A 187,483-nucleotide genomic window follows, 5' to 3' on the forward strand; every position below is an offset into this window, starting at 1 on the left:
CGGTCGGCCAGCCGCAGGCTGTAGGCGGCCAACGCGGCCGCGTTGAACACCCCGTCGCCCTCCTGCCACCCGGTCCTGTCGTAGCGGGGCGGTGTCACGCAGCCGCCGTCGGCCGCGCCCAGCCGCGCCACGATGCCCTGATCCCGTAGCGCGCCCGCGAGCTTGTAGCAGCCCGGGACGGTGCCGGGGGCGGGCGGGCGAAGCCCGAGGTTGGAAGGGGCGTCGATCACGGTGCGGTCGGTCATGGACTCACCCTACGCGGCGGCCAGTTCGAGGCTGTCGCGCCCGACGAGCGAGGCGTAGTGGCCGCCGAGGGCCAGGAGCTCGTCGTGGGTGCCGAGCTCGGCGACCCGGCCGTGGTCGAGCACGACGATCTGGTCGGCGTCGCGGACCGTCGACAGGCGGTGCGCGATGGTGATCGTGGTGCGGCCCCTGGCGAGGATCTCCAGGGCTTCCTGGACGGCGTGCTCCGTCTGGGTGTCGAGGGCGCTGGTGGCCTCGTCGAGGACGAGGATCGGCGGGTTGCGCAGCAGCGTGCGCGCGATGGCCAGCCGCTGCTTCTCGCCTCCGGAGAAGCGGTAGCCGCGCTCGCCGACCACGGTGTCGTAACCCTCGGGCAGCCCGGCGATGTGGTCGTGGATGCGCGCGGCGCGCGCCGCCTCGACGAGCTCCTCGTCGGTGGCCGACGGCTTGGCGAAGCGCAGGTTGTCGGCGATGGAGGCGTGGAAGAGGTAGGTCTCCTGGGAGACCATGCCGACGGTCTCGGCGAGTGTCTCGAAGGTCAGCTCGCGCACGTCGGTGCCGTCGATGGTGACGCTGCCCCCGGTCACGTCGTAGAGCCTGGGCAGCAGGTAGCTGAGCGTGGTCTTGCCCGAGCCGGTCTCGCCGACGACGGCCAGGCTGCCGCCCGCCGGGATCGTCAGGGAGACGTCGTCGAGCGTGAGCGCCTCGCCGTACGAGAAGGAGACGTTCGACAGGCGCACGTCGCCGCGCACGCGCTCCAGGGAGCGGCGGCCGGGCGTGATGTCGACGGGCAGGTCGAGGTACTCGAAGATGCGGCCGAACAGCGCCAGGGAGCTCTGCACCTCCACGCCCGTGCGCAGCAGCGACACGGTGGGACGGAACAGGCTCATCTGCAGCGTGGTGAAGGCGACGACGGTGCCGATGGACACCAGCAAGGTCATGCCGGAGACCCAGTAGATGACCGCGGGCATCGCGGCCATGATGATCTGGATCGTCGACTGGCGCCAGCGGCCGGCCATGCTGGAGCGCACCTCGAGGTCGGCGAGCTCGTGGGAGGCGCCGGCGAAACGCCGGGTGAGCTCGGGTGACTGGCCCATCGTCCGGCCGAGCAGGATGCCGCTGACCGACAGCGACTCCTGGACCATCGACGACATCGCGGCGAGCTTCCTCTGCCGCTGCGAGGTGATCTTCCTGCGTTCGGCGCCGACCTTGCGGCTGATCCAGACGAACAGCGGGAGCAGCAGCAGCGAGACGAGGGTCAGCCGCCAGTCGAGCACCAGCATCGCCACGATGGTGGCCAGCACGGTGGTCAGGTTGGAGACGATCGAGGTGGCCGTCGAGGTGACGACGGACTGCATGCCGCCGATGTCGTTGGCCAGGCGCGACTGCACCTCGCCGGTGCGGGTGCGGGTGAAGAAGGCCAGCGACATGCGCTGGAGGTGGGCGTAGACGGCGGTGCGCAGGTCGTGCATGACTCGCTGGCCGACGCTGGTGGAGATGAAGGTCTGCATCACGTCGAACACGCTGGTGGTGACCGCGACGGCGATCATGCCGAGCACCAGGAGCGTGAGCAGGCCGGTGTCGCCGGAGGGGATCGCCACGTCGAGCAGCTCGCGCAGGAGGAACGGCGAGGCGAGCGCGACCAGCGACGACAGGGCGATGAGGCCGAGCACGACGGCCAGGCGTCCGCGATAGGGGCGGAAGAGCTTCACGATGCGCCGTAGCGGCGCGCGGGGTTCGTCTGTCATAGGGCTCCTTAATCAGATGCACTCTCAAACAGAGGTTACCTCATAATAATTCCCAGCAACAATGAGTTAAGCTCCTACCGTGGAGACCGACCTGTCCGAGCTCATCCATCGCATCGCCCACCGGCTGCGCCACGGCTACCGCCACACCCTGGAACCCCTGGGTCTCAGCCCAGGTCAGGGCCGCGCCCTGCGGGTGCTCGCCGAGGCGCCCGAGCCGCTCAGGATGGTGCAGCTGGCCGAGGCGCTGCGCATCGTGCCGCGCTCGGTGACGCCCGTCATCGACGCGCTCGAAGAGGCGGGACTGGTCCGCAGGCAGGTCGATCCGGCCAACCGGCGCTCGACGCTGCTGACGCTCACCGACCGCGGGCAGGAGGTCTACGCCCGGGTGGTGGAGGCACGCAAGGAGGCGGCGCGCGAGCTGTTCTCCGTGCTGACGCCGGAGCAGCAGGCCCGGTTGAAGGAGTTGCTGGCCATCGTCGAGGAATCGCCCTTTACGATGTAGATCTCGTCATGTGGCCGAGCCGGGCGTCGCAGATCCATCTGATCGCCTTCTCACCGCGCGCCATGTCGTACGGGTCGCCCCGGTGAAGCGCGTCGAGCAGGTCCCTTCCCAGCGTGTGGAGGCCGCGGCTGTCGGAGGCCATGGCCGCCTGCGACAACTCGAGCAGGTAGGCGTGGTAAGCGGCGCCCTGTCCCTGGTCGCCGCTGCGCCACCGGATCCACGAGCAGACCTGCAGGGCCGGCTGGGGCCTGGCCGGGACCGCGGGCCGCACCTCGGTGTACCTGGGCGTTCCCGGAGCGTCGACGGGCGCCATCCATCCGTTGACCTGCAGCGAGACCACTCCCCCTGTCGCGATCAGCAAGCAGGTGAGCACCGCGACGATCGTCCCGGCGGTGCGTATCCCCTTCCGCGTGACCCCGGTCTGGCCGCGCCGTACCATGCCCAGCGCCGCCCCCACGGCCCCGCCCACCAGCGCCGACGGGACCAGGAGGAGAAGCAGCCCGCCCGCGTAGCCCGCCGCGAGACGCGGCTCGCACACCGGGGCGGCCTGCAGGCAGGCGGCTCCCATTGCGTGGATCGCGCCGACGAGGGACAGCACGAACCCCACCAGGTAGGCGGCGAGCAGCCCGTGCAGCGGCCGGGTGAGAAGCGACGTCACCAGGGCGACGACGAGCCCGATCGCGGCCGTGGCGACCTCGACCGCCAGGAGCGGGTTGGGTTCGGCCGCCAGCCCGGGCACCAGCACGACTCCCAGCTCGGCCAGCAACGGCCGCGACCGCCACGGCGTGGCCTCGGCGATCACCGCCGCCACCGCCACCACGCCCACCGGGACGAACACGGCGCCCATCGGCAGCCCGCCGGTCCCCCGCCGCAGGCGCGGGACGAGCGGCCACAACAACGCCAGCACGACCGGCACAAGCGTGGTGAAGTACGCCAGCCCGGTCACGGTCTGGAAGACCAGCTCGAACAGCGGCGGGTCCACGGTGCCGTCCGGCGCCCCGCCGACCGACGCCGACCAGTGGCCGAACAGGGACCCGAACGCCGCACCGCCCACGATCACCGTTACCGCCAGCGCCCTGACCGGCCGGGCCGAGACTTCCAACCACGCGTCGGCCGCCAGCGCGTGCCACCGGCACAGCCCGGCGCACAACACCAGCAGGATCACCGCCGAGGCCAGGGCCAGCGGCAGGTTGTGCGCCATCGCGGCGGCCAGGCTGCCGTCGGTGGTGGTCAGGGTGCCCGCGATCCCGATGAACAGGCCGGCGGTGAGAGCGGCCCCTGACACCAGCCCGCTGGGCGGCCGGCTCCCGAGCCCGCGCGTGCGCAGCGTGTCACGCCACATCGCGGTGCCGGTCACCGCGGCCACCAGCACGCCGATGGCGACGCCCGCCTGCACCCGGCCGTCGCGAGGCTCGCCGCCGACGAAGAAGCCGGCGAAGGCCGCCAGGTACGGCTGGGCCAGACCGGCGGTCGCTCCGGTGAGGACCGCCTCCAGCGGGCTGGGGCGGAGCAGGCGGGCCGGGTCGCGCACCACCTGCTCGCGCACGCCGACGGGCGGATGCCAGGCGAGCAGCCGCGACCACCTGCGCGACTCCGGCTCGACCGGCGGGAACGCCGGATCCCCCGCCGCCCGGTTGGCGTCGGCGGCGCGCAGGTCGGCGTAGTGTTCCCGCACCCTGGAGATGGCGGCCGTCGTCGCCAGTGCCACCACGAGCGCCACCGCCAGCGGCGGCAGGCGCCTGGGCAGGTCCCCCGGCCATTGCACGGCCTGCACCGCCATCATCACCACGGCGCCGCCCAGGAAGAGCCACCACGCCGCCCTGACCAGGGACACCAGGTCCAGATCCCGGTTGCGGACATGCGCCAGCTCGTGCCTGAGCACGGCGCGCAGGGCCGCCGCCTGGGCGGGGTGGTGGCGCACCGCCCCCAGGCTCAGCCGTACCTGCCAGGCGCCGAACGCGCCGAACGACCGCCCCCTGACGCTTTGGTCTCCGGGATCGACCAGCACCCGGCCGCGGCCGGGCACGCCCGCCTCCGCCACGAGCCGCCCGATCTCCGCGGCGGCCGCGGGGTAGCGCTCGGCGGGCAGCGGGATCAGGCCCTGGCGGCGGACGATCCGGCTCGGCGTCAGGCTGTGGAGGAACAGCGCCGTGGTCACGAACGTCGCCGCGACGAGAAGGCCGTAGAGCCCCTCCCACAGGGACGCGCGCGCGTCGCAGGCGAGGTACGCCTCGGCCGCCGACGTCCCGGGGACCGCCGCCCGGCGCTCGGCCTCCTCGACGCACGCCCAGTGCACCTGCTCCCAGTCGATCAGGGCGCTCGCCACGTACATCGTGGTCACCGTGGTCAGCACGACGAGCAGCACGAAGCGCGTCGTGGTGGCAGCGGGAAGCGTGAACGGGCCCGCCGCCGTCACTGCGGCCGGTGCCAGCCGTTCACCACGGCATCGGCGATCCTGGCCGCGTCCTGCGGCGTCGCGCCGTGCTTCACCGCCGAGCCGTGGGCCAGCTCGCGCAGGCGCTGCTCGTCGTCGCAGGCGGGCAGTTCCTCGTCGGCGGACGCGCCCCAGCCGGCCCGCTCCTTGACCCAGCCCCACAGCGAGCGCCCGCCCGCCTTGGACATGTCCTTGCACAGGTCGACGATCACCGCCATCGCCAGGCTGGTCAGGAACGGCATCGCCGCCGACCACCCCGACCCGTTGGGCTCGTCCGTCCGCAGGTTGATCTTGGGGTTGACCAGGTACGCGGTGGCGATCAGGTCGAAGTCGGGGAGCTCGTCGGGAGCGAGCTGGGACACCACGTCACGGGCTAGACCTACGACGGTCTGCGGCACAACGCCTCCTGGAGCGATCCAACGGGCCCCGATGTTCCGGAGCATAACGGAATCCGTCCGACATGCCAGGTGAAACCCGCGAGCTGCGGCCGGTGGCCCCGCCGTCACCCGCGTGTCACCATGTGCGGGTGGATGTCGGCCGGCCCCTGCTGCGCGCTCTGCGTGCGACGGTGTTCGCCGTGGCCTGCGTGCCGCTGTCGTCCACCCTGCACGTCCTGGCCGGCGGCGGGGCGATCCGGCCGGGCTTCCTCGCCGGGGCGACGGCGCTGACCTGGGCGGGCGCCTACCTGCTCGGCGCGCGCCGGCGTGGCCTGCCGGCGCTGGTGGGCGCCGCCTTCGCCGCGCAGTACGGCATGCATCACCTGTTCACGGCCGGCGCCGAGCCCCCGCCGCCGAGCCTCACCGGCCACGACCACAGCAGCGGGCTGGGCATGCTGCTCGTCCACGTCGCCCTCGCCCTCGTGTCGGCCTGGTGGCTGGAGCGGGGCGAGACCGCTCTGGCGGGCATCGTCCACCTGGCCGTCGCCTCGTTGTGGGCGGGGCTGATCGTTCTCGCCGCCGCGCCGGTCGAGCCCCGCCTTCCCGGCCGTCCGCCGGCGGCCGGCACCGTCGACCGGCTGAGGCGGCTCCTGTTCACCGCCGGTGTCTCCCGGCGTGGTCCACCCCTGATCGTCTCCGTTCGCTGAACGGGCCGCCACCGAGGGCGCCCGTTCCTTCGCCGCGCCGTACGCGCGGTTGAACCCCTGCCCGAGGTAGCGCGTACCTGTCGATGTGCGCGTCCCCGTGAACGGAGAATGCCTTGACTTCTACTGACGTGCGCCCACCCGCCGACGCCGAGCGGGCACCTTCCCGCCCGTCCACCTGGAGCACCCTCAAGCCGCTGGTCCTTCGCCTGCACTTCTACGCCGGTGTCCTCATCGCCCCCTTCCTGCTCGTCGCGGCGGCCACCGGGCTGCTGTACTCCGCCTCCTTCCAGCTCGAGCGCGTCGTGCACGCCCACGAGCTGACCGTCCCCGTCGGCCAGCAACGGGTACCGCTCGCCCAGCAGATCGCCGCCGCCCGGACGGCGCAGCCCAACGGGACGATCACCGCCGTCCGCACCCCGGCCGAGGCCGACGCCAGCACGCGCGTGCTGATGAACGTCCCCGGCCTGCCGGAGAGCACCCAGCTGGCCGTCTTCGTCGACCCGTACACCGCGCAGGTGCGCGGCACGCTGGAGAGCTACGGCGGCTCGGGCGCGCTGCCGGTGCGCGCGTGGATCTCCCAGCTCCACCGCCACCTTCACCTGGGCGAACCCGGCCGCCTCTACAGCGAGCTGGCGGCCAGCTGGTTGTGGGTCGTGGCGCTCGGCGGCCTGGTGTTGTGGGTGACCAGGCGCCGCGCCAAGCGCCGGGTGCGCGCCCTGCTCGCCCCCGACCGCTCGCTGCCCGCCGCGCCGAGGCGCCTGTCGTGGCACGGGTCCATCGGCCTGTGGGCCGTCCTGGGGCTGCTGTTCCTGTCGGCCACCGGGCTGACCTGGTCGAAGTACGCGGGCGAGAACGTCGGCGACGTGCGCGTGGCACTCGGCTGGACGACGCCGAAGATCTCCGCCGCCTCGGGCGACCACGCCGCCCACACCGGCGCGGGCGGCCATCAGCACGGCGGCGCAGTGACCCCCGACCGGCTCGTGGAGGCCGCCGCGGGCAAGGGCCTGTCCGGGCCGCTGGAGATCGTCTGGCCCGCCGGACAGGGTGCGCCGTTCGTGGTCAAGGAGATCGACAAGACTGTCCCGCAGCGGCTGAACCAGGTGGCGGTCGACGGCGCGAGCGGGCAGGTGACGGCGGAACTGCGCTTCGCCGACTTCAACCTCGCCGCCAAGCTCACGCAGTGGGGCATCGACGGGCACATGGGGCTGCTGTTCGGCCTGGCCAACCAGCTCGTGCTGATGCTGCTGGCGGCCGGGGTGATCACGCTCGTGGTGCTGGGCTACCGCATGTGGTGGAAACGCCGGCCGACGCGGGGCTTCGGCGCGCCGTACACCAGGGGTGGGTGGCGCGGGGTGCGGTGGGCGGTCCTGGCGCCGCTGGGTGCGGTGGTGGCGGCGGTCGGGTGGTTCCTGCCGGTCATGGGCGTCTCGCTGGCCGCGTTCCTGGTGATCGACGTGCTGCTCGGGGTGCGGGCCCGGCGCGCGGCCGCCCGCCGGTGAATGACCGAGGGCCTCGTTTCGATGGCGAAACGAGGCCCTCGGGATGTCACGCGGGCCTCGTTTTCGGTGGCGAACCGAGGCCCTCGGGATGTCAGGTGGATCAGGCGGAGGTCTTCTCCTCCTCGGCGGAGCGGCCCTGGAGCTCGGACTCGATGGCCTCGACCGACTCGGTGGCCTTGTCGCGGCGGTACTCGCGCACCGAGTAGACGACGGCGCCGACCCAGATGATCGCGATGGCGATGTAGGAGACGGTCTGGACGCCGCCGGAGGCCTCGATCCAGTCGCTGCGCAGCAGAGTGCGCACGTTGGTGAGGATGATCAGGCCGCCGACCAGCGAGCCGAGGATGCGCGGCGGGATGTGCCTGACCAGCCAGGCCGCGATCGGGGCGGCGATCACACCGCCGATGAGCAGCACGGCCACCCAGGCGAAGTCGATGTTCTCCGAGCCGATGCCGACGAAGAAGCCGACGCTGGCGGCGATGGCGACGAGGAACTCGCTGGCGTCGATGGAGCCGATCACCTTGCGCGGAGGGATGCGGCCGCTGGCCAGGATCGCCGGGGTGCCGACGGGGCCCCAGCCGCCGCCACCGGTGGCGTCGACGAAGCCGGCGAGCAGGCCGAGCGGGGCCAGGAACCGCTTGCGCAGCGGCTTGCCCAGGTTGCCGCGCGGCAGGCCGAAGGCGGTGAAGCGGATCAGGATGTAGGCGCCCAGGGTGAGCAGGATGATCGACATGACGGGCGCGGCCAGCTCGGTCGACAGGTTCGACAGGAACGTCGCGCCGGCGAACGCGCCGACGGCGCCCGGGATGCCGATCTTGGCGACGACCTTCCAGTCGATGTTGTTGAAGCGCCAGTGCGAGAGTCCCGAGGCGAGGGTGGTGCCGATCTCGGCCAGGTGCACGGTGGCCGAGGCGGCCGCGGCGTTGGTGCCGATGGCGAGCAGGAGCGTGGTGGAGGTGACGCCATAGGCCATGCCTAGGCTGCCGTCGACGAGTTGGGCGGCGAAGCCGACCAGTCCCAGCAGGATGAGCGCGCGCACGACATCCCCTTCCTGGTTTTCCTACTTTATAAGTAGACATAATCGTCATTGCTGGGAAGCGATCCGTCAAGTGGCAGCCGTCGCGAGAGTCACCACCCCCGCGACGACCAGCGCGATCGCCCACACCCGATCGACGTTGAACCACGCCCTGCGCAGCACGCTCAGCCCGGCCACCTCGTAGACCACCACCGCGATCACGCCCGCGACCGCGAACATCGCCAGCGTGTGGAGCACCGCCACCGCCAGCCCGCCCGTCAGCGTGTGCCCCTCGTGCGAACCCGCGTACACGGGGATGAGCATCAGCCCGGCCCCGTGCGCCGACGACATCAGGAACGACCATCCGGCCAGCTGGGGCAGGGTCAGCTTCATGCCCACCCAGCGGAAGTGCCGCTTGGACACCAGCCGCCACCCCCCGAAGCCGACGAGCAGGATCCCGCCGCCGACCGACAACGCGGTCGCGCTCACCAGCGACCCGGTGGCGGCCACCACGAACGCCACCAGCACCACCGAGCCCAGATGCCCGAACGCGATGGCGGGCAGCGAGGCCAGCAGCAGGTCCCTGCTGCGCTCCTGCAGGCCGCGCGCCACGGCGAACAGCCAGCCCATGGCCGGGTTGATCCCGTGGAAGGCACCCAGCAGCAGGACGGTCGTCGTCGTCACGGGTAGCAGAAGGAGTCGGAGGAGGCGTCGCCGCCCTGCAGCTTGACCTGGTGCGGGCGCAGCCCGCGGAAGTCGGTGACGAAGAACCGCTCGTCGAAGGTGAACGACTCGGTGTCGATCTTCGCCAGCCACGAGCCGACGCCTTCGGGGTAGAACTGGTCGTCCCAGGAGCCGTAGAGCGAGTTGGTCAGGTACACCCGCCTGCCGTCGCGGCTGATCTCCACCATCTGCGGCCCGCCGCGAAGCTCCTGCTCCGGCCTGGCCGGGTGCGCCTTCCTGCCCACGATCCCGCCGATGCGCAGCGAGCCGATCTCGACAGGGGCGAACGGGTCGCCCACGTCGTACTGCTTGAGCTCGCCTGTGCCCCAGCAGGAGACATACAGCCGCTGGTCGTCCACCGACAGGTCGATGTCGGTCACCAGCGGCGGCACCGCGCCGAACGGCTGCAGGACCGGCGGCAGGTCGGCCGGATCGGCGGGTTCGGCCGGGATGGTGATGACCTTGCGCGCCCGCCAGCGTTCGTCCTCGCGGAACCAGACCCAGACGGAGGCGGACAGATCCTCCACGCTCGTCACCACGCCGACGAAGCCGTACGTCTTGCGCGGGTCGTGCGCCGGGCGCAGCTCCAGCGGCATCTGGTGCTGGTCGCCCAGGTCCACCTCCTGCACGTGCCTGCGCGAGCGCAGGTCCCAGAAGTGCAGCCTGTGCCCGTACTTGCGGCCCAGCAGCAGCTCCCCCACCACGCCGTCCTCGATCATCGAGGGCGTGCCCCACTCCGAGGTCACCAGCACGTCGTGGTTGAGGTGCCACCAGAAGTCGTAGGCCAGGTGCTGCGGGCCCCGGTCGGCCTCCCAGGCGCCGCGCACCTCGAAGTTCACGTGGTCCAGTACGGCCAGGCCGCCTGGACCGTCGTCGCCGTCGGCCCCGCCCAGGGCCGAGACGTAGATCCCGTCAGGACCGCAGTGCACCGTGTGCGGCCGGGAGTAGCCCGCCCGTTCGGCCAGCTCCTCGGCCTCGATCACCTTCACCAGCTTCGGGCTGACGCCGGCGCCGGTGTCCTTGGTGTCGAACACGTGGATGCGCGAGCTGCGCAGCCCCGGCACGATCAGGTAGCGCCGCTCGACGTGCGGGTGCGGCGCGGACGGGCACAACGCGCTGCTGCAGGCGTTCCATCCGAAGTGGTGCAGCTCGTCGCCCAGGCCCGGCAGGTCGGTCCAGCCGACGACGGTGCCGTAGGTTTCCGATTCGGGGTCGGTGTCCAGGACGGCTATCGCGTCGGGTTTCTCGGCCTGCCGGTCGAAGGCGGCGACGTAGGCCAGCTTCTCCGCGGGTGCCTGGGCGGCGTCGCGCGGGGAGGGGTAGAAGGTGGGGTCGGGGGTCCAGAGAGCCATCTTCCCAGCATCCCTATATTTCCGACAGGGTCAATGGGTTGAGCGCTCAGAACTGGGCGTGCGTCATCGTGTACCAGGTCGGCGCGAACGTCAGCAGGACGATGACGGCGACGACGGCCAGCGCCTTGAGCAGGCGAGGGGTGGTGAGCGGCGCCGCGGCGACGGGCCGCAGGTTCCAGCGCCCGACCGCGACGAACCCGGAGACGACTCCCAGGACGACGTTGGCGGGCACCAGGGCGAACTCGCCGCGCAGGAGGTGGAAGCCCGCCGCGAGGACCATCGTCAGGGCCAGGCCGGCCGCGGCCAGCGGGGTGAGCGCCGGCCTGACGCGGGTGAGCGCGGGCAGGATCAGGCCGATGCCGCCGAGCACCTCGACGACCCCGATGAAGACGATCAGGGGCTGCGGCACCGCCGCGTACCAGGCCACCGCCCGCGGCGCGGCCTCGTAGAGGGCGGCGTCGGCCAGCAGGACCTTGCCGAAGCCGCTGCCGGCGAAGAAGAAGCCCCACAACACCTGCAGGACCCACAGGACGCCGTTGAGACTGAAGATCGTGGTCCGGGCCTTGGCGGGCAGGGTGTGGACGTTCTGGGTGGTCATGTCGTGCTCCTTGGGAGTGCCGCTGTGCTGACAGACCCGAGCATCTCCGGCGAGGTTGATACATCCGCGATGCGCCGGCGATTCATCGTCCGTCATCCCTCGGGTGATCGTCCGGCACAATGGCGGGATGCCTGCACCCGTACCCGCCGACCTGCTGGAAATCGCCGAAGCTCTCGTCCCGGGCGCCCCGCTGAACACCGCCCGCCTGGCCGAGCATGGGAACCTGCACCACGTGGTGCTGTTCCCCGGCGTCGCCGCGGTGCGCATCGGCAGGCGTCCCGGCGACGTCGACGAGATGCCGCGCCGGATCGAGATCCACCGGGCCGTCGCGGCGGCCGGGCTGCCCTTCGCCGTGCCGGAGCCGCTGACCGGGATGACCACGTTCGGGGAGCGCGTGGCCTTCGCGGTCTCGTGGGTCGACGGCGAGGGGCTGCCCGAGGGCGCCGGGGATCCGGCGGCGTTCGCCCCGCTCTTCGAGGCGCTGCGCGAGGCCGCGATCACGCCCGCGCTGCAGGACCTTCTCCACACGCCCCTGCCGTACGCCGGCGGGGTCGGATGGGCCGACATCCTGGGCGAGCAGGTCGTCCCGCGCCTGCCCGAACGGTGGCGCGACGACGTACGGCGCGGCCTGGACACGATGCTGGCGCTCGAGGAGGTCCCGGCCAGGCTCGTCCACGGCGACCTCGGCGGCAGCAACGTGCACTTCGGCAAGGACGGCAAGCTGATCGGCGTCCTCGACTGGGACATGGCGATCCTGTCCGACCCGGCGATCGACGGCGCGCTCGTCGCGACCTGGCACGGCTGGGACGTCCTGCGCGGCGCCACCGACGAGCACACCTTCCGGCGCGCCCTGGCGTGGAACGACGCGGTCGGGGTCGAGCACCTCCACGCGGTGTTCGGCGGCAGGCCCGTGTCGCGCATCGACGGTTTCGTCAGCGCCATCCTCGCCTGGCTGGAGGCCCGCGAGCGATGAGTTCCGGCCCGTCTGATGGTCTAGCTAAGTGAGAGACCGCACCATCGACGGGAGAGCGTCATGACCGCGCTGCACAAAGAGTTCACCGCGACACTGCAGAAGAGCCCGAGCAAGGGCGGCTGGACCTACGTGGTGATGCCCGGGTCGGCCGAGTACTTCGGCACCCGCGGGCTGGTGAAGATCCGGGGGACGATCGACGGGCACCCGTTCCGCAGCTCCTTCATGGCGCTGGGGGACGGCACGCACAAGCTGCCGGTCAAGGCCGACGTGCGCGAACTCCTCGGGAAGGGCCCCGGCGACACCGTCACCGTCCGCCTGGAGGAGCGTCTGCAGTAGGCGGCGCGGTGGAGCGCCTGACGACGAGGCTGGGGGCCACGGAGAAGCGCACCGCGGTGGTCCTGCCCTCGATGCGCTCGCGCAGCAGCCGCCCCGCCGTACCTCCCATGACCACGCCGGGCTGGTCGATGCTGGTCAGCGAGATGTTCGGCAGCGCCGCCAGCTTGGTGTTGTCGTAGCCGGCCACGGACAGGTCGCCGGGCACCGAAAGGCCCGCGTCGTGGGCGGCGGCGAGCACGCCGAAGGCGGCCTGGTCGGCCCCGGCGAAGATGGCGGTGGGCCGGGACGGACGGCACAGCAGTTCCCGGGCGCCGTCGTAGCCGCCCTCCTCGCTGTAGTAGGTCGTCGCCACGGCGATCTCGTCCTCGAGGCCGTGCTCGCGCATGACCCTCCGGTAGGTCTCGGCGCGGATCACGTGGAGCAGGTCGCCCGGCCGGGCGGTGCTGTTGTCCTGGTGGGTGATGTGCGCGATGCGGCGGTGCCCGAGCTCGATCAGATGGTTGACGACGAGCTCGGCCCCCGTCTCGTCGTCGTCGAAGACCGCGTCGAAGTGCGCCGAACGTTCGTGCCTGCCGAGGACGACGACGGGCACCTGCCTGGCCACCTCCTCCAGCCTGGGACGCGCCAGCAGCGGCGCGACCAGGAGCATGCCGTCGACCTGCCGGTCGACGAGCGCGTCCATGGCCGCCTTCTCGGCCTTCTGGGTGGAGCCCCCCTGCACCAGGATCGCCTGGTAGCCGGTGTCGGACAGCTGGCCGGTCAGCCCGTCGACGATGTCGGCGAAGAACGGGTTGCGCAGGTGCGGCAGCATCACGCCCATGGTGAAGGTACGGCCCCGCATGGCGCGGGCCGCGGCATGGGGCCGGTAGCCGAGCTCCTCGATGGCCGCCTTCACCCGTTCCTTCATGGCGGGGCTCACGCCGTAGGCGTCACGCAGCACCTTGGAGACGGCCGTCGTGGAGACCTGCGCACGGCCGGCCACATCGGCGATCGTCACCCTCCGCCGTCCGCCTCGCGCGACCATGGATCTCCTTTCGCCGGGCCAGATGGGTAACGTTATCCATCTCTGATCGATAGATCTACTCCCACTCCACCTCAATGGAGCGGATCGATACTCAATACGTCCTTGACGCTCAGCGGCACTCGCTCGCCCGGGTCAGGCCGCCGAGGTCGCGGATGACGATCTGGCGGCGCCGGGTCGTGATGATCCCGCCGACACGGAGCCCGGCCAGCGCCCTGACCACCGACTCGCGTGAAGCTCCGATCAGCAGCGCCAGGTCGAGCTGGGTCAACGACAGCGCGATCAGCACGCCCTGGGGCTGCTCCCTGCCGTGACGGACGGCCAGTTCGCGCAGCATCCTCGCCGTCCGGCACTTCACGGAGTGGGCTGCTTGCAGCGCTTCCTTGTCGGCCGATCTTCGCAGGCGGTCATGGGCGACGGCGACCAGCGCCTGGTAGATCCTCGGGCGTGCGTCGAGCACGCGCCTGAAGCAGCTGGCGGCCAGCACGCGGCAGGTGACGTCGCTCACGGCGGTGACCGTCGCCAGCCGCGGGCTGTCCTCGCCGGCGACCGCCGAGATCTCTCCCACGATGTCGCCGGGGCCGCACAGCCCCATCACGGTAGGCGTGCCGTCGGCGAGTGTCCTGCCGGCTTTCGCGGCTCCCGAGAGGATCAGCATGACGCTGGTGCCGGGTTCGCCCTGGAAGCAGAGGGTCGCGCGGGGAGGGAAGCTCGCCTCCGCTCCTTCGCCGAGCAGCGCCCGCCGGTCGGGTGGCGCGAGGTGCCCGAGAAACCCTGACGGAGGGAGGGACGTCACGCAAACAGACTAGCCCGAGTGCGTCGCGTGACGCAGAAGCCCGCCCGCCCTCGCGGGAGCCTGGCTCGATGTGGCTGGCTCTGGCAACCATGGGGCTCCTGCTCGGAGGGGCGTCGCCGGACGACCGGGTGAGCCCGGACCCGGCACGACCCGGCGAATCAGCGGTCTTCGTCACGGCGGAGGAGAGGTGCGACCCCTACGACACCTACCGGATCACCTGGGACGGCCGCGAGGTGATGCGCGGCGAGCTCGGCGAGGCCCGCCTGTCCGAGGTCCCCTTCACGGTCCCGGCGGGCGCCGAGCCGGGGGCGCACAAGGTGTTGCTGGAGTGCGGGCCGGGACTGTCGGACGACGCCACGGTCGGCTTCCATGCGACGGCGACGGTGGAGGCAGCGGCCATTCCCGAGCCGGTGCTTGAGCTCGTCCCTTCCCGCGCCACACCGTCGCAGACGGTACGGCTCGCCGCGTCGAACCTGCCGGGCGGCTGCGCGACGCCCGAGCTCCTTCTCGGCGCCACGGCGCTCACCCTGCGGAAGGTCGTCCCCGGCGAGCCGCTCAGGGCCTCCTTCGAGGTCCCGGCCGACGCCGGGCGGGCGCGGCACGACGTCACCATCCGGTGCGGCGACGCCGTCGCCTCCGGCGTGCTGACCGTCGTCGCCCCCAGCGGCCCGTCTCCGCGTCCGTCGATCACGCTCCGACCGGGCAGCGTCCCCCCCGGCGGGCGGGTCAGGATCGTGCCGTCCGGTTTCGCCGGCCGGTGCGCCTTCACCGCGACCTTCGACCGCAAGCGGGTCGAACTCCGTGGCGGGCTGCGCTTCACCGTCCCCAAGAACACCGAAGCCGGGCGGTACCCCGTGCGCGTGACCTGCGCGAACAGGATGTCACTCGGCCAGACCTCCGTCGTGCTGGCGTCCGCCGACGACAGCGCGACGGCCACGCTGACCGTCACCCCGCCTTCCGCGGCCGCCTCAAGCGCCTGGACCTGGCTGGCAGACCTGTCGATCCCGGTGGCCGCACTGCTGATGACGGTCCTGGTCACCGTGGGGTTCCTGTCCGCCCGCGCGCTGGCGCTCGGCGACCGGCTGCTGCCCCGACGCGACGGCAGTCGCCGCTTCCCGTCGCTGTCGGCTCCGGCGGACCCGTTCAACAGGGCTCTGGAAGCCCTGAGCCACCACCGCGGCAGGGTGCGCATCCCCGAGCGGCCGTGGCTCGCCTTCCTCGTCGTCTGCGTCGTCGCGGCGAGCCTCCAGACCGTGGCGTCCTCCGACGCGTGGGCCGATCACCGGCCCCGATGGGACACGATCGGCATCCTGCTCCTGGCCTTCGTGCCGGGCACCGCGATCGCCCTGGTGACCTACGCACTGACGGCCCACTGGCGAGAGGTACGGCGCGCCACGCTGGGCGGCTTCGCGTTCGTCCCTTCCGGACTGGTCTTCGCGGCGGTGGCGGCCATCGTGTCGGCCGTCCTCCAGCTCAACCCGGGCTATTTCTACGGCCTCGTCGGCGTCTTCACGCTCGGTGACCGTACGCCGTTGTCGGCCCGCTACCGGCGGGCCGAGGGCATCGCGTGGGGCGCGTCCGCCACGCTGGCGGCCGCCGCGGCGTCGGCGGCCATCTGGTGGACGGCCGGGACGGACAGCCTGTTCTGCAAGACGATCACCGTGGTCATCCTGGAGACCGCGCTGTTCGCGCTGCTGCCGATCCCGTCGCTGGACGGCGCGGAACTGCTCAACTCCCGCCCGCGCACCTGGACCGTCCTGTTCTCCGCCATGTTCGGGATGTGGGTGGTGATCGCCGTGGTCACCGCCGAGCTCGACCAGTGGGGCCAGTTCTTCAGGATGACGGCCGCCATGGCCGTGGCCGCCGCCGTCTCCTTCGCGATGTGGAGGCACGTCGAGCGCGACCGGCATCGTGAATAGCGCGCTGCAAGCGCTTCGCAACTCCCTGTCGCCGCCGTGAAAGCAGCCGGGCTTACACATAGAGCACCAACCGCATCCCCCGAAAGGACCACTCCGATGCCGCTCTCCGCCCGCGCTCTCCTCGGACTCGCCACCGCTCTGGGCACCGCCGCGACGGCCATCGCGATCAGCGCTCTCCCGGCCAGTGCGTCGGTCTGCGACCCCTCCCTCGAGGCGCCCGCCGGCAGTCTCGTCGGCGACCTGTGGCGCTCCAACGGCGGCGAGCGCAGCGTCTACGGCTGCCCGACCACCAAGGAGTACGGCTACGCCGGCCAGCAGGGCTCCTACCAGCAGTTCCGCAACGGCAAGATCGTGTGGTCGCCCAACCTCGGCGGCGGCACCCTGGTCCGCGCCTACTACGCGAACGGCAAGGCCGTCTTCCGCTGGAGCGGTCTCGGGCGCGACTGGGACTTCTTCAACGTGCGCTGGAGCGTCAACGGCGGCAAGGCGACCCAGGTGAAGGTCGGCCGGCTGACGCCGTGGAGCGGCGCGTACTCGGTGGACCCGACGTGCCAGGACGGCGTCTGCATGACGTCCAACGGGCACGGGGGACTCGTCAGGGCGGCGTTCATCGTGCAGGGCTGCGACCGCGGCACGTTCAGCTCCGACTGCGGCCCGTGGAGCATAGTCACCTCGGTCAAGGTTCCCTACTGATCTCCCCGTTCCGCGCCCGGCCCCCTTTTTCACGAGATTGCCCCGGCTTGCCGAATGCCGCCCGGAACTTGATCTGACCGGCGGCTTGGTCATGTGACGGTCGGGGCATGGGTTGATCGCCCGGCTGTTCCGCCTTCGACGGTGCGGATCGCGCGGATCACGTAATCACGGGGGCGTGTACATGACTTCGAGCGCGCTTGCCATGCAGGTTCCGGTCGACGTTCTACACTGGACGCTGGCGGTGCTGCCGATCGTCGCGCTGCTGGTGTTCCTGGTGCCTCTGCGCTGGCGAGCACCCGAGGCGGCGCCGATCGCGATGTTCGTGGCGGCGATCGTCGCGCTGCTCGCCTTCGAGACGCCGTGGGACACGCTGGCGGTCGCCAGCGGCAAGGGCGTCTGGGACGCCATTTTCATTCTGTACGTGATCTGGCCGGCGCTGCTGCTCTATCAGGTCACCAAGCAGGCGGGCGCCTATGACGCGCTGCGGCGCGGCATCTCGAAATTCGGCAGCAACGAGCTGTTCTTCATTCTCGCGCTGGTCTGGGTCTTCGCCTCCTTCCTTCAGGGCATCGCCGGCTTCGGCGCTCCCGTCGCGGTGGTCGTGCCGCTGCTCATCGCGATCGGCGTCAGGCCGGTCCACGCGGTGGCCATGGCCGTACTCGCGCATGCCTGGGCCCGGTTCTTCGGCACGCTGGGCGTCGGCTGGCTGGCCACCATCCAGGTCGCCGACCTGGAGGATCTGACGCGGGCGGCCTTCGAGGCCGGGCTGCTGATCCTCATCCCCACCTATCTGGGCGGGTTCATGGTGGTGTGGTTGTACGGCCGCTGGGCGGCGGTGCGCCACGCGTGGCCCCTGATCCTGATCCTGGGCACCATCCTGGGCGTCGGGCAGATGCTGGCCGCGCTGTTCAGCCCGGAGCTGTCGACCTTCCTGGCCGCCGCCGTCGCGCTGGTGTCGCTCTACCCGTTGTCGCGCTGGCGGCGGTACAGCGAGGCGGTCACGGGGGTGGACGAGCGCCCGGCCATGGAGGAGCGCCCGGCGGTGAAGAAGGAGGAGGAGCAGGCGCCGGTCATGAGCCTGCAGATGTCCTTCCTGCCGTACATCGTGCTCCCGATCGTGACTCTGAGCGCGCTGCTCATCTCGCCGATCAACGACCTGCTGACCGGGTGGCGGATCGGCCTGCCGTTCCCGGAGGTCAGCACCGGCTACGGCGTCGAGAACGCCGCCGTCGACCAGTACGCCCCGATCACGGTGCTCACGCATCCGGGAACGATGCTGATGGTCACCACCGTCATCGTGTGGATCGTCTACCGGGCGGGCGGCTACTACCGGGCCTGGGGGCAGCGTCAGCAGAGGGAGCGGATCTCCTCGGCCCTGCTCGTCGACGCGGTGCCCGCCTCGGCGCCGGTCATCGCGTTCCTGGTGACCAGCCGCATCCTCGACCACACGGGTCAGTCCCTGACGATCGCGCACGGCATCGCCGACGTGTCGCCGCCGATGGTCTACGCCGCGTGCGCCAGCGTGATCGGCGCGCTGGGAGCGTTCATGACGTCGAGCAGCACCGCGTCGAACGTCCTGTTCGCGGGGGTGCAGAGCGACGTGGCGCAACTGCACGGCCTGAGACCCGAGACGATCATCGCGGCGCAGGCCGCGGGCAGTGCGTACGGCAACGCGATCGCCCCGGCCAACATCGTGCTCGGTACCAGCATCGCCGGCATCAAGGGCCAGGAGGGCTCGGTGCTGCGGATGACCATCCCGTGGACCGCCGTCGTCGCGGTGCTCACCGGCCTGGCGACGATCGCCCTGATTCTTGTGGGCTGAGGAGGCAACCATGGACAAGAAGCTCAAGATCGAGACCATCGCGTTCGTCCTGCTGCTGCTCGCCTTTCCCATCATCAGCGTGGGCACGACCCAGGGCAGCGCGCCGGTGTGGTGGGCGGGCATGGTCGCCCTGCTCCTGGGCGGAGTGCTGCCGATCTGGACGCGCTACATGGACCACTCCGCCGACAAGCCCAGAGACATGGGCATGGAATTCGACGACCGAGTGTCGTAGGCATCTCAGGAGACGACGATGAGTCATCCCAACGGCCCACGCACGGGACGCCCACCCACCTACGCGCCCAACGGCGTGGTCTCGACGCCGCACCACCTGGCCAGCGCCGCCGGCCTCGAGGCCTTGCAGCGCGGGGGCAGCGCCGTCGACGCCGCCATCGCGGCCAACGCCGTGCTGTGCGTCGTCTACCCGCACATGGCGGGCCTGGGCGGGGACGGCTTCTGGCTCATCGCGGAACCGGCGACGGGAGGCGTGCACGCGATCGACGCGAGCGGTCCGGCCGCCCGCGGCGCGACGCTCGACTACTACCGTCCGCGCAGCGTCGACGGCGAGATCCCCTCGCGCGGCGCCCTCAGCGCGCTGACCGTCCCGGGCGCCGTGGACGGCTGGCGCCTGGCGCACGAACGTTTCGGCAGGCTGCCGTGGCACTCGTTGTTCCGGGCCGCCATCGGTTACGCCAGGGACGGCATGCCGGTCGGCCGGTCGCTGGCCGACTGGCTGGTGCAGGACGAGCCGATCCTCGCCCGCCATCCGAAGACGGCGGCCGTCTATCTGCCCGGCGGGCGCTGCCTTCGCGACGGTGAACGGCTGGTGCAGGCCGACCTCGCCCGCTCGTTCGAGCGCCTGGCCGACCTGGGGCCGCGCGCGGGTTTCTACGAGGGCGAAACCGCCGAGCACATCTGCGCGGGGCTGCGGCCGCAGGGCTCCCCGCTGACGGACGGGGACTTCGCCGGCTACCAGGCGGAGTGGGTGCGGCCGCTCTCGGCCACCTACCGCGGCTACGACGTGTACGAGCTGCCGCCGAGCACGCAGGGTTTCTCCGCGCTCCAGATCTTCAACCTGCTCGACGGCTACGACGTCCGCGCCTGGGGCGAGGGGACCGCCGACTACTACCACCACATGGCGGAGGTGGTGAAGGTCGCCTTCGCCGACCGGGACGAGTGGCTGACCGATCCGCGGTTCGTGGAGCTCCCGGTGGACCGGCTGATCAGCAAGGAGTACGCCGACGAGCGCCGCCGCCTGATCGATCCGGGGCGGGCGCTGGAGATGGGCGCGGTGCCGGCTGGCATCCCATACCCGCGGCCGCACGAGCGCCGGGTGCCGGACGGTGACACCTGCTACTTCAACGCCGCCGACGGCGACGGCATGGTCGTCTCGCTGATCCAGTCGATCTACCACGACTTCGGCAGCGCCGTGATCGGCGGCGACACCGGGATCATCCTGCAGAACCGCGGCGCCTTCTTCGCGCTCGACGAGAACCACCCCAACCATCTGCAGCCGGGCAAGCGCACCTTCCATACCCTGGTGCCCGCCCTGCTCATGAAGGACGGCAAGCCGTACCTGGCCTTCGGCTCGATGGGCGGCGAGGGCCAGCCGCAGTCGCAGGCGGCGATGGTGACGCGCATGGTCGACTTCGGCTACGACGTGCAGCAGGCGATCGAGGCACCCCGCTGGCTGATGGGCCGCACGTGGGGCACGCCGTCGCGGAACATGTCGCTCGAAGGGCGCATCTCCGACGAGGTGGCCAGGGAGCTGAAGCGCCGCGGACAACCCGTTCACATGGTGACCGGCTGGAACGACAACATGGGCCATTCCCAGGCCATCAGGGTCAACAGCGCCGAGGGCTGCTACGAGGCCGGCGCCGACCCGCGCGGCGACGGCGCCGCCCTGGGCTACTGACCCCGGTCGTTCCTGTCCCGCGAGACCTGCTCGCGGAAGGCCGTCGGGGCCATGCCCACCCGCTGCGTGAACACGCGGGTGAAGTAGGCGGGATCGGCGTAGCCGACCCGGCGGGCGATGCCGCCGACGGGCAGGTCAGTGTCGGCCAGCATCACCTTCGCGCGGTCCAGGCGATAACGGGTCAGATAGCCGATCGGGGTCTCACCCGTGACGCCGCGCACCGCCTCGATCAGGGTGTCGCGCGAGACGGCCAGTTCGCGCGCCACCTCGCCGATCCTGACCGGACGCTCCAGGTCGGCCGTGAGCGCCGCGATCGCCCGGCGGCCCAGGGAGGAGGCGGCGCTCCGGTCCGCCGCCGGACCGCATCCCGGACCGACCGCGTGGATCAGCGCGTGCAGTCCCGCCCCGAGCGCGATGTGGTCCTGCAGCGACGCCGCCCCTCCGGCGCCCTCGACCTGGGCCGCCATCGCCGTGACGACGGCGGCCGGATCGGACGGCACGAGCGCCACCGCTCCCCCGCCGAGATAGCCGAGTTCCTCGTAGCTCCCGGTGCTCGGGCCCTCGAACAGCACCCAGAACTCGTCCCAGGTGCCCTCGGAAGGACCGTAGGTGTGCTGGACTCCCGGCGGCACCCAGAAGAACATCCCCGCCTCGATCCGGTGGCGCCCGTGTCGATCGTGCAGCACCAGCAGTCCCGTCCCCGAGGTCACCAGGACACCCGCGTAGCCGGTCAGCGTCCGCCGTACCAGCGACCGGTTCTGCGCCCGGATCGTCCCGGCCCCGGTGAGGGCCAGCCCGAGCGCGCGCACTCCCTCGGGCGGGGTCCGGTAGTGAGCGACCGACTCGGCCATCCGATGCTCCCGACAAAACTCCAAACGACTCCGGAATCCGTGTATACCCCATCGCTGGCAGCGCCCCTGACCATGGGTTCATGACCCTCACGGAAACCGGTCCGGCGTCGACAGATGTCCTCACCTCCAACGGCCACCGGCTCGACCCCGGCCCGCGGCGCCTCGGAAGGCTCGAACCCGTCCCGCAGACCGAACGCCACGACCGTGCCGCCCTGCGGCACCGCCTGGCCCGCGACGGCTACCTCTTCCTGCCCGGCTTCCTCGATCGCGAGACGATCCTGGCGTTCCGCCGCCACTACTTCACCGCGCTGGCCGGGACCGGCATCCTGGAGCCGGGCACCGACCCCCAGGCGGGCAAGGCCGCGTACGGCAGGCGCGACCTCGAGGCGATGCGCCGGGTGTTGTTCCGCGAGATCGTGCCGGGCCCCGAATACGAGGCGCTGTGCCGCCACCCGCGCATCGTCGCGTTCTACCGGTGGCTCCTGGGCGGCGACGACCTCCACCTGCACCGCAGGAAGCTGATCAGGCACATCGGGCCGGGCGAATCGGGCATCGGCACCGCCACGCAGGCCCACTACGACCTCGTCTACCTGCGTCAGGGCACCGACAAGGTGCTGTCGTCCTGGATCCCGCTCGGCGACTGCCCGCTGGAGCGCGGCCCGCTGATCTACCTGGAGGGCAGCCACCACCGCGTCCGCGCCGAGGAGGCGGCGGGCACGCTCCGCCACCCGGCCGCCTCGATCACCGCCGACCTGCCGGCGCTGGCCGAGGAGTACGACACCCGCTGGCTCGTCGCCGACTTCGAGGCCGGCGACATGATGGTGCACGGCGCGCACATCATTCACGCGTCACTGGACAACGTCGATCCCCAGGGCCTGTACCGGCTGTCGACCGACATCCGCTACCAGTCGTCCGCCGAGGTGATCGATCCCCGCTGGCAGAACCACTGGCACGCGAACGACGGCCTCTGACGACGCCCCGCTCAGGAGGGCTGGTGCCGGGAGGGCCAGAACTGCAGCAGGAGGCGCTCCGTCCCGCGCAACGCGTGGATGTCGGGGTCGGGGGTGAGCGCGGCGATCTCGGCGCGGCCACAGGCGTGGGCGCGCAGGTGGTAGGCGCCCCGGGGGCCGACGCGGAGGATCTGGGTGCCGGGAGGCGTGACAAGGGGGTGGACCTCGAGGTCGCCGCTGCTCAGCCGTACCACCCGCTCCTCGACGACCTCCCAGGCGCGGTCTGCGGGCGGGGCGGGCGGGGCGGACGGCCAGACCTCCAGGGTGAGGGCAGCGTAGTGGTCGGTGTGCCCGGCGCTGGCGACGATCACCGCGTTGTCGCCGGTGAACAGCCACTGACGGCGGTCGTCCAGGTCGGGGACGACCTGGACGCCGCCGTCGTCGAGGAGCGAGATCAGGCCGTTGACGACGAGGACGTCCATCTCCAGGCGAACCATCCGTCGTGTCATCGGCCTGTCTCCCGTTCTCAGTGGTGGATGGTGATCGAGCCCCCGGCGGTGTCCTGCGGCTCGGTCAGGTCGAGGTCGTAGTCGACGCCGGGACGGTTGTCGTAGACGACCGCCTGGCCGGGGATCGGGTCGCCGGTCCAGGCGACGATTCTGAATCTATCCGGGTCGTCGTAGCCGTAGGCGACGAAGCGGGTGCCCGTCTCGGTGACGCCCTTGACCGCGACCTTCCCGTCGGGGGTCACGACCAGCCATTCCAGGGTGCGCGAGGTGAGGCTGAAGCCGGACCCGTCGAGGCGGAAGGCGACCTTGCCACCGCTGGGAGCCGGGCCGTCGTCCTGTTTGTGATACTTCGGGTTGAAGGTGAAGTGGGCCTTGCCCGTCGCGGCGGGGTCTGCGGTCAGGGCCCCGGCGGGCGAGTCGATGAAGCCTCCCGCCGTGGCGGATCCGGCGTCGGGGTCGTAGACGATGACCATGACCGTGTCCGTGTCGGCGCCGGTGTCGTCGTCGGCCACCCTGGGCTTGATCGTGTACATGCCCGGGTGGGCGAAGGTGTGGGTGCGCTTGCAGGCCCTGCCGGAGGAGGCGAAGGTCTCGACCGTGCCGTCGTCCCAGTCCACCGTGCACTCGTGGGTGTCGTTCTGGGCCGGTTCGGTGAACCTGCCCTCGAACGTGACCGGTTCGCCGGCCTTGAACACCTGCCAGGGCTGCGGCTTGACGATGCCGGGCACGTCGGCGGCCTCAGAGGTGGCCAGTTGCGGCATCAGCCGCCGGATGCGGGGCGGGACGTTGCGCAGGGTGACGGTGGCGCTGTCGCTCACCGAGGCGTTGACGCCGTCGCTCGCGGTCAGGGTGACCGTGAACGTGCCGTCGTCGTTGCACTGGATCTCGGTGTTCGCCGAGTGCGGGCGGGTGAAGAAGCACGAGGCGCCCGCGTCGGTGCCGGGGCCGGGCGCGTAGGTCCAGTGCACGCCGACCTCGCCCTCGGGGTCGCTGGCGCTGCCGTACAGGGGCACCAGGAAACCCTCGTCACCGGTCACGTCGGGACCCGCGTTGACCGTGGGCGGCTGGTTGGGGGTGCCGCCCTCGTCGTCCTGGTTGGTGCAGTACTCGTCGGAGGCGTTCTCGTCCCTGTCGTGGATGTGCACGTAGTAGGGGTCCTGCGCCTCCTCCGGCACCTCCTCGCGCCAGACGAGGATCCGGTCGTCCTTGTAGTAGCGGCCCAGCGCGTTGCCCGCGCAGCTGTTCTGGCGGCCGTTGACGCCCAGGACGGAGAAGTTCCAGTCCCCGACGCCCGCACCCTCCTTGCTGGAGGCGAAGGGGTACTCGTCGCACTGCTGTGTGGTCTTGTCGTACTTGTGCGGCGGCAGGCCGTCGGCGAAGTACGGCGTGCCCTGGTTGCAGGCCTGGGTCTTCTGGTAGCTGTTCTTGCCGTACTGCGTCTGGTTCTCCATGATGCGGTGCAGCGCCGGATCGTCCCGGTCGCCGGTGAACTTGCCCGGGATCTGCTTGCCCTGCTTGAGCGGCCAGGTCAGGCAGCCGGGATCCTGCGCGCACTGGATGTGCTGGGCGACCTCGAGGACCTTCGGGTTGCGCAGCGAATACTGCATGTGCGGGATGACGTCGTCCATGATGCACGCCTTGGAGCGCGACTTGGGGAAGCCCACCGTCGCGGAGTCGCAGCGGATCTTGTGCGGGGGCATGGACATCGGGCCGACGTCGGGCTTGCTGTGCGAGAAGGCCCGGATCTTGAACTGCCAGTCATGGCGACGGACCAGGTCGGGCCCGCTGCCGCCGTTCTCGCTGGAGCTGACGGTCCAGTAGTGCCAGCTGTCGTCGTTCTCCCAGTCGCGGAAGGTGCCGCCGACGGTCGCGCCGCCGGCCGAGCAGCCCCCGAGCCAGGTGACGCAGTCGACCCAGATGTGGAAGATCGCGGAGGGCATCGGGTTGGGGAACGGCCACTCGCCGTTCTCGTAGTGCATCGTGCCCTTCTCGGCGCGCATGAAGACGCGCACGCTCCGGTCGCCGTCGTCACGGCCGTAGGCGACGGCCCGCATCACGAAGCTGGCGTGTCCCTCGACGTCGCCGTCCTCGTCCCTGACCTCTGCGCCGATGCGGTTGCGCTGGCACCAGAGGAACCGGTTGTAGACGCGTCCCTGGACCGAGCCTCCGCCCTCGCTCATCCAGCACGGGTCCAGCTCGCCCTCGTTGGGTGAGGCCGGAGGCTTCCTCGGGCCGGACGCGGCGAGCGGGGCGACGTAGGTTTCGCTGTCGCGCTCGATCGCCGCCTGGCGGGATCGGGGGGCGGTGAGGGGTTCGATGATGGGGTGGAGCGTTAAGTGACCCTCCGGCGGTGAGTCGGGGTCGGCGCTGGCGGTGGCGGTGGCGGTCACCAGGGGTAAGAGCAGGGCCGCGACTGCGCAGATGGCGCCCATGCGTAAGGACACCCTCCGAGCTGATGACATGAAATCTCCCCGTTGGACGAAAATCTCCCCGTTGCCACATAAGTGGCGACAAGTGCGTTCGTACATGGAGTTGATGAGGGCGTCAAGATCCGGGCCGAGCGGGCTTGATCTAGACCCGGCTCTAGGTTCTACCGTCTGCCTGGTCCACCATCGGATGCCTGAAGAGGGAAGAACATGAACGTCTGGTTCGTCACCGGCGCGTCGCGCGGGCTGGGCGCGGAGATCACCCGCGAGGCCCTGGACCGTGGCCACAGCGTCGTCGCCACGGCCAGGGACGCGTCGGCGGTGCTTCGCGCGCACCCGGACGAGCCCGCCGGGTTGCTGGCCGTGAGCGCGGACGTGACCGATCCGGGGCGGCTGGCGGCCGCGGTGCGGGCGGGGCTGGACCGGTTCGGGCGGATCGACGTCGTGGTCAACAACGCCGGTTACGGTGTCGTGGGCGCCGTCGAGGAGGTGTCCGACGAGGCCGCCCGGGCTCTGTTCGACGTCAACGTGTTCGGCGCCCTGAACACCTTGCGCGCCACCCTGCCGGTGCTACGCGAGCGGCGATCCGGGCACGTGGTGAACATCGGCTCCGTGGGCGGCTTCGCCACCGCGCCGGGGGTGGGCCTGTACGGGGCGTCGAAGTTCGCGCTGGAGGGCATCTCCGAGGCGCTTCACGGCGAGCTGGCGCCGCTCGGCGTCCGCGTCACGATCGTCGAGCCCGGCGGGTTTCGCACCGATTTCCTCAACGAGTCGAGCATGAGGACCGAACCGGCGTCCATCGCGGACTACGTCGCCGGGGCCGGGCCGGTGCGCGAGGCCCTGGCCCGGCACGACGGCCGCCAGCCCGGGGATCCGGCGAAGGCGGCCAGGGCGATCGTGGACCTCACGGAGGTCGCCGAGCCCCCGCTGCGGCTGCAGCTGGGCGCCGACGCGGTCGAGCGCGTGCAGGCCAAGCTGGGGCTGGTGCAGCGGGAACTCGACGAGTGGCGGCACGTGGCGCTGTCGACCGGCATCGCCGACTCCAGGTCGACGTAGGGCGCTCCCCTGATCACTCGCCCAGGAACGCGGTCACCATCGGCAGCACCAGGTCCGGACGGATGACCTGCAGGTGCTTGGTGTCCGGCAGGATCGCCAGTCGCGCGTCCGGCAGCAGCTGCTTCACCTCGACGACGTGCTCCAGCCGGACGAAGTCGGTGTCGCCGACGATGATCAGGACCGGCATGGTCATCCGGGCCAGCTGCTCGTCGGTCCAGCCTTCGAAGTCGTGGACCACCGTCTCGATCTTCTGCACGAACGGGTAGAAGTCCTCGGGGTCGGGCGCGACCTCCTCGTAGGCACGCTGCATCGCCGCCGCGTCCGCCTCGGTCGGCATCCGGGGCGAACTCAGGTCCATGTCGGTGATCTCGCGGTGGTACGCCTCGGAGCGGGTCGCCCGGAAGTGGGAGGCCGCCAGCACGACCCGGCGGACCCGGTCCGGGGTGGAGACGGCCACCTCGGTGGCCGTCAGCCCGCCCAGGCTGTAGCCGAACCAGTCGGCCTCCTCGACGCCGAGGTGGTCGAGCAGCGCGATCACGTCGTCGGCGCACTGCCTGATGGAGAACGGCCGGTCGCCTCCGGCGGTGTGCCCGTGCCCCTGCAGCTCGATGCCGATCACCTTGCGCTCGGCGGTCAGGGCGGGCAGGAGCGCGTCGAAGCTCAGGTGGAAGGTGTACGCGCCGCCGTGCAGCATGATCAGCGGCGGCCCCGGCCGGTCGGCGCCCAGGATCTCGTAGTAGAGGTCGATGCCGTTCACCGCGGCGTACGCACCGTGCGTCATGTCGTTTCCCCCGTCGTCGTCTACCGGGTCAGCCGGTAGGTCAGCACCACCGTGCCGTTGCCGAGCTCGGTCACCTTCGTCAGGTCCATCGCGGTCGTCGCGATGCCGGCCAGCAGAGACTCGCCCGACCCTGCCACGAAGGGGGAGATGCTCAGGTGCAGCTCGTCGAGCAGCCCGGCTTCGACCAGGGCCCGGCTGAACGGGCCGTTGCCGTACTTCACCAGCGTGCCGTCGCCGGCCTCCTTGAGCCGGGCGACCGCCTCGACCGGGTCGCCCTGCAGCACCTGCGCGTTCCACGTGGTCTCGGTCAGCGTGCCGGAGGCGACGTGCTTCGGCAAGGAGTTGATCTTGTCGGCGACGTCGCCGGTCATGGTCGGCCAGGTCTGGGCGAAGCCCTCGTAGGTCACCCGGCCGAGCACGAGCCCGACCGCCGAGGACAGCAGGCCGAGCTGGTAGGCGAAGTGGTTGTCGTTCGGGACGACCTCCGACTGCCCGGCCCACCAGGCGTCGCCGGCCATCCGCCCGTCGATCGACAGGTGGTCGTATTCGATCAGTTTTCGCACGTCCGGGAGTCAACCATCCGGCTGATCGCTGCGTCTTGTATCGAACCGAACCCGGGTCACCACGCCAGGAACGTGCTGCTGGACCTCAGCTCGCCCGGCGTGTGACCGGTCGCCCACCGCATGGCACGCGCGAGTTGCGACTGGTCGTAGAAGCCGCCGGCGGTGACCACCTCGGCGATCGTCCTGCCCGCCACGAGGAGCTGGGCGGCGTGCCGTGCCCGCTCGATGCTGGCGAGCTTGCGGTGGGAGATCCCGACGGCCCGGCGGAAACGGAGCTGCGCGATCCGCTCCGACATGCCGCGCGGCCGTTCGCCGTGCCGGATCTCGTCGACGAGCGGGTCGAAGGCCAGCAGCCCGGCGCGCACCAGCCGGTCGACGAAGACGTCGACGTTCTGCTCGGTCGGCATCTCCCAGTCGCGGTTGTCGAGCAGGATGCGGCCGCCGGGCAGCGTGGGCAGCAGCGCGTCCCTGAGGTCGGTCAGCCGGGAGGGCGGGTAGAGCGGCAGGTAGGCGCCGACGCGTAATTCCACGCCGAAGAACTCCGAGCCTTCCGGGCACGTCATCGAGGTGCCGCTCGTCTCCGGGCCCTTCACGTGCACCGTCAGCCGCCCGCGGCCCCACGCGAACGCGATCATGGACGAGGGTTTGATCACCGAGCTGAAGCCGGTCGTGGCCTCGCATCGGGCCGACCACACCCGTTGCACGAGCGGGATCTCGCCGGCCACCGCGTTGAAGATGAACCCCACCCTGCGTGAGTCTAGACCGTGGAGCTCTGCCCGATTGATCACCCGCGGGAACCCGCCCAGGTCTAGGTTGGCCCGTAACGATCTGGAGGAGACCCGTGACCAAAGCCATGGCTCCGCTGCTCATCGCGGCGATTGTCCTGTTCTCGGCCCAGCAGCTGCTCACCCCCGTGCTGGCGCCGCTCTCCCGAGCGTTGCGGCTGACCGAGACGCAGCTCGGCCTGGTCGTCACGGTCGCCGCCGCCGCGCTGACCGTCGCCAGCCCCTTGTGGGGCCACGCGCTGCGGGTGATCGGGTTACGCGCGGTCCTCGTGATCGGACTCGGGCTCTCCACCGCGGGCCTGGCCGGGTTCGCCGCGGTGTCGGCCGCCGGGCTCGACGGCGCGCTGGAGCCGGGCACCACCTTCGTGCTGATGCTCGTGGCGCGAAGCCTGGTGTTCGGTGTCGGGCTCGCCGCGGTGCCGGTGGCCGCGCTCGCCGTGGCCGGCACCGTCCCCGAGGCCGACAGGACTCGCGCCACCGGCCTGGTCGGGGCGTCGCAGGGCCTGTCGCTGATCGTCGGCCCCGCCGGCGGCGGCGCCCTCGCGGTGATCTCGCTGATGGTCCCGCTCTACGTCGCGCCCGTGCTGTCCGCGCTGCTGCTCATCTGGGTGCTGGCCACGGTACGGCCGGCCCGGCCGCCCCGCGTCGACGGCCCGCGCCCGGCCGGGGTGCGCCCGTGGCAGGCGAACATGTGGCCGCTGCTGGCCACGGGCTTCTTCCTCTACCTGTCGCTGGGCCTGATCCAGGTCGTCGTCGGCTTCCTCGTCGCCGACCGGCTGGGCCTGGACGCGCAGCAGACCGCGGGCGCCGTCGGCATCGTCCTGGTCACCGCCGGCGTCGTGCTCGTCGGCGTCCAGGCGGCCGTGGTCCCGGCGCTCGGCTGGCCGGCGCTGCGCCTCATGCGGGCAGGCGCGCCCGTCGCCCTGCTCTCGTTCGTCGTCCTGTACATCGCGCACGATCTCTGGCTCATCGCCGTGGCGTTCGGCCTGCTCGGGCTGGGGCTCGGGCTGGCGGTCCCGGGCTTCACCGCCGCTCCCAGCCTCGTCGTCGGCCCCGACCAGCAGGGATCCGTCTCGGGCCTGGTCAACGCCACGGTCGGGGCCACCTTCATCGCGGGACCGGCGCTCGGCACCTTCCTGTACGAGCTGAGTCCCGAGGCCACGATCGTGGGCTCGCTGCTGTCGGCCGTGATCGCCCTGGGCCTGGTCTGGCTCTCCCCCGCCGCCCGGCACCTGCGCCGCCCAGTGATTTCATGACTACGTGGAGCGAAGCCTGACGGTGGTCGCCGCGGCCGCGTTCGTCGCGGCGGCGCTGCTCTACAGCGCGTGGATCCCCTTCCAGTTCGTCACCCCGGGCGCCGACGCCGTGAACGGCTACGTCAGCGAACTGGCCGCCCGCGACCAGCCGTGGTCGGGCACGCTCCGCCTCACCGACGCCCTGTCGGGCCTGGCCTGCCTGCTCGGCACGGCCCTGACGCCGAGGGTGGCCGCCGAATGGCCGGGCCGGCTCGCCCTGGCGCTGTTCGGCCTCTTCACCGTCGCCGACAGCGCCTTCCCGCTCGACTGCGCCTGCACCCGTGCCGTCTACTCCCTCTCCCACCACCTGCACTCCGTCACCAGCACGCTCGCCACCGGCGCGGTGCTGGCCTCGATGGTGCTGCTCAGCCGTCGCTGGCGCAGCGCTCCCGCGTGGACCATCACCGTCGCGTCCGCGGCGGCCACGATCATGACCCTCGCCGCCGTCGCGGCCGGCGCGTTCATCGGGACGACGCAGCGGATCCAGGTCGTCCTGATCGCCGCCTGGCTGCTCTGCCTCGCCGTCCGGCTCGCGACCGCCGGCGCGCGCCGTGACACGGCCCCGATGCGCGTGGTGAGCGAGGGATCCGGCCCGCCCGTCCTGCTCGTGACCGGGGTGGCGGGGTCCTGGTTCCACTGGGACGCCGTCGCGGGCGACCTGGCCGCCGACCACCGGGTGATCCGCTTCGACCGCCCGGCGCCGCAGGCCCCGCCCACGCTGTACGGCGAGGCCGAACGCCTGGCCGGTTTCGACGGCAGCCGTTTCACCGTGATCGCCCATTCGGCCGGAGCCTGGCACGCCGAGGCGCTGGCCAGGCTCCATCCCTCGCGCGTGGCCGGGCTCGTCCTCGTCGACCCCAGCTGCGAGCCCCGCCCTCGACGGCGCACCTCGGCTCCCGGCCGGGCGCTCGGCCGGTGGCTTCCGGCGTGGGGCTCGACCTGGTCGGCGGCGGCGCTCGCCCGCCTGCTCGGCCCTCCGGTCCACCGTCTGCTCACCGGCGTCCGGGACCGCGGCGGCGTCTACCGGTCGGGCCCGTTCCTGGCCGCCTCGATGGGCGAATGGCTCGCCTACCGCGACATGGCCGCCGACCTGGAGGAGATCCGCCGCGCGCGCCCGTGGCCCGGCATCCCGGTCGTGATCATCACGGCGGGCCGCGCCAACGCCTGCCATGAGGCTCTCGCGGCGGAGTGGCGGGCCAGGCTCGTGCGCGTCCCCGACGCGGGCCACCAGCTTCCCCGCCTGAACCCGCAGCTCATCGCCGAGGCCTGCCGCTCATTGTGAGCAGTTAACAACACTGAGTAGTCGGGTATATCCGGACAATGAAGGCGCGGTGGGGGTGGGTGCCCCGAGGGCTGTCGCTGGCGCTCGCGGCCATGGCGGCCTACTCGGCGATCACCGCGTTGTTCCGCCCGCTGCGTGAGCTCCTCCACCCCGTCACCGCGTGGTTCGACGCGTTCGTCTTCCCCCTGGAGCCCAACCTGGCCTACGCCGTCTTCCTGGCCCTGCTCGCCGGGGCGATCGCCCGCCGCAAACGGGCCGCCTACCGCCTGCTGCTTGGCTTCCTCTGGGTGACGCTCTTCTTCGACCTCCTGATCGGCCTGCTGCTCTGGATCGACCCCGGCCCGGGCGACCGTGGGGCGGCGCTCCAGGCAGGAGTCAACGGCGCCGTGACCGTCGCCCTGCTGGTGGTGCTGCACCTGGCGCGCAAGGAGTTCTACGCCAAGGTGCAGCGCGCCTCGTTCCGCAAGGCGCTGCTCACCCTGGCGGGCGGGCTGGCGATCTCCTTCTGCGTCGGATACGCCCTGGTCTCGGCCTTTCCCGGCACGCTGCGGCAGGGAGAGCGCGCGCTGTGGGTGCTGGAGAAGGTGCTCGGCGGAGCCGTACAACTGGATCCGAGCAGGCAGGGCCACGGCCAGCCGTGGGTCTCCTTCCTGATCGGGGCGATGAGCGCGATCGCGCTGCTGGTGGCGTTCGCGGTGCTGTTCCGCTCGCAGCGGGCCACGGCCGAGCTGCTGCCGGGCGACGAGCTGCGGCTGCGCGAGCTGCTGGCGGCGGAGGGGGAACGCGACTCGCTCGGCTACTTCGCCACCCGGCGCGACCGGGCGGCGATCTTCTCGCCGAGCGGCAAGAGCGCCGTCTCCTACCGGGTCGTGGCGGGGGTGAGCCTGGCGGGCGGCGACCCCATCGGCGATCCCGAGGCGTGGGAACCCGCGATCAGGAAGTGGCGCGACCAGGCCACGGAGTACGGCTGGGTCTGCGCGGCGATCGGCGCGGGCGAGGAGGGAGCGCGCCACTACGCCAGGGCGGGGCTGAAGGTCCTGCAACTGGGCGACGAGGCGATCGTGCACGTGGCCGGCTTCACGCTGCAGGGCCGCGAGATGCGCGGGGTACGGCAGGCGGTCAACCGGGTGGAGCGCGCCGGATACACGCTCCGGGTGCGCCGCCACGCCGATCTCGGCGCGGAGGAGATGCGCACCGTGATCGCCCGCGCCGACGCCTGGCGCGACACCGAGACCGAACGCGGCTTCTCCATGGCGCTCGGCCGCCTGGGCGACCCGGCAGACGGGCGCTGCGTCCTGGTCGAGGCGCTCACGGCCGACGGGGACGAGGCGGCGCTGCTGTCGTTCGTGCCGTGGGGCGAGCGCGGCCTGTCGCTCGACCTGATGCGGCGCGACCGCGAGGCCGACAACGGGCTCATGGAGTTCATGGTCTCCGGGCTGGTCAAGCAGGCGCCGGGGCTCGGCGTCGACCAGATCTCGCTGAACTTCGCCGTCTTCCGCGCCGCCTTCGAGGAGGGCGCCAGGATCGGGGCCGGGCCCGTGCTGCGCGCCTGGCGCGGCACGCTGCTGTTCTTCTCCCGGTGGTGGCAGCTGGAGTCGCTCTACCGCTCGAACGTCAAGTACCGGCCCGAGTGGGCGCCGCGTTTCCTCGCCTACGCCGACACGCGTGACCTGCCGAAGGTCGCGCTCGCCTCGGCGATCGCCGAGGGCTTCCTGACCGTGAGCAGCCTGCCGGCGATGCTGCACCGGGGCGAGATCCACCATCGGCAGGCCCCGCTGGACCCTCAACCGGAGCCGGTGGAGCCGCCGCCCGCCCGCCTGCCCGACCAGACGGAGGTGCGCACCGCCAAGCTGGCCCTGGTCGCCGAGCCGTACCCGGTGGGCTTCTCACGCACGCACACCACCGCGCAGGCGGCGACGGTCGGCGAGCGGGTGACCGTCGCCGGGCGGATCATGCTCGTCCGCGACCACGGCGGCGTGATCTTCGCCTCGCTGGCCGACTGGTCGGGGACACGGCAGCTCATGCTGACCGATCCGGAGCGGATGGCGCGCTGGCGGCGCGTCGTCGACCTGGGCGACCACGTGGGCTGCACCGGCGAGGTGACTCTGTCGGACAAGGGCGAGCTGTCCGTGCTGGTGCGCGAGTGGACGCTCACCGCCAAGTGCCTGCGCCCGCTACCCGGCAAGCGGGGCGGCCTGGCCGATCCCGAGGCGCGGGTGCGTCAGCGCTACCTGGACCTGATCACCGATCCCGAGGCGCGGCGCATGTTGCGGGTGCGCGCGGCGGCGGTGCACGCCCTGCGCGACGGCCTGGCACGACGCGGCTTCCTCGAGGTGGAGACGCCGATACTTCAGCCCGTGCACGGCGGCGCCGCCGCCAGGCCGTTCGTCACCCACAGCAACGCCCACGACCTGCGGCTGTATCTGCGGATCGCGCCGGAGCTGTACCTGAAGCGCCTGTGCGTCGGCGGCGTGGAGCGGGTCTTCGAGCTGGGCAGGACGTTCCGCAACGAGGGCGTGTCACACAAGCACAACCCCGAGTTCACCATGCTCGAGGCCTACCAGGCCTACGCCGACTACCGCGACATGCTCCACCTCACCCGCGAACTCGTCCAGGAGGCCGCACGGGCCGCGCTGGGCGGCGAGGTCGTGCGCGGCGTCGACATCTCGGGCGAGTGGCCCGTCGTCCCGGTCAACGAGGCCATCTCCCGGGCGGCGGACGCCGAGGTCACCGCGGACACCGGGCAGAAGGAGCTGAGGAGGCTCTGCGACCGTCTCGGCGTGCCGTACAGCCCGGCCTGGGGTCGCGGGGCGCTGGTCCTGGAGCTGTACGAGCGGCTCGTCGAGGAGCGCACCGCCGCGCCGGCCTTCTACATCGACTTCCCCGCCGACGTGTCGCCGCTGACCAGGCCGCACCGCGACGACCCGCGGCTGGCCGAGCGCTGGGACCTGGTCGCCTTCGGCAGCGAGATCGGCACGGCCTACTCCGAGCTCGTCGACCCGATCGAGCAGCGACGCCGGCTCACCGAGCAGTCGCTGCTGGCCGCGGCCGGCGACGCGGAGGCGATGGAGCTGGACGAGGAGTTCCTGCTCGCCCTGGAGTACGCGATGCCGCCGACCGGCGGGCTGGGCATCGGCGTGGACCGGCTCGTCATGCTGCTGACGGGGGCCTCCATCAGGCAGACGCTGCCCTTCCCTCTGGTGCGCCCGCAGCGGGGCTGACTACGTGCCGGGCGACGACGGGCCGCCCGCGATGAGATCGCCCAGCTTCGTGACCAGGTGACGGACGGGGCGGTACAGCCGCGCCTCGCGCCTGGTCGCCCTGTCGAGCTTGCGCGAACCCTCCGTGTATCTCCAGCGGGCCCACGGGGAGCCGGGCCTGGCCAGCCGGATGGCGCCCACGATCGAGAACAGCCCGACGAACAGGCCGATGAGCCCGGTCCAGATCTTCCCCTTGAGCAGGGTGATCGAGGCCATCGCGAGGTTGAAGACCAGCGTGAGGCCGATCACCCAGGCAGCCTCCGCGACGTCGTCGCCGTCGTCGGGGCCGAAGTCCTCGATGCCCAGCGGCCGCAGCCCGAGCAGCGCCAGCCCGCACAGGGCGATGGCGACGAACACCACCTGCACGGACAACCGGCCCTGCTCCGACCAGTAGACGTCCTTCAGGTGCAGCACCAGCGCGAACTCGTCCAGCACCAGCGCCGCCCCGACGCCGAACAGGGCGGCCGTGACGCCCGCCGCGGGCGAGGACGGCGCCTCGATCACCAGGCCGCCGATCCCTCCCACGCACATGAACACCAGCCCGAAGACCACGTGATGGATGTGGTGGCCGCCCGGCGTGACGTTCCCCGGCCACCAGCGCACCTGGCGGCGGATCATGCGCACGCTGAACCGGATGAACAGGAAGGTCACGATGAACGCGGCGAGGAAGCAGAACATGCGCAGCCGGCCGGTGTCCACGATCTCCCGCGCGAACCAGTCCCCCATGGCAACCCCCCTCCCGTCACGATACACACAGTGACATATAGTGACGCTCTGGAGTGGAGGGGGCATGACCATGGCCATCTGGACCGGCGACGAGCTCGCCAGCATCGACGGAGCCGAGGAGTTGCGGCTGCAGTCGCAGAGAAGCGACGGCTCGCTGCGGGCGCCGGTGACCATGTGGGTCGTGCGAGCCGGGGACGAGGTCTTCGTCCGCTGCATGAACGGGCGCGACGGCGCCTGGTTCGGCGGCGCCCTCACCCGTCACCAGGGGCACATCAGGGCGGGCGGCGTCAGCAAGGACGTCGACCTCGTCGAGATGCGCGACGAGGGCGTCAACGACCAGGTCGACGCGGCCTACCGCGGCAAGTACGGCCGCTATTCGAGCATCGTCGACAGCATGGTGACACCGGACGTGCGCGCCGCGACCCTGCGGCTGCTGCCCCACTGACGGCCGTGATGACCACCACGGGCGAGCAGTTCACGATCACCGCCGGGCCGTACCGGGCGGTGGTGACCGAGTCGGGGGCGAGCCTGCGCGAGCTGACCTGGCAGGGCCTGCCGCTCGTCCTCCCGCACGACGCCGACGAGGTCGCGCCCGCCGCGCTCGGCCAGTTGCTGATCCCCTGGCCGAACCGGATCGACCGCGGGCGCTACGTCTGGGACGGCGAGCCGTACCAGCTCGACGTCTCCGAGCCCGCCCGCGACTGCGCGATCCACGGCCTGGCCCGGTGGCAGCGGTGGACGGCGGACGAGCACGGGCCCGGCCTGCTGCGGATGGGCTGCGTGCTGCTGGGCACGCCCGGGTATCCGTTCGTCCTGGCCCTGCGCGCCGACTACACCCTGGACGCCGACGAGGGCCTGACGATCCGGGTCACCGCGACGAACCGGGGATCGCGGGCCGCGCCGTACGGGCACGGGGCCCACCCCTACCTGACGGTGGGCCGCCCGATCGACGAGTGCACCGTGCGGCTGCCCGCCGCGGAGCACCTTCCGGTCGACGACCGGATGATCCCGTCCGGAGGGACCCTGCCGGTGGACGGCACCGACTACGACCTGCGCGCCGGCCGGGTGCTGGGCGCGCAGTCCATCGACCTGGCCTTCACCCGGCTGGAGCGCGACTCCGGCGGGCGGGCGTGGGTGCGGCTGTCCGGCGGCGGGCGCACGACGTCGCTCTGGCTCGACGAGGCCCACCCGTGGCTGGAGGTCTACACCGCCGACGACGTCCCCGCCGACCGGCGGCGCATGGGACTCGGCGCCGAGCCCATGACCTGCCCGCCCAACGCCTTTGCCACCGGCGTCGACCTGGTCCGCCTGGCGCCGGGCGACAGCTTCACCGGGTCCTGGGGAATCGTCGCGGGCGAGGTCCCGTGACCCATGGGAGAGGAAACATGACCACCACACCGCGCGCCGGGGCGCTCGTCCTGTTCGGCATCACCGGCGACCTGGCCAGGAAGAGCCTGCTGCCCGCCCTGTACCGGCTCGTCGAGCAGGGCAGGCTGACCGAACCCGTGGTCGGGGTCGTGCGGGGCGACTGGACGCTCGACAAGGTACGGCAACGCGCGCGTGAGGCGATCTCCGCCCGCCTGCCGCTGGACGAGAAGAGCTTCGCGACCTTCTGCGAGCTGCTGCGCGTGGCCGTCGTCGACTACGACGACGCCGCGACCTTCGCCGGCATCGCCGAGCAGACCGACGGGCTCGGCTACCTGGCGCACTACCTGGCCATCCCGCCCAGCCTGTTCACCACGGTCGCGGCCGACCTGGCCGAGGCCGGGCTGAACGAGCGGGCGCGGCTGGTGGTGGAGAAGCCGTTCGGCCACGACCTGGCCTCCGCCCGCGAGCTCCAGGACGCGCTGACCCGCTCCTTCCCGGAGGAACGGCTGCGCCGCGTCGACCACTTCCTCGGCAAGGACGTGATCGAGGACCTGCTGACGTTCCGCACCGCCAACACGCTGATGAGCGCCGCCCTGACCAGCCCGCACGTGCGCGGCGTGCAGGTGACCATGGCCGAGGACTTCGACGTGGCCGACCGCGGCTCCTTCTACGACGCCGTCGGCGCGCTGCAGGACGTGGTCCAGAACCATCTGCTGCAGACGCTGGCCTTCCTCATCATGGACCGGCCCGCGGGCGACGACCCGGTGGCGATGCTGGACGCCAAGGCCGAGGTGCTCAGGACGGTGCGCGCGGTGCCGCCGGACGACTACGTGCGCGGCCAGTACGCGGGCTACCTGGACGTGCCGGGCGTCAAGCCGGACTCGACCACGGAGACCTACGCCGCGCTGCGGCTGTACGTGGACGACGAACGCTGGTCGGGCGTGCCGTTCACGATCCGCGCGGGCAAGAGCATGGCCGCCAAGACCCTGGAGATCGTCATCGAGCTCCGGCCGGCCGGCGACCGCCCCGCCAACCTCATCCGCTTCCGCCTCGACCCGAAACCGGGCGTCACCTTCGACCTGCTGGCCAAGAGCGCCGGCGGCGACGGGACCGACCCGGTCGCCGCCACGCTCGACTTCGCCTGCCTGTCGGGCGACGACGTCCGCGCCTACATGCACATCCTGGAGGACGCCGTCACCGGCGACCCGCACCGCTTCTCGCGCATGGACATCGTCGAGGAGTGCTGGCGCATCGTCGGCGACATCCTCGCCCCGGCCGCCCCGCCCATCGTCTACAGGCCGGGCACGTGGGGGCCGCAGGAGGCCGACCGGCTGACCCTCGACGGCCGGTGGTGGCCGCTGGAGAACGCGCCGGAGTAGAGCGCCCCGGGCCGCTGCCTGGACGTATACGGTCGCAGGCCATAATCTGGACGGCGCGAGGGGAGTACTTCCCAAGTGCCGATCCGGTCAGTACGGACACGACCTGGTGTCCCCGGACGGCCGCCCGTACACCGGGTGAAGGAGACCTCGAACGACGACGTGCGTTCGAGGAGGACCCTTCGTGTCCAACGCCACGAGTATCGGCACGCCCTTTCTCTGGGGCGTCACCCTGGCCGTCCTGGCCCTGCTCCTGATCATCGACTTCCTGCTCACGCGCCGCCCGCACGCGGTGGCCATGCGGGAGGCGGTCGGCTGGTCGGTGTTCTACCTGGCCCTGCCCGTCGGCTTCGGCTTCTACGTGTGGCAGGCGTACGGGGGCGGCGTCGCGGCCGAGTTCTTCACCGGCTACGTGGTGGAGAAATCGCTGTCGGTCGACAACCTGTTCGTGTTCATGCTGCTGCTGGCCGCCTTCGCCGTGCCCGCCGAGCTGGCCCAGCGGGTCCTGCTGTACGGCATCGTCGGAGCGCTGGTGCTCCGCGCGGTCTTCATCGCCCTGGGCGCGGCCGTCCTGCAGAGCGGCACCTGGGCGTTCCTGCTGTTCGGCGCCATCCTCGTGGTCACCGCGATCAAGATTCTCAAGGAGGCGCTCTCCCATCGGGACCAGGCGGTGGACATCTCCTCCATGCGCAGCATCCGGCTGGTGCGCAGGTTCATGCCGGTCACCGACGACTACCACGGCTCCCGCCTTGTCGTACGGCAGGGCGGCCGCCGCGCGCTGACGCCGCTCGCGCTGGCCATGGTGGCCGTCTTCGCCACCGACATCGTCTTCGCCGTCGACTCCGTCCCGGCCGTGTACGGCGTGACGGAGGATCCCTTCCTGGTGTTCGCCACCAACGCGTTCGCCCTGCTGGGCCTGCGGGCGCTCTACTTCGTGCTGCAGGGGGTCCTCGCCAAGCTGCGCCACCTCAACCACGGCCTGGCCGTCATCCTGGCGTTCATCGGGGTCAAGCTGGTGCTGCACTGGGCCCACGGCATCTGGGCCTGGGTGCCCGAGATTCCCACGCTGGCCTCGCTCGGGGTCATCATCGGGGTCCTGGCCACGGTCACGGTCACGAGCCTGCGCGCGTCCCGGGCCGAGGAGGCGCGGGCCGCTCCGGAGCCGGTCGAGCGGAGCTGAGCGGGACGACCGTGTCCGGGCGCAGGTCGAGCCGGCGGAGCAGCTGCGCGTTCAGCGCCACCACCACGGTCGACAACGACATCAGCACCGCCCCGACCGACATCGGCATGACGAACCCCACCGGTGCCAGGACGCCCGCGGCCAGCGGCACCGCGATGAGGTTGTACCCGGCCGCCCACCACAGGTTCTGCTTCATCTTGCGGTAGGCGGCACGGGACAGCTCCATCAGCGCGACCACCGAGCGGGGATCGTCACCGGCGAGGATCACCCCCGCCGAGCCGATCGCGACGTCGGTGCCCGCCCCGATGGCGATGCCGACGTCCGCCTGGGCGAGGGCGGGCGCGTCGTTGACGCCGTCGCCGACCATCGCGGTCATCGCGCCTTCGTCCTGGAGTCCCTGGACGCGGCCGGCCTTCTCCTCGGGGCGGACTCCCGCGAAGACCCGATCGATGCCCAGCTCCCGGCCGACCGTCTCGGCCACGGCCGCGGCGTCGCCGGTCATCATGACGACCTCGACGTCCCGCTCCCGCAGCGCGGCGACGGCCGCCCGCGACTCGGGGCGGATCTCGTCGGCGAGTGCGATGGCTCCGGCGACGTGCCCGTCGTTCAGGACGTGCAGGATGATGGAGCCGTCCTCCCGCCAGGCGCGCGCGGCGCCGACCTCGGCCGCTCCCGCCTCGGCGAGCATCGCGGGCCCGCCGACCCGCACGGTCGTGCCGTCCACGGTCGCGGTGACGCCCACGGCGGGTGCGGAGGAGAAGTCCGACGCCGCGGAGACCCGCAGGCCACGCTCGCGGGCGGCGGCGACGATGGCCCGCGCCAGCGGATGCTCGGAGTCGGCCTCGGCGGAGGCGGCCAGCGCCAGCACCTCCTCACCGGGCAGCACGCCGGGGGCCACGGCGGTGACCGCCGGCCTGCCCTTGGTGAGGGTGCCCGTCTTGTCGAAGACCACGGTCCGCACCCGTCGCATGCTCTCGAGCGCCAGGCGATCCTTGATCAGCATGCCGCCGCGGGCCGCGCGTTCCGAGGCGATCGCCACGACCAGCGGGATGGCCAGGCCGAGCGCGTGCGGGCAGGCGATGACCAGGACGGTGATGCTCCGCACGATCGCCTCGTCGGGGCGGCCCAGCAGCGCCCACACCACGGCGGTGACGATCGCCGCGCCGAGCGCGAACCAGAACAGCCAGGCCGCCGCCGTGTCGGCCAGGCGCTGCGCCCGCGACGAGGAGTTCTGCGCCTCGGCGACCAGCCTGCCGATGCCGGCCAGCGCGGTGTCCTCGCCGACCGCGCTCACCTGGATCCGCAGACCGGAGTCGGTCGCGACCGCCCCTGCGGTGACCGCGTCGCCTTCGCCCCGCCGTACGGGACGGGACTCGCCGGTGATCATGGACTCGTCCATGCCGGCCGAGCCCGCGACGACCACGCCGTCGGCGGGCACCCTGCCGCCGGGGCGCACCACCACCAGGTCGCCGACCCTCAGCGAGGCGGGCGCGACGGTGGTGGTCTCGCCGTTCGGCTCGACGCGTTCGGCCTCGTCGGGCAGCAGTTCGGCCAGGGAGTCGAGGGCCGAGGTGGTCATGGCCAGCGATCGCATCTCGATCCAGTGGCCGAGCAGCATGATCACGATCAGGAGCGCCAGCTCCCACCAGAAGTCCAGCTCGTGGTGGAGCAGGCCGAGGCTGGCGCCCCAGGAGGCCAGGAAGGCGACGGTGATCGCCAGCGCGATCAGGGTCATCATGCCGGGCTTGCGCGCCCGCAGTTCGCCCGCCGCTCCGGTCAGGAACGGGCGGCCGCCCCACGCGTACATCAACGAGCCGAGCACCGGCGACACCCACGCCAGCCAGGGGAGGTCGGGCAGGCTGTAGCCGAGCAGGCCGGCGAACATCGGCGAGCAGACGACCACCGGGACGGCGAGGATCAGCATGATCCAGAACAGCCGCCGGAAGCTCGCCACGTGATGATCGTGGTTCATGGACTCGCCGTGATCCATTCTTGCCCTTCCCCCTGTCGCCCCCCTCCCCCTGGCGTCCCCGCCGGAAGGCAATGGGACGCCCTGTAACCGGGCAGGTCCGGTCGCGGATCTTGCCCATGCGGACATGGGGCTTTCCGTACCTTCCCTTGCCCCTGATCGCCGGATCGTCCGGGTAGGGACCCGCCGTGATCATCAAGGTGATGGCGGCGGGGGCGGCGTGCGTCCTGGCCTGCGCCGCGGGGGCGGTGCCGTCCGCGCGGGCGGCGACGACGCTGGTCAGCGAACGCTTCACGGGCGCGACGGCGGACGCCAGGTTCCAGGGGTACGGCTCCGCCTGCCTCACCGGCGCGCCCGCGGTCACCGCGCTGGGAGCGCTGGATCACCCGCTCGTCGGGTGCCCCAGCACCTCCGTCGGGCCGGTGCCGCCCCAGGGCGGCGCGCCGTACGGCTATCTGCAGCTGACCGACGCCGGCAACGACCGCGCGGGCGCGGCGCTGTTCGACGCTCCGCTGCCCTCCGCCGACGGCCTGGACGTGACCTTCGAGCAGTGGCAGTACGGCAGCACCACCCCGTCGCCGATCCGGCCGGGCATGCAGCACGCCGACGGGATCTCCTTCTTCCTCACCGACGGCAGCGCCGGCCTGAGCGCGCCGGGCGCGTTCGGCGGCAGCCTGGGCTACGCGCAGAAGCTCCCCGACAACGACCCCTCCCGCCCGTTCGTGCCGGGGGTGGACAACGGCTACCTCGGCATCGGCCTCGACGCGCTGGGCAACTACTTCGGCGACTGGGAACGCCGCGGCGACGGCTGCGCGACGGGTTCACCGTCGGGGACCGGCTTCTACATCCCCGCCCCCGGCGAGAACATGGTCACCGTCCGGGGGCCGGGCAACGGCACCACCGGCTACTGCTGGCTGGCCGCGACCACCTCCAACACCACGACCACCGGCCCCTGGCCCTCGACCCTGCCCGGGTCGCTGGTCGGCCCGCTGCAGACGCTCCCGCCCAACGTCACCGCCCAGCAGGCCCAGACGCTCCTGGAGCCGAGCAAGCGCACCGTGCGGGTGCGCGTCTCCCCCGGCCCCGCCGCCCGGGTGACCGTGGACATCGACTTCCACGACGGCCAGGGCATGCAGCAGGTGCTCGCCTTCGACGCGCCGGGGCCGGTCCCCACGACCTACTCCTTCGGGTTCGCCGCCTCGACCGGCCTGTTCACCGACGTGCACCTCATCCGCAACGTCGTCGTGCGCTCGTTCCGGCCCATGGCCGAGCTGTCCCTGCGCAAGTCGATCGATCCCACCCGCCCGGCGCCCAACGCCGTGGGCGAGGTGCTGCACTACCGATTCGTCCTCACCAACACCGGCGACCAGCCGCTGCGCACGCTGTCCGTCAGCGACCCGCTCGTCTCGGCACTGACCTGCCCCGACGTCGTCCTCGCGCCCGGCGCCAGCGTCACGTGCACCGGCCGGCACCGCCTGACCCAGGCCGACGTGCGCCGGGGACGCGTGGTCAACACGGCCCTGTCGTCCGGCAGGCGCACCGACACCGGGACCGAGGTCTCCTCGAACCCGTCGACGGCCACGTTCCTGATCAAGGCCGATCCTCCCCCGAAGCCTCGCCCCGCGAAGAAGAAGCGCCACAGGCACCCGAGGATCGCCGAGAAGCCGCCGCTGGCGGCGAAGAACTGCCGCCGCGGCGACCGCTCCTGCTAGCCGGCGCCCGCGAACAGTTCGCGGCCCCAGAAGTCGCCCGCGTCGCGCACGCCGGGCGGGCAGGCGAACAGCCCGCTGGAGACGTGCTTGATGTACTCGTTGAGCGGGTCGGTCCTGGCCAGGCTCATCTGGACCGGCACGAACTGCTTGCGCGGGTCGCGCTGGTAGGCGATGAAGAACAACCCGGCGTCCAGGCGCCCCAGCCCGTCGGAGCCGTCGACGAAGTTGTAGCCGCGCCTGAGCAGGTGCGCGTCGCCGTGCTGGGAGGGGTGCGCCAGCCGGACGTGGGCGTCCGGCTTCATCGCGGCCAGGTCGACCGGGTCGAACTCCCGCGCCCTGCCCACCGGGGCGCCCTCGCCCTTGTCGCGGCCGAAGATGTCCTCCTGCTCGCGAAGCGAGGTGCGGTCCCAGGTCTCGATCGTCATGCGGATCTTCCTGGTCACCAGGTAGCTGCCGCCCGCCATCCAGGCCGGCCCGTCGGCCGCGGCGGCCCAGAGCTGCTCGCGCACCAGCGCCGCGTCCTCCAGCTTCATGTTGTTGGTGCCGTCCTTGAACCCCATCAGGTTGCGCGGGGTCACCTGGGCGCGCGAGGTCGACGACGTACGGCCGAAGCCGAGCTGGGACCAGCGCACCGACACCCGGCCGAACCCGATGCGCGCCAGGTTCCTGATGGCGTGCACGGCCACCTGCGGGTCGTGCGCGCACGCCTGCACGCAGATGTCGCCGCCGGAGATCTCGGGGATCAGCTGCTCGCCGGGGAACTTCGGCAGCGGGGCCAGCGCGGCCGGGAGGCGGCCGGCCAGCCCGAAACGGTCGTCGAACAGCGAGGCGCCGAAGCCGACGGTGAGGGTCAGCCCCGAGGCGGGCAGGCCGAGCGCCTCGCCGGTGTCGTCGGGCGCGCCCTCGGCGGGTCCGCCGACGGCGCCGAACGCCCCGGCCTCCTGGCCCTGGGTGAGGCGGGCTGCGGCGGCCGTCCACTCCTGCAGCAGGTCGACGAGCTCCTCGCGCCGGGAGGTGGTGACGTCGAAGGCGACGAAGTGCAGGCGGTCCTGGGCGGGCGTGACGATGCCCGACTGGTGCTCGCCGTAGAAGGGGAACGGGTCGGAGGTGGAGGAGGCGTGCGCCGCGGTTGGCTCCTCGAGGAGCGATCGGGCGGCGATCGCCCCCGCTCCCACCGCCGCGGCCCCGGCGGCGCCGAGGCCGAACATCGTGCGCCGGCTGATGCTCATGGCGCCTACTTCGCGACGATCGGCGCGATCGAGCTGATCGGCTCGGCGAGGGCGTTGATCACGTCGGACAGGCTCTTCAGCTCCTCCTTGGACAGCTCGTTGTGCAGGCGCCAGCCGTCGCCCTTCTGGTGCTTGCCGAGCTCCGCCTCGGCGGCGGCGAACCGCTCGTCGAGGGTCTTGACCAGGTCGGGAGCACGCTCCTCCAGCACCGGGCGCAGCGACTGCACCGCGGCCTTGGAGCCGGCCAGGTTGGCGGCGAAGTCCCACAGGTCGGTGTGCGACCAGATGTCCTCCTCGCCGGTGATCTTGCCGGTGGCGACCTCGTCGAGCAGTTCCTTGGCGCCGTTGGCCAGGTTGAGCGGGGTCAGCTCGGTGGTGTTGGCCTTCTCCACGATGGTCTTGACGTCGGCGATGAGCTTGTCGGCGATCGGGCCGTCCTCGCTGATGTCCTTGGTGATCCAGAGGTCCTTCTCGATCTTGTGGAAGCCGGTCCACTCCTCGCCCTCGGCCAGGTCGGCCTCGCGGGCGTCGATGGCCGGGTCGAGGTCGCCGAAGATCTCCGCGACCGGCTCGATGCGCTCCCAGTAGGTGCGCGAGACCGGGAAGAGCTCCTTGGCCTTGTCGATCTCGCCCGCCTTGACCGCGTCGACGAACTCCTGGGTCTTGACCAGCAGCGTGTCGCTCTGGCTCTTGACGTACCGCTTGTAGCTGGCCGTGGCCTCGGCGAGCTTGGCGTCGGCGTTGAGCGGCTTGTGCTCGCCGGTGACCTTCAGCGGGTTGCGGATGCCCTTGCCCACCATGCCCGGCTTGCAGGCCGTCTCGTAGCTGCCCGCGGGCAGCTCGGCGATCAGCTCACGGGTCAGGCCCGGCACGATGTTCTCTACCTCGGCCATCACCCGGTCGCCTGGCGCGTAGACGTAGAACTCGGTGACCTTGCTGCCGCCGTTGGTGATGGCGAACGTGCTGGTGCCGGCGGCCACCTCGGAGACGGCCACCTTGCACTCGGTGTCGCTGGCGGCGACCTCGACCTTGCCGGGCTTGGCCTGGCCGGGTTGGGCCGCGCCGGGGCCCGCGGCGGGGGTCTCGGCCGAGCAGGCGGCGAGGGCGGCCAGCATCAGGGCCGGGGCCAGGGCACCGGCGAAGAGACGGATGACGGCGGACATGATGCTCCTGTTCAGGCCGCGGGCGCGGGGGTGAGCTGCGTGCGCGAGGGACGCAGGAAGAAGAAGAGGGTGGGGACCAGGTAGGCGGCCCAGGCGACCATCTCCAGGACGCTGGGCTGCGGGGTGATGTTGGCTATTCCGCCCAGGAGCGCGCCGTACCACGAGTCGGCGGGCAGGACGGCGCTGATGTCGAAGGCGTGGGTGTTGAGCCCGGGCAGGACGCCCGCCTCCTGCAGGTCGTGCACGCCGTACTTGAAGATCCCGGCGGCCACGAGGATGAGCAGCAGGCCGGTCCAGGTGAAGAACCTGGTCAGGTTGACGCGCACGGCGGACCTGTAGAGGCCGTAGCCGAGCACGATCGAGGTGAGCAGGCCCAGCGTGATGCCGATCAGCGGCTGGGCCGAGGCGGTCGCGCCCTGGGCGGAGGCGAAGAAGAGCAGCGCCGTCTCCAGCCCTTCGCGCGCGACGGCCAGGAAGGCCATGACGACGACCGCCATGGAGCCCAGCTCCAGCGCCTCGGAGAGCTTGCCGCGCAGGTCGGCGGAGAGAGCGCGGGCCGCCCGCCGCATCCAGAAGATCATCCAGGTGACGAACACGACGGCGAGCAGCGAGGTGATCGCCTCGAACAGCTCCCGCTGCTGGAATCCGAGCCGCGCGGCGGTGAAGGTGAGGATCGCGCCGAAGGCGACCGACAGGGCCACGGCCGCGAGCACGCCGGTCCACACCAGCGGCAGTTTGTCCTTGCGGTCGCTCTTGACCAGGAAGGCGACCAGGACCGAGACGACCAGGGTCGCCTCCAGTCCTTCACGCAGGCCGATGAGGTAGCTGGCGAGCACAGCATGCTCCTGAGGGTCGGAGGAGAGCCCGGCAGGCTCCGCTACATGCTGTAGAAGTTAACATAGGCTCACCTAACTACCTAGGTGGCCCCTCACCTCCCCGAGGCGGCCAGCCAGAGCAGCTCCAGCAGGTCCCAGATCGCCTCGCCGGTCCACACGACGGTCGCCACCGCCACCACCACCGGGACCACGGCCGCCATCGGGTGCGTACGGCGGGCGGGCCGCAACAACGCCGACACCCGCCTCGGGACCGCGCCCGGCCTGGCCTGCCCGGCGACGTGCAGCACAGGGGAGGCCCCGCCCGACCGGGTGGAGGCCAGCGCCGCCTGGCCGACGGCCCGCGCCACCAGCCGGCGGTCGCCCACCCGCGCCGCCGCCTCCTCGTCCGCGGCGCGCTCCACCATGAAACCGACCTGGCGGCTTACCCACCGCAGCGCGGGATGGGCGGCGCCGGCCAGCTCGGCCAGCCGTACCAGCCGGTGGTGAGCCCCGGCGAGATGGGCTCGTTCGTGCGCCAGGAGCGCTTCGTACTGCCGCGGGGTCAGCGCCTCGCGCATGCCCGTGGTGACGACCACCCAGCCGGGGTCACGCGACGCGCCCGGCACCGCGAAGGCGGTCACGGCGTCGTCCTCGACGAGCAGCACCCCGTCGTCCGGGCGCGAGAACTCCTGCGCCGCCCGCAGGTCACGGCGGTGACGGCGGTGGGTCCGGCCCATCGAGGCGGCGGCGGCGACCACCAGCACCAGCGAGCCCCACGACACCCACGGAACCTGTGCCGTGTCCGCCTGAACCACCGCCGACGACCAGCCCAGCGCCCCGGCCACCGCCGGGACCTCGGCCACGGCCTTGAGGGCGAACACCGTCAGATTCGCCATGCTCGCCGCCGCCACGACCGCGGCGGACCAGGCCAGCACCCGGGCGGCACGCGCGGGCGCGAGCCTGCCGGCGACGAGATAGGCCGCTATCACGATCAGCGGCGGGCTCACCACCACCGACCACACGAAGTGATCGAACATCGGCCTCTCCTTGGCTGTGACGTGGCCTTCAGCCTGCCACGAGATTCGCGATGCCTCGATAGGGTGTCGGTGATGAACATCGACCCGGAGGGCCGTGCCGACCGCCGCCGGCCCGGCGAGCTGGAGGCGGCGATCCTCACCGCCCTGCGCGACGCGGGTCGTTCGCTCACGCCCCGCCAGGTCCGCGACCGGATCGATCCGTCGGGCGGGCTGTCCTACAGCGCTGTGGTCACGACGCTCATCCGCCTGTACAAGAAGGAGGCGGTCACGCGGCGGCGGGAGGGGCGCTCGTATCGTTACGGGGCCCTCGTGGACGCCGCCGGACTGGTCGCGCAGCGCATGAGCGCGCTGCTCAAGGCGGAGGACGACCACGCCACCGTGCTGCGGCGGTTCGTGAGCGAGCTCGACACCGGCGACGAGGCGCTGCTGCGCCGGCTGCTCAGCGACGAGCTCGGGTCGTAGGCGTGGAGCTCAGGCTCCGCTGACGATCACCACTTCGTTGCCTTCCGGGTCGGCGACCCGCCGGCGGCCCTCCGACTCGTCGAGGAGGCTGCCACCGGCCGCGACGATCGCGGCCAGGCGCTCTTGGGCGAGATCCGACGGCACCGCGAGCTCGACGTGGATGCGGTTGCGCTGACTGCGCCGCTCCGTCTCCGTGACGTCGAGCTCTTGGAACACCAGCACCGGGTTGAGCCAGCGCGGGTCGTGGATGTCGCTGTTCCAGTCCCGCCGGTCGGGGGTGTATCCGAGTGCCGCGACCCAGAACGCGCGGATCGCGGGGACGTCGGCGGCGTCGAGGAAGAGCTGGACGAAGCGCGACAGCCCCGGATCCGCGGCAGCCCCGAGGTCGCGCGCGGCGGCCTGGAGGCGCCCCGCGAGCTCGGTGAAGTCGAGGTCGAGGCCGTGGGCGTCCTTCTCCCACCGGTCCTTGCCGCTGTCGAGGATCACGAGCCCCGGGCGCAGGTCGATCAGCAGCGGGAAGCCCGCGTCGTGGGCCAGCGCCGCCGCCGCGGCGGCCAGGTCACGCCGCTGCTCGGGCGAGGTGGTGCGGTAGCACGCCATCGCGCCGAACACCGCCTGCCAGTCGGCGGTCTCGCTCCCCTCGCCGAGCGCGTCGCCAGGCACCAGGTCGACCTCGTTGCCGTCGGGGTCGGCGTGACGGACTCCGTACGGTCCCGACGCCTGGCCGAGGCCCGCCTGCTCGACCGCGTGCGCCGGCCGGACCACGTCGAGGTGGACGCGGTCGCGCAGCGGCCGGGGCTCGGCCGAGTGCCGGATCCGCAGCGCGGGGTATCTCCTGTGCGGGTCGGCCAGCTCGCCGTCCTGCCCGGGGGCGTAGTCGAGCGCCTGCTGCCAGAACCGCCTCACCCCGGAAGGGTCCGCGGACTCGACCACGATGCTCAGATGCTGCAGGACGGCCGGATCCGCGGTCAGCCCCAGGGCCTTGGCGGCTGCCGACACCGCCTCGGCGTGCTGGTGGTCGTCCGGGTCGAGGCGCACCCGGACGCCCGTGGCGCGCAGGTCGGCCACGATGCCGTCCGACAGCTCCACGAGGTGTCCGGCCAGCGCGGCGCCCTCGACCAGCGAGGGCGCGTCGAACCAGGCCGTCGCGACGCCGTCGAGCATTCGCCAGTCCGTTCCGAGGTCGATCATGCCGCCACTGTAGCGCCGATCACACGCCTCGTGTATACATTTGCGCATATATATAGATTCGTGTATGTTCGAGGAGTGGTCAACAACGTGCAACTGCGATTGACGGCGATCTCGGAGCCCAACAGGTTCCGGATCGTCGAGTTGCTCAAGGACGGCCCGCGTTCCGTGGGTGACATCGTCGAGGCGCTGGCTCTGGGCCAGCCACAGGTGTCCCGGCATCTGCGGCTGCTGTCCGAGGCGGGCGTCGTCGAGGTCACCAAGCGGGCCCAGCAGCGGATCTACCGGCTGCACCCGGGCGCGATGCGTGAGCTGAGCGACTGGGTCCAGGGATTCGCCGCACTGTGGTCGGGGCGGATGGACCGCCTCGGCGCCTTTCTCGACGACAACGCCGATCAGCAAGGAGCTTGAGCATGTCCCCGAACCCCGCAGACGGGATCGTGGTCGACACGTCGACCAACACCCTCCACATCAGCCGCACCTACGCGGCCGAGGTCGAGCGGGTGTGGTGGGCGTGGACGGACGCCGTGGCGGTCACCCGCTGGTGAGGCCCGCAGGGGTGGGCCGCAGGGGTGGGCCGCAGGGGTGGGCCGCAGGGGTGGGCCGCAGGGGTGGGCCGCGACCGTGCACGAGATGGACGTGCGGCCGGGAGGACGCCGACGCTTCGAGATCGCGCCCGTGGACGGCTCGGCCGCCCCGGTGCGCAGCATCGCCACCTACACCACCGTCGTCGAGCGCCGCGAGCTCGCCTACGACGACGTGTTCGCCGATGAGGCCTGGCAGCCCGACGACACGGGCGCCTTCCCGACCTCGGTGACCTTCACCTCCACCGGCACCTCCACCGGCACCTCCACCGGCACCTCCACCGGCACCTCCACCGGCACCTCCACCGGCGGCGGCTGCGCGGTCTCCGTCGCGGCGCGCTTCCCCGACGGCCAGGCGCTGCAGCGGGCCGTCGAACTGCAGATGGCCGAAGGCTACGCCGAAGCCCTCGACCGGCTCGGCGGCCTGCTGGACGCCTCATCGATCAACGAAGGAGAAACGATCATGTCCGAGCTTTCCACCGTCACCTCCGCCGACGGCACCACGATCGCGTACAGCAAGACCGGGTCCGGCCCGGCCGTCATCGTGATCAGCAACGTCGCCGAAGACCACACCGGCGTCGCGGGCGTGGCCGAGGCGTTGTCCAAGGACTTCACCGTGATCAGCTTCGACCGGCGCGGCCGCGGGGCCAGCGGCGACCCGCAGCCCTACGACCCGGCCCGCGAGATCGAGGACATCGCCGCACTCATCGAGGTCGCGGGCGGCACGGCGGCCCTGACCAGCGGTTCCGGCGGCTGCGGGCTGACCTTGGACGCGGCGAGCGCGCTGGGCGACAGGGTCACGGGTCTCTACCTGTACGAGCCGCCGTTCATCGTCGACGGCTCCAGGTCCCCGGCGCCCGCCGGGTACGTCGAACACCAGCGGGCCCTGGTCACGGAGGTGCGCGGGCTCCAGGACGGTCGGCCGCTGCCCGCCGACCGCTGGTCGATCAAGGCGCCGATCGCGGTGGCCGTCGGCGCCAACGGCGAGGACTTCATCCGCGCCGGCGCCCGTGCGCTGGCCGCGATCCTGCCGAACGTCACCGTGCTGACGCTCGCCGACCAGGATCACTCGGCCTTCTGGACGGCCCCAGAACCGGTCGCGGAGCAGGCCCGCGCCTTCCTGCTCGGCTGACGGACGCAGGGCCGGACCGGGGCATAGCGCAAGCTTTCCTCCCCGATGCCCCTCTCCTGGAGCACCGGAACCTAGCCTGAAAACAAGATCAAACAGGCGGGTTCAGGAGGCGCGGTGCTGAGGATGACGGACTATCCGGCCGGGATGCCGTCCTGGGTGGAGCTCGCGACCCCCGACCCGAAGGCGGCCCGCGCCTTCTACGGCGACCTGTTCGGATGGAGCGGCTACCGGCTGTCCCTGGCCTCCTTCTCCGACTACGAGATCTTCACGCTCGGAGACGTCCAGGGGCCCGAGGTCGGCGGCATGCTCGACTTCTCCGACTCCCCCACCGCGTCCTGGAGCGCGTACTTCCGCAGCGACGACCTCGGGCAGACCACCGAGAACGTCACCCGGCACGGCGGCGCCGAAGTCCTGGCCCCCTCGGACGTCGCCAACCTCGGGCGCATCGCCATCTGCGTCGACCCGCAGGGCGCCGACTTCGCCCTCTGGAGGCCCTACGACCTCAAGGGCGCCGGCGCCATGAACGAACCCTCGGCCCTGTGCCACCTGGAACTGCTCAGTCCCGACCCCGCCCTGGCCGACGCCTTCTACACCGCCGTCTTCGGGTGGACCACGGTCCGCCTCCCCGACGGCCGCACCACCTGGCACCACCTCGGCACCGACGTCGGCGACGTCACCGCCCACGACGGTCCAGCCACCTGGCGGCCCTACTTCCAGGTCGCCGACTGCGACGCCACCGCCGCCCACGCCCGCGAGCTCGGCGCGGTGGACGTCACCCCACCGGCCGACACCCCGCTCGGCCGCCGCAGCATCGTCACCGACCCCGCCGGCGCGACCTTCGCCATCCTGGCGCCGCGCTGAGCCACGAAGGACGAGGGCCACCCCGGCTGTCAGGGTGGCCCTCACCGGTCAGGAGTCCTCGCAGGAGCTCAGCGTCTCGGTGTCGCAGAAGTCGTTGTCCGCGCCACCGAAGCCCTGGTCGAACCCGGCGTTACCGACCAGGATGTCGTTGCCGCCCCGGCCGTGCAGCACGTCGTCGTTGTCATCCCCGGACACGAAGTCCTTCCCGGGACCGCCGAAGAAGGTGTCCACCCCCGGGCCCATGAAGATCCGCGAGGGCAGCGACGTGTTGTTGCTCATGGTGTCGTCGCCACCCTGCAGGTTGGCCTGGATGTTGGTGACGCCCCCGCTCGGACACCGCACCGTGTTGGGGTCGACCTGCTGGCAGACGCCCCCGGTGATCAGCGTGTCCTTGTTGTTCCTCACCACCAGGAAGCCGCTCTCGAGGCTGACGGAGATGCTGTCGCTGACGTTCGCGGAGTTGACGGAGAGCCGGCCGCCGCTCGACGTCACGTTGGTCAGAGCGTGCGCCGGAGCCGACACGGCCAGCAACGGCGCCGCCACCAGTGCCCCCAGAACGAGCGTGCGTAGTGCGTTTCTCATCGTGTTCCTTCTGTGTGTGTATCCCGAGCCCCGGCGATGAGTAGACACCGATCTTGCGGCGAGCCCCGCGCACCAATACGCGCTGTCAGTCCGTATTTCTGCCTGGTGCCCCGGGAGCGGCGGCGCGCAGGGTGGCCTCGATCTGCGGCCAGCCGATCCCCGGCGGGATGCCGACCATGGTGATGTCGGCGACGTCGTCCCAGCTCCTCAGCTGCTTGCGCACGTCCGCCGCGTCGCCGTAGGCCGTGAACTCGTCCAGCAGGATCTGCGCCGCGTCCGGCACGACACCCAGCGTGCGGCCGGCCGACGGATTGGCGGCACGGACGAGGTCGACCTGCTCGCCCAGGCCCTGCGCCGTGACGACGCGAGGGTAGATCTCGCCCATGGCCGCGAGGTAGAACGCGGTGCAGGCGGCGGCGATCGTGCGGGCGGCGACGGGGTCGGGGTCCACGACGGTGAGAGGCCCCACCGCCACGGTGAGCGGGGGCCGTCCGGCGTCGGCGCGCAGCCGCCTGATCTCGGCGGCCAGCTCGTGGCAGCGCTCACGCCGCAGGTAGAGCGGGTACCAGCCGTCGGCCAGCTCGGCGGCGACCCGGATGGTCCGCTCGCCGCTGGCGGCGAGCCAGATGGGCAGGTCCGTGACGGGCGGCTGTCCCAGCCGCAGCGGACGGGCCCCCGGTACGGCAGGCACGGCTCGTTGCCCGGCGAGCAGGGAACGCACGCCGGCGGTGACCTGCCGCAGCCGGTCCGCCGGGCGGGCGAACGGCAGGCCGTGCCAGCCCTCCACCAGGTGCGAGGTGCTGGCGCCGAGGCCGAGCACGAAGCGGCCGGCGGAGAGCTGGTGCAGGGTCGCGGCGGCCATCGCGAGCGTTCCCGGGGTGCGGCTCCACACCGACAGGATCCCGGCCGCGAGCTTGATCCTCCGGGTGACGGTCGCGATCTCGGCCAGCAGGACGGTCGAGTCCAGGCCCCAGCCCTCGGCGACCGAGAAGACCTCGTAGCCCAGATCGTCCGCGAGCACGGCCATGCGCACGATCACGTCGCGCCGCAGCTCCATCGGCGTCAGCGCGACGCCCCGCCGTACGGTTGTCATCTCGGTTCCTTCGTGAGGGTGATCCAGGTCTGGCGGGAGAAGGCCTGCAGGGTGCCGGAGGGCGAGTAGAGGGCCGAGCCGGCGTGGAGTTTGCGGCCGGACACGCCCTCGAGCCAGCCGACCAGGATGTGGGTGTCGTAGGCGGCCAGGGGCCCCGACACCCATGCCGCCATCCGGCCCAGGACGGCGACCTCGGTCCGCGCGCCGAACCACATCGCCGCCCAGCCCGCCGGGCAGTCGAGTGCGGCCCAGGCGTACTCCGGCTTGATCGTGTCCCCGGCCAGGGCGCCGCCGTTCGGGCGCCAGACGGCTGCCATGAGGTCTCTGCCAGGGAGCGGGCCGGGGAAGACGCGGAAGGCGTCGGCGTCGGTGCGGCCGGTCCCGCAGACCACGCAGCGCGAGAAGCCGCTGGACGTGCGGCCGGGGAAGGCCGCGGCGGCGCCCGACGCCTCGGCGACCGTCGGCGGCTCCGGCGCCCGGTTCACCAGGGTGGTCGTGCCGGCCTCCGCGACGACGGCGAACCCGTCGTGCAGCTGGAGGCCGCCGTCGCTCCGCTTCAGCCGGAGCGTGACGCCGAGCCGTAACGGCTTCCTGAGCGTGATCTCGGCGTCCGGCGGCAGGTACGGCGCGAGCAGCCCGCAGGCGTATCCGCCGTGGGCGGAGGCGGGGGGACCCTCGAAGGCGGGGTCGATGACGATGTTCTGGTTCAGCACCCCACGACGCTAGATTCCGCCCCCGCCTGCGCGAATCGGATGTTCTACCTAGGCGTCGGGGCGTTCCACGCGGGAATCGGGGCCTGCGCCCGCAAACCACCTACGCGCTGCTGGCTCGCCCACACGGCCATCTGGGCGCGCGAGCGCACGCCGAGCTTGTGACGCACGTGCTCGACGTGCGCGTCGACCGTCCGCACGGAAACGCCCAGGATCTGGGCGATCTCGGCATTGGTCAGCCCTTCGGCGATGAGGTCCACCACCTGACGCTGCCGTTCGGTGAGCGAGCCGTCGGCGACCACCCGACGCCGGCCGGACACGCGCTCCCGCAGGAACGACAGGATCGTCGCCGCCGCGATCTCCTCACCCTCGAAGTAGATCGGCTGCATGCGGCCCTCCAGCGCGACGAACTGCGCGTCCGGGATCAGCGAGGCCACCTCACGGCCCAGCTCGAAACGGACGGCCCGGCTCTCGCGCCGGTGCAGCACCAGCGTGGGGACGCGGATCGACGGCAGGATGTCGTCGACCTCGATGCGGTAGAACATCTCCAGCAGCGCCGCCGCGCTCTCCGCCGTCGCCGCCGCCCGCTGCAACCGGGCGAACATCTCGGTCACCTCGGCCTCGGCGCCGGGGAACCAGATGTCGGCCAGGACCCGCGACCCCATGCCCCAGTGGGCCTCGATCAGCGACAGGACCGAACGTTTGACGGGATCGGGCGCGAGGTCGCTTCCACGGGCGCAACTGCCGTACACCAGCAGCGACGCGACGGCCTCGGGATGGCGGGCGGCGTGCGCCGCCGCCACCTGGCCGCCCTCGCAGGAGCCGAAGAGGGTGTAGCGCCTCAGGCCCAGATGGCCGATCAGCGCGCCGAGCGTCTCGAGCTCCGACTCCAGGGTGAAGGTCTCGCGCTGGCGGTCGGACAGGCCGCAGCCCAGCTTGTCGTAGCGGATGACGGTGTGCTCGCGGGCCAGCGCCTCCACGAACCGGCGATGGGAGGGCACCTCCCAGGACATTCCCAGGTGCGACACCCAGCCGAGGAGGTAGACGATGGGCGGGCCGCTGCCGACGACCGAGTAGGCGACGCGGCCCCCCGGGGTGGAGGCGAACCTGATGGCCTGCTTCACCGGATCAGCATGCCATCGCGGCGGCCGGCGTCACAGGGCCAAAGGGCTTACTCGATGGTGGAGGTGAAGGTGGGCGTCGATTCCTGGTAGGTCTGGGTGGCCGGCTGGTAGTGGTATGAGCGGGTCAGCCGGTCACCGGCTCGCAAGGCCACCGGCAGCTCCCACCGGCCGCGTGCGGCGTTCCACGTCAGGAAGTAGTTGAGGTCGCCACCTCCGTTGAGGCTGTATCGCACGGTGACGAAGCTCGCCGTGAAGCCGTCGGGCCTGAACCAGAGGGCCGAGCGGTCGGCGCCGTGCGTGTACGGCCCGGGTGCGACGGTCGGCGAAGCGGTGGCGGTGGGTGTCGGGCTGGGGCTGGGAGAGGGCGCGGGACCGTCGCCGTTGACGTAGATCGGCTTGCGAAGCTCGGCGAGGAACCGGTCGCGGATCAGCGTGACGGCCTGCACACGGGAGTCCCCCCAGTAGCCGTTGGCGCAGCCAGGCCCGCCGGCCTGGGACCCGTCGGCGCACCTCCACAGCGGCTGGCTCTCCCAGTCGGTGTTGATGTAGGAGACGGCGCGGATGACGTCCCTGTTGCTCTCGATCAGGGAGAAGAACCCCGCGTACCACTGGTTCCAGATCGTCTCGGCGCTCGCGGCGGCGGGCTGCTTGGTGAAGATGCAGCTGCGGGTGCCGGTTCCGGTGCTGTAGCCCTGCGGCGCGGCTTCGGCGATCATCGCGGGCTTGCCGTGGGTGCGGGCGAAGTCCAGGATGCGGCTCTGGGCCTGCGCCGGGGGCAGGTCGGCGGCCCTGCAGCCCCACTGGGTGGGGATGGAGGCGGCGTTGTAGAAGGACGACAGGCCGACCCAGTCCACGACGTCGTCGCCCGGATACCACCTGTTCAGGTGCTGCGGGTCGGTGACGACGTAGTTCCACTCGGGGTGGTCGGGCGAGGTGTTGAGCGGCCAGGCCGCGCTCTGCCAGACGGTCGCGACCCGGCCGGCGCCCAGCGCGTCGATCCGGCCCTTGACGTAGCGGAAGGCCCGCTTGTAGAAGTCGGCGTTGTAGCAGTTCCACGGGCCGTCGAACTCGTAGCCGATGCGCAGGTAGACGTCGCGGCCGTAGCTCTTGAACCTGTTGATCATCTCGTCGACCTTCGCCCGGTACTGCCCGACCAGGGACGGGGTCAGGTCGGCGTCGCCGTTGTCGATGATGGCGCGCAGGGGCTGGTTGCCGCAGCCGGTGGAGGTGTCGGACAGGTAGAGGCCGACGGCCAGGGCGCCGTCGGGGTATTGCGCGAGGGTGGTGGGGAAGTCGACGCGCCCGGCGCCCCAGTCGGCGGGGGCGGCCATTCCGGCCAGCGGCGGCGGGTCGCCGCCGAGGACGAGATTGGTGTAGAGGGTGACGCCGCCGGGCCGGGGTGTCAGGCCCCGGTCCAGGACGTCGCGCTTGTAGTCGGACAGGGTGCTGCTGTCCTGGCCCATCAGGACCAGGACCTTCCCGTCTGGGGGCAGGTTGCGGGCGCTGGGCGCGGCGGGGGCGGGTCGCGCCACGACCAGCGACGCGGGGGCGGGTCGCGCCACCACCAGCGACGCGGCGACGGCGGCTGCCGCGACGATCACGCCGAGCCCTCGGGACATGCGCATGCGATGCTCCAATACACGCGATGGGGGAAGGCTCTCACCACCTGATCCGCCCGCAGGTGTGGAGCTCTGCCGCCATGGTGTGCTCGCGACGCCCGCAAGTCAATGTTTCGTGAAAGTTTCGCTCTTCACGAGGAGACAGTGCTCTCCCGGACGACCAGCCGAGTGGCCAGTTCCACGCGGAGCACGTCGGCGGGATCACCGTCGATGAGCCGCAGGAGCAGGCGGGCCGCCGTCGCGGCCATCTCCACGATGGGCTGGCGCACGGTGGTCAGCGGAGGGCTGACCCATCGGGCGACGGGGACGTCGTCGAAGCCGACCACGCTGACGTCGGCCGGCACGCGCAGCGACCGCTCGCGCAGCGCCTCGTAGACGCCGAACGCCTGCTGGTCGCTGGCGGCGAAGATCGCGGTGGGCGGTTGCCCAAGGTCGAGCAGCGCGGCGGCGTCCTCGTATCCCGACCGGTCCGTGAAGCGGCCATGGCGCAGATAGCCCTCGGGCACCGTCAGCCTGGCCCGGTCCATCGCCGCCCGGTAGCCGTCCGCACGCGCCTGGCTGCACAACAGGTCGCGGGGTCCGCCCAGGTGGGCGATGCGGGTGTGGCCGAGCCCGATGAGATGCTCGGTGGCGCTGAGGCCGCCCGCCCAGTTGGTGGCGCCGACGGCGGGGACGTCCGGGTCCACCTCCCCCACGGGATCGACGACCACGAACGGCACGCCCAGCGCGTCGAGCCGGGCACGCTGGGCGGGCGACAGCTCGGACACCACCAGGATGACCCCGTCGGAGCGGCGGGCCGCCAGGTTGTCCAGCCATTCCCGGGTGGCGGACGAGCGCCCGTGCACGGCGGAGACCACCATGCCGACGCCCGCCTGGTGGCAGACCTCCTCCGCGCCCCTGATGACCTCGGTCGACCATGCGCTGTCGAGCTCGTTGACCACCAGGTCGATCAGGCCGACCTCGCCGTGACGACGCGATCGGCGGCGTTCGTACCGGTGCCGCCGCAGCGCGGACTCCACCCGCGAGCGGGTCGCGGCCGACACGTCCGAGCGCCCGTTGAGCACCTTCGACACCGTCGCGACCGACACCCCGGCCTCTTCCGCGATGTCAGCGATCTTGACGCGTTCGTTCGCCACGCGCCCCCCTTCCCTGTCCGACGGGAGCCTATCTCGAAACTTTCGCAATCCCTACCTGACCAGCTTCGACCGTCGCCGTCACCAATCCGTGACGCCCGGACCTGCTCGACGGCCATTGACCGCCCTACGTCCCGGGGCTACCGTACTCGAAAATCTCGCGAAAATTTCGACACCATGTCGCGTGAGTTACCCGAGAGGAGCTGGGAGATGAGCGGAATCGCTACCCGCTTCGGCATGGCCGCCGGCCTGGCGGGCCTGCTGCTGGTCGCTGCCTGCGGTGGTGGCGGCGGAGCCACCGAGACCCCCGGCACCGGTCAGAGCGCGGCGGCCCCGGCGCCGGCGGAGAAGGTCGAACTGACCTACTGGCACTTCATCGACCAGACCAAGATGGTCGAGAAGTGGAACCAGACGCACCCTGACGTCCAGGTCACGTACGAGAGCCTGCCGTCGGACACCTACTTCACCAAGCTGCAGGCCGCGGTCAAGGCCGGCACCGCCCCCGACGTGGCACTGGTGGAGTACCAGATGATGAACACGATGATCGCCGCCGACGCGCTGGAGGACATCTCCGCCCACGTGCCCGCCGACCTCGGCGGCAGGTTCCCCGCCTGGGCCTGGCAGCAGTCCACCCAGGCGGAGAAGGTCTACGGCGTCCCGCAGGACATCGCGCCGATGGGCATGTACTACCGCGCCGACGTCTTCAGCAAGCACAAGATCGAGGTGCCGAAGACCTGGGAGGAGTACGCCGCGGCGGCCGAGAAGCTGCACCGCGCCGACCCCAAGGTCAGGATGGCGGTCTTCTCCCCCCAGCAGGCCGGCCAGTGGGCAGGTCTGACGTGGCAGAACGGCGCCAAGTGGTACACGCCGGAGAGCGAGGCCTGGAAGGTCACCCTCAACGACGACAGGTCCAAGCAGGTGGCCGACCTGTGGCAGCGCATGCTGACCTCCGGGGCCGTCGCCGACGGCGCCGACTTCTCCCCCGAGTGGGTCAAGGGCCTGACCGACGGCACCATCGCCACCTGGATCGCCCCGTCCTGGGCGCAGTCCTACATCAAGGGCTCCATGAAGAAGGCCGAGGGCACATTCAAGGTCGCCCCGATGCCCCAGTGGGCCGACGGCCAGAGCGCGGCGGGCAACTGGGGAGGCTCGGCCCTGTCGGTGCCCAAGGGCTCCAAGCACGCCAAGCAGGCCGCCGAGTTCATCACCTGGCTCAACACCGACCCCGACGCGGTGAACCTGGCGATCGACACCAACGGCATCTTCCCCGCCCTGGTCTCCGGGCAGAGCTCCCCAGCCTTCACCAAGGAGGACGCCTTCTTCGGCGGGCAGAAGACCCAGGAGGTCTTCCTCGCCGCCCAGCAGGGCGTCGACCCGGACTTCACCTGGGGCCCGAACATGACCACGGTCTTCGCGATGTTCAAGGACGAGTTCGGCAAGGCCGTCAACGGCCAGGGCACCCTGTCCGACGCCCTCGACCGGGTCCAGGCCCGTGCCGTGGAGGACATGCGCAAGCAGGGCTTCCCCGTCGCCGGGTAACGGCCGACCGCATCCCAGGCTTCCGTACGGCCGGACCCCGGCGCACCCGCCCGTGAACCGGCGGCCGGCCGTACGGGACACCCCATGAAGGAGTACCCATGAGCCAGGTGACGGCGACGCCGCGCCGTACGAGCTCTCCCCCGCTCGCATCCCGTCGCCGCAGGCCGCGGCGCATCGGGACGCGAGCCGTGCCCTACGTGATGGTCGCGCCGTTCGCCGCACTGTTCACGCTGTTCTTCCTCGTCCCCGTCGGAATCGCCGTCCACCAGAGCCTGCGCGGAACCGAGCGGTCCGGGCTGCTCGGCAAGCCGCGGGACGTCTTCGTGGGCCTGGCCAACTACGCCGAGGTCCTCACCGACCCGGGCTTTCACTCCGGCCTGTTGCGAGTGCTGGGCTACGTCCTGCTGACCATCCCGCTGATGCTCGTGCTGTCGGCCGGTTTCGCGCTCGCGCTGGACTCGGGCATCGTACGGCTGCGCCGCCTGCACCGGCTGGCGATCTTCCTGCCGTACGCGATCCCGGTCGTCGTGGCCACCCTGGTCTGGGGCTTCTTCTACCAGCCGGAGTTCAGCCCGATCGCCGGCGTGCTGCGCTCCCTCGGCCTGGCCACGCCCGACCTGCTCGAAGGCGGCGCGCTGCTCGGCTCGATCGCCAACGTCGCGGTCTGGCAGTGGACCGGATACAACATGATCATCCTGATCGCGGCGCTCCAGGCCGTGCCGGTCAGCGTCTACGAGGCGGCGCGGCTCGACGGCTGCGGAGAGCTCGCCCTCGCGCTGCGGGTCAAGCTGCCGATGCTGGTGCCCGCGATGTTCCTGGCCTTCGTCTTCTCCCTGATCGGAGCGTTCCAGCTGTTCAACGAGCCCGCCGTGCTGCGGCCGCTGTCCAGCAGCGTCACCGCCGACTACACGCCCAACCTGTACGCCTACTCCAAGGCATTCACCGATGCCCAGCCCGGCTACGCCGCGGCCATCGCCGTGGTGCTGGCCCTGGCGACCTTCGCCTTCTCGTTCGTGTTCCTGCGCGCCGGCCAGCGAAGGGGTGCCCTGTGAAGCGCCTCGGCCCGCCCCTGACGCAGCTCGTCCTGCTGGTCGCCACCGTGTACTTCCTGCTCCCGCTCGGCTGGGTGCTGATCAACGCCACCAAGGGCAGCGACGACCTGTTCAGCACGATCGGCTTCGCCTTCGGCGAGCGGTTCGCCCTCTTCGACAACCTCGCCCAGCTCGGCACCTACCAGCACGGCCTGTTCTGGCGCTGGATGGGCAACACCGTCCTCTACGCCGCGACCGGCGCCACGGTGGCGACCCTGCTGGCGGCCATGGCCGGCTACACCATGGCCAAGTACTCCTTCCGCGGCTCGCGCACCCTGTCGGTGCTGATCCTCGGCGCCGTCCTGGTGCCCAGCACCGCCCTGGCCCTGCCGCTGTACTTCCTCATGGTGGACCTCGGCCTGGACAACCACCCGCTCGCGGTGATCCTGCCCAGCTGCGTCAGCCCGATCGGCGTCTACCTGGCCCGCATCTACGCCGGATCGTCCGTCCCGAACGAGGTGATGGACGCGGCCAGGGTCGACGGGGTCGGGGAGTACTCCATCTTCTTCTCGATCTCCGCCCGGCTGATGGCGCCCGCCCTGGTCACCATCTTCCTGTTCCAGTTCGTCGCCATCTGGAACAACTTCTTCCTGCCGCTGGTGATGCTCAACGAGCGTGCCCTGTATCCCGTCACGCTCGGCCTGGTCGACTGGAACTCCACCCCGCCCTCCTCGGGCAACGTCATCTACCACCTGGTGGTCACCGGGGCGCTGGTCTCGGTCGTCCCTCTCGTGGCCGCCTTCCTCCTGCTGCAGCGCCACTGGCGGGCCGGCCTGGCGGCCGGAAGCATCACCGCCTGAACCCCGCGAATTCACCCAAGGAGATCGTCCCCGCATGCCCACCGCCGTCGCCACCAACCCGATCCTCCGCGGTTCCCACCCAGACCCGTCGATTGTGCGGGTGGGCGAGGACTACTACATCGCCACGTCGACCTTCGAGTGGCTCCCGGGCGTGCGCATCCATCACTCGCGCGACCTGGTCAACTGGCGCTGTCTCGGCGGCGCCCTGACCCGGGCCGAGCAGATCGACCTCACCGGCGTGCCCGACTCCGGCGGCGCGTGGGCACCCGCCCTGTCGTACGCCGACGGGCTGTTCTACCTCGTCTACACCGACGTGGAGAGCTTCGGCGGCTTCTGGGACACCCCCAACTTCGTCGTCACCGCCACCTCGCCGGAGGGTCCCTGGTCGGACCCGATCCCGCTGCACGCCCGCGGCTTCGACCCCTCGCTCTTCCACGACGACGACGGCCGCAGCTGGCTGCTGAGCAACCGCTGCGACTGGCGCCCCGGCATGCCCTGGGCCTCGGGCATCATCCTCCAGGAGTACTCCAGGACCGAAGGCAAGCTCATCGGCTCTGCCGAGGTCGTCTTCGAGGGCACCGAGGCCGGATACACCGAAGGCCCGCACCTCTACCGCCGGGACGGCTGGTACTACCTCGTCACCGCCGAGGGTGGCACGAGCTGGGACCACCAGGTCACCGTCGCCCGCTCCCGCTCCCTTCTCGGACCGTACGAGCCCGACCCGGCGGGCCCGGCGCTGACCTCCCGCCACGATCCGTCCCTGACGTTGCAGAAGGCCGGACACGCCAGCCTCGTCGACACCCCCGGCGGCGACTGGGCGCTCGTCCACCTGGCCGCCCGCCCCCTCACCCCTCGCGGCCGCTGCGTCCTGGGCCGCGAGACCGCAGTGCAGCGGGTGAGCTGGCCCGCCGGCGGCTGGCCGCGCGTCGAAGGGGGCGTGCCTTCCGAGGTCGTACGGCTGCCGCTCGAATCCCGCCCGTGGCCCGGCGAGGACGAGGGCTGGACGAGCACCGTGTGGAGCACTTTGCGCCGCCCCGCCTCCGCGGACTGGGCGATGGTCAGCGACGATCACCTGCGCCTGCTCGGCGGCCAGTCCCCCTGGTCGAGGGTACGGCCCAGCCTGATCGCGCGGCGGGCCTCCGCCCTGCGATGCAGCCTGGCCGTCCCGGTCGGCTTCGCCCCCGAGAGCTTCCAGCAACTGGCCGGGGTCACCGCCTACTACAACAGCCGGAACTGGTACCTGCTCGCCGTCACCCGGCGCGAGGGCGTCGGCCGCTGCCTGGAACTGCTGGCCAGCGACCGGGGCGACATCAGCACCCCGGCGGGCGCCCCCGTCCCCCTGCCCGGCGCCGGGCTCGTCCACCTGCGAGCCGAGCTGGACGGCGCCGAACTGCGCTTCTCCCACTCGGCCGACGGGCAGGCATGGACCACGCTTCCCGCCGTGCTGGACGCCGGGATCCTCTCCGACGACTACGCGACGGAAGGTCGCGAATGGGGATTCACCGGCGCCTTTCTAGGCGTGTGGGCCATCGACCTCACCGGCGGCGGCGCCCCCGCCGACTTCGGCCGTCCCGTTCACATTAATGAGTAGCCCATTCGCGGGCTTTGGAGTTACCGTGAGAAAGGTAAGGCGCGGGAATCAACCGCGTTCGGGATGAACCCGGCCGCCGGGGAGGAGAAGCCGTGAAGAACGAGGCCACGTCGACGCAGTCGCGATCCGAGCATCGGCGCTGCCGACTGCAGTCCGGCAATGTCCTCCTCTCCTGGCAGGCGCTCGGGTAGCCCCATCGTCAAGGGACCACCCAGAAGCCGCCGGAGAAATTCTCGGGCGGCTTCTTCCCTTTTCCGACGGAAAATAAAACCCCACAGGGAAAGGCACGAGAAAGCGCCACTCACCCGCATGGCTCAGTGGATCAGAGCGCCTGGCTACGAACCAGGAGGTCGCAGGTTCGAATCCTGCTGTGGGTACGCACGACGCGGTCCGGGAAGCCGTGCTGGCTCGGCAACGGGGCTTTGAACCCCGCCTGCGCAGGTTCGATCCCTGCTCCCGGAGCTCGCCTCGCCCTTGAGGTCCTAGGGGCGAGGACACCGCCTTGGTAGGGCGGAGCGGCGGGTTCGACTCCCGCCGCCCACTCTCGCAAGGAATCTCGCCGCTCTAGCCCAACGGCAGGAGGCACCGCGCTCAGGACGCGGGCAGTCTGGGTTCGAATCCCAGGGGCGGCACGCATCACCAGGTCTCGAAAAATCGTCGTCGAGTCCCGCCACCGGAGCCAGAGAAGATCCGGCCCCGGCCGCTCGTGGTGATCGTGGTGATCGTGGTGTAGAGGCAGCACGCCAGGCCGTGAACCTGGACGGGACCAGTTCGAATCTGGTCGATCACCCTCAAGCCCGAGCCGTGACGTGGCGGTCAGGGCTTCCTGGCCACCGCACCGTGCGCGTCGATGGGCCTGGCACTGTTCTCGTTGTGCCAGTGGGTGATGGGCCGCAGACCGGGCTCCACCAGCTCCAGCCCGTCGAAGATGCTCCCGAGCTCCTCCAGCGAGCGCAGGTAGTACGGCACCGCGCCGCTCTCCTCGAGCTGGTCGGCGCCCTCGCTGACGGCCTGGCCGGTGTTGGTGCCGTCCCACAGCACCAGGTAGCTGCCCGACGGCACGGCGGCCATCACCCGCGTGACGATCGACCGCATCTCCTCCAGGTCGGCGATGTAGCCGAGCACCCCCATGAACATCACCCCGATCGGCCGGGTGAAGTCGAGCACGTTAGCGGCGTCCTCGATGATCTGCTCGGGCTGGTGGTAGTCGCCGTCCACGTAGGTGGTCACCCCTTCGGGGGTGGTGTTGCGCAGCAGCGCGCGGGCGTGGACGAGCACCAGCGGGTCGTTGTCGACGTAGACGATGCGCGACTGCGGGGCGATGCCCTGGGCGATCTCGTGGGTGTTCTGCATCGTGGGCAGTCCGGTGCCGATGTCGAGGAACTGGTCGATGCCGGCCTCACCGGCCAGGTAGCGCACGACGCGGTGCAGGAACGTCCGCGATTCCGCGGCCATCCTCACGATCTCCGGATACACCCGGGCCACGGCGTCACCGGCGGCGCGGTCGGCCTCGAAGTTGTCCTTGCCGCCCATCCAGTAGTTCCACATCCTCGCGGCGTGGGGGACCTCGGGCTTGATCTTGGCGGCTAAGTCTGTGCGGGGGTTGGCGTCGTCGACGGACATGCGCTGACTCCTGGAGGAGGAGGATTCCGGGGCACGAAGATCGTATCGCCTGTATCACTTCTTCCTCATCGCCATCCTCAAGGTGACAGTCGGACGAATCGGTCATCTTCTCCCCCATCGAGGGCAGAGGGAGCGATGAACACCAGATGTCCCTTTCAGGAGGCGAACGTTCATGGCCCGCCCGGCCGCCCGCGACCGCGAAACGATCCAGGAGGAGCGCGACACCTTCGACCTCTTCGACAGCGACCACGACGGCCGCCTCTCCCCCGAGGAGCTGCTGCTCGGTCTGACCGTCACCGGCCAGCTCATCACCCTCGGCGACATCGACTTCCTCATCGGCCTCACGCCCGGCGAACACGAGCGGGGCATCTCCCGCCCGGCGTTCGAGAGCCTCCGCCGGCGGGCGCCCTCGCCGTTCTACGGCGAGCTCCTGTACTCGCGCTTCGACAAGCCCGTGGACGCCGAGGCGCTGCGCACCTATCTCCTCTCCCACGGCATCGACGTCTCCCGCGAGCGGGTCGCGGCCTTCCTGCGCAACCTCCATCCCGAGGAGCGTGAGGTGCTGCCGCGGGAGGTCTTCGAGGCTTTTGTCAGGCGTTATCGCCGGTAGAGCTCGCCATGTCTGGGTAGTGCCCCTCCTGTCACGATTCGGGAGGGATGTTGTCACACACAGTGACGAACAGGGCGGGCGTGACCCGCTGCGGCTCGACGACCGAGGACGAGCCCATCCACGCGCTCAGCCATTAGACGACACGGGGGGACCATTCACATGGCCGAAGAGACCAATCCGGTGACCAGGGCCATCGACAAGGTGATCGACGCCGTGGCCGACCGCGGAACGGCGGGCGAGATCCCGGGCCGTCCGGGCGCCGAGCCGCCGAACGTGGCCGAGCCCGTGGAGCCGCGCGAGCCGCTGCCGCCCAAGCCCGACCAGCACGGCCCCGACCCGCTCACGGCCACCGGCCAGCCGTCCGGCGAGAGCGCCGAGACCAGGGCGCAGGGCGGTCCGTTCCTGACCACGGCGACCGGCACGCGGCTGCCCGACACCGACCACTCGCTCAAGGCCGGGCCGCGCGGCCCGACGCTGCTGCGCGACCACCACCTGCGCGAGAAGATCACCCACTTCGACCACGAGCGCATCCCCGAGCGGGTCGTCCACGCCCGCGGCGCCGCGGCCCACGGCGTGTTCGAGGCGTACGGCACGGCCGCCACCATCACCAAGGCGGCCTTCCTGGCCAAGGACGCGCGCACGCCGGTGTTCGTGCGCTTCTCCACGGTGCTCGGATCGCGCGGCTCGGCCGACACGGTGCGCGACACCCGCGGCTTCGCGACGAAGTTCTACACCAGCGAGGGCATCTTCGACCTGGTGGGCAACAACATCCCAGTCTTCTTCATCCAGGACGGGATCAAGTTCCCCGATGTCATCCACGCGGGCAAGCCGCATCCCGACCGCGAGATCCCGCAGGCGCAGAGCGCGCACGACACCTTCTGGGACTTCGTGAGCCTGCACACCGAGGCGACCCATCACACGATCTGGAACATGTCCGACCGGGGCATCCCGCGCTCGTACCGGATGATGGAGGGCTTCGGCGTCCACACCTTCCGCCTGGTCGCCGCCGACGGCGGCACGGTGCTGGTGAAGTTCCACTGGAAGCCGAAGGCGGGTGTGCACTCGCTGGTGTGGGAGGAGGCGCAGCTGCTGGGCGGGGTCGACCCCGACTTCCACCGGCGCGACCTGGCGGACGCCATCGAGGCCGGGGCCCATCCGCAGTGGGAGCTGGGGGTGCAGGTCTTCCCTGACACGCCTGAGCAGACCTTCGAGGGCATCGACCTGCTCGACCCGACGAAGATCGTGCCGGAGGAGCTCGCACCGGTGCAGCCGATCGGGCTGATGACGCTCAACGCCAACCCGGTCAACTACTTCGCCGAGACCGAGCAGGTCGCCTTCCACGTCGGGCACCTGGTGCCGGGCATCGACGTGAGCGACGACCCGCTGCTGGCCGGGCGGCTGTTCTCGTATCTCGACACCCAGCTGAGCCGGCTGGGCGGGCCGAACTTCAACCAGCTGCCGATCAACCGCACGCACGCTCCGGTCAACGACATGCTGCGTGACGGCATGCACCAGAGCGCCGTGCACGCCGGGGCCGCGCCGTACCGGCCCAACTCGCTCGACGGCGGGTGCCCGTTCCACGCGCCGGACGGCTACGTCGAGGTGCCCGTCCCGGTGGAGGCGGCGCCGCGCGGACGGCTCTCGCCGGCCTCCTTCGACGATCATTTCAGCCAGGCGCGCCTGTTCTGGCTGAGCCTGTCGCCGGTGGAACGCGAGCACGTGATCGCGGCCTACACCTTCGAGCTGAGCAAGGTCTACGAGCAGGCGATCAAGGAGCGGCAGCTCCTGGTGCTGGCCCGGATCGACCCGGTGCTGTGCCGCGAGGTGGCCGCCGGGCTCGGCCTGCCCGCGCCCGACGGCGCACCCGAGGGCAACCCGGCGGCCAGCCCGGCCTTGTCGCAGGTGGGCCGGACGTGGCCGACCGCGGGCCGGATCGTCGGCATCGTGGCGGGCCCCGACCTCGACGCCGTCAGGACCGTACGGCAGGCGGTGCTCGACGGCGGCATGGTGCCGCTCATCATCGCGCCCACCGGCGGCGTGCTGCCGGGGCCGGGAGAGCCGGTCACCGTGCAGCGCACCTTCGCGGCGGCACGGTCGGTGGAGTTCGACGCGATCCTCGTCGCGGGCGCGCCGGAGCCGGGCGCCGACGCGCAGGGCGCCCGCGACGCCAAGGCGGGTGTGAGCGGCACGGTCGATCCGAGGGTCGTGCTGCTGCTCAACGAGGCCTACCGGCACGCCAAGCCCCTCGGCGGCTGGGGCGCCGCCCAGGAGGCGTTCACCGCGGCCGGCATTCCCGCGTCGGCGCCGGGGGTGGTCACCGCGGAGTCGGCCACCGCCGTACTGGAGAAGGTGACCGGGCTGCTGGCCGTTCACCGGGTGTGGGAGAGGTTCCCGAGCACCCTCGCCTGACAGCCGACCGCCCGGGTGAGCGTTTCACGCTCACCCGGGCTGGCGTTCCTGGTTCATGCTCATCCCCGTCACGAAAGGCGAAAGGCCCGCCCCCGGCCTCCCGAACCGGACGGCGGACCCTTCGCCACCCGCCTACAGCGGCTGGTCGTAGCGACCGTAGTAGTCGCCCACCTGCTGCCGGTAGGCCGAGTCCTTGTAGGTGTCGGCGTCGAACTCAGGAGCGTTCTTGATCTCTTCCTTGGTGCGAGAGAGGAAGACCTTGCGCTCCTGCGGGTCGATCCGGGTGATCGTGCCCGCGGGCATGACGACCTTCTTGCCGAAGATCCAGAACCCGGTGTCGACGACGATGTAGTTCTCCCCGACGGTGTCGCTCTGCTCGTCCACCGACCCGATCTTTCCGTCGGTGGCCTCGACGTCGAACCCGATCAGGTCGACCCCGGCGCCGGTCACTTCCGGGCGGTAGTTCCACGGCTCAGTCATATGGGTGATCCTCTCTGTTCGGTGTTGCGGTGGTTCGGCTACCCACGCTGACGTCGTCAAACGTCTCGGTGCCGCCAGCCCGCCTCCACCGATCGGTGGAGGGTCACCCACCACCTGGCCAGGCCGCGAATTCCGCCTCCCGATCCCCCGGTCCCGACGACCGGCCGATGGTGGCCCGGCGGGCGTCGTAGCAGCCTGGAGACATCCCGATCGCCGGGAAGACCGCCAGGAAGGACAGCACCATGCCGCCCGTCATCGAGGTTCGCCACCTGCACAAACGCTACGCCGACAAGATCGCGGTCGACGACGTCTCCCTCACCGTCCAGGAGGGCGAGATCCTCGGCGTCCTGGGCCCCAACGGCGCCGGCAAGACCACGACCGTCGAGTGCATCGAGGGGCTGCGCGTGCCCGACCGCGGCACGATCGAGGTGCTCGGCCTCGACCCCCGGCGCGACCGGGCCGAGCTGACCCGGCAGCTCGGCGTGCAACTGCAGGCCGGGCAGCTGCCGGAGCACCTGCAGGTCGCCGAGGCCCTGGAGCTGTACAGCAGCTTCTACCCCGACCCTGTCGACTGGCGCACCCTGATGGACGGCCTGGGCCTGGGCGAGAAGGCCAGGACCAGGTACGGCAAGCTGTCCGGCGGCCAGAAGCAGCGGCTGTCGATCGCGCTGGCGCTCATCGGCTCGCCCCGGGTGGCCATCCTCGACGAGCTCACCACCGGCCTGGACCCGCAGGCCCGGCGCGACACCTGGGAGCTGATCGAGGGGGTGCGCTCGCGCGGCGTGACGATCGTGATGGTCACCCACTTCATGGAGGAGGCCGAGCGTCTGTGCGACCGGGTGGCGCTCATCGACGCCGGCCGCGTCGTCGTGGTCGACACCCCGGCCGGGCTGACAGAACGGGCCGGCATCGAGCACCGCATCAGGTTCCGCCCCTCCGCGCCGCTGGACGAGCGGCTGCTGACCGCCCTGCCCGAGGTGTCGGGCCTGACCCGCCGGAGCGAGACGGTCGTCGTCACCGGCACCGGCGACGTCCTCAACGCCGTCACCGCCGTCCTGGCCCGCAACCGCATCGTGGCCCAGGGGCTTCGGGTGGAGCAGGCGAGCCTGGAGGACGCCTTCGTCCGCCTCACCGGCACGAACCCCGGCACCTCGCCCACCTCCTGAAGGGAACCTTTGTCATGTCGATCTCCCAATCCGCCACGCCGCGGCTGATCAAGGCCGAGCTCAAGCTCTCCGTGCGCGACAAGGTCGGCCCCATCTGGGGCGTCGTCTGCCCGCTGGTGGTCCTGATCATCCTGGGCAGCGTCCCCGCCCTGCGCGAACCGGTCGAGCCGGGCAGCCCGCTGGCCGTCTTCGACGTCTACGTCCCGGTCCTGGTCCTGTTCAACCTGGCCATCATGGCCCTGACCGCGCTGCCGAACACGCTGGCGGGATACCGAGAGAACGGCGTGCTGCGGCGCATGCGCACCACGCCGGTCGGCCCGGTCCGCCTGCTGGCCGCCCAGCTGGTGGCCAACCTGTGCATCGCCCTGGCGGCGATGGTGCTGTTCCTGGCCGTGGCCTGGGCGGGCTTCGGGGTACGGCTGCCGCAGCACGCGGCCGGCTTCGCGGTGAGCTGGGTGCTGGCGGCGCTCGCCCTCATGTCGATGGGGCTGCTGGTCACCGCGCTCATCCCGGGGCGCGGCGCGGCCTCGGCCGCCGGGACGGTGCTGTTCTTCCCGCTGATGTTCTTCGCCGGGCTCTGGGTGCCGATCGCCCAGATGCCGCCGCTGCTGCAGGACATCAGCCGCTTCACCCCGCTCGGGGCGGGCATGCGGGCCTTCCAGGACGCCTACCTGGGCCACTTCCCCTCCGCGGCGCCGCTGCTGACGCTGGCCGCCTACGCCGTGGGGTGCGCGCTCGTCGCGGTCCGCGGCTTCCGCTGGGAATAGACTCGGGCCGGAAGGAGCGGATCTTTGAGCAGCCAGCCCCCCGAGCAGCAGCCTCCGGCTCTTCTCGTCACCGCGGTGCCGTACACCCTGCTGGCCGGCATGACGATCTTCACTCTGCTCGACGAGCCGGAGCCCGGCGACTCCCCGATGGTGGTCCTGGCCCTGTGCGCCGCGGCCGCGCTGTGGATGTTGCTGATGTTCACGCTGCGGCCGTCCTGGCGGCGGCGGCCCGCGCTCATGGGCGTCTTCTTCGCCGGGCTGCTGGCGATCACCGCGCTGCTGGTGGCGTACGACCCCGCGTTCGGCCTGTTCACCCCCGCCCCCTACATCTACGCCTTCACCATGGTGCCCTGGCCGTGGCGGCTGCCGGCCGTTTCGGCCACCGCGGTGGTGGCGGGTTCCGCCCAGGCCTCCGGGGTGCCGACGGCGACGGGCGGCGGGGTGGTGCTGGTCGCGGTCATCATCGTCGTCAACATCGCGCTCATGGGCGGCACCGCCTGGGTGCTGTGGCTGGCCGAGCAGGAGCGGGCACAGCGCGAGCGGGCCATGGCCGAGCTGGGCCGGGCCAACCGGCTGCTGGAGGCCTCCCTGACCGAGAACGCCGGGCTGCAGGCCCAGCTGCTGGCGCAGGCCAGGGAGGCGGGGGTGCTGGACGAACGCCAGCGCATGGCACGCGAGATCCACGACACGCTGGCCCAGGGACTGACCGGGATCATCGCGCAGTTGCAGGCTGCCGAGCAGATGCACGAGGTGCCGGCACCGTGGCGGCGGCCGTTCGAGGCGGTCAAGGGGCTGGCGCGCGAGAGCCTGGCCGAGGCCCGCCGCTCGGTCGACGCCCTGCGTCCCGAGCCGCTGGAGAACGGGCGGCTGAGCGAGGCGCTGTCCGAGGTCGTGCGCCGCTGGTCGAAGGTGAACGGGCTGGCCGTCCAGGTGACCACGACCGGGACGGTCCTGCCGATGGCGGCCGAGGCGGAGTTCGCGCTGCTGCGCACCGCCCAGGAGGCGCTGGCGAACGTGGCCAAGCACGCCGTGGCGAGCCGGGCGGGGGTGACGCTGTCCTACCTGGAGCGCGAGGTGGCGCTGGACGTGCGCGACGACGGCAGGGGCTTCGACCCGGACGGGGCGAAGGGCGCGGGATTCGGGTTGACCATCATGCGGCAGCGGATCGAGGGCCTGGGCGGCACGCTGCGGATCGAGTCGCGGCCCGGTTCGGGCACCGGCGTGTCGGCCTGCGTCCCCGCGCAGCAGGCTCCGGGGAGCGACCGATGAACGAACGGCCGATCCGCCTGGTGATCGCCGACGACCACCCCGTCGTCAGGGACGGACTGGCCGCCATGTTCGCCTCCGCGCCGGGCTTCGAGGTGCTGGGCCAGGCCGCCGACGGCGCCGAGGCCGTCCGGCTGGTCCAGCGGCTGCGACCCGACGTGGTGCTGATGGACCTGCGCATGCCGGGCATGGACGGGCTGGGCGCGATCACCGAGCTCAACCGGCTGGGGGTGACGGCCCGCGTTCTGGTGCTCACCACCTACGACAACGACAGCCACGTCCTGCCGGCGATCGAGGCGGGCGCCACCGGCTACCTGCTCAAGGACTCCCCGCGCGAGGAGCTGCTGCGCGGCGCGCGCGCCGCGGCCAGGGGCGAGACGGTGCTCTCTCCCACGGTCGCAGCGCGGCTGCTCAGCCGCATGAGAAGCCCGGCGCCGCAGCTGCTGAGCCAGCGCGAGCTGGAGGTGCTGCAGCTGGTGGCTGCGGGCAACACCAACCGGGAGGCGGCCGACCGGCTGTTCATCACCGAGGCGACGGTCAAGAGTCACCTGCTCAACCTGTACGCCAAGCTCGGGGTGAAGGACCGCGCCGCCGCCGTCACGGAGGCGTTCAACCGGGGCCTGCTCGTGCCGCGCGACCCCGGCCGGCCCTGACCGGGCGCCGGATCGTCACTTGCCGCGTGACTGGGGCGGGCAGAACTCCGCCTCCAGCACGGCCTTCGACATGTCGAGCGAGTTGCGCTCCCCGTACTTGTCGACGGTCACATTGCTGGCGATCATGCGCTTGGCGTCCCGGCTGCCCATGGCGAAGGAGAAGCCTCCGGTGATGGCGCCGCCGATCCCCCAGACGTCGACCCCGCACGCCAGCTTCCACGAGAAGACGCCCGTGCCGTACGTGGTGTCGTGGATCCAGGTGTCCTTCCAGGTGCCGTCCGGCAGCCGGACCCCGGTCTTGACCATGGTGAACATCTCCCGCTGCTGGGCGGGCGGCAGCAGCTTGCCGCGCAGCAACGCGGCGGCGAAGCGGTGGAGGTCGCCGGTCGTGGAGACCACGCCGCCGGCCGCCCAGCCGGTGGTGGGGCTCTGGTCGGTCACGTCGTAGACCTTCGCGTCGGCGTCGGCGACGAACAGGGTCGAGTAGTGCCGGGGGTGAGGGCCGCGGATCTTCGTCTCCTTACCCGGCAGGTACGTCCCGGTCAGGCCCAGGGGGCGCACGATCCGCCGCTCGATCTCGCCGGCGAGGGTCCTGCCGGTGACCTTCTCGACGATCATCCCGGCGAGGATGTAGCCGGTGTTGGAGTACACGAAGCCGTCGCCCGGGGCCTCGAAGGAGCGGGGGTTGCGCAGGCCGATCTTCACGAGCTGCTCCGGCGTGTAGGCGTCGTAGCGGTGCTCCAGCCAGGCGGGGCCGGAGAACTTGGCGAACTCCTCCTTGTCGTTGCCGTAGTTGAAGATCCCGCTGGTGTGGTTGAGCAGATGCCGGACGGTGATCACGCCGGCGTCGTTGCCGTTGCCCTTGACCAGGCCGGGAAGCCACTTCTCCACGCTGTCGTCGAGGCTCAGCTTCCCTTCCGCCTCCAGCTGCAGGACAACCGTGGCGGTGAACGGCTTGGCGGCGCTGCCGATGCGGAACCGCTCCTGCGCATGCCGTTTGCGCCCGGTCCGCAGGTCGGCCACGCCCGCGGAGCCGTACCACCGCCCTTGGGAGTCACGAACCTCGGCCACCATGCTGGGCGCACCGCCCGTGGCCACGGCGTCGTCGAGCGCTTGCTGGACCTGGGGGTGACCGGGTGCGGCGGTCGTGGCTCCCGTCAGGGCCAGGGCGGCGATGAGGAGTCCGGCTGTGGTGGGCATGTCGAATCCCTTCACTGAATTCGCGATAGTACGTGTTCGGTGATGGCCAAACGCTACTTTGCCTTTGCATATTGCGCAACTGATTTCCTCACTTAAATAGGCTATTTGCAATGACAATGCCACTAAAGCAAGACGGTCCTTGCAATGAATGTCGTCGAACGCAAGAGGAGCCCGCACTGCTGCGTCGTTAAGCGCCATGAGTGAGGGCAGGCGCCCGCATCACCGAGCAGCACCCCGACGAGCGTGTGGCCTGGGAATGGTCACCTTCCACCGGCTCGACCAGAACCACACCCGGGTCACCCTGCAGATGGACACCGATCCCGAGGGCCTGGCCGAGAACGTCGCCGACGCCGTCGGCCTGCTGTCCCACCGCGTCAAGGGCAGCCTGCGGCGCTTCGGCGTGTTCGTCGAGAAGCGCGGCGGCGAGACCGGCGCCCGGCGGGGCGAGGTCGACGGCCCCCCCGTGGCGTGCCGGCTGGGCCTGCCGGTCTCCATGCTGCGCAGCCGCGCCACGCCGAAGGCTGTGGTCCTTGTGGTCACAGGCGCGGGCCACCGGCTCCGTCACGGCGCTGCGCGCCGCCCGTACGGCTTACGCGACGGTGCTCGCGGCCGGACCCGGCTGGACCGGCACCCGCCTGCCCGCGGACGTCGTCCACGTCACCGATCTCAGGCAGGCCCTCGCCCGGGTCACGGCGGCACGCTGAGGTCAACGCTCCGGGTTGCGGGCGACGATCGAGGCGTTCAGGGCGGTGGCGAAAGCCGTCCAGGCCGTGTACGGCACCAGCGCGAGGCCGGCACGGCGGTCGGTGCGCAGGAAACGGCGCACGAGGTCGGCGTTCGACAGGTTGAGCACCGCGACGTCGGCCAGCGCCAGCCGGGGCGCTCGCGCGCCGAAGAACAGCGGCGTCCAGGCGGCGTTGAGCGCCAGGTTGAGGAAGTAGGCACGCTTGAGCGCGGCGCGGTTGTCATCGTCCGTGGCCTCGGTGAAGGCGCGGGCGCCGGCATAGGCGATGAGCCCGTACAACGGCGTCCAGACCAGGCCGAAAGCCTGCGAGGGCGGCTGCCAGCGCGGTTTGCGCAGCTTGCGGTACCACGCCGAGTCGGCGCTGGTGGACAGGCCACCGAGCACGGCCGCCGCGGTGACCGCGGCGCCCGTCTTCAGCAGCTGGCGGGCGAACGATCGTTGCTGTCCCATTCCCGCCCCCTACCCACCGGACGAAGGAAGGACCCGGCGGGTGCCGCGCCCCTACGATGGGACCGCCCGATCTGATCAAGCAGTCCGGGAGGACGCCGTGCCGGCCATGACCGCTGACGACTTCGTGCGGCGCCTGGTCGCGCTGGCTTCGCCGGAGGAGCGCGAGAAGATCCAGCGCTACTTCTCCGACGGCGTGAGCGGCGCCGTCGGGGTGCGGATGGGCCAGGTGTTCGGCCTGGCCAAGGAGTTCGTGGACCTGCCCCCCGCCGAGCTGAACACCCTGCTGGACAGCCCCATCAGGGAGGCCAGGGTCGGGGCGCTCAGCATCATGGACAAGCAGGCCCGCCTGAAGCGCACCACCGAGGAGCGCCGCAGGGAGCTGTTCGAGCTCTACCTGTCCCGCATGGACGTCATCGACAACTGGGACCTGGTCGACCTGGCCGCGCCCTGGGTGATCGGCCGCTACCTGGAGGGCAAGCCCCACGACGTCCTCGACGACCTGGCCCGCTCGGCCAATCCCTGGGAACGCCGCACCGCCGTCTACGCCGCGCTCTACTTCACGCGGCTCGGCGACACCGACGACATCTACCGGCTGGCGCACGTGCTCGTCTCCGACCCCCACGAACTGGTGCAGAAGGCCGTCGGCGGAGTGCTGCGGGAGGCGGGCAAGAAGGATCGCCCGCGCCTGCTGGAGTTCCTCGGCCGCCACGCCGCCGTCATGCCGCGCACCATGCTGGCCTACGCGACGGAACACCTTTCGGCGGAGGAGAAGGCGGCCTACCGTGCTGCCCGCACCTGACCCCCGAAGGATCGCACCCATGCCAAGCAGCACGAAGATCTGGGCCATCGCGGCGGCCGCCGCGGGAACGCTCGTCCCGGTGGCCACCGCCATGCGACTGGGCTGGGCCCAGGCGACCCTCGTCCCCAGCCGCATCGAGTGGGGCCTGTCCTCGCTGGTGCCCACGATGATCCCGGTGATCGCCGTCATCGCCGGGCTCCTCCTGATCCGCTGGTGGTCGTGGTTACTGGCCGCGGGAACGCTGTTATGCCTCCCCATGACGGCGGCCCTGTTCCTGCCCTCGCTCGCCGGGCACACCAGCGTCTACTCCTTCGCCCAGGCCGGTGGGGCCCTGGTGCTGGTCGCGGTGCTGGGCGCGGCACAGGAGCTGATGACGCAGGGGGAACGTGCCTGGGCCGCCACGATCGCGGGCAGCGCGGTCGGGGCCGGGGTCGTGGCGGCCGCCCTACTCGGCGCGACCTGGCTGCGCTCCGATCCCGGGCTCGCGTACGTGGCGGCCGTGCCCGCCTTGCTCGCGGTCATGGCGGCGGTCCTCGCCGTGGTCCTGCACCCCGGCGCCGCCGCGTTCCGCCCTTCCGCCAGGCTGACCGTGCTCGGCTCGCTGGCCGCGCTCCTGGCCTTCGTCCCGGCGCTGGCCACGCCGGAGCGGATCAGCTCGGTGCTCGACATCTCGCTGGACTCCTTGGGCCGCCGGCCGTACATCCTGGTCGCCGTCATCGGCCTGGCCATCCTGGCGGCCGCCGCGCTGCTGGCGGCGATCACCGGCCCGTGGTCGGGGCCGAGCACGGCCGGTGCGGCGCTGGTGCAGGTGGGCGTCGTCGTGCCCCTGCTGCTGACGTCCGCGTCCGTCGCCTACCACCCCTGGTACGGCACGCTGACCGCACTGGCCGGCTTCGCCGCAGGATGCGCGGCGGGCGCCTCTCGGTGGCGGACACAGCTCGCGGTCACCGGGGGCGTCCTGTGCGCCCTGCTCCTGCTGCTCGCCCTGGCCGCGACGGGCGGCGACCCCGAGAAGGTCGTCTCGGCCGCCTGGATCCCCGGCGGGCTGCTGCTCGCCCTGCTCGTAGCCACCGTGACCTGCACGGTGGCCTCCTGCGCCGAACCGGCCGCGGCCCGTGGCGGCCTGCCCGCCGTCCTCGGCCCGATCGCGGGCGCGCTGGTGATCGGCGGCAGGTACGTCTCGCCCCTGACGCAGCTCGACGGCGGCGAACCCTCCTCCGGCCGGCTCGGCGGCAGCGGTCATCTGGAGATCTCCGCCGGGCTGTTGCTCGCGGCCGCCCTGGTGGTGGCGGGCCTCGGCCTCGCCGCGACCTGGCACCGCAGCAGATCGCAGGCACAGCCCGGCCAAGAGCGGCCCTAGCGCCGCCGGTCGGCGGGTGTCACGGGCGGAGCTTCAGGTCGCGCAATCGCTGCGCCGCCTGCTGGGGCGTCAGTTGTGCACCTTCCAGGAACGCCTGCCGGAAGTCGGGCCGCGGCAGCGTGGCGGTCACCGCGTCCGTGATCCGGTCGACGTCGCTGTGCTCGCCCGGCGGCAGCGGTGCACGGACCGCGCGGCGGGCGGCGTCGGCGGCGGCGGCGGCGGCGAGCGACGGATCTCCCCTCAGCTCGGCGAGGAAGCCGCACTCGGCCAGGCCCATCACCGCGTGCACCTCGCCGTACACGAAGCCCTGCTCGGCCGACAGCTGCCTGGCCTGCTCGTGCAGCACGGCGCCAACGGCTACCTGCTCCACCAGTTCCTGGCCGCCTCCACCAACCGCCGCACCGACGCCTACGGCGGCCCGGCCGGCAACCGCATGCGCTTCGTGCTGGAGGTCGTGAGCGCCGTGGCGGCGGCGATCGGCCCCGAGCGGGTCGGCCTGAGGCTCTCACCTGGCGTGACGGCCAACTCCATGCGGGAGGACGACATCGACGAGCTCTACCCCGCCCTCGTCGGCGAGCTGGCCGGCAGCGGCCTGGCCTACCTGCACGTCGTGTTCGCCGACCCGGAGCAGCCGTTGTTCCAGCGCATCCGTCGCGACTGGCCGGGGTCGCTGATCGCCAACCCGGCCCTGCCGTGGCCCGGCCCCCTCCCCGCCGACGGCGGCCGCGAGGCGGGCGAGAAGCTGCTGGCCGCGGGAGCCGACCTGATCTCCCTCGGCCGCGCCTTCCTGGCCAATCCGGACCTGGTGACGCGGTTGCGCGTGGACGCGCCCCTGAACGAGGTGCGCGGGCGGCACCTGATGTACACGGGCGGCGAGACCGGCTACACCGACTATCCGCCGCTGAGGCCGTAATCCTGCGAATATCGGCCCTCCGGCCACTTGTCGCCCGATGCGGGCGCTCCTCATCCTGCTCTCCATGAACATCGACGACGGCGCGGCCTACACGATCCTTCACGAGGGGTACGGCGACGACGCCGTGGCCAGCACGGTCGGCTACGTCGAGCACGGCGCGGTCCGCGCCGTGCTCGACCCCGGCATGGTCCGCCACCGCTCCCTCATCCTGGACCCGCTGCGCGAGCTGGGCCTCAGGCCGGAAGACATCACCGATGTGATCTTCAGCCACCACCACCCGGACCACACGCTCAACGCGGCCCTGTTCCCCGAAGCCCGCTTCCACGACCACTGGGCCATCTACCACGGCGACCGCTGGACCTGGCGCGACGCCGAGGGCTACCGCCTGACCGACGCCATCGTGCTGACCCGCACCCCTGGCCACACCAACGAGGACATCACCACCCTGGCCGGGACACGGGACGGCGTCGTCGCCTTCACCCACGCGTGGAACACCGCCACGTCGGAGGGCGACCGCCACGCGGTGGACCTCGACGCCCTTCACGCCAGCCGGAGGCGTCTGGTCTCGATCGCCACCACGATCGTCCCCGGCCACGGTCCCGCTTTCGCGGCGGAGCAGTGGACCAGCCGGGCGCGAACCGCGGGCTCGGAGCCGTCGTAACCGATCGGCCCCTGCTCCCACGCCCGCCTCCGCGATGGGACCCCGGTCCCTCGCGCACCTCCGCCCGCCGCCCGATGCATCCCGGCACCGAGACGGAGAACCTGGAGGCATGATCAGAACGATGGCCGTCGCCGCGGCCCTGGGACTCACCCTCGCCTGGGCCGTACCCGTGGCCGCGCGCGCCGCCGCCCCACCGCCACCCGTCGCCTGGACCCCCTGCCCGGAGAACCCCGCCGTCGAATGCGGCACCGTCGAGGTGCCCGTCGACTGGGCCCGGCCTCATGGCCCGACCCTTCAGGTGGCCCTGGCCCGCCGCAAGGCCACCCGCCCCGACGCACGGATCGCCTCCCTGGTGATCAATCCCGGAGGTCCGGGCGGATCCGGCGTGGACACCGTCCTGGCCGGAGGGCCGTTCAGCACCCATCTGACCGAACGCTTCGACCTCGTCGGCTTCGACCCTCGCGGCGTCGGGCGCAGCCACCCCGTCGTGTGCTCGCCCGACCTGCTGGCCGCCGTCCCCACCGCCCTCGACAACCAGGCCGACTTCGACCGATGGCTCGCCTACAACCAGCGGCTCCGCGACGACTGCCGGGCTCGCACCGGCGAGCTGTACGACCACGTCGACACCCTCAGCGTCGTGCACGACCTCGACGCCATCCGCCAGGCCCTCGGCGAGCACAAGCTGACCTTCTACGGCGTCTCGTACGGCACGCTGATCGGCCAGCAGTACGCCGAACGTTTCCCCCGCCACGTCCGCGCCCTGGCCCTGGACAGCAACGTCGACCACAGCCTCGGCATCCACGCCTTCCTCGACACCCAGGCCGCCTTCGTCCAGGACTCCTTCGACGAGTTCGTCGCCTGGTGCGAACGCGACAGCGCCTGCGCGCTCCACGGCCAGCCGGTGCGTGACATCTGGGCCGGCCTGCTGTCGCGCGCGGAGGAAGGCACCCTTGCGGATCCCTCCGCCCCTGGCCGGCCCCTGACACCGATCGCCCTCATCGGCACCGTACGCATCCTGTTCTACGGTCCCCAGTGGCGAGAACTGGGCGACTATCTGCGGGCGCTACGCGACGACGGCAGCAGCCCGCCCGCCGTGAAGAGCCTCCAGGAGACCCCGTTCCCCGCCCAGGCGATCCTCTGCCGGGACTGGTCGCTGCCCGTGCGCTCCTACCGGGAGTGGGCCGCGCACCTCCAGCGCATGAGAAGCATCGCCCCGGACATGCGCTACTCCGCCCTGGCCGTGAACTTCGTCGCGATCTGCCTCGGCCACCCCGGCCCGGTCACCAATCCCCAGCATCGGCTCCGCGTCCGCGGCAGCGCGCCGATGCTCCTCGTCAACGCCCTGCACGATCCCGCCACCGGCCACGAGTGGGCCGCGAACGTCAGCGAGCAACTCGGCGACCGGGCCGTCCTGCTGACCTACGAAGGGTGGGGACACGCCGCCTACCATCGCGGTCCCTGCGTCACCCGAGCCGTCGACGACTTCCTGACCTCGCTCGTCCTGCCCCCACGCGAAACTCGCTGCCCCGCCGTACCCCCCACGACCGGCCCGCTCTGAGCACACCGGCCTCTACTCGCCCGGGACGATCAGGCCCGCCTCGTACGCCACGATCACGGCCTGCGCCCGATCCCGCGCCCCCACCTTCGCGAAGACGCTGGTGATGTGGTTCTTCACCGTGGACGGCGACAGAGCCAGAGCCCTGGCGATCTCGACGTTCGACAAGCCCCGGCCGATGGCCACCAGAACCTCGCGCTCACGCTCGCTCAGCCGGGCCGCCACCCCCCGGCCGCCGGCCCGGCGCGGACCGCCGGCCCGGACGAACCTGCCGATCAGCCGCGTCAGCAGACGCGGCGCCACCACGGCCTCGCCGGAGTGCACCAGCCGCACCCCCTCGACCAGGTCCTCCGGCGAGATGTCCTTCGGCAGGAACCCGGAAGCACCCGCACGCAACATGCTCACGACGTGCTCGTCCAGGTCGTACATGCTCAGCGCCAGCACCCGGACCTCAGGCGCCGCCGCCGTGATCCGCTCCGTGGCCGCGACCCCGTCGACGCCGGGCATGTGCACATCCATCAGCACCACGTCAGGCCGCAGCTCCGCGCACAACCGCACCGCCTGCTCACCCTCACCCGCCTCCCCCACCACCCGCATGTCCGGCTGGGCGTCCACGATCATCCCGAACCCCTTGCGCACCAGCAGCTGATTGTCCACGACGAGCACCTCGATCAGCATCCGGCCTCCTCCAGCGCGACGACAGGCAGCCGGGCGTGCACCCGGAACCCGCCCTCGGGCCGCGGGCCGGCCGACAACAGCCCGCCGCACAACTCCACCCGCTCCGCCATGCCCCGCAGACCGAAACCGCCGCGACCACGCGCCCTCGGGCCGGGCCCGTCGTCGACGACCTCCACCTCGACGCCATGCGGCAGGTACGACAGCCGCACGCGCACCGGCGCGCCCGGCGCGTGCTTCCGTGCGTTGGTCAACGACTCCTGGACGAGCCGGTACACCGCGTGGTCGACGGCCGCCGGAAGCCGCACCGGCTCGCCGTCGACCTCCAGGGTGACGGGCGCCCGCGCCTGCTCCACCAGCGAAGCCACCCCCGCCGCGCCGCCGGCCGCGCCGGATTCCGCGTCCTCATCGGCCCTCAGCACGTGCAGGAGCTGACGCATCTCGGTCATCGCCTCGCGAGCGGTGCGCTCGGCCGTCACGAACGCCTCCTCCGCCGCCGCCCGATCCGTCGCCATCGTCGTACGGCCCGCGCCGACCAGCACGTTGATCACCCCGATGTGGTGGGCCACCACATCGTGCAGCTCCCTGGCGATGCGGCGCCGCTCGGCCGCCACCGCCCTCCCCGCAGCCCGACGCCTCGCGCGTTCCAGCAAGGCATGCCGCAGGCGCACCAGCCCCCCGGTCCCCAGCGCCGCGAGGATCTGCGCGAGCTGCCCCACCGGATTCACCGGATCGACCGCCACGGTCGCGACCAGGTATCCGGCCGCCACCGCCGGGCCCGTCAGCCATGCCCGCCCACCATGACGGCCCAGACTGTACGAGGCGATCGTCGCCGCCGCTCCCGCCAGGAGCGGAGCGCTCCCGCCCGCATCGACGATCGCCGCCGCAGCCGCCAGGTCCGCGCCCAGCGTGACCACCGTCACCAGGAGCGGCCTCACCCGCCGCACCAGCAGCATCGCAGCGGCCGCGACCAGCCCCGCGAGCGCGTACCACGGCCCGGACAACGTGACCATGACGATCGAACCGGCCAGCACCGCCAGACCCGCGTCGACCCCCCGGCTCGCCTCAAGACGCATGCCTCAGACGCTACCCAGGCGCCGCCACCGCCGGAAGATCGAACGCCGCCCACCTCACCTGGCAGCCTTGCCCGGATGCGATTCCATCCTGACGGGCGGCCCCGGGTTCACCCGTTCGGGTGAGGCAGGACCGATCGGGCCCGGCAAAGCTTCGACACTGTGCGCTTCCTACGACCCACAGACGTCCCCTGGTTCTTCGCGATCGCCGTCCTGCTGTGTTTCGCGCTGTCCGTCCCCATGGTCTTCCGGCTCGTCCCGACAGACCTCAACAACCTGATCACCCCGATCCTGCAACTCACCCCGCTGCTCGCAGCGATCATCATGTGGCTCGCCCGGCGCCCCGGCACCTTCCGCGAGACGTTCGCCACCGGCTGGCGCGGCACCCCCAAATGGGCCGGCATCGGCATCGGCCTCATCGCCGCGATCGCCGCGACCCAGACCGCCGTCGCCCTGGCGCTGGGCATCTGGCAGCTCAACCCGCTCGACCAGATCCTCGCGGCGACCATTTGGATCGTCCCCGTCTTCCTCATGCAGTCGGTCTTCGCCATCGGTGAGGAGTTCGGCTGGCGCGGCTGGCTGGCGACACGCGCCGCGTCATGGGGATTCTGGCCGCTGGCCCTCGTCAGCGGCCTGGTCTGGATCGTCTGGCACCTGCCGGTCCTCGCCGTCATCGGCGATCGGCCCACCTGGGACATCGTCATCTACTTCGCCGGCATGCTGCCATGGGCGCCGCTGCTGCTCGCGCTCCGCTGGCAGTCGGGCAGCGTCTGGCCCGCGGTCCTGACACACGGGGCGATCAACAGCGTCCGCGTGTACCTGCTGCAGTCCGTCCCCAGCGCGACGGACCACCTGCTCATCGAAGTGATCGGCTGGGTTCTCACGCTCGCCGCCGCCGTATGGCTGGTGCGCCCGCGCCGGACACAGCCGCGCCCGCGCTGACCGCAGCGCTCACCTGGCCAGCGGGCACGAGGGTCCGAACTCAGCGATGTCCGCGCCCTCGTGTCCCTGAATCCTCAGCTGAGGATTAGCTCGCCTTCACCAGGTCAGCAACTGTAGATCCGGTCGCCGGTGGGTGAGCCGGCGTAGGAATACATGAACGTCTTGATGCTGCCGCCGCTGACTGTGTACGGCCCTGAATCCGGCCAGAGCGGGATGTCCACGCAGAAGGATTTCGACGTGGAACAGTGATTGCGGACTTTCACGTAGTGTCGCGATCTTTCGGTGTACCAGCGCGACACGGTCACGCAGGCAGCTGAGGCGCTGACCTCCGATGATTCCGCGACCGACGCCTGAGCGGGCGCCAACCCGCCCACGAATACGGTCGTGGCGATGAGTCCGCCGGCCAGGATGCCGATTCTGCGCTTTCTCATTTTCCTCCTTCGAAATGCGGTCACATGCATATGGCCGCCGAGGAATGGATGGTGAATCGCAGCCCAAGGAGCAGAGGTATGGGTCGGGTATGCCGCTGGTATGCGCGCCTGATCGTCACTGGGCGGCCTCCCAGGCCCGCCACAACCCGGCGTACACCCCGCCGGCGTCAACCAGCTCTGCGTGGGTGCCGGTCTCGATGATCCGGCCGTGTTCCATCACCACGATCCGGTCGCAGGTCGCCGCCTGCGAGAGGCGGTGGGCGACCACGACCGCGGTGCGCCCGGCGAGGACGGTGTCGGCCGCGCGGTCGAGCTGTCCGGCGTAGGTGGAGCCGGCCTCGGCGGTCGCCTCGTCGAGGATCACCAGGTCGGCGTCGGTGAGCAGCAGGCGGGCGAGGGCGAGTTGCTGCGCCTGGGCGTCGGTGAGCGGGTGCCCGCCGGCGCCCAGCAGGGTGTCCAGCCGGTCAGGGAGGGCGTCGAGGATCGGTGCGGCGCCGGTGGCTTCGAGCGCCGCGTGGAGGTCGCGGTCGGTGGCGCCGGGGGCGGCGAGGGTGAGGTTGTCGCGCAGTGTGCCGGCGAAGACGTGGACCTCCTGGGTGATCATCGCGGTCCGGCTGGGGCGGGTCACCTTCCCGGCCTCGGGCAGGCGGGTTCCGGCGATCACGCCGGCGAGGGTGCTCTTGCCCGCCCCGGACACGCCGACGACGGCGACGCGCCGGCCGGGCGGGATGGCGAGGGTGAGGGTGTCGAGCACCCGCGGCCCCTCGCCGTAACGGAAGGAGACCTCTTCGAGCTGTACGGCGGGGCTCGCGGCCCGCGCCGGGGCATCCGGCGAGCTGGTCGGAATCGTGACCACCCCGATCATGCGGCTCAGCGACGCCAGGGCGGACTGGAGGGTGTCGATGACCAGCAGCAGCTGGTTGACGGGTCCGAGCAGGCGGAGCACGAGCAGCATGGCGGTGGTGGCGCCCCCGACGGTGGAGGCGTCGTGGTCCACGAGGACGAAGCCGACGACGAGTACGGCGGCCAGGCTCAGGCACTCCCCGAGGTTGAGCCGCCCGTTGAGCATGCTGAGCACGGCGCGGGCGCGCAGCGACTGCCCCGCGACGCGCCAGGAGTCCGCCATCACCGCCCGGTGCCGTCGTTCGGCGAGCCCGAAGCCGAGCACGGTGGCGTAGCCGCGCTGGGACTCGATGATCTGCTGGGCCCGCGCGCTCATGGCCGTACGCTCGGCGCGGTAGACCCCGGGTCCGACGCGCAGGTACCACCGCACGGCCAGCACATAGACCGGAAGGACGACGGCGAAGGCGGCCGCGTAGGGCCATTCCAGCGCCGCGAGCCCGCCCAGCGACACGACGATGGTGAAGGCGGCGACGGTGAGCGCCGGGATCACGGCGGGGGCGGCGTCGGCGACCGCGGTGACGTCGTCGCTGGAGCGCGAGATCAGGTCTCCGGTGCCGGCGCGCTCGACGAGGTGCTGGGGCAGCGCCATCGCGTGGCCCACGAGCTGCTCGCGCAGCGCGGCGAGGATGGCGTGGTAGACGCGGGTGGCGAGCACGATCGTCAGCGCGGTGCCGGCGGCGCCGAGGACCGCCGAGAGCGCCATGACGACCGTGACGGTCAGCACGGTGGCGAGGTCCGCGGTGCCGGCCTGGACGCGGTCGACGAGGATTCCGGTCGCCCAGGGAACGATCAGGCCGACGCCGGTGCTGACGATCCCCAGCACGCCGGTCGCGGCGAGCCGGAGCCGGTGCCCGTGGCTGAGCCGCCACACCTGCCTTGCCGTCTCGCGGCCGCTCGCGACGGGCAGCCCGGCGGGAGCGCCGCTCACGGCGCCGTCCTCGAGAGCGCGGGCACGACGGGCAGCCCGGCGGGAGTGCCGCTCATTGGGCCGTCCTTGTGAGCGCGGGCACGTCGTCAGGCAGTTCGACGACGCGGTCGCAGGCGGCGAGCAGGGCCGGTGACGAGGCGATCAGGAGCGTCGAGCGGCCTGCCCTGACACCGCGCAGCCGTCCGGCGATCGTGTGCTCGGTGACCGAGTCGACCGCGGTGGTCGGGTCGTGCAGCACGAGCACCGGCGCGTCGCTCGCCAGGGCGCGGGCGAGCGCGATCCGCTGGCGCTGGCCGCCGGAGAGCCGGTTGCCGCCCTCGCCGACCGGGGCGTCGAGGTCGGCCGCGAAGTCGTCGCAGGCGGCGGCGAGCACCGCGGCGTGCACCGCGGCGTGCACCCGCTCGGGCGCGCCCGCGATCGGGGCGACGTTGTCGCGGAGGGTGCCGCTGAACAGCGTGGCGCGGTGCGGCGCGACGGTGACCCGGGAGCGGTACTCGGCCGGGGGCAGCTCCCGCGCCGCGATCCCGTCCAGCCGCGTCTCGACCCCCTCCCCTGCCTGGGGGTCCAGCAGCGCCTCGACGACACGGGCGGCGGTCCGGTCGCCGGCGCGCACGCCCACGAGCTCGCCTGGCTCGACCCGGATCGTGACGTCGGTCCCGGAGACGCCCGGCACGACGACGTTCAGCTCCGGCAGCGCGCCGACCTTGGGCAGGCTCGCGTCGTCGGCACCGGCCGTCGGCGTGGCGTTGTCCCGCAGCACGTCGAGGACACGCGCGGACGAGGCGCGGGCGCCGGCGAGGTTGGGGATGGAGGTGCTCGCGATCGCCTGGATCTGCGGCAGCAGTGCCTGGGTGAGGCCGACGGCGGTGATCAGCCCGCCGATGCTGAGCCGGCCGTCCACGGCGAACCAGCCCGCCAGCCCCATCACGGCGGCGACGAACGTGCCGCTGACCACGCCCGAGCCCGTCAGGAACCTGCCCAGCAGGCCCGCGTTGCGCCTGGCGCCGGCCAGGGTCTCCTGGCTCGCCCGCCGGTACCTGCTGGTCGCCTCGGCCTCGGCACGCACCCCCTTGATCACCCGGTAGCCGGTGACCAGGTCGGTGGCCTGTCCGACCGTGGAGGCCAGCAGTTCCTGGTACTCCCGGGTGTCGCGGGAGAGCCGCTCGCTGAGCAGGCCCATCGACCAGACCGCCACGGGCGCGCCGAGCAGCACCGCGAGTCCGAGCAGCCAGTGCGTCGCCAGCAGCGAGGCCGCGATGAATCCGATGGCCGTGATCCTCGAGACCGGGATGATCGTCAGGATGACCGCGTTGGACAGGCGCGCGACGTCGTTCGTCATCACCGAGACGACGCGGCCGTCCGGCGTACGGGCGGCGCCGCCGGACGGGTGCAGCACGCCCGTGGAGAGGGTGGCGCGCAGCCGGTGCTGCAGGACCTGCACCGCGTAGGCGGTCAGCCGCAGCGAGAGCCTCGCCGCCGAGGTCAGCGCGGCGTAGAGGGCCACCAGCGCGCCGAGCCACAGGACCAGCTGTCCCCCGTCGCCGGTCGCCAGGGCCCGGTCGATCGCCAGGCCCATCACCACCGGGACCGCGGACTCGCTCACCTGCCACACGATCGCCAGCAGCATCGCGGGAACGCTGACCCGCCTCACCGAGAAGATCACGCGCAGCAGGAAGCGGCCAGGGGTGATCCCCGGCCCGGACTCGAACGGCAGGGCGCCGGGCGGCTCGGCGGGAGCGAGCAGGAGCACCGGCAGCCGGCGGGTCAGCGGTCCCCGGCCCAGTCCCGCGGTGTCGGCGCCGGACAGACGCGGGTTCCTCACGCCCGGCTCCGGTCCGTGGTCCGCTGCGGGAAGCACCAGAGCAGGGCGTCGGCGAAGACCCCTCGCCACCAGGCGTAGTCGTGCCCGCCGGCGAACTCCCTGTAGAGGGTGTCGTAGCCCTTCCCGGTGAGCACGTGGTCCAGCCAGCGGCTGTGGGTGACGGAGCTCTCCAGCTCGCCGACGTCGTGGAAGATGCGGACCGGCGCCGTCTCCGTGTTCAGGAAGTCGGCCATCAGCGTCGGCACGGGCGTACGGCGCAGCAGCTCGCCTGCCCCGGTGCCCCACCTGAGGTCGGGGTGGTACCCGCACGACGGGGACTGGAGGATGGCGTTGCCGAACGCCTCGGGGTGGTGGAGCGCCGTCCAGGCGGCGCACAGGCCGCCGAAGCTCTCGCCGGCCAGCGCGACGTCACGGGGGTCCCGCGAGAGCGGATACCGGCGGCGCAGCCACGGCAGCAGTTCCTGGACCAGCATCCGGGAGAACTCCGGATTGCAGAGCAGTTCCTTGTCGCGCCGCGGCGCGGGCTGCTCGACGAGGACCACCGCGCAGGGCCGTACCAGTCCCGCCCGGACCAGGGCGTCACGAACGCTCGGCGCGCTGTGGTCCGGCGTGCCATCCAGGTGGATCACGAAGGGCAGGGCGCTGTGGCCCGGGAGTTCGCCCGGGGGCATCGAGACCCGGATGCGGCGTTCGTCTCCCAGGATCTCGCTCGCCAGCACGAAAGGTTCCACGGCCGGGGCCGGCCGCGCTTCGGCCTGGTCGAGCCAGGGCAACGGCTCCGCGTCGGGGAGTACCGCCACCGAGGCCCCGGAGAACCGCTCGACCGAGCACTCAGAGAACCTCGGTGGCGGGTTGAACGGGTCAGGAACCCGTCCGGCCTCACCCGCCGGGCCGCGTCGTACGAACACGTACGAGAAGCGCAGGTCGGAGCGCATCCGCAGGGTGAGAACGCGGAACGGCGTGCCCGCCACCGGGGCGAACTCCGTCTCGATCGGGTTGAAGCCGATCCTGGGGCCGATCACCACCGACAGGGTGACCGTACTGTCGTCTCCGGGCTCGTCGACGAACGTCACCTCGACCTCGTCGGCCGAGACCCGCGCGACAAGCGGTGCTCCCGTCTCCCCGAGGTGTCGTCGGAACCTCTCCGCGCTCCACTCACCGGTCGACAGCTTCTCGACGAAAGGATCAGCCATTTCTCGCGCTCTCCAGGCCTGGTTTGCGGTCGCGGCCGAGCGGCACCACCTGGGGGCTGCCGGCCACCGGATCGGGAATCACCAGGCAGCGCAGGCCGAACACCTCCTCGACCAGTTCGGCCGTGACGACCTCGTCCGGAGTGCCCTCCGCGACCACGGCGCCGTCCTTCATGGCGATCAGGTGGGTGCCGTAGCGGGCGGCGTGGTTGAGGTCGTGCAGGACGGCGACCAGGGTGTGGCCGGCGTGGTGCAGGTCGGTGAACAGCTCCATCAGCTCGATCTGGTGGGTGATGTCGAGGAAGGTGGTCGGTTCGTCGAGCAGCAGGATGTCGGTGTGCTGCGCGAGCGCCATCGCGACCCACACGCGCTGGCGCTGCCCGCCCGACAGCTCGTCCACCGGGCGCCCGGACAGCTCGGTGACCGAGGTCTGGTGCATCGCCCTGAGCACGGCCTGCTCGTCGTCCTCGCTCCACTGCCTGATGAACCCCTGGTGGGGGTAGCGGCCACGGGCCACCAGGTCGGCGACGGTGATCCCGTCGGGGGCGATCGAGGTCTGCGGCAGCAGTCCGACCCGCCGCGCGACCTCCTTGGTCCTGTAGGAGTTGATGTCGGCGCCGTCGAGGACGACCTGCCCGGCCGACGGCTTCAGCAGGCGGGACAGGCCGCGCAGCAGGGTGGACTTGCCGCACGCGTTCGGGCCGACGATGACCGTGAACGACTCGTCGGGGATCGCCACCGAGAGGTGCTCGGAGATGATGCGCCTGTCGTAGCCGATCGTCGCCGACTCCACACGGAGGCGCGCGGTGTGGGGCGTGGTCGCGCTCATAGGCGTCTCCTGGCTTCGGTGAACAGCAGGTATCCGAGGTAGCCGCCGCCGAGCACGACGGTGATGACGCCGACCGGCAGCGGGGTGGGGGCGACGTGCTGGGCGAGGTAGTCCGACGCCAGGCACAGCAGCGCGCCGACGAAGGCGGCGGGGGTGAGCGTGATCCCGGCGGTGCGGGCGAGCCTGCGGGCGATCTGCGGGGCGACCAGGGAGATGAACGCGATCGGCCCCGACGCGGCCGTGACCGTCGCCGTCAGCGCCACTCCGACCAGGATCAGGCCGAGGCGCGCGGGCGAGACCCGCACCCCTTGCGAGGCGGCCGCGTCGTCACCCAGCTCCATCTGCCGCATCGGCCGGCTCAGCATCCCGGACAGCAGCAGGAGTACGGCGACGCAGACTCCGCCGGTGACGGCCTGGTCCCACGACACGCCGTTGAGTGACCCGGCGCCCCACGCGGCCGCGGACATGGCCTGGTCCAGGTCGGCCTTGAGGATCAGCCAGGCGTTGAGCGAGCTGAGCATCGCCGAGACGCCGATGCCGACGACGATCAGCCGGAACCCCTGCACCCCTCGCCGGTAGGCGAGCACGTACACGGCCACGGCGGTGATCATCCCGCCCAGCAGCGCCCCGCCGACCAGCTGCGCGTAGCTGCCGTTGACGACCAGGATCACGATCAGCGCGCCGGTGTAGGAGCCCTGGGAGAACCCGATGACGCCGGGGTCGGCGAGGGGGTTGCGCAGCAGGGACTGGAAGACCGCGCCGCTCACTCCCAGGGCCGCGCCGAACACCAGCGCCGCGCTCACCCGGGGCAGCCGCCACTCGACCACGATGTCGTGGACGATGCCGCTCTCCCCGCCGGTCAGCGCGGAGAGCACCTGCCCGGGGCTCAGAGCGTACGAGCCGGTCATCAGCGCGAGCACCGCCGTACCCGCGACCGCGACCGCGAGCACCGCGCAGACGACGACCGAGCGCCACTGGAGCCGTACGGCGATCCGCCGGTGCCGCAGCACCAGCACCCGCCGCCCGAAGTCCACCCGGGGAAGGTGGCTGCTCATAGTCCGCTCGCCTTCTTGCGCCGCACGAGCGCGACGAGGACGGGAGCGCCGACGAAGGCGGTGACGATGCCGACGGGGATCTCGCCGGGTCGCATCACGACGCGGCCGAGGATGTCGGAGACCAGCAGCAGGCTCGGGGCGAGCAGGATGCTGTAGGCGAAGATCCAGCGCTGGTGCGGGCCGACGATCCAGCGGGCCACGTGCGGCACCATGAGCCCGACGAATCCGATGGGTCCGGCGATCGCGGTGGCGCCGCCGGCCAGGAGGGTGAGGGCGATCACCGCGAGCACGCGGGTGCGCACCAGCCGGACCCCTTGGGCCGCCGCCAGCTCGTCACCGAGAGCCAGGGCGTTGAGCGGGCCCGACACCACGAAGGCCAGGATGAGCGCCACCGCGAAGAACGGCAGGATCGGCCACACGACCTCGAGCGGGCGCCCCACGATCGACCCGGCGTTCCAGTACCGCATCGCGTCGAAGGCGTCGGGGTTGGTCAGCTGGAGCGCCTCCCTGGCGCCGCCGAGCACGGCGCCGACGCAGAGCCCGGCGAGCACCATGACCACCGGCGAGGAGCCCTGCCGCGTCGAGCCGAGGGCGAGCACCAGGAGCGTGACGATCAGCGCCCCCGCGAACGCGAACCCCATGTAGCCCTGGGCGTCGCGGACACCGAGCACGCCCACGGCGACCGTCACCGCGAAGGACGCACCGGCGTGCACGCCGAGGATGCCAGGATCGGCCAGGGGGTTGCGGGTGAGCGCCTGGATCAGCGCGCCCGACAGTCCGAGGGCGACGCCGACGACCAGACCGACGATCGTGCGCGGCAGCCGGAAGTCGCGGATCGCGAACTGGTCGATGCCGGCCGGGGGGTGGAACAGCGCGTCCCACACCACGGACGGCGCGATCGCCGTCGACCCGATCATGACGCTCAGCACCAGCATGACCGCCAGCACCACCAGCGCGATGGCCAGGCCGAGCAGACGGCGACGCGGTCCGGGCACCGTGCCGGTGCCCGGACCGTCCTGCCGCAGGGCGAGGGTTGTCACTTCGCGGCTGGGAGGGTCGCCAGCGCGCTGTCGAGCGAGTCCAGGTACCTGATGACGGGCCCGTAGGAGTTGTTGCCGGGGCAGAAGACTCCCAGCGCACGGCCGGAGCTCACGGCGGGCAGCGACTTCCAGGTGTTGGTCTCCACCACCGGCACGAAGGGCTCCATCGGCCGGCCCTGGGCGTCGACGGGGTAGGTGATCACGTCGTACTTGGACAGCTCACCGATCTGCTCGAACGGCAGGGACTCGTAGGCCAGGGGGTCCTTGCCCTCGGCCGCCTCGGGGAGGTCCAGGCCGATGTCGTCCCTGGCGATCTCGGAGCAGCCGATGTCGGCGATGTAGAAGGTTCCTGGATCGTTCCATGATCCGCGGGAGACGTCGACGAACGAGGTGCCGTCGATGACCTTGCGGTAGGTCTCCTTGATCTTGGCGACCTTGGCCGTGAACTCCGCCTTCTGCTGGCTGAGCGCGTCGGCGACGTTGCCGGCCTCCGCGATGGCGTCGGCGAAGGCCTTCCACTCGGTGTCGAGCCCCCAGAACACGGTCGGGGCGATGGACTCGAGCCGCTTGCCGACCTTGTCCCAGTCACTCGAGTGGAACTGGACCAGGATGAGGTCGGGCTTGAGGCCGGCGAGCTTCTCGAGGTCCACCTCGCCACCGTCGCTGCCGACGACCTCGGCCGCCTCGTACACGGTCTTCTGTTCCGCGGGCAGCACGCCGAGCTCGGAGGGGGACACCTCGGTGACGCCCACGGGCTTGCCGCCCAGGTCGATGAAGGGGAGGTTCGTGTTGCCGATCGTGACGATCCGCTGGGGGGCGGCGGGAATCTCGATGGTGCCGTTCTCGGCCTTGACGCTGCGGGTCTCGGAGGCCTTGGCGCTGCCGGTCGCGGCGGGCTCGACGCTGCCGGTCGCGGCGGGCTCGGCGCCGGAGTCGTCGCCGCCACCACCGCAGGCGGTGAGGACGAGCGACGCGCTCATCAGCGCGGCGGCGAGGGCTGCGCCGCGCCTAGGGAGGGAGATGTTACTCATGGGCGTTCTCTTCTTCTCTGGTGGAGGGGGTCGGCCGGTGGAGTTCGTGGACCGTGACGCCCAGGCCGACGGTGCGCGCCGGCCCGCGCGTGAGGCCTGCCCGGGCGATGACGGCGTCGAGTTCCGCCGCGGTGCGCAGGCCTGCGCCGTGGCAGGCCAGGCCGATCAGGTCTTCCTCGCTGTCGTGCTCGTCGAGGTCGTCGGTGTCGAAGACCTCCTCGATCAGCAGCACGCGTCCGCCGGGGAGGAGGTTCTCGGCGGCCCGCCGCAGGGCGTGTGCGGCGTCGGCGTCGGGCAGGGTCTTGAAGGCGCGGCTGATGAGGACGGCGTCGGCCGCCGGGCCGGGCTCGAAGACGGACTGCTCCCGTACGGCGACCCGCGCGCGTTGCCGTTCGTCGGGAATCGTGGCGGGCAGGTCGCGGCGCAGCCAGTCGGCCTGGGCGGGCAGGGCGCAGATCGTCACGCGCAGGTCTTCGTGCGCCGCGACGTACTCACGGGCGTGGGCGCCGGCGCCACCGGAGTGGATCACCAGGTGCCGGACTCCGGCGAGCAGGCCGGACGTGGCGATCGGCCCGGCGAGGGCGGGCTGGAACTTCGCCAGGCGCTCCAGATGACGGTCCTCGTAGTCCTGCTCGGCCCGCACGTCGGCGAAGGTCTGGCCGGTGACGGAGGCGTAGGCGGGCCGCCCGGTGCGGATCGACTCCGTGAGGCCGTGGATCCCGAGCATCTCGCGGCCGACCACGCCGGCGGGGTGGAGCCGGTCGGCGATGAAGTCGAGGGTGAGGACCTCGCCGACCGGCGTCAGGGCGTAGTGCCGCGGTTCCTTCTCGTTCACCACGCCCAGGCTGTGCAGGTAACGCAGCAGCTTGCCCAGGGCGCGCTCGTCGGCGCCGGCCTTGGCGGCCAGCTCGGCCACGCCGGCCACGCCGCGGGAGAGCAGATCGGGAACGCCCAGCTCGACGGCGGTGCGGATCGCGACCGGCGCGACGAGCTCGGTCAGGTCGTGGAGCTTCTGGAACGGGGTGACCGTCCTGTCCGGGTCGGGCACGGCGCCGTCGGTCTCCAGGGTGACGACCTCGGATCGGCGCCAGTAGCCGGCGAAGTCGATGTCCTCCTTGGGCACGCCGCGGTCCTCGACCAGGTGCCGGCGCATGTCGCGGACGGCCGTGTGCTCGCCGGCCAGCCACGCGAACGCCTGGCCAGGCCACCACTCCGCGCCGCGGACGGCCTCGGTGAGCGGCGACGCCGTCCCGGCCGCCGCTTCGGGGCGGACCAGCCATGTCACGTCCACCCCGGGCGGCTCGCGCAGTTCCTGGCGGTGGGCGTCCTCGGCGATCTCGATGAACACCTGCGCCTTGGCGCCGGGCGGGAGCTCGTCGAGCAGGCGGCCGATGGCGGGGAGCGCGGTGTCGTCGCCTGCCACGAGCCACCAGTCGGCGCCGGCGGGGAACGCCTTGGACGTGCTCGGGCCGCTGAGGTGGATCCGGTCGCCCGGCTGGGCGCGATAGGCCCACGTCGTTCCGGCGCCCACCCCGTGCTTGACGAAGTCCACGTCCAGCTCGCCGGCCTCGGGGTCCCACCGGCGAACGGTGTAGGCCCTCGACAGCGGCCGGGGATCCCTGGGCACGATCAGCTTGGCCTCGCCCTGGACCGGGAGCACCGGATCGGGCTGACCCGGGTAGGGGAAGTAGAGCGCGAGGTCGTCGTCGAAACCCGGTGACGCGAAGGCCGGCCGTACGAAGCCGCCCGCGGCGGTGAACTCGCCCAGCTGCTCCCCGGACAGCGTGACCCGCCGCATCCCCGGGGTGAGGTCGACGATCCTGACCACCTGGACCTCGCGCAGGGTCGGCGGGTGCACGGTGAGCCGGCGCGTGGTTTTGGGCATGCGGGGACCCGAACTTTCCGGTCGTTTCAAAGGACAGAAGCCGCGCGCCGCATCGGGGAGGGCGCGCACTGGTAAGGTTAGGTTAACCTTACCTGCTTTGGTGTGCGCAGACTGCCGTATGGTTAGGACATGGTGATGCCCTCGTCGTTCGCCGCGGGCGCCGCCGACCCGCCGCCGATTCCCGCTGCGCGGCTGGGCCCGGAAGACGGGCCCGTCCGGCCGCTGCTGCTCTGGGTCCGCACCGGCACCGCGCACGTGAGCCTCGACGGCGGACCGGCGCACCACCTCCAGGCCGGCGAAGGCGCCTGGATCCCCGCGGACGGCTGGACGGAGCGGGCGATCACCACGAAGCCGGGCACCGTCGCCTTCCCGCTGTGGCCCCGCGCCGGCGCCTGGGGATTGTCGGAACTGACGCGGTTCGACGTGCCCAGCGGCTGGCAGGACTGGTTGATCCAGCTCTTCAACCTGCAGGTCACCCCCTTCAATGACCGCGGGTACTCCCCCGAGGCGATCGAGGAGCTCCTCCGGCGCCCCGGCTCCCGCTCGCGGAATCCTGACGCGGACGGATCCACCTCTCCGCCGATGCCACGAGCCCGCGGCGCCAGGACGGTCGCCGAGGAACTGGTGCGCGACCCCGCGCTCGACCTCACGGTCGAGCAATGGGCGTCACGGGTGCTCTCCAGCGCGCGCACCCTTCGCCGCGACTTCCTCGCTGACACCGGGCTCACGTTCGAGCGGTGGCGGCTGCACTGCCGGCTCGGCGCCGCCGTGGAGTTCCTCGCCGCCGGCTACGACGTGGACCAGGTGGCCGCCCGGGTGGGCTTCGCCAGCCGCAACGGCCTCACGCGGGCCTTCAAGGGACGGTTCGGGCTGACACCCCACGAGTTCGCACGGGAGCTGTCCGCCCGGCCCGGCGCCGGGGGGCTGACGCAGCGCGCGGCGGCGGCACGGCAGACCGACGACCTGATCCGGATGATGCGCAGGACGGGCACGCCCGCCGCGCCCGAGATGCTGCCCGCGGCCAGCACGCCGCCGCACACCAACGACGTCCACGTCCTCAGCTGGATGTACCGAGGCAGCGGCTACCTGGACATCGGCGACCAACGCTACGAGCGCGAGCGAGGGGTCGCGACCTGGATCCCCGCAGGACTGGACCACGTCACCGGCCTGCGCGAGAACTCCGTCTCCCTGCCGCTGGGCAACGCGAGCACCGGCGACCTCCAGCTGACGGCGCCGCTGCAGGTGCGCTTCTCGCCCGCGTGGGACGACTACCTGATGTCCTGCTCGATCAGCGCCCGGTCCGGACTGCGTCCCGACGACCACAACCCCCGCCACGTCCTCGACCTGTTCGCGGAACAGGTCGCCGCGCAGCGAGCGCTGTCGGTGCCGATGCCCGCCGACCCGCGCGCGCGAGCCGTCGCGATGGAGTGTTTGCGCCGCATCGGCGAGCCCGGCGGGACGCGTGACGGTGACGTCCACGCCGAGATCCTGCGCGCCTTCCGCGACGAGACCGGCATGACGCTGGGCCGCTGGCGCTATGCCGCCCGCATGCGCATCGCCCGCGACCTGCTCGCCGGAGGCGCCCCGCCCAGCGCCGTCGCGCGCCGGATCGGGTACGCCCACCTGCCCACGTTCAGCGCCGCCTTCTCCCGCTTCCACGGGCTGTCTCCGCGCGACTACCAGCAGCGGGAGTCCGAACGGCCCAGCACCCGGGATACGTGAAAGCACCCATGACCCGGCCGGCCTCCCCGCAGAACCCCGAGGCGGCTTCGCTCGTCGGAACAGGTACGGATTCCCGGTTCCCTTGGAGTGGTCATGCGGATCGCATCAGTACGACGCGCGGCCGCGGCCGTCGCGGTGATCGCCGCGGCGATCGTGGCGTCGCCCTCGGCGGCGAACGCGGCGACCCCCACCGGCTACGAGTTCGCGGGCGTCACCGACTGGGACGGCGACGGCCACCAGGACATCGTGGCGCGGGACGCCGGCGGCCTGCTGTGGCTGTACCCCGGCGAAAGCACCCGCGCCTACAGCACCCAGGGCCGCTACCAGATCGGCAACGGCTGGAGCCTCTACAACTTCACCGGCCTGGCCGACTGGGATCTGGACGGGCACCAGGACATCGTCACCCTCATGCACTACTTCTCGCCGCTCTGGCTCTTCCCCGGCGAGAGCAGCCGCGCCTACAGCGGCCAGCCGCGCACCCAGATCGGCCACCGCCAGGGCGTGACGTACTCAGGCGTGAGCGACTGGGACGCGGACGGCCGCCAGGACGTCATCGTCAGGAACCCCGGCGGTGAGCTCTGGTTCCACGCGGGCAGCGGAGCGCGCACGAACACCGTCTTCATCGGGGTGCCGGGCCAAGGTGCGCGGATCGGCAACGGCTGGAACGGCTACACCATCGCCGGCCTGGCCGACTGGGACGGCGACGGCCACCAGGACATCGTGGCCGCCGACCCCGGCGGCGTCCTGTGGCTCTACCCCGGCGAGAGCGTCCAGGGCTACAGCGGCCAGCAGCGTGTCCAGATCGGCACCGGCTGGTGACCCGGCGATCCGCTGTCGGCGAATCCGCCTGGGCACGCGAAGGTCACGATGTTTTGCTGACACCATGAACGTCCTGATCCTCGGCGGAACCGCCTGGCTGGGCCGGGAGCTGGCCCGGCAGGCTCTCGCGCGCGGCCACGAGGTGACCTGCCTGGCCCGCGGCGAGAGCGGCGACGTGGCCGACGGCGCGACCCTGGTGGCGGCCGACCGGCGCGACCCATCGGCCTACCACGCGCTGCCGGATCGCGACTGGGACGCCGTGTTCGAGGTGAGCTGGCAGCCCGCCTTCGTGCGCGGAGCACTCGCCGCCGTCGCCGCCCGGAGCCGGCACTGGACCTACGTCTCCTCCGTCAACGCCTACGCCGCCCACGACCGGCCGGGCGCCGACGAGTCCGCCGCCGTCATGGCGCCCGCCGACCAGGACGAGGTCGACCATTCCCTGTACGGCGCGGCGAAGGTGGCCTGCGAACTGGCCTCCGCGTCCGCGGTGGGCGACCGTCTCCTGATCGCCCGCGCCGGCCTCATCGGCGGCCCCGGAGACCAGAGCGACCGCACCGGCTACTGGCCGGCTCGCGCGGCACGCGACACGCTGGCGCCGATGCTGGTCCCCGACTCCCCCGGTCACCCGACCCAGGCGATCGACGTGCGCGACCTGGCTTCCTGGCTGCTCGACTGCGCCGAGAAGGGCGTCACCGGCACCTTCAACACCGTCGGGCCGACCGTCCCGTTCGCGGAGTGGATCGAGCTCTGCCGCGCCGCGGCCGGTCACACCGGGCCCGTCGTCGCCGCCGAGCCCGGCTGGCTGCTGGAGCAGGGGGTGGCCGCGTACATGGGCCCGGAGTCGCTGCCCCTGTGGCTGGTCGCGCCCGGCTACGAAGGCTGGTCCGCGCGATCGGGCGCCGCCGCCGTCGCCGCCGGCCTGCGGCACCGTCCACGGCGCGAGATGATCGACGACATCCTGGCCTGGGAGCGGGAGCAGGGCCTCCACCGCGAACGCCGGGCAGGCCTCAGCGCCGGACGCGAAGCCGTACTCCTCGCGGCCCTCGCGGCCCTCGCGGCGCAGTCCCCACCGGACTCACCGTAGCGCCGGGCCCAGCCAGCCGATCCGGGGCCGCCCCAGCCGATTCCGAGGCCTGCCTCGCTCAGGCCGGGGGCCTGCCTCGTTCAGGCCTGCCTCGTTCAGCCAAGGCCTGGCCGGAGGTCACGAAGGCGGTAGCAGGGGCAGCCGCAGGACCAGCCGGGCGCCGCCCGCGGCGTCCGGAGAGGTCGCCGGGTCGGGCGGGTCGGCGATATCCAGCGTGCCCCCGTGCGCCTCGGCGATCTGCCGGGCGATCGGCAGGCCGAGGCCGCTACCGGCGGGGTCGGCCCGCAGCGCGTCCGGGCGCCGGAAGAAGCGGCGGAACACCGCCTCCCGGTCGGCGGCCGGAATGCCCGGCCCGTCGTCGGCCACCTCAAGTACGGCCTGGCCACCGTCGACCCCGATCGTCACCTCCACCCGGGACCGGGCGTGACGGATCGCGTTGGCCAGCAGGTTGCCCACCAGCCGGGTCAACCGCACCGGCGTCCCTTCGACCATCACCCCCGACTCCACCCTGGTGACGATCTTCACGTGGGCCGGGCGGTGCAACAACTCCTGCCCGACCAGGACCGCGAGGTCGATGGCCTGCACCCCCTGGGGCGCGCCCGCCTCCAGCCGGGCCAGTTCCAGGAGGTCGCCGACGATGTCGCCCAGCCGCTCGGCGTCGCGCAGCGCGGCCAGCAGGCTCTGGCGGGCGTCGGCGTCGGGGGCGGCCAGCGCGTCCTGCAACCGCAACTGCAGGCCGGCGATCGGGCCACGCAGGTCGTGAGAGGTGTCGGCGACAGCCTCGCGATGCTGCTGCACCACCTTGTTCAGCTCCTGCGCCGCGTTGTGCGCCCTGTCCTGAGCCCTGCGCAGCCGCTGGTTGATGTCCTGGAGCCGGCGCGTCTGGGAGTAGAGATGGGCCTCCACCGCTCCCAGGCGCGACAGCCTCACACCGGTCAGGACCTGGTGCCCGGCGTCACGCACCCGCCGGACGAAGCCGGTCACCTCCTGGGGCAGGTTGACCACGCCGCAGACGGAGCCCTCCGAGTCCAGCAGCGGGGCGTTGGTGATGCTCCAGTACCGTTCCTGGAATCCCGGCGTTCCTTGGTTGCTTTCCACGTCGTAGCGCAGCAGCGGCATGACGTCGATCTCGGCGCCGGTCAGCACCCGCTCCAGCGAGGCCCGCAACACCGCGGCCTCCGTCGTTTCCGGGCCGCCGGGGAAGACCTCGAACACGTCACGGCCGACGACGTCCTCGCGCCGGTGTCCGACCATCTGCTCGTAGGCCCGGTTCACGAACATGAAGATCAGCTCGGGCGACAGCAGCGCCAGCGGGATCGGTGCGGCATCGAACGCCGCACCGAAATCGATCTCCTCCACTGACGCCCCTTCTCGCTCTCCGGCCGCGCCCCTGGGGGTGCGCCACGCCGGTCGAGAACGGAACGCCCTGTCGATTGGGGTCGGATGTGATGCCGGCCGATGGCCGGCCAGCCGAGGAGGAGAGGCGTCGCGCGGAGCCGGCGCCCTCTCCGCCCTCCACTACGCACCGTACGCCGAAGTCGATCAATGCTCCGGTATCGACACGACGGCGGCGTCCACAACCGCTGACCTGCCGGGATCCGGCCGCGTGCTCACGTCGCAGCGCCGGGCCCGGGCAGCAGGTCGATGTCGTCCACGCCCATGGGACGCTCGCACACCGAGCACCGCAGCTCGACATGGCTGATCTGCCCGCACGCGTGATGCCGGTACAAAACCGGCGGGCCCGCCTCTCCCGCCTTCCACTTGTCTCCCCAGCGCACCATCACCAGCAGCAGGTCGCAGAGCTCGCGCCCCTTCTGGGTCAGCGCGTACTCATGCCTGACGGGACGTTGCGAATACTCCCGGCGCTCCAGCACCTCGTTCTCGACCAGCCACCGAAGCCGCTCGCTGAGAACCTTGGTGGAGATCCCCAGATCGCGCTGGAGAGCCTCGAAGCGGGTGATGCCGGCGTAGACGTCGCGCAGGATCAGGGCCGACCACTGCTCGCCGACGATGTCCAGGGTGCGTGCGATCGAGCAGGTCAGGTCGCCGATCCGGGTGCGCTGCATGGCGACATCCTAGCCAAGCCCCTTCCCTTAGGAAAGCCACTCACGATAGAGTCACTTCCCTAAAGAAACCTTGATCTCGGAGTGCCCATGTCCAGCCACCCGACACCCCATGCCGAACTGCTGTTCAACGAGTCCGACGCCGTTCCCATGAGCACCGACCCGGCCACCGTCAAGCCATGGAGCCAAGCCCGCGCCTGCCTGGAGACAGCCCCCAAGGCATGGCTGTCCACCGTCCGGCCCGACGGACGCCCCCACACCATGCCTGTCATGCCGGTATGGGCCGGCCTGGCGCCCTGCATCGCCGCCCGCCCCACCTCGCGCAAAGCCCGCAACCTGACCCTCAACGACCAGTGCGTCCTGACCGTCTCCGACGCCGAACTCGACCTCGTCCTGGAAGGCACCACCTCCCACCTGCGCGACCCCGCCCTCCAGCGGGAGGCGGCCGACGCCTTCCTGGCCAAGTTCCAGTGGGCGTTCTCGCTGCGCGACGGCATCGCGGTCGACGACAGCCTGCCGGGCTCCCCCGAATACGCCTTCTACCGGATCACACCCGTCCGCGCCTACGGATACGGCTCGGACGGCCTGACCGCCACACGATGGCTCTTCTGAGCCACCGCCCACGGATCATCGGCCGGTACGGCAACGCACGAGACACACGACTTCCCGGGCTCCGGCCGGGAGGAGCGAGGCCCTGCCTCATTCGCGACGGCGTAGCTCCTCAATCGTCGCGACGCCCGCATCACGCAGGGCCTCGACGAAACCGTCCGTACGGTCGAGCAGCCGGAAGGGGAGCACCCTCTGCGCCACCGTCTCGACGAAGACCATCGCGCCCGGTCGAAGCCCCCATGGACGGCCCACGACGACTGCGCCGATGGGCCGGATGCGCAACCGGTCACCGTCGATCGTGAGCAGCGCCCGGCTCGACTGCCGCTGCCACTGCTTGCGTCCGAGACGATGCCCGCGAGGCCGAGCCATCCCCATTCCATGGTCGCCTTGACCACGGCGAGGATCCCGGGGATCGTGCGGGCCCGGTGTACCTCCTGCCGATGGGCAGGCACCAGTCACCGCCGCCCCGGTTCCTGCCGGTCCTCCTCCCCCGCCTGCTGGTGGCCGAGCCGCTGAACGGCGTAGGCACGGACCGCCTCGGCGAACCATGCGGGGAGGAGCGGGTCGATCTCCCCGATCATGTCCCGCTGGGCGGGGTTGTCCAGCACCACGTCCGCGTACGCGTGGTAGGCGGCCGCGTCGGCGGGCCACATCAGCCGCATCCCCTGATAGTGCTCGGCCATGAGGTCCAGGACGGGCGCGCTGCTCGGATCCATGCCGCCGGAGCGGGCGTCGGACAGCCGTCGCATCAGGCGGCGCCCCTGGGCCGCCGCCTGCTCGTGGTCCTGGCGGGTCCACTGGCCCATGACCGCCTCCGCGTCGGCGAAGTGATCGCCGACGCCGCTGCCGTACCGGGATTCGAGGTCGCGCCGGAGATCGTCCCGACGGGACGCCAGGCCGGTGAAGAACTCCTGCTCGCCGAGGTGAGCCTGCCCGGTGAGATCGGCGATGGTGTGGTCGACGGTCGCGATGATCTCGCCCAGCCGCTCCTGGTGGGCGACGAGGTCTTCGCGGTGCCGTCGCAGGGCCGCGACGTCGTCCTGCTCTCCGGCGAGGATGCGGGTGATCTGGATGAGGGGGACGTCGAGTTCCTTGAGGAACAGGATCCGCTGCAGGCGCAGCAGTTCCCGCCGGCCGTACCAGCGGTAGCCGTTGCCGGAGGTGCGGGCGGGGCGGAGCAGTCCGATGTCGTCGTAGTGCCTGAGCGTCCGTGAGGTGAGTCCGGACATCCGGGCGACGTCGCCGATGGAGTACTCCACTTTCGCATCCTCGTTCGCTGGACCTTCTCGTTACGTCAACTTCTAGTCTCGCCCAGATGAGCACGAATCAGCCCTTCACGATCGCCGGCGCCCAGGTCTTCAGCGGCGGCGGCCTGCTCGCGGGGGTCACGCACGTCCGGGTCGACGCAGGGAGGATCGCGGGCGTCGGGGACGCGACGGTGGCGCGGCCGGGCGACGCCGTCGTCGACGGCTCGGGCGCGACCCTCCTGCCCGGCCTCGTCGACGCCCACGTTCACCTGCTGCCCGGATGTACGGCACTGGCGGCCACTTTCGGCGTGACCACCGTCATCGACCTGTTCAGCAAGCCCGAGACCATCGGCCCGGAGCGGTCCGCCCTCGACGACGCGGCCCGTGGCCAGGGGCCGGTGTGCGCCGACCTGCGGACCTCCGGCATCGGCGCCACCGCTCCCGGCGGCCATCCGACGATCGCCTACGCGCCCTTCCCGTACGTCACCGGCCCGGGCGACGCGGCGGCCTTCGTGGCCGGCAGGGTCGCCGAGGGCGCGACACATCTCAAGGTGATCTACGACGACGGCTCGGGCGCGATGCTCGACATCCCCGCCCTCGACGTCCCCACGATCGAGGCGCTCGTGAGCGCCGCGCACGACAGCGGCCTGCCCGTCGTGGCCCACGTCTCCTCCGCCGACGGCGCCGTGACGGTCGCCAGGTGCGGCGTCGACGTCCTGGCGCACGTGCCCTTCGACCGCATGACGGACGCGCACGTCCGCGAGGTGGCCCGGTACGGCCCAGCCGTGATCACGACGCTGAGCGTCATCGACGGCTTCCCCGGCCCCGGCGGCGTCATGCCCTTGCTGACGCAGCCGCACCTGGCCGCCCGGCTGAGTGCGCGGTGGCGGCGCGTGATCGAGCGCCAGGCCATGCGCTGGATGCCGCCGCAGCCGCCGGACAACTCCGCACAGCGCTACAACGCCGTGGCCCTGCTGGAGTCGGGCCTGCCGATCCTGGCGGGCACCGACGCGCCCAATCCCGGGCTCGTCTTCGGAGCCAGCCTGCACCGCGAACTGCAGCACCTGGTCGAGGCGGGCTTCACCCCCGCCGAGGCGCTCACGGCGGCGACCTCTGCCCCCGCCCGGACCTTCGGCCTGACCGACCGCGGCCTGATCGCCGTCGGGCACCGGGCGGACCTGCTGCTCGTCGACGGCGACCCGACCGCCGACATCGCCTCGACCCAGCGTGTGCGCGACGTGTGGGTGCTCGGCCGTCATGTACGGCCCAGCGCCTACGCGGGCGGCCGCATCGAGCGGGACGGCGTGCTCTGGCAGAGGGACTCGACGCGGAAGATCGTCAAAGCGATCGCGGACATGTGGCCGGACTTCCCTGCCCCCGAGGAGGTACGGCGGGACGACGGCGAACTGCTCGGCTGGGCCGTACCGATGTCCGGCGGCTGGCAGGCCACGACGATCTTCGGCGCCCCGCTCGGCAAGCCCTCCGACCACGGCGAGGCTCTCGACCTCCTGCGCAGCCGAGGGCTGGCCTGCCTGGCCGAGCCGTGGTGGGCTCGCATCGGCGACGACACCACGTGGCGGGAGGTCCAGATCATCGAGGCCACCGCCGACGAGGTCCGGCTGCGGCTGACCGACCCGATGGCCGAACAGCCGCCTTCCGGGCAGTGGTACGGGCACGAAGACGTGGACCTGTCCCTCGACCGGCCCACCGGATGAGGGAACACGACTCGCCGCGTCCCACCCCACGTGAGCGGCGACGCAATCGTGCCTCATGCCCGGGCGGTCGCAGCGCCGGCCGGTTCACCGTACGGCCTTGCAGATGGCGTGGTCGATGAAGTCCAGGAGCACGCCGGACTGCGCCTCGAGATCGACACCGGGGTCGGCTGCCCAGGACCCCAGGACGCCGTCGAGGCAGCGCAGGATGATGTTGGCGACGCCCATGGCGTCGAACTCACGCAGTTCGCCCTTTCGCTGACCCTGTCGGAGGATCTCCGCGAGCCCGTTGACCTCCTCGGCGAGTTCGTCGGCGTAGGCGGGAGTGCCGTCGTCGCCGCGGTGGTTGGCCATGATGTCGCTCATCGCGAGGAACTCGGTCCGGTGCGCGCCGAAGAACTCCAGCTCGGACCCGATCCAGGCGCGCACCTGGCCGGCGGCCGACTCCTGGGCCGAGATCCGTTCCTCCATGTGCTGCCAGCCCCTGGCGAAGAACCGCGTCACGACCAGCCGCAGGATCTCGTCCTTGCTGTCGAAGTGATAGGTGATCACCCCTTTGCTGATGCCCGCCCTCTCGGCGATCCGCGCGAGCGACGTGCGCGCGTAGCCCAGTTCGGCCACCACCTCGGCCGCCGCGTCGGCGATCTGGGTACGGCGGGCCCTTTCGATGAACGACTCGCCTTTTCGTCCGATCGGCTGGCTATCATTACGCATGGACACATTTTAGTCCGATCGGACTAATCCGCCAAGCGCAGCCCCAGGAGGAGGACTTGTGTCGTACGTCGTCGGCGCGAGCGGCGCCCTGCTCTTCGTACTGGTCTTTCTGATCGACGGACTGGTCCGACCCGGCTACTCGCCGGTCCGCCACCCTGTCAGCGCCCTGGCCCTCGGCCCCCGAGGATGGATCCAGACCGCGAACTTCGCCGTGTGCGGCACCGCGATCACCGTCGGCGCCGTCGCCGTCGCCACGACCGGACGGCAGCCGCTCCTGGGCGCGATGCTGACGATCTTCGGCCTGGGCCTGGTGGCGTCGCTCTCCAGGATGGACCCGATGCGGGGCTTCCCACCGGGCACGCCGGAGGGTGACCCAGCCCGGTTCACCGTCTGGCACAAGATCCACGACTACGCCGGAGCCGTCGTGTTCTTCTCCCTGCCCGTCACCGCGGCCGTGGCGGCGTTCACCCTGCCCGAGGTGGTCTGGAAGGCCGTCTCGGCCGTCGCCGCCATCGGCCTGACGTTCCCCTGCTACGCGTTCGGGAGAGCTTGGGAGAACGACTCACCCAGAAGCGGGCTCATCCAGCGGGCGTTCATCATCCCGGGATGGCTCTGGATCGCGGCCGTGTTCGTGCACTTCGCCGACCTCTGACCTACGTGCGTCATGATCGACGCTTCGACGACCGCGCCCTGACCCGGCGGCGAAACCTTCCCGCCCCCGGGCGATGAACGGGGCGCCGCGCGGCGTGGGGCGCGACGCCCGTCAAGTTCGCCCGGCGAGGCCGGTCGAAAGGCTCAGGCGCGCCGGATCGGCATCCAGGTGGGAGCCGATCCACCGGCCAGGAACTCGCCGATCAACCGGGCGCACAGCTCGGGCTTCTCGTGCAGGAGCAGATGAGAGGCGTACGGCACGACCGCCAGTTGCGCGGCGGGCAGCGCCCGGTACAGCTGCACGGTGTGCTCCAAGGTGACGATGTCGTCATCGGCGGCTATGACCAGCGCCGGACAGGTGACAGCGGCCAGCTCCAACGGTGCCAGCGGCCGGTCCTCGGCGGCCTGGCGGGCTACCTTGGCCATGATTTCGGGGAAGTGGTCCGCTCCGTCCGGAGACACCGCGGCATAGGCGGACACCAGCGGAGGAGGCGGTGGCGCGTCCGCGCTGGGCCGCAGGATCATCCCCTCCGAGTCGAACGCACCACTGACCAGGACGAGCCGCTCGACGAGGTCAGGGCGGCGAACGGCGGTCCACAGCGCCACGATCGCGCCGGCGCTGTATCCGGCCAGCCGTACAGGACCGCCGACGATCTTGTCGATGAAGGCCGCCGTGTCGTCGGCGAACGCCTCCATCGTGAACGGTCCGGGCACGTCCGGGCTGTGCCCGTGGCCCCGGCGCTCGGGCATCAGCAGCCGGTGACGCTCGGCCAGAGCGTCGAGATTGCCGTGGAAGTCACGGCTGTCCGTCAGGCCTCCGTGCAGGAGCACCAGCGGGTCCCCCGTGCCACGCTCGTCGTACCACATGCGCACGCCGTTCACATCGATGTAGTCGGCCATCGCGCCGCACTCCCTTCGTCGATTCCTCGTCGAAGCTGATACGACGCGACAGCCGGAAACTCATCGCGCGAGCCGTACCCTTCGGCGCCCGCGAGACGGTTTGGACCAATCGGAAAGGATTGCCGGCGGGCGGGCGCCGAAGACATGGGGTCAGGCGCCCTTGACCGCGTCGTAGCGGCTGATAGCGAGTACTGGCCCACGCCGACCTTGCCGAGCTGACCGGCTCCGCGAATTCAGCCTCTTGTACCCTGTTCACTTCGCGCGGGATTGATCATTGGAGAGGATTCCTCATGGCCGACCACACCACCCTCCTTGACGAGCTGACCAAGGCCGAACAGCGCCTGCAGGCGGCACAGCTCGCAGGAGACGTCGAAGAGCTGGACCGGCTGCTCGACGAGCGGCTCGTCTTCACCGGACCGCCGGACAACCGGTGCCACCCGGATGCCAAGCAGCTCGACCTCGACCAGCACCGCTCACGAACCCTGGTTCTGACGAAACTCCTCCAGGAAGACCTCACCGTGGTCGTTGCGGGGGAAACCGGCGTGACGTGCTTCCTCGGCACGCTTGAAGGCAGCATCTCCGGAACGCCGTTCGCGGGACGGATGAGCTACACGCGGACGTGGGTTCACACGGACGAGCACGGGTGGCGCATCCTGGCCGCCCACGCCAGCCCGGCGTAGGCGGGTGCGCAGCACGGGCTGACTGGCACGCCGAGTACGCGACGACGCTCATCCGGCCGGACCGACCTCACAACTCCATGAAGGGCTCGCGGGTCGCCCGGCCTCCCCGCGACAGGCTGACCGGAGCCGGATAGCGCTGCGTCTTCACGAACGCCTTGGGCGGGGTGCTGCTGACCCACTCCTTGTACATCACGGCCGCCCTGCCCTTCAGATAGAAGCGGCCCGGGGTGTCGTCGTGGCGGGTGAACTGGATGACCGCGTCGTTACGGCCCAGGCTGAGCGGCTGGTGGAAGTACCCGAACCGGAACGGCTTGACGGCGCGGCCCCGCAGCTCCCTGGCGATGGAGTCGGCGACGTGGACGCCCGACGGCATGCCGCTCTGGCAGGTGCCGTGGATCGCCCCCCACGCCTGACGTGCCGCCGCGGCGTCGCCGATCGCGTAGATCTCCGGGTGGGACAGTGACCGCAGCGCCGGGTCGACCAGGATCAAGCCCTTGCGGTCGACCCCGATGCCGGACTCGGCGGCGAGCGCGTGCGCTTTGACCCCGGCGGTCCAGAGGGTGACATCCGCCGGGATCAGACGGCCGTCGTCCACCTCGACGCCGCCGGGCAGCACCTTGGTGATCCGCGCGCCGGCGTGGACGGTCACGCCGAGCCGCTCGAACACGGAGGACAGGTAGGCGCGCGCCTTCTCCCCCATCATCCAGCCGGGCCGCTCCGAGCTGATGAGGGACACCCGCAGGTTCGGGTGGTTCTCGGCGATCTCGGCGGCGGCCTCGATCCCGGTCAGCCCTCCGCCGCAGACGGCGACGGTCCCGCCGTGCTCCGCCAGCGACGCCAGGTGCAGCGCCATGGAGCGGGCCGGCTGGGAGCCGTTCAACGTGTGCGCGTGGTCGTCGGCGCCGGGGACGACGCTCGTGTCGGTGTAGCTGCCGAGCGCGTACACCAGCTTGTCGTAGGGCAACATCCGCGAACCGTCCCCGACGTCGACCGTGACCTCCCGCCGAGCGGTGTCGATCGCGGTCGCCCTGCCCCGCACGAACGTCACACGGTCGCCGAGCAGCTCGGGGATCCGGAAGTCGGCCAGCTCATGGCCCGCCGCGACCTGATGCAGACGCAACCGTTCGGTGAACCGCTCCGACGGGTTGACGAGAGTGATCGACACGTCCAGCTTGCGGGTGCGCAGCGCCAGCCGTACAGCGCACATCACCCCGGTGTAGCCGCCGCCGAGGACAACGATGGTCTTCATGGTTTCTCCCTGCTTGCGATCGTTCTTACAGGTCAAAACGCTACGAGCGCGGCGCCGCTCGGGGTATCGGACGTTTTCCTTAAATGCTCGATCGCCACGTGTCCCGGCCTCATTCCAGGCACAGGGGGCGGCGGGGCACCGGTGCGGTGTGGATGAGCGATGTGGTCGTGTGTCCGTACGGCGTGAACAGATCAAGGATCGGTTCCAGCTCGTCGACCGCCCGCAGGTGCATCGTGAAATAGAAGCAGTCGTCCCCGGTCATCCTGTAGCACTCGACGATCTGGGGAACCTCTTTGGCGATCTTGGAGATGCGGTGAAGGTCACGGAACTCCGGACGGATCCGCACCATCACGGTGACCGGGAAGCCCAGGGCCCGCGGGTCGACCTCGGCGCGATAGCCGGTGATCACTCCTGACTCCTCCAGCCGCTGCACCCGCTCGCTCACGGCGGGAGGCGACAGACCGACCCGGCGGCCCAGTTCGGCGAAGCTCACCCTGGCGTCGACTTGCAGTTCAGCGAGGATTCGACGGTCGAGGGCGTCCAACTCCTTGGGTTCGTAGGCCCGATCGGGTCTGATCCTTCGTTTCGCCATTCTTCTAAATTAGGGGCTCGCCAAAAATGGGGCCATGCCGTCAATCGGCCCTCGCGCCTTCCCTTTCACGGCACCCGCATGGTCCTACTTCATCGGCAGCGCCGTCTTCCATTACCTGGGTCCGGCCTTCGCCGTACTCCTGTTCGCGAAACTGGAGCCGCCTGGGGTCGCGGCCCTGAGGATCTGGAGCGCGGCGCTGGTCTTCGCGCTCTGGCGCCGCCCCTGGCGGACTCTGATCCGGCTCGACGCCGGGGAGCGCCGTACAGTCGTCGCCTGGGGCGCGGTGCTCGCGGCGATGAACGTCTGCTTCTATCTGGCGATCGCTCGCGTGCCCCTGGCGACCGTCGCCGCCATCGAGTTCCTGCCGGTCATCGTGCTGGCCGCGCTCGGTGCCCGAACCGCGCGTAATCTCGTGGCGCTCGTGGCCGCCGTCTGCGGTGTCTACATGCTGACCGGCGTACGGCTGGCCGGAGAGCCGCTGGGACTGGTGTTCGCCTTCGCCAACGCGGCGCTGTTCGCCGCCTACATCGTGCTGGCCCATCGGGCGGCTCGCAGCATGCGCGGCGTCGACGGCGTCGACGGGCTGGCCGCCGCCATGCTCGTCGCCGGGGTGTGCGTCGCGCCCGCGGGACTCTGGCAGGCCGCTCCCGCGATGGTCGATCCGGTCACGCTCGCCGCCGGGATCGGGGTGGGCATCTGCTCGTCGGTGATTCCGTACGTGTGCGATCAGCGGGCCATGGCACGCATGGCCCGCTCCACGTACGCGCTGCTCGTGGCGCTGCTTCCGGCCACGGCGACGGTGATCGGCATCGCGGTGCTCCGGCAACTGCCCACCTGGCCCGAACTGGCCGGAGTGGGGCTCGTGGTTCTCGCGGTCGCCCTCCACCACGAACACCAGACCACCCGCTCACAGGGGGGTGAGACGAAATGCGATACATAAGGCTGGGTTCGTCGGGGCTGCGGGTTTCCCGGCTGTGCCTCGGCATGATGACGTACGGTGACCCGGCGTCGTGGGAATGGCTGCTACGCGAGGACGAGGCCGAGCCGATCGTCCGGCGCGCCGTGGAGGCGGGTGTCACGTTCTTCGACACCGCCGACATGTACTCCGGCGGCGTGAGCGAAAAGATCACCGGGCGGCTGCTCGGCAGGCTCTTCGCCCGGCGCGACGACTACGTTCTCGCCACGAAGGTCTACTTTCCCATGGGGCCGGGCCCGAACGACCGGGGGCTGTCCCGCAAACACGTGCTGTCCGCCATCGACGCCTCGCTGAGCCGGCTGGGAACCGATCATATCGATCTCTACCAGATTCATCGCTGGGACGACGAGACGCCGATCGAGGAAACCATGGAGGCCTTGCACGACGTGGTGCGGGCCGGCAAGGCCCGCTACATCGGAGCATCCAGCATGTACGCCTGGCAGTTCGCCAAAGCGCAGCACGTTGCCCGGATGGCGGGTTGGACCAGGTTCGTGGCGATGCAGAATCACTACAACCTGGTCTACCGGGAGGAAGAGCGAGAGATGATCCCGCTCTGCCTGGATCAGGGCGTGGGTGTCATCCCCTGGAGCCCGCTGGCCCGCGGGCTGCTCACCGGCAGCCGCCACCGCGACAACCGGCCGCGCACGCTCCGATCCGGCAGCGACGAGCTCGCTCACAACATGTACGAGAACGCGGACTTCGACGTGGTCGACAAGGTGAGCGCGGTCGCCGCCGAACGGCATCTGCCACCGGCCCAAATCGCGCTCGCGTGGCTGCTCGGCCGCCCCGGGGTAAGTGCGCCGATCATCGGAGCGAGCAAGGCGGGACATCTGGACGACGCGATCGCGGCGATGGAGGTGTCTTTGAGCGAGGAGGAAGCGGCCCGGCTGGAGGCCCCGTACCGGCCGCACCCGATCATCGGGCACTCGTGAGCGAGCTGGGCGCCGGGGTGCGGCCGCTCCGTGCGAGCGGCGGTCATCGACGATTCCGACAGCGGCAAGCCCCTGACCTCGAACGTTAACGCGCGGCTTAAGCAGTGGTGCGATCTTTCGCGTTGTTCCGCACCAGCGGCCGACGTGATGGTTGCCCCATGAGCGAACCACCGATCGACATCGTGACGGTGTCGGATCACTCCGGGGGCTCGCGTTGGCAGGCCATGGTGCCGCGCGGCCCCGTGGTCGGCATGGCCGGCCTGCGGCCGATCGTCCCGTTCGGACAGGACACTCCCCCGGCTCCGGCGTCGGCGGAGTTGAGCCTGCACGTGGAGCCGCTGTGGCGGCGGCGCGGGCTGGGCTCCGGGCTGCTGGCGGCCGTGCGGGGGCAGTCCGCCGGGACGCGCCTGGTGGCGAACGTGGCGGCGGGTTCGCCCGGGGAGGCGTTCTGCAGGCGGCACGGCTTCTGGCACACCGGATCCAGGCGCCACGATCTGCTCGCCTTCGGCGATGTGCATCAGGCCTGGCTGGGTGAGCTGGTCGAGGCCGAGCACCCCGGTTACCGGTTGACCCACTGGACCGGCGCCCTGTCCGGTGCGGCCCGTGTCGAAGAGCTGCTCCGGAGCCCGAGCCACACGGGTGACGCCAGTGTGACCGCGGTGAGGGAGGAAGGCGATCTGGCGGCGTACGCCGTGGCGGTGGTGGAGGCGCCGGGGCGACCCCGCGCTCGCCAGTACGGCCCTGCCGTACGGCCCGGTCACCGGGGACGGCGCTTGGGTCTGTGGGTCAACGCCGCTCTGATCCAGCGGTTGCGCGAGGTCCACCCGTACGTCAACGAGATCGAGACCCTGTCCGCCGAGGACGAGTCGCATCTGCTCGCCTTGCGCAGGCATCTCGGCTTTCAGCTTCTCCGCCGGACTCGCCGCTACGAACTCGCCCGTCCGTGATCCGCCACCCGAGAGAGGCCCGAGAGAGGCCCGAGAGAGGTTCGTCATGAGTCGGAGAAGCAGTCCGAGGAGATGGCTCGTCCTGGCGGTGCTCTGTATGAGCTCGCTGGTCCTGGTCGTCGACAACATGGTGCTCAATGTGGCGATCCCGTCACTGACCAGGGATCTCGCAGCCACCTCCCAGGACATCCAGTGGATCCTCGATTCCTACATCCTGGTCTTCGCCGGCCTGCTGCTGATCGCCGGCAGCCTGTCGGACCGGTATGGCCGTCGCCGCGTCATGATCCTCGGATTGGTGATCTTCGGTGCGGCGAGCCTGGCGGCGACGTTCGCGCAGGACCCGCTGCAGCTGGTGGCCGGCCGGATCGCGATGGGCGTCGGCGGCGCGCTGATCATGCCCTCGACGTTGTCGATCCTGATCACGGTCTTCACCGACGAGAGGGAGCGGCGCAAGGCGTTGACCGCCTGGTCCGCGGTGACCATGGTGGGCCTGGTCGGCGGACCCGTCGTCGGCGGCCTGCTGATCGCCGAGTTCTGGTGGGGCGTCGCGTTCCTCGTCAACGTGCCCGTCGCCGCCCTGGCGATCATCGCGGCGCTCGTGCTGATGCCGGAGTCCAAGGGCCCGTGGCGCAAGCCGGACCCGGTGGGCGCCCTGCTGTCCCTCGTCGGCATGACCGCACTGGTATGGGCGATCATCGAGTTGCCCCACAACGGCATCGCCCACCCGGGCGTCCTCGCGGCGTCGGCAGCGGCGGCGGCCTGCCTGATCGGCTTCGTCCTCTGGGAGATGCGATCCGCCTCGCCCATGGTGCCGATGGGTCTCTTCCGTGACCGGGACTTCTCCGGCGCGAGCCTGTCGGTGGTGCTGCTCAGCATCGCCAACGGTGGCCTCCTGCTGGTCCTGACGCAGTATCTGCAGTTCGTCCACGGCTACAGCCCGATGCAGGCCGGGCTGGCGTTCCTGCCGGTGGCCGTGACGTCCTTGCTGTTCAACGCCATCGGCGGGATCCTGGCCGGCAAGGTCGGCAACCGGGTCATGGTCGCGGGCGGCATGGCCATCATGGCCGCCGGGATCGCCGTCCTGGGCACCGTCGACGCGACGGACGGCTTCTGGCTGATCGCCATCGCCCTCGGCCTGGCCGGCATGGGAAGCGGCCTGGCCATCCCCACCGCCATCAACGCGCTCATGGGCGCCGTGCCGGCCGAGCACGCAGGGGTGGGGTCAGCGGTCAACGACACCATCCAGCAGGCCGGCGCCGCGCTGGGCGTGGCCATCCTGGGAAGCGTCATGGCCGACGCCTACACGGGGAACATGCCGGCCGGCGCCCCGGAAGCGGCACGCCGCAACATCAGCGAAGCACTCGAGCTCGGCGACACGACGCTGGCCGCCGCCGCACGAGAAGCCTTCACCAACGGCATGGCGCTCACCTTCACCGCCAGTGCCTGTGCCGTCGTCCTGGCGGCTGTCATCGCCGCCTTCGTCCTGCCCACCCGCAATACCGCGGCGGCTCAGCCGGGACCAGGTCCCGCCGAAGAACGCGTGCTGGCCGCCACACCTGAGTGACCACCACGGTCCGTCCCGCACCGATTCAAAGGAGCACCACCATGTCCATCACCCTGACCGACCAGGACAAGCACACCCTGCGGACCGCCGCGTACGGCGCGGTCGCGCTGGTAGCCGCCGCCGGCGCCGCCGGTGGCTCGCCGCACCGGATCGCCACCGGCGGCTCCATCGCCCTGGCCTCCGCGATCGGCCCGGTCGGGCACGTGCTGGCCGAGCAGAAAGGCATGGATCTGAACGGCAAGTCGACAGCCGAACTGGCCGACCGCGTGCTGCCCGCCCTGACGGAGGCCGTGGGCCTGCTCAAGAAGCAGGATCCGGCCGAGGCCGGCAACTTCCGCGGCATCGTCCTGCTCGCCATCGAGGCGGCCACCCGGACCCGGTCGAGCGGCCCCGAAGCCACCGTGGCCGAAATGACCCGCAAGATCACCGAAGCCATGGACGCCGCCTGAACCCCACGCGGGACCAAGAGAGGAAACAATGAGCACGACAGAGAACTACCAGGCCGCGGAACTCCTGCTCCGCCGGCCCGCCCGCCCCGGCGAGCTCGTCGTCGGCGACAGGGTCACGCCCCAGTGGCTCGACGGCGGAACCCGCTTCTGGTACGGGACGAGCACCGGCGCGGGCAAACGATTCGTCCTTGTCGATCCGGCCGCGGGAACCCGCGAGCCGGCCTTCGACCACGCCCGGCTCGCCACCGCGCTCAGCGCCGCCTCCGGACAACCGATCGACCCCGAGGCCTTACCCTTCGCGGCCTTCCTGCCTGCCGGAAACGCCGTGGAGTTCTTCGCGGCGGGCGGGTTCTGGCGCTGCCGTCTCGACGACTACACGTGCGAGCCGGCCGAGTTCACACCTCCGGGCAATCCGCTGGCGGTGCCGTCGCCGGACAAGAAGTTCGCCGTGTCGCGGCGCGGGCACGACCTGTGGGCCCACTCGCTCACCGACGGCCGGGAGTGGGCGCTGACCACCGACGGCGAGCCCGCCTACCAGTACGGCTCCAGCCCGGAGAGCATGGGCAACGGCACCCTGCTGCGTAAGTTCGGCCTGCCCCACCTTCCACCCGCCGTGGCCTGGTCACCGGACTCGACGAAGGTGCTGACGCATCGAACCGATGAGCGCCGTGTACGGCTGACGCACCTGCTGGAAGCCAGGCCCGCCGACGGCGGCGCGCCGCAGCTCCACGCCCAGCGGTACGCCTACACGGGGGACGAGCACGTGCCGCAGGCCGAGCTGGTGGTGGTCGACGTCGCCGCGGGCACCGTGGTGCGCGCGCAGGCCGAGCCGCTCCTGACGCCGACGATGTCACCGGTCATGGGCAGGTGGGCATGGTGGGCGGACGACGGATCGGCGGTGTACTACCTCAGCCAGCCTCGCGACCGGCGCACCCTCACCCTGCACCGCCTCGACCCGGCCACAGGTCAGGTCAGCGTCGTGGTCAGCGAGTCCGGCGACACCCGGGTGGAGCCCAACCAGTGGCTGTACGAACCCCCGATCGTGCGGGTGCTGGCGGACGAGGTGCTGTGGTTCTCGCAGCGTGACGGCTGGGGTCATCTCTACCGGTACGGCCTGCGTACCGGCGAGCTGCTCGGCCAGGTCACCTCGGGCAACTGGGCCGTGCGGCAGATCCTGCACGTCGACGAGGCCGAGCGGATGGTCTACTTCACCGCCACCGGGCTGATCGACGCCGACCCGTACCGGCGCACGGTCTGCCGGGCGGGCCTGGACGGTACCGGGTTCGCCCGGCTGACCGGCGACGATCTCGACCACACGGTCACCGTGCCGGAGAACCCGTCGTTCTTCGTCGACTCCGCGTCCACCGTGGACACCCCGCCGGTGACCACGGTCCGCGACTGGTCGGGGCAGGTGCTCGTGGAGGTGGAGCGCGCCGACATCGGCAAGCTCACCGCCACCGGCTGGACGGCGCCGGAACGGTTCCGCGTCAAGGCGGCCGACGGCGTGACCGACGTCTACGGCGTCCTGTACCGGCCACGCGGGTTCGATCCGGACAAGAGGTACCCGGTGGTGGACAACCTCTATCCCGGCCCGCAGGTCACCCGGACCACTCCGGGCTTCGACCCGGGCGGGATGGGCATGGACGCCGAACCCCTCGCGGCGCTGGGCTTCGTGGTCGTCGCGGTGGACGGGCGAGGCACCCCGGGACGCAGCAAGGCCTTCCACGACGCCTCCGACGGCCGGCTCGCGGACGCGGGCGGCCTGGCCGACCACGTCGCGGCGCTGCGGCAGCTGGCCGAGACCCGGCCGTGGATCGACCTGGACCGGGTGGGCGCCTTCGGCCACTCGGGCGGCGGGTTCGCCACCGTACGGGCGATGCTCGACTTCCCGGAGACCTACAAGGTCGGCGTCGCGCTGTCGGGCTCACACGAGGCCCGCTACTTCAACCTGGACTTCGTGGAAGCCTACGACGGCGCGGACAATCCGGAGGCGTGGGCCCGGACTTCCAACGTGGACATCGCGGACCGCCTGGCGGGCAGGCTGCTGCTCATCCACGGCGAGATGGACGATCGAGTCCACCCGGATCAGACGCTGCGGCTGGCCGACCGGCTCATCGCCGCCGGGAAGGATTTCGAGCTGTTCATCGTGCCAGGGGCCGAGCACGCGTTCATCGACTGCCTGGCCTACGTCCGTACACGAGGGTGGGACTTCCTGGTGCGTGAGCTGATGGGCACGCAGCCACCCGCCTACCGCCCCGCACCCATCGCCATCGACCCCGAACTGCTGAGCGACATGTTCTCCTGACCGCCACCGTTGCCACGCCGAGCTCGGCGTGGCAACCCTCATAGGACGTGGGTGCCGAGATCGCGGAAGACCCGCGCCAGGGCGTGGACGTACCGGTTGTCCCCGTCGGTGCGCCAGATGAGCCCCCACCGGAATGCGGGAGCGTCATGAATGGGCAGGTAGACGACGTCCGGCCGCTGAAAGTAGCGGCTCGCGTGAGCGCCGATGGGGTGGATCATCTGGCCGGTGGCGACCAGCCGTTGGATCTGCTCGTAGTTGGCGACGTGGATGCGGTTGTCGACGGGCCGGCCACTGCCGGTGGTGAACGGGTTGAAGGCGTCCTCCCAGTAGTCGGGCAGGTACGGCAGGGCGGTGGCCACGGGATGATCGTCGCCGAAGACCTCCATCGATACCGTGCCGCGCTCGGCCAGCGGATGATCGACGGCCACGGTCAGGACCCGCGGCTCGGTGTAGACGACCGGACCGACGGTGAGGTCGGGCTCCTCGACCGGTAACCAGGCGATCAGCGCGCCGATCTCGCCGTCGCGTAAGGACTTGAACGGCTCGACGAAGCCGCTGTGCCCGAGTTGGAGCCGGCATTCGGGGTGGCGGGCACGAAAAGCCTCCCAGGCCGGGCGCAGGTCGTGGGCGATGTCGGGGATCATGCCGACGCGAAGCGTGGCGGTGACGCCCTGGGCGGCCATCCGTGCCCGTTGCAGGCTCCGGCGCAGTTCGCGGTAGACCGGTTCCAGGTCGGCGCGCAGCAGTGTGCCCAGCGGGGTGAGTGTGACAGCGCGACTGGAGCGCTCGAACAGGGCGCCGCCGATCCGGCGCTCCTGTTGCTTGATGGCCTGACTGACCCGCGCGGGCGTGACGTGCAGCCGTGCTGCCGTGCGGCCGAAGTGCAGCTCTTCGGCCAGGGTCAGGAAGATTTCGATGTCGCGCAGTTCCATGAGCGGCTTTCGGTGATCGTCGGGCTGGAGACTGCAGCTAACGACGTAACGATCTTGCTCGTGCGTGACATCGACCGGCGATCGTTTGTGTGCCGCATAGGCTACCCACTCACCGCACTAGATCGACGACAACCAGCGCCCCCGGCGCGCCGTACAGACAAGGAAACCATATGACCACCACCGCACTCATCGTCGGCGACCTGCAGGCGGGCATCGTGGACAACTACCCCTTCGCCGCCGAGGTGCTCCCTGTCGTCGAGAAGGTCATCCCCGCGGCCAGAGCCTCCGGAATCCCCGTGATCTTCATCCGTTTCGGGCTGCGGTCCTCAGGCCTCGATGTGGCGGCGGGAAACCAGTTGATCAGTGGCCTGCACGGTGCGGGGACCCTGTTTCACGAAGAATCCCCCGAGACGTTGGTGCACCCGCGCATCGCGCCGTTGCCGGGCGAGGCCGTCGTCCTCAAGCGCCGCGCCAGCGCCTTCTCGGCGACCGACCTCGATCGGCTCCTGCGCGCCCAGCACATCGACTCGATCGTGCTGACCGGCGTCGCGACGGGGGCGATGGTCGCCGCCACCCTCTACGACGCCTCCGACCGCGACTACCACGTGACCGTCCTCAGCGACGCCTGCGCCGACGGGGAAGCGGACGTGCACGACTTCCTGATCAACCGCGTCTTCCCGTCCAGGGGCGCTGACGTCCTCACGGGCCAGGAGTGGATCGCCCGCCTGTGACCAGCTGTCAACCAGGTCTTGAGACCTAGGACCACCGGCCGATGCCGTTCCCGAGAGCGGCTGGCAACACTGATCACATGTCCTCCCCCTCCCTCACGAGCACGGCCGGCGTGCGCCCGTTCCTGGTGGGAATGTTCGTCGACGCCCTCGGCAACGGGCTCTACGTCCCCCTGACCCTGCTGTTCATCCACGAGGTGACCCGCCTGCCCATGACGACCGTCGGGCTCGGGGTCACCGTGGCGGCGATCGTGGGGCTGGCGGCCAACCCGGTGGCCGGGGTCCTCATCGACAGGTTCGACGCGCGCCGCGTGCTGATGGCCACCTACCTGCTGCGAGCGGTGGCCTTCGCCGCCTATCCGCTCGTGGACGGTTTCGGAGCCCTGATCGTCGTCGCCGCCCTGGTCGCGGTCGGCGACCGCGCCTACTACCCCGCCTCGGGCAGCTACATCTCGGCCCTGGCCGAGGGCGCGCTCAGGGACCGGCTGTACACGCTCATGGCCACCGCCAGGAACGTCGCCTTCGGCCTGGGCGGCCTGCTGTCGGCGGGCGTGGTCTCCCTCGCCGGCGTCACGGGGTTCGCGGTGGTCGCGCTGATGAACGCGGCGAGCTTCGTCCTGGCCACCGTATGCCTGGCACTGTCGGGGCGAGGCGCCCCGGCCCCGCCACCCCGAAGCCACGGAGGCTACCGGCAGGTCTTCGCCGACCGGCCCTTCGTCGCACTGGTGGCGGTGGAACAGGCCTTCACCCTGGTCCACCTCATCCTCCCGGTCGCCCTGCCCGTGTACGCGGTGACCGTGCTCGGCGTCTCGCCCGCGCTGCTGGGCGTCCTCTACGCGATCAACACCACCCTCGTCGCCGCCGGCCAGCTCCTGGTACGGCGCTGGCAACGTCACTCCCGCCGCACCCACGCCATGGCACTGAGCGGCCTGATCATGATGCTGGCCTGCGCTGCCTACGCCGCGACCGCGCTGCTCCCCGCCGGCCCCGCCCGCATCGGCGGACTCCTGGCGGCCACGCTCATCCTCACCCTCGGCGAGCTCATGCACACCGTGCCCAGCTGGGCGATCGCGGCCGGCACCGCACCGCCCGCCCTGCGGGGCCGCTACCTCGCGATCTATCAGCAGACCTGGGCGATCGCGGCGGTCATGGCACCCGCCGGATTCTCCGCACTCCTCAGTACAGCACCGCCGCTACTGTGGCTGACGCTGGCAGCACTGGTCGGCCTGGCCGGCCTCGTGCTGCTCCGGCTGGCCCGCCGGCTGCCACCCGACGCCGTGGCCCCACCCCAAGCATGAGACCGCCCTACCACTCCGCTCCTCGGGAAGTCCCGGGTGCGCTTGGATATAGGCCACGCGGACGCGGCGTCGAACGTGAGGAGCGGCGATGGACCCGACAGCAGTCGAACGGCTGCGGGCGAACGCGTCCCGCGAGAACTACGCGTCCATGGCCCAGCTGGCACGGGCACCGCGGTGACTCGATGCTCACGGTCCTGTACGAGGAACATCTCGCCCACCTCCACTCGCTGGAGGAGGAGTGGAACAGCCCATGGAACCTGGGCGCGGGCTCAGTCGCCTGGGACGAGGTCGAGCAGGCGCGCGAGTCCCTGGAGCTGGTCGTGGAACTGCAACGGCAGGCGGCCGGCGCCGGGACGTCCGGCTAGGAGCGCCCCTCGCAGACCCCGGTCAGGTACGGCCCGGCAGCCGGTGGCGCTTGCTCACGCCGCCACCGGCTGACCGGCGCTCTCCCGCAGCGGCTTGAGTGCCCGGGACCAGGCGACGAGTTCGTCGAGCAGCTCGTTCAGGGTCGGCTCCTGGTGCGGGCCGGGGGCGATGGTGCCGGGCTCGGCCGGGTCGGTGATCTCGAAGTCGGCGAAGGCCGACAGCGCGACCTGGGTGCGGACGTTGGCCACCTGGAGCTCGGTCATGACCTGCCGCAGGTGTTCCACGGCGCGCACGCCGCCGTGGACGCCGTGGCTGACGAAACCGGCCGCCTTGTTGTTCCACTCGGCGAACACGAAGTCGATGGCGTTCTTCAACGCGGCCGGGGCCGAGTGGTTGTACTCGGGGGTGACGAAGACGAACCCGTCGAACGAGGCGATCGTCTGGGCCCACTGGTGGGTGTGGGCGTGGTGGTAATCGCCGAACAGCGCGGGCACGGGCTCGTCAAGGACCGACAGCCCGTATTCGGCCAGGTCCACGACCTCGAACGCCGCCTCCCCCGCGGCGACGGCGGGGTGACGGCCGGCGACCTCGGCGACCCAGCGGGCCGCGACCGCGGTGCGGCGACGGGGGCGGGTGCTGCCGATGACAATGGCGATCCTGATCATGTTTCTCACTCCTCAATGCGGACCTCGGTGGCCCGGCATGAGGTAAAGTACAACGTGCATGGCAAAAAGTAAAACGATGACTGTAAAACGTACCGAAGGAACGAGATGACCAGGCAGAACACCACAAAGCCGAGCCCTCGCGGCGGGTCGGCCGGCAAGCGGCAGGCGATCCTGGACGGAGCCCTGACGGTGTTCGCCCGCGACGGCTTCACGCGCGCCAGCATCGACGCGATCTCGGCGGAAGCCGGAGCCTCCACGCGCACCATCTACAACCACTTCACCGACAAGGCCGCGTTGTTCCTGGCCGTGATTCAGGAGAGCGCCACCAGGGCGGCCGACGTGCAGATCGCCATCATCGACCGCCACCTGCGCAAGGTCACCGACGTGGAGGCCGACCTCGTCGAGTTCGGGCTGGACTGGGTGACGCCGAGACCCGACAGCGCCGCCCACTTCTCCCTGGTCGGACAGATCAACGCCGAAGCGGGCCACATCCCGCAGGAGGCGATCGACGCCTGGCAGCAGACCGGGCCGCGCCGAGTCCGCCGGGAACTGGGCGCTCACCTGCGAAAACTGAGCGACCGGGGGTTGCTGGAGATCGAGGACGCCGACCGTGCGGCCCTCCACCTGTTGTTGTTGATCTCAGCCGGGCTGCCGGCGCACCAGGCTTCTCCGCCGGTCGACGAGCTCACCGAGACGGTCACCGCGGGCGTCCGCACCTTCCTGCACGGCCACGTCCGCCGAGACCGATAGATGAACCGTCGGAGGAGGGGCTATGGACCTTCCGGCGGCGCGGTGGAGCGACGGGACACGAGGGTCGGGGTGACCGAGAAGCGCACCGCGACGGTTCGGCCGGCGATGCGTTCGAGCAGCAGGCGGCCGGCGGTCTGCCCCATGATGGCGCCGTCCTGGTCGACGCTGGTCAGCGCGACGTGGGCGAGTCCGGCCATGCGGGCGTTGTCGTAGCCCGCCACCGAGATGTCGCCGGGCACGTTCAGGCCCGCCTCGTGGACGGCCGCGAGGGCGCCGAAGGCCGCCTGATCGGCGCCGGCGAAGACGGCGGTGGGACGGGGATCGCGGGCGAGCAGCTCGCGCGTGCCCTCGTAGCCGCCCTCTTCCGTGTATGCGGTGGCGGCGATGGCGATGTGGTCGGACAGGCCGTGCTCGGTCATCACCCGCTCATAGGTCGTGGCCCTGATGGTGTGCAGCAGGGCGGCGGAGCGGTGCCCGACGGCGTCCTTCTGGGTGATGTGCGCGATGCGCCGATGGCCGAGGGCGATGAGGTGTTCGACCATCAGCTGGGCGCCGACCTCGTCGTCGTCGAGGACGCAGTCGTACAGCGCCGATCGGTCGTGGCGGCCGAGCACGACGAGGGGGATGTCCTTGGCGAGCTTCTCCAGCTGCTCCCTGGGGCAGACGGGTGCGACCCAGAAGACGCCGTCCACCTGCCGGTCCACCAGCGCGTCGCTGGCCCGGCGCTCCGCCTCGGGGTCGTTGCCGCCGCTCTGGACCATGATCGCTTGATAGCCGCTGACGGAGATCTCCCCGGTCAGGCCGTCGAGGATGTCGGCGAAGAAGGGGTTGCGGATGTGCGGCAGCAGCACGCCGATCGTGAAGGTGCGCCCGCGCATGGCCCGGGCGGCGTTGTGGGGGCGGTAGCCGAGTTCGTCGATGGCGGCGCGCACCTTTTCCCGCATCGCCTCGCTGACGCCGTAGGCGTTCTGCAGCACCTTCGACACGGCGGTGGTGGAAACGCGGGCGTGCTCGGCCACGTCGGTGATGGTCACCCTGCGCTGCCGTTCCCCTGCGACCATGCGCCGCCTTCCGTCCGCTCGCCCTCGCCCGATTGTACGGCTTGAGCCCTGCCCTCAGGACGAGGAACGTTCCCCATCCCATTGATCTCCCAAGACCGCAGACCCCGACCAGCCCAGGACACGATTGGGGAACGTTCCCCACGCTCTCCCTTGACGCCCCAATAGAGGGCGCTTACGTTAACCCGCATCGGGGGGCGCTTAAATCGTTTCAACGAACCCGGAGGGGCGTTGTGAAGACCTCGCACCGCGTGACGGGAGCGGCCCTGGCCGTTTTCGCGATGGCGGCTCTGGCCTCGTGCGGCTCGGGCGAAGGCCCGGAAACCGGAGCCGGGACCGGAACCGCCGGCGAACCGGTCACCTTGAAGTTCCTCATCGACAACAGCCAGGCCACCGTGGACACCGCCAAGGCGCTCACGGACGCCTTCATGAAGACCGATCCCACCATCAAGATCGAGACCGAGACGCGGCCCGGTGGCAGCGAGGGCGACAACATCATCAAGACCCGGCTGTCCACGGGCGACATGTCGGATGTGTTCTGGTACAACTCCGGCTCGCTGCTGCAGGCGCTCAACCCGTCCCAGACCATGGTGGACCTCACCGGCGACCCGGTGCTGGCCAACGTGCAGAAGGATTTCCTGCCCGTGGTCAGCCAGGACGGCAAGGTGTTCGGCGTCCCCGGCGGCACCGCCATGGGCGGCGGCATCCTCTACAACCGGAAGGTCTACGAACAGCTCAAGCTGGAGGTGCCGAAGACCTGGGCCGATTTCATGGCCAACAACGACAAGATCAAGGCGGCCGGCGTCGCCCCGGTGATCGGGACCTACAAGGACACCTGGACCTCGCAGCTCTTCGTCCTCGGCGACTACTACAACGTCCAGGCGGCGGTGCCGACCTTCGCGCAGGACTACACGGCCAACAAGGTCAAGTTCGCCGGCACCCCCGCCGCCCAGGCCGGATTCGACCACCTGGCCGAGGTGCACGCCAAGGGACATCTCCAGGAGGGCTTCGGCTCGGCCACCGCCGACCAGGGCATGAAACTGCTGGCCGAGGGCAAGGCCGCGCACTACCCGATGCTCAGCGCCCAGCTCCCGCCGTTCGTGGCCACCATGCCCCAGGCGGCAACCGACGTCGGCTTCTTCGGCATCCCCGGCACCGACGCCGCCAAGAACGGCGCCACGATCTGGGAACCTGCCGGCATCTACATCCCGAAGACGACGAAGAACCTGGAAGCGGCCAAGAAGTTCCTCGCTTTCGTCGCCTCACCGGCCGGCGCCGACGCGGTCAACCAGGCCGTACCGCCCGCCGGGCCGTACCGCATCACCGGAGCCAAGCTGCCCGACGACGCCATCCAGGCGGCCAAGGACCTCCAGGTGTACGTGGACGAGGGCCGCACCGCGCCCGCCCTGGAGTTCGTCTCCCCGGTCAAGGGCCCGTCGCTGGAGCAGATCACCGTGGCCGTCGGTTCCGGCCTGACGCCGGCCGCCGAGGGCGCGGCCCAGTACGACAAGGACGTGGAGAAGCAGGCCAAGCAGTTGGGGCTCGCAGGGTGGTGACGAGGCACGTCGCCGGGCCCCGCAAAGGGCCCGGCGAGGCTCCGGGACACCCGCGCAGGTCGGCCTACCCCTACGCGCTGTACCTGCCGGCCGGGATCGTCTTCCTGGTCATCTTCCTCGTGCCGACCGTGATGGCGTTCTACTTCGCTCTCACCCGCTGGACCCTGTTCGACAGCGAGTTCGTCGGCCTGGACAACTTCCGCGACTTCCTGGCCGAGCAGAACCTGCGCATCGGCTTCCAGAACACGATCATCTACGCGGTCGTCACGTCGGGCCTGAAGGTCGTGCTCGGCCTGCTGCTCGGCGTGCTGCTGACCAGCAGGCTGCGGCTGCGCGGCTTCCTGCGCTCGGTCGTCTTCTTCCCGACGCTGGTCTCCACGGTCGCGGTCGGCATCACCTTCGCCATGCTGCTCAAGCCGCAGACCGGCCTGGTCAACCAGGCACTGGCCCTGGTGGGCGTCGACGGCCGTGACTGGCTCGGCGACGCCACCACCGCGCTGCTGTCGGTGGCGCTGGTGGACGTGTGGAAGGGCGTCGGCCTGGCCACCGTGATCTACATCGCCGGCATCATGTCCATCCCGACCGAGTACTACCAGGCCGTCGCGGTGGACGGTGGCGGCGCCTGGCACCGCTTCCGGCATGTGACGCTGCCGCTGAGCTGGCCCGCCACCTACTCGGTGATCATCCTGTCGTTCATCGGCGGCCTGCGCTCGTTCGATCTCATCTGGGCGATGACCCGCGGCGGCCCCGGCTTCACCAGCGACACCATCGCCTCGATCATCTACAAGCAGTACCAGTCCGGCTTCTTCGGCCTGTCCACGGCCGGGAACGTGATCCTCTTCCTCCTCGTCACGGCCATCGCCGTGCCGCTCAACTACTACCTCGGCAAGAGGCAGGTGGCCGCATGAGAGCAGCCCGCAGGCTGAGCGTGGAAGCGGTCGCCCTGGTGCTGGCCACCGCGATCTTCCTGGTGCCGTTCGCGCTCATGCTGCTGACCGCCGTCAAGGACCCGCGGCAGGCCATCGATCTCGACTTCGCCTGGCCCACCAGCTGGCCGGTCGTGGAGAACTTCATGGCCGTCATCGAGGCGCGCGACTACGTGCTCCTGCGCGCCTACGTCAACAGCACGATCATCACCGTCGCCTCCGTGGCGCTGCTGGTCGTCTTCGCCGCCATGGCCGCGTTCGTCCTGCAGCGCCGTCCCGGCAAGGTCGCCAAGGCCGCCGACTTCCTGGTGCTGTCAGGGCTGATCATCCCGCCCGCGGTGGTGCCGACCATCTGGCTGCTGCAGGCACTCGGGCTGTTCAAGACGCTGCCCGGGATGATCCTGGCCGAGGTCGCCTTCAACCTGTCGTTCGCGATGCTGCTGTTCCGCGCGTTCATCGCGGCCATCCCGCGCGAGATGGACGAGGCCGCCCAGATCGACGGCTGCGGCGGCATGCGGCTGTTCTTCCGGGTGATCTTCCCGCTGCTGCGGCCGGTGACCATCACGGTCATCCTGGTCAGCTCGGTCAACATCTTCAACGACTTCGTCAACCCGCTCTACCTGCTGCCCGGCGACGAGAACGCCACCGTGCAGGTCACGCTCTACAACTTCCAGAGCCAGTACAACACCCAGTGGAACCTGCTGTTCATGGACATCGTCCTGATCACGATCCCGCCGCTGATCCTCTTCGTCTTCTTCAACCGCAAGATCGTCGCCGGGATGACCGCCGGCGCCATCAAGGGATGAGCCTTGCACGTCACCTTCGAACACCACCTTGACCCCCTCGGCATCGGCGAACCCACCCCGCGCCTGTCCTGGCAGCCCGGCACCGAGCAGCACGGCTACGAGATCGAACTCACCGACGGCACCACCACCGGCCGCGTCGAGTCGCGCGAATCCGTCCTCGTTCCCTGGCCGGGCACGCCACTGACTTCTCGAGTACGGCAAGGCGTGCGCGTACGCGTGCACGGCGCCGACGGCTCGGTCAGCGACTGGAGCCCCTGGGCCCACGTGGAAGCCGGGCTCCTGGACCCCTCCGACTGGCAGGCCTCGGCCGCCGCGCCGCCGCTGGAACTGCTCGGCGTCCCCGACGGCCCCGCGCTGCTGCTGCGCCGCGACTTCACCCTGCGCGGCCCCATCGCCAAGGCCCGCCTGTACGTCACCGCGCACGGCGTCTTCGAGGCGGAGCTCAACGGCCAGGTCGTCGGCGACGACGTGCTCGCCCCCGGATGGACCAGCTACGGGCACCGCCTTCGCTACCGCACCCACGACGTCACCGCGTTGCTGAGCGAGGGCGCCAACACCATCGGCGCCACCCTCGCCGATGGCTGGTATCGCGGCCGTATCGGCTTCAGCGGCGGCAAGACCGACATCTACGGCGACCGCACCGCCCTCATCGCCCAGCTGGAGATCACCTACGCGGACGGCGGCACCGATCTGGTCGTCACCGACGAGCACTGGCGTTGCGCCGCCGGCCCGATCACCTCAGCCAGCCTGTACGACGGGGAGAAGCACGACGCCCGCCTGCACCCTGACGGCTGGTCGCAGCCGGGCTTCGACGACTCCGCGTGGCCGGCCGCCGATGTGCTCACCCACGACCCGGCACGGCTGGTCGCGCCGACCGGTCCGCCCGTGCGCCGCACCCAGACCCTGAGCCCGGCCCAGGTGCTGACGGGCCCGTCCGGCGAGACCATCCTCGATTTCGGCCAGAACCTCGTCGGCCGGCTGCGCGTCCGCGTGCAGGGCCCGGAGGGGCACACGGTCACCTTGCGCCACGCCGAGGTGCTGGAGAACGGCGCCCTGGCCATCCGCCCGCTGCGCGCCGCCGCCGCCCTCGACCAGTACACGTTGCGAGGCGACGCCGAGCAGGAGACCTACGAACCGCGCTTCACCACGCACGGCTTCCGCTACGCCTCGGTGGAAGGCCTCGAACCCGAGCACGTCGAAGCCGTGGTCCTGCATACCGACATGAAGCGCACCGGCTGGTTCGAGTGCTCAGAACCCCTGCTCGACCGCCTCCACGAGAACGTCGTGTGGAGCATGCGCGGCAACTTCGTCGACCTGCCCACCGACTGCCCCCAACGCGACGAGCGGCTCGGCTGGACCGGCGACCTCCAGGTCTTCGCCCCCGCCGCCGCCTTCCTCTACGACTGCGCGGGACCGCTGTCGTCGTGGCTGGCCGACCTCGCCGCCGAGCAGACCGCGATGGGGACGGTCCCGCACTACGTGCCGTGGGTGCCGCTGGTGTTCGACGCCTCCCCCACCGCAGCCTGGGGCGACGCCGCCGTGCTCGTCCCCTGGACGCTGTACGAGCGCACCGGCGACCTCGGCCTGCTGCGCAAGCAGTACGGCAGCATGACCGCGTGGGTCGACCAGATCGCCGCGCTCACCGGCGACGGCCATCTGTGGGACCAGGGCTTCCAGTTCGGCGACTGGCTCGACCCCGCCGCTCCCCCTGACGCGCCCGGCAAGGCCCGCACCGACCACGCGCTCGTCGCCACCGCCTACCACGCCTGGACCGCCCGCGTCGTGGCCACGACGGCGGCCCTGCTCGGCCGTGCCGACGACGCCGCCCGCTACGCCGACCTGGACGCGCGGGTGCGTACGGCGTTCCGCCGCGAGTTCGTCACCCCCTCGGGACGGCTGGCCTGCGACACCCAGACCGCCTACGCCCTGGCCCTGACCGTCGACCTCCTGGACAGCCCCGAGCAGCGCGAACGTGCCGGACGCCGGCTGGTCGAGCTGGTCGCCGCCGACGACCACCGCATCGGCACCGGCTTCGTCGGCACGCCGCTCATCTGCGACGCGCTGTGCTCGGTGGGCGCCTACGACACCGCCTACCGGCTGCTGACCCAGCGCGCGTGCCCGTCGTGGCTGTACCCGGTCACGATGGGCGCCACCACCATCTGGGAACGCTGGGACAGCCTGCTGCCCGACGGCTCCGTCAACCCGGGAGAGATGACCTCGTTCAACCACTACGCGCTCGGTGCCGTCGCCGACTGGATGCACCGCACTGTCGCCGGCCTGGCTCCGGCCGAGCCCGGCTACCGCAAGCTCCTGGTCCGCCCGCGCCCCGGCGGCGGCCTCACCCACGCCCGCGCCACCCACCACACTCCGTACGGCGAAGCCGAGGTGGCCTGGCGCATCGAGGACGAGCGGCTGACGGTCACCGTGCGCGTCCCGCCGAACACCACCGCCCTCATCGACCTGCCCGGGCCACCCACCTCCGAGGTCGGCCCCGGCCGGCACGTCTTCCACTGCGCCTTCCCGCCGCGCTGATCGGAGGTGACGCCCGCGGACGGGGGTCTACGGCTGAGCGTGAGGTGAGCCCGGACTCCTCGCCCGATCCTTGTGGTCGAGCCCGGCCAGGAGCACATCGAGCCCCGCCTTGACCTCGGACGCCTCTCGCCCCCGATGGATCACCAGGTTGGCCGCGAGTGGCGCGAGCAGGGCGTCGGCCAGGAACGCCGCGTCGGCCGGGTGGCCGAGCCGGTCGATCAGCATGGCCAGATGCTGGTGGTAGGCCTGGTAGGCGCCGCCGAAGCGGGCGAACTCCCCGGCCGTCTCGGCCATCAGCAGCAGGTCGAGCTGGGCGAAGGTGCGATCGGTGAGCGCGTGCAGGAACGCGCGCACCCGCTCGGCGGGCGGCGCGCCGGGACCGAGCGGCGGGGGTCCGGAGAGGAAGGCCTGCTGAAACCGGCGCTCCTTCTCGTCGATGAGCGCGTAGGCCAGCCCCGACCTGTCGCCGAATCGGCGATACAGGGTGCCGACGCCGACGCCGGAGGCGGCCGCGACGTCGGCCATCGCCAGCGCGCCGATGCCCCGGGTGGCGACGATCTCGGCCGCCGCGGCGAGGATCTTCGCCCTGTTCCGGGCGGCGTCAGCCCGTTCCTGTGCCACGTGGTCACTGTATCGGCCTTGCTAAGGGGAACGGGTTCCGCTTACGCTTCCAAGCGGAACCTATTCCGTTTATTGGAGGGCAACATGCTGAACGGCAAGGTCGCACTCGTCACCGGCGGCAGCAGGGGCATAGGCGCCGCCATCACTCAGGGCCTGGCCGAGGCGGGCGCCGATGTGGCCATCACCTACGCCACCGCCGCCGCCCGGGCCGAGGAGGTGCTCGCGCGGATCGAGGCGACCGGCCGCCGCGGGCTGGCCATGGCCGCCGACGCCGCCGACGCGGAGGAACTGCGGGCAGCCGTCGCCCGCACCGTCGCGATGCTCGGCCGCCTCGACATCCTGGTGAACAACGCCGGAATCGCCCCCTATGGCCCGCTTGCCAAGGTCTCCCCGGAGGCGGTGGACCACACGCTTGCCGTACACGCGAGAGCGGCGTTCGTCACCGCCCAGGCGGCCGCCACGCATATGGCCGACGGCGGACGGATCATCAACATCGGCAGCAGCCTCGCCGAACGCGTGCCGTACCCCGGATGGACCCTGTACTCCATGAGCAAATCCGCTCTGATCGGCCTGACCAAGGGTCTGGCCCGCGACCTGGGCCCCCGCCACATCACGGCCAACCTCGTCCACCCCGGCTCGACCGACACCGAGATGAACCCCGCCGACGGCCCCGACGCCGACGGCGAGCGCTCCTACACCGCCCTGGGCCGCTACTGCACGCCCGCGGACATCGCCGCCACCGTGGTGCACCTGGCCGGACCGGCCGGGCGCAACATCACCGGCGCGGCGATCACGGTGGACGCGGGGACGACGGCCTGATGGCCTGGCTGTGGCTCCTGGGCGCCGCCGCCCTGGAGGTCGTATGGGCGATCGCCCTGGAGCGTTCGCAGGCGTTCACCCGCCCGTGGCCGGCCGCGATCGCGATCTCCTCGGCGGCGGCGAGCTTCGTGATGTTGTCGATGGCGCTGAAGGACCTGCCGGTGGGCACGGCCTACGCGGTGTGGGTCGGGCTGGGCAGCGTGGGGGTGGCCGTCGCTGGGATCGTGCTGCTGGGGGAGGCGTCCTCTCCGGTACGGCTGGCATGTCTGGCGCTGATCGTCGTCGGCGTCATCGGCTTGAAGGTCACCTGAGCTCCATATAGTTGGACCATAGTTCTACTTGTACTATGGTCCAACTATCTTCCGAAGGAGCCTGACATGACAAAGACCGAAACCCGGCGAGCCGGTCCACGGCAATGGGCCGGCCTGGGATTGCTGGCGCTGCCCACCGTGCTGCTGGGAATCGACGTCACCGCCTTGTACCTGGTGATGCCGAGCATGACCGCCGACCTCGGCCCGTCCGCGACGCAGACGTTGTGGATCATGGATGCCTACGGGTTCTTCATCGCCGGATTCCTCATCACCATGGGTTCCCTGGGCGATCGCATCGGTCGGCGCCGCCTGCTGCTGATCGGTGTGACGGCGTTCGCCGCCGTGTCGGTGTTCGCCGCCTTCGCTCCCAGCGCCGAGCTGCTGATCCTGGCACGCGCCCTGCTGGGGATCGCGGGGGCGACGCTGATGCCGTCCACGCTGTCGCTGATCTCGAACATGTTCGTCGACGTGCGTCAACGTGCGATGGCGATCGGGGTGTGGGCCACGATGTTCGCCCTCGGCATGGCGGCCGGCCCCGTGGTCGGAGGAGCGCTGGTCGACGCGTTCTGGTGGGGCGCGGCGTTCCTGATCGCGATCCCCATCGCGATCAGCGTCCTGGCCGGCGCGAAGGCCCTGCTGCCCGAGTACGCCGACCCCCAGGCCGGGCAGCTGGACCTGGTCAGTGTCACCCTGTCCCTGGCGGCGATACTGCCGACCGTCTACGCCGTCAAGCACGCGTCCGCACATGGCGTGGACGCCGGCACGGCGATCCTCCTCGCCTTCGGCGCGGTCGCGGGGGTGATGTTCGTGCGCCGGCAACGACGGCTGACCTCCCCGTTGCTGGACGTCTCCCTGTTCACCGACCGGACCTTCTCCGCGGCACTGGTCGTCCTGCTGATCGGGCTCGCCGGTGTCGGCGGCACCATGTACCTGGTCACCCAGTACCTCCAGCTCGTCGAAGGCCTCAGCCCGTTCACCGCGGGACTGTGGATGGGTCCACCGGCCCTGGCCATGCTCGCCGCCGCCATCGGCGCACCGCTGATCGCCCGCAGGGTCCGCCCAGGCTTGATCATGGGGACCACGCTCGCCCTCTCGGTGATCGGGTACGCGCTACTGGCGACCGCCGACATCGGCGACGCCGTACCCGTGGTGGCCGGGTTCGCGTTCGTCTACCTCGGCCTCGGGGCGATCGCCGCGCTGGGCACCGACATGGTCGTCGGCGCCGCACCCGCGGCGAAGTCCGGCTCGGCCTCCGCGATGTCGGAGACCGTTCAGGAGCTCGGCATCGCCGTCGGCGTGGCCCTGCTGGGCAGCCTGACCACCGCCCTCTACACCGCGCACATGACGGCACCCGTCGGGCTCCCGCCCGAGGACGCCGCAAGGGTCACCGACAGCCCCTCCGGGACGCTCTCGACCGCGGACCGGGTGCCCGGCGAAATCGTGCGGGCCGCACAGGAGGCGTTCACGACCGGGATCAACATCGCCTCCGCCGTAGCAGGCAGCGCCATCGTCGCCGCGACCGTGCTGTGCCTGGTGGCGCTACGACACGTCCGGCCGCTCGGCGAGGACCAGGACGTCGCAGCCGATCCCCGGTGACGAACTCACCTATGCTCGACCATGGACAAGGGGGAGCATGAGCGATGGCAAGGGACAGCCCGTCGATGGGCGACGGGCCAGGGGCGACAAACGCCGAGCGGAGATCATCGAGGCCACCCTCGCCGTGGTGACCCGCGACGGCGCCGCCGGCGTCACCCACCGCACCGTCGCCAAGCAGGCCGGCATCACCGTCAGCCTGAGCACCTACTACTTCGCCACCCTCGACGACCTCCTCGTCGCCGCCCTGTCCAGCGTCGCCGACACCTACACCGCCCGCATCCGCCAGATCATCGACGAACCCGGCGACAAGCTGCACAGCCTCGCCGAACTCATCGTCGAATCGGGCGGCCCCGGCCGCGAACGCGCCCTGGCCGAACGCGAGCTGTCCACCCTCGCCGCCCGCAGACCCGCCCTGGCCCCGGTCGCCCGGCAGTGGCGAGAGAACATCGCCGAACTCGCCGCGACCCTCACCAGCGACGAGCCGTCCATCGCCGCCCTCGTCGCCGCCTCCGACGGCCTGTGCACCGCCATCCTCATCGACAACATTCCCGCCGATACCGACCATGTTCAGCGCGTGCTCGCCCGAGCCCTCGGAGCCCCTCGCGAGCAATCCACATCACGATGAACGTGGACAACCGCCTCGATCAGTACCCGCCGCGGCGGGGGGCGGCGGTCGGGCGACGGGAGAGATTGGCCTGGCCCGTGGGCTTGAGGTCGCGCGCCGGCTGGTCGCGCCGGTGCGGCGAGCCGGTCTGGTGCTCGCCCTTGGCCTGGGTGATCGCGGCGGGGAGTTTGATGCGCATGCGTGCTCCTCTGGGGTTCTAGGCCTTGGTGAGCCAGGCGATCTGGGCGCCGTTGTCGAAGGACTCGCGCCGGGAGGTGGTGAACAAGGTGGGGCGGAACTGCCCGGAGAACACGGGGATGCCCGTTCCCGCCACCACGGGGTAGCTCTTGAGGATGATCTCGTCGATCTCCGGGAGCAGGGAGGCGGCGAGCCTGCCGCCTCCGCAGAGGTAGATGTCCATGCCGGTGTCCTCGTCCTTCAGCCGCCGGACGAGCTCGATCGGATCGCCCGCCTCCACCCGCACCGTGGGGTCGTCGATCGTCGACGTGCCGGAGACGACGTATTGGCGCAGGTGTGAGTACGGGCTGGTGACGGAAGCGCCCGCGGCCTCGTAGGTGCCGCGGCCCATCACCACGGTGTCGAAGACCCTGTTGGGCGCTCCCTCGAGGCCGACGTACTTCTGGATATGGGTGGGGACCGTCTCGGGGTAGCGCTCGTTGACCCAGGCGGTCATCTGGTCCGACAGCGGGTAGAAGTCGAACTCGGCGTTGGGGCCGGCGATGTAGCCGTCGAGCGATACGCCGATGTAGTAGACGAGCTTTCGCATTTGAACTCCCGATGTAGCACTCTGTTTGGAGTGGTCTGAACGTAGTACTACACGTGGAGTGGTGTCAAGTGCACAGAGATCCCCCACTTTGTGGATGGACAATTCGGGCTACTCGCCTGCCCCAAAAGGGCATTTGTCAGGAGACGGAGAGTGTGTATGAATCTTCCTTAATGTGGTGTTCACCCTAGGGAGTGAGACAGCATTGACGAGCTCGCCCGGGCTGTCCTCAGGCGATGTCCACCTTTCCGACACCAAGCGAGCCCTGCTCGACCAGCGGCTCCGCCGCCGCTCCACCAGCAAGCCGGCCGGCATCCCGCGACGGCCGCCAGGCGACGAGATTCCTCTGACCTTCGCCCAGGAAGGTCTGTGGTTCATGGAGCAGTTCGCTCCTGGCACAGCCGCCTACACCATTCCGCTCGTCATGCGCCTGCGCGGGAATCTCGATCGTGAACGCCTGCACGGCGCGCTCCACGCGGTCACGGACCGGCACGAGATCCTGCGCACCCGTTTCCCCGCCGACCACGACGGCAGACCGGTGGTCGAGGTCTCCCCCGCCGGGGAAGTCCCCCTGAAGACGCTGACCGCGGCCGATGTGGACACCGCCCGCGAGCTGTTGGGCGAGGAGCTGGGCAGGCCGTTCGACATCGCCGCCGAGCTTCCCGTACGCGCCACCCTGGTCCGCCTGGCCGACGACGACCACATCCTGCTGGTGACCGTTCACCACATCGCCGCCGACGGCTGGTCGTCGCAGATCCTGGCCGGTGAGCTGCGCACGTTCTACGCGGGCGAGACCCCGCCGGAACTGCCTCTGCAGTACGGCGACTTCGCCGTCTGGCAGCGTGGGCGCCCGATCGACGAAGGCGATCTCGCCTACTGGCGCGCCCGGCTGTCCGGCGTCCCGCCCATCGACCTGCCCCTGGACGGCAGGCGCGGGGCCACCGCCACCTTCGACGGCGCCTCGTACTCCTTTCTGATCGGGCCCGAGCTGCTGGCCGCCGCCCAGCGCCTGGCGCGTGACCACGACGCCACGCTGTACATGGTGGTCCTGGCCGTCTACCAGGTGTTGCTCGGCCGCCATAGCGGGCAGGACGACTTCGCCGTCGGCACCCCGGTCGGCGGGCGGGCGCGCAGCGAGCTGGAGCCGCTCATCGGCATGTTCGTCAACATGCTCGCGATGCGGGCCGAGCTGGGCGGCGATCCCACCTTCGCCGAGCTGCTCGCCAGGGTGCGGCAGAGCACCCTCGACGCCTTCGCCCATCAGCGGCTGCCGTTCGAGCAGCTGATCGCGGAGCTCGGGCTGGCCCGAGACGCCTCGCGGACCGCCGTCTTCCAGGTCGCGCTCGCCCTGCAGAGCTACGACGAGGAGAGCACCACCTGGCCGGGGCTGGTGGCCGAGCCGTACCCTCTGACGGCCGGGGCGGCGCCGTTCGAGCTGGAGCTGTTCCTCACCGAACGCGCCGACGGGCTGGACGCGCTGTTCGTCTACAACCGGGACCTGCTGTCCGAGGAGACCGTCGCCGAGCTTGGCGACCGGTTCGTGACGCTGCTGCGCGCCGCTGCCGAGGCGCCGGGACTGCGGGTGGCCGATCTGGACATGCTGGCCGAGGGGGAGCACGAGCGGCTCCTCGCCTTGGCGGAAGGGCCGCGCGTGCCGTACGACAGGGGCGCGACGCTCGGCAAGCTGTTCGAGGAGCAGGCGGCGCGCACGCCGGGCGCGGTCGCCCTGGAGTACGGCGCGCAGCGGCTCACCTACGCCGAGCTGGAGCGGCGATCGGCTGATCTGGCGCGGCGATTACGCGAGCTCGGCGCGCGGCCGGGCGCCAGGGTCGCGGTCGCGATGGAGCGTTCGCTCGACCTGGTGGTGAGCCTGCTGGCGGTGGTGCGGTCCGGGGCCGCCTACGTCCCGCTGGACCCCGACTATCCGCGCGAGCGCCTCGACTTCATGCTGCGGGACGCCCGCGCGGCGATCCTGCTGCCCGAGCAGTCGACGCACGCGCACGACCCCCTGCCGGACGTCCCGCTGACGGCGGCCCACCCGGCCTACATGATCTACACCTCGGGCTCGACCGGCCGCCCCAAGGGGGTGCCCAACCCCCACTCCGCCATCGTCAACCGCCTCCACTGGATGCAGAGCCGCTTCGGCCTGGGCGGCGACGACGCGGTGATGCAGAAGACGCCCGCCGGATTCGACGTCTCGGTCTGGGAGTTCTTCTGGCCGATCATCACCGGCGCCCGCCTCGTGATCGCCGAGCCCGGCGGCCACCGCGACACCGCCTACCTGCGCGACCTCATCATCAGCGGACGCGTGACGACCATGCACTTCGTGCCGTCGATGCTCGCCGCCTTCCTGGAGGAAGACGGCATCGAGCGCTGCGGGTCGCTCAGGCAGGTGATCTGCAGCGGCGAGGAACTGCCCGCCGCCGTGGCCGCCCGCTTCTTCGAGCGGCTGCCCGGCGTGGAGCTGCACAATCTGTACGGCCCGACCGAGGCCGCCGTCGACGTGACGGCCTGGCGGTGCGTGCCCGGCGAGCAGCGGATCGCGATCGGGCATCCGGTGCAGAACACGCGCATCCACATCCTCGACGCGCGTATGCGGCCCGTCCCCTGCGGAGTGCCGGGTGAGCTGCACATCGGCGGTGTCCAGGTGGCGCAGGGTTACCACGACCGGCCGAGCCTGACCGCCGACCGCTTCGTGCCCGACCCGTACGGCTCGCCGGGAGAACGCCTCTACCGCACCGGCGACCTGGCCAGGCTGCGGCGCGACGGTGCCGTGGAGTTCCTCGGCCGCCTCGACCACCAGGTCAAGATCCGCGGGCAGCGGGTCGAGCCCGGCGAGATCGAGGCCGTGCTGCGCGAACAGCCCGGCGTGCGCGAGGCCCTGGTCGTGGCCGGCTCGGAAGGCCTGGTCGCCTACGTCACCGGCCGCGAGGAAGGCGAGCTGCGCGCCCGGCTGAAGGAGCTCCTGCCCGACCACATGGTGCCCGGCGCCTATGTCTGGATGGACGCCTTCCCGCTCAGCCCCAACGGCAAGGTGGACCGAGCCGCGCTGCCCTCCCCCACCCGCACCGGCGGCGACGGCGCGCCCCCGAGCACCCCTGCCGAGATCGCCGTCGCCGGGATCTGGGGCGACCTGCTGGGCGTGCCCGGCATCAGGGCCGACGACGACTTCTTCGAGATCGGCGGCCACTCCCTGGTCGCCATCCAGGTCGTGGCCAGGCTGCGCAAGCTGCTCGCGCCGGTCGAAGGCCGCTCGGTGGGCGTCATGGACCTGTTCAAACACTCGACCGTCCGCGCGCTCGCCGCGTTCATCGACGGTCCGGCGCCGGCCGGGAACGAGGACCGCGACCTGCTGCACCGCCTCACCCGCTCCCGCACCACGCCCGCGCTCACCCTCGTCTGCTTCCCGTACGGCGGTGGCAGCGCCCTGGTCTACCAGCCCCTGGCCGACGCGCTGCCGGAGGAGTGCGCGCTCTACTCGATGGCGTTCCCCGGCCACGACCCCGGCCGCCCCGACGAGCCGGTCATGCCGCTGGAGGAGGTCATCGAGCGCTGCGTGCGCGAGATCCTCGACCACGTCGAGGGCCCCATCGCCCTGTACGGGCACTGCGGCATCGGCGGCGCGGTCACCGCCGAGGTCGCCAGACGGCTGGAGGCCCAGGGCAGGGAGCTGGCGGCGGTCTACATCGGCGCCATCTTCCCCTTCGCCCGGCCGCGCGGACGTGTCGCAGGACCCCTCGGCCGCCTGCTGCGGTCCGATCGGCTGCGCGGCGACCGCACCTACGAGAACCGTATGAAGGCCATGGGCAACGACATCTCCGGCCTGGACGAGGAGCAGGTCGCGTTCATGGTCCGCAACCAGCGGCGCGACACGCTGATCGCGGAGGAGTCGTTCACCCGCATGTTGTCGGAGCGGGGCGAACCCCTGCGTGCGCCCGTCATCGCGGTCGTCGGCGAGCAGGACCCGGCCACCGACTACTACCGCGAGCGTTACCGCGAGTGGCAGTTCCTGTCCCCCACGAACGCGCTGGTCATTCTCGACGAGGCCGGTCACTACTACCTGAAATATCGTGCCGACGACCTCGCCCAGGTCCTCACCAACACACACATCGCGATGGAGTACGGCTCTGCCGACGCCCTCAGCCGCTCAGCTCGCGGACCGGCCGCCGGGTGGTGGGTCGAGGCGACCTCCGGCCAGGAGCCGCCCCGCGCGGACGCGCCGCCGCCGAGCCTGCGCCGGTTCCTGGCGGTCTCGCTGTTCCAGCTCGTCTCCATGGTCGGCACCGCGGTCACCGACTTCGCGATCCCGATCTGGGTGTACACCACCACCGGATCCCTGCTGAACTTCGCCCTGCTGGTCGCCCTGGCGATCATGCCGGGCGTGATCGCCTCCCCGCTGATCGGCGCCGTCGTCGACCGCAGCGGCAAACGCCGGATGATGGTGCTGGGCAACTGCCTGGCCGGAGGCGTGCAACTGCTGTTCGGCATGCTGCTGTGGACCGGGAACCTGGCCACCTGGCACATCTATCCGCTGGTCGCCGCGCTCTCGGTCATGCTCGTCTTCCAGCGGGTGGCCTACAGCGCCGCGCTGCCCCAGCTCGTGCCCAAGCAGTATCTCGGGCACGCGGCAGGCGTCGTGCAGATGCTCATCGGCACCTCCCAGTTCGCGGCCCCGCTGCTGGCCGTCGCGCTGCTGGCCGGGATCGGGCTCAGCGGCATCCTGGTGATCGACGTGGCCAGCTTCGCCGTCGTGCTCGTGGCGCTGGCCCTCATCCGCTTCCCCGCGACGCTCGGGCTGGAGCGGCGCGAGACGCTGGCGGCCGAGATCGCCGCCGGCTTCCGCATGTCGCTGGGCAACCGCCACCTGCGGGCGGCGCTGATCTACTTCGCGGTGCTCAACATCATGCTGGCCGCGGTGCTGATGTCGATCTCGCCGCTGGTGTTGTCGTTCGCCGACCTCGACACCGCCGGGCGCATCTCGTTCGTCGGCGGTCTCGGCGCCACGCTGGGCGGCGTCGTGGTGGCGCTGTGGGGCGGGCCGCGCCGGCGCCGGATGCGGGCCGTGCTGCTGGGGACCCTCGCGCTCAGCGCGTTCGCGATCCTGACCGGGTTGCACGCCTCGCCGGCCGTCGTGGGGCTGGGCGCGTTCGGGCTGTGGTGCAGCCTGTCGATCGTCAACGGCGTCTTCATGACGATCATCCACGTGAAGGTGCCCCAGCGTTTCCACGGCCGGGTCATGGCGTTCAACCAGATGGTCTCCTGGTCGACGCTGCCCGTCGGCATGGCCGTGGTCGCCCCGCTGGGTGAGCGGCTGCTGGAGCCGCTCATGGCCCCCGGCGGCGCGCTGGCCGGCAGCGTGGGCGCGGTCATCGGCGTGGGGGCGGGCCGCGGCATCGCCCTCATGTACATCGTGCTCGGGCTCGCCATCGCGGTCCACGTGCTGGTGTCGATGCGCGTGCCCGTGCTGGCGCGGTTCGACACCGAGGTGCCGGAGGCCGACCCCGACGACCTCGTGGGCGCGCGGGCCCTGCAGGCTCGGGCGGGCAACACCGTCAGCCTCGCCTGGAGCGCGCCCGCCTTCGCCAAGGCCCTGGCCATGCCGCTCAGCGCGGCCAAGGCGAGCGAGCTGATCGGCGAGCCGGTGAGCGAGGTGACGCTGCGCACCGGAGGCGAGATCAGCGCCGTCTACGAGGTCAGGACCGGCGGCAGGGAACTGATCTTCAAGCTCTACCCCGGGCTGTTCACCGAACGGATGAGCAAGGAGCGGCAGGTCTACGAGCTGCTCGGCCGTACCGGAGCAGCCGCACCCGCGGTGGTGCGCGCCGACGACTCCAAGCGGGACCTGCCGCAGGCCTATCTCGTCATGACGAAGGTGCCGGGCAGGCCGCTGTCGCAGGTCTCGGCCGGGCTGGACCAGGAGACGATCCTGCGGCTCTACCACGAGATGGGCGGCCTGCTGCGTGCCGTGCACAGCGTGGAGCTGACCTCGTTCGGCCCGATCGACGGGCTGCGCGAACCGACCAACGACGCCTACGTCGGAGGCCAGTTCGACCTCAAGCTCGCCCAGTTCGCGGAGTTCGGCGGCGATCCGGCCGTCCACGCCGCGCTCGTGGAGCGCGTGCGCGCCGACCGGCACCTGCTGGCCCGCTGCGCCACGCCCGTGCTGCTGCACCACGACTTCCACGAGCGCAACGTCATGGTCGCCGAGCGCGACGGCCGCTGGGAGCTGACCGGCCTCATCGACGTCGAGAACGCCCTCGCCGGCGACCCCCTCATGGACCTGGCCCGCACCGACTACTTCGCCGTCCGCGGCGACCCCCACCGCCGCCACGCCCTGCTGGAGGGGTACGGCGAGCTGCCCGCCGACCACGAGGAACGGCTCGCGTTCTACCGGCTCTACCACGCGCTCGACCAGTGGCACTGGCTGGCCACCATCGGCGAGGTCAGTGCGCTGGAGCCGATCACCAGGGAGATCCGCGCATGCCTGTGACCGAAGACGTCTTCCCCGCATCCTTCGCCCAGGAGCGCATCTGGTTCCTCCACCAGCTCCACCCCCGCCTGCCGTTGTACAACATCGCGGGAGTCTCCAAGCTGGAGCGGCTCGGCCCGATCGACCCCGAGCTGGTCGAAGCGGCCATCCAGATCATCTTCGACCGGCACGAGCCCCTGCGCACCCGCTTCGAGCTGCGCGACGAGCAGCTCGTCCAGGTGATCGCCCAGAACGTCCGGGTACGGCTGGCCAGGACCGATCTGAGCGGCTCGCCCGAGGATCTCGACGCGCTGGCGGCCGCCGACGCCGCCGAGCCGTTCGACCTCGACGGCGCGCCCCTGTGGCGTGCGCGGCTGGTGGAGCTCGGTGGCGGGCAGTGGCGGCTGATCATCGTCACCCACCACATCGTCTACGACGCCTGGTCGGCCGCGGTCTTCTCCGACGACCTGGCCGAGGTCTACCAGGCGCTGCGCGAGGGCCGCGAGCCCGTCCTCGCCAAGCTGGAGGTGCAGTACGCGGACTTCGCCGTCTGGCAGCGTGACCAGCCCTTCGAGGCCGGCCTGGACTATTGGCGCGCGAAGCTCGCCGGATCGGTGCCGCCGGAGATCACCCCCGACCGTCCGCGGCCCGCCGAGCTCACCTATGCGGGAACCCTGCACCCCTTCACCGTCCCCGCCGAGCTGTCCGGCCAGGTCACCGCGCTGGCCAGAGCCAGGGGCGTGACGTCGTTCATGGTGGTGTTCACCGCGTTCGCCGCGCTGGTCGCCCGCTGGAGCGGGCAGCACGACGTGGTGATCGGCTCGCCCGTCGCCGCCCGCGAGGAACCCGAGTTCAACCCGCTCATCGGCATGTTCGTCAACACCCTGCCGATGCGCGCCGACCTGTCGGGAGACCCGTCCTTCGCCGACGCGCTGGAGCGGGTCGGCGACACGGTCATGGAGGCGCTCGAACACCAGGATGTCCCCTTCGCCCGCATCGTCGGCGCGGTCAACCCGCCCCGCGACCCCGCGCGCACCCCGCTCTACCAGATCGCCTTCAACCAGGTGCCCTTCGACGTGCGCGGCCAGATCGGCACCGGCACCACCAAGACCGACCTCACGCTGGAGCTGCAGAACTCGCAGGGCGAGATGCACGGCTGGCTGGAGTACAGCACCGACCTCTACGACCCCGGCACGATCGCCACCCTCGCCGAGGGCTACCTCGCGCTGCTCCGGGCGGCCGTCGCCGACCCCTCGCTGCCGCTGTCGCGCCTGCCGCTGATGAGCGCCGGGCGATGCGAGGAGGTGGCGCGCTCCTGGCACGGAGCCACGACCCCCTATCCCGCGGCGACGCTGCACGAGCTCGTGACCGCTCACGCCGCCAGGACGCCAGAGGCTGTCGCGGTCATCGTCCCGCACGAGAACCGCTCTCTGACCTACCGCGACCTCGACGAACGGTCCGAGTCGCTGGCCCGCCTCCTGATGTCGCGCGGGGCCGGAGCCGAGACGCCGGTCGCGGTCTGCCTGCCGCCGGGAGCCGACCTCGTCGTGGCGCTGCTCGCGGTGCTCAAGGCGGGAGCCTGCTACGTGCCGCTCGACCCGCGCTACCCCGAGGAGCGGCTGCGCTTCATGCTGGAGGACTCCGGCGCCACGCTCGCGCTGAGCAGAGCGGCGCTGGCCGGACGGCTACGCGGCGTCAAGATCCTGACCGACCTCGCGCCCCGCGCCGCCGAGGGTCCGCCGCTGCCGCACGTCACCCCCGACCATCTGGCCTACATCATCTACACCTCCGGCTCGACCGGGGTGCCCAAGGGCGTCATGGTGCCGCACCGGGGCGTGGTCAACCTCGTGGAGTCGCTGGCCTTCACCCCGGCCGAGCGTATGCTCCTGCTCACCCCGCTCTCCTTCGACATCGCCGGGCTGGAACTGTTCGGGCCGCTGCTGGCCGGCGGCACGGTCGTGGTCGCGCCGCCGGACGGTCCGCTGACAGAGCTCCTCGTCGGGCAGAGGGTGACGACCGTGCAGGCGCCGCCGTCCGTCCTGGAGGAGATCGCCGCCCAGCTGCCGCCCGGCCTGCCCCGGGTGCTCAGCGGCGGCGAGCAGCTGCCACTCGCGCTCGCCACGCGGCTGCAGGAGACAGCCGTCGAGCTGCACAACATGTACGGCCCGACGGAGACCACCATCTGGTCGCTCACCCACCGCATGCACCCCGGCGACCAGGCGGTCTCCATCGGCACCCCGGTCGCCAACACCACCGCCCACGTGCTGAGCGAGGCGATGCACCCGGTGCCGCCCGGGGTGATCGGCGAGTTGTACCTCGGCGGCGACGGCCTCGCACGCGGCTACCACCGCAGGCCCGCCCTCACTGCCGCACGCTTCGTCCCCGACCCCTTCAGTACTGCGGGCGGCCGGCTCTACCGCACCGGCGACCTGGTCCGCCGCCTGGCCGACGGCACCCTGGAGTTCGTCGGCAGGGCGGACGATCAGGTCAAGGTGCGAGGCGTCCGCATCGAGCTCGGAGAGGTCGAGGCCGCCCTCACCACCCATCCGGGCGTCGCCCGCGCCGTGGCCGCCGTCCGGGACGACGCCCCCGGTGGCCGCGCCCTGGTCGCGTACGTGGACCAGGCGGCGCCCGTGGCCGAACTTCGCGCCTACCTGCAGGAGCGCCTGCCGTCCACGATGGTGCCCAGCCTCTACGTCCCGGTCGCCGATTTTCCCCGGCTTCCCAACGGCAAGCTCGATCGTGCGGCCCTCCCCTGCCCGGCGCCGGTCGCCGCCGTCGCCGCCGCCGCCCCGGAGACGGCGGCGCAGGAGCTGGTCCACGAGATCTGGACCGGGGTGCTCGGCAGGGAGGGGTTCGGCGTCGACGAGGACTTCTTCGACCTCGGCGGGCACTCCATGCTCGGCACCCGGGTGGTCGCCAGGATCTGCTCGGAGCTGGAGATCGAGCTGCCGGTCAACGCCCTCTTCACCACCAGGACCGTACGCCGCCTGGCCGCCGCGGTGGAGGCAGCCCTCGCCACCGAGATCGACCGGTTGTCGGAGGAGGAGGCCGCCGCTCTGATGGACCCGGGCTCCAGGTGACGTCAGAGCGTGCGGAGGAAGGCCAGGCCGTCGACGGCGAGCGCGTCCTGGCTGGGCGCGAGCGGCCGCCAGATGGAGGCGGCCGTCGCGATCGTCTGGTTGTGCGCGGTGAACGACTCGATGACGAGCGGGCCGTCGTAGCCCGTGGTCTTGAGCGCGGAGACGAACGCCGGCCAGTCGAAGCGGTCCTGCCCGGGGGCGCCCCGGTCGGTGCCGCAGACCTGGACGTGGGCGATCCTGCCGCCGGCGGTGAGGACGGCCCGCGCCGGGTCCTTCTCCTCGATGTTCAGGTGGTAGGTGTCCAGGGCCAGGTAGACCTCGTCGGGGAGGGCGTCGAGGGCCTGCTCGACGGTGTTGACGAGGCTGGTCTCGTAGCGGTTGAGCGGCTCGACGGCGATCTTGACGTCGTTGTGTGCGGCGACCGGACGCAGATTTCTCCGCAGCTCTTCATAGGCATTCATCCGGTCATCCTGGGACATGCGCCACGTGCGGCCCACCGCCGTGTACGCCGGCCCGGCGATCACCGGCGAGCCGACGATCCGGGCCACGTCCATGCAGTGACGCAGGTAGTCCTGCGTCTCCGCGACGTGCGGCGAGGCCACCAGGTCCCGGCCCGGCGGCATCACCAGCACGACCGTGGCCGCCAGGCCCAGCGCGTCGAGCAGGTCCCGGGCCCGGTGCGGATCCCAGTCTCCCGGCTGCTCGACCGGCAGCTCGATGACGTCGAACCCCCAGGCGGCGACCCGCGGCGCCAGCGCCGCGAGCTCGCCGTCGGTCAGGGGCGAGGTCCACACCCAGGTGTTGACCCCGATGTTCACTTCTTGCCGCCCCAGTTCTCCGGGAAGCCCGGCATCGTCTCGCAGCCGCACAGCGCGTAGTGCAGCGGCGGCATGTTCGGCTTGAGGTACTGGTCGAGCGTCTCAGAGGTGATCTTCGGCTGCGGCAGGTTCCACATCTTCGGCGTCTGCTCGCCCTTGAGGATCTTCAGAGCGGCCAGGATCGGCGTGCGCCACTGGTAGGTCGGGTAGGTCGGAGCCAGCGCGGTCAGGTTGCCCTGCTTCCACTTCTGCAGGAAGTCCTGCTGGTCCTCCCCGTTGATCGGCGGCACGGGCAACCCGGCGTCCTCGAAGGCCTCGATCGCGGCCACAGCGGTCGCGCCCGCGTCCATCCAGATGCCGTCGATCTTGCCGTGGCGGGCGATGTAGTCGCTGACGATCGACTTGGTCTTGGCCGCGTCACCGTCGGTGAACTCGACGCCGACCACGTCCAGCTGCGACTTGTCGAAGGTCACCTTCGCCGCCGACCAGCGCGTCTCCAGCACGTCCACGCCGGGCAGGATGCGAAGGGCCAGCACCTTGCCGCCCGCGGGCACCTTCTCCACCAGGAACTCGGCGGCGTCGGCGCCGAAGGCGTAGCCGCCGATGGGCTTGATGAAGGTGACCGGGCAGTCGGTCTCCACCCCGCGGTCGAAGACGATGACCGGCACCTTCTCGCAGGCCGCCTTGACCGCCGGCGTCAGCGTGGCGGTCGTGTTGGGCGAGATGATCAGCGCGTCGCAGCCCTTGCCCTGCAGCTCCGCGATGTCGGAGATCTGCTTGTCGTCCTTGCCCTCGGCGTCCAGCGCGGTGAACTCGGTGATCTCCTTGTGCAGCTTCACCTCGGCCTGCATGGTCTTCCAGCCCACCTGCCGCCACGGGTTGTTGACGGCGGCATTGGAGAAGCACAGGTGGTAGGGGCCGTCCTTCTTGTACTGGGCCGTGTCGCCCAGTTGGGGGGCGATGGCCTGCTCCCACGGCTTGTCCGCCGGGCCCTCGGGGGCCTGCTGCCGCATGGCCAGCTGCGCGTCGTAGTCAGCCTGCACGAAGAACTTCGACTGCTCACCGGTCCCGGCGGCGGCGTCGCTCGCGCTGGGCTCGGCGGCGGGCGAGCTGGCAGCCGGCCCCTGGGTGGCACTGGTGGTGGGCTTGTCGGTCGTGCACGCGGCCGCGGTGAGCAGCACGAACGCGGCCACTAAGGCCTTATGACGCGACATGGACGTCTCCCTTGACTTTTCGGGGGGTGAATTTCGGGAATGGCAGCCGCACGGCTCCCACCGCGACCGCGGCGATGATGATCACGCCCTGGACGGTGAACTCCAGCGCGCCGGAGATCCCGTACAGGTTGAGCAGGGTGAACAGAGCCTCCAGGGTGAACGCGCCGGCCATCGCGGCCACGACCGAGCCGCGCCCGCCGCCCAGTGCCACCCCGCCGAGCACGACGGCGGTGATCGCCGAGAACTCCAGCCCCTGCCCGACCTGGGCCGAGACTCCCGCGAAGCCGCCGAGCAGGATGCCGGCGACCGCCGCGGCCAGCCCCGAGATGATGAAGGCCCGGATGCGGACCCGATCGGTGCGCACCCCCGACAGCGCCGCTGCCCGGTCGTTGTCCCCGGTGGCGATCAGGGTGCGGCCGAAGTCGGCGCGCATGAGCAGGACCGCCGCGGCCGCGAACGCCACCACGACCAGCACCGACCACAGCGTGTCGCGGCCGAAGACGCGGAAGGCCTGCGACAGCGCGCCGCGCGGCGCACCGCCGGTCCACAGGAACACGGCACCGGACAGGATCAGCATCATGCCCAGCGTGGTGATGAACGACGGGACCCTCAGCTTCGTGGTGATCACGCCGTTGACCAGGCCGACCACCAGTCCCAGCGCGATCAGCAGGGCCAGCACCGGCCAGGTGGCCGCCTCGTCGCCGTCGATCAGCCGGGCGGCGACGACCACCTCGACCGTCACCAGCGAGCCGACCGACAGATCGAACTCCCCTGAGACGATCACGAAATACTGCCCGGCGGCCAGGATCACCAGTGGCGCCGCACGCTTGACGAAGGCCAGGAACCCGGCCGGCTCCAGGAAGAACGGATTGGCGAGCGCGATCAGCGCCAGCAGGACGAACAGCACCACCAGGATCGGGAGCGCTCGCTTCACTTGGCCATCCTCCTTCTGGCATAGACCGCCACCGCGACCACGATGACCACGCCGCGCACGACATCCTTGAAGAAGGAGTTGACCTCCAACTGGTTGAAGACGCTGTCCAGGACGGCCAGCAGCAGCACCCCGCCGACCGTGCCCGGCACGCCGCCCCGGCCGCCGGCCAGCGCCGTGCCACCGAGCACCACCGCGGCGATCGACTCCAGGTCGTAGCCGCCGTCGGTGCCGACCGTCGGCGCGCCGGCGCCCAGACGGCTGGCCAGCAGCAGGCCGGCGATCCCGGCGCACAGCGAGCACAGCACGTGGGTGGCGATGACGGTGCGGTCGGTCCTGACGCCCGACAGCCTGGCCACCTCCACGTCGCCGCCGACGGCGTAGACGCGATAGCCGTACCGGGTCCTGGTCAGCAGGAACCAGGCGGCCAGCGCGACGCCCGCCCACAACATCGCCGCGACCGGGACCGGGCCGATGCGGCTGTAGCCGAGCAGTTGGAAGGACTCCGGCACGCGCCCGGCGGGGCCGTCGTAGAAGTGGTCCAGGACGCCCTTGATGATCAGGGCCACGCCCAGGGTGGCGATGAAGGCGTGGACCTTCAGCTTGGTGATGACCAGGCCGTTGACCAGGCCGACCGCCGCGCTGACCACCAGCACCGCGCCGATCCCCGCCACGATCCCGTAGGTCTGCATGACCTCGGCGGCGACCAGGGAGGTCAGGCTGATCAGGTAGGCGACCGACAGGTCCAGCGAGCCGGCCAGGATGGCCAGGGTCTGGCCGACCGCGACGATGCCCAGGGCGGCCGAGCGCTGCTGGATGCCGACGATCGTCTCCACCGTCAGGAAGTCGTCGCCGTTGACCGCGACCAGGATCCAGCCGATCAGCAGGGCCAGGGCCAAGGCCAGGAAGACGGCCCTGGTCGGGGTGAGCGCCGCGGACAGGGATCGGCGGCTTTTGCCGTAACCATCCGAGGCTTTTGCCGGAGCGTCGGCGGAAGTGGCTTCACGCGGCGTCACGTCGCCACCTCCTCGCCGGCCGCCAGCCGCATGACGTCCTCCTCCGAGGACCCCGCCGGCAGGGCGCCCGCGATCCGGCCGTCCCGCATGACGATCAGCCGATCACTCATCCCGATCAGCTCCGGCAGCTCCGAGGAGATCATCAGGATCGCCGTACCGGAACCGGCCAGCTCTCGCATCAGCTCGTGGATGGCGGCCTTGGCCCCGACGTCCACGCCGCGGGTGGGCTCGTCCAGCAGCAGCACCTGTGGTGCCTGCGTCATCCATTTCGCCAGGACCACCTTCTGCTGGTTGCCGCCGGACAGGTAGCGGACCTCGGCCTCCTGGCGGGGCGGCGACAGCCGTACCCTCTCCAGGAGCTCGCGCACCCCGCCCCGCCGGCCCCGGCCGAGCGCCCGCGACACCAGCAGCGCGTTGTCGCGTACCGTCTGGCGCAAGGCCAGGCCCTCGGCCTTACGGTCCTCGGTGACCAGCCCGATCCCGGCTCGCGCGGCTTCGCGGACGGTGCGGGGTAAGAGGGGGCTCATCCGGCCGCGGGTGAACGGCTCGGCGCCGAACAGCGCCTTGGCCAGCTCGGTGCGCCCCGAGCCCTGCAGCCCTGCCACGCCGAGGATCTCACCGGCGCGCAGCTCCAGGTCGATGCCGTCGAGCCGGTCGTTGCCGCCGCCGCGTACGCTCAGCCGTACCTCTTGCGCGGCGCTCGATCGCGGCGGGAAGTAGGCGCTGAGCTCGCGCCCGACCATGTGGCGGACCAGCCGGTCGGTGTCCACCTCGGCGATCGCGGCGGTGACGACTCGGCGGCCGTCCTTGAGCACGGTGACGCGCGAGGCCAGGTCGAAGACCTCGCGCAGCCGGTGGGAGATGTAGACGACCGCCACACCCCGTTCCTGCAGCCGGCGCACCAGCCGGTAGAGCAGCTCCACCTCGTGCTCGGCCAGGGCGGCGGTGGGCTCGTCCATCACCACGATGCGCGCCCGCAGCGACAGCGCCTTGACGATCTCGACGACCTGCCGCTGGGCGACCGACAGGTGCTTGACAGCGTCGTCGGGGCGGAAGGAGTCCTCGCCGAGCTCCCGCAGGAGTGTGCGGGTCGCCTCCGACATGGCGGCTCGGTCGACCAGACCTCTCCTGGCCGGTTCGCGGCCGAGGAAGACGTTCTCGGCGACAGTGCGTTCGGGCAGGAGGTTGAACTCCTGGTAGATGATCGCCACTCCGGCCCGCTGCGCGCGCAGCGGGTGACCGAAGACGATCCGCTCGCCGTCGATCTCTATCGTGCCCTCGTCGGGCTCGTGGACGCCGGCGAGGATCTTCATGAGGGTGGACTTGCCCGCGCCGTTCTCGCCCACCACCGCGTGGACCTCGCCCGCGGCCACCTGGAGATCGACTCCCTCGAGAACTCGCACACCGAGGAAGCTCTTCCCGATCCCGGTCATCGTCAGCATATTCACCTGATTTCCGGCTTATGTCCGGCGTGTTCGGCGATCGTAAATCCGACTTATGACGATGGTCAAGCAAAAGTCGGGGAATGGTAGACTTAACGAGGAAAAGGAGGTGTCGATGCAGGACACGCCAGGTGCGCTTCTGTCGATACTGCGCGATGGTCAGGCCCGGACCAGAGCCGAGCTGGCCCAGCTGACAGGCCTGGCCCGGTCCACCATCGCGCAGCGCATCGACGCCCTGCTCGACCAGCGCTGGATCGTCCCCCTGGAGGAAAGCACCAGCTCCGGCGGCCGTCCGGCCACCGCCTTCGCCTTCAACCGGCGCGCCCGCATCGTCGCGGCCGCCGACCTCGGCGTCACCCACGCCCGCGTCGCCCTGACCGACCTGGACGGAGCCTCGCTGGCCGAGCGCAGCGCCGACCTGTCCATCTCCCTCGGCCCCGAGGCGGTGCTCGGCTGGCTGCTGGAGACCCTGCACGAGCTGCTGGCCGAGACCGGCCACACCTCCGCGGACCTGTGCGGGATCGGGGTCGGCCTGCCCGGCCCCGTCGAGCACGCCAGCGGCCTGGCCGTCAACCCGCCGCTCATGCCGGGCTGGGACGGCTTCCCCGTGCCCGAGTGGCTCGCCGCCCGCGCCGGCGCGCCGGTCCTGGTCGACAACGACGTCAACATCATGGCCCTGGGCGAGCACCGCGCCGCCGAGCACCTCCTGTTCGTCAAGGTCGGCACCGGCATCGGCTGCGGGGTCATCAGCGGCGGCCGCCTGCACCGCGGCGCCCAGGGCGCCGCGGGAGACATCGGGCACATCCGCCTGCCGTCCGCCGACCACGTCATGTGCCGCTGCGGCAACCTCGGCTGCCTGGAGGCGGTCGCCGGCGGCGGCGCGCTGGCCGCCGCGCTCGGAGTGGCCGGCACACGCGAGGTCGTGGGCCTGGTGCGGGCCGGCTCCACCCAGGCCATCCAGCTCGTACGGCAGAGCGGACGCGACATCGGGCTGGTCCTGGCCTCGATCGTCAACTTCTTCAACCCGGCGCTGATCGTGATGGGCGGCGACCTGGCCGAGGCGGGCGAGCACCTGCTGGCCGGAGTCCGCGAGGTCATCTACGCGCGCTCACTGCCGCTGGCCACGCAGCGGCTGGAGATCCGGGCCAGCGAGCTGGGAGACCAGGCGGGCGTGACCGGGGCGGCGGTCATGGTGATCGAGCACGTGCTCGCCCCGGCGGCGGTCAACCTGACGGTCCGCACCTGACGCACGCTATCGGCGAGATTTCGCCGATCCGAGCAGAGGCGGCGACGTCATGCCGCCGCCCATGCGCTGCGAAATCGAGCGGGGTTCTGGCCCGAGCCCGCACGCCGGCGGGAAGGTCGCCTGCGTCCTCAACGGCCGCGGCCATGCCCGTGCGGCACCTGCCGTACCGTGCGGATCGCATCGGGGTCAGGGCCCACCACGATGCCTACGATCCGGCCGGCGGGCCTTGCGCGCGATGTCCGCCGGACCACACCGACGGCGCGCGACCCCCGGCTCGGCCGCGCGCTCCGCCAGCCCTACCCGACCGGTTGCGTGGGCAGGTCAGGGCGGTCGTCGGTCCAGCCGATCGTCTGGAACGATGTGGCGCTGCGCAGCTCCGCCGTCCGCCCGTCCGCGAGGGTGATGGTGTTGGTCCACACCTCTGACAAGGGCAGCCCCGAGCTCGGGTCGATGAGGAGCCGAACCTGGGTGAACAACCCCGGCTCCGCCTCCACCTGATAGCTGAGCGTCTGCCCGTTCCGCCCCAGCGGATCCGTCGACTCCCCCACGGCCCGGATGCCGGGCAGCGAGGCGAGGACCCGGTAGGCGGACGCACGAGCCTCGGGTGAGGCGGGCAGCCGGCTGATGATGTCCACGCAGCCTTGGCGGAGAAGGTTCGCCGTCGTCTGTTCCACGTCCAGCCCGGGGTGGGCATCGGCCGTCAGCCGTCGTGAGATGCGCTCTTCCAGGTAGCCGCGCAGTTCCTCGGGATTGCCCGGGATCTCGTCCAGCTCGCGCCAGGTCATCAGCTCCCCCATCAGGTCGCCGGCCGAGCCTGTCCACTTGCCGCGCAACCGCGTGGCGGTGCGCTCGCCCGCAGCCGCTTCCAACGGCTTGAACGGGACGGCGAACCGGTTCTCCGTCAGATTCCTGGGGTAACGCCAGCTCGTGGGCGCACCCGCGGCTCGCCAGACCTCCTTGTCCCGCGGAGTCGCAGGCTCGGCGCCGAGATATCGATTGATCCACCAGCTTGACAGGTCCGGCCGTTTGGCCAGCCAGGTCTCCTTGGACCACTTGCGCTCGATCACATAGGTGCGCGTGGGATCCAGCAGCATCGACTGGCTGACCGTCGCGGTACGCCAGTAGTCACCCTCCGCACGGGCCTGCTCCATGGCCACGGCAGCTGCCAGCAGGATCTGACGGGCTTCCGGTGCGGCCGTCACGGACGAGGATGTGGCCGGTTGCGGCACCAGGGTGGTGGTGCCCGATTGCAGCGCCGGGATCGCGACCACGGCCGCCGCAGCCGCCACAGCCGCCGTCGCCATCGCCGTCAAGCCGAGCAGAGCGCGGCCGGAAGGGCGAAGGAGCCGCCGCCGGGCGGGAGCGCGCTCCATCGAGACGATCTCCGCCAGCAGCGCGTCCGCCCCCGCGGTGGACGCGCTGCCGGTCAGGTCCTCATCCAGCGCCCTGGCCCGGTTCCTGAAGATCTGGTCCTGGTTCACCCTGACTCCTTCTTGACGAGCGGCCGCGCTACGTAGCCGGCGACTGATGGGCGGGTCTTCTCCAGGGCCTTGGCGAAGCGTTTGCGGGCCCGGTGCAGACGGATGCGGGCGGCGTTGCGTGAGCAGTCCAGGACTGTGGCGATCTCGCCGGGATCGAGCCCTTCCCAGAGGGCCAGGGCCAGCAGTTCCCGATCTCCGTCGGAGAGCATGTCCATGGCCTCGTCCACGCCGGCCTGCTCGCCGTGCTGGGGTGGGGCGGTGTAGAGGTGTTCGATCTCGGTCGTCAGCTCGGCGTGCCGGGTGAGCCGCCGCCGTTCGCTACGGCGGTGGTTGGCCAGGACCCGGCGGGCCACGCCGTACAGCCAGAGTTTGCCCGCCTCCCCCTCGGGGAGCTCGTCGATCCGCCGCCAGGCGATCACATAGGTCTCGGCGACGACGTCGGCGGCGTCCTCGGGCGAGGAACATCGCCGCACCGCATATCCGAGGATCTGCTCGTAGGTCCGCCGATACACCGACTCGAACCGGGACCGGTCGTCTTGTTCATGCACGCGTCATCCTCGTCAGACCTTCCAACGCTGTTGGCTTTCACTTCCTACGTGTGCGCGGAAGGCGGCAGAATTTCAGGCCGGGCGGCGGCTTCTCTGGATGAGTGGTTCCACGGGGTGGTCGCTGGCGGTCATTGAGCGGGCTGGCCGGTCGTGTCGTTGTGCCAGAACGCGGACGATGACGACGCGGGCGCAGGGTCCGTCCACCGTAGCGTTCGAGGTCAAGCTGCCCGAGAGCCTGGTTGATCGATTCGATGGTCTGGCGCGCTGGTTCGAACAGTCGCGAGGCGGCGCCCCTGCCGGCGCGTGAGCGACCTGGGTGGAGGCGGGCTGCCAGGGGGCCCCTGGCGTTCAGTCGCACGTCACGCCAGTCGGCTCCGGCGCGGACCTCCCACGCAACACCGTTGATGACCTGGCGATGATCTCGCCGGCGGCCGCCCAGGCAGACGCGACATCGGTGAGTTCACCTCGCACCGCCCTCAATCTTCTGTTCACCATATGGTGTACTGTTAGCTTTATGGTGAACGATCCGTTCAGAGCCGTGGCCCATCCGATCCGGCGCAAGATGATCGAGCGCCTGGGCAGCGGCCCAGCGACCGTGGGTGAGGTGACCTCGGACCTGGGCGTTTCCAAGCCGGCGATCACCAAGCATCTGAAAGTCCTCGAAGACGCCGGTGTCGTCATCCGCCAGCTCGCCGGCCGCACCCACCGGCTGGCGTTGAACCCGGCCGCACTCATCGACGCCGTCACCTGGGTCGATCGCCAGCGCGCCCTGTGGGAGCGCATGTTCGACACCGTTGAGGACCACCTCACCCATAGGGAGCAGCCACACATGCACGCCTTTCGCATCCAACGCACCTACCAGGCGTCGTCAGAGGCCGTGTTCGACGCCTGGACCAACCCGGAAGTCATCAGGAGGTGGTGGCACGCAGGCGACGACTGGGATACCGCGGAGGCCGAAGTCGACCTGCGCGTGGGCGGGCGCCTACGGGTCGTCATGCGTGACACCGACGGCACCGAATACACCGCCACCGGCGTGTACACCCTCGTGGAACGCCCCTCACGCCTGGCCTGGATCTGGCACGGCGAGGAGGACCAGGCGGGCACCGGATCGAGCTGCGACCTGGAGATCACCGAGCACGCGGGTGTCACGTCGGTGGTGCTGACCCACGGCGGCCTGCCCGGTCACGACGCGGCGGCCGAGCTCCGCGAGGGCTGGGAGCTGTGCCTGGACAACCTCGGCAAGGTCTTCGCCCGATGACCCACCTCGACGCCACGACGCTGCCCCAGGGCGATGTCCGGCTGCTGGAAACCGACGTGGCCCAGCAACTGCTCCACTCCACCGAACTCGCCCGGGTCGCCTACGTCGCCGGCGACGGAACGCCACGGGTGTTCCCGATGCTGTTCCACTGGACCGGCAGCGAGATCGTGCTCTCCACCTTCGGAGGCCTCAAGGTCAGCGCCTTGCGAGCCCGCCCCGACATCGCCGTCACGATCGACGCCGCCACCACCCCGCCCTCCGTGCTCCTCCTCCGCGGACAGGCCGAAGTGACCGACGTCGAGGGGATCGCGGAGGAGTACGCCGCCGCCCAGCGCCGCTACGCCGGCGAGGTACAGGGCGCGGCGAACGTTGCCGCAGTCGACCGTCCCGGCGTCACCATGGTCCGCATCGCCGTCCGTCCGACCTGGGTCGGGGTACTCGACTTCGTCACCCGATTCCCCGGCGGCACGACACCCGACGAGTTCGCTCAGCGAGGCCAGTAAGACCTTCTCCCGAGCTGATGTGGCCGGGTAGGCGCGCCTTCCACGACGGCGCCCACGAGAGCAGCTGAGCGTCGGTTCGGGCGACATGAGGCTGGGCGAAGGTCGGTCGATGGTTGCCCGCCACGGTGAACGGGCTCGGTAGTGCGAGCGTCGGCGCGGACGCTCGGAGCGTGGATGGGATGGTCGTGCCGGGCGCGGTGCCGCGGTCAGATGGCACCAGGCCGGCGAGCGGCGGACCAGAGCTGATCTTGTCCCCCGCCTGCCCTGTGGCTGCCCCGTGTCCGGGGGCAGGTCACGGGCTCCTGAACAGCCGGTCCAGATGCACGTCGATCGCGGCGAGGGCGTCCTGGGGCTCGATCACGTCGAGTTCGATCAGGGAGGTGAAGCCGGTGAGGGCGAGGAGCAGGTTGGTCTCGGTCACCGGGTCTCGGTCTGGGTCGATGTGCCCGTCGGCGATCGCCTGGCGGACCGACTGCTCGACGAGGGCCCGCCCCTGGGCGAGGCCGCGGTGCGCCTGCTCGTGCACGGCCTCGTCGTGCAGCGCCTCCAGGACGTAGGCGGCGCTCATCCGGCTGGTCGCGCGGGCGTCGGCGTGCAGGGGGAGCATTTCCGCGAGCGTCAGCCGCAGCACGTCGCGAGGATGGGGATGGTCACCGAGTTCGTCGAGCCCCTGGAGGACGCGCGCCGAGGTCTGCTCGGAGGCGAAGTCCATGGCGAAGGTGAGCATGGCGGTCCGGGAGGCGAAGTAGTGCTGCAGTTGCCCGAGTGACATGCCCGCCTCCTGCGCCACCACGCGCATCGTCAGCTGGTTGACGCCGCGCTGTTCCACCACGCGCCACAGTGCGCGGGCGATCGTTTCGCGGCGGCCGCGGTGATCCACCTGTTTCGGCATCGTGGCCCTTCCCTCATGCCCAGCACCTTTCCAATACAGTTGACATAATACACTTGACCCATAACCTTGAACCCACCCGGCGGAAAGGAATCATCATGTCCGAACAGCCGAAGGTACGGACCACGGAAGGCGTGGTGCAGGGGCGCCGGCGACAGGGGCACGCAGTGTTCCGCGGCATCCCCTACGCCCAGCCTCCGGTCGGAGCGCTCCGCTTCGCCGCGCCCGCGCCGCCGCACCCCTGGGAGGGGACGAGGCAGGCGGTCGAGTTCGGCCCCGTGGTGCCGCTGTCCCTGCCGATCGACGTGCCCCCGCAGGGCAGCGACTGGCTGACGCTCAACGTCGGCACTCCGGATCCGGGCGCGGCGGGACTGCCGGTGCTGGTGTGGATCCCCGTGGGTGGCTACCTTTCAGCGGCCTCCAGCGACCCGATGTTCGATCCGGCGGCGCTGGCCGAGGCGGGAGTCGTCGTGGTGACCATCAACTGCCGCGTGGGCGCGGAGGGATTCGCGTTCCTCGACGACGCGCCGCCCAACCGCGGGTTCCTCGACCAGATCGCGGCGCTGGAGTGGGTGCAGCGCAACATCGCCGCCTTCGGAGGCGACCCCGGCAGGGTCACCGTGGGCGGGGTGTCCGCCGGGGCGGGCTCGGTCGCCGCCCTGCTGACGATGAAGTCCGCGCGCGGCCTGTTCCGACGGGCCATCGCCCACTCGGTGCCGGGGCTGCACAGCACCCCCGCGCTGGCCCGGCAGGTCACCGCCGCGTTCGCCGACCGGCTCGGCGCGGCGGCCCCCACCGCCGAGGCCCTGCGCGACGTCGACCCGTGGCACCTGGCCGCCGAGCTCACCGCCTTCAACGCCGGCCTCCACGCGCACCGGGAGAGCTGGGGACGCCTGACCGAGACCGGCACCGCCCTGTGCCCCGTCGTCGACGGCGAAATCCTCCCGGAGACCCCCTGGCCCGCACTGACCGGCGGGCGCGCGAGCGGGACCGAACTGCTCGTCGGCCACGCCCGGGACGAATTCCGGTACTTCAGCGTCATGAGCGGACGGCACGGCACCTTCACCGAGCAGGACGCCCGTGCAGCCCTGGCACTGCTCGCCCCACAGCCGGACGGCGCGCTGGCCTACCGTGCCGCCTTCCCGCAGGCAGGCCCGGAGGAACTGGTGGAGACGGTGTACTCCGACGCCCTCTTCCGCATGCCGTCACAGAAGCTCGCCGAGGCGAACACCGCAGCCGGCGGCACCTCCTACCTGTTCGAACTGTGCTGGGCCGCCCCCGCCCTCGACGGCATCCTGGGCGCCTGCCACAGCCTCGACATGCCCCTGGCGTTCGGCACCCTGGACAGCCCCGTCGGCATCCAGCTCATCGGCGAGGAGCCCAATGCCGAGGCCGTCGCGCTCTCCCGCCAGTTCCAGGAGGCATGGGTCCGCTTCGCCACCACGGGCGACGCGGGCTGGTCCGCCCACCGGCCAGGCGGACGCCTCACCCGCCTCCTGGACACCGAGTCGAAGACCCTGCCCTACCCCGAACAGGCGTCCCACCGGATCTGGGAAGGCCACTTCCCAGCCCCCTTCGATCTCACGTAATTGTCCGGCCGACTCCTACGACTGAGGCGTTGCGGGTACGGCAGGCCGGGTGGCAGCGGATCTCGTACCCGTCCGATGGCGATTCGTGGCTGACGGCTCCCAGGTAAACACGCAGCGAGGAGATCCGCCCGTCCTCGATCCGGTATCACCGAACCCAGCCAGGGCAAGACCGCGACGGTCACCGGCCAGGCACCCAATCTCGACCCAACCAAACGCCTGGCCAGCTACAGGCAAGAAATCTCGTCGATGAGTTTTCGCGACATACCGAGTCCTTCCTTCGAGAGGCCGGACCTCCCGGCTTTGGCGGAGAGGACGTTCGAGCATGTCAGTAGGGATCTTCGCGGGCATTCCCGTCCGCGACTACAAGAGCGCCGTGCCCTGGTACAGCAAGCTTCTCGGGAAGGAACCAGCGTTCTTTCCCAACGACATCGAAGCGGTGTGGCAACTGGCCGAGGACCGATACGTCTACGTCATCGAGGATGCCGCCCGTGCCGGAGGCGCGGTGGGCATGATCTGGGTGGACGACCCGGTGGCGGAGGTGGACCGGATCGCGGAGCGCGGGCTCCGGCCGGTGGACAAAGAGCAGCACGGGAACGTCTGCAAATGGGTCTTCCACGACACCGACGGCAACGAGACGGGCATAGGAGGCGAGGTCGCCCCGCGCCCCTGAGCCAGCCAGAGGAGACCTGGCCGCTAGCAGGTGGCGGGCATGGCCGCCAATGCCGCCTTCTCAGCAGTACCTGCTCACGGGGATGCCCGCCAGGCCGAGGACCTGCTGCAGAGTGTCCTGCTCAAGGTGCTCGGCCGCTGGTCCCAGCTGGCGCCGGTCGAGCGTCCCGAGGCAAGGCGCTGCTGAACCAGCACATCTCATGGCGGCGGCGCCGGCTCAGGAGCGAGGTCCCTACCCCCAGCCCGCCCGAGCAGCCCTACTCAAGCCAAGACTCGGACCTCGTACGGCTCGTCATGCGCCAGGCGCTGCTGCGCCTGCCTCCCCGCCAGCGAGCGGTGATCGTGCTGCGCTACTACGAGGACGGGACGGAGCGCGAGACGGCCGCACTGCTGAACTGCTCGATCGGGACGGTGAAGAGCCAAGCCCACTACGCGGGAAGCCACTGCCGGAGCTGCCGTCGCGGTGGCTTCGTCGCTCCTGGCGTATGACGTTCTCGGGCGGGAACAAGCGCCCAGGCCCAGGCTATGGGGGCGGCGAGATCTCGCCCGAGCCCCTCACGATCAGTTCGGTGGGCAGGATGACTCGCCGGGTCGGGCCGGTGTAGCCGTCGACGCGCTGCCACAGCAGGCGGCAGGCCTCCTCCCCCATCAGGGCGGGGTTGTGGGAGACGACTGTCAGGGGCGTGATGAACACCTCGGCGAGCTCCACGTCGTCGAATCCGACCAGCGCAACCGGACGTCCGAGCCGGTGGATGGCGCGCAGCGCGCCGACGGCGATGCGGTTGTTGGTGGCGAACACGGCGGTGGGCGGGTCGGGCTGGGTGAGCAGACGCTCGGTGGCGGCGTCGGCGGTCTCGGCGTCGTGCAGCCCGGCCAGCACCAGCCGGGGGTCTTCCGGCAGCCCTGCGGCGCGCAGTGCCTCCTGGTGGCCGCGCAGCCGCTCTGGCACGGTGAAGATCGTCAGGTAGTCGCAGAGCACGCCGATGCGGCGGTGTCCGTGGGCCAGCAGGTGCTCGGTGGCCTGGAAGGCGCCGCGTGCGTTGTCGAGCAGCACGACGTCGCTGTCGATGGCGCCCGGCGGCCGGTCCATGAACACGACCGGCATGCCGCGCCGCAGCTCGGGCAGCAACGAGCGGTGGTCGTCGCCGGCCGGGACGATGAGCAGGCCGTCGACCCGGCGCTCGACGAGTGAGCGGATCAGGGTGCGCTCGATCGCCGGGTCCTCGTCGGAGCTGCCGGTGATGACCAGGTAGCCCCGGCGGCGGGCCGAGCGTTCGACGGCGCGGGCGATGCCGGAGAAGAACGGGTTGCCGACATCCTCGATGATCATGCCGAGGGTGCGGGTGGACTGGCCGACCCGCAACGATCTGGCCATGTCGTTGCGCTGGAAGCCCAGGGCGTCGATGGCCTCGTGCACGCGGGCGATGGTGGTGGCCCCGACGCCCGGCTCATCGTTGAGCACCCGCGACACGGTTTTCGTGCTCACGCCGACGTAGAGGGCGACGTCACGCATCGTGGGCCGGCCGGAGGACGGAGGTGTCGAGTCGACCACTCGTGCCGATCCTCCCCTCGGTGGACACCGCCTGAGGTGAACCTATCCCGGTTGCCCGACTACGTCAACGTTGACAGTCAACGTTGACGTAGGCCGGAAGCCGGTTCACCATCAGGGCATTCCCCCGCTCAGCGGCGCCGCGAAGGAGAGGTCGAGATGGTCATGCGAAGGGGATCCCGCCACCTGCCCCCCGGGCCCGCCGTACGGACCCAAGCCCGTCGCCTCCCAGCAGGCGTGGCTGCCCTGGCGCTGCTGGCGACGTCCTGCGGACAGGTGACCCAGCAGACGGCAGGAGGCGCCCAGGCCACCGCCGCCGGAGCCGGGTCCACCGCCGGAGCCTGCACCTCAGGTACCACCAAGAAGATCGCGTTCATGCTCAAGCAGCAGACCGCTTTTCGCTACCTCCACGCCGACGTGCCGTTCTTCAAGAAGGCCGTCGAGGCCGCCGGCTACCAGGTGGTCTTCCAGTCCGCCGAGAACGACGCCAACAAGCAGGTCGCGCAGGCCGAGAACGTCATCACCCAGGGCGTCGACGCCATCGTGATCCAGCCGGTCGACTTCAACGTCGCGGCGGGCATCGCCAAGAAGGCACAGGCCGCGGGCATCCCCCTGGCCTCCTACGACGACCTGATCCTGGGCGCCCCGCACGCCGCCTTCGTCGGGCGCGATCCCAAGGAGGGCGGGGCCAGCGCCGCCAAGGCGGTGCTCGAAGCCGCGCCTGAGGGCAACTACGTGCTCATCGGCGGCGACGCCGGCCAGACGGGCTCCACCCAGATGCAGAAGGGCTACCACGAAGTCCTCGCTCCGGCCGTCGCCGCCGGGCAGATCACGATCGTGGCCGACCAGTTCACGCCCGCCTGGAAGACCGAGCCCGCCCAGGCAACCGCCGAGAACGCGCTGACCGCCAACGCCAACAAGGTCGACGCCTTCCTCGTCTCCTACGACGGCATGTCGCTCGGCGTCCTGCAGGCCATCGAGCAGGCCGGGATCAAGGCGGGCTCGATCCCCGTCACCGGCCAGGACATGGAGCTGTCGGCCATGCAGGCCATCGCCGAGGGCCGCATGTTCGGCAGTGTCTGGCCCGCCCCCGACGAGATGGCCACCCGCGGCGCCCAGGTCGCGCTGGCGATGGCCCAGTGCAAGCCGGTGAACGCCGAGGCGTCGATCGACAACGGCGCCGGGCGGATCCCGTGGGCCAAGACGCCCATCTACCTCGTCGGCGGCAAGGACCTGGGCGCCTTCGTCTGCTCGCACTCCTTCTGGATCAGCGCCGACCAGGTGTACAAGAACGTGCCGGACCGGAAGCCGACCTGCTGATGGCCGACGGTGTCCTGTTGGCCACCCGGCTGACCAAGCGGTTCGGGCCGGTGGTGGCCGTCGACCACGTCGACCTCGAGATCAGGTCCGGGGAGGTGATGGCCCTGCTCGGCCAGAACGGCGCGGGCAAGTCCACGCTCATCCAGGTGCTGTCGGGGGTGCATCCGGCCGGGAGCTACGAGGGCACGCTCGACCTGGGCGGCGTGCCGTACGCCCCGGGCAGCGCGGCCGACGCGCGGGCCGCCGGGATCGTCGTGATCCCGCAGCAGGTCGCTGCGGTGCCGGACCTGACGGTGGCGCAGAACATGTTCCTCAACGCCGAGCCGCGCACCCGGCTGGGCCTGGTCGACCAGGCCAGGCTCCGGGCCGAGGCCAGGCAGGTCCTGGCGGACTTCGACCTGAGCCTCGACGCCGACGCCCCGATGGGCACGCTCGACCTGGCCGATCAGCAGCTCGTCGCCCTGGCGCGCGCGCTGTCGGCCAGGGCGCGGGTGCTCATCCTCGACGAGCCCACCGCGGCGCTCACCGAGAGCGAGGCCTCGCGCCTTTTCACGCAGCTGCGCCGGTTGCGCGGGCGCGGGGTGGCGATCGTCTTCGTCACCCACCGGCTCGGCGAGGTCTTCGCACTGGCCGACCGGATCGTGGTCCTGCGCGACGGCAGGGTGCGCGGCGACCACCGCACCTCCGACACCGACCGGGGCCGGGTGGTGCGCGAGATGCTCGGCGCGGAGCTGGTCGCCGAGCGGGAGGCGGCGACGGCGAGCGCTCCGGCTGGTGCGGTGGCGCTTCGGGTCGAGGGCCTGACCATCCACGACCCCGACGACCGCCACCGCGTGCGCGTCGACGGCCTCGACCTGACCGTACGGCACGGCGAGGTCGTCGGGCTGTTCGGCCTGGTCGGCGCCGGGTGCGCGGGCGCGGCCATGGCGTTGTTCGGCGCCTGGCCCGGCCGGGTGGAGGGGTCGGTCCACGTGGACGGCCGCCCCGTCCGCGTCCGCGACCCGGCTGCCGCCATCCGCCACGGCATCGGGCTGCTGGCCCCCGACCGCCGCCAGACGCTGATCGCCGAGCACTCCGTCGCCGACAACCTCGCCCTGGCCCGGCTGGAGCGCTTCGGCCGCGCCGGGATGCTCGATCCGCACGCCAAGCGGCTGCTGGCCCGCGACTACATCGAGCGGCTGGGCATCCGCACCCCGTCGGAGGAGGCGCCGCTCGGCACGCTGTCGGGTGGCAACCAGCAGAAGGTCCAGGTCGCCCGATGGCTGGCGGCCGGCACCCGCATCCTGCTCATGGTCGACCCCACCCACGGCGTGGACGTCGGCGCGCGGGCGGAGATCCACCAGCTGCTGCACGGGCTCAGAGCCGACGGCTACGCCCTGCTGCTGGCCTCCTCGGACGCCGAGGAGCTGGCCACCGTGGCCGACCGGGCGCTGGTCATGCGCTCGGGACGGATGACCGGCGAGCTCGCCGGAGCCGACCTGACCGAGACCCGACTCCTCGAGGAAGCCGCAGGGACCTGAGATGACCACCACGCCACCCGCCCTCGGCGCCCGCACCCGGGCAGCGGAGGTCGTGCGCGGGCTCGGCCACCGGGCCGAGCTGCGCAACTACACGCTCGTCCTGGTGCTCGCGGTGATCTGGCTGGTCTTCCAGCTGGCCACCGACGGCCTGTTCCTGTCGCAGCGCAACCTGGGTCTGCTCGCCCTGCAGACCACGATCGTCAGCCTGGCGGCGATCAGCGCCGTCATGCTCATCGTCACCCGCAACTTCGACGTCTCCGTCGGCTCGGCCGTCGCCCTGGTCGGGGTGGTCCTGGCGATGCTGACTGTACGGCTCGGCTGGCCGGTGCACTGGGCGCTGCTCGCCGCTCTGGCCTGCGGCCTGGCCATGGGCGCCTGGCAGGGTTTCTGGGTGGCCAAGGTGGGCATCCCGTCGTTCATCGTGACGCTGGCCGGGATGTTGTACTTCCGCGGCTTCTCCTTGATCATCCCGCAGGCCGAGACCGTCGCGCCGGTGCCCGACTCGCTCACCGCGTTCGCGACGGGCTACCTGACGGCCTCCTATTCGGCGGGGCTGATCCTGATCGGCCTGGCCGCCTACCTCGCCTACCAGTACGCCGGGTTGCGCAGGGCCAAGAGGTTCGGCCTGGTCGAGCGGGTGCTGCCGGGGCTGGGCCGCCGGGCCGTACCCGCCGTGCTGTGCGCGGCCGGCGGGCTGTACGTCGCGGCCTACCTCGGCATCCCGCTGCTGGTGCTGCTGCTGGCGGTGCTCGTGCTGCTGGCCGAGCTGCTGATGCGCCGCACCAGCTACGGCGCCAAGCTCTACGCCATCGGCGGCAACCCGCAGGCGGCCAGGCTGGCGGGCATCAACCTCGACTCGGTCATCTGGCGCAACTTCCTCATCGCGGGCCTGGCCTACGGCGTCACCGGCATCGCGCTCACCGCCCGGGTATCCGGCGCGGTGGCGGGGAGCGCCGGGCTCTTCCTCGAACTCGACGCCATCGCCGCCGCCATCATCGGCGGGACCAGCCTGTCGGGCGGCCGGGGCCGCATCCTGGGCGCGCTGCTCGGGGCGCTGCTCATGGGCAGCCTCAACAACGGCATGAGCCTGATGAACGTCCCGACCTTCTACCAGGAGAGCGCTCGTGGCGCGGTGCTGCTCGCGGCCGTGGCCGTGGACCAGATCGGCCGCAGAAGATCCCTTTGAAAGCGAGGCTCCATGTCCCGTTATGACCGGATGAGCTACCGCCGCTGCGGACGGAGCGGCCTGCTGCTGCCCGCGATCTCGCTGGGCGCCTGGTACACCTTCGGCGGCTACCGTGACGAGCACGACGCCAGGCAGGTCATGCTGCGCGCCTTCGACCTGGGCATCACCCACTTCGACCTGGCCAACAACTACGGCGAACCGCCGGGCAACGCCGAGGAGGTCTGCGGCCGGATCCTGGCCGAACTGCCCCGCGACGAGCTGATCATCTCCTCCAAGGCCGGCTACCCCATGTGGCCGGGGCCGTACGGGCAGCTGGGCTCGGCCAAGCACCTCATCGCCAGCTGCGACCAGTCGCTGCGCCGTACGGGCGTGGACTACTTCGACGTCTTCTACTCCCACCGGCCCGACCCGGCGACGCCTCTGGAGGAGACCTTCGGTGCGCTGGACCAGCTGGTACGGCAGGGCAAGGCGCTGTACGCCGGGGTGTCGAGCTACACCGGGGCGCAGTTCGCCGAGGCGGTGCGCGTGGCCGAGCGTGAGCGCCTGACGCGGATTGTGGTGCACCAGCCCTTCTACAACCTCCTGCACCGCACGATCGAGGAGGACCTGCTGCCGCACACCGAACGCGCGGGCGCCGGGGTGATCGCCTTCTGCCCGCTGGCCTCCGGCCTGCTCACCGGCCGCTACCTCGACGGCAACGTGCCGCCGGACAGCCGGGCGGCCAGGGAGTGGACGGCCGCCTGGGTGCGCGGGCGCACGCCCGAGGAACGCGCCAAGACCCTGCGTGCCCTCGACGACCTCGCCTCGGCCCGCGGCCAGACACTCGCGCAGCTGGCCCTGGCCTGGATCCTGCGGTTGAGGCAGCTGACCAGCGCCGTGATCGGAGCCTCCCGGGTGGAGCAATTGGAGGAGAACGTCGCGGCGCTTGACCGCCTCGACTTCGGGCCGGAGGAACTGGAGGCGATCGACCGGCTCACCCTGGCCGGCGGGCAGTAGGGCGTCCGCCGGCACGTGCGCTGGTGACAGGATCCGCGATGTGATCGCCACCAGTCAGGCAGCAAGCGCGGACAGGACGCGGTCCAGGTCCCAGTAGGCGCGCAGCGACGAGATCCGCCCGTCCTCGATCCGGTAAACGAAGACGCCGTCGTAGCTGAAGGAGACGCCGGTGGGGAGGCGAACGGAGACCGAGGCGACGACCGCGGCCTCGTCACCGGCGGGGTGCACGGCAGCGACCTCGAAACGCACCTCGTTGGGGGCGACGGTAAGCTCCCAGAACCGTTCAAGGGCGGCCCTTCCCCGCAGACCGGCGCCGTGGGGATCCAGCGGGGAGCCGCCGACCGGGTCATGGAGCACGGCGTCCGGCGCGTAGCAGGCGAGCCAGGCGTCCCGGTCGCCGGCGCTCACCGCGCCCATGGCGGTGAGCGCGGCGACGGCCGCCGGGTGGGTGGTGTCCATCGGGTTCCTCCTCGGAAGCCGTAGCGCTTGACGCGTGTCAAGCTAGAGCTATGCTTGACACGTGTCAAGCACGCGATCGCGCATCCTGGAGGCCGCCCGGCGGCTCATCATCGAGCAGGGCCCACGAGTCTTGATGGCCGACGTGGCCCGCGCGGCGGGGATCTCCCGGCAGGCGCTCTACCTCCACTTCGGCTCCCGCGCCAGCCTGCTCGTGGCCGTCGTACGCGATATGGACGAGCAGGACGGGATCCGCGCGCGCTGCGAGAAGGCGCTGACAACGGAGGAACCCCTCGAGGCGTTCCGCGCCTTCCTGCGCGTCTGGCTGCGCTACGCGGCGACGATCCATCCGGTGGCCTCGGTGCTGCTGGCCTCCCGCCGCGACGACCCCGACGCCGCCGCGGCCTGGAAAGATCGGATGGACGAGCTCCACAGCGGGTTCCTCGCCGCCGCCCGCCGGCTGGGAGCTGCCGGACGGCTGCGGCCCGGTCTGGCCGCGGACGTCGCCGCCGACCTCGCCTGGGCGATGACCTCGGTCTCCGTCTGGGAGCAGCTAACGGCCGACCGGGGCATGCGCGCGGGCGACGTCGAGGAGCACCTGATCGGCGCCGTGACCGCCGCCCTCACCGGCGACCCGCCGACGAGGCCGAGCTGATCGCTTGCGGCTCGGCCTGCGTGGCCCGCGGTGGGACGTCCGGCTGCCCGGCCTGGCGGCCCGGTCTCACGGGGTGTCGATCCGCGTCCCGCTCTCGTAGGAGCGGATCACGGCGTGCGCCAGTTCCAGCGCACGCCGCCCGGCCCTGGCATGCACGGGCGGCGGCGCGCCCGCCCGGAAGGCGGCGATCAGCGCGTCCGCGTGGCGGTCGAAGGTGGCGTGGAAGCCGCGGTCGGCGTCGTTGAAGTAGCCGGCCTGCCACACCTGGCTGACCTCGTCGCCCGCGTGGGTGAAGGTGTAGCGGCGCACGGTGTCCTCGATCAGGACCCGTCCCTCGGTGCCGTTGAGCTCCAGCAGGTGGGTGCCGGGGTAGGCGTAGGAGGAGTCGTAGCTGCCCAGCAGGGTGCCGACGGCGCCGCCTGCGAAGCTCAGGGACACGGCCACCGTCGGGTACGGCGGGCCGCCGGTCATCTGCGCGGCCACCGATGAGATGGGCCCGCACAGGTGCTCCAGCATGTCGAAGCCGTGGCACTGGGTCTCGATCAGGTTGGCGTGCGGGTGGTCGCCGGTCCCGCTCTCGCCGCCGAAGCGCCAGGAGGCGAACACCAGCCGGCCGAGCCGTCCGCTGCGTACGGCCTCGGCGGCCAGTTGCACCGGCCGGGCGTAGCGGTGGTTGAAGTTGATGGCGAAGAACTGGTCACGGGCCTCGGCCAGCAGCGTGTCGGCCTCCTCCAGGGAGAAGACCAGCGGCTTTTCCACGAGCAGCGGGATGCCGGTCCTGATGAGCGCCAGTGTGGGCGCGAAGTGCCCCTCGTTGGGCAGGCAGGCCGAGATGAGGTCGGGCCGCTCCCGCTCGATCATCTCGCCCACGTCCACGTAGGGCCGCGCTCCGAAGCGCCGGGCCCTGTCGGCGGTGCGCTCGGGGTCTCGGCCGACGATCGCGCACAGCTCGGTGTCAGCCAGCGTGGAGAAGACGCGCGCGTGGTGGAAGCCCCACCAGGCTCCGGTGCCCACCACCGCGACTTTGGTCGGGGAATCGGTCACAACCGCCGCCTCCTGGAAAGAAGGACCTGCACCAGTACGACGAGAAGGAGGAACAGGCCGCTGACGACCTGCTGGAAGTAGGAGCTGAGGGTGCCCACCTGGTTGATCAGGTTCTGGATCATCTTGAGCAGAAGCACCCCGGCCAGCGTGCCGCCCAGCGAACCGGAACCGCCGGTCAGGAGGGTGCCGCCGATGACGACGGCCGCGATGGCCTCCAGTTCCCGCCCCTCCCCCAGGGTGGGCAGGCCGGATGCGGTCTGGGCGGCGATCAGGATGCCGGCCAGCGCGGCCAGCAGCGAGCTGAGGACGTACACGCCGGCCTTGACCCGCACCACCGGCAGCCCCATGAGGTCGGCGGTGTCCTCGCCGTTGCCGACCGTCACGGTCCACAGGCCGAACCTGGTCCGGTTCAGGGCGAGCACGGCCGCGCCGAACACCGCCAGCGCGATGATCACCGGCGCTCCCACGCCGAGCACCGTCGCCTGGCCGACTCGGGTGAGCAGCAGGTCGGGCGGGATGATGTAGACCTCGTTGCCCTCGCGCGACACGGCGAAGGCCAGGCCGCGGGCGAACAGCAGGGTGGCCAGCGTCACGATGAACGGGGTGATCCGCGCCCGGCCGACGAGCAGGCCGTTGGCCAGGCCGATGAGCCCGCAGACCACGAGCGGCAGCAGGATCGCGCCGGCCGTACCCCACCGGGAGCCGAAGGCGGACAGCACGCCGGCCAGTGCCAGCACCGATCCGACCGACAGGTCGATGCCGCCGGAAAGGATCACGAAGGTCATGCCGGTGGCGACCAGCAGCAGGTAGGAGCCGTCCAGGGCGATGTTGCCGAAGTTGCGGGCGCTGGCGAAGCTCTCGCCGAAGGCCGCCCAGCCGGCCACCACGACCAGGGCGAGGACCACCATGGCGCCGCGCTGCCGGGCGAGGGCGGCCAGGCGGTCGCGGCGGCTGCCGGTGGCGACGGCGCTCATGGGTGACGCCTGTCGCGCTGGGCGTAGACGGCGGCGACGATGATCGCCGCCTGGATCATCCTGGCTGTCGAGTCGTGCAGATTGTGCTGGATGACGGTGGCCACGATGAGCTGCATCAGCAGCGCTCCCATCAGGGTTCCGAGGATGCGGACGCGACCGCCGGACAGCGGGGTGCCGCCGACGACTACCGCGGTGATCGCGCTGAGCTCGATGAGCAGGCCGATGAACGACGGGTCGCTCGCGCCCTGCCGCCCAGTCGTGAGCACCCCGGCGACGGCGGCGAGCAGGCCGCTGGCCAGGTAGACGGTGATCAGGGTGCGTCGCACCGGCAGCCCGGCCAGGGCCGCGGCGGGCCGGTTGCCGCCGATGGCGATCACCCGGCGGCCGAACGCGGCGTACCGGAGTGTTGCCCCGGCCGCCACTGCCACGATCAGCGCGAGCAGGACCGGGACGGGGACGCCGAGCAGCGCGCCGCCGCCGATCGATCCGAGCACCGGATCGAAGATCTCCACCAGCCTGCCGTCGGCCAGGACCAGCGCGAGCCCGCGACCGGCCACCAGGAGTCCCAGGGTGGCGATGATGGGCTGGATCCCGAAGGCGACCAGGCCGCCGTTGATCAGGCCGATCGCCGCTCCGGCCGCGAGCGCCACGGCGATGGCGGGCCAGGCGCCGTAGCCGAGGTAGAGCGGGATGACAGCGGCGGCGACGGCCATCGTGGAGCCCACTGACAGGTCGATGCCCTCCGTGCCGATGACCAGCGCCATTCCGAGCGCCACGATCGCGACCGGGGCGACCTGGACGAGCTGGAGGCGGAGGTTGGCGAGGGTGGCGAAGTTCGGGGTGAAGGCGAGGTTGAAGGCCAGGAGGGCGATGATGGCGGCGTACACTCCGTGGTCGCTCAGCTTCACCCTTCGGACGAACACGAGCGGGTCACTCATGTCGTCCCTCCACGATGAGCTCCATGATCTGCTGCTCACCGATGGCGTCGCCGCGCAGCATGCCGGCCAGGGAGCCCTCGCGCAGCACGACCACGGTGTCGGCCCCCTCCACGACCTCCTCCAGCTCGGCGACGAGTACCACCCCTAGCCCGGCGGAGGCCAGCTCGTCGATCAGAGACTGGATCTCCGCCTTGGCCCCGACGTCGATCCCACGGGTGGGCTCGTCGAGGATCAGCACCCGCGGGTGGAGGCAGAGCATCCGGGCCAGCAGCACCTTCTGCTGGTTGCCGCCCGACAGCTCTCCCACCTTCTGGTCCGGCGAGGAGACCTTGATCTGCAATCGCCGGACGAAGGTGTCGACGATGCGGTTCTGCGCCTCGCGCGAGACCATCCCCGCCTTGGTGAGTGCCGGAAGCGCCGCCAAGGTGATGTTGTCGCGCACGGACAGACCGGCGACGATGCCCTCGGCCTTGCGGTCCTCCGGCACCAGGCAGACCCCCGAGCGGATCGCGGTCGCCGGGTTCCAGCGCCGCGGGGAGGCGCCGGTCATGGTGATCGAGCCGGAGTCCAGCGGGTCGGCGCCGAAGAGCGCCCGGGCGGTCTCGGTGCGGCCCGATCCGAGAAGCCCGGCCAGGCCCACCACCTCGCCCTCGTGCACCTCGAGGTCGATGCCGTCCAGCACCCGGTGGCGGGTCAGGCCCCGCGCGCGCAGGATCGGCTCGCTCCCCCGTGCGTGCGGCGTCTCGCCGAAGCTGGTCACGCCGTGGCCCCTGACCTGGGTCACCGGGCGTCCGAGCATGGAGGCGACCAGCCCGATGCCGCTCGTCTCGGCCACCGGGCCGTGGTGCACGAGCCGGCCGTCGCGCAGCACGGTCACCTGCTGGCAGATCCTGAACACCTCGCCCAGCTTGTGGGTGACGTAGAGGACGGCGACGCCCTGGCCGCGCAGCAGCTCGATCACCTCGGCCAGCAGGTCCACCTCGCGCGGCTCCAGTGAGGAGGTCGGCTCGTCCATGACGACAACCCGGGCCTGAGCAGAGACGGCCCTGGCGATGGCCACCATCTGCTGGATGCCGAGGCCGAGCTCCCGCAGCGGGCGCCGGACGTCGACGTGCACGCCGTACCCGGCCAGCAGCTGTACGGCTTGGCGGCGCATCCGGCCGTGGTCCAGGAGGCCGAGCCTGGTGAGCGGCTCCCTGCCCAGGTGGAGGTTGTGCGCCACGCTGAGCAGGGGGGCCAGGTTGACCTCCTGGTAGATGGTGCTGATGCTGGCCGCCTGGGCCTCCCGCGGGGTGGAGAAGGCGACACTCCGGCCCAGGTGGGTGACCGTTCCGGAGTCGGGCCGGTGCACCCCGGTGAGGATCTTGATCAGGGTGGATTTGCCCGCGCCGTTCTCGCCGATGAGCGCGTGCGCCTGGCCGGCGTGGAGGGTGAGCGAGACGCCGTCCAGCGCGATGACTCCGCCGAACCGTTTGGAGACCTCGGTGATCTCGACCACGGGCCCGTCCATCAGTACGCGTTCGCCAGTTCGGCCTGGGCGTTGTCGCTGGTGTACTCCTTGTCGGAGATGATCGTCGTGGCGGGCACGCCCTTGCCCGAGTAGAAGTCGTCGAGCGCCTGGAAGGCCAGGGGGCCGAACCTCGGGTTCGACTCGATGACCGCCGCCACCCAGCCGTCGATGATGCCCTGCACCGCTCCCTTGGTGCCGTCGATGGTGACGATCTTGATGTCGCCGGCCTTCTTCCCCGCCGCCTTCAGCGCCGCGACCGCGCCCAGGGCCATCTCGTCGTTCTCGGCGTAGATGGCGCTGATGCCGGGGTTGGCGGAGATGAGCTGCTCGGTGACCGACCGACCCTTCTCGCGGGTGAAGTCGGCGGTCTGCTCGGCCACGATCTTCAGTCCGGAGTTCTTGGCGGCGAGCTGGTCCTTGAAGCCCTTGGTACGGTCGACGGTCACGTTGACGCCGGAGGCACCGAGCAGGATGGCGACCTCGCCCTTGTCGCCGGTGGCGGTGATCATCGCGTCGGCCGCCCTGGCGCCCTGCTTGACGAAGTCGGAGCCGATCCAGCCGATGTAGTCGGTGCACGCGGTCTTGGTGGTCAGCAGGCGGTCGATGGTCATGATCGGCACCTTGGCGTCCTGCGCGGCCTTGAGCGCGGGGTCGAGGCCCTCGGAGTTGAGCGGGGAGATGATCAGCGCCTTGGCTCCCTGCGCGATCATGCCCTGGATGTCGGCGATCTCCTTGTTCAGATCCGACTGCGCGTTGGTGGTGATCAGCTTGATGCCGCGTTTGGCGGCCTCGTCCTTGATGGACTGGGTCTCAGTGATCCGGAAGGGGTTGGCCTCCTTCTCGGACTGGGCGAATCCGACGGTGATCGTCTTCAGGTCGAGCTTGGGCACCCCTCCGTTGTAGGTCTCGGACGTGCACAGAGCCGTCCCGGACGCCGTGGCCTGCACCCGCTGCTGGGCGGAGGCGCCCGCGGTGGTGCTCGCCGTGTCGTCGGCCGCCTTGGCGCAGGCGCCGAGCGTGGTCACAAGGAGGGCGGTGGTCAACGCGGCTGTCGTCTTCTTGAGCATCGACTGACTATCCCTTCGAGGGATGAGCGCACATTGCCATGATTTGGCGTGATGTGGCAGAACGTCTCAAAATGTAGCCACCGAGCGTGTCACCCTGTCAACAGCCGTCAGACCAGCCGGGATTGACAAAAGGCAAGCTGAGCGCCCTGCACGTCGTTCAGCTTGTTATCTGAATGTGACGCCAATGTGGCAGAAGTTCTCAGAACCGGTCAACGATCACGACGTCGACACCGATCTGGGCCAGCCGGCCGACTACGGCGGGCTCGGCTGCGGGGCCGGTGACCAGCACGTTCATGCGGTCGGCCGGGACGGTCTGGCACATCGTGTCGTTGCCGATCTTGGAGTGGTCGGCGAGGACGACGACCTCGCGGCCCGCCGCCGCGAAGGCCTGGTCGGTCGCGGCGGCGAACACGTTGGGGGTGGTCAGACCACGCTCGGCCGTCACCCCGTCGCCCGACAGGAACACCTGGGCGCCACGCAGGCCCACGAGGGACTGCTCGGTGATCGGCCCGACCAGCGCTTGGATCGATCGGCGCAGCGTGCCGCCGACCACGACCAGTTCCACCTGCGGCGCTTCGGCCAGCGCCGCCACCACCAGCACGGAGTTGGTCACCACCGTCAGCGCGGGCAGGGCGACCAGCTTGCGAGCCAGGACCGCGGTGGTGCGGCCCGGTCCGAGCAGGATCGCGGTCCCCGGCTCGACCAGCGACGCGGCCTGCGTGGCGATGGCCTCGCGCTCGGCGGCGTGCGGATCCTGCCGGCTCGGCAGGGCCGGGCCTGCGCCTCCCGGCTGGCTGACACCGCCCCTGGTGGCGATCAGCCTGCCCTCCTCTATGAGGGAGCGCAGGTCACGCCTGACGGTCGACTCCGAGGCCCCCAGCTCCGTGGCCAGATCACGGAACGAGGCATAGCCACGCGCGTTGACGTGGTCCAGGATGCGTTGCCGGCGCTCTGCGATCAGCATGGAAGCGGGCTCACTCCTCTGTGCTCAGGTTCGGCGCTACTTTACTCCAAACCACGTCAATATCTGTCATGCGCAGGTAGCGGGCGTAGGCCTCCTCGTACCGCCCGCGCGTCCCGTCGGGCTCGTACACACGGGGCGGCGACGATCGGCGCACGACATCGCGCAGCTCGGCGAGCGTACCGATGCCGCCGCCCGCCATGACCTGGATCAGCAGGTTGCCGTACCCGCTGGCCTCCACCGGCCCGGCCAGCACGGGCCTGCCGCCGAAATCGGCCGTCAGCCGGCACAGGACCGGACTGGCCGCTCCCCCGCCCACCAGGTGCACCGCACCGACCCGCCGTCCGCCGAGGTGCTCGGCCTGTTCGAGAGCGCGGCGGAAGGAGCAGGCCAGGCTCTCCAGCACGCAGCGTACGGTGGCCGCCCGATCGCCGGGCGGCCGCTGGCCGGTCGCCCGGCAGAACCCGGCGATCCTGGCGGGCATGTCACCCGGCCGGAGGAAGGCCACGTGACCGGGATCGATCAGCGGCCCGAACGGCGGAGCGGAGGCGGCCTGCGCGACAAGCTCCGCATGGGAGGAGCGGGAGCCCCAGGCCCTGCGGCACTCCTGAAGCAGCCACAGCCCGTTCAGGTTGCGCAGGAAGCGGACGGTTCCCGCCAAGCCCGCCTCGTTGGTGAACCCGGCGTGCCTGGCGGCGGCGAGGGTGACCGGGTCGCTACGCTCGATCCCCACCAGCGACCAGGTGCCGCAGCAGATGAACCCCACATCGCCCCGGACGGCGGGCAGGGCCGCGACCGCGCAGGCGGTGTCGTGACCGGCGACGGCCATGACCGTGGCGCCGTCGGCGTCGCCGCAGCCGCGTAAGGGTCCGGCGGGAGTGCCGGGCTCGACGATCTCGTGGCCGAACAGGCGCCCCGGCAGCCCGAGCGCGGAGATCAGCTCGACAGCCCACTGGCCGGCCCGGATGTCCATCAACTGGCTGGTGCTGGCGATGGTGCGCTCGGTCAACGTCTGGCCGCTCAGCCAATGGGTGAACAGGTCCGGCAGCATCACCAGCCGCTCGGCCTGCTCCAGCAGCGGGGATCCGGCATGGGCGAGCAGCTGGCAGGAGGTGTTGATCGGCGCGGGCAGGACTCCGGTTAGCTCGTACTGCTCCTGCGACGAGACGCGGCTGTCGAGCCCGGAGGTGTAGGGGTCGCGGTGGTGACGCGGGTCGGCCAGCAGCCTGCCGTCGCGGTCGAGCAGCCCGAAGTCGTTGCCCCAGGCGTCGACTCCCACGCTGGTGATCTCGCCCTGGGCGGCTGCGCGGGCGATGCCCTCCGTGACCTTGGCGCGCAGGACGCGGGCATCGGTGTGCAGGGCTCCGTGGGGGCCGCGAATCGGCTGGTTGGGGAAGCGGTGCGCCTCGGTGACGGTCAGCCGCTCTCCGTCGAACCTCCCGGCCAGGACCCGGCCGCTGTCAGCACCGAGATCCACAGCCACGTGCACAGCGCGAGCCTAGCCGTAAGGCCGGACGACTGACCACCCTTCCGAGGTCACAAGGGCTGCCTGAGCCGGCACCCCGCCGAGCAGCCCCCGAGTCGAGTACAGCGAGCCCTGCATCTGCGTGTGCGCTCGTGAGCATCTCTGACGCCCCTTCACGCATCCTCCTGCGAGGCAGGCATGCCTGGCAGCAGACGTTCAGAGCCTGGGCTCGATCGTGCCCGCCGTGGCACTCTCCCGGACGGGGCCAAGCAGCAGCGCGTCCCCACAGGGCTGGCGGGACGTCCGGCGCGGTCGCGCCGCCACAGCGCCATGTCCAGAGCGTCCAGCACCAGGCCGGCGCGCTTGGACAACGAGGCCACCCAGGCGACGATCGCCCGGGAACACACATCCGCGACGAAGGCGACAAGACCATCCAGCGAGCGGCATGGAAATGGGCCCAAACGCACGCTGACGGGGCTGGCCATTGCTCGCCAGTTCGCACGATCTCTCCGGTAGGGACGCCTGGTCAATAGAACTGGACTCGCTGGGGATCTCAAATAGACGGAGCGGGTGAAGGCGACGCAGTGCGGCCCGGCGACCAGGACTAGGACGTGGGCCTGCCAACCCAGCTGCATGCCTCGATCGGTCGCCGCGGACCACGAGCCCTGCGCGGCCAGCCATGTGAGGATCAGAGCCGGCGTGGCGCTCGGGTCACCCTGGGACAGGGTGCCACCATGCCATGCCTCGACGCTACTCAGCTGCGGGATGTGGGACATCATCGCGGTGACGTATGCGCCCTCCGCTGTGACGTAACGCCGGCGAGCGGCCGCTCTGATCGCGTGCGGATTCCGTCCTGCTAGGCGTTCCCGTCTGATCGCGGGCGCGTGGTTCTGACGGTCGACGGCAACCGCGGTCGTGGCAGCACTTCGAGCGGCGCGCTCAGGGACTGCCGTCAGGCTCGTCCCCGCTCTCACGAGCGGAGACGAGGAGGGTGCGGACCATGACGGTGTTGGGATGGTCTGGCCCGAGCACGCGCTGGTGGTCGCGAACACACTCTTCAAGCAGGGCGATGGTCTTGGAGTTGGGCTCAGCGGCGAAACACGCATGGGCGAGATTGCCGCGCGCGATCACGACGTCGGGATGGTCAGGCCCGTTGATGCTCTGGCCGTGGGCGACGACCTTCCTCAGCAGCCTGATCGCCCGGCGTAGGTCTCCGGCCGCGAAGTAGGCGATGGCCAGGTCGTTCTGCGACGCCAGCGTATGGGGATGGCGCCGGCCGAGGACTCGTCGCCGGTCGGCCATCGTGCGATCGATCAGCGGGATCGCTGAGGTGAGATCTCCGGCTCCCATGTACGCGGCTGCCAGGCTGCTGCGGGTGGTGAGCGTGTCCGGATGGGTGGCCCCGGCAGCCGCCTCCTGGCCGGCTACTGTGCGCTCCAGTAAGGAGATCGCCTCATCGTGATCACCGGCGGCGCTGAGGGCCCAGCCCAGGTTGTGCCGTAGGGCCAGAGTGTCGGGATGGTCCCGTCCATGGAGTCGTTCCTGGTCGGACAGGGCGCGCTTGAAGTAGGAGAGCGCCCGGTCCGTCATCCCCTGGTCCAAGAGGTGCTGGGCCGCCTCGTTCCAGAGCGCCACGGGCGGGTCCGAGCCGCCGTGGGCCGGGAGATGGCCGGCGATGGCGTCGATGTGCGGGAGAAGCTGTTGCCAGGCGGGCCGCCCGGCGGGATCGTCCCACGCCGGGACGGCGTCCTCGATGAGTCGTACGGCGACCTCACGCGTCTCCTGGACCGGGAACACCGGATGGGGATCGTCCTCGCCGGCCTCGCGCACGACGGCCTGGACCCACGGATGAACGCTCACCGCGTCGCCGTCCGCGACGATCAGCAGATACGCACGCAACACGGCGAGGGCCGCGTTGACCTCGTGGGCGGGGAACACGTCGTCCCTGCCGTAGAAGAGCTCGAGGGGGATGTCATCAGAGCCGTACCAGGCCATGATCCGTAAGAGCGCCTCGGGGAGGATCCCGTGCTCGTCGATGATCCGGTCGAGGCTGATCCGCACGGTGGAGGCGATCACCCGCTGCAGATCGTCGCCCTCAGCGGTGGCGAACTGGCGCAGGTAGGCCGCGGCGGACAGCCCGTTCCGCTTCATGTGGGCGGCGGCCTGCTCGACCGCGGGCAGCAGGTGTCGCAGCGCCCGGCACAGATCCTCCGCACCCTCAAGGAGTCCCGGCCCCGCGATGCGCCTCATCGTCTCCACCGCGTGGCCGGGCGGCAGAACGGTTGCTCTGGAAAGGGGATCGGCGATGTCGGTGTAGAAGCGGGAGGCGATCGATTCGAATTCCTCCCGCCTGTCGTCCTCGAGGGTGCCTTCCGGCGGCCAGTAGTGGGTGATCAGGACATCGCCCTGCAGCACCACGGCCAGGCTCTCCCCTGGCCGGGCGTTGATCCACCGGATCGCGTTGAGCGCGGGCCCGCTCATCGACGCGAGCACGCTCGCCACCGCCTGCATCAGGGCCGCTTTGCGGTGCAGTTGCACCGGCTCGATGAGGCTCTGGTACACGAGCTGGAATGCTCCGAGAACCGCGGTCGCCCTTGTCTTGCCCCAGGGATGCGTCGCCATCGGCAGCTTCAAGTCGACGAGGCCGGGAAACCGGTTGTACTCCTGCAACCCGACCGCCTCGGCCGGGTCGTACCCGAATTCGATCAAGTGGTCGGCCCGGTCGAGGAAGGACAGCACGCCGACCGCGAACTGGATGCCGATCAACCGCAGGTCCTGCGCGACCGCGGCGCCGACGTCGGCGGCCGACATCATGGCGAACATGTCGGCCTCGAGCTCCAGGCTGTGCGCCGGCCAGTGGTCGCGCAGGTAGGCCTCGATCACGGCGGCGCCGTCGGCGCACTCCCGCACCCGGTCGAAGGCCTGGCCCGCGAACCACGGAGACTCGCCGGCGGGCTGGACCTCCGGGTGCAGGTGACCACGGTGGACATGCGCAAGCTCGTGGCCGACCAGGAAGTCCAGGGCTCCCCGGGCGATCTCGAACATCACGGGAAGCAGGTGCTTGTCGTGTTCAGGGGCGAGGTCGGCGGTCTCGAAGCCCAACCTGAAGCGCTCGCCCTCGACCGCGGCGCACATGCCGTAGGCGATCTGCTGGTGGAGGTAGGGATTGTCCTGGACCGCCTCACGCAAAGCCCGCGGGAAGTCCGGATGGGACCACGGCTCGTCCAGGCCGGGGAACGCGCTGCCCGCGTGGACGACGAGCTGCGCGAACACGAGGGACAGCGTCCAGATGTCCTCGACCACGTAGCGGCTCATCAGCACGAGGTAGCGGTCTTCGCTCCACTGCTGCACCGAGGCGTGCGGCCGGTATCGGTAATCCGTGGCGAACAGGAACTCGTGCGCCTCGTCCAGGCCCATGAGCGAGCTCACCCGCGTGTAGGCCCTGGAAAGGTGGACCGCACACGAGGGCGGCTCGGCAGCGGTGAAGCGGATCGGGCCGCGGGCGAGGTCGCGCCGCAGCGCCTCCATCTCCGCCGCCGTCGTCCCGCCGACTGCTCCGGTCGACAGCGCCGCTCCGAGCCCGGCCAGGTCCTCCGCGGTGACGTCGTGGGTATGCAGCGCCCGGTGGAACGCCTCGAGATCGGCGAACCTCCGCTCGACCTCCGCACTCGGACGGAGGAACGCGCCGTCGCGCTCCGACTGCTTCTGGTGCTCCGTGATCGCGGCGAGGAGCGGCGCCCAGTCGTCGGGTGCCGGATTCTCGTCCGTCATGCCGGCGAGGCGCCGCTGCCCGAAGCGCGCGCCTCGGCCTCGACCAGGGCGGTCGGACTCGCGCAGAAGCGTTCGACCCCGATTCCGACGATCGACCTGGCGACCGTGGCAGCTGGGACGGGCACGTCGCCCGCGGTGGCCATGATGACGTCGGCCAGGGCGACGGCGAGGTCGCCGCTCCTGCCGTCCGCGGCCTTGACCAGGTCGTTCAGCCGTGGGCACAGGGTGTCGCGCAGGAAGGTCAGGACCCGGAGGAACCGGATGGCGTCGGGGAGTTTGGCGCCGCCGATGGGGCGGCCGATGCCCAGGGCGTCTTCGATCTGGGAAAGGGCCTCACGGAGGTCGTCAGTGGCCACGGACAACGGATTCCTTCCGGTCGCTGGGAACACGCTCCGCCTGTCCATTCCTACCGCAGCGCGGTGATCCGGGCCAGGCGGATTTCCACGTATCGGCGACGGCTCGGCGACGGCCCATGGTCAGCCCCCGGGGCCGAATGCCCACGCCGGCGAGACGGCGCGTGCCGCTACGCGCAGGCAGGTCGGCACGCGCGTCCTCGGGTGTCCAGAAGGCGACGGCTGACTCCGCAGCGCCGAGCTTCACGCTCTCCATCGCGTTCGACTATCGGTCGGGCAGAGCCACCCCCTGCCGTGCGAGGGTGCGCTGGCCCATCCCAGGGACCACGAAGCGCGAAGCCTTCGAGACGCAGGAAGAGGCGGAAGCCTTGATCGAGACGCTCAAGCGGTTGGCTCGGGCCGGCGTCGATCCCCAGACCGCCACCTCCACCCCTCCAGGAGTACGGGGAGAACATCATGTCGTGGCCGACGCCGGAGTGCCGGTTCATGTGCTCCGCGAGATCGCCGGGCACGGGTCGTTGACGACCACCCAGCGCTATCTGCATCCCGACCTTGACTCGATCGCTGAGGCGACCATGAGAAAGGTCGGTCTGCCTGGGCTTTCACCTTCGGCGACCGGCCTGTTCCAACCGTCGGGACGACAGGATTCGAACCTGCGACCCCTTGACCCCCAGAACGTGGGAGTAGGCATTTTCTCAGCTCAGATGCCCAGAGCGGGTATAGCGCAACATTCGCCGGTGAGCACAGCGTGTGTCCCAGGGCAGGGGCCGCTAGATGCCGGACGAGTCCCTCACCGTCACCGCGGAGACTGCGGCGATCTCGTCGCCATCTCTTGCAGAGACCTGGATCCGGCCTACCACCATGGCCAGCGTCCTGCCGCTTGCCGGAATCGCCGCGGTGGTCTCCTTCCGTCACATGCACGAGTTGGCCTTGGCGCATGGCGAGGACGCCCTCGCAGCCGCGCTCATTCCGCTCGCCGTCGACGGCACGATCGTGGCGGCTTCCATGTCGATCCTCCTGTCCAGCCGCAACGGGTCACGCGGCGGCCCGCTCCCCTGGTGCATGCTGCTGACCAGCAGTCTCGCGAGCCTGGCAGCCAATATCGCCGTCGCCGAACCCACGATCACCGCGCGCCTCATCGCCGGCTGGCCGAGTCTGGCGCTGATCGGCGCAGGTGAGGAAGGCGGGTCTCACTGGGGAGCTGACGTAGTCATCCGTGAAGGATCAGGATAAACGGATCGCTTTTACAAAGTAGATCATTCAGCCATCGGCCTTACGCCGCCGGGTGAGACCGGTAGGCGGAATCGGACACCACGGCATGTCCTGCAACCGACCTTCGACGCCGAGCTGGTCCAGCCGCTCTATACCCACCGCCCGGGCCCGTGCCAGATAAGCCCGCAACAACTCAGCACACGTCCGAGCATCGTCTTCGGCACGATGCGAGACTGCGAAGGTCACCCCCTCCGCCTCAGCACAATCCGCCAGTCGTCGCGAAGCCGCCACCAAGCCGAACTGCCGTGACAGCCGAAGCGTGCACAACGTCATCAGATCGTCCGGCGCCAAGCCGAGCCTGGCGAATTCGGCGCTCAGCACCTCCGCGTCGTATCGAACGTTGTGAGCGACCAGCACCGCGCCCGTCAGCAACTCTGCGACGTCTCCGGCGATCTGCGCGAAGCTCGGCGCCGCAGCCAGATCGTCTTCACGAAGGCCGTGGACGTGGGGATCCACCCGCACGCGCCCTGGATTGACCAGCGTCGTGTAGGTCCGATCCTCGCTGCCGTCCGGGTGCAGCCGGATGATCGCGATCTCCACGATGCGTGCCCGGCGTGCGTCGATCGACGTGGTTTCGACATCGACGACAGCGAGCGGCACCGACCCGATCCGATGTCGTTCGGCTGCAGGGGCGGGCGTCGCCGGCAAGACAACCTCGGCGGCAGAGCCGTTCTCGGCCGCACCGGCCAACGTGCCGACCATACGGGCGGCTTCGGGAACATCGAGGTACCGGCCGTAGGAGCGGGTGAGCAGTTCATCCCCGATCACGTCGTCGTACTTGTCGACACGCTTGTCGGGCACCATGGCCGCCAGTGAGGACACACCAGGGAGTCCATCGACATCCAACTTCATCAGGAGATCGGCGGCTTGCCGCGGCGACGTGCCATCGAGCATCAGGCACAGCCCGTAGCGGGTGACGGTCACCTCGTGGGCGTGCAAAGCCAGGGCGAGCGTGGTCATGATCGCATCGCCTCTGAACGGGAACAGCAGAGTGTCGTCGCCATACTCGACGAGGGGTGTGTCGCGCAGGCCGAGTCGGCGGTAGGCGTCGCGGCCCTCGGCCAGCAGCCTTTGCGCGCCGGCGTCGAGATAGGCCGGGATGGTGTCGTCCTCGTAGATGCGTCGCATCGTGGTCCGGATGCGGTCATGGACGGCAGGACCGTTGCCGACGAAGCGAGGAGGTCTGCCTCCGGATGCCCGCGTCACCTCGATGGTCTTGGCATGGCTGTCGATGCACACGACGCGCCAGCGGCGACCGGCGAAGATGAGCAGGCTGCCATCCGGGATCGGCTGTTCGACGGGGAGGCTGCCGAGAGTGCGGCCCTCCGTCACGACGCGGTATTCGGTCGGCGCGGCGAAGGCGGCGTAGAACGTGTAGTGGTTGACCAGCCGCTCCCCCGTCTCCGCGTGCAGGAGGAGCCCGTCGGGCTCTTGGCGGATGAGATCGGCTGTGCCCAGGTCGCGCAGCAGCGCTGCGAAGGTGGGGCCGTCGACGGCACGGAAGGGGCCGTGCACGCACAGGGTTCGGAACGCGTCGGCCGGTGTGACGCCGCCGTGCTGGGCGATGAGTGACAGAATCTGCTGGACCAGGGTGGACAGGTGCATCGTCTGTGCGGGCGGTGGCTCGTACCAGCGCTGCAGCAGGAGTTCCACCACGGCGATGGCCTGAACCAGCTGGGCGCGCAGCTCATCGGCGGGATGGATGGTGGATGAGGAGTCCCGTTCGCTGATGTACATCCGGAGAACCGCCGGGCCTCCGCGACGGCCCGCACGGCCGAGGCGCTGCCGGAGCGCGGCCACCCCAGGCGGCACTCCGACTTGCGCGATCGAGGCCACCGAGCCGATGTCGATGCCCATCTCCAAGGTGGAGGTGCAGATCGCGGTCGCCGGTCGCGTGCGGTCCTTGAGCCGGGCTTCGGTGTGTTCGCGAATGTCCTTGGACAGGTTGCCGTGATGGGGGACGAACTCGCCAGGCACGTTCGCGCGTTCGCAGCGCCGGCTGAGCAGATCCGTGTAGTCCTCGACGGCGGCCCGGGTGTTGGCGAAGACCAGGTTGTGCGAGCCGCGCAGCGTGGTGAAGAGGTGGTCGGCTATCTCCAGCCGGTCACCGGTGGAGATGTCGTCTTCGCTGACCTCGTGGCCGTTGGCCTCGCACGCTTCACGCGCCCGGGGATCGATCACCGGGGCGGTCTGGACGTAGCCGCGAATCTGGAGCTTGAGTTCCTGCGAGTCGCTGTTGGCGACGATGACGTTGACGTCCTCCCCGCCGGGGCGTAGGAAGGACGCGGCCCGCGCCATGTCCCCCAACGTCGCCGACAGGCCTACACGTGGAATGCGGTGCCTGGCCGCCAGTTCGACCCGGTGCATCAGCGACTGCAGGTGCGCGCCGCGCTCGGTCCCCATGAAGGAGTGCAGCTCGTCGACGACGACGTAGCGCACGCTTGCGAAGAGGTCTGCCATCCGCCATCCGCGCAGGACGAACATGGCCTCCAACGACTCGGGGGTGACCAGCAGGATCCCCCGCGGCTGCTTCATGAGCTTCTGCTTGACGTCGGCACCGATGTCGCCGTGCCAGCGGGTGACCGGGATCTCCAGGTGCTCGCACAACTCGTCGAGCCGGCCGTACTGATCGTTGATGAGCGCCTTGAGCGGACTGATGTAGATCGCGGCCAGCCCGGCCACGGGCGCTTCCACCAAAGCGGAGCAGATCGGCAGGAAGGCCGCCTCGGTCTTGCCCGAAGCGGTGGCAGCGGCGATCAGCACATCCTGTTCCCCAGCCAGGATCGGCGCAGCGGCCGCTTCCTGCGCCTCTCGCAGATGCTGCCAATTCTGCTTCCAGATCCACCGCTGCACCTCAGGGTGGAGCCGGGTGAAGGCGTCAGAGCCTGAAGGAGGCGAGGTCGTCACCGCCCGGTCCTTCCGTCAGGTCCTCCTCCAGGGGCGCGAGGTCGGGATTGGCCTCGACCGCCAGCTCCACGGAGGGCAGGATCTGCCGCCAGTCGACCCTGGGATTCTGTTCCAGTACGGCCAGCAGATCGCAGAAGGCTTTGATGGTGGTCCGTGGCGTGCGGAAGTAGGCCTCGCCGATGCGGTTGGCGCAATGGTGCATGAACGCCGGGAGGGCGTCATCAGGCAGGAGATAGCGAGCGGAATCGCCGCCTGCCTGAACGTGCCGGAGCTTGGCGAGCAAGACGTAGAGGTCTTCCTGGGTGAGGGCGGCCAGGCGCAGGACCGGGCCCGAGTAGTCGACCAGCCCTCCCATGGCGAAGGCGTTCTCCGACAGGCGTGACTGAAGCGCGGCGTAGCTGAACAGACCCCGGCGAGTGTCGGCGAGGAACTCCGGCGTGCCGCCGAACACGAAGCCCAGATGGGCGGCGCTGCCCTGGAGCGTGTCGTTGAGGATGCGCAGGATCTGCTCGTAGTTGGCGTTGCGGGCCTGGGTGGAGGCGAGCTTGTAGAGGTTGACCATCTCGTCCAGGCACACCAGCAGGCCGTCGTAGCCGGCCAGCCGTACGAACCGGCTCATCAGCTTCAGGTGATCGTGCAGGGTCGCGTCGTCGATGATGGTGCGCACGCCCAGGGCGGCGCGGGACTCGGTCTTGGTGGAGTACTCGGCGCGCAGCCATCGCACCGCGGCGGACTTGAGCTGCTCGTCGCCGGTGTCGTGGCCGCGCCAGTAGGCGCCGATGACCTCGGCGAAGTCGTAGCCGCCGGTCATCTCGCTCAGGTGGGCCAGCCTGGTGCGGATGACCTGGGCGGGGTCGACCCCATGCTGCTGGGCTTCGGCCAGGGCCGTCGAGATGAAGCGTTCCACGACGCTGCTCAGCGCTCCGCCGTCCGGTTTGGCGCGGGTGGCCAGGTTGCGCATGAGCTCGGCGTACAGGCTGCGAGCCTGGCCGCCGCTGGAGTGCAGCCGCCGGTCCGGGTTGAGGTCGGCGTGGACGGTGACCAGCTTCTTCTCCATCGCGATGGAGCGCACGAGGTGGAGGAAGAACGTCTTGCCGGCGCCGAAGTCGCCGATGACGAAGCGGACCGCCGCGCCGCCGTCGCTGATGCGGTCGATGTCGGTGACCAGTGCTTTGACCTCGGGCTCGCGCCCCACCTGGATGTGCCGCTGGCCGATGCGCGGCACGACTCCCGCGCGCAGGGACTGCAGCAGGGCGTCGCGCTCGCGCGGACGGATCGTGGTCACTTGAGCATCTCTCCCAGCAGGTCGTGGTCGATGTCGATGGGGTCGTCGCCGTCCAGGAGCGGCTCGCCTGCCAGCTCGTAGCCGGCCTCGTTGATCCGGTCCAGCGCACCGTCGGGCAGCAGACTCCAGCGAGCTGTCAGTTCTTCGAACCTCGCCCGGGACAGCGTCGGCGTGGAGGTTCCCGCCAGGTCGCGCAGCAGTCCGGAGTGCTGCCCGTCCAGCCCTGCGACGGAGGCGACCAATGGTGGCGGCTCGGCCACCCGGACCGGTTCCTCTTCAGTGAAGATCGCGCCGAGGAGCGCGCCCACGCGCGCGGTCTCGGCCAGCTTCGCGGTTATCGCGGCCTCGTCCAGCCGTAGAACGGGCTGCGGGGCCCGCGCGGGGATCGCGTATCCGCGCTCAGGCCGCGCCTGCCGTACGGTCACCGGCTCGGTCGCGGGAGCGGGGGCGCTCGTGACGGACGGAGCCCGCAGCGGATCCAGTCCGAGCAGGCCATAGATCTTCTTGAGTGTCTTCACCTCGTCGGCGGAGATGCGGCCGTCGGCGGCGACCACCGCGGTGAGGAACTCCGCGACGTACGTCCGCTGTGCCTCGTCGATGCTCGCGACACGTCGGGTGAGGCCCGTCAGTTTCACCTTGATCACGGTGAGCCAGCGCAGGTGCGCGTGCAGACGCCGCCGCTCACCAGAAGTCAGGTGCAGCGCCCGCTCAAGGTGGTCGCTGAGATGGCGCTGCTCCGCCTCGTCGAAGTCGCCGTCGGCGGCGCTCACAGCCGCCGCGAGGTAAAGCAGGAGAGTCGCCGCCTGATAGGCGTCCGAAGCCGCCGAGGTCAGGTCGTCGGGCGCCGCGAACAGCACCATCCGGCCATCCCCGGGAACCGCGCCGCCGAGCCGTGGATCCGGTTCGATGCCGATGCCCGCGCGGCCCAGGATCTGCGCCAAGGCGATGACGTCCTTCTTGCCCGGCCGCAGTTCCGGCGAGGTGGAGATGAAGGAGGCGAACTCGTCGACGGGGACGACGGCGATCTCCGATGTCCCCAGCCTCTGACGCGCCCAGCTGACAGCCCGTCCAGCAGCACCGACGCCTGGCGCGACCAGTTCGGGAGGCAACAGGGCCTGGGCCTGCACGCTGTCGGCCCCCCGGGTGCGCGTCCGAGGTAGCGGCTGTAGGCCTCGAGATCGGTTGTGCAGTCGTCGGCCAGATCGGCCAGTTTCCTGGTCGGCGCGGTGAGGCCCAGGACGTCGGGTGTCCCGGGGAGCGTCAGCTCGGTCATCCCTCGGAAGCCCGCGCTGGCGGGCCGGTAATCGACCGAGACTTCCGTCTTGCCAGGCCGCACCAGCAACCCGCGGCCGTGGCGAGCGGCGTACCGGGCCAGGAAGAGCGCGTCGAACTCGGCCGCGCATCGTGTGGCGGGGGTGCGCGGGTGGTAGTCGGGGTGCGAGCGGATCCAGCTGAGCGCCCATGGCGCCGGTATCGGCACCCCCTGTGCGGCGAACGCGCCGAGTCCGGCACGCAGGCGCAGCGGGGGCGGGTAGTCGCGGCTCGGGCTCGGAACCTCAGGCGTCCCTGATCGTTGGCCGGCGAGCATGTCCACCAGCTGCTCGAACCGGCCCGCGTAGCGTCGGAAGGCTCTGTGCTCGCCGTAGATGCTCAGCAGGCGTTGGACCTCACGGTGAAGGATGGGCATCTCGAACGCCGCTGTGGAACGGTCCCGCCGCAGATCGTGCAGGGCCCGTCGCTCCAGGCCGTAGAAGTAGAGGAACACGTAGCCGATCGGCGCGTGCGGAAACCGGCGGCCGTCCGCGAGCCAGGCCAGATAGGCGGCTCTGCTCTGCGGGGGCAAGCCGTCGTAGGAGGGCCAGTAGCTCAGCCCCTGCCCGGCCCAGTCAGGTTGGCGTAGGTCCACCGGCAGGCCAGGATTGATCAGGGCGGGCTCGACCATGTGCCCCGAGGGCGCGTTCAAGTGGGGTCCCACGTGCAGCATTCCGCCGACGATGTTGTAGCCCGCCAGGTTGATTCCGGCTCCTGGCGGCAGCCAGGGGTCGACGAGGGCGCGTGGGTGCGCAACAGTCGGTTGAGCCGGGCGCGTGTGACCAGGCCATGGTGCTGGCGGCTGGCCCTGCCTCGGTGCGGGCTCGGGGCCATGCCGAAAGCGCTTGAGAAAACTCATGAGCCCCCCTCACCGTCACCGCGGCGCTGTCCGGCAACTGGGCTGCGTCTCACCGAACGCGGCCCACGCTCTCTCCTCACTAGTCACATACATCCGGATAACGGGCCGTCGCGTTACGGCTTCGCTGGGTCAGGCGAGTCCCCATCTCGTCAGCGGCCCCAGCGTTTCAGAACGGCGATCCCCCGCTACCTGACCCTCTTCCGCGCCTTTCCGGAAGGCAATCCTGGGTCGGTTCGCCGGGTAGGCGGCGGCCAGGTGCAGCTGGATCTCCATGCCGAAGTGCGGGCGAGCACGAGGTTGCGGTGCTCGGCCAGCTCCGCCAGGCGCAGGAACTGGGTGATGCCGCCGATGCGGGGCACGTCCCCACGAGCTGGCGGACTTGGTGCTGCTCACCTCGGAGGAGATCGACGCGTCGGTCATCGTCATCGGCCTGCGCAGACGATCCCACTCGGAATACCGATTCTCGGCAGCACCGCCCAGCGAATCCTGGTCGTGGCCGATCGGCCGGTCCTGGCCGTCAAGCCACGCCAGACGGCCGGTCTCTGCCCACCGGACCTCGCCGTCCCAGCGCCAGACTTGTGAGGCTAGGGTCGGCTTCGACATTGAGCTCCAGGTGCCGACGGCGGAGTGACGGAGCCGCGTGATGTCGAGATCGGCCCACCGCTTACGGAAGACCTCGCGGCGCGCAGACAGCTCGCACTGGGATCTGTCGAGATCTGCGGCACCTGCCTCCGCGCGGAACATGGCGGCGGGGTTGCCGTAGCCAGAGTCGGACAGCGAACCTGCGAGGGGCTGCGTAGGGTCTGTGCCGTGGACATGCGGACTTTCGTCTTCGCCGACCGGCCAGACCTGCACCAGCAGGCCGACGAGATTTTCAGTGCCGATTGGCCCGAGTTCATCTTCCACGACCCTGTGGCGGGACGATACATGGAAAGAGTGCAGCAGTATTTCAAGGAGTTGAGCCTGCTACTCGTTGACGAAGAACGACCGAATCGTGGCCGGGGGCTGGGGAGTTCCGGTGCGATGGAACGGCAGCGTCGAGAACCTGCCGGGTGGTTATGACGACGCGTTGAGGCAGGCGGTCGAACTGCCGGAGAACGGCGAGCACGGCGACACCTTGGTCATCGCCGCGGCGCAGGTCCGCCGGGAGATGCGAGGGCGCGGGCTGGCGGCGCAGATCCTCCGGCGGCTCGCTGACGTGGGTGAACGGAGCGGGCTGATACGGGTGATAGCGCCGGTTCGTCCGACGCTGAAGGCGCGCTATCCGCTGACGCCCATGAGCCGGTTCATGACCTGGACACGGCCGGACGGCGCTCCGCTGGACCCGTGGCTGCGGGCCCACCACCGGATGGGTGCCTGGATGTTGGGCCCGGCGGAGCGCTCCATGGTGATAACAGGTTCCGTCATGGATTGGGAAATGTGGGCCGGTATGCCCTTTCCCGAGTCCGGCTCCTACATCGTCCCCGACGCCCTCGCCCCGGTGGTGATTGATCGGCGGCATGATCGTGGAGAGCTGGTGGAGCCGAACGTCTGGGTGCAGCACCGCTGAGGCTTCAGCGGGCCCATCGGAATTCGGGACAGCTCCGATGCCGGGCGAAGAATGGCAGTTTCACCAGGGGTTGGTCAGACCATTCACGGGGAGCCGGTCCACGCCACCCAGAGCTGGAAACTCACATTGTTGTCACCCTGGATTGGTCCTATGCAGTACCAGGCAAACCACCACTTGGCCTTCTTACCGCGAGTGCCGTAGGAGGCGCAGGCCCGAGCTGCCGTGTCGTGATCTCCCCAAAACGTCTGGAAGTACTCGTATCTGTAGGTGGCGCCCACCTCCGTCGTGGTAGAACCCTCTGACCGCATTGACGAGGCCGTCGCGCTGGGCCCGGCCAGCACACTCAGCGCCAGCGTGGCGCCGACGGCGAGCGCTGCTGCTCCAGGTCGCCGCAATCGCGTTCCGAGCATGAACGCTCCTTCGCTTTCGTCTCCCACCTGCTGGAAGACCCACGTGCACCATCACACCAGGCGCCTCCGTCACCCCACCGTCTTCCTGGTGTCAGCCGCAGGCACGTCTGTCTGCCTCCCCTCATTGCAGCCTCCGGCATGGGCAGCCAGGCCGGAAGTCGCTCAGTTGCGGTTCAACGGCCACGCCTCTGGACAGTCGCCGCGGACCCCCGGGTCCAGTGCTACGACCGAACCACTTCGAGCGTGCCCGGCAACGTCCCTGACGGCGACGGACGTCACCCGAGAGCCGCCGCGACCTGGATCCGGTCCAGATCCGCGACGAACGCCGCCGCGTTGCCGAACCTGATCGTGTTGGCGCCCGCCCGGAGGTCCACGTCCACGACGGTGGTGCGGAAAGTCATCCGAGCCGAGGGCAGAGCTGCCGACGCGCTCGAAGGAGCCACCCTCTGTCACATCACCCGGGAAGAAGCGAACGCAGCCCTTCTCGTTCTTCAACCTCACCCTGAGCCGGCCCCCGAGCCGCTGCCATTGCCCGCCAGGTGGCACGGGACTGAGCTCGTCCGCCTTTCCATACTTGGCCCCGTCACTGTGGCCGTACAAGGGCAGCCCGAGCCATTGCGGCTGAGCTGGCTTCAGCTCAGCCTGCTGGTCTGAGTCCGGCAAGGATGTCCACAACGCTCTACGACACCTCCGCAGCGCGCTGGTGAATGCCACAGGTTACGAGAATCCGGATTCGAGGAGAGCGCCGTTCATCAACGCCTCGACCACCAAGGACAGCGCCACCTACCGCATCGATCCAGAGCTCGTCAGCGTGGATCTGTGGGAGTACGAGGACGCGCTCGAATTGGCACGGTCAGATCCAGAATCGCTCGCGGCAGTAGCCGCGCTCTACACCGGAGAACTTGCCCGCGGGGGATGGTGCACCGAGCATTATCCGGAAAGCGCTCTTGAAGCGCTTGATCGGGCACGAGCACTGGATCCGGATACCGAAGAGCTATGTCCGCATCGTCGCGGTTCAGCTGCGCCTGGGCCGCCGGGACGACGCGCGCAGGACCGCTAACCTGCTTCGCCAACGCCTCGTCACTCTAGGTCTCACCGTAAGTCCTCGCTGTGAGAGGTCCTTGAGTGATCTCTTCGCGAGGCCGAGACCGCTTGGTCGCGAGTGAACGTTCAACATCACTGCTGGTGGCGGGGTTGCCTTCATGCATGTGTGCCGGGCAGCAGTCGGCATAGGCGCCATGGCCGTCACAGCGCACCCGCCGCCACGCCCGCCGGTCGCGCCGATCTGCTCAAGTGGGCCTGGAGCGTGGCCGGAGCCGTTGCTAGGCTCCCGCCATGAAGTCCACAAGGCGGACGATGCGCGGCCTGCGCTCGGCCCTTGTGGCACTCAGCACCACCCTGATCGCGGTCGCCGCCCACCGCACGCACGGGGCGGCCCCGCCGCTGTTCGCGCTGGTCCCCGTCGTCCTGGCCGCCTGGGGCGTCGCCTACGGGCTAGCTGGGCGCAGGATCACCCGGCGCGAACTGCTGGCCCTGCTCGGCGCCGCCCAACTCGGCATCCACGGCCTCAGCAGCTACCTGACCGCCCCCATCGGGCATCACCGCGCCGGCGACTCCTCAACGCCGATGCTTCTCGCACACGTGGCGGCCACCGTGCTCACCGCGCTGTTGCTGGAGTACGGCGAGCGCATGTGGTGGGCTCTGCTCTCCCTCCTCAGAGCCCGATACCGCACCATCCACACCCCCGACGTCCCTCCGCCGGTCCCGCGTGTGGTCCCGGTCGTCTCCCGCGTCGTCCCTGCGCGGATCCGGCTGTGCGCCGGTCCGGTCGGGATGCGCGCTCCGCCTCTCCTCATTCGGATCTGACGCCTCCCCAACCATGATCTGAATAGAGGAAACCCCTATGCACGCTACTCTGCGTAATCTCTTGCGTACCGCTGCCGTCGGCACCGTCGCCCTCGGGCTGGTCCTGGCCGGCGCGGGCGCGGCATCGGCCCACGTCACCGTCACCCCCTCCTCCACCGCGGCCGGCAGCTACACCGTGCTGACCTTCTCCGTCCCGCACGGCTGCGAAGGCTCGGCCACCACCTCGGTCGCCATCGCGATGCCCGAGGAGATCATCGCGGTCACCCCGACGGTCAACCTGGGCTAGGATGCCGAGAAGAAGATGGAGAAGCTCGCCACCCCGGTAGACAACGGCCACGGCGGCCAGTACACCGAGCGGGTCGACCAGGTCGTCTACACCGCCAAGACTCCCCTGCCCGACGGCATGCGCGACACGTTCGAGCTGTCGCTGAAGCTGCCGGAGAAGGAGGGCGCCAAGCTCGTCTTCCCGGCGATCCAGAAATGCGAGAAGGGTGAGACGCCCTGGACCGAGGTCGCCGCGGACGGCGCCGAAGAGCCGGAGCACCCCGCCCCGTTCATCGTGCTGACCGCCGCCGAGGGCGAGGGACACGGCGGGGCATCGCCCACGCCAACCGCTACCGCGGTGGCGGCCACCCCCGCGGTAGCCACCGCATCGAGCGCCTCCACGACCTCCGGCAACCCCGGAGTCGTCGGCTGGGCCGGCCTGGCGCTGGGCGCGATCGGTGCGGTCGCGGGCGTGACCGCTTTGGCACGCAGCAGGAAGACCTCTTGACCGGTCGGGAACACCGCAGGACGGCCGGGCCTGTCTCGGCCGTCCTGCTCCTGGCCGCGTTTCTGGTCCTTCTCATGCCGGGTACGGCCAGCGCCCACGCCGTACTGAAGAGCACCGATCCCAAGGACGGCCAGGTCCTCCCCCAGGCGCCACGCACCGTCACGGCTGTCTTCAACGAGGCGATCACCCTTGCCCCCAAGGGCAACCTGCTGCTCGACTCGGCCGGCCGCCCCGTCGCCGCCGACATCCGCTCGGTGAACGACACCGTCGTCTACACCCCGGCCTCCACCCTCGCCGAGGGCACCTACATCGTCAGCTGGCGCGTGATCTCCGCCGACACCCACCCGGTCGGCGGCGGCATCAGCTTCTCGGTCGGCAAGCCCAGCGCGAGCACGGTCGCCGTGCCTGATCTGGTCGCCGCCCGCGAAGTCAACCTGCTGAGGATCGGCGCCGAGGTGCTGAGGTACGGCGGAGCGCTCGGGTTCGCCGGCCTCACCGCCTTCGGCCTGTTCATCGCCGAGCCGAGCATGCGCAGGTCCACGGCCTTCGCGCGACGGGTCCGGCGCACCGGCGAAGCGCTGGCGGCGGCGGCGGTGTTCGGCGCCGCCGCCCTCATCCCGCTGGTCAAGCTCTGGCAAGACGGCGCGGGTGTCGGCGATCTGTTCTCCGCCTCGTTGTGGCCCGCGGCGTTGTCGGCCGCGCCCGCCGCCTCCGCGGCGCTGCTGACGGCCGGAGTCGTGATCGCGCTGGTCGCGGTGCGCCGCGAGCTGCCGGTCGCCGCCGCTGCCGGATCGGCGCTGGCACTGGGCTCCCTGGCCGTGGTCGGCCACACCAGGGTGTACGGGCCGGGCTGGGTGGTGCTCGCCGCCGACCTGCTGCATGTGGCCACCGCGGCGTTGTGGGCCGGCGGGCTGCTCGGGTTGTGCCTGCTGTTCGTCCCCGACCGGCGCCACCGGGTGGCCGAGGTCGCCTCCGCGGTCGGCCGCTTCTCGGCCGCGGCGTTGTGGCTGGTGGCCGGACTCGGCGCGAGCGCGGTCCTGCTGTGGTGGCGCATCGCCGACAGCGTCACCGGTCTGTGGACGACCGGCTACGGCCGCCTCGTCCTGGTCAAACTGCTGCTGGTGCTGGCCGTCGTCGGCGTCGCCGCCTGGAACCGCTACCGGCTGGTCCCCTCGATGAGCACCCGCAGGGACGCCACCCTGGCCGCGCTCCGCCGTACGGTCGGGATCGAAGCAGCGGGCCTGGCGCTGGTGGTCGCCGTCACGGGGGTGCTGGTCTCGCAGACCCCGCGTGAGGAGCCCGCCCCCGCACCCGCCGCGGCCACCCCGTCCGCCTCCGCCGGACCCAAGACGCTCACCGCCGCCGTCGGCGAGGGCAAGGCCACCATGGTGATCAGCCCCGGTCGGCGCGGCGTCAACGCGCTGCAGTTGTCCCTGGTAGACGGCCAGGGCGTGCCGCTGGTGCCGCACGAGACCCCGGAGCTGTCGGTACGGCTGCCCGCCTACGAGCTGGGGCCCTTCAAGAAGCCGCTGTCCATCACGGGCAGGGGCACCTACGAGGCGTCGGTCGACTTCCCACTCGACGGGGAGTGGACGGTGACGCTGGTCGTGCGGCTGTCGGAGTTCGAGAGCCCGGTCGTCTCCCAGAAGGTGGTGATCCCGTGAGAGCTCTCGGCGTGATGCTGGCGGCAGCCGTACTAGGAGCTGTTTGAGGTTCGGATCATGTGGTTGAGGCGAGGAGTTTCAACCACATGATTGAGCCTCGGAGGTGGAGCCCGGCCACGTAGCTTTC

General features: G+C 71.0%; 169 protein-coding genes, 5 tRNA genes and 2 pseudogenes (1 of these 176 only partly in view). 92 read left to right on the forward strand and 84 right to left on the reverse strand.

Translation table 11 applies throughout. From position 1 onward, the window contains the following. Positions 1-245 carry the 5' end (the start) of an arginase family protein gene (locus tag ACIBH1_RS36895; RefSeq protein WP_397318670.1) on the reverse strand. The gene continues 634 nt to the left of window position 1, outside the view, so 245 of the gene's 879 nt are visible here — the first part of the coding sequence; the start codon lies at positions 243-245; its stop codon lies off the left edge, out of view. A 9-nt stretch (positions 246-254) separates the two neighbouring features. Further along, entirely contained in the window at positions 255-1,991 is a 1,737-nt protein-coding gene (locus ACIBH1_RS36900) for an ABC transporter ATP-binding protein (RefSeq protein WP_397318671.1), read from the reverse strand. Between the two features lie 79 nt (positions 1,992-2,070). Here ACIBH1_RS36900 and ACIBH1_RS36905 point away from each other — a divergent pair, with 79 nt between their 5' ends. After that, positions 2,071-2,493 (forward strand): MarR family winged helix-turn-helix transcriptional regulator, encoded by a 423-nt coding sequence (locus ACIBH1_RS36905; protein ID WP_397318672.1) that lies wholly within the window; start codon positions 2,071-2,073, stop codon positions 2,491-2,493. Here the strand turns inward: ACIBH1_RS36905 and ACIBH1_RS36910 are convergent. Next, complete coding sequence (locus tag ACIBH1_RS36910) at positions 2,483-4,858, reverse strand: M48 family metalloprotease (RefSeq protein WP_397318673.1); 2,376 nt, start codon at positions 4,856-4,858, stop codon at positions 2,483-2,485. The genes ACIBH1_RS36905 and ACIBH1_RS36910 overlap by 11 nt on opposite strands. Positions 4,859-4,905: 47 nt before the next feature. Then, positions 4,906-5,325, reverse strand: a complete 420-nt coding sequence (locus ACIBH1_RS36915) for a hypothetical protein (RefSeq protein ID WP_397318674.1) — start codon at positions 5,323-5,325, stop codon at positions 4,906-4,908. Positions 5,326-5,453: 128 nt separating this feature from the next. Between ACIBH1_RS36915 and ACIBH1_RS36920 the strand changes: the two genes are divergently transcribed. Both ACIBH1_RS36920 and ACIBH1_RS36925 read left to right on the forward strand, forming a co-directional pair. After that, positions 5,454-6,011 carry a hypothetical protein gene (locus ACIBH1_RS36920; RefSeq protein WP_397318675.1) on the forward strand — a complete coding sequence of 186 codons (558 nt, stop codon included), beginning with the start codon at positions 5,454-5,456 and terminating at the stop codon, positions 6,009-6,011. Positions 6,012-6,124: 113 nt separating this feature from the next. Next, the gene (locus ACIBH1_RS36925) at positions 6,125-7,510 is read left to right on the forward strand and encodes a PepSY-associated TM helix domain-containing protein (RefSeq protein ID WP_397318676.1); all 1,386 of its coding nucleotides are present in this window, start codon (positions 6,125-6,127) and stop codon (positions 7,508-7,510) included. Between the two features lie 100 nt (positions 7,511-7,610). Here ACIBH1_RS36925 and ACIBH1_RS36930 read toward each other — a convergent pair whose 3' ends face one another. From ACIBH1_RS36930 to ACIBH1_RS36945, 4 genes are all read right to left on the reverse strand, one after another. After that, positions 7,611-8,549 (reverse strand): sulfite exporter TauE/SafE family protein, encoded by a 939-nt coding sequence (locus ACIBH1_RS36930; RefSeq protein ID WP_397318677.1) that lies wholly within the window; start codon positions 8,547-8,549, stop codon positions 7,611-7,613. 66 nt (positions 8,550-8,615) lie between these two features. Next, positions 8,616-9,209 carry a hypothetical protein gene (locus ACIBH1_RS36935; protein WP_397318678.1) on the reverse strand — a complete coding sequence of 198 codons (594 nt, stop codon included), beginning with the start codon at positions 9,207-9,209 and terminating at the stop codon, positions 8,616-8,618. Continuing rightward, on the reverse strand, positions 9,206-10,600 hold the full coding sequence (locus ACIBH1_RS36940) for a selenium-binding protein SBP56-related protein (protein ID WP_397318679.1): 1,395 nt from the start codon (positions 10,598-10,600) through the stop codon (positions 9,206-9,208). The genes ACIBH1_RS36935 and ACIBH1_RS36940 overlap by 4 nt, the downstream gene beginning before the upstream one ends. A gap of 46 nt (positions 10,601-10,646) precedes the next feature. Then, complete coding sequence (locus ACIBH1_RS36945; RefSeq protein WP_397318680.1) at positions 10,647-11,198, reverse strand: DoxX family protein; 552 nt, start codon at positions 11,196-11,198, stop codon at positions 10,647-10,649. Positions 11,199-11,325: 127 nt separating this feature from the next. On the opposite strand from ACIBH1_RS36945, the gene ACIBH1_RS36950 reads away from it, so the two are divergent. Beyond that, positions 11,326-12,171 carry a phosphotransferase family protein gene (locus ACIBH1_RS36950; RefSeq protein ID WP_397318681.1) on the forward strand — a complete coding sequence of 282 codons (846 nt, stop codon included), beginning with the start codon at positions 11,326-11,328 and terminating at the stop codon, positions 12,169-12,171. Between the two features lie 60 nt (positions 12,172-12,231). After that, on the forward strand, positions 12,232-12,507 hold the full coding sequence (locus ACIBH1_RS36955) for a DUF1905 domain-containing protein (RefSeq protein WP_397318682.1): 276 nt from the start codon (positions 12,232-12,234) through the stop codon (positions 12,505-12,507). On the opposite strand, the gene ACIBH1_RS36960 is transcribed toward ACIBH1_RS36955, so the two are convergent. Next, on the reverse strand, positions 12,476-13,531 hold the full coding sequence (locus ACIBH1_RS36960) for a LacI family DNA-binding transcriptional regulator (RefSeq protein ID WP_397318683.1): 1,056 nt from the start codon (positions 13,529-13,531) through the stop codon (positions 12,476-12,478). The two genes, ACIBH1_RS36955 and ACIBH1_RS36960, sit on opposite strands and share 32 nt — an antisense overlap. 109 nt (positions 13,532-13,640) lie before the next feature. Then, positions 13,641-14,324, reverse strand: coding sequence for a Crp/Fnr family transcriptional regulator (locus ACIBH1_RS36965; RefSeq protein WP_397318684.1), 684 nt, complete (start codon positions 14,322-14,324; stop codon positions 13,641-13,643). A gap of 68 nt (positions 14,325-14,392) precedes the next feature. On the opposite strand from ACIBH1_RS36965, the gene ACIBH1_RS36970 reads away from it, so the two are divergent. From ACIBH1_RS36970 to ggt, 5 genes are all read left to right on the forward strand, one after another. Continuing rightward, the gene (locus ACIBH1_RS36970) at positions 14,393-16,243 is read left to right on the forward strand and encodes a hypothetical protein (protein ID WP_397318685.1); all 1,851 of its coding nucleotides are present in this window, start codon (positions 14,393-14,395) and stop codon (positions 16,241-16,243) included. Between the two features lie 96 nt (positions 16,244-16,339). Further along, complete coding sequence (locus tag ACIBH1_RS36975) at positions 16,340-16,936, forward strand: LGFP repeat-containing protein (RefSeq protein WP_397318686.1); 597 nt, start codon at positions 16,340-16,342, stop codon at positions 16,934-16,936. Between the two features lie 202 nt (positions 16,937-17,138). After that, positions 17,139-18,758 (forward strand): L-lactate permease, encoded by a 1,620-nt coding sequence (locus ACIBH1_RS36980; RefSeq protein ID WP_397318687.1) that lies wholly within the window; start codon positions 17,139-17,141, stop codon positions 18,756-18,758. Between the two features lie 10 nt (positions 18,759-18,768). Beyond that, complete coding sequence (locus ACIBH1_RS36985) at positions 18,769-18,990, forward strand: hypothetical protein (protein WP_397318688.1); 222 nt, start codon at positions 18,769-18,771, stop codon at positions 18,988-18,990. A gap of 18 nt (positions 18,991-19,008) precedes the next feature. After that, positions 19,009-20,670 (forward strand): gamma-glutamyltransferase, encoded by a 1,662-nt coding sequence (gene ggt, locus ACIBH1_RS36990; protein WP_397318689.1) that lies wholly within the window; start codon positions 19,009-19,011, stop codon positions 20,668-20,670. Here the strand turns inward: ggt and ACIBH1_RS36995 are convergent. Then, positions 20,664-21,521 (reverse strand): AraC family transcriptional regulator, encoded by an 858-nt coding sequence (locus tag ACIBH1_RS36995; RefSeq protein WP_397318690.1) that lies wholly within the window; start codon positions 21,519-21,521, stop codon positions 20,664-20,666. The genes ggt and ACIBH1_RS36995 overlap by 7 nt on opposite strands. 80 nt (positions 21,522-21,601) lie before the next feature. On the opposite strand from ACIBH1_RS36995, the gene ACIBH1_RS37000 reads away from it, so the two are divergent. Further along, a complete protein-coding gene (locus ACIBH1_RS37000; RefSeq protein ID WP_397318691.1) occupies positions 21,602-22,492 on the forward strand; it encodes a phytanoyl-CoA dioxygenase family protein in 891 nt (296 codons plus the stop codon). 11 nt (positions 22,493-22,503) lie between these two features. Here the strand turns inward: ACIBH1_RS37000 and ACIBH1_RS37005 are convergent, their stop codons facing one another. Further along, entirely contained in the window at positions 22,504-22,980 is a 477-nt protein-coding gene (locus ACIBH1_RS37005) for a hypothetical protein (protein WP_397318692.1), read from the reverse strand. 17 nt (positions 22,981-22,997) lie between these two features. Further along, entirely contained in the window at positions 22,998-25,412 is a 2,415-nt protein-coding gene (locus ACIBH1_RS37010; RefSeq protein ID WP_397318693.1) for a PKD domain-containing protein, read from the reverse strand. A gap of 204 nt (positions 25,413-25,616) precedes the next feature. Here ACIBH1_RS37010 and ACIBH1_RS37015 point away from each other — a divergent pair, with 204 nt between their 5' ends. After that, positions 25,617-26,462, forward strand: coding sequence for an oxidoreductase (locus ACIBH1_RS37015; protein WP_397318694.1), 846 nt, complete (start codon positions 25,617-25,619; stop codon positions 26,460-26,462). A 13-nt stretch (positions 26,463-26,475) separates the two neighbouring features. Here ACIBH1_RS37015 and ACIBH1_RS37020 read toward each other — a convergent pair whose 3' ends face one another. The 3 genes from ACIBH1_RS37020 to ACIBH1_RS37030 are packed head-to-tail and all read right to left on the reverse strand — an operon-like array spanning position 26,476 to position 28,552. Beyond that, entirely contained in the window at positions 26,476-27,243 is a 768-nt protein-coding gene (locus ACIBH1_RS37020; RefSeq protein WP_397318695.1) for an alpha/beta fold hydrolase, read from the reverse strand. Between the two features lie 20 nt (positions 27,244-27,263). Beyond that, positions 27,264-27,806 (reverse strand): dihydrofolate reductase family protein, encoded by a 543-nt coding sequence (locus tag ACIBH1_RS37025; RefSeq protein WP_397318696.1) that lies wholly within the window; start codon positions 27,804-27,806, stop codon positions 27,264-27,266. Positions 27,807-27,862: 56 nt separating this feature from the next. After that, entirely contained in the window at positions 27,863-28,552 is a 690-nt protein-coding gene (locus ACIBH1_RS37030; RefSeq protein WP_397318697.1) for a helix-turn-helix domain-containing protein, read from the reverse strand. A 95-nt stretch (positions 28,553-28,647) separates the two neighbouring features. Between ACIBH1_RS37030 and ACIBH1_RS37035 the strand changes: the two genes are divergently transcribed. The 3 genes from ACIBH1_RS37035 to lysX are packed head-to-tail and all read left to right on the forward strand — an operon-like array spanning position 28,648 to position 34,389. Further along, positions 28,648-29,847: an MFS transporter gene (locus ACIBH1_RS37035; RefSeq protein WP_397318698.1), complete on the forward strand. Its 1,200-nt coding sequence runs from the start codon at positions 28,648-28,650 to the stop codon at positions 29,845-29,847. Between the two features lie 4 nt (positions 29,848-29,851). Further along, a complete protein-coding gene (locus ACIBH1_RS37040) occupies positions 29,852-31,168 on the forward strand; it encodes a DUF998 domain-containing protein (RefSeq protein ID WP_397318699.1) in 1,317 nt (438 codons plus the stop codon). 38 nt (positions 31,169-31,206) lie between these two features. Next, the gene (gene lysX, locus ACIBH1_RS37045) at positions 31,207-34,389 is read left to right on the forward strand and encodes a bifunctional lysylphosphatidylglycerol synthetase/lysine--tRNA ligase LysX (protein ID WP_397318700.1); all 3,183 of its coding nucleotides are present in this window, start codon (positions 31,207-31,209) and stop codon (positions 34,387-34,389) included. On the opposite strand, the gene ACIBH1_RS37050 is transcribed toward lysX, so the two are convergent. Then, positions 34,390-35,154: a hypothetical protein gene (locus ACIBH1_RS37050; protein ID WP_397318701.1), complete on the reverse strand. Its 765-nt coding sequence runs from the start codon at positions 35,152-35,154 to the stop codon at positions 34,390-34,392. Between the two features lie 64 nt (positions 35,155-35,218). On the opposite strand from ACIBH1_RS37050, the gene ACIBH1_RS37055 reads away from it, so the two are divergent. The 4 genes from ACIBH1_RS37055 to ACIBH1_RS37070 all read left to right on the forward strand — a co-directional run bounded on the left by ACIBH1_RS37055 (position 35,219) and on the right by ACIBH1_RS37070 (position 39,078). Continuing rightward, positions 35,219-35,599 carry a DUF2255 family protein gene (locus ACIBH1_RS37055; RefSeq protein ID WP_397318702.1) on the forward strand — a complete coding sequence of 127 codons (381 nt, stop codon included), beginning with the start codon at positions 35,219-35,221 and terminating at the stop codon, positions 35,597-35,599. 8 nt (positions 35,600-35,607) lie between these two features. Continuing rightward, entirely contained in the window at positions 35,608-36,522 is a 915-nt protein-coding gene (locus tag ACIBH1_RS37060; RefSeq protein WP_397318842.1) for an aldose 1-epimerase family protein, read from the forward strand. A 17-nt stretch (positions 36,523-36,539) separates the two neighbouring features. Continuing rightward, a complete protein-coding gene (locus ACIBH1_RS37065) occupies positions 36,540-37,901 on the forward strand; it encodes a glucose-6-phosphate dehydrogenase (protein WP_397318703.1) in 1,362 nt (453 codons plus the stop codon). A 181-nt stretch (positions 37,902-38,082) separates the two neighbouring features. Then, positions 38,083-39,078 carry a TerC/Alx family metal homeostasis membrane protein gene (locus ACIBH1_RS37070; protein WP_397318704.1) on the forward strand — a complete coding sequence of 332 codons (996 nt, stop codon included), beginning with the start codon at positions 38,083-38,085 and terminating at the stop codon, positions 39,076-39,078. Here ACIBH1_RS37070 and ACIBH1_RS37075 read toward each other — a convergent pair. Further along, the gene (locus tag ACIBH1_RS37075; RefSeq protein ID WP_397318705.1) at positions 39,011-41,050 is read right to left on the reverse strand and encodes a heavy metal translocating P-type ATPase; all 2,040 of its coding nucleotides are present in this window, start codon (positions 41,048-41,050) and stop codon (positions 39,011-39,013) included. The two genes, ACIBH1_RS37070 and ACIBH1_RS37075, sit on opposite strands and share 68 nt — an antisense overlap. A 185-nt stretch (positions 41,051-41,235) precedes the next feature. Here ACIBH1_RS37075 and ACIBH1_RS37080 point away from each other — a divergent pair, with 185 nt between their 5' ends. After that, the gene (locus tag ACIBH1_RS37080) at positions 41,236-42,759 is read left to right on the forward strand and encodes a hypothetical protein (protein ID WP_397318706.1); all 1,524 of its coding nucleotides are present in this window, start codon (positions 41,236-41,238) and stop codon (positions 42,757-42,759) included. Here the strand turns inward: ACIBH1_RS37080 and efeB are convergent. The 4 genes from efeB to ACIBH1_RS37100 all read right to left on the reverse strand — a co-directional run bounded on the left by efeB (position 42,756) and on the right by ACIBH1_RS37100 (position 47,003). Beyond that, positions 42,756-43,988 carry an iron uptake transporter deferrochelatase/peroxidase subunit gene (gene efeB / locus ACIBH1_RS37085; protein WP_397318707.1) on the reverse strand — a complete coding sequence of 411 codons (1,233 nt, stop codon included), beginning with the start codon at positions 43,986-43,988 and terminating at the stop codon, positions 42,756-42,758. The two genes, ACIBH1_RS37080 and efeB, sit on opposite strands and share 4 nt — an antisense overlap. A gap of 5 nt (positions 43,989-43,993) precedes the next feature. Further along, positions 43,994-45,151: an iron uptake system protein EfeO gene (gene efeO / locus ACIBH1_RS37090; RefSeq protein WP_397318708.1), complete on the reverse strand. Its 1,158-nt coding sequence runs from the start codon at positions 45,149-45,151 to the stop codon at positions 43,994-43,996. 11 nt (positions 45,152-45,162) lie between these two features. Then, the gene (gene efeU / locus ACIBH1_RS37095; RefSeq protein WP_397318709.1) at positions 45,163-45,987 is read right to left on the reverse strand and encodes an iron uptake transporter permease EfeU; all 825 of its coding nucleotides are present in this window, start codon (positions 45,985-45,987) and stop codon (positions 45,163-45,165) included. Between the two features lie 92 nt (positions 45,988-46,079). Continuing rightward, positions 46,080-47,003, reverse strand: coding sequence for a M48 family metalloprotease (locus tag ACIBH1_RS37100; RefSeq protein ID WP_397318710.1), 924 nt, complete (start codon positions 47,001-47,003; stop codon positions 46,080-46,082). 72 nt (positions 47,004-47,075) lie between these two features. On the opposite strand from ACIBH1_RS37100, the gene ACIBH1_RS37105 reads away from it, so the two are divergent. Next, complete coding sequence (locus ACIBH1_RS37105; RefSeq protein WP_397318711.1) at positions 47,076-47,465, forward strand: BlaI/MecI/CopY family transcriptional regulator; 390 nt, start codon at positions 47,076-47,078, stop codon at positions 47,463-47,465. A 9-nt stretch (positions 47,466-47,474) separates the two neighbouring features. On the opposite strand, the gene ACIBH1_RS37110 is transcribed toward ACIBH1_RS37105, so the two are convergent. Further along, positions 47,475-48,656 carry a VOC family protein gene (locus ACIBH1_RS37110; RefSeq protein ID WP_397318712.1) on the reverse strand — a complete coding sequence of 394 codons (1,182 nt, stop codon included), beginning with the start codon at positions 48,654-48,656 and terminating at the stop codon, positions 47,475-47,477. 87 nt (positions 48,657-48,743) lie between these two features. Here ACIBH1_RS37110 and ACIBH1_RS37115 point away from each other — a divergent pair, with 87 nt between their 5' ends. From ACIBH1_RS37115 to ACIBH1_RS37130, 4 genes are all read left to right on the forward strand, one after another. Continuing rightward, positions 48,744-49,064, forward strand: a complete 321-nt coding sequence (locus ACIBH1_RS37115) for an ArsR/SmtB family transcription factor (RefSeq protein WP_397318714.1) — start codon at positions 48,744-48,746, stop codon at positions 49,062-49,064. Positions 49,065-49,066: 2 nt separating this feature from the next. Then, entirely contained in the window at positions 49,067-49,201 is a 135-nt protein-coding gene (locus tag ACIBH1_RS37120; RefSeq protein WP_397318715.1) for an SRPBCC domain-containing protein, read from the forward strand. A gap of 76 nt (positions 49,202-49,277) precedes the next feature. Next, positions 49,278-50,369, forward strand: a complete 1,092-nt coding sequence (locus ACIBH1_RS37125) for an SRPBCC domain-containing protein (protein ID WP_397318716.1) — start codon at positions 49,278-49,280, stop codon at positions 50,367-50,369. A gap of 123 nt (positions 50,370-50,492) precedes the next feature. Then, on the forward strand, positions 50,493-51,230 hold the full coding sequence (locus tag ACIBH1_RS37130) for a VOC family protein (protein WP_397318843.1): 738 nt from the start codon (positions 50,493-50,495) through the stop codon (positions 51,228-51,230). A gap of 48 nt (positions 51,231-51,278) precedes the next feature. Here ACIBH1_RS37130 and ACIBH1_RS37135 read toward each other — a convergent pair whose 3' ends face one another. The 6 genes from ACIBH1_RS37135 to ACIBH1_RS37160 form a co-directional block, all read right to left on the reverse strand. Further along, positions 51,279-51,812 carry a calcium-binding protein gene (locus ACIBH1_RS37135; RefSeq protein WP_397318717.1) on the reverse strand — a complete coding sequence of 178 codons (534 nt, stop codon included), beginning with the start codon at positions 51,810-51,812 and terminating at the stop codon, positions 51,279-51,281. Between the two features lie 85 nt (positions 51,813-51,897). Further along, positions 51,898-52,905 carry an LLM class flavin-dependent oxidoreductase gene (locus ACIBH1_RS37140; protein WP_397318718.1) on the reverse strand — a complete coding sequence of 336 codons (1,008 nt, stop codon included), beginning with the start codon at positions 52,903-52,905 and terminating at the stop codon, positions 51,898-51,900. After that, positions 52,902-53,618: a hypothetical protein gene (locus tag ACIBH1_RS37145; RefSeq protein ID WP_397318719.1), complete on the reverse strand. Its 717-nt coding sequence runs from the start codon at positions 53,616-53,618 to the stop codon at positions 52,902-52,904. The genes ACIBH1_RS37140 and ACIBH1_RS37145 overlap by 4 nt, the downstream gene beginning before the upstream one ends. 44 nt (positions 53,619-53,662) lie before the next feature. Next, positions 53,663-54,739, reverse strand: coding sequence for an alpha/beta fold hydrolase (locus tag ACIBH1_RS37150; protein ID WP_397318720.1), 1,077 nt, complete (start codon positions 54,737-54,739; stop codon positions 53,663-53,665). A gap of 47 nt (positions 54,740-54,786) precedes the next feature. Further along, complete coding sequence (locus ACIBH1_RS37155) at positions 54,787-56,364, reverse strand: hypothetical protein (protein ID WP_397318721.1); 1,578 nt, start codon at positions 56,362-56,364, stop codon at positions 54,787-54,789. 125 nt (positions 56,365-56,489) lie between these two features. Continuing rightward, entirely contained in the window at positions 56,490-57,494 is a 1,005-nt protein-coding gene (locus ACIBH1_RS37160; RefSeq protein ID WP_397318722.1) for a LacI family DNA-binding transcriptional regulator, read from the reverse strand. A 207-nt stretch (positions 57,495-57,701) separates the two neighbouring features. On the opposite strand from ACIBH1_RS37160, the gene ACIBH1_RS37165 reads away from it, so the two are divergent. The 9 genes from ACIBH1_RS37165 (at position 57,702) to ACIBH1_RS37205 (ending at position 63,302) form a co-directional block, all read left to right on the forward strand. Continuing rightward, entirely contained in the window at positions 57,702-59,030 is a 1,329-nt protein-coding gene (locus ACIBH1_RS37165; RefSeq protein ID WP_397318723.1) for an ABC transporter substrate-binding protein, read from the forward strand. A 98-nt stretch (positions 59,031-59,128) separates the two neighbouring features. After that, entirely contained in the window at positions 59,129-60,082 is a 954-nt protein-coding gene (locus ACIBH1_RS37170) for a carbohydrate ABC transporter permease (protein ID WP_397318724.1), read from the forward strand. Continuing rightward, on the forward strand, positions 60,079-60,921 hold the full coding sequence (locus tag ACIBH1_RS37175; RefSeq protein ID WP_397318725.1) for a carbohydrate ABC transporter permease: 843 nt from the start codon (positions 60,079-60,081) through the stop codon (positions 60,919-60,921). The genes ACIBH1_RS37170 and ACIBH1_RS37175 overlap by 4 nt, the downstream gene beginning before the upstream one ends. Positions 60,922-60,955: 34 nt before the next feature. Next, positions 60,956-62,512: a glycoside hydrolase family 43 protein gene (locus ACIBH1_RS37180; RefSeq protein ID WP_397318726.1), complete on the forward strand. Its 1,557-nt coding sequence runs from the start codon at positions 60,956-60,958 to the stop codon at positions 62,510-62,512. A 303-nt stretch (positions 62,513-62,815) separates the two neighbouring features. Next, positions 62,816-62,889: transfer RNA gene (locus ACIBH1_RS37185), tRNA-Arg, on the forward strand. Positions 62,890-62,901: 12 nt separating this feature from the next. Beyond that, a tRNA-Gln gene (locus ACIBH1_RS37190) sits at positions 62,902-62,974 on the forward strand. 16 nt (positions 62,975-62,990) lie between these two features. After that, positions 62,991-63,048 (forward strand) — tRNA-Thr (locus tag ACIBH1_RS37195). A gap of 22 nt (positions 63,049-63,070) precedes the next feature. Next, positions 63,071-63,144, forward strand: a tRNA-Leu gene (locus ACIBH1_RS37200). Between the two features lie 86 nt (positions 63,145-63,230). Beyond that, positions 63,231-63,302 (forward strand) — tRNA-His (locus ACIBH1_RS37205). A gap of 26 nt (positions 63,303-63,328) precedes the next feature. On the opposite strand, the gene ACIBH1_RS37210 is transcribed toward ACIBH1_RS37205, so the two are convergent. Then, positions 63,329-64,135, reverse strand: coding sequence for an SAM-dependent methyltransferase (locus ACIBH1_RS37210; RefSeq protein ID WP_397318727.1), 807 nt, complete (start codon positions 64,133-64,135; stop codon positions 63,329-63,331). A gap of 172 nt (positions 64,136-64,307) precedes the next feature. On the opposite strand from ACIBH1_RS37210, the gene ACIBH1_RS37215 reads away from it, so the two are divergent. Together ACIBH1_RS37215 and ACIBH1_RS37220 are read left to right on the forward strand one after the other, a co-directional pair. Next, positions 64,308-64,745, forward strand: a complete 438-nt coding sequence (locus ACIBH1_RS37215; RefSeq protein WP_397318728.1) for a hypothetical protein — start codon at positions 64,308-64,310, stop codon at positions 64,743-64,745. 159 nt (positions 64,746-64,904) lie between these two features. Further along, positions 64,905-67,154 carry a catalase gene (locus tag ACIBH1_RS37220; RefSeq protein ID WP_397318729.1) on the forward strand — a complete coding sequence of 750 codons (2,250 nt, stop codon included), beginning with the start codon at positions 64,905-64,907 and terminating at the stop codon, positions 67,152-67,154. 132 nt (positions 67,155-67,286) lie between these two features. Here the strand turns inward: ACIBH1_RS37220 and ACIBH1_RS37225 are convergent, their stop codons facing one another. Continuing rightward, on the reverse strand, positions 67,287-67,634 hold the full coding sequence (locus ACIBH1_RS37225; RefSeq protein WP_397318730.1) for a PRC-barrel domain containing protein: 348 nt from the start codon (positions 67,632-67,634) through the stop codon (positions 67,287-67,289). A gap of 242 nt (positions 67,635-67,876) precedes the next feature. Here ACIBH1_RS37225 and ACIBH1_RS37230 point away from each other — a divergent pair, with 242 nt between their 5' ends. Genes ACIBH1_RS37230 through ACIBH1_RS37245 form a run of 4 tightly spaced genes read left to right on the forward strand, consistent with a single transcriptional unit; the run spans position 67,877 to position 71,486 of the window. After that, on the forward strand, positions 67,877-68,800 hold the full coding sequence (locus tag ACIBH1_RS37230) for an ABC transporter ATP-binding protein (protein WP_397318731.1): 924 nt from the start codon (positions 67,877-67,879) through the stop codon (positions 68,798-68,800). A 14-nt stretch (positions 68,801-68,814) separates the two neighbouring features. Next, positions 68,815-69,567, forward strand: coding sequence for an ABC transporter permease (locus tag ACIBH1_RS37235; RefSeq protein WP_397318732.1), 753 nt, complete (start codon positions 68,815-68,817; stop codon positions 69,565-69,567). Between the two features lie 24 nt (positions 69,568-69,591). After that, positions 69,592-70,836 carry a sensor histidine kinase gene (locus tag ACIBH1_RS37240; RefSeq protein ID WP_397318734.1) on the forward strand — a complete coding sequence of 415 codons (1,245 nt, stop codon included), beginning with the start codon at positions 69,592-69,594 and terminating at the stop codon, positions 70,834-70,836. Further along, positions 70,833-71,486 (forward strand): response regulator, encoded by a 654-nt coding sequence (locus ACIBH1_RS37245; protein WP_397318735.1) that lies wholly within the window; start codon positions 70,833-70,835, stop codon positions 71,484-71,486. Before ACIBH1_RS37240 ends, ACIBH1_RS37245 begins: the two co-directional genes overlap by 4 nt. Positions 71,487-71,501: 15 nt before the next feature. Here ACIBH1_RS37245 and ACIBH1_RS37250 read toward each other — a convergent pair whose 3' ends face one another. Continuing rightward, the gene (locus ACIBH1_RS37250; protein WP_397318736.1) at positions 71,502-72,686 is read right to left on the reverse strand and encodes a serine hydrolase domain-containing protein; all 1,185 of its coding nucleotides are present in this window, start codon (positions 72,684-72,686) and stop codon (positions 71,502-71,504) included. Positions 72,687-73,216: 530 nt separating this feature from the next. Here ACIBH1_RS37250 and ACIBH1_RS37255 point away from each other — a divergent pair. After that, positions 73,217-73,390, forward strand: coding sequence for a hypothetical protein (locus ACIBH1_RS37255; RefSeq protein WP_397318737.1), 174 nt, complete (start codon positions 73,217-73,219; stop codon positions 73,388-73,390). 2 nt (positions 73,391-73,392) lie between these two features. Here the strand turns inward: ACIBH1_RS37255 and ACIBH1_RS37260 are convergent, their stop codons facing one another. Then, positions 73,393-73,881, reverse strand: a complete 489-nt coding sequence (locus ACIBH1_RS37260) for a TspO/MBR family protein (RefSeq protein WP_397318738.1) — start codon at positions 73,879-73,881, stop codon at positions 73,393-73,395. 106 nt (positions 73,882-73,987) lie between these two features. Here ACIBH1_RS37260 and ACIBH1_RS37265 point away from each other — a divergent pair, with 106 nt between their 5' ends. Together ACIBH1_RS37265 and ACIBH1_RS37270 are read left to right on the forward strand one after the other, a co-directional pair. Continuing rightward, on the forward strand, positions 73,988-74,680 hold the full coding sequence (locus tag ACIBH1_RS37265; protein ID WP_397318739.1) for a DNA alkylation repair protein: 693 nt from the start codon (positions 73,988-73,990) through the stop codon (positions 74,678-74,680). Between the two features lie 19 nt (positions 74,681-74,699). Further along, the gene (locus ACIBH1_RS37270; RefSeq protein WP_397318740.1) at positions 74,700-76,040 is read left to right on the forward strand and encodes a hypothetical protein; all 1,341 of its coding nucleotides are present in this window, start codon (positions 74,700-74,702) and stop codon (positions 76,038-76,040) included. Positions 76,041-76,059: 19 nt separating this feature from the next. Here the strand turns inward: ACIBH1_RS37270 and ACIBH1_RS37275 are convergent, their stop codons facing one another. Further along, positions 76,060-76,386, reverse strand: a complete 327-nt coding sequence (locus tag ACIBH1_RS37275) for a hypothetical protein (protein WP_397318741.1) — start codon at positions 76,384-76,386, stop codon at positions 76,060-76,062. Between ACIBH1_RS37275 and ACIBH1_RS37280 the strand changes: the two genes are divergently transcribed. From ACIBH1_RS37280 to ACIBH1_RS37290, 3 genes are all read left to right on the forward strand, one after another. Continuing rightward, positions 76,378-76,953 carry a hypothetical protein gene (locus ACIBH1_RS37280; RefSeq protein ID WP_397318742.1) on the forward strand — a complete coding sequence of 192 codons (576 nt, stop codon included), beginning with the start codon at positions 76,378-76,380 and terminating at the stop codon, positions 76,951-76,953. The two genes, ACIBH1_RS37275 and ACIBH1_RS37280, sit on opposite strands and share 9 nt — an antisense overlap. Positions 76,954-77,017: 64 nt before the next feature. Further along, the gene (locus tag ACIBH1_RS37285) at positions 77,018-77,614 is read left to right on the forward strand and encodes an MBL fold metallo-hydrolase (RefSeq protein ID WP_397318743.1); all 597 of its coding nucleotides are present in this window, start codon (positions 77,018-77,020) and stop codon (positions 77,612-77,614) included. A 109-nt stretch (positions 77,615-77,723) separates the two neighbouring features. Beyond that, entirely contained in the window at positions 77,724-79,172 is a 1,449-nt protein-coding gene (locus ACIBH1_RS37290; RefSeq protein WP_397318744.1) for an alpha/beta hydrolase, read from the forward strand. A gap of 12 nt (positions 79,173-79,184) precedes the next feature. Here ACIBH1_RS37290 and ACIBH1_RS37295 read toward each other — a convergent pair whose 3' ends face one another. After that, the gene (locus ACIBH1_RS37295) at positions 79,185-79,847 is read right to left on the reverse strand and encodes a response regulator (RefSeq protein ID WP_397318745.1); all 663 of its coding nucleotides are present in this window, start codon (positions 79,845-79,847) and stop codon (positions 79,185-79,187) included. Further along, positions 79,841-80,920 (reverse strand): sensor histidine kinase, encoded by a 1,080-nt coding sequence (locus ACIBH1_RS37300; RefSeq protein WP_397318746.1) that lies wholly within the window; start codon positions 80,918-80,920, stop codon positions 79,841-79,843. The genes ACIBH1_RS37295 and ACIBH1_RS37300 overlap by 7 nt, the downstream gene beginning before the upstream one ends. Before the next feature lie 159 nt (positions 80,921-81,079). Here ACIBH1_RS37300 and ACIBH1_RS37305 point away from each other — a divergent pair, with 159 nt between their 5' ends. Then, positions 81,080-81,859 carry a type II CAAX prenyl endopeptidase Rce1 family protein gene (locus ACIBH1_RS37305; protein ID WP_397318747.1) on the forward strand — a complete coding sequence of 260 codons (780 nt, stop codon included), beginning with the start codon at positions 81,080-81,082 and terminating at the stop codon, positions 81,857-81,859. A gap of 104 nt (positions 81,860-81,963) precedes the next feature. On the opposite strand, the gene ACIBH1_RS37310 is transcribed toward ACIBH1_RS37305, so the two are convergent. From ACIBH1_RS37310 to ACIBH1_RS37350, 9 genes are all read right to left on the reverse strand, one after another. After that, the gene (locus tag ACIBH1_RS37310) at positions 81,964-82,290 is read right to left on the reverse strand and encodes a hypothetical protein (RefSeq protein WP_397318748.1); all 327 of its coding nucleotides are present in this window, start codon (positions 82,288-82,290) and stop codon (positions 81,964-81,966) included. Positions 82,291-82,405: 115 nt separating this feature from the next. Further along, positions 82,406-84,121: an ABC transporter ATP-binding protein gene (locus ACIBH1_RS37315; RefSeq protein WP_397318749.1), complete on the reverse strand. Its 1,716-nt coding sequence runs from the start codon at positions 84,119-84,121 to the stop codon at positions 82,406-82,408. A 52-nt stretch (positions 84,122-84,173) separates the two neighbouring features. Then, on the reverse strand, positions 84,174-85,943 hold the full coding sequence (locus tag ACIBH1_RS37320; protein ID WP_397318750.1) for an ABC transporter transmembrane domain-containing protein: 1,770 nt from the start codon (positions 85,941-85,943) through the stop codon (positions 84,174-84,176). Then, positions 85,940-87,136 (reverse strand): alpha/beta hydrolase, encoded by a 1,197-nt coding sequence (locus ACIBH1_RS37325; protein WP_397318751.1) that lies wholly within the window; start codon positions 87,134-87,136, stop codon positions 85,940-85,942. Before ACIBH1_RS37325 ends, ACIBH1_RS37320 begins: the two co-directional genes overlap by 4 nt. Beyond that, positions 87,129-87,962 (reverse strand): ABC transporter ATP-binding protein, encoded by an 834-nt coding sequence (locus ACIBH1_RS37330; protein WP_397318752.1) that lies wholly within the window; start codon positions 87,960-87,962, stop codon positions 87,129-87,131. The genes ACIBH1_RS37325 and ACIBH1_RS37330 overlap by 8 nt, the downstream gene beginning before the upstream one ends. Further along, entirely contained in the window at positions 87,959-89,017 is a 1,059-nt protein-coding gene (locus ACIBH1_RS37335) for a FecCD family ABC transporter permease (RefSeq protein WP_397318753.1), read from the reverse strand. Before ACIBH1_RS37335 ends, ACIBH1_RS37330 begins: the two co-directional genes overlap by 4 nt. After that, positions 89,014-90,057, reverse strand: a complete 1,044-nt coding sequence (locus tag ACIBH1_RS37340; protein WP_397318754.1) for a FecCD family ABC transporter permease — start codon at positions 90,055-90,057, stop codon at positions 89,014-89,016. Before ACIBH1_RS37340 ends, ACIBH1_RS37335 begins: the two co-directional genes overlap by 4 nt. Then, on the reverse strand, positions 90,054-91,088 hold the full coding sequence (locus ACIBH1_RS37345) for an ABC transporter substrate-binding protein (RefSeq protein ID WP_397318755.1): 1,035 nt from the start codon (positions 91,086-91,088) through the stop codon (positions 90,054-90,056). The genes ACIBH1_RS37340 and ACIBH1_RS37345 overlap by 4 nt, the downstream gene beginning before the upstream one ends. After that, on the reverse strand, positions 91,081-92,973 hold the full coding sequence (locus tag ACIBH1_RS37350) for an SIP domain-containing protein (protein WP_397318756.1): 1,893 nt from the start codon (positions 92,971-92,973) through the stop codon (positions 91,081-91,083). The genes ACIBH1_RS37345 and ACIBH1_RS37350 overlap by 8 nt, the downstream gene beginning before the upstream one ends. Before the next feature lie 129 nt (positions 92,974-93,102). On the opposite strand from ACIBH1_RS37350, the gene ACIBH1_RS37355 reads away from it, so the two are divergent. The 3 genes from ACIBH1_RS37355 (at position 93,103) to ACIBH1_RS37365 (ending at position 96,598) form a co-directional block, all read left to right on the forward strand. Further along, complete coding sequence (locus ACIBH1_RS37355; RefSeq protein WP_397318757.1) at positions 93,103-94,695, forward strand: helix-turn-helix domain-containing protein; 1,593 nt, start codon at positions 93,103-93,105, stop codon at positions 94,693-94,695. 93 nt (positions 94,696-94,788) lie between these two features. Further along, a complete protein-coding gene (locus tag ACIBH1_RS37360) occupies positions 94,789-95,514 on the forward strand; it encodes an FG-GAP repeat domain-containing protein (RefSeq protein WP_397318758.1) in 726 nt (241 codons plus the stop codon). Positions 95,515-95,578: 64 nt separating this feature from the next. Beyond that, complete coding sequence (locus ACIBH1_RS37365) at positions 95,579-96,598, forward strand: NAD-dependent epimerase/dehydratase family protein (RefSeq protein ID WP_397318759.1); 1,020 nt, start codon at positions 95,579-95,581, stop codon at positions 96,596-96,598. Positions 96,599-96,715: 117 nt separating this feature from the next. Here the strand turns inward: ACIBH1_RS37365 and ACIBH1_RS37370 are convergent, their stop codons facing one another. Further along, the gene (locus ACIBH1_RS37370; RefSeq protein ID WP_397318760.1) at positions 96,716-97,957 is read right to left on the reverse strand and encodes an ATP-binding protein; all 1,242 of its coding nucleotides are present in this window, start codon (positions 97,955-97,957) and stop codon (positions 96,716-96,718) included. A 251-nt stretch (positions 97,958-98,208) separates the two neighbouring features. Then, entirely contained in the window at positions 98,209-98,664 is a 456-nt protein-coding gene (locus ACIBH1_RS37375; protein ID WP_397318761.1) for a winged helix-turn-helix transcriptional regulator, read from the reverse strand. A gap of 87 nt (positions 98,665-98,751) precedes the next feature. Between ACIBH1_RS37375 and ACIBH1_RS37380 the strand changes: the two genes are divergently transcribed. After that, positions 98,752-99,273: a pyridoxamine 5'-phosphate oxidase family protein gene (locus ACIBH1_RS37380; protein ID WP_397318762.1), complete on the forward strand. Its 522-nt coding sequence runs from the start codon at positions 98,752-98,754 to the stop codon at positions 99,271-99,273. An 87-nt stretch (positions 99,274-99,360) separates the two neighbouring features. Here ACIBH1_RS37380 and ACIBH1_RS37385 read toward each other — a convergent pair whose 3' ends face one another. Both ACIBH1_RS37385 and ACIBH1_RS37390 read right to left on the reverse strand, forming a co-directional pair. Next, positions 99,361-99,639, reverse strand: coding sequence for a hypothetical protein (locus ACIBH1_RS37385; protein ID WP_397318763.1), 279 nt, complete (start codon positions 99,637-99,639; stop codon positions 99,361-99,363). A gap of 86 nt (positions 99,640-99,725) precedes the next feature. Then, positions 99,726-100,529, reverse strand: coding sequence for a MerR family transcriptional regulator (locus ACIBH1_RS37390; protein ID WP_397318764.1), 804 nt, complete (start codon positions 100,527-100,529; stop codon positions 99,726-99,728). A gap of 56 nt (positions 100,530-100,585) precedes the next feature. Here ACIBH1_RS37390 and ACIBH1_RS37395 point away from each other — a divergent pair, with 56 nt between their 5' ends. Next, complete coding sequence (locus ACIBH1_RS37395) at positions 100,586-102,232, forward strand: amidohydrolase family protein (protein ID WP_397318765.1); 1,647 nt, start codon at positions 100,586-100,588, stop codon at positions 102,230-102,232. An 84-nt stretch (positions 102,233-102,316) separates the two neighbouring features. Here the strand turns inward: ACIBH1_RS37395 and ACIBH1_RS37400 are convergent, their stop codons facing one another. Then, entirely contained in the window at positions 102,317-102,943 is a 627-nt protein-coding gene (locus ACIBH1_RS37400) for a TetR/AcrR family transcriptional regulator (RefSeq protein ID WP_397318766.1), read from the reverse strand. Between the two features lie 58 nt (positions 102,944-103,001). Between ACIBH1_RS37400 and ACIBH1_RS37405 the strand changes: the two genes are divergently transcribed. Next, a complete protein-coding gene (locus tag ACIBH1_RS37405; protein WP_397318767.1) occupies positions 103,002-103,595 on the forward strand; it encodes a DUF998 domain-containing protein in 594 nt (197 codons plus the stop codon). 143 nt (positions 103,596-103,738) lie between these two features. Here the strand turns inward: ACIBH1_RS37405 and ACIBH1_RS37410 are convergent, their stop codons facing one another. Further along, complete coding sequence (locus ACIBH1_RS37410) at positions 103,739-104,494, reverse strand: alpha/beta fold hydrolase (RefSeq protein WP_397318768.1); 756 nt, start codon at positions 104,492-104,494, stop codon at positions 103,739-103,741. A gap of 290 nt (positions 104,495-104,784) precedes the next feature. Between ACIBH1_RS37410 and ACIBH1_RS37415 the strand changes: the two genes are divergently transcribed. After that, positions 104,785-105,174 carry a nuclear transport factor 2 family protein gene (locus tag ACIBH1_RS37415; RefSeq protein ID WP_397318769.1) on the forward strand — a complete coding sequence of 130 codons (390 nt, stop codon included), beginning with the start codon at positions 104,785-104,787 and terminating at the stop codon, positions 105,172-105,174. A gap of 67 nt (positions 105,175-105,241) precedes the next feature. Here ACIBH1_RS37415 and ACIBH1_RS37420 read toward each other — a convergent pair whose 3' ends face one another. Further along, on the reverse strand, positions 105,242-106,423 hold the full coding sequence (locus tag ACIBH1_RS37420; protein WP_397318770.1) for an NAD(P)/FAD-dependent oxidoreductase: 1,182 nt from the start codon (positions 106,421-106,423) through the stop codon (positions 105,242-105,244). 109 nt (positions 106,424-106,532) lie between these two features. Beyond that, positions 106,533-107,015 (reverse strand): Lrp/AsnC family transcriptional regulator, encoded by a 483-nt coding sequence (locus ACIBH1_RS37425; RefSeq protein WP_397318771.1) that lies wholly within the window; start codon positions 107,013-107,015, stop codon positions 106,533-106,535. A 34-nt stretch (positions 107,016-107,049) separates the two neighbouring features. On the opposite strand from ACIBH1_RS37425, the gene ACIBH1_RS37430 reads away from it, so the two are divergent. From ACIBH1_RS37430 to ACIBH1_RS37455, 6 genes are all read left to right on the forward strand, one after another. Continuing rightward, positions 107,050-107,955 carry an EamA family transporter gene (locus tag ACIBH1_RS37430; RefSeq protein WP_397318772.1) on the forward strand — a complete coding sequence of 302 codons (906 nt, stop codon included), beginning with the start codon at positions 107,050-107,052 and terminating at the stop codon, positions 107,953-107,955. After that, positions 107,943-108,923 (forward strand): aldo/keto reductase, encoded by a 981-nt coding sequence (locus ACIBH1_RS37435; RefSeq protein ID WP_397318773.1) that lies wholly within the window; start codon positions 107,943-107,945, stop codon positions 108,921-108,923. The genes ACIBH1_RS37430 and ACIBH1_RS37435 overlap by 13 nt, the downstream gene beginning before the upstream one ends. 158 nt (positions 108,924-109,081) lie before the next feature. Beyond that, positions 109,082-109,870: a GNAT family N-acetyltransferase gene (locus ACIBH1_RS37440; protein ID WP_397318774.1), complete on the forward strand. Its 789-nt coding sequence runs from the start codon at positions 109,082-109,084 to the stop codon at positions 109,868-109,870. 97 nt (positions 109,871-109,967) lie between these two features. Further along, the gene (locus ACIBH1_RS37445) at positions 109,968-111,434 is read left to right on the forward strand and encodes an MFS transporter (RefSeq protein WP_397318775.1); all 1,467 of its coding nucleotides are present in this window, start codon (positions 109,968-109,970) and stop codon (positions 111,432-111,434) included. 41 nt (positions 111,435-111,475) lie between these two features. Next, positions 111,476-111,883: a hypothetical protein gene (locus ACIBH1_RS37450; protein ID WP_397318776.1), complete on the forward strand. Its 408-nt coding sequence runs from the start codon at positions 111,476-111,478 to the stop codon at positions 111,881-111,883. 28 nt (positions 111,884-111,911) lie between these two features. After that, positions 111,912-114,188, forward strand: coding sequence for a DPP IV N-terminal domain-containing protein (locus ACIBH1_RS37455; protein WP_397318777.1), 2,277 nt, complete (start codon positions 111,912-111,914; stop codon positions 114,186-114,188). 38 nt (positions 114,189-114,226) lie between these two features. On the opposite strand, the gene ACIBH1_RS37460 is transcribed toward ACIBH1_RS37455, so the two are convergent. Next, the gene (locus ACIBH1_RS37460; protein WP_397318778.1) at positions 114,227-115,120 is read right to left on the reverse strand and encodes a LysR family transcriptional regulator; all 894 of its coding nucleotides are present in this window, start codon (positions 115,118-115,120) and stop codon (positions 114,227-114,229) included. Positions 115,121-115,290: 170 nt separating this feature from the next. Here ACIBH1_RS37460 and ACIBH1_RS37465 point away from each other — a divergent pair, with 170 nt between their 5' ends. The 3 genes from ACIBH1_RS37465 (at position 115,291) to ACIBH1_RS37475 (ending at position 117,511) form a co-directional block, all read left to right on the forward strand. Beyond that, positions 115,291-115,851 (forward strand): cysteine hydrolase family protein, encoded by a 561-nt coding sequence (locus ACIBH1_RS37465; RefSeq protein WP_397318779.1) that lies wholly within the window; start codon positions 115,291-115,293, stop codon positions 115,849-115,851. Positions 115,852-115,928: 77 nt separating this feature from the next. After that, positions 115,929-117,146 (forward strand): MFS transporter, encoded by a 1,218-nt coding sequence (locus ACIBH1_RS37470; protein ID WP_397318780.1) that lies wholly within the window; start codon positions 115,929-115,931, stop codon positions 117,144-117,146. Positions 117,147-117,328: 182 nt separating this feature from the next. Further along, a complete protein-coding gene (locus ACIBH1_RS37475) occupies positions 117,329-117,511 on the forward strand; it encodes a hypothetical protein (protein ID WP_397318782.1) in 183 nt (60 codons plus the stop codon). A 54-nt stretch (positions 117,512-117,565) separates the two neighbouring features. On the opposite strand, the gene ACIBH1_RS37480 is transcribed toward ACIBH1_RS37475, so the two are convergent. After that, complete coding sequence (locus ACIBH1_RS37480) at positions 117,566-118,177, reverse strand: NADPH-dependent FMN reductase (protein ID WP_397318783.1); 612 nt, start codon at positions 118,175-118,177, stop codon at positions 117,566-117,568. 105 nt (positions 118,178-118,282) lie between these two features. Here ACIBH1_RS37480 and ACIBH1_RS37485 point away from each other — a divergent pair, with 105 nt between their 5' ends. Then, positions 118,283-118,927 carry a TetR/AcrR family transcriptional regulator gene (locus ACIBH1_RS37485; RefSeq protein WP_397318784.1) on the forward strand — a complete coding sequence of 215 codons (645 nt, stop codon included), beginning with the start codon at positions 118,283-118,285 and terminating at the stop codon, positions 118,925-118,927. Between the two features lie 20 nt (positions 118,928-118,947). On the opposite strand, the gene ACIBH1_RS37490 is transcribed toward ACIBH1_RS37485, so the two are convergent. Further along, positions 118,948-119,988 carry a LacI family DNA-binding transcriptional regulator gene (locus ACIBH1_RS37490; protein WP_397318785.1) on the reverse strand — a complete coding sequence of 347 codons (1,041 nt, stop codon included), beginning with the start codon at positions 119,986-119,988 and terminating at the stop codon, positions 118,948-118,950. A gap of 230 nt (positions 119,989-120,218) precedes the next feature. Between ACIBH1_RS37490 and ACIBH1_RS37495 the strand changes: the two genes are divergently transcribed. From ACIBH1_RS37495 to ACIBH1_RS37510, 4 genes are read left to right on the forward strand one after another with little or no spacing between them, the layout of a single operon-like run. Continuing rightward, positions 120,219-121,541: an ABC transporter substrate-binding protein gene (locus ACIBH1_RS37495; protein WP_397318786.1), complete on the forward strand. Its 1,323-nt coding sequence runs from the start codon at positions 120,219-120,221 to the stop codon at positions 121,539-121,541. Further along, complete coding sequence (locus ACIBH1_RS37500) at positions 121,538-122,449, forward strand: carbohydrate ABC transporter permease (protein ID WP_397318787.1); 912 nt, start codon at positions 121,538-121,540, stop codon at positions 122,447-122,449. The genes ACIBH1_RS37495 and ACIBH1_RS37500 overlap by 4 nt, the downstream gene beginning before the upstream one ends. Continuing rightward, positions 122,446-123,273: a carbohydrate ABC transporter permease gene (locus tag ACIBH1_RS37505; RefSeq protein ID WP_397318788.1), complete on the forward strand. Its 828-nt coding sequence runs from the start codon at positions 122,446-122,448 to the stop codon at positions 123,271-123,273. The genes ACIBH1_RS37500 and ACIBH1_RS37505 overlap by 4 nt, the downstream gene beginning before the upstream one ends. A gap of 3 nt (positions 123,274-123,276) precedes the next feature. Beyond that, a complete protein-coding gene (locus ACIBH1_RS37510; RefSeq protein WP_397318789.1) occupies positions 123,277-125,805 on the forward strand; it encodes a family 78 glycoside hydrolase catalytic domain in 2,529 nt (842 codons plus the stop codon). A 27-nt stretch (positions 125,806-125,832) separates the two neighbouring features. On the opposite strand, the gene ACIBH1_RS37515 is transcribed toward ACIBH1_RS37510, so the two are convergent. After that, positions 125,833-126,426 (reverse strand): TetR/AcrR family transcriptional regulator, encoded by a 594-nt coding sequence (locus ACIBH1_RS37515; RefSeq protein ID WP_397318790.1) that lies wholly within the window; start codon positions 126,424-126,426, stop codon positions 125,833-125,835. Between the two features lie 84 nt (positions 126,427-126,510). On the opposite strand from ACIBH1_RS37515, the gene ACIBH1_RS37520 reads away from it, so the two are divergent. The 4 genes from ACIBH1_RS37520 (at position 126,511) to ACIBH1_RS37535 (ending at position 129,777) form a co-directional block, all read left to right on the forward strand. Continuing rightward, on the forward strand, positions 126,511-127,245 hold the full coding sequence (locus tag ACIBH1_RS37520) for an SDR family NAD(P)-dependent oxidoreductase (protein WP_397318791.1): 735 nt from the start codon (positions 126,511-126,513) through the stop codon (positions 127,243-127,245). After that, positions 127,245-127,556 (forward strand): DMT family transporter, encoded by a 312-nt coding sequence (locus ACIBH1_RS37525; protein WP_397318792.1) that lies wholly within the window; start codon positions 127,245-127,247, stop codon positions 127,554-127,556. The genes ACIBH1_RS37520 and ACIBH1_RS37525 overlap by 1 nt, the downstream gene beginning before the upstream one ends. A 66-nt stretch (positions 127,557-127,622) precedes the next feature. After that, positions 127,623-129,152 carry an MFS transporter gene (locus ACIBH1_RS37530; RefSeq protein ID WP_397318793.1) on the forward strand — a complete coding sequence of 510 codons (1,530 nt, stop codon included), beginning with the start codon at positions 127,623-127,625 and terminating at the stop codon, positions 129,150-129,152. 37 nt (positions 129,153-129,189) lie between these two features. After that, positions 129,190-129,777: a TetR/AcrR family transcriptional regulator gene (locus ACIBH1_RS37535; protein WP_397318794.1), complete on the forward strand. Its 588-nt coding sequence runs from the start codon at positions 129,190-129,192 to the stop codon at positions 129,775-129,777. A 19-nt stretch (positions 129,778-129,796) separates the two neighbouring features. Here ACIBH1_RS37535 and ACIBH1_RS37540 read toward each other — a convergent pair whose 3' ends face one another. After that, the gene (locus tag ACIBH1_RS37540; RefSeq protein ID WP_397318795.1) at positions 129,797-129,955 is read right to left on the reverse strand and encodes a hypothetical protein; all 159 of its coding nucleotides are present in this window, start codon (positions 129,953-129,955) and stop codon (positions 129,797-129,799) included. A gap of 18 nt (positions 129,956-129,973) precedes the next feature. Continuing rightward, positions 129,974-130,543, reverse strand: a complete 570-nt coding sequence (locus ACIBH1_RS37545; RefSeq protein WP_397318796.1) for a dihydrofolate reductase family protein — start codon at positions 130,541-130,543, stop codon at positions 129,974-129,976. 202 nt (positions 130,544-130,745) lie between these two features. Here ACIBH1_RS37545 and ACIBH1_RS37550 point away from each other — a divergent pair, with 202 nt between their 5' ends. Beyond that, positions 130,746-137,030: an amino acid adenylation domain-containing protein gene (locus tag ACIBH1_RS37550; protein WP_397318797.1), complete on the forward strand. Its 6,285-nt coding sequence runs from the start codon at positions 130,746-130,748 to the stop codon at positions 137,028-137,030. Then, positions 137,021-140,092, forward strand: a complete 3,072-nt coding sequence (locus ACIBH1_RS37555; RefSeq protein WP_397318798.1) for an amino acid adenylation domain-containing protein — start codon at positions 137,021-137,023, stop codon at positions 140,090-140,092. Before ACIBH1_RS37550 ends, ACIBH1_RS37555 begins: the two co-directional genes overlap by 10 nt. Positions 140,093-140,094: 2 nt before the next feature. Here the strand turns inward: ACIBH1_RS37555 and ACIBH1_RS37560 are convergent, their stop codons facing one another. Genes ACIBH1_RS37560 through ACIBH1_RS37580 form a run of 5 tightly spaced genes read right to left on the reverse strand, consistent with a single transcriptional unit; the run spans position 140,095 to position 145,513 of the window. Further along, a complete protein-coding gene (locus ACIBH1_RS37560) occupies positions 140,095-140,910 on the reverse strand; it encodes a sugar phosphate isomerase/epimerase family protein (RefSeq protein ID WP_397318799.1) in 816 nt (271 codons plus the stop codon). Next, positions 140,907-142,124, reverse strand: a complete 1,218-nt coding sequence (locus ACIBH1_RS37565; protein ID WP_397318800.1) for a substrate-binding domain-containing protein — start codon at positions 142,122-142,124, stop codon at positions 140,907-140,909. Before ACIBH1_RS37565 ends, ACIBH1_RS37560 begins: the two co-directional genes overlap by 4 nt. After that, positions 142,111-143,058, reverse strand: coding sequence for an ABC transporter permease (locus ACIBH1_RS37570; protein ID WP_397318801.1), 948 nt, complete (start codon positions 143,056-143,058; stop codon positions 142,111-142,113). The genes ACIBH1_RS37565 and ACIBH1_RS37570 overlap by 14 nt, the downstream gene beginning before the upstream one ends. Next, the gene (locus ACIBH1_RS37575) at positions 143,055-144,071 is read right to left on the reverse strand and encodes an ABC transporter permease (protein ID WP_397318802.1); all 1,017 of its coding nucleotides are present in this window, start codon (positions 144,069-144,071) and stop codon (positions 143,055-143,057) included. The genes ACIBH1_RS37570 and ACIBH1_RS37575 overlap by 4 nt, the downstream gene beginning before the upstream one ends. Next, complete coding sequence (locus ACIBH1_RS37580; protein WP_397318803.1) at positions 144,068-145,513, reverse strand: sugar ABC transporter ATP-binding protein; 1,446 nt, start codon at positions 145,511-145,513, stop codon at positions 144,068-144,070. Before ACIBH1_RS37580 ends, ACIBH1_RS37575 begins: the two co-directional genes overlap by 4 nt. A gap of 115 nt (positions 145,514-145,628) precedes the next feature. Between ACIBH1_RS37580 and ACIBH1_RS37585 the strand changes: the two genes are divergently transcribed. Then, entirely contained in the window at positions 145,629-146,759 is a 1,131-nt protein-coding gene (locus ACIBH1_RS37585; RefSeq protein ID WP_397318804.1) for an ROK family protein, read from the forward strand. Between the two features lie 296 nt (positions 146,760-147,055). Here the strand turns inward: ACIBH1_RS37585 and ACIBH1_RS37590 are convergent, their stop codons facing one another. Then, entirely contained in the window at positions 147,056-148,240 is a 1,185-nt protein-coding gene (locus ACIBH1_RS37590) for a CU044_5270 family protein (RefSeq protein ID WP_397318805.1), read from the reverse strand. Further along, complete coding sequence (locus ACIBH1_RS37595) at positions 148,237-148,788, reverse strand: RNA polymerase sigma factor (protein ID WP_397318806.1); 552 nt, start codon at positions 148,786-148,788, stop codon at positions 148,237-148,239. Before ACIBH1_RS37595 ends, ACIBH1_RS37590 begins: the two co-directional genes overlap by 4 nt. 415 nt (positions 148,789-149,203) lie before the next feature. Between ACIBH1_RS37595 and ACIBH1_RS37600 the strand changes: the two genes are divergently transcribed. After that, on the forward strand, positions 149,204-150,046 hold the full coding sequence (locus ACIBH1_RS37600) for a metalloregulator ArsR/SmtB family transcription factor (protein ID WP_397318807.1): 843 nt from the start codon (positions 149,204-149,206) through the stop codon (positions 150,044-150,046). Next, entirely contained in the window at positions 150,043-150,549 is a 507-nt protein-coding gene (locus ACIBH1_RS37605) for a pyridoxamine 5'-phosphate oxidase family protein (RefSeq protein ID WP_397318808.1), read from the forward strand. Before ACIBH1_RS37600 ends, ACIBH1_RS37605 begins: the two co-directional genes overlap by 4 nt. A 292-nt stretch (positions 150,550-150,841) precedes the next feature. On the opposite strand, the gene ACIBH1_RS37610 is transcribed toward ACIBH1_RS37605, so the two are convergent. Further along, entirely contained in the window at positions 150,842-151,441 is a 600-nt protein-coding gene (locus tag ACIBH1_RS37610) for a TetR/AcrR family transcriptional regulator (protein ID WP_397318809.1), read from the reverse strand. A 95-nt stretch (positions 151,442-151,536) separates the two neighbouring features. On the opposite strand from ACIBH1_RS37610, the gene ACIBH1_RS37615 reads away from it, so the two are divergent. The 4 genes from ACIBH1_RS37615 (at position 151,537) to ACIBH1_RS37630 (ending at position 154,185) form a co-directional block, all read left to right on the forward strand. Continuing rightward, entirely contained in the window at positions 151,537-153,027 is a 1,491-nt protein-coding gene (locus ACIBH1_RS37615; RefSeq protein ID WP_397318810.1) for a carboxylesterase/lipase family protein, read from the forward strand. A 322-nt stretch (positions 153,028-153,349) separates the two neighbouring features. After that, entirely contained in the window at positions 153,350-153,697 is a 348-nt protein-coding gene (locus tag ACIBH1_RS37620; protein ID WP_397318811.1) for a VOC family protein, read from the forward strand. Between the two features lie 39 nt (positions 153,698-153,736). Then, positions 153,737-153,883 carry a hypothetical protein gene (locus ACIBH1_RS37625; protein ID WP_397318812.1) on the forward strand — a complete coding sequence of 49 codons (147 nt, stop codon included), beginning with the start codon at positions 153,737-153,739 and terminating at the stop codon, positions 153,881-153,883. Between the two features lie 107 nt (positions 153,884-153,990). Further along, entirely contained in the window at positions 153,991-154,185 is a 195-nt protein-coding gene (locus ACIBH1_RS37630; RefSeq protein ID WP_397318813.1) for a sigma factor-like helix-turn-helix DNA-binding protein, read from the forward strand. A 34-nt stretch (positions 154,186-154,219) separates the two neighbouring features. On the opposite strand, the gene ACIBH1_RS37635 is transcribed toward ACIBH1_RS37630, so the two are convergent. Then, positions 154,220-155,248, reverse strand: a complete 1,029-nt coding sequence (locus ACIBH1_RS37635; RefSeq protein WP_397318814.1) for a LacI family DNA-binding transcriptional regulator — start codon at positions 155,246-155,248, stop codon at positions 154,220-154,222. A gap of 234 nt (positions 155,249-155,482) precedes the next feature. Here ACIBH1_RS37635 and ACIBH1_RS37640 point away from each other — a divergent pair, with 234 nt between their 5' ends. The 4 genes from ACIBH1_RS37640 to ACIBH1_RS37655 are packed head-to-tail and all read left to right on the forward strand — an operon-like array spanning position 155,483 to position 160,267. Beyond that, positions 155,483-156,565, forward strand: a complete 1,083-nt coding sequence (locus tag ACIBH1_RS37640; RefSeq protein WP_397318815.1) for a substrate-binding domain-containing protein — start codon at positions 155,483-155,485, stop codon at positions 156,563-156,565. Further along, positions 156,565-158,085 carry a sugar ABC transporter ATP-binding protein gene (locus tag ACIBH1_RS37645; RefSeq protein ID WP_397318816.1) on the forward strand — a complete coding sequence of 507 codons (1,521 nt, stop codon included), beginning with the start codon at positions 156,565-156,567 and terminating at the stop codon, positions 158,083-158,085. Before ACIBH1_RS37640 ends, ACIBH1_RS37645 begins: the two co-directional genes overlap by 1 nt. Position 158,086: 1 nt before the next feature. Continuing rightward, positions 158,087-159,271: a sugar ABC transporter permease gene (locus ACIBH1_RS37650; RefSeq protein ID WP_397318817.1), complete on the forward strand. Its 1,185-nt coding sequence runs from the start codon at positions 158,087-158,089 to the stop codon at positions 159,269-159,271. 12 nt (positions 159,272-159,283) lie between these two features. Beyond that, the gene (locus ACIBH1_RS37655; protein ID WP_397318818.1) at positions 159,284-160,267 is read left to right on the forward strand and encodes an aldo/keto reductase; all 984 of its coding nucleotides are present in this window, start codon (positions 159,284-159,286) and stop codon (positions 160,265-160,267) included. Between the two features lie 54 nt (positions 160,268-160,321). Here ACIBH1_RS37655 and ACIBH1_RS37660 read toward each other — a convergent pair whose 3' ends face one another. Then, a complete protein-coding gene (locus ACIBH1_RS37660; protein ID WP_397318819.1) occupies positions 160,322-160,726 on the reverse strand; it encodes a nuclear transport factor 2 family protein in 405 nt (134 codons plus the stop codon). A 61-nt stretch (positions 160,727-160,787) separates the two neighbouring features. On the opposite strand from ACIBH1_RS37660, the gene ACIBH1_RS37665 reads away from it, so the two are divergent. Next, entirely contained in the window at positions 160,788-161,378 is a 591-nt protein-coding gene (locus ACIBH1_RS37665) for a TetR/AcrR family transcriptional regulator (protein ID WP_397318820.1), read from the forward strand. 66 nt (positions 161,379-161,444) lie between these two features. Here the strand turns inward: ACIBH1_RS37665 and ACIBH1_RS37670 are convergent, their stop codons facing one another. From ACIBH1_RS37670 to ACIBH1_RS37710, 9 genes are all read right to left on the reverse strand, one after another. Beyond that, entirely contained in the window at positions 161,445-162,422 is a 978-nt protein-coding gene (locus tag ACIBH1_RS37670; RefSeq protein WP_397318821.1) for a Gfo/Idh/MocA family protein, read from the reverse strand. After that, on the reverse strand, positions 162,419-163,396 hold the full coding sequence (locus tag ACIBH1_RS37675; protein WP_397318822.1) for an ABC transporter permease: 978 nt from the start codon (positions 163,394-163,396) through the stop codon (positions 162,419-162,421). The genes ACIBH1_RS37670 and ACIBH1_RS37675 overlap by 4 nt, the downstream gene beginning before the upstream one ends. Then, positions 163,393-164,334: an ABC transporter permease gene (locus tag ACIBH1_RS37680; protein WP_397318823.1), complete on the reverse strand. Its 942-nt coding sequence runs from the start codon at positions 164,332-164,334 to the stop codon at positions 163,393-163,395. The genes ACIBH1_RS37675 and ACIBH1_RS37680 overlap by 4 nt, the downstream gene beginning before the upstream one ends. Then, entirely contained in the window at positions 164,327-165,832 is a 1,506-nt protein-coding gene (locus ACIBH1_RS37685; protein ID WP_397318824.1) for a sugar ABC transporter ATP-binding protein, read from the reverse strand. The genes ACIBH1_RS37680 and ACIBH1_RS37685 overlap by 8 nt, the downstream gene beginning before the upstream one ends. Before the next feature lie 11 nt (positions 165,833-165,843). Beyond that, positions 165,844-166,911 (reverse strand): ABC transporter substrate-binding protein, encoded by a 1,068-nt coding sequence (locus ACIBH1_RS37690; protein WP_397318825.1) that lies wholly within the window; start codon positions 166,909-166,911, stop codon positions 165,844-165,846. A gap of 199 nt (positions 166,912-167,110) precedes the next feature. Then, entirely contained in the window at positions 167,111-167,875 is a 765-nt protein-coding gene (locus ACIBH1_RS37695) for a DeoR/GlpR family DNA-binding transcription regulator (RefSeq protein WP_397318826.1), read from the reverse strand. Between the two features lie 10 nt (positions 167,876-167,885). Then, positions 167,886-169,361: a rhamnulokinase family protein gene (locus tag ACIBH1_RS37700; RefSeq protein ID WP_397318827.1), complete on the reverse strand. Its 1,476-nt coding sequence runs from the start codon at positions 169,359-169,361 to the stop codon at positions 167,886-167,888. 915 nt (positions 169,362-170,276) lie between these two features. Beyond that, positions 170,277-173,108 (reverse strand): tetratricopeptide repeat protein, encoded by a 2,832-nt coding sequence (locus ACIBH1_RS37705; RefSeq protein ID WP_397318828.1) that lies wholly within the window; start codon positions 173,106-173,108, stop codon positions 170,277-170,279. Beyond that, entirely contained in the window at positions 173,105-173,464 is a 360-nt protein-coding gene (locus ACIBH1_RS37710; RefSeq protein ID WP_397318829.1) for a hypothetical protein, read from the reverse strand. Before ACIBH1_RS37710 ends, ACIBH1_RS37705 begins: the two co-directional genes overlap by 4 nt. Positions 173,465-174,235: 771 nt before the next feature. On the opposite strand from ACIBH1_RS37710, the gene ACIBH1_RS37715 reads away from it, so the two are divergent. Beyond that, positions 174,236-174,694 carry a DUF2637 domain-containing protein gene (locus ACIBH1_RS37715; RefSeq protein ID WP_397318830.1) on the forward strand — a complete coding sequence of 153 codons (459 nt, stop codon included), beginning with the start codon at positions 174,236-174,238 and terminating at the stop codon, positions 174,692-174,694. Between the two features lie 27 nt (positions 174,695-174,721). Here ACIBH1_RS37715 and ACIBH1_RS37720 read toward each other — a convergent pair whose 3' ends face one another. The 5 genes and pseudogenes from ACIBH1_RS37720 to ACIBH1_RS37740 form a co-directional block, all read right to left on the reverse strand. Further along, positions 174,722-177,640, reverse strand: a complete 2,919-nt coding sequence (locus ACIBH1_RS37720) for a DEAD/DEAH box helicase (RefSeq protein WP_397318831.1) — start codon at positions 177,638-177,640, stop codon at positions 174,722-174,724. Continuing rightward, positions 177,612-178,925 carry an ATP-binding protein gene (locus ACIBH1_RS37725; RefSeq protein ID WP_397318832.1) on the reverse strand — a complete coding sequence of 438 codons (1,314 nt, stop codon included), beginning with the start codon at positions 178,923-178,925 and terminating at the stop codon, positions 177,612-177,614. The genes ACIBH1_RS37720 and ACIBH1_RS37725 overlap by 29 nt, the downstream gene beginning before the upstream one ends. Further along, positions 178,922-180,052: a tellurite resistance TerB C-terminal domain-containing protein gene (locus tag ACIBH1_RS37730; RefSeq protein WP_397318833.1), complete on the reverse strand. Its 1,131-nt coding sequence runs from the start codon at positions 180,050-180,052 to the stop codon at positions 178,922-178,924. Before ACIBH1_RS37730 ends, ACIBH1_RS37725 begins: the two co-directional genes overlap by 4 nt. 293 nt (positions 180,053-180,345) lie before the next feature. Then, positions 180,346-181,095, reverse strand: a pseudogene (locus ACIBH1_RS37735) (TerB N-terminal domain-containing protein); the annotation flags it as partial. Positions 181,096-181,224: 129 nt separating this feature from the next. Beyond that, positions 181,225-182,001, reverse strand: coding sequence for a hypothetical protein (locus ACIBH1_RS37740; protein WP_397318834.1), 777 nt, complete (start codon positions 181,999-182,001; stop codon positions 181,225-181,227). A gap of 67 nt (positions 182,002-182,068) precedes the next feature. Between ACIBH1_RS37740 and ACIBH1_RS37745 the strand changes: the two genes are divergently transcribed. Continuing rightward, the gene (locus tag ACIBH1_RS37745) at positions 182,069-182,644 is read left to right on the forward strand and encodes a hypothetical protein (RefSeq protein WP_397318835.1); all 576 of its coding nucleotides are present in this window, start codon (positions 182,069-182,071) and stop codon (positions 182,642-182,644) included. A gap of 685 nt (positions 182,645-183,329) precedes the next feature. On the opposite strand, the gene ACIBH1_RS37750 is transcribed toward ACIBH1_RS37745, so the two are convergent. Beyond that, positions 183,330-183,455, reverse strand: a complete 126-nt coding sequence (locus ACIBH1_RS37750) for a hypothetical protein (RefSeq protein ID WP_397318836.1) — start codon at positions 183,453-183,455, stop codon at positions 183,330-183,332. A gap of 302 nt (positions 183,456-183,757) precedes the next feature. Between ACIBH1_RS37750 and ACIBH1_RS37755 the strand changes: the two genes are divergently transcribed. The 4 genes and pseudogenes from ACIBH1_RS37755 to ACIBH1_RS37770 all read left to right on the forward strand — a co-directional run bounded on the left by ACIBH1_RS37755 (position 183,758) and on the right by ACIBH1_RS37770 (position 187,356). Continuing rightward, positions 183,758-184,114 carry a hypothetical protein gene (locus tag ACIBH1_RS37755; protein WP_397318837.1) on the forward strand — a complete coding sequence of 119 codons (357 nt, stop codon included), beginning with the start codon at positions 183,758-183,760 and terminating at the stop codon, positions 184,112-184,114. Between the two features lie 275 nt (positions 184,115-184,389). Further along, on the forward strand, positions 184,390-184,920 hold the full coding sequence (locus ACIBH1_RS37760; RefSeq protein ID WP_397318838.1) for a hypothetical protein: 531 nt from the start codon (positions 184,390-184,392) through the stop codon (positions 184,918-184,920). Positions 184,921-184,981: 61 nt separating this feature from the next. After that, positions 184,982-185,692: pseudogene (locus ACIBH1_RS37765) on the forward strand (YcnI family protein). Continuing rightward, positions 185,689-187,356 (forward strand): copper resistance protein CopC, encoded by a 1,668-nt coding sequence (locus ACIBH1_RS37770; protein WP_397318839.1) that lies wholly within the window; start codon positions 185,689-185,691, stop codon positions 187,354-187,356. The pseudogene ACIBH1_RS37765 and the gene ACIBH1_RS37770 overlap by 4 nt, the downstream one beginning before the upstream one ends. The last annotated feature ends 127 nt before the right edge of the window (positions 187,357-187,483 follow it).

This window comes from Nonomuraea sp. NPDC050663, assembly GCF_044456985.1.
Lineage (GTDB): Bacteria > Actinomycetota > Actinomycetes > Streptosporangiales > Streptosporangiaceae > Nonomuraea.

Bases quoted from the DNA above. Each gene is read 5' to 3' on its own strand.
- ACIBH1_RS37505 (WP_397318788.1), top strand. From the start codon at position 122,446: ATGAGAGCAGCCCGCAGGCTGAGCGTGGAAGCGGTCGCCCTGGTGCTG.
- ACIBH1_RS37380 (WP_397318762.1), top strand. From the start codon at position 98,752: ATGTCCAGCCACCCGACACCCCATGCCGAACTGCTGTTCAACGAGTCC.
- ACIBH1_RS37455 (WP_397318777.1), top strand. From the start codon at position 111,912: ATGAGCACGACAGAGAACTACCAGGCCGCGGAACTCCTGCTCCGCCGG.
- ACIBH1_RS37470 (WP_397318780.1), top strand. From the start codon at position 115,929: ATGTCCTCCCCCTCCCTCACGAGCACGGCCGGCGTGCGCCCGTTCCTG.
- ACIBH1_RS37165 (WP_397318723.1), top strand. From the start codon at position 57,702: ATGAGCGGAATCGCTACCCGCTTCGGCATGGCCGCCGGCCTGGCGGGC.
- ACIBH1_RS37105 (WP_397318711.1), top strand. From the start codon at position 47,076: ATGAACATCGACCCGGAGGGCCGTGCCGACCGCCGCCGGCCCGGCGAG.
- ACIBH1_RS37250 (WP_397318736.1), bottom strand. From the start codon at position 72,686: ATGCCCACCACAGCCGGACTCCTCATCGCCGCCCTGGCCCTGACGGGA.
- ACIBH1_RS36970 (WP_397318685.1), top strand. From the start codon at position 14,393: ATGTGGCTGGCTCTGGCAACCATGGGGCTCCTGCTCGGAGGGGCGTCG.
- ACIBH1_RS37750 (WP_397318836.1), bottom strand. From the start codon at position 183,455: ATGACTTTCCGCACCACCGTCGTGGACGTGGACCTCCGGGCGGGCGCC.
- ACIBH1_RS37660 (WP_397318819.1), bottom strand. From the start codon at position 160,726: ATGGACACCACCCACCCGGCGGCCGTCGCCGCGCTCACCGCCATGGGC.
- ACIBH1_RS37605 (WP_397318808.1), top strand. From the start codon at position 150,043: ATGACCCACCTCGACGCCACGACGCTGCCCCAGGGCGATGTCCGGCTG.
- ACIBH1_RS37420 (WP_397318770.1), bottom strand. From the start codon at position 106,423: ATGAAGACCATCGTTGTCCTCGGCGGCGGCTACACCGGGGTGATGTGC.
- ACIBH1_RS36940 (WP_397318679.1), bottom strand. From the start codon at position 10,600: ATGGCTCTCTGGACCCCCGACCCCACCTTCTACCCCTCCCCGCGCGAC.
- ACIBH1_RS37270 (WP_397318740.1), top strand. From the start codon at position 74,700: ATGCCAAGCAGCACGAAGATCTGGGCCATCGCGGCGGCCGCCGCGGGA.
- ACIBH1_RS37375 (WP_397318761.1), bottom strand. From the start codon at position 98,664: ATGCAGCGCACCCGGATCGGCGACCTGACCTGCTCGATCGCACGCACC.
- ACIBH1_RS37715 (WP_397318830.1), top strand. From the start codon at position 174,236: ATGCCGGACGAGTCCCTCACCGTCACCGCGGAGACTGCGGCGATCTCG.
- ACIBH1_RS37355 (WP_397318757.1), top strand. From the start codon at position 93,103: ATGGTGATGCCCTCGTCGTTCGCCGCGGGCGCCGCCGACCCGCCGCCG.
- ACIBH1_RS37335 (WP_397318753.1), bottom strand. From the start codon at position 89,017: ATGAGCAGCCACCTTCCCCGGGTGGACTTCGGGCGGCGGGTGCTGGTG.
- ACIBH1_RS37395 (WP_397318765.1), top strand. From the start codon at position 100,586: ATGAGCACGAATCAGCCCTTCACGATCGCCGGCGCCCAGGTCTTCAGC.
- ACIBH1_RS37580 (WP_397318803.1), bottom strand. From the start codon at position 145,513: ATGCTGACGATGACCGGGATCGGGAAGAGCTTCCTCGGTGTGCGAGTT.
- ACIBH1_RS37345 (WP_397318755.1), bottom strand. From the start codon at position 91,088: ATGAGTAACATCTCCCTCCCTAGGCGCGGCGCAGCCCTCGCCGCCGCG.
- ACIBH1_RS37620 (WP_397318811.1), top strand. From the start codon at position 153,350: ATGTCAGTAGGGATCTTCGCGGGCATTCCCGTCCGCGACTACAAGAGC.
- ACIBH1_RS37120 (WP_397318715.1), top strand. From the start codon at position 49,067: ATGTCCCCGAACCCCGCAGACGGGATCGTGGTCGACACGTCGACCAAC.
- ACIBH1_RS37525 (WP_397318792.1), top strand. From the start codon at position 127,245: ATGGCCTGGCTGTGGCTCCTGGGCGCCGCCGCCCTGGAGGTCGTATGG.
- ACIBH1_RS37050 (WP_397318701.1), bottom strand. From the start codon at position 35,154: ATGGGGGACTGGTTCGCGCGGGAGATCGTGGACACCGGCCGGCTGCGC.
- ACIBH1_RS37005 (WP_397318692.1), bottom strand. From the start codon at position 22,980: ATGACACGACGGATGGTTCGCCTGGAGATGGACGTCCTCGTCGTCAAC.
- ACIBH1_RS37450 (WP_397318776.1), top strand. From the start codon at position 111,476: ATGTCCATCACCCTGACCGACCAGGACAAGCACACCCTGCGGACCGCC.
- ACIBH1_RS37545 (WP_397318796.1), bottom strand. From the start codon at position 130,543: ATGCGAAAGCTCGTCTACTACATCGGCGTATCGCTCGACGGCTACATC.
- ACIBH1_RS37360 (WP_397318758.1), top strand. From the start codon at position 94,789: ATGCGGATCGCATCAGTACGACGCGCGGCCGCGGCCGTCGCGGTGATC.
- ACIBH1_RS37655 (WP_397318818.1), top strand. From the start codon at position 159,284: ATGTCCCGTTATGACCGGATGAGCTACCGCCGCTGCGGACGGAGCGGC.
- ACIBH1_RS37245 (WP_397318735.1), top strand. From the start codon at position 70,833: ATGAACGAACGGCCGATCCGCCTGGTGATCGCCGACGACCACCCCGTC.
- ACIBH1_RS37410 (WP_397318768.1), bottom strand. From the start codon at position 104,494: ATGGCCGACTACATCGATGTGAACGGCGTGCGCATGTGGTACGACGAG.
- ACIBH1_RS37540 (WP_397318795.1), bottom strand. From the start codon at position 129,955: ATGCGCATCAAACTCCCCGCCGCGATCACCCAGGCCAAGGGCGAGCAC.
- ACIBH1_RS36980 (WP_397318687.1), top strand. From the start codon at position 17,139: ATGCAGGTTCCGGTCGACGTTCTACACTGGACGCTGGCGGTGCTGCCG.
- ACIBH1_RS37075 (WP_397318705.1), bottom strand. From the start codon at position 41,050: ATGAACCACGATCATCACGTGGCGAGCTTCCGGCGGCTGTTCTGGATC.
- ACIBH1_RS37615 (WP_397318810.1), top strand. From the start codon at position 151,537: ATGTCCGAACAGCCGAAGGTACGGACCACGGAAGGCGTGGTGCAGGGG.
- ACIBH1_RS37565 (WP_397318800.1), bottom strand. From the start codon at position 142,124: ATGTCGCGTCATAAGGCCTTAGTGGCCGCGTTCGTGCTGCTCACCGCG.
- ACIBH1_RS37180 (WP_397318726.1), top strand. From the start codon at position 60,956: ATGCCCACCGCCGTCGCCACCAACCCGATCCTCCGCGGTTCCCACCCA.
- ACIBH1_RS37100 (WP_397318710.1), bottom strand. From the start codon at position 47,003: ATGTTCGATCACTTCGTGTGGTCGGTGGTGGTGAGCCCGCCGCTGATC.
- ACIBH1_RS37485 (WP_397318784.1), top strand. From the start codon at position 118,283: ATGACCAGGCAGAACACCACAAAGCCGAGCCCTCGCGGCGGGTCGGCC.
- ACIBH1_RS37690 (WP_397318825.1), bottom strand. From the start codon at position 166,911: ATGCTCAAGAAGACGACAGCCGCGTTGACCACCGCCCTCCTTGTGACC.
- ACIBH1_RS37330 (WP_397318752.1), bottom strand. From the start codon at position 87,962: ATGAGCGCGACCACGCCCCACACCGCGCGCCTCCGTGTGGAGTCGGCG.
- ACIBH1_RS37435 (WP_397318773.1), top strand. From the start codon at position 107,943: ATGCGATACATAAGGCTGGGTTCGTCGGGGCTGCGGGTTTCCCGGCTG.
- ACIBH1_RS37260 (WP_397318738.1), bottom strand. From the start codon at position 73,881: ATGGGACAGCAACGATCGTTCGCCCGCCAGCTGCTGAAGACGGGCGCC.
- ACIBH1_RS37060 (WP_397318842.1), top strand. From the start codon at position 35,608: ATGACCACCACGGGCGAGCAGTTCACGATCACCGCCGGGCCGTACCGG.
- ACIBH1_RS37400 (WP_397318766.1), bottom strand. From the start codon at position 102,943: ATGCGTAATGATAGCCAGCCGATCGGACGAAAAGGCGAGTCGTTCATC.
- ACIBH1_RS37010 (WP_397318693.1), bottom strand. From the start codon at position 25,412: ATGGGCGCCATCTGCGCAGTCGCGGCCCTGCTCTTACCCCTGGTGACC.
- ACIBH1_RS36985 (WP_397318688.1), top strand. From the start codon at position 18,769: ATGGACAAGAAGCTCAAGATCGAGACCATCGCGTTCGTCCTGCTGCTG.
- ACIBH1_RS37675 (WP_397318822.1), bottom strand. From the start codon at position 163,396: ATGAGCGCCGTCGCCACCGGCAGCCGCCGCGACCGCCTGGCCGCCCTC.
- ACIBH1_RS37630 (WP_397318813.1), top strand. From the start codon at position 153,991: ATGCGCCAGGCGCTGCTGCGCCTGCCTCCCCGCCAGCGAGCGGTGATC.
- ACIBH1_RS37220 (WP_397318729.1), top strand. From the start codon at position 64,905: ATGGCCGAAGAGACCAATCCGGTGACCAGGGCCATCGACAAGGTGATC.
- ACIBH1_RS36995 (WP_397318690.1), bottom strand. From the start codon at position 21,521: ATGGCCGAGTCGGTCGCTCACTACCGGACCCCGCCCGAGGGAGTGCGC.
- ACIBH1_RS37290 (WP_397318744.1), top strand. From the start codon at position 77,724: ATGATCAGAACGATGGCCGTCGCCGCGGCCCTGGGACTCACCCTCGCC.
- ACIBH1_RS37295 (WP_397318745.1), bottom strand. From the start codon at position 79,847: ATGCTGATCGAGGTGCTCGTCGTGGACAATCAGCTGCTGGTGCGCAAG.
- ACIBH1_RS37225 (WP_397318730.1), bottom strand. From the start codon at position 67,634: ATGACTGAGCCGTGGAACTACCGCCCGGAAGTGACCGGCGCCGGGGTC.
- ACIBH1_RS37055 (WP_397318702.1), top strand. From the start codon at position 35,219: ATGACCATGGCCATCTGGACCGGCGACGAGCTCGCCAGCATCGACGGA.
- ACIBH1_RS37385 (WP_397318763.1), bottom strand. From the start codon at position 99,639: ATGGCTCGGCCTCGCGGGCATCGTCTCGGACGCAAGCAGTGGCAGCGG.
- ACIBH1_RS37600 (WP_397318807.1), top strand. From the start codon at position 149,204: ATGATCTCGCCGGCGGCCGCCCAGGCAGACGCGACATCGGTGAGTTCA.
- ACIBH1_RS37110 (WP_397318712.1), bottom strand. From the start codon at position 48,656: ATGATCGACCTCGGAACGGACTGGCGAATGCTCGACGGCGTCGCGACG.
- ACIBH1_RS37530 (WP_397318793.1), top strand. From the start codon at position 127,623: ATGACAAAGACCGAAACCCGGCGAGCCGGTCCACGGCAATGGGCCGGC.
- ACIBH1_RS37310 (WP_397318748.1), bottom strand. From the start codon at position 82,290: ATGAGAAAGCGCAGAATCGGCATCCTGGCCGGCGGACTCATCGCCACG.
- ACIBH1_RS37365 (WP_397318759.1), top strand. From the start codon at position 95,579: ATGAACGTCCTGATCCTCGGCGGAACCGCCTGGCTGGGCCGGGAGCTG.
- ACIBH1_RS37265 (WP_397318739.1), top strand. From the start codon at position 73,988: ATGACCGCTGACGACTTCGTGCGGCGCCTGGTCGCGCTGGCTTCGCCG.
- ACIBH1_RS37015 (WP_397318694.1), top strand. From the start codon at position 25,617: ATGAACGTCTGGTTCGTCACCGGCGCGTCGCGCGGGCTGGGCGCGGAG.
- ACIBH1_RS37430 (WP_397318772.1), top strand. From the start codon at position 107,050: ATGCCGTCAATCGGCCCTCGCGCCTTCCCTTTCACGGCACCCGCATGG.
- ACIBH1_RS37465 (WP_397318779.1), top strand. From the start codon at position 115,291: ATGACCACCACCGCACTCATCGTCGGCGACCTGCAGGCGGGCATCGTG.
- ACIBH1_RS37285 (WP_397318743.1), top strand. From the start codon at position 77,018: ATGAACATCGACGACGGCGCGGCCTACACGATCCTTCACGAGGGGTAC.
- ACIBH1_RS37300 (WP_397318746.1), bottom strand. From the start codon at position 80,920: ATGCGTCTTGAGGCGAGCCGGGGGGTCGACGCGGGTCTGGCGGTGCTG.
- ACIBH1_RS37425 (WP_397318771.1), bottom strand. From the start codon at position 107,015: ATGGCGAAACGAAGGATCAGACCCGATCGGGCCTACGAACCCAAGGAG.
- ACIBH1_RS37020 (WP_397318695.1), bottom strand. From the start codon at position 27,243: ATGACGCACGGTGCGTACGCCGCGGTGAACGGCATCGACCTCTACTAC.
- ACIBH1_RS37065 (WP_397318703.1), top strand. From the start codon at position 36,540: ATGACCACCACACCGCGCGCCGGGGCGCTCGTCCTGTTCGGCATCACC.
- ACIBH1_RS37695 (WP_397318826.1), bottom strand. From the start codon at position 167,875: ATGCTGATCGCAGAGCGCCGGCAACGCATCCTGGACCACGTCAACGCG.
- ggt (WP_397318689.1), top strand. From the start codon at position 19,009: ATGAGTCATCCCAACGGCCCACGCACGGGACGCCCACCCACCTACGCG.
- ACIBH1_RS37140 (WP_397318718.1), bottom strand. From the start codon at position 52,905: ATGACAACCGTACGGCGGGGCGTCGCGCTGACGCCGATGGAGCTGCGG.
- ACIBH1_RS37155 (WP_397318721.1), bottom strand. From the start codon at position 56,364: ATGCGCATGTCCCGAGGGCTCGGCGTGATCGTCGCGGCAGCCGCCGTC.
- ACIBH1_RS37480 (WP_397318783.1), bottom strand. From the start codon at position 118,177: ATGATCAGGATCGCCATTGTCATCGGCAGCACCCGCCCCCGTCGCCGC.
- ACIBH1_RS37650 (WP_397318817.1), top strand. From the start codon at position 158,087: ATGACCACCACGCCACCCGCCCTCGGCGCCCGCACCCGGGCAGCGGAG.
- ACIBH1_RS37610 (WP_397318809.1), bottom strand. From the start codon at position 151,441: ATGCCGAAACAGGTGGATCACCGCGGCCGCCGCGAAACGATCGCCCGC.
- ACIBH1_RS37585 (WP_397318804.1), top strand. From the start codon at position 145,629: ATGCAGGACACGCCAGGTGCGCTTCTGTCGATACTGCGCGATGGTCAG.
- ACIBH1_RS37170 (WP_397318724.1), top strand. From the start codon at position 59,129: ATGAGCCAGGTGACGGCGACGCCGCGCCGTACGAGCTCTCCCCCGCTC.
- efeB (WP_397318707.1), bottom strand. From the start codon at position 43,988: ATGAGCATCAGCCGGCGCACGATGTTCGGCCTCGGCGCCGCCGGGGCC.
- efeO (WP_397318708.1), bottom strand. From the start codon at position 45,151: ATGTCCGCCGTCATCCGTCTCTTCGCCGGTGCCCTGGCCCCGGCCCTG.
- ACIBH1_RS36950 (WP_397318681.1), top strand. From the start codon at position 11,326: ATGCCTGCACCCGTACCCGCCGACCTGCTGGAAATCGCCGAAGCTCTC.
- ACIBH1_RS37705 (WP_397318828.1), bottom strand. From the start codon at position 173,108: ATGACGGACGAGAATCCGGCACCCGACGACTGGGCGCCGCTCCTCGCC.
- ACIBH1_RS37760 (WP_397318838.1), top strand. From the start codon at position 184,390: ATGAAGTCCACAAGGCGGACGATGCGCGGCCTGCGCTCGGCCCTTGTG.
- ACIBH1_RS36945 (WP_397318680.1), bottom strand. From the start codon at position 11,198: ATGACCACCCAGAACGTCCACACCCTGCCCGCCAAGGCCCGGACCACG.
- ACIBH1_RS37235 (WP_397318732.1), top strand. From the start codon at position 68,815: ATGTCGATCTCCCAATCCGCCACGCCGCGGCTGATCAAGGCCGAGCTC.
- ACIBH1_RS37130 (WP_397318843.1), top strand. From the start codon at position 50,493: ATGACGGACTATCCGGCCGGGATGCCGTCCTGGGTGGAGCTCGCGACC.
- ACIBH1_RS37520 (WP_397318791.1), top strand. From the start codon at position 126,511: ATGCTGAACGGCAAGGTCGCACTCGTCACCGGCGGCAGCAGGGGCATA.
- ACIBH1_RS37490 (WP_397318785.1), bottom strand. From the start codon at position 119,988: ATGGTCGCAGGGGAACGGCAGCGCAGGGTGACCATCACCGACGTGGCC.
- ACIBH1_RS36955 (WP_397318682.1), top strand. From the start codon at position 12,232: ATGACCGCGCTGCACAAAGAGTTCACCGCGACACTGCAGAAGAGCCCG.
- ACIBH1_RS37440 (WP_397318774.1), top strand. From the start codon at position 109,082: ATGAGCGAACCACCGATCGACATCGTGACGGTGTCGGATCACTCCGGG.
- ACIBH1_RS37555 (WP_397318798.1), top strand. From the start codon at position 137,021: ATGCCTGTGACCGAAGACGTCTTCCCCGCATCCTTCGCCCAGGAGCGC.
- ACIBH1_RS36900 (WP_397318671.1), bottom strand. From the start codon at position 1,991: ATGACAGACGAACCCCGCGCGCCGCTACGGCGCATCGTGAAGCTCTTC.
- lysX (WP_397318700.1), top strand. From the start codon at position 31,207: ATGAAGGCGCGGTGGGGGTGGGTGCCCCGAGGGCTGTCGCTGGCGCTC.
- ACIBH1_RS37680 (WP_397318823.1), bottom strand. From the start codon at position 164,334: ATGAGTGACCCGCTCGTGTTCGTCCGAAGGGTGAAGCTGAGCGACCAC.
- ACIBH1_RS37475 (WP_397318782.1), top strand. From the start codon at position 117,329: ATGCTCACGGTCCTGTACGAGGAACATCTCGCCCACCTCCACTCGCTG.
- ACIBH1_RS37625 (WP_397318812.1), top strand. From the start codon at position 153,737: ATGGCCGCCAATGCCGCCTTCTCAGCAGTACCTGCTCACGGGGATGCC.
- ACIBH1_RS37445 (WP_397318775.1), top strand. From the start codon at position 109,968: ATGAGCTCGCTGGTCCTGGTCGTCGACAACATGGTGCTCAATGTGGCG.
- ACIBH1_RS36975 (WP_397318686.1), top strand. From the start codon at position 16,340: ATGCCGCTCTCCGCCCGCGCTCTCCTCGGACTCGCCACCGCTCTGGGC.
- ACIBH1_RS37460 (WP_397318778.1), bottom strand. From the start codon at position 115,120: ATGGAACTGCGCGACATCGAAATCTTCCTGACCCTGGCCGAAGAGCTG.
- ACIBH1_RS36960 (WP_397318683.1), bottom strand. From the start codon at position 13,531: ATGGTCGCGCGAGGCGGACGGCGGAGGGTGACGATCGCCGATGTGGCC.
- ACIBH1_RS37230 (WP_397318731.1), top strand. From the start codon at position 67,877: ATGCCGCCCGTCATCGAGGTTCGCCACCTGCACAAACGCTACGCCGAC.
- ACIBH1_RS37415 (WP_397318769.1), top strand. From the start codon at position 104,785: ATGGCCGACCACACCACCCTCCTTGACGAGCTGACCAAGGCCGAACAG.
- ACIBH1_RS37135 (WP_397318717.1), bottom strand. From the start codon at position 51,812: ATGAGAAACGCACTACGCACGCTCGTTCTGGGGGCACTGGTGGCGGCG.
- ACIBH1_RS37000 (WP_397318691.1), top strand. From the start codon at position 21,602: ATGACCCTCACGGAAACCGGTCCGGCGTCGACAGATGTCCTCACCTCC.
- ACIBH1_RS37350 (WP_397318756.1), bottom strand. From the start codon at position 92,973: ATGCCCAAAACCACGCGCCGGCTCACCGTGCACCCGCCGACCCTGCGC.
- ACIBH1_RS37645 (WP_397318816.1), top strand. From the start codon at position 156,565: ATGGCCGACGGTGTCCTGTTGGCCACCCGGCTGACCAAGCGGTTCGGG.
- ACIBH1_RS37210 (WP_397318727.1), bottom strand. From the start codon at position 64,135: ATGTCCGTCGACGACGCCAACCCCCGCACAGACTTAGCCGCCAAGATC.
- ACIBH1_RS37535 (WP_397318794.1), top strand. From the start codon at position 129,190: ATGAGCGATGGCAAGGGACAGCCCGTCGATGGGCGACGGGCCAGGGGC.
- ACIBH1_RS37215 (WP_397318728.1), top strand. From the start codon at position 64,308: ATGGCCCGCCCGGCCGCCCGCGACCGCGAAACGATCCAGGAGGAGCGC.
- ACIBH1_RS37325 (WP_397318751.1), bottom strand. From the start codon at position 87,136: ATGGCTGATCCTTTCGTCGAGAAGCTGTCGACCGGTGAGTGGAGCGCG.